Origin of the sequence: Pseudomonas sp. TH04 (assembly GCF_016651355.1) — a bacterium.
Classification (GTDB): domain Bacteria; phylum Pseudomonadota; class Gammaproteobacteria; order Pseudomonadales; family Pseudomonadaceae; genus Aquipseudomonas; species Aquipseudomonas fluorescens.
Genome location: NZ_JAEKEA010000001.1, coordinates 5,087,373 through 5,318,058 on the forward strand (window position 1 = coordinate 5,087,373; position 230,686 = coordinate 5,318,058).

A 230,686-nucleotide genomic window follows, 5' to 3' on the forward strand; every position below is an offset into this window, starting at 1 on the left:
CTGGTGATCGCTCACTCGTATGATCCTGCCATTAGGACGCACATGCTCATGGCTTAACGCTCCCACGACAATGTTTTGCCTTTTGGCGTAGTCGAAATCCCATGAACCGTCATGGCGAACATACTTGCGGCTAGCAATTGCTTCTTGGCTCATTAGGCTAATGCCTAATTTTGGTGCGAGCATGAGTCCGGCGGTAAATGCACTTCGATCGAAATGGCTGGTCAACGCCGATTTCAACAATTCGATGTCACGAGGCAACAAGCTGGCGAACGACCGTTCCATCTCCAGCGGAGCGCGCACCGGAAGCCTGGGTAGCTGGTGCAGGTACAATATCGCCGCGATTTCATAGCGCGATAGAAGCGCGATATCCGGACTGTTGCCCCGAGAAAACGCAACGCTCAGGTCTTCACTGATCGGTAGATACCAGCTAGGTTTTGTCATCGAATTCGATCATCAAGGGCAGAGAATTCTCTCTATGATGCCATGATATGGCTATCACAATGTGGTCTCGTCACTTCTACCTTCTTGCCTGAATAACTCGTCTGGATTCCCAGATAAAGAAATTCCCAACCAGTGATTAGTCAGGGAGTATAGGGGGTATTTTTCGGCCTCTTCATGAGGCAAGCATTGGCAGCTCCAGGAGCCCATGGATGAATATCAAGATTGAGGCGCTGATCGCACGCAAAATCGGCTTCGCTTCCCACCAGAATGCCATCCCGCTTGTACGCGAATTGAGCATTTCGAACCAGGAAGAAACAAGTCTTGAAGATTTGGTACTGACTTTAAGCACCGACCCAGATTTCGTCGAAAGCCGCACTTGGCATATTGACCGGATTCATGCGGGTGATCGCCTCAGCATCTCTGAACGTGACATCAAGCTCAACGCTGGATATCTGTCCGGGCTGAGTGAAAGCCTGAGTGCCGATGTGGTAATGCGGTTGTCCCAAGGTGACAACCTACTCGTCGAGCAGCGCTTTCCTACTGAACTGCTCGCTCGCACTGAATGGGGCGGTTTGAGCGCCATGTCGGAGCTACTGGCAGCTTTCTGTATGCCCAATGATCCAGCGGTAGACCGAGTTCTCAAAGCCGCTTCTCAAGTCTTGCGGCGCGCAGGGAAAAAAGACGGTATCGATGGCTATGAAAGCAAGTCACGCACGCGGACGTGGGAGCTTGTTTCCGCCATTTGGTCTGGGGTTTGCAGCTTTCAGTTGAGCTATGCATTACCTCCTGCCAGTTTTGAGCAACAGGGCCAGAAGATCAGATCGCCAGGCATCATTCTGGAAAACGGCGTGGCGACCTGCTTGGATACGGCGTTGCTTTTTGCTGCGGCTTTGGAGCAGGCTGGGTTGAACGCCTTGCTTATCATGACGAAGGGGCACGCGTTTGCGGGCGTCTGGTTGCAACCGCAAGAGTTTTCTCAGCTGCTGACCGATGAGGCGTCGGCAGTACGCAAGCGCTTGGACTTGAAGGAGATGGTGGTTTTCGAGACCACCTTGGCCACCCAAGCTCCGGCACCAAGTTTTAGCCAAGCAGTCGCAGCTGCGGAGCGGCAACTCGATGATGAGCAATTCATCATGGCGATCGATTTGCACCGTGCTCGGATGCAGAAGATCCGCCCAATGGCGCTTGTGTCAGCAGCGAACGCATCCGATGCGACGGCTGATGCTCCGCCGACGGCTGAAGGGTTGGAGGAAGCCCCATCACTCCCAAGTTTTGATGTCGAAATCAACGAGGGTAGCGAAGGTCCTGCGGGAAAATTAACGCTGTGGCAACGCAAACTCCTCGATTTAACTACACGCAACCGTCTGCTGCATCTGCCAGACAGCGCTAAAGGTGTGCGTCTTCTCTGTCCGGATCCAGCAGCTCTGGAAGATCTTCTTTCCAGTGGCCAGCGCATTCGAGTGGTGCCGGTACCTGACCTAAAAAGTAGTGGCCGTGATGTGGCCGTGTACGAGCAACAGAATAATGAAAGCCTGGTCGACGAAGTCGCCCGTCAAGCACTCGCACGGGGTGAAGTGCTCGCCAACCTGGAGAAAATCAAGCTTGAAGCGACCCTGATCGAGCTATTCCGAAAGGCGCGCAGCGATCTGGAGGAGGGCGGTGCAAACACGCTGTTTTTGGCAATTGGCTTTCTTAAGTGGAAGAAAAGTGCAGATGACCCGAAATCCTACTCCGCACCACTGATTTTGCTGCCGGTAAAACTTGAGCGCAAAAGTGCCTTGTCTGGTGTGACATTGACGTTGCTCGACGAGGAGCCACGTTTCAACCTGACTCTACTTGAATTGCTACGTCATGATTTTGAGTTGGTCATTCCCGGGCTTGACGGCGAACTGCCAAGTGATGACAGCGGCATCGATGTGAATGGCATCTGGAACATGGTGCGGCGAGCAGTACGCGACGTGCCGGGATTTGAGGTAACCACCGAACTAGTATTGGGCACCTTCTCATTTGCCAAATATTTGATGTGGAAGGACCTGAACGCCAACTCGGTGCAGCTGCTGCAAAGCCCATTGGTGAAACATTTGTTGGAGCCTAAAGAAGCAGGTGAGGGCTTTTCTGGCTCAGACGAGTTTCCTAGGCCCGAGCTTCTGGACTCATCAGTAACACCCGCTCAGCTTTTTGCCCCACTACCAGCTGACTCTTCGCAGTTATCTGCCGTGGTGGCATCTGCCAGCACTCATAGCTTTGTAATGGATGGGCCTCCGGGAACCGGCAAGTCGCAGACTATTGCCAACATGATTGCGCATAACCTCGCGTTGGGGCGTCGCGTGCTGTTCGTTGCAGAGAAACGGGCCGCCCTTGACGTGGTTTATCGTCGCTTGGCAGAGAAGGGGCTGGGCGAGTTTTGCCTGGAGCTGCACTCAAGCAAAGCGTCCAAAGTTGAAGTGCTCAAGCAGTTGGATCGCGCATGGGATGTGAGTGACGCATTGAGCGCCGAGGATTGGGAGCGTGAGGCTGCTCGATTGCAAACGCTACGATCGCGACTTAACCAGTTGGTCGAGGTCCTACATCGACGTTGGAGCAACGGTCTTTCCCTGCATCAAGCGATTGGTCGCGTCGTGCGTGATCATGGTCCTCAGACGCCGAGACTGGCTTGGCCACCAAGCACGCAGCACGATGCTGCCGAGTACGGCCAGTTACTTGACCTCTCGCGTCGGCTTGGACTTAACGGTGTTGCCGCGCGCGACCTGTCAGGTAAGTTTGGCGCTCTAGCGCACACCCAATGGTCAAATGCCTGGCAGGCAGAGATTGCTAGCACTTCGCGTGAGTTGCCCCTGGCTCTTGACGCCTTAAATGATTCGAGTGAAAGGCTGCTTAAGCTTACGCATCTATCGTTGCCAGCGGCTGAAGTAATACAGGTCCAGCAGTTAAATGAGTTGGCAACTCTGATCTTGGAATCCCATGGCCTAAACCTTTCATTCGCATTCGCTCCCGACGCCGTTACGCGTATCGATTCTGCCCGGCGTGCTTGCCAGTTGATCGAAAGCTATCGCGAGCTAGAACAAAGTCTGTCGCTAAATTATGCCGACGAAGCGTGCCGTCGCATTCCATTCGAAGCAATTAAAAATGAATGGCGAGAGGCTGAGGGTAAGTTCTGGTTCTTGGCTACTTTCGCCAAAAAAAAGGTAGCTAAGAAATTTGCCGCTTTAGGTGGCGCGGCGGGCTTACCGGACACGCTTGGTGACCTCGCAATTTTCGAGCGCCTACAATCGCAGCTAGTGGAACTGGACGCTTTGGCAAGTGACATGCAGTCGATCCCTGGCTGGCAAGGTCTGACTAGCGACGCTTCCCGTACACTACGGGCCATCACACTGGGTGAGAGTCTGCGCGGGCTGCTGAGTGGTTTGGCCGAATCACCCGACCACTTGGTTTCATTGCGCGGCGCAGTCGCGCGTCTGGTCATCGATGCAAATGAAATGTTGGTGCCGGGTGGGCAAATCAGTGCAGCGCTATTAGCGTTGCAACAGGCCTTGTCCCGCTACGATGAGGCTGCTCGGTTGTTTGCTGGATTGGCTGCAACGGGCACAGAGACGCATCCGGCCGTTGCTACTCTGCGGGCCACTTCTCTCTCCATTCAGCAGCAAGAAGAGCAGCTCAAGGCTTGGTGCGATTGGTGCCGTGTGCGCGAGCAGTCTACCGAGGTCGGTTTGGCCAGTCTGGCTCAAGCATTGGAAACAGGAAGCCTTTTACCATCGGCAACCGAGCATACCTTTGTTACTGCCTATGCTCATTGGTTTGCGACACAGGGCATCGACAGCGAACCGGTTTTGAGAAACTTCGTCGCTGCCGAGCACATGAGTGACATCGGAACTTTCGTTCGTTTGGACGACGAGCTTGCGAAACTGACGGTGCGTTATATCCGGGCGAAACTATGTGGCTTAATCCCTTCCAAGAATGACATCCCTAAGAGCAGCGGCTTCGCCATTCTCAAGCATGAATTGCAGAAGTCCCGTAGGCACAAACCTGTCCGGCAGCTGGCTATTGAGATGGGGGACGCGCTGAATCGCCTCGCACCCTGCATGCTCATGAGCCCACTGTCGATTGCGCAGTTCTTGCCTGCCGATCAACCCCCATTCGATCTGGTCATCTTCGATGAGGCTTCGCAGATTGCTCCATGGGACGCAATCGGTTCGATAGCTCGGGGCAAGCAAGTGGTTATCGCCGGTGACCCACGTCAGATGCCGCCTACGAACTTCTTCAGCCGTGGCCCGAATTCTGGCGACGACGACACAGCAGAAGACATGGAGAGCATCCTGGACGAATGCTTGGGAGCAGGGGTGCCGAGCCACAGTTTGAGCTGGCACTACCGTAGTCGCCATGAAAGCCTGATTGCGTTCTCCAACCATCGTTATTACGACAGTAACTTGATTACCTTCCCAGCAGCCGAAACCCGCGCAAGTGCTGTTGAGTGGCGCAGGGTTGAGGGCGTGTATGCAAAAGGAAAAGGGCGTTACAACCAGGCTGAAGCAGAAGCCATTGTCAGCGAGACAGTTAAGCGTTTAACCGATCCTGCGTTCGTCGCTGCTGGTCATTCAATCGGGATCATCACACTCAACTCTGATCAGCAAAAGCTGATTAACGATCTGTTGGACACTGCCCGTAAGCAATACCCTCAGATCGAGCCGTTTTTCCAGGATTCCCAGACCGAACCCGTCGTCGTCAAAAACCTTGAAACGGTCCAGGGCGATGAGCGAGATCTGATCATGCTCGGGATAGGGTATGGCCCAACCGAGCCGGGTGCGCAGGTCATGTCGATGAACTTCGGCCCCCTAAATAAAGACGGTGGATGGCGCAGACTGAACGTCGCCATCACAAGGTCACGACGAGAGATGTTGGTGTTCTCATCCTTCGATCCGTCAATGATCGACCTCAACCGGACCAATGCTCGCGCGGTTCGGGATTTGAAGCACTTCATAGAATTTGCTCAGCGTGGCCCTAGAGCCCTAGCAGAGGCGGTACATGGCTCGATTGGAGGATACGATTCGCCGTTCGAAGAAGCTGTTGCTCAAGGGCTACGGCGTCTCGGCTGGCAGGTAGTCCCACAAATTGGAGTGTCGCGTTTCCGCATTGACCTGGGCATTGTTCACCCCGACCGTCCAGGCGACTACTTGGCTGGCGTCGAATGTGATGGTGCTACTTACCACAGTGCCGCCACTGCTCGGGACCGGGATAAAGTCAGAGGAGCGATTCTCAGCGGCTTGGGATGGACCCTGGTGCGACTTTGGTCCACGGAATGGTGGGTAAATAAGGAAGGTGCCTTGCAGAAGCTGCACATAGCTCTGAACGACCTTCTGGCTCAATCCCGAATAGAGGCAGTCGGTAGTCAAGTAACCGAGGAACCACAGGCCGCTCCAATTGTTATCGATTTCTCAGCCGACTCCGGCATTAGTGATGAGTTGCCAGAAGCGTCCATTAGCTCCGTGAGTAATTTGCCGACGGAGCTTGCTGACGTTCGCATAGCTCGCGCTCACAGTGATCAACCTATTACTCTAGGGCAGAGGGGTGAATATCGCATCGCTGATCTTTCTTCTCTTGCGCACATGATCCAACCCGAGCAGTTTCACTTACCTGCTTACAGCCAAGTGCTCCGTCAGATCATTGAGGAGGTGCTGCGCCAGGAAGCCCCAATTCTCGACGCACTCTTGGTCCAGCGTATCGCTCGCGCGCACGGCTTCCAAAGATCAGGACGGCTTATTCGAGACAGAGTGCTGGAACTGGCCGAACAGCACCATCACGTTCAGCAGGCGGGATTTGAGGAGGTATTCGTCTGGCACGCCGAGGGCGATGTGATGGAGTGGTCGACATATCGTGTTCCGGCATCGGCCAATGACGCGCGTTCAATCGAGGAGATTGCGGCGGAGGAGTTGCGCATCGCAGCGAGCATTATCGATGCAGGGGACCCAGCCATAGAAGTAGCTAGGCTACTAGGCGTGAAGCGTCTTACAGGGGCAGCGCGTGAACGCATTGAGCGAATACTGAACACGTAGGGTGTCTATGAGACCAGGGACGATTCAGAGGGTCGTCAAATAGTAGCCGTCACCGGCTAGATGTATCCAGTCGCTGTTGGAGGTATTGGGTCCCTCTGCGTTGTTCGGACGGGAGGTGGGGTATGCGCAAAAGGGAGAGGCCTTGCAGGGCAAAGTGAATACCCCTGGGCCCATTTCCCCGGCAGGGGAGTCGGGGCGGCCACCCTGGCGAAAAGCTGTCCGTGCTGTCCGGGCGAGGTGGCCGATCCCATTGGCTGCCCGGCTGGAGCATGTCTCGGTTTCAAAGTGCTACTATCGCGGCGTACAGGAGTCACAGTTTAGGAAAGAGTGAGCGTTGTAGATGGCAAAGATGATCCCGGAGCATGGCCCACACCACACTGAAAGCTATGGTGAACGTCAACTCTACTCAGTCCTCAAATCCCAGCTACCTGACGAATACACCGTAATCCACAGCCTCCCTTGGTTGTGCTCCGCGGTAACCAAGCTCGACAACAGAGCAAGGCCAACGGGAGAGATCGACTTCCTGATAATCCACCCTGTGGATGGGGTTTTAGCTCTTGAGGTTAAGAGCGGTGTTTACCGGGTTGAAAACTCTCTGTTTGTTCATGTCCGCAACGGCTACAAGATAGACCCGCTCAGTCAAACTAAAAAAAATATTCATGGATTCGCGTCGTGGCTTGGTGCTGACCCGTCGCTACGCCTGAGAATCGGATACGGGTTTATTTTTCCTGATTCGGATTTTGATCGCTCTAATATCCCAGGAATGTACGATACTCAATCCAATCCGCCTCAGCCGCTCTATATAGATTTTGAAGCTTACCCTGACGTAGCTCAGAAAATCATAGACCTTATGAAGTATTGGAAGGGGGCGCTTCAAAATTCTGATTTGGGGACTTTTCGAACCCGAGAGCTAATCGATTACCTTGCGCCAAAGATTGATGGCCACCCTCGGTGGGCGAGCCGCATTCGCTATGACAACAAAGTATGGCTCCAGTTGACTAGCGAGCAAAGTGCGGTAGTGCGCTTTGTGCTGAAAAATACAAACTCTCTTATCACGGGCTGGCCGGGTACAGGGAAAACCTTGATGGCCATCGAGGCTGCTAGGAAACTCTCGGTGGAAGGCAAGCGGGTATTGGTTCTCTCATTCAATGCTAGGCTAACTGAGCATATTCGTGCACAGCTTGAAGTATATCGAACCTGCACAGTGATGACTTGGCACGGGCTCTGCCGTCAAGCAGCGAATGCGCTGAACCATTTGTCGGTGGGGGAGGAGTGGTATAAGGTCAATTGTGTAGAGGATCTCAATACTGCTATTAATAAGGGTTTGGTTGGAGAATTCGACGCTCTTGTCGTAGACGAATCGCAAGCGTTGTCAGAATCTTGGTGCAAGAGGCTTGTAAGCTGGTTTGATGGGAAGCCAAAAGCATTTTTTTGCGACGAAACTCAAGTATTTAAATTCGAGCGTAACGGCGTAACTTTAGACGGCTTGAAGGAGGTTTTAGGAGTGGATGCGTTTCAGCTTTCGATCATCTTACGTATGCCGAAAGCAGTTACCGAAATTCTTTCAGAGGTTGTTCCTCCCAAGATCCAACTGTCCTCGCCGCGAGTAGCTGAACCGGATACTGCGCTTGAAATCATCACACTGACCCCCTGTGAAGAGCTTTTACGTATTAAGTCTGAACTCATTACGGGTGGCATTGATTCAGAGGATATCGTCGTTCTGACGGGGTCGATAATTGATAGGCAGTATTTTGATTTTTTGAAGGCTGAAAAACTAGCTACGGAAAATATAGCGAAATTCCGTGGATTAGAAGCTCCCGTTGTAATTGTTTTTGGTGCTGAAGCATTAGATACAGCCGAGCTTTTTAGCGCCTATTCCCGCGCAACGACGAAGTTTGTAGCTATTTACAACGCTCATAATCGTCAATGGAAGGGCCGTCTGGATTTCCAATCCCGGTTGCAGGGGAAACCTGACAGTGCGGCGATTCTGAAAAAGGCCCAGGTCCCTCTTCGCATTAGAAACATGGTGGCGCGTTGTACCTCTATCAAATCCTTGGATATGAAGAGTTTGGATGTAATGTGGGCTGAGAATTGGGGGGCAATGCTCGTCGAGTTCAAAGCGCACGAAACTCAACTGATTCTTTGGGTTAATTATCTGTCCCGAACTATCTCTAGTCCTATATTCATATGGTATGGAGACACCCTCACTAAATTCTACATGGTTGTGCCTGAGTTATATAATGATGTTGAATCGTGTGGTCATTACTCTCTGACTCTGGAAGAGTGCAAGGCATGCGGTTCCCTTACTCCACATAGTGATACTGCGAAAATCAAGTGTGCACTTTGCTATACGGTGGAGAGTAGGTTGTTGCCGCTCGATCAGGATGTCATCGACCAAATTTCTTTGTATGATGCTGTTATTACTTCGCGACTGCCGACAGATCAAACTCTACAATTACGGCCTCATCTCCCTTTAGAGGTGGCAGCAGTAGCAGCATTGATGCGTGCGAATAAAAATAAAGTTCGAAGCAACATCCTTTTGGTCCAATTACCTTCCGGACGAAACCTGTACACGACCGCGTTCGTGTTTGCACAATCCAGAATTGCAGTCTGCCCACCTAAGACAACTATGTCGGTAGACATACTCGCGGATGAAATTTACCACCGCTACAGGGAACTGGAGCAGATTTCGTCAGCAGAGTGGCGTTCAATTGTTGCGAGCGCCTTCGCCACGTTCAAGCAGAAAGGTTATGTGGTCAGAGTTGGTAAAAAGCTATATCAGCCCGTGGAAGATGTAGACGCACCAGTGCCTAAGCGGTATACCAATGATTAAAGAAGATGTATGTAGGGGGCACTTCCTGAGGCCACAGTGAGGCTGATAGACGAGTTTGATGCTGTCCTCGGGTTCTGGTGCGGCGCAGTATGGTCGTTCGCAGTCAAGGTCAGTTGTCCTAGACCGCAAGCGAATGTTCCCAGGCTCCGGTGCTACTACCTCTCAATTATGCCGGCTGAGCTTTCGAGCAGCCCCCCTGATCACCGCCTTGAAATGCCATTTCACCGGAAATTCCTAATCGCAATTTTCTACGGCGGCCGCTAGGCAGCTTCGGTTGGATGAGCCATGCTGAGGTGTCGAAACGGCATAGGGAATTGCGAGCATGCGCGTCATCAATCTCAAGATTGAAAATTTCCGGGGTGTGAAGTCAGCTGATCTTTCCTTTGACGGGCATACGCTGTTGGTAGGAGGCAACAACGTCGGCAAGAGCACCATCTGCGAGGCGTTGGACCTTGTCTTGAGCCCTGACAGGCTATCGCGATTCCCTCCCGTACAGGAGTTTGATTTCTACAATGCCGAGTACCTTGAAGCTGACGGCACGTCCCCTGTAAAGATCAGGGTTGAAGTCATGCTGGTGGATCTCAGTGGCGAGGTCGAGCGTACCTGTGGGGCTCATACGGAGCTGTGGCACGTCAAAGAACAACGGCTGCTAGGGCCTGGTGAGGCCGACATAGCCACCCCGCCCGATGTGATCCGATGCCTGCGGATTGAAACGCAAGCCATCTACAACTCCGAGGAAGATGAGTTCGAGGCCGATACGTTCTTCTCCTACAGCCCCAGCCTTGACGATGGCGAGCTTCAGAGAGTAAGAAAGACAGTGAAGCGGCTGTTCGGATTTCTTTACCTCCGGACCCTCCGCACAGGCTCGCGTGCTCTAAGTCTAGAGCGAGGTTCTCTGCTCGATCTCATTCTCCGTTTGCAAGGTGTACGAACCGGTCTTTGGGAGAAATCGATTAAGCGGCTTCGCGAGCTGGACCCGCCAATTGACTCTGATGCTGCCGATCTCCGGCCAGTACTGGATTCGATTGAAGAAAGGCTCGCGCAGTACATCTCTGTAGGTGGAGCTGGAAAAGCGACGCAACTATTCGTATCGCAGCTCACCAGAGAGCATCTGCGCAAGACGATGTCGTTCTTCCTTTCGGTCACAGCTGATCAAAAGCCAGTTCCATTCCAGCATGTAGGAACCGGTACGCTGAACACCCTAGTGTTGGCGTTGCTGTCCTTCATCGCGGAGGTGAAAAAGGACAACGTGATTTTCGCGATGGAGGAGCCTGAGATAGCCCTTCCACCGCACACGCAACGTCGAATCGCCAAATATCTTCTGGAAGAGACAACACAGTGTTTCGTGACGTCGCATTCCCCGTATGTGATTGAGAGATTCGACCCATCACAGATCATCATTTTGCGGCGAAATGGTGAGGCGACAGTTGAGTCGACGACCGTGTCGTCTGGCACAACCCTGAAAGGCAAGATGTATAAGCGTCATGCTAGGCGAGGCTTGGCCGAAGCTATGCTTGGCCCTGGGGTGATCGTCGCGGAGGGGATTACCGAGCACAGCGCTCTGAGCGCGGTCGCTGAGAAGATGGAGCAAGCCAACCCAAACCTGTTTGCCCTGGACCTGGCAGGTATCACCATTTTCCCGGTCGAGGGCGATGGTTCACTTCCTAACTTTGGTTCTTTCTTTAAGGCCCTTGGCCTACGTACGTATGCATTTTATGACTTCAAGCCACGGAAGCCGGAAGAGAATCAGAAGTTTGTAGACGCGTTCGATCTGCCTAATGAAATTCCTTTTGCGAACATCGAGCTGCTCCTTGTGAATCAAACGCCAGTGAAGCATCAATGGACGTTCCTATGTGCGCTCCGCGAGTCTGGTGACCAGGGCAACATAGGGATCCCTGCTGAACGACCCGACGACGTGGGCGTCAGGGCAAACATGCTCAAGGCTCTGAAAAGCAACAAGGGAAATGGGTATGCTGGCGGGCTGCTCGACCTGTGCGAGCTGCATGAACTACCTATAGGCATCACAGATTTTCTGACGCGCGTATACAGTGATTTTCCAAAGCCTGCCCCTGCCGTTCTACCTGGCGATAAGCCGGTCGAGGAGGAGGATGAAGAGGATTTGGTAGGCGCCTTATGATCATCTGTGAGCAGCGTCAGAAGATTTTGGACGAAGATGGCCACATCCTCATTGTGGGTGGGCCTGGCAGCGGCAAGACCACCATCGCTCTCCAGAAGGCCACAAAGATCATTGTCGGCGGGTTGCAGCCGGGGCAATCGGTACTGTTCCTAAGCTTCTCCAGGGCGGCTGTGGCAAGGGTGGCTGAGGCTTCGAATTTGCTGGTTGATAAAGCGGTGCAGTCGCAGCTTAGCCTACAGACCTTCCACTCGTTCTGCTGGTCCTTGCTCAAAAGCCATGGCTACCTGCTCGGTTCTCCGAAAGGAAAGCTCAAGATTCTGTTGCCCCAAGATGAGAAGGCTTTATCCGGTGGCCTGAAAGCACCGAAGAAGGGAGAGCCCGCTACACCGCAGTGGTTAGCGTGGCAAGAAGAGCGGGAGCGCTTGTTCGCTGAGGAAGGACGAATCTGTTTCGACTGGTTCGCCCCCAAGGCTAGTGAACTGCTGGGAAGATGCCTGCTGCTTCGGGAGCTAGTTGCAGGCACTCATCCGGTGATCATTGTTGATGAGGCTCAAGACACCGGCAATTCAGCCTGGAGTTGTATCGAGAAGCTGGCAGACCTCTGCCAGATCATCTGCCTCGCTGATCTTGATCAGCAAATTTTCGATCACCTAGAGGGCGTCGGTCCGGAGCGAATCGACCACATCAAAGCTGCCTTAGCTCCCGTTTTTGTAGACCTTGGCTCCGACAATAATCGCAGTCCAGGCACTGAAATCGCGGTGTTTGGCAACGATATCTTGGCGAAGACACCAAGGAGGGTCCCATACTTAGGGGTTGGCCGACAGATGTATGACCCCAGACAGGATCCTGTCCAATGGATGCGTGTGGCGCTCGGTAGATTTTACAAAGGCGCTAAAGCTGACGGTTTGGTTGTGGACAGCATGGCGATACTCGCGACCACCGGCAGCGGCGTTGCAAAAATTTCAGCCGCCTTGAACGGGGGGGCGAATCCCATACCTCACAAAGTCTTGTTCGACGAGGCCGCAGTTCTGCTGTCCTCTCGTTTGGCAGCATTTCTCCTAGAGCCCAAGCGCCCAGAGCGACGCGCAGCTGATATAGCCACGTGTCTTGAATTGCTTGCTTCGATCAGAAGGTCAGATGGAAGCACGACGGCAATCAAAGAAGCTGCAACCTACTTGAAATGGAGTAACAGCATTGCTGAGGGCAAGCCAGCGAAGACCAAACTCGCGAAGAACGCTGAAGCAATCATCGATGGCGCAGCGGATTTGGTCTTTACGGGTGACCCAGGCAGAGATTGGATTATGGTCAAAACGTTGCTCTATCGGTCTGGTGTAAATGAGTTTAAGCACATAGCGGGTGCTCTCGACTACTTGATCGCTTTCAACCGCGGCAAGCGGATCAGTGCCAGCTTGTCGGAGATGTGGATGAGCACTGGCGCATACACCACGGCTCGGCAGGGGCTCGACAACGCGCTAGTTCAGGACCAACTGCTCGCTGGTGGGGACGACACGAAGGGTATCCACGTCATGACAATTCACAAGTCCAAGGGCAAGCAGTTCGATGCGGTGATAGTGGTTCGGGAAAGCGTCAGGCAGGGAGCGCAGGAATATCGCTCCTCCTTGGTATGGCGTGGTGATGAAGTGCCCTATGACCGAAGCAGGAAAATTCTCCGCGTTGGTATCACCCGTGCCCGGCGCTACGTTTTGATGCTTGAGCCCATTTTCCCGAGATGCCCGATCATGTCTGATTACAGATTGTGATGATTCGGTCAGGGTCATAGACAACTTTCTCCGTACACGAATGCTCATCACCATGTGAATAAGGACAAGCATGAATATCTGCAAATGTTTTCAATGCAACACATGTGGAACGAAAATCGATTGCAGGATTGGTATGTCTAACAGAGATATTCAGCCATTCCAATTCGCTTGTCCAAAATGTGAAGAACGCATTTCATTTGTTTTTGGTCAGTTAGATGGTGAATTGCAGGGTGCCACAGAATTAGAAGATTTTGAGGGGCCTTTTAATGGCGATAACCCTTTTGTTGATTTGCACTTAGATTTTCCAGCTTACTTCGGCGTTTACGTAATGGGTATGACGACTTTTCTCAGGGTTACGCGTGAAATCGGTCATGAAGCGTACCAACACTTGAATCTTCGCTTGGAAATGCTGAATACGCTCTACCCAATGCAAAGCGACTTGAGAAGCGTAATTACCCAGTACAAACGTGGGGATATAGATAGTTTTGAAAGGACTTGCTCGAAAATACCCGGTGCCGCTCTAAAGTCGCGTAAAAAAGAGGATGTTTTAGCCGCGCTATATTCCACTACATCAGTAATGTCTTCGCCATTTACAATTCACGAGCACAACGCTGAAATAAGCGAGAAGGCATCTGAACTATTCATGTGGCTGCACCAATGCCACCATGAAAAGACAATTGCATTTGTTGACGAAATCTTAGGTAATGGATTTCTCAAGAATCTGCACAGTGATTGCTTATCTTTGTATCCAAAGTTGATCGCAATGGACTTGCCGTTTCGCTCAGCATTTTTTTACGATTATGCGAATACTGAGGATCTTGGTCAAATTCCCGCTCGAATATCTACAGCCGACTTCGATGTTTGCAGTAACTACTATAAGGATTTGGCAGAAGTTTTCGCGCGACAACTTGCTTTCTTGGCGGGTTTGAACAACCTCATAAAACGTGGGTGTAGTGACCTTTTCGAGCCATCTCTAAAGCTTACGAAAGCTCAGAGTACCAGGCCTGAACTGGAGAGTCTGAATTCATTTGCTAACGTAGATCTAGGGAGTAAGTTAGCGTTTATAGATGATTGCTTTTATCGTATTGATATGGATGCTGTTGATAACAAATTGAGGAATGGTATAGCTCATTATAAATATGAGTATAAAGAATCAACGCAAATTGTAACGTACTACCCAGGTAAAGAAGGTATGAGTAGAGATAAATACTATGAGATCTCTTTTATGGATTTTATCAGGAAGTCACTGCTATTGTTCAGGGAGGTTCATGGTATTAATCACATAATTAAGGCGGCACTTTTTTATTGTGTACTGATTCTGAAAAAAGAAATCTAACGTTGTTCCTCGGAGTACAGAATGTGCGTTTACTGTTGCTCATTGTAGCCTGTGACGATAAGCAGAAATAGGTCAACGCTCTACCGGTAAGAACGACGAAACCTGTTTTTGAATTTTGATGCGAGCGGTGGCTACTAACCATTACACAACGTGTAATGGATGGAACGTTGTGGTAATCGCGCTAGGCGACGCCCAAGTTGTTTGTGCGGTCATGCATTGAAAAACTCCTTCGGGCTTTTGCCAGCCAAAGGATATCCTTGGGCTGGCTGCCGATCAAGCTGGAGGCCGGGCCGTGGTCCTTTACCCAGCCAGGCTCAGAAGCTCTTCCAGGCTCATAGTCTTCATTTCACGACGTAGTGAGTACTCATCTTTTAGAGATCCACCCAAGCGTGTAATCAGGTGCTCGAACAGATTGTAGAAGTGACCCTGCTGATCTTCATCTTGCCATTCTTCGTACGCACGACGAGGACGTGGATTTTTGCCCGAAATCGTCTGGGGAATAAAAAACGGGCAGAATATCTTGCTCCTCATATCCAATCCCTCGTATGCCACTCTGGTCGCGGTATCTGTCTTCATGAAACGAGGGCGATGCAGCAACTGAATTTGACTTTGCATCACACCGGTTTGAACAAAGCGTGCGCTCGCCATGATCTCTTGGGGGCTATCGAAGTCAGCTGGGACGACATACACATCGGGCTGGAATTGATTCAGGAATGGCTCAGATTCCGACGTGATATCTCTGCGCTGGGAAGCCAGGCTGGTACACACGTCGACAATCACAACTTCGCCAGCTTCTGGCCGGTAAGCCAATACTTCATCAGGCGCCAGGTCTGGACAGTTGATGCGTAAATCCTGCATTTCGCGAAGCTCGCCGGCGACGACCTCCTTGTTCTCTAGGGTAGTAGCCTGGATCAGCGTTGGTTTCATGTTCAGTGAAAATTTGGAAATGACCGCAAGATTTTTGGCAACCGCAGTTTTGCCTACTCCACCCTTTGGGTTTGCGACCGCAATCACCAATCCCTTATTTGTCGGCAAACGGATAAGGCGCTGCTTTTGGCTCCGCATCTTGTTGCGCACCAATTCTGTTACCCAGAGCATGAGTGAGGGGTCGACAGGGTTCACCCCGCTGAGCCATCGGCTCACCGTTTCAGGTGCTGTACGTTTGCCGTCTTCACGGGACTCACTCAGCTGATTGGCTAAGGCCACGCCACTCAGCTCAAGATATTTCAGTGCTTTTTTCAGCAGAAGAGAATTTGTCATTGATTGATCTGGCGTCAATTAGTTTTAGTTTTGTTCTTAGTTAAATGACGCTAGGTCAATTTTCACGATAGTCAAGCGTCTGGATGACTTTCTTTAGGTGTGTTTACGTTTCACGTCATGAGGTGGTGGGGCGCATCAAAATTTTTTTCTGATCCAAGAATGCTTCAACTACATGCTCGTTCGCTATGCGGCGGCCCATCCTGCCGATTCGGTTTTGACCTTTCTACCGAACTGCGACAGCACGTGCGTTCCTAGGGTTGGATCCATTCTGAAGTTCGTGTATAAACAACATGTGGTTGCTTGTTGTGATTAAATACACAACATGTAGTGTATGGCGATTTAGTGGCTCGGTAGGCTCAAGAGAGGCGAAATGACGGACGAAACACACGATTTGCCAACGTTTCACGTGCTCGCTTTATCGGGCGGCGGGTATCGGGCGTTGTACACGGCCACAATCCTCAAGGAGTTTGAGCAGGTGCTTGGACGGCCCATCGCGTCCCATTTCGACCTGATCTGCGGGACCTCTGCGGGAGGTCTGCTCGCCCTTGGGCTCGCCAGCGAAATTCCTGCCAGCGAGCTGAAATCGTTATTCGAAGACCAAGGCCCAACAATTTTCAACACGCGTAATTTTGCGCGTAGACGTTTGGGTTTCCTCAGTCGTGCAAAGCACTCAAACGCAGGCCTGCGTTCGGTACTTGAGGAACGCTTTGGCACAACCACAATGGGCGATCTGAAGCACCGCGTGCTCATACCGGCGGTCAATTACACCACGGGGCGTGGACAGTTTTTCAAGACTCCCCACCATCCTACGTTTGAGATGGATTACCGGATGAGCTTGGTGGAGGTCGCTCTGGCCACATCTGCTGCGCCCGTGTATTTCCCTTCTGTGCGAAACGAGCGTGGAGTGTTCGTTGACGGAGGCCTAGTCGGAAACGCACCAGGATTGTTCGGGCTGCATGAAGTGCGGACATTTTTGGCGCCGAAGCAAGATGTGCGGATACGCGTGCTTGCGATTGGCACAATGACGGTGGGCGCAACCGTAAGCGGTGGTAGGGATTTGGACCAAGGAATTATTGGCTGGGGTAGCAGCCTTTTTGACCTGGTTATTTCCGCCCAAGAGTCTTCGGTCGATTACATGCTGGCGCAGTCACTCGGCGACTGCTACCTCAAAATCGACGACCAAGTCACACCTCAGCAAAGCGGTGATGTGAAGGCGTTGGATGACGTGTCTGAGGCATCAACAAACACTTTGCGAGATCGAGGCACCGCGGCTGCTCAGCGCGCATTGGGTGACAGCCGTTTCAAGCCATTCCGCTCACACCACGCTGCTCGTCCAACGTTTTATCACGGACCAAATAAAAACTCGGAGGATCTCTAAATGTTGAACCTGTCACCCCTCTTCAACACCTCCGAAGATGAGCCGAGTTTGCTCCAGGCTTTGGAATTGACGGCGGCACAACGGCTGCTGATTACAGCGGCGAAAAATGAAGTTCGTCAGTGCCTTCGTTCCGGGATTCCGAGAGTACTTCGTGAGAACGGCTACGAGGGGGTGATCCCTCAGCCACGCTTTTTTACCCAAGGGTCTTGGGCATACAAAACACTCAACAGCCCCGCACATCTTCCGCCACAGCAATCTGACGTGGATGACGGCGCGTACCTGCCAATCAGTTTTTTGAAAGGCAGCAAAAGACCTAGTGTGGCCAGCTCGATTTTTTTCAAGGCTGCCGAGGTGGCGCTGGAGCGGCTTGTTGAATCCAAGTGGGCTGAAAAATGGAAGCTCGTGACCGACAAACCGACTTGTATCCGTATCGAGATTTCTACCACGGCTCATATCGACATCCCGCTCTACTCCATACCAGATGACGAGTACGTGACGCTTGAGAAAGCCGCTGCGCGACATGGCTTTGATAGCCTTCTGGATGCCGTGAGCGAACGTAAAGCGGACAGCTGGACGACGCTTCCAACAGATGAAGTTCTGCTTGCCCACCGCGTTGATGATTGGATTAGTTCCGATCCGAGGCCAGTCAAAGAATGGTTCGTGGATGCAGTCGCCGAAAAGGGCGAGCAGCTGCAACGAGTCGTCCGCTATCTGAAGGCATTCCGCGATTGGCAGTGGAAGGCAGGAGGCCCATCTTCAATTCTGTTGATGGCGGCAGCGGTGCCATTGTTCTCAAAGATGGATCGTCGGGATGATTTAGCACTTCTTGAGGTACTGAAGGGGCTTCCTGCGGCACTCAGAAATGGCGTGAACAACCCAAACGATGAAAAGGAAACGTTGAGTGGTCGCATGTCAGAGGAAGCGCTTGAAGAAGCTGCACAGAAATTCGAGATGTTCGAAAACCATCTCAACGCGGCTATATCCTCCTCGGACGAGACAACGGCGTGTAACTGGATGATCAGCATGTTCGGGCCTCGGTTCCCTAACCGCCCGAGCAGGATCAAACAGGTAACCGTTGCCGCAACCATTGCCGCGGTACCTGCCCAAGCCGGTGCCAGCGAGCTGGTCGGTCGTACCAAGGCTGGCTAGTAAAAATGGTTGAGGTATTACCTAATCTCATTCTGGAATTGCAGTCCCGAGGTTTTACGCACCTCGGCAGAACGCACAGCCGATGGCTTCGATTTGAAGGACCACTCAATACTTCTGAGGGAGTATTCGACTGTGATTTCTCCGTCGATCCGAGCTTTTTTTCTTTGCCAGTCGTGAAGCTTAAAAAGCTGCCCGCCATCTTAGGACCTGTGACGCCACATCTCGGGGTGAACGGTTGGCTTTGTTACTTGGCCGCAAACACAGTCGTGCTCGACATTTTCGATCCCATCGGTCAGACGCTCAGGTGTCTAGCTGAAGCAGAGCGCGTTTTGGGATGTGTACTCAGAGGGGAAATGGTCGATGACTTGGAAGAAGAGTTTTTCGTGCATTGGTACAGCCAGTTATGTCTCTTTGACATGCAGAAACTGGAGCGAGGAGAGGTTCCTGCTTTTTGTGTAATTTCCAAAACGGGTGCACGTACTCCCGTACTTACTGATGATTTAGAGCGAACCGTTGCCAAAATCGACGCTCTTCAATTGCATCAGAAAAGACAGAGAATGCTCGCATATGTTGTCGGATCGAGCGCGCAACCTCGTCCGAGCCAAAAAGCATGGCCTCCAGAAACTGTCGCTGACATTCTGAGCTGGCAGCGCGAGTTGGATAAAGGTTGTGCCCGCAAGATTCAGCAACGGATCTCGGAAGCGCATCGGCTGAAGCTGAAGGACGCTTTGATATTCATAACGACGCCGAAGCTCAACTATGGCTTTCAGGTGCATTTTGAGCAGTCCATTCTCGACGATGAAAAATTCAAGCTCGCGCGAGGCACCGAAAGGCTTTACAGCTTACGGGTGACAAGACTCACCGCGATTCGAATCGACGAAAAATACATCGCCCAACGAAATATCCCCTCTCTCAAAACGCTAGCCGGCTTAAAGATCGCCTTGATAGGGTGCGGGACTATCGGTGGTTACTTGGCTGACATGCTGGTAAAAGCCGGCGCTGGGACAGGTGGGGGCAAACTGACGCTTGTGGACTTTGAGCTGTTGATGCCACAAAACGTCGGTAGACATCGTCTAGGATTGCCATTCTCATTCAAAAACAAAGCAGATGGCATCGCCACGGTACTTCAAAATGACGCCCCTGGTGTCTCTGTGCGTGCTCTTGAGGTGGATGTACGAGACGCGCATTTAGGTGATATTGATCTTCTGATTGATGCCACTGGAGAGGAGGCTTTAGGCCATTGGCTGACCTCGAACTACGTCCCGTCGACACCAATGTTATCGGTGTGGATTGAAGGTCCAGGAGCCGCTGTCCGTGGCTTGATGAAGACAGCTGGAGATGGCGCCTGTTACAGATGTCTATCTACCTACTCACGTGCTGGTCAGTTTTCGACCGTTCAGGGCGGGGTGCCTCATGTGATGGCAGGTCATGGATGCGAAGGTCTTTACGTCCCGTTCCCTGCAACCATATCAATTCAAGCAGCCGCACTTGGTGCTGAAATGGCGCTGGCTTGGGCCAATGGGAAAGTCAGTTCTTCACTGCGAACTAAGATCACGGACTGCGTATACACACTGGCGACCGCGGATTGCGATCCACCTAGAATTGAGGCCTGTCCAGCATGCAGTTCGTAGAAGAGTGGTCGGCCAATCAAGGGCGCAACTTGATTTATATCCATCCAGCTGTGCTGGAGGTATTTCGGCAATACATCCAGGCGGGGCCATCTGATTTGGAGGCTGGGGGACTTCTGCTGGGATATGTCCGCGGATCTCACCTTGAGATTGTCGAGGCGACAGTTCCTACCAGGTTCGACCGACGGTTCCGGACGTTTTTCGAGCGGATGTGCGATTTGCATGAGCGCATTGCAAAAAAACGTTGGGTCGATAGCAGTGGTCTAGTGCGGTACATCGGCGAGTGGCATACGCATCCGCAAGATTACCCATCACCGTCCGGAACGGATCTGATCGAATGGCGAAAGCTAGCTTTAAAGCGAAAAGACGAACGCCCTGTCCTTGGACTTATCGTGGGTCGCAAAACCCTATATTTGGAGTGCATGCCCTGTGTTGGGGAGGGGATGAAATTTCATTCAATAGTTGATTAACGACAGAAGGTACATCTTGCTGGTAGCCAGCAATGCGAATTACCGATTCTGGCTATCTTCGCCTAGCGTAGAAGGTCTTCAATCGACAAGAGCAGGCGTTCAATGAGCAGTCAACTCTATGCTGTTAACCAGTTCTGAAGTGTCGGAACTCCTGTGTGGTGGTGTGCACCAGGCTTCATCGCGATTGTTTGAATTGAACTCCGCAAGAAGCCTCACGCCGAGCATTCCTCGCTGGGTAGTGCCATCCTCTGCTGAAAGAGCTTCGCCGGCTGACTGCTGGGTTAGCCGTCAATACCGATACTTCCCTTGAACATGTCGATGGTTCTTGGATCATTCTTTGGCAGAAGATCAATTATTTCCGACGCGAAGGACTTCGGAAGATTGGCACCAGCAGTGATTCTACTGTCGATATACCAGTCCGCGCGGTGATGGCCGAGGGCTTTCTCGATGAGAAAGCAGTTGGCCATGGCCCAACTTGATGTCTTCAATACTACTGCACGTGGTTGGTCGGCAATTTGCCCGTTAAAAACCGCCTGCGTCATTATGTCTTGTGGGAACGCTAACCCTTTTACCGAGATTGCGTACATTGACGTTCCACATTGTTGCTCAAGGAATGACTTGAAGGCGTTCAGTTCAGCAAAAAATCCTTGTTTGGACCAGTTTGGTTCGGTCATGTAGGAGAGTAAGAGAACTGAGTCGTTCCATATGTACCCATGACTATGGAGGGGAAGGTCGTGGTTGATCTTTGCCGCAGCGCGGTTATGCATATCAATCATCGCCGATGAACCCTTTCCTGAGGCAGCAAGGCCCCTGGTTCCGACGAGATCAAATGCAGTAACTATGCAGGAAGGCCAATTGTCAGTGAACATATTGTGGGATCTACAGTTTAGTTAAGGGACGGGCCTGGACTCGCACTAGTGAGCGAAGCGAACGATTTAAATCAGTTGTTAAATGATTCTCTCAACTTTACCTATCTTGCTTGTGTTTATCGCCACCTCGTACTCAGGGGCATGATTTGCGAAGTATACAAAGCACCTGGCATATTCAGTTTTTAGAATGATGCGATTTTCTTTCACGAACCAATTCTGGTTCGCGTAATGCCTATAAGCAAATTCGCGAGCCACATCTTTTTTGGTGGTCCATGATTGACCGAAATTTAACAACTTGAGTTCCGATATATCTGCGCCTCTATAAAGCACTACAATCTCCGGTAGTGAGTCGATATTGTTTGGGTGGAGTTCGCTGTCGAGAATTACCTTTGGATACCAAACTTCATTCTCCTGGTTGGTGAATAATTGATGAATTCCACCGCGTGCAAATGAACAAAATGCATGCCTTATTGAGTCTAATATGGCGTCTGCCTCCAAATTGTCGATGGAATCGGATAGTTCAATATAATGCCGGTTTATTGCCTTCTCAGCTGGGCTATCCTCGAATGAGTATTGGTCAAATTTGTAGCCAAGCTCATTCTGCATACGGACGGACTTTACGAAGAAAGAAATGGATGCCTCAAATTTAGTTCGGTACGGTGATAAAAAATCTTCGCTCAATTTTAAGTCGATAGATTCAAGCGAGACTTTCATCTCGTTGGTTATAAAGTCTCGGTCTTCTCTTGGTAGCACGATTCACAGACTCAGCGTCACATAACTATAAATAGGTGACACATATGCATGACTTTTACGGCATTTGTGCCGCATAACGTTCTTGGTCTATGCGTACACCTTTGAGCCAATTGAGTCGAACGTTAAAAACGCAGTTTGGCAGAGTAGGAAAAGCGACAAGACCTTCACGGAGGTTACGAACTCGTTGGCAATATGTCCATGGTCAGTTATCCGCATCGAAGAAAGCTCAGTGATTTGAACGGGTTTACCCTCCATTCATTTGGCTTGGATCAGACCGTGCGCGTTACCACCATTTTCACTGACATTTTTAGGATCGACTCCAGGGCTAACTGCTGTGGTTGCGATAAAAAATGAACGGGCGGCTCCGGCCAAATTGAGCTGCAATTTTCTTCGCCATTTTATGAAATTTCGCGTCTACGATTGCTTTTTCCTCCGGCGTCAGCGACTCATACTCTGCTAGCCATGCCCCCCGTTGGTAGGCGAGCCGCTCATGACTAAGCGCCTTGATTTGCATCAAATGCTCAAATTCATGCTGATCATCAGCTTTTTCGAGTGCACGATTTTCGGGCGTTGTTTTTTTCATAGGAACATCCAAGACATTAGCTGTCTGCTTCATCGGTAAGGCCATTAATTCACAGCGTAGTGCACCCTTGCCTGGAAAGGAGCTTAAAGCCGTGCTAGTGCCCTTCTTTCGAAGGAAAGGGCCCATGGGTTTAGGACCGAGCAGTAGAGTTGGAGATTCGATTCTCAGGCCCGGCCGTGGAGGGAGAAAGGGCTGTCCACTTCTCCGGTGGGATAAGGAAAAAAGTCAGTAGCGCTCGGGATCTACAAAAAAACCGATTTCTTCGAGGATATCGTTTAGCGATCCAATAATCCTCGGCTCTGCGTATAGCTCAAGGTTTGTGTAAGAGAGAGCAACCGCAAGCCGTGATTGAGGTTCGGTGAGGGCGCGGGGGTCGAATGGCCAAATTTGAACCTTGGCAACACTGCTGTCGCAGTAATGGTAATCCTCGACAATTTCAACATCAGTTTTGAGCAGCGACCAGCTCAGTAAAGAAACTCCATAAGTACGTTGCGGTGAGTCGGCAAGCATCGTTCGTTGATCCAAAAAGGAATCCCCTACAAAAAACTGGTCCTGTACAGGGAACTGCCTCACGTAAATGTCCATTAGCCTGGGCGAAGAAACATAGCTACGGACGATTTCTAAATCTACCAATTTTAATTCACTTGAAAGATGGCTGTGTAAATCGTCTATCAAGCCCGCTTGGTTCGCCATGGCCAGTCTCAATTATCAATCTCCATAATGCAGATCGCATCTGGGGCGATGATAGTGCATGCGACGATTGCCTACACGAGAGCCACATATTGCACACACGTTTACGGATATAGCTTCAGCAAAGTTGAAGACGCCATGCACAAAATCATCACCGCCTCGGTAATAAATTCTTAGCCCACCGAATTTTTCTTTCACTTCAGTGACCGTAACCTGATCGCAATCGCTGATGTCGCACCTGGCTGAAACAAGCGATAGCGCAATATTCAGGATGTCGAACCAGCCGTCCTCGCATTCAAAGCCCCAAAAATATCGACCGTTTACGAATGTCGCATTGGGAAAAAGGGAAAGATTGGGTTTGCAAAGCAACTCTTCTCGTTCCGGGCTCATCTGATTTCTCGCTTAATGCAGATTCGTTGTATTCCATGTCTCAATAATTTCGGTAAAAGATTCTGCTATCTAAAATTTCAGCATCCGAACTGAAAGATTGATCGACCAAGATGATGGGTATGGAGCGCTCCATCCACTTTATGGTTTTTTTGTAGAGGTACGGATGTAAATCATGAGTGTCCATTCAAAAATTCTGTAGTTGCTGTTGTTCGAAAAGAATCTGTACAGATTTCAATTTTTCCCAATCGAGTCCGACTGGATAGCGAGCGTCTCCTGCGACCTCATAAGCAAACTCGGTCTTGGTCAAGTCGGCCCTATGCGGTTCTTCATAAGATATTAACTTCACAAGTGGCTGCATCTTCGTGCGCTTTGATTGATTTAGCCATGCAGGGGACACCAACTGGATATCCTGCACGAAGTACTCAGGATCACTATCTTCAAGGTGTTTTATCAGCAGCGAAATGTAGGGAATTAACCTCAACTCGACCCTCGCTTCGCTAGGTTGAGCAGAGGACCGAAAGCCCCACGACACATAGAACCAAGGCAGATTTAGGGAAAGCGTCACGAACTCCCATTCGACGGTGTTGCCTTCAAAAAAGGGAGGTGGGGGGATACGCGACTCCTGATAGGTTTCAAACATATAATATTCCTGAAAATATGCCCTATAGGGCATGGCTCGTTTCGCGGCATTGTGGCCCTATGGCTGATATTTGCCAAGGGAAAAAATGAAGCAAAAGCATATTTTTGGACGTGCGTTGCAGGCCGTTCGTGTTGCCCGTGATATGCCGCAGGATGCGCTTGGTCTCGCACAGTCGAACATCAGCAGACTTGAAAGTGGTGTAAAAGCACCTTCTTGGGCGCGTGTAGAAGAACTCGCCGATTTGCTCCATGTCCATCCCTTGACGCTTTTCACACTAGCCTATAGCAGCCAAACAGACGCTGAGGCTCTTCTGCGCTTGGTCCGAAAGGAGCTTGATGAGCTAAAAGCTCGATAAGGGAGAATATGTGTTGCTCAGGAGATGCTGCTTTCGAAGCGAATTGTCCTCTAGGTGCATGGCCCACCTCTGGTTCCTTTCCGATGAAATCAGTCGCCGTTCGCGACGTATCCGGCCGGCCAGTTCGAAATGTCAACCGGCATTGTGCACCGAGCACATTGATATGAGGTCTAGTTAAAGAGACACACCGTTTTCTATTTTCCAGATCAGCTTAGTGACGGTGTCTATCCCCACAAATGTGCTGAGCAATCTACCTGGTGGAAACCCGTTCAATGCACGGTTCGCCTGCGTAAGCCACAAAACTGTTCCTTTCTTATCACCTTCGAACAATGCGAGCGCATCCCGTATTACGAGTGCCTGCCGGTACGCATAGTCACCCTCGCCGACAGTGAGCTGGCCGGCCTTTGACCACCTGCGTTGGACCACTGCTGGGACGCTTAGTAAGACAAAGAGGCCTTTGGGGCTAAGCCCCAAGAACGAGGCAAGATCGTAATAAAAACTGATGTCCAACCTGTGGTGGATTAGGTCAGTGACAGCGGCCAAATCTGGCCATAGGGCAAGCGCGTCATAAAAGCCACCCGAAGGCTGTCGAAGGTTTGCATCGCTTACAAGGTGTTTTTTCATGGTCATGCTTCCACCAATCACATTCTTCTTCCAGTATCCGAGTTCCGATCGCAGGACTCCACTTTGATATCGGAAAACCTTGCGATCAGTGTAGAAAGGACGGAACGCCATGTGTGGAAGGTGGGTTGAAGCTAGAGGAGGGGGCTGTACAGATATCTAACTGGTGACGGCCCCCAAGGTAAAGCGATTGCTTTTTGGGCTGGGTATCGCTGCCTCAAGGGGCTTCATAGAGCTAGATATCAAACAACAGCGCGTCATTTGGTTTCTTTACGTATCGCCACAGGCAAGGGTTTATCAAGGTCTTGTGGGGTCAGGCCTCGGCGTGTGGCGTTGTGCGCCCAGCGGACGAATTGCTCCAGCAGCTCATTGTTTTCTCGCTTAAGTCTTTCGACTCGCTGCTCAAGCTCTCTGATTCGTTTAGCAGATTGCGCCATGGCGACATTTCCATGCCCGCGAACAGGGGCTTCATCCTGCGCGCGGTCCTTGGCATGATCCCACGTGGCCCGTATGCGAGGTTGCCTGAGCATGGCCGCTTTGGTGTACTTGTGGCCGATCTCAACCGCCAGCACTGCTAGGTAAAGATCCCAAGTCAATTTCCCGACCCATCCGTCGAGAACTTGAACGGCCTTATCAATGGCCTTGTCGCTCAGCTTTGGCGCACCCATCAGAAAAACTCCAGGTCGAGAAGCGCTTGTTCGTCGGATTCGTCTTCGATACCTACTTCGGCGACTGGTCCAAAGTTCACCAGTTTCACCGCCTCAGACAATCCCGTTTTTGATTGAGAATGGTCTGGCGGGGGAAGCGATATCAGGGTGCCGTCAGGTATCGATGAATCAGCCATCAGCTCTAGGGCTTTTCGCCATCGCTCCAGTTTTGGAGCGTTTTGTTTAATCCAGCGAGAGGCTCCACTTTCCCCGTTGCTCTGAGCCGTGTAAGCGTTTTCTAGCGCCTTTTCGAGGATGTAGTACTGATAAAATGCTTCCTTGTGATGCCGCTCATCACCTTTCACAAAGGCGTGCTCTCCACAGTTTGGGCAGTCTTTATCCTTAGGGCAGGGCGTGAGCGAATAGTCGTGTCGGCACAGCCCGAATCGCGTGATATGGATCGCGCCCAGTTCGAGCTTCATTGCAGCGTCGTAGGAGATGCTGTTAGCAGCGGCTACTGCCGTTGCCTTCTCAACCAAAGGGCCATGCACTGGCAGTTGCACTGATGCCTCGCCAAGTGAGGTGTAGGCTTCGATGAACGCTTCCTGGGGTAGGTGATCGTACCATTCGTTTTGCCCCAGCTTTTTTCGACCAGACCAGAATGCGATCAGGGCTTCACTGAGGTGCTTCGACTGAGCCAGGGTGTTGAGAAGATGCCTGAACTGATGGGTGGTGATACGAACAGGAAGGCCGGCCGAATCGAACTTCTGATTACGAGAGAAGATCGTTAGCCCAGCAGGGTTGGCCCCTAGCTGGTTGTTGATCTGATTTATAGATAAAGTCGTTGGAATATGGCGGTGAAGCTCTGAATTCGGTCTCAGGGCGTTCTCAGGTAGCAAGAAAAGCGCTTCATGCCACATAAGACCTGTATGGCTATCCTGAATGGGGAACATATCAGGCAGCTTGCCGAGAACGTGGGCTTGAAGAGCTTCAAAGCTGTACAGCCGAGCCCACCTGACGCCTTCATCGATTCGGGCGCGATCAGTCGTGATATCTGGCAGGCTCTTGAGCGCTAAGCCTGCATCGGTTTTAGTTAAAAAAGGCTTTTTTCGCCCTAGGATTAGAGCCGCTTCCCACATGGTGATGGGCTGATCGCGAAGGTGCTCCAGCTCCTCAGGGAGATACAATTTTTTAGGGTTTTTAGCATACCATTCAGCGGCTTTTCGAGCTGAAGCCCCCACTTCTTTCAGGAACCCAATGACCTCCAGTGCCATCTCCTCTGAGGCATCTGATGTGGCAAATTTGGTGATTGGGCTGCCGCCTTTGGCTGGCTTCCATCTGATCCCCATGATTGGTCCATCATCACCTTCTGCCTCTGTAACGCAATGCACTGGGAGAGAGAGAATCTCTGATGCTCGACTAGGGGCAAACATCGCTAGGGAAACGAAGCTCGTCACAATCCTATCCGGGAGATGCTCAGATGTATGATGGATGTAAGCCAAATCAAGGATGGATTGGAGCTGCGGCATTTTTTCCGTCTTGCGCTCGGTATTGATTCGATCATTGCGCGCTGGTTGCTTGTACGGAATCGGTGATTTCCATTCGATAGCGTGGGAAACCAGCTTGCATGGGATGATGATCTGTGTGAGCAGTCGTTCAAGCATTCGGCCTGTATGCCAGCCGTCAGCGAATCGCTTGTTCACCAGAACCGCCGCTTGATCTAGCGTATCTGCCGTAATCGCTGTCACACACGGCTTTTGATTTAGATCAATCAGTGCCTGTTCCATTGCCTGCAATGCGTAAAGTATTCGGCCGTGCTCAGAAAGCCTAAAACGACGCATCATTTCGCTGAATGCTGATTTTGCGAATGTCTTGAACGGGTCGAGCAAGGGGATCTCGACGGTCGATTTATTACCGGAAGGGTCACGCATTGATCGGAAATGGGCGAATTTCTTCGTTTTGCCTTGATTCCGGCTGGGGGCAAAACTCGTGATATTCCAGGAGTCATTTTCCCAGTCTATGTTCGTGAAGGGCATGGTTTCATGGGCATGAGCGATGAACGCCTTCAGGTTCTGCTGAGCGTCAAGATCAGCTCGGCCAATGAAATGTACTAATTCACCCATTGATCTGGTCTGCCATCCGTTGCGCTTTCATCGTGTCTCGACGTTCCATAATTTCAGAAATTGCGGACATGGCGTTGTGATTGATCAAGCGGATACGATCCTCCAATTCAGTGTCCTGATCCGCCTTTAGCGATGCCAGAAGCATTTCCCAAGGTGCGTCAGCGAGGGGTTCAAAGAAGGGGCAGTAGAGGCACGCAATGGGCGCGTTTTGGTGGCATTCGGCTTTGGTGCCACATGCCCCGACCTTCTGGCCGACCAATCTCAGAAAATCGGAGATCACCGCGCTTTCATCGCCGGATCGAGTTGCCTCACTCAAGTCTTGTATCAAGCGGCCCTGAAAAGCTTTCGCAAAGTACTCCAGCTCCTTCCCTATGGCTTGGCGGATAGGATTCTGAAGCTGAGGCATGGATGCCCGGTAAAATTGGATACAGCTCGTACTGCGATGTGTCAGCAGGCGCGCTACTTCATAGTCTGAGGCCCCATGAGCGAGTGCTCTGGTGGCGAGCGTGTAGCGGAAGCGGTAGGGCGTTACTGGAATGCGCTCCTCTAGCCGTTCGGAGTAGGTTTCTAGTCCAGCAAAACAATGAGACAAGCGCATCGACAAGGCTCGTGATCCACCCGGAAACACTGCATCGTCTACGCCAATAGAGGTTATCGCTGGGGAGTTCAGGTACTCAACCAAGCATTCCGCAAGTACTGAAGGGGCTCTTCGCAGCCAGTATTCCTGCTTGTCCTTTTGCTCCCCTTTAGCAAGAGGAATTCGCAGGGTGACCTCGTCACCTTCCGGCCCTTCCACGATCTGAATGTCTCGCTTCTTCATGCGTGCGAGTTGGATGGGCCGAACCCCCGTTCCGATAAAGAACCAGCACATAGTGAAGTCGGCCTGTTTTACCGTTCCGTTTGCGTAGCCGAGATTCAACGCTGCGTGAAGGTTGTGAAGCTCCTGATCCGTCAGCGCTCCTCGTGAGGGGTCGTTGGTCACCAATGTGTAATAAGCGCCATTCCCCTTTTCTTCCCATTTTTGACCGTGCTTCAAGAAGTCTTTCAGCTCATCCGTCAGGCCGGGCAAATTCTGAGCACTGATCCGTCTAAGCGCGGGAAAAATGAAAGGATGATAATTCGCTGAGAGACTGAGCAGCGCCTCAAGCTGAGTGATGCCAAGCTCTTGGCAATCCGCGAGAGCTGGTTCCAACATCCATAGTTTGAACGCCTGACTTACTGCGGTGTTGTAGACCAGGCTATGGGTGCCAAGCGTGCCGTAGAACACTCGGAATAGACTGGCATGATATGGAATGGTGATATCCAGGTGCTCATAGTAGATCTTACGCTTTGCACCGTCTGCATCGTATAGGTGTAGGTCTTGCCCAGCCCGCACGACTATTTTCCGGCCGTCCAGAAGCATCACATTCTGCTCGATGGCAAGTGTCGCTATCGGATGGGTACTTTGAAAGGCCTCAATCATCGGTAGGTTTTCCTTGGGTCAACTCGTTGGCCAGCTCTTCGCCGATTTCATCAGATCGTTTGCGAATGAAACGCTTCGCATAGCGCTCTCCCATCGTGGAGCCTTTTTTCCACCCCATGAGGCGATTCCTAACCTGTACTTCCTGCTCGGGAGGCATGCGCTTATCGACAGGCTGAGCGTCAATTTTCTCGCTCAATCTATCGTTCCAGGTTCGACGAAACGCATGCGGAGCAAAATCTGCGGGAAGCCCCGGCACCTTTCTGCGCATCTCTCGAAATATGAGATTGATACTATCCAGGGCTAAATGATTGCCCTCGGCGGTGACAAACAGGTAACCGTGGGAGCGGGCTCGGGGAGGAATCTTGCTCCAGTGATTCATGATGAAATCGTGGTAGGCAACAGAGAGCACAGTCGATATCGCGTTTGTACGTGCAATGGTTTTCGATACCCGAAGGCGCACGCGGTGGGTCGAGTAGTCCACATCCTCAACTTTGATGTATCGGAGTTCGCTACGCCGCGAGCCGGTTTCTACCAGAAACTTGAAGATCAAGTAATTTCGAGCCCTCAGAAAAGGTGTCGAAAAAGGATTGCCGTCAGAGTCAGGATGAAATGCATGCTCGGCTGCTGCCATCGTAGCTTTGGTCAGCCCTTCTAAGGTCTCATCCTCAGATGCCGTCCCGGCCAACGGGATTAAGGCTCGTAGCCTTGCTATTGCCGATTCGGAGATTGATTTCACCAGCTCGATTTCTGTCGCAGAGGCTCTCATTGCTGCTAAGCGGCGCTCTAGGTGAAATTCAAAGTAGTTGGCTGCGACCCGGATTCTCGCTCCCCCTTCCACTGCTGAGATCTGGCTATGGTTGGGCTGGTTGCCTTCGAACCCCCCTCTGACTTGTTCTAAGCGAACAATCTTTGAAGTTTTCTTGGCGACAGGCGGGGCAGATTCCTGATCCTGAGATTTTCGATCCATCCTCAAGAAGAGAGCCAGATCTTCCATCTGCTCCATGGATAGAAAATCACCGCTGATGAGCGAATGATCCAAATCAAGGCTTCTTGCAGATGACCATAGGTAGACCATGCCGAGCGAGCGGAGGATCTTTTCTATGGTGAAAGGAGAGGCGCCAATGTCCCGATAGTTGAGAGTGGCGTAGACGTTTGGATGAAAGAGAGGCTGGCCTTGTTCATCGACGATGACAACCATCGCAATGCCGTCTGAAGCGGTGAAAGACCTTATGGAAAATCTGTCCAAAGTATACGTTCCTACCCCATCAGCTAGATTGCGGCTGAGTATAGGAACCTAGTATACCCCTGTAAACCCATTTTTAATTAAGGTTTACAGGGTTTCTAACTAGTAATGTATACGTTTATTACTCTATCGGGGCTATTGGCAAGCTTCGCAATCCGGCTCGTCAATCGCGCAAGCCTTTGGTACTGGCGCAGGACCGGCTGGAGCAGCCAGAACCGAATCATCACCGTGGTTGCCGCTGGAAACAGCGTTCAGCTTGCCGGTGTTGATGGTCGACTTCTCGGTGCTGGTCGCGGCCAGGGCACGGAGGTAGTAAGTGGTTTTCAGGCCACGGTACCACGCCATGCGGTAGGTCACGTCGAGCTTCTTGCCCGATGCGCCGGCGATGTACAGGTTCAGCGACTGAGCCTGGTCGATCCACTTCTGACGGCGGCTGGCGGCGTCAACGATCCACTTGGTGTCCACTTCGAAAGCGGTCGCGTAGAGCTCTTTGAGTTCTTGCGGGATGCGTTCGATCTGCTGCACGGAACCGTCGTAGTACTTCAGGTCGTTGATCATGACCGAGTCCCACAGGCCGCGGGCTTTAAGGTCGCGAACCAGGTACGGGTTGATCACGGTGAATTCGCCCGACAGGTTCGATTTCACATACAGGTTCTGGTAGGTCGGTTCGATCGACTGCGACACGCCGGTGATGTTGGCGATGGTGGCGGTCGGCGCGATGGCCATGATGTTGGAGTTACGAATACCTTTCTGCACACGGGCACGTACCGGTGCCCAGTCCAGGGATTCGTTCAGGTCAACGTCGATGTACTTCTGGCCACGTTGCTCGATCAGGATCTGTTGCGAATCCAGCGGCAGGATGCCTTTGGACCACAGCGAGCCCTGGAACGTCTCGTAGGCACCACGCTCATCGGCCAGGTCGCAGGAAGCCTGGATCGCGTAGTAGCTGACCGCTTCCATCGACTTGTCGGCAAACTCGACGGCTGCAATGGAACCGTAAGGAATGTGCTGCAGGTACAGCGCGTCCTGGAAGCCCATGATGCCCAGGCCGACCGGACGGTGCTTGAAGTTGGAGTTCTTCGCTTGTGGCACCGAGTAGTAGTTGATGTCGATAACGTTATCGAGCATGCGAACGGCGGTGTTCACGGTGCGTTCCAGCTTGGCGGTGTCCAGCTTGCCGTTGGTGATGTGGTTCGGCAGGTTGATCGAGCCCAGGTTGCAAACGGCGATCTCGTCCTTGTTGGTGTTCAAGGTGATCTCGGTGCACAGGTTCGAGCTATGAACCACGCCCACGTGCTGCTGCGGGCTGCGCAGGTTGCACGGGTCTTTGAAGGTCAGCCATGGGTGGCCGGTTTCAAACAGCATGGAGAGCATTTTGCGCCACAGGTCTTTGGCCTGGATGGTCTTGAACAGCTTGATCTTGCCCGGGTACTGGGACAGGGCTTCGTAGTACTCGTAACGCTCTTCGAAGGCCTTGCCGGTCAGGTCGTGCAGGTCCGGTACTTCGGATGGCGAGAACAGGGTCCACGGGCCGTCATCGAAGACGCGCTTCATGAACAGGTCCGGGATCCAGTTGGCGGTGTTCATGTCGTGGGTACGACGACGATCATCACCGGTGTTCTTGCGCAGCTCGATGAACTCTTCAATGTCCATGTGCCAGGTTTCCAGGTAGGCACAGACAGCGCCTTTGCGCTTGCCGCCCTGGTTGACCGCTACGGCGGTATCGTTCACCACTTTCAGGAACGGTACTACGCCCTGGGACTTGCCGTTGGTGCCCTTGATGTACGAACCCAAGGCACGCACCGGGGTCCAGTCGTTGCCCAGGCCGCCAGCGAATTTGGACAACATGGCGTTGTCGTGGATCGCGTGGTAGATGCCCGACAGGTCATCCGGCACGGTGGTCAGGTAGCAGCTGGACAGCTGTGGACGCAGGGTGCCGGCGTTGAACAGGGTCGGCGTCGACGACATGTAGTCGAAGGACGACAACAGGTTGTAGAACTCGATGGCACGGTCTTCTTTGTGCTTCTCTTCAATCGCCAGGCCCATGGCCACGCGCATGAAGAACACTTGCGGCAGTTCGAAGCGGATACCGTCCTTGTGGATGAAGTAACGGTCGTACAGGGTTTGCAGGCCCAGGTACGTGAACTGCTGGTCGCGCTCGTGGTTGATCGCCTTGCCGAGTTTTTCCAGGTCGAAGGTGGCCAGGATCGGGTTCAGCAATTCGAATTCGATACCCTTGGCGATGTAGGCAGGCAGGGCCTTGGCGTACAGGTCGGCCATTTCGTGGTGGGTGGCGCTGTCGGCGACGCCGAGGAAGCCCAGGCCTTCGGCACGCAGGGTGTCCATCAGCAGGCGCGCGGTCACGAACGAGTAGTTCGGCTCACGTTCAACCAGGGTACGGGCAGTCATCACCAGCGCTGTGTTGACGTCGGTCAGGGCTACGCCGTCGTACAGGTTTTTCAGGGTTTCGCGCTGGATCAGGTCACCGTCGACTTCTTCCAGGCCTTCGCAGGCCTCGGTGATGATGGTGTTCAGGCGGCCCAGGTCCAGCGGCGCAAACGTGCCGTCAGCCAGGGTGATACGGATCGAGGGGTGAGCTTGCACGGCCGCTTCTTCAGCCGGGGTGCGTACGGCGCGTTCCTTGGAACGGGCGTCACGGTAGATCACGTAGTCGCGCGCCACTTTCTGCTCGCCGGCACGCATCAGGGCCAGTTCAACCTGGTCCTGGATTTCTTCGATGTGGATGGTGCCGCCCGAGGGCATGCGACGCTTGAAGGTTGCGGTGACTTGTTCGGTCAGGCGGGCAACGGTGTCGTGGATGCGCGACGAGGCAGCAGCGGTGCCGCCTTCAACTGCAAGAAACGCTTTGGTGATGGCGACGGTGATTTTGTCATCGGTGTAAGGAACGACAGTGCCGTTACGCTTGATCACGCGCAATTGGCCAGGTGCGGTGGCGGACAGATCCAGGTTCGAATCAGCGGCCTGCGGCACGGAGCCCTGCGGGTTCTCGCGAGTTGTGTCGGTTTGCATGGGGGGTTGTCTCCACATTCTATATTTATTTGGGCACCATCACGGTGCCCACCGTTCCGTCCTGAAGCACTTACAACAGGCCTTGGCCTGGCATAACAACTTCGGGACAGGAGGAAGGGAGCTCATCGCGCCGCTTCCATGCCGAAGTCTTCGGCTCGGGCCATTAAAGAACCCTGCGCCGTATTCCTGTTGGGTGACAGTTGCTCGCTCCAAGCACTGCAACACCCGTACCGTTTTTCGCCCTTGTGGCGGGAAAACGGCTGCCATCCGCGTGCGCGGTTTGGGCTTTCAAAAAATGCGTTGGTTCAACCAAACGGGAGCAAGAAAGCACTTGAGTTTCTTGTCTGATCTGTGTTTGGTTTTTCGCTTGAAACCCTACATGTAGGGTTTTTTTAGCGCCGAGGTACAAGATAATGCGTTTTGGGGGTCTTAGCAACGCACTACCTGTGGATAACGCTGTGGGTAAAATGTGTATGAAACATGGAACGCCCGTGTAGGCCGCAGTGCGGCTGGATTGCGCCGTTTGTCACTGAATATTCCAAGGTAAAAACAGCCGATTGGAATTTTGGGGGCGCGAACCCTATCACAAAAAAACGCGATCACCGAATGGATTTCCCGGCTTGTGCTGGAGGGCTGGCCCGTGGCTACAATCGGCCTACTGACAGTCAGTGTTATGCCCGCACAACATTACAAACAGGCTATGACCGGTGAACATCAAACTGGGCGAACAGGCAAGCCAGCCCACCATTTGATCGCCGTGTCATGACCACTCTCTAGAGCGCGACGAGGATCACCCGTGGAGCAAGAAGCCTGGCAAATATTGATTGTCGAGGACGACGAGCGATTGGCCGAGTTGACCCGTGAATACCTGGAGAGCAACGGCTTGCAGGTGTCGGTGGAGAGCGATGGCGCCCAGGCCGCGGCGCGCATCATCGCCGAACAGCCTGATCTGGTGATCCTCGACCTGATGCTGCCGGGGGAAGATGGCCTGAGCATCTGCCGCAACGTCCGCGAGCGCTATGACGGTGTGATTCTGATGCTCACTGCGCGCACCGACGACATGGACCAGGTGCTTGGCCTGGACATGGGCGCCGACGACTATGTGTGTAAGCCCGTGCGCCCGCGCTTGTTGCTGGCACGTATCCAGGCCTTGCTGCGGCGCAGCGAGCCCGCGGAACCTGCTGCCGTGGAAAACCAGCGCCGCCTGCAATTCGGCCCATTGGTGGTGGACAACGCCCTGCGCGAAGCCTGGCTGCATGAGGGCGGCATCGAGTTGACCAGCGCCGAATTCGACCTGTTGTGGCTGCTGGTCGCCAATGCCGGGCGCATTCTGTCGCGCGAAGAAATCTTTATCGCCTTGCGCGGTATTGGCTACGACGGCCAGGACCGCTCCATTGACGTGCGTATCTCACGCATTCGTCCGAAGATCGGCGACGACCCGATCCACCCACGGCTGATCAAGACCATCCGCAGCAAAGGCTACCTGTTCGTCCCCGAAGCCGCTGCCGATATGCCGCTGTGAACTCGATCTTTCTGCGCATCTACGGCGGCATGTGCGCGGCCCTGGTGTTAGTGGCGTTACTGGGCGTGCTGGCCTTGCACCTGCTCAACGAAGTGCGCAGCGGCCAGTACCGTGAGCGCCTGGCCCACGGCACTTTCGCGTTGATGGGCGACAACCTGCAGCCCATGAGCCCGATCGAGCGCCAGCGTGCCCTGGCGGTGTGGGAACGCTTGTTGGGCATTCCCCTGGAATTGCGCCCGCTGGCCGACGCGCAGTTGGACCTGGGCCAGCGCACTCGCCTGCAACGCGGCCAGGTGCTGGTGGAGCAGACCGGGCCGCACGCGGCGCGCGTGCTGCGCCTGGTCAGTGAGCAGTCGCAACTGGTACTCAGCGGCGAAGTCCAGCAGATCAGCGAACAACTGGCCCGCGCGACGATTTACCTGCTGGCGGACGAACTGGTGCGCTTCCCGGTCGCCGAGCAGCCGCAGAAACTGGCCGATATCAAGGAAGCCAAGGGTTTTGGTTTTGACATGCACCTCATGACCCTGGACGCGACCGACATGGACGACGACCAGCGCCGTCGGGTCGCGGAAGGCGATACGGTGATGGCGTTGGGCAAGGGCGGCGATTCAATCCGCGTGTTTGCCGGCATGGTCGGTACGCCGTGGGTACTGGAAATCGGCCCGCTGTATCAAATGAGCCCTTACCCGCCGCAATGGCTGATCCTGATCGCGCTGATCAGCCTGACCCTGATCGGCCTGATCGTCTATTTATTGGTGCGTCAGCTTGAGCGACGCCTTAAAGGCCTGGAAGCGGCGGCCACCCGCATCGCCAAAGGCAACCTTGAGGTGCGTGTCCCGGCTCGGGGTGCCGACTCGGTGGGGCGCTTGGCCGCGGCCTTTAATGGCATGGCCGAGCACTTGCAGCAATTGCTGGCGATCCAGCGCGAGCTGGTGCGTGCGGTGTCCCACGAGCTGCGCACCCCGGTGGCACGCCTGCGCTTTGGTCTGGAGATGATCGGCGATGCCGCCACTCCCGAGGCGCGGCGCAAATATCTGGAAGGCATGGACAGCGATATCCAGGACTTGGATGGCCTGGTCGACGAAATGCTCACCTATGCCCGCCTGGAGCAAGGCGCACCGGCGCTGAATTTCCAGCGGGTCGACCTCAATGCGTTACTGGATCAGGTGATCGGCGAATTATCGCCACTGCGCCCGCAGGTCAACGTCGCCCGGGGCATCTGCCTGTCTTCGGCACATTGGGATGACGCCTGGGTCGACGCCGAGCCGCGCTACTTGCACCGGGCCCTGCAAAACCTGGTGAGCAATGCCATGCGCCATGCCCAGGGCCAGGTGTTGATCAGCTATCAGGTGGGCCAGGTGCGTTGTCGCATCGATGTGGAAGACGACGGCCCCGGTGTGCCGGAAAGCGCCTGGGAGCGGATCTTTACGCCTTTCCTGCGTCTGGACGACAGCCGCACCCGTGCATCGGGCGGGCATGGCCTGGGTTTGTCGATTGTGCGACGGATTATCTATTGGCACGGCGGACGGGCGTTGATCAGCAAGAGCAACAATTTGGGCGGGGCGTGCTTTAGCCTGAGTTGGCCGCGGGATCAGGATAAACCCTGACACTGCTGTCGCGGGCAAGCCCACGCCCACCGTTGGAATGCATTCTCCTGCGGGCGCTGGCTTGCCTGCGATAACGCTGGATCAGGCGCTGATAGCCACCAGGCTCAACAACTGCTCCCCATCCACCACAAACTGCGCCTCCAACTCCGTGCCATGGCACCACTGTGCAGACAAATCCGTCAGCAACCGCAGCCGCACATACCCGGCCGCCGACCACTCCAGCACCTCGGCATGCTCGAAGTAAAAGCGCTTCTGCACGATCGGGTAGAGCGCCTTGAACAGGCTTTCCTTGACCGAAAAGGTCAGCGTTACCAGTAAGGCGATCTGCTCACGCGGCAGCGCGGCCATGCGCTGCAATTCATCGGTGGTGAGAATTTCCCCGGCCAGGCGCTCCGCGCGTTCCAGTGTCAGCAGATTCTCCAGGTCCATGCCCAGCCCGCGCCATTGTGCCTTGTGCCCGACTATCGCTGCCGCATGCCCAGTGCTGTGGGTGATCGAGCCGCTGATATGCCCGGGCCACACCGGCGCGCGGTCTTCGCCGATGGCCGGTACGCAATCGAGCTGATCAAGCTGTTGCAATGCCGCGCGGGCGCACAGGCGGCCGGCGAGGAATTCTGCCTGGCGCTTGGCCACCGAGCGCTGGATGCTGGGCGGCGGCGGCACGGCACTGCGCTGAAAATCGTCGGCGATCAATAAGGCCGGGTCGAATCGCGTGCTGAGGAACACCGTGCCTGGTAATGGAACGGGCAGCGGCCAGTGGGCATCGAGTGGGGTGCAGCAAGCGGGTAAGGGCGTCATGTGCGGTATTTTGCCGAGTTGGCACGCCAGTGGATAGCCCGCAACGGTTCAGGCCAGGTTCAGAGCCTGTTCAGGGGGAGTTCAGGGGCGCCTGCGTAGTCTGGCTTCAACAGCCAAACGCGTAGAGGTAAGCACCATGACTGCGATCAAAAAGCTGATGTTGGCGTTAACCATGCTCAGTGCTACAGCCGGGGTCCAGGCTTCGGACGGCGCATTTGCAGCATTTGGTGGCGAAAAAACCAAAAAATCCAGCAACCTGATCCATCGTGTCAGCTTCGACGATGCGGGCAGTCAGGCCGCGCCGTGGGGGCAGTTTCTGGGGCAAGTCACGCCGCAGCCCGCTTATCGCACCGGCTACACATACCTGACGGGCCAATACAATGGCATTAAACTGCGCCCGCAAGACTTGCAGGGCCGCTATGATATTCCCCTGTCGGACAGTTGAATCGCCTTGGAGAGCCTTATGAAATTGCTGGTCGTGGAAGATGAGGCGCTGCTGCGTCATCACCTGTTCACTCGCCTGACTGACAGCGGTCACGTGGTCGAAGCCGTGGCCAATGCCGAGGAAGCCCTGTACCAGACCGGGCAATTCAACCACGACCTGGCGATTATCGACCTGGGCCTGCCCGGTATGGGCGGCCTGGACCTGATCCGCCAACTGCGCAGCCAGGCGAAGACCTTCCCGATCCTGATCCTCACCGCGCGCGGCAACTGGCAGGACAAGGTCGAAGGCCTGGCCGCCGGCGCCGACGATTACGTGGTCAAGCCGTTCCAGTTCGAAGAACTGGAAGCGCGGATGAACGCCTTGCTGCGCCGCTCCAGCGGGTTTACCCAGTCGACCATCGTCGCCGGGCCGCTGCTGCTGGACCTGAATCGCAAGCAAGCCTCCCTGGATGAGCAACCGCTGGCGTTGACTGCCTACGAGTATCGGATTCTCGAATACTTGATGCGTCACCATCAGCAGGTGGTGGCCAAGGACCGCTTGATGGAACAGCTCTACCCCGATGACGACGAGCGTGATCCGAACGTGATCGAAGTGCTGGTCGGGCGCCTGCGCCGCAAGCTGGAAGGCCCGGCCGGGTTCAAGCCGATCGACACCGTGCGTGGCCTGGGCTACCTGTTCAATGAGCGCTGCCGTTGATTCGCTCGCTACGTGTGCGCTTGATGCTCGCGGCCACCACCCTGGCCGTGCTGTTTATGCTGGGCTTGTTGCCGGCCATGCAAGGCGCGTTCAGCCTGGCGCTGCAGGATTCCATCGAGCAGCGCCTGGCGTCGGACGTCACCACCCTGATTTCCGCCGCGCGGGTCGAAAACAACCGCCTGCTGATGCCGGCGCAGTTGCCGGACGAGCGCTTCAACCTCACTGACAGCCGTCTGCTCGGTTATATCTACGACCGAGAAGGCCATCTGGTGTGGCGCTCACGGGCGACCCAGGAAGAGAACATCAACTACAAGCCGCGCTATGACGGGCGTGGCAACGAGTTTGCGCGTATCCGCGAAGCCAGTGGCCAGGAGTTCTTCGTGTATGACGTGGAGGTCAAGCTGTTGGGCGGCAAGAGTGCGGCGTTCAGTATCGTGGCGTTGCAACCGGTGCGCGAATACCAATTGACCCTTGAAGGCCTGCAGGAAAACCTCTACCTCGGGTTTGGCGCGGCCTTGCTCGTATTGCTGACCCTGCTGTGGCTGGGCCTGACCTGGGGCTTGCAAGCCCTGCGGCGCCTGAGCCAGGAACTTGACCAGATCGAAGGCGGCACCCGCGAAAGCCTGACCGAAGAACACCCCCGCGAACTGCTGCGCCTGACCGGCTCCCTCAACCGTTTGCTGCACAGCGAGCGTGAGCAACGTGCGCGTTACCGCGATTCCCTCGACGATCTGGCCCACAGCCTGAAAACCCCGCTGGCCGTGCTGCAGGGGGTGAGTGAAGACATGGCCCAGCGGCCGGAGGAGCGTGGTCAAGCCTGGGTCTTGCAATCGCAGATCGAACGCATGAGCCAGCAGATCGGCTATCAATTGCAGCGCGCCAGCTTGCGCAAAAGTGGCCTGGTGCGTCACCAGGTACGTCTTGAGCCAGTGTTGCAAAGCCTGTGTGACACCCTCGATAAGGTTTACCGCGACAAACGCGTCACCGTGTCTTTTGACTTACCGCCGGAATGCGATGTGCCGATCGAGAAAGGCGCCTTGCTCGAAATGCTCGGCAACCTGCTGGAAAACGCTTATCGCCTGTGCCTGAGCGAAGTGCGCATCAGCCTGGTGGAAAACCTCGAAGGCACCGAGTTGTGCATTGAAGATGACGGCCCAGGCGTGCCGCCCGATCAGCGTGCGCGGATTCTGCAACGGGGCGAGCGGCTGGATCGCCAGCACCCGGGGCAGGGCATCGGCCTGGCAGTGGTCAAGGACATCATCGAAAGCTATGGCGCGCGCCTGACGCTTGGCGATTCACCGCTGGGTGGCGCGGCGTTCCGGATTCACTTCCCGGGTATTTGATGTGCAGCGGCTGTACCAGCCTCATCGCTGGCAAGCCAGCGCCCACATTTTGAAGGTATTCACCCATTAAAGGTGGGAGCCGGGCTTGTCCGCGATGAGCCCCGCCCCGCCCAGCTAACACCCCGCTAGCTCTCCTGTGCCCGATACGCCCCTGGCGTCAGCCCCGTCCACTTCTTGAACGCCCGATGAAACGCTGACGGTTCGGAAAAACCCAGCTGCTCGGCGATCGCCTGCAAAGACAAATTTGCGCGGCCCAAATGGTAGATGGCGATGTCTCGGCGCAACTCATCCTTGAGCGCCTGAAAGCTGGTGCCTTCTTCACGCAAATGCCGGCGCAGGGTTTGCGCGCTGATGTGCAGGTGCTGCGCGACAGCTTCAAGGTCAGGCCAAGGGCTGCGGTCGCGGCTGAGCAAACGGCGTAACTGGCTGCTCAAGCTGTCGCCTTCATCCGGCCGGGACAGCAGGTCGGCGGGGGAGCGCTCCAGAAAGTGCTTGAGGGTCCGCTCGTCCTGCAGCAACGGCAGGCTCAGGTAGCGACTGGGAAACACCAGGCTGCTGCGCGGCGCACCGAAGACCTGAGGGCAGGGGAAGAGCAGGTCGTATTCGCCGGCATGGGTCGGCATTGAGTAGCTGAACGTTGCCTGATGGAGCCGGATGCGCTGGCCGATCAACCAACTGCCCAGGCGATGCCAGATCACCAGGAGGCATTCGCTGAGGAAGTGGTCCGGGTCCCACAGTTGCGAATCGTCCAGGCTCAAGCGAGCCATCTCGCCTTCTTTTGTCAGCTGCCAGCGCGGACCCTGTGGGAATAGGCTATAAAATAATAAGCCGCGTTCCAGAGCCTTCTCCAGGGTGCGGCAATGAATCAGCGCGTGGCACATCATGGCGAAGGTGCCGCGCTTACTCGGGCCTTCGGCAAACCCCAGGTATTCGTCGTCCAGCGCCAGCCAGAGCATTTGCAGGAGCCGGGTGAATTGTTCCGGGGCGATGCGGGCGCGGGGTTCGGTGAGCAGCTCCGGCGTGATGCCCACCTGCAGCAACAAACCCGAATAGTCGTAACCCGCCCGGCGCGCACCGCCGAGGGCGGCTCGGGCGTAGTGGCTGGCGATGGTACGTTCACGCATGTGAGGGCCTCGTCCATGGAGTGACGGATGTTAGTCATCACCGAGCGGGGCGACAAGGCGGATATCCGCCAAATTGTAGGACGGGATTGGGTGAGTGGGCGGATTTCCGCCACGTTATGCGCGGCCCTGGCGAGGCCATGAAAACCCCCAGCCCTGATGTCTAAAGGCCTTCAGGGATTTTAAGCAAAGTGGCACGGCGTTTGCGATAAGGATTACAGCGCAGGCTTGTTCCTACAGACCCGGCCTCGCAAACAACAAATCCCTCCAGTGCAGGAGGGTTCGCAATTCAAGTGTCGTTGGCAATGGCGGATCTTTGCCACACGGTGCGATTGAGGAACTTTGCAATGACGACTCGTCAGCCAATCTACAAATCCCTGTATTTCCAGGTGATCGTTGCAATCGTTATCGGTATTTTGCTCGGTCACTTCTACCCGCAGACCGGCGTGGCCCTCAAGCCACTGGGTGACGGCTTTATCAAGCTGATCAAAATGGTCATTGCCCCGATCATCTTCTGCACCGTTGTCAGCGGTATCGCCGGCATGCAGAGCATGAAATCGGTGGGCAAAACCGGCGGCTACGCGCTGCTCTACTTCGAAGTAGTTTCCACCATCGCCCTGCTGATCGGCCTGGTCGTCGTCAACGTTGTGCAACCGGGCGCCGGCATGCACATCGACGTAGCGACCCTGGACGCCTCTAAAGTCGCGGCCTACGTGACCGCTGGTGCAGACCAGAGCGTGGTTGGCTTTATCCTCAATGTGATCCCGAACACCATCGTCGGTGCCTTCGCCAACGGCGACATCCTGCAAGTGCTGATGTTCTCGGTGATCTTCGGTTTCGCCCTGCATCGCCTGGGTGCCTACGGCAAGCCGGTGCTGGACTTCATCGATCGCTTCGCCCACGTGATGTTCAACATCATCAACATGATCATGAAGCTCGCCCCCATCGGTGCCCTGGGCGCCATGGCGTTCACCATCGGTGCCTACGGTGTAGGTTCCCTGGTGCAGCTGGGCCAGCTGATGATCTGCTTCTACATCACCTGCATCCTGTTTGTGGTGGTGGTGCTGGGCGCCATCTGCCGCGCGCACGGTTTCAGCGTGTTGAAGCTGGTTCGCTACATCCGTGAAGAGCTGTTGATCGTACTGGGTACTTCCTCCTCCGAATCCGCACTGCCACGCATGCTGATCAAGATGGAGCGTCTGGGCGCGAAGAAATCCGTAGTAGGCCTGGTGATTCCGACGGGCTACTCCTTCAACCTCGACGGTACTTCGATCTACCTGACCATGGCTGCCGTGTTCATCGCCCAGGCGACCGACACCCACATGGACATCACCCACCAGATCACCCTGTTGCTGGTGCTGCTGCTGTCCTCCAAAGGCGCTGCAGGCGTGACCGGCTCGGGCTTCATCGTGCTGGCCGCGACGCTGTCGGCCGTTGGTCACCTGCCGGTTGCCGGCCTGGCGCTGATCCTGGGTATCGACCGCTTCATGTCCGAAGCCCGCGCACTGACCAACCTGGTGGGTAACGCCGTTGCCACCATCGTTGTGGCCAAGTGGGTCAACGAACTGGACACCGACAAGCTGCAGAGCGAGTTGGCATCCGGCGGTACCGGCATCTCCGACACCCGTCCGGAAGATGACCTGGGTGTGGCCGAAGGTCCTGCGCCTGCTGCAGTGAAGTAACAGGTAGATGGCGTGAACTGACGCCGAAGCCACTCACAAACGCCCCGACTTGTTCGGGGCGTTTGCGTTTGTACCCGATCACTTTTGGAATCTTTTGCTTTACAGTCAATCAATAGCTCTTCAATAACGCGGCGGAGGTTGGATGGATAGCGTGGATCTGAATGTCCTGCGCAGCGTGCTCCAATGGCGCCGCGCCGGGCAGCGAGTGCTGTTGTACAGCGTGGTTCAGACCTGGGGCAGTGCACCGCGTCCACCGGGGGCGATGTTGGCCTTGCGCGGTGATGGTGTGGTGATCGGATCGGTGTCCGGCGGTTGCATTGAGGATGACTTGATCGCGCGGTTGCAGGACGGCCGCTGGGTGGATGACGGCCCGCCGGTGCAGTTGGTGACCTACGGCGTTACCCGCGATGAAGCGGCGCGTTTTGGCCTGCCGTGTGGCGGCACGTTGCGCTTGACGGAAGAGCGGGTGGACGACTGGCGTTGGGTCGCTGAGCTGCTGCAGCGTTGCGAAGCGCATGAAATCGTCGCCCGCGAGCTGGACCTGGCCACCGGCCACGTGAGCCTGGGTGCGGCGAGCAAGACCGACACGGTGACGTTTGATGGCGAACGCTTACGCGCTATCTACGGCCCACGCTGGCGCCTGTTGTTGATCGGTGCCGGGCAACTGTCGCGTTACGTGGCCGAGATGGCGCGCTTGCTGGATTTCGAAGTGCTGATCTGTGACCCGCGCGAAGAGTTCGTCTACGGCTGGGAAGAACAACATGGCCGCTTTGTGCCCGGCATGCCGGATGAGGCGGTATTGAATATCCAGACGGATGAGCGCACGGCCATCGTCTGCCTGACTCACGACCCTCGATTGGACGATATGGCGCTGCTGACGGCGCTGAACTCATCGGCGTTCTACATTGGCGCCCTCGGTTCGCGGGTTAATACGCAGAAACGTCGGGAAACCCTGGCAGCGCTGGGTTTGTCGGCGGAGGCGATTGCACGTCTGCATGGGCCGATCGGTCTGCATATCGGTAGCCACACACCGGCCGAAATTGCCTTGTCACTGATGGCGGAAATTGTCGCGATCAAAAATGGCGTGGCGCCGGTGCAGAAGAAACCGCTGCCGGTGGTGGCTGAGTAATGGTTACGGCGATTGTGCTGGCAGCGGGGCAGGGCAGCCGCTTTCGTGCTGAAGCCGGCGTTGATCAGGATAAGTTACTGGCCCGTTGCGTGGGGCGCGATGGCGTGACGCGGCCGGTCATCGAGCAAGTGCTGATGACCTTGCCTGAGCGTGTCGTAGCGCGGTGGGTGGTGACCACGCCAGAGCGGCTTGAAGTGATTCGCCTGGCGCAGCTCTACGGGTGTGAGGTGTTGTTGCTGCATTCATCCGGCATGGGCGACAGTATTGCGGCAGCTGTCGCGGCCAGCGCTACGGCTGAGGGGTGGCTGATAGTGCTGGGAGACATGCCGTTTATCTTGCCTTCCAGTATTGAGCAAGTGATCGCCGCGCTGGAGGAGACTGACATCAGCGTGCCTGTGCATTGCGGTCAGTATGGGCATCCCGTCGCGTTTGGACGTTCGTTCGGCCCTGCTTTGATGGCGCTGACCGGAGACCGTGGGGCCAAGCCGCTGTTTGCCAGTGCGGGCCTGCGAGAAGTTGCCGTCGATGACCCAGGGATCCTGTGGGATGTAGATGTGCCCACGTTGTTGCACTACGGGATGTGATCGACAGTGGCGTTTGTTTTTTCCTCTTCTAGACTTCCAGGTGACTAATGAAGCGGGCCGCTGGCAAGCTCTGTTATTAGTCATACTTCCTGCCGTCAGTTCAGAGGCGGAAAGCTTTTATTGTCTGACTGTCCAGGGTCTGAAGTGGCAGTATTTCCCCGTTTAGGCTGAGGCGTAATTAATTTACGGTGAGTGCCTTTATGACAAAAATTAAAGTAGCTATCGCAACCCTCATGCTCTCTACGGCGGCATTGGCTTATATACCGCCCCCAGAACCGAACGACCCTATTTCTGAGCCCGTCTCTGCTCTTGTGTGGAAGGAGGTTCCGGGTAGCCAGGGGATTTATTATGCCAATGTGAAAGGCGATCTCTTGGGCAATGGGCCTTATGAGGCCTTCGTAAGGTTTCCCGGTGGCAGAGATAATCCTTACCATCGTCACACGCAAGCGCTGCCGACAGTGGTGCTTCAGGGGACGTTCTACGCAATTATCGACGGCAAAACAGTTGACTATCCCCCAGGCTCTTATTACTGGCTGCCTGCGGGGCTAAAGCACTTCAGTGGGTGTAGAGCGGGGCCGGATTGTTTGCTTTTTCAATACCAGGTCAATCGTTTCGACTTGGTGCCTGTGAATAAGTAGTGCCTGTCGCTCAGTCGCGTGATCAACCCTTGCGTGCATTAGAGCAGTAGCCAAAAAAAAGCCCCGCCAGGGTTACCTGACGGGGCTTTTTAGTAGCGCTGGCGATCAGACGAGAGGTTTAGGCTCGTGCTCTGCTTCCAGTGCCAGTGGGGCATGTTCAACCACTGTTTCTGCGGCAGGGGCTGGCGCCTCGACCACTTCGGCAGCCGGTGCGGCAGCGGCTGCAGCAGCGGCAGCTTCAGCTGCCTTGCGACGACGACGCACTTCACGTGGGTCGTTCGGCGCACGGCCATTTTCGGTCAGGGCGCTAACGGGAGCTGCTTCAATCACCGGCGCTGCGACTTCGGCAACCACTGGCGTTTCAACCACGGGTGCAGGCTCAACCACTTGGGCTGGTTCGGCAACCACTTCGGCAACCGGTGCAGGCGCTTCTTCTACCACGGGGGCAGGTGCTGGCGCTTCAACCGGTGCAGCGGGTTCGGCCGTCCACTGGAAGGCGGTCTGTTCTTCGCGAACTTCACGCACTGCCGGGGCAGCTTCTTCGACAGCCGGGGCTTCAACAGCGGCTTCAACCACTGGCTGAGCTTCAACCACTGGTGCAGGCTCAACAGCAGCCACTTCCACTTCGGGTTGGGCTTCGCGAACCGGCGCAACTTCCACTTCCGGAACCGCTGGGGCTTCGATCGGGGTGGTTGCTTCGACGACAGGGGCTTCAACCGCCGGGGCTTCAGCAACTGGCGCTTCAACAACCGGCGCTTCTACAGCCGCAGTCTCTTCGACAGCAGCGGTAGCGCGTTCAGCTTGCTCATGCGCCTGGGCTTCAGCCGGTGCGCTGATTACGCTGCTGGCAACTGCGGCGGTCACAGCCAGGCCAGCAGCCAGTTCGGCGCCCGTCGGCTCTGTGGTTGCAGCTTCGCCGTTTTCGCCGGTCTCTTCCGAGCCTTCGATCACATTGCCGTTGGCATCACGCTGACGCTCACGACGGTTGCTGCGACGACGCTGGCCACGGGAGCGGCGGCGTGGACGATCGCCTTCGGCGTTGTCCTGGCCATCTTCCTGCGACTGCTCTTCGCCAGTCAGCACTTCTTCTTCGCTGGCGGCAGCGGCTTGCTCGGCACGTGGTTGACGCTCTTCACGCGGTGGGCGCGGTTGGCGCTCTTCACGTGGGGCGCGTTCTTCACGCGGCTGGCGAGCCGGACGCTCTTCGCTGGCAGCTTCGGCAGCAACGGCCGGTGCGGCGTCCAGCGGCTCGCGCAGTTCACGCACACGTTCTTCGCGCTCGCCACGTGGCTTGCGATCTTCACGCGGGGCGCGCGGAGTACGTGGTGCGCGCTCTTCACGCGGTGCACGTTCTTCGCGGGCTACGGTCGGGGTTTCTTCACGGGCTTCGCGAGGTGCACGCTCTTCACGTGGCGCGCGTTCTTCACGCGGTGCACGTTCTTCGCGAGGCTTGCGCTCTTCGTCACGGCGACCGTTGCGGTTACGGCTCTGCTGGCGACCGTTGCGACGCTCTTCGTTACGGGCCGGACGCTCGGCGGCGGGTTTTTCAACCACAACCGGAGCGACAGGCTCTTCTTTGGTGGCGAACAGGCTCACCAGCGACTTCACCAAACCTTTGAACAGGCTTGGCTCAGGCATGGCGGCAGGGGCGGCAACCGGTGCAGCCACTTCGGCCGGAACCGGTGCGTTGGCACGCGCCGGTGCAGTCTTCACGGCAGCTTCCTGGCGAACCAGTGTGCGGGTTGCGGCGGCCGGCTGGACTTCTTCGACTTCCGCAGCGGCAGCAGCGATTTCATAGCTGGACTGGCCGCTGTGGGCTTCCGGGCTGTCATCGCGCAGGCGCTGCACTTCGAAGTGCGGCGTTTCGAGGTGATCGTTCGGCAGGATGACGATACGGGCGCGGGTGCGCAGTTCGATCTTGGTGATCGAGTTGCGTTTTTCGTTGAGCAGGAAGGCTGCAACCGGGATCGGCACTTGCGCGCGGACTTCGGCGGTGCGGTCTTTCAGGGCTTCTTCTTCGATCAGGCGCAGGATCGCCAGGGACAGCGATTCAACGTCACGGATGATGCCGGTGCCGTTGCAGCGCGGGCAGACGATGCCGCTGCTTTCACCCAGGGATGGGCGCAGGCGCTGACGGGACATTTCCAGCAGGCCGAAGCGCGAGATACGGCCAACCTGCACACGGGCGCGGTCAGCTTCCAGGCATTCGCGGACTTTCTCTTCCACGGCGCGCTGGTTCTTGGCGGGGGTCATGTCGATGAAGTCGATCACGATCAGGCCGCCGATATCGCGCAGGCGCAGCTGGCGGGCGATTTCTTCAGCCGCTTCCAGGTTGGTCTGCAGGGCGGTTTCTTCGATGTCGCTACCTTTGGTCGCGCGCGCCGAGTTGATGTCGATGGACACCAGGGCTTCGGTCGGGTCGATAACAATGGAGCCGCCTGAAGGCAGTTCGACCACACGCTGGAAGGCGGTCTCGATCTGGCTTTCGATCTGGAAACGGTTGAACAGCGGAACGCTGTCTTCGTACAGCTTGATCTTGCTGGCGTACTGCGGCATCACCTGGCGGATGAAGGTCAGGGCTTCGTCCTGGGCTTCAACGCTGTCGATCAGTACTTCGCCGATGTCCTGGCGCAGGTAGTCGCGGATGGCGCGGATGATTACGTTGCTTTCCTGGTAGATCAGGAACGGCGCGGAACGATCCAGGGACGCTTCTTTGATAGCGGTCCACAGTTGCAGCAGGTAGTCGAGGTCCCACTGCATTTCTTCGCTGCTGCGGCCAAGGCCGGCAGTGCGAACGATCAGGCCCATGTCGGCCGGTGCTACCAGGCCGTTCAGCGCTTCACGCAGTTCGTTGCGCTCTTCGCCTTCGATACGACGGGAAATGCCGCCGGCACGTGGGTTGTTCGGCATCAGGACCAGGTAACGGCCAGCCAGGCTGATGAACGTGGTCAGGGCTGCGCCCTTGTTGCCACGTTCTTCTTTTTCGACCTGAACGATGACTTCCTGGCCTTCGCTCAGGACGTCCTTGATGTTCACGCGGCCTTCAGGGGCTTTCTTGAAGTACTCGCGGGAGATTTCTTTGAGGGGCAGGAAGCCATGGCGCTCGGAGCCGAAATCGACAAAGGCAGCCTCAAGGCTTGGTTCGATGCGAGTAATACGGCCTTTATAGATGTTGGCCTTCTTTTGCTCGCGTGCACCGGACTCGATGTCCAGGTCGTAGAGGCGTTGGCCATCTACCAGTGCAACACGCAACTCTTCGGGTTGAGTTGCGTTAATCAGCATTCTTTTCATGTTGTACCGTCGGTTTCCGGGCTGCCGGAAACGGCGTTCGGCACACACGACTTCTCACGGTCGGTGTCAGGTGCGTCAAGAGTGGTTGGCCACTCCAGTGTCCAGCAAAACCCGCCAATGTGGGCCGGTATCGCGACGGACGCGTCCTGCTTGTTAGCGGTGGTGACAAAGGCACCACTTCAACAAAAGCTAAGGTCAGGAGGAGGAATCAACCGGCGACTGTGGACGAGATGAAGCGTCTAAATATAAGCCTAGTGCTACACGGTCCGACGGTTGTGCATCTCCACCCTACACGTATCCCTGATAATTCGGGTGCTGCCGCGCGCAGAATCCGCAGCGGGTTGGCATTTACCGTGTTCTCCAATGGGGAGTCCACGCTCATGGCTAAACAAGACTAGGTGTGGGCGATTGCGCTCTCACTCAGCTCTTAACAGGCGTTGTTTCCGAAGCATTCGCCATGGTCTGGCTCAAGACTGACTGCACTTTGTGAACTGGCCGTAAATATCGGCGCAGAACGCGAGTATTCACTCTGCTTTCTGCACTCGCTTCAGGCCTCATGTCACCTGCGCTTGTTACAATCTCGAGCCTTCCAAGGTGGCGAAAGCCCCGTAGGACGGCCTCGCGTCCTGATGAATTGCGATGGTCAGGGCCGGCAATTTGCCGCAAGTCCTCTGTCCAGGCCGCTTTTGGCGGCGTTCGCGACTATAGCAGCAATGATTAAGTGCTTCAATTCCATAAAAAATTGTTATCATCGCGGCCATGACGACTACCGCCCCCCAGACCCCCAGCGTCCAGCTGCTTGAGGTCTCGCCGGAATATGCCGGCCAACGCATCGACAACTTTCTCCTGGCCAGGCTCAAAGGCGTGCCCAAGACCTTGATTTACCGCATCTTGCGTAAAGGCGAAGTGCGCGTGAACAAGGGCCGGATCAAGCCCGAGTACAAGCTGCAGGCGGGCGATATCGTCCGTGTGCCGCCGGTGCGCGTGCCTGAGCGCGACGAGCCTGTGCCACTGGCCCAAGGCCTGTTGCAGCGCCTTGAAGCCTCGATTGTGTTCGAAGATAACAAACTGATCGTGATCAACAAGCCCTGCGGCATTGCGGTTCACGGTGGCAGCGGCCTGACATTCGGCGTGATCGAAGCCTTTCGCCAGTTGCGTCCGGATGCCAAGGAGCTGGAGCTGGTTCATCGCCTGGACCGTGACACCTCCGGCCTGTTGATGATTGCCAAAAAACGCAGCATGTTGCGCCACCTGCACACCGCTTTGCGTGGCGATGGCGTGGACAAGCGCTACATGGCGTTGGTCCGTGGCAACTGGGCCAGTTCCATTAAGAGCGTGCGTGCGCCATTGCAGAAGAGCAACCTGCGCTCCGGCGAGCGCATGGTCGAAGTGGACGAGGAGGGCAAAGAAGCCCTGACCCTGTTCAAGGTGCTGCGCCGCTTCGGTGACTTCGCCACCCTGGTCGAGGCCAAGCCGGTAACCGGTCGTACCCACCAGATTCGCGTGCATACGCTGCACGCAGGTCACTGCATCGCCGGCGACACCAAGTACGGTGATGAGGACTTCTCCAAGGAAATCCGCGACCTGGGCGGCAAGCGCCTGTTTCTGCACGCCTACATGCTGACGGTGCCGTTGCCCGATGGTGGCGAACTGAAGCTGCAGGCACCGGTCGACGAGATGTGGGCCAAGACCGTGGAGCGTTTGAGTGTCGCACCTTGATTACAAGCTGCTGATCTTTGATTGGGACGGCACCCTGTGCAATTCCATTGGTCGGATCGTCGAGTCAATGCATGCCGCCTCGACCCGCTCGGGCTTCGAGTTGTGCACTGACCTGGCGGTAAAAGGCATTATCGGCCTGGGCTTGCCTGAGGCGATCCTTACCTTGTATCCCCAGATCAGCGACGCTGAGCTGGTGACCTTTCGCGACCATTACGCTGATCATTACATTGCGCTGGAGGCCACGCCTTCGCCTTTGTTTGACGGTGTCCTGCAGTCGCTGGAGGCCTTTCGTGTCGAGGGTTATCACTTGGCAGTCGCTACCGGCAAGGCCCGTCGCGGGTTGGATCGGGTGCTCAAGGCACATGGCTTCGAAGATTATTTCGACATCACTCGCGCGGCGGATGAAACCGCCAGCAAGCCTCATCCTCTGATGCTGGAGCAAATCCTGGAGCATTGCGGCGTCGCGCCGCGCCAGGCATTGATGGTGGGTGACGCTTCGTTTGACCTGATGATGGCGCGCAATGCTGGCATGGACAGCGTGGCGGTCAGCTACGGCGCCCAGGCTGCCGATGCCTTGCAGCAATATGAGCCCAGGCTGACGATTGATCATTTTTCTGAACTGCAGGCCTGGCTCAGCCGGGCCCAATAAGTCTTTGCTGGGGTTGATGGCATGAGTGACGAGTGGAAAGCGCCCGAAAAGGCCGAGAGCGGTGATGACAAAAGCTGGAAGCTGGTGGAGAAGACGCTTCTGGCCAGTGTCCAGGAGCAGCGTCGTTCCAGGCGCTGGGGGATTTTCTTCAAGCTGCTGACCTTTGTTTACCTGCTTGCCATGCTGGCGTTGTTCAGTCCGCTGATGGACATCGAGAAAGGCGCCACCCGTGGCAGCCACTACACCGCTTTGATCGAAGTTCGCGGGGTGATTGCCGACAAGGAGTCAGCCAGCGCCGACAATATCGTCAGCAGCCTGCGTGCCGCGTTTGAAGACCCCAAGGTCAAAGGCGTGATCCTGCGCATCAACAGCCCGGGCGGCAGCCCTGTGCAGTCGGGTTATGTGTATGACGAGATTCGGCGTCTGCGCGCACTGCATCCGGACATCAAGCTGTACGCAGTGATTTCCGATCTGGGCGCCTCGGGTGCCTATTACATTGCCAGTGCCGCTGACCAGATCTATGCCGACAAGGCCAGTCTGGTGGGCTCCATTGGTGTGACGGCGGCCGGTTACGGGTTCGTCGGCACCATGGAGAAGTTGGGTGTGGAGCGTCGCACCTACACCTCGGGTGAGCACAAGTCATTCCTGGACCCGTTCCAGCCGCAGAAAGCCGACGAGACCCAGTTCTGGCAAGGCGTGCTCGATACGACCCACCGTCAGTTCATTGCGAGCGTGAAGCAAGGGCGTGGGGATCGTCTGAAGGATAAAGACCATCCGGAGCTGTTCTCCGGGTTGGTGTGGTCGGGCGAGCAGGCGTTGCCGCTGGGGCTGATCGATGGTTTGGGCAGTGCCAGTTCGGTGGCGCGCGATGTGATTGGCGAGAAAGAGTTGGTGGATTTTACGGTTGAGGAATCGCCGTTTGATCGCTTCTCCAAGAAGCTCGGCGCCAGTGTGGCGGAGAAACTGGCCTTGTACATGGGCTTCCAGGGGCCGACGCTGCGCTGAGATCTCAAGGTCTGTGTCGATAAATGTGGGAGGGGGCTTGCTCCCGATAGCAGTGGATCAGCCAGCTTATTCGTAACTGGCCCGCCGCCATCGGGAGCAAGCCCCCTCCCACGTTTGGTTTTGCGCGGGTTTTAAGGGGTTTGCACGCCCTCGGCCAGCAGCATATCCACCAGGCGAATCAGCGGTAAGCCGACAAGGCTGGTCGCATCCGGGCCTTCGGTGCTTTGAAACAGGCTCACGCCCAGCCCTTCAGCCTTGAAGCTGCCGGCACAGTCGTAGGGCTGCTCAATGCGCAAGTAGCGCTCGATGCGCTCGGCGTCCAGCACACGCATGTGCACGGTGAACGGCACGCAGTCCACCTGGCAATGCCCGGTCTCGCTATTAAGCAGTGCCAGGCCTGTCAGGAAGCTGACGCGCTTGCCGCTGGCGGCAAGCAGTTGCTCGCGAGCGTTTTCGAACGTGTGGGGCTTGCCGATGATCCTGCCTTCGAGTGCGGCAACCTGATCGGAGCCGATAATCAAATGCCCGGGATGGCTGCTGGCGAGGGCGCGGGCTTTCTCTTCGGCCAGGCGCTTGACCAGCTCAATCGCGGACTCATTTGCGCGATGGCTTTCGTCGATATCCGGCGAGCTGCAGATGAACGGCAGGTGCAGGCGGCTCAGCAATTCCCGGCGATAAACCGAGCTGGATGCGAGTAATAAAGGCAGCATTAGCGTCTCCTCAAGGCAGCCAGGGATTCTAGCGGGGCGACCGGCTGACGCACAGGGCTGAATTTCCTTTGACATGGCCGGGTGCATCCCTATAATGCTGCGCCTATGTTGAATGACCCGATTCCACCTCACGTTGACCCGCGCAAATTGGCAGATCGTGGCACTTCCCTTCAAGGTGAATTGCTGCTGGCCGATTTGGAGAGACTCTGCGACCCGCTTTCCGACACTGTCGGTACGGTGCAGGCCAAATTTGTTTTTGAACGAGATGAACGTAAATCTGTGGTGATCCACAGTTTTATCGACACCGAAGTCAAAATGGTTTGCCAGCGTTGTCTTGAGCTGGTCACCCTGCCGATCCATAGCGAATGCAGTTATGCCGTGGTGAAGGAGGGTGCGAATACCCAGTCGTTGCCGAAAGGTTATGACGTGCTGGAACTGGGCGAAGATCCTTTGGATCTGCATGCACTGATCGAGGAGGAGCTTTTGCTCGCCTTGCCCATTGTGCCTGCTCATCATCCGGAAGAATGCCAGCAGCCGGAGGGTCTCGATGACGAGGCCGAACCGAGCGAGGACGAGGTAACGCGGTCCAACCCGTTCAGTGTATTGGCGCAGTTAAAGCGTGACCCAAACGTTTAGGAGTTAATCAATTATGGCTGTTCAGCAGAACAAAAAATCCCGTTCCGCCCGTGACATGCGTCGTTCGCACGATGCCCTGACGGCGAGCACTTTGTCTGTAGAAAAAACCACCGGTGAAATTCACCTGCGTCACCACGTATCGCCAGAAGGCGTATACCGTGGTCGTAAAGTGATCGACAAGGGCGCTGACGAGTAATCACTTGTCTGCTCAAGTCATCGCGATTGACGCAATGGGCGGGGACTTCGGTCCCCGCAGCATTGTTCAGGCCTGCATTGCCAGCCTGTCTGCAACGCCCTCGCTGCACCTGACCCTTGTCGGTCAACCCTCCCTTCTTGAAGAATTGATTGCCAGCCATCCGGCGGTAGATCGCGCGCGCCTGACTGTTACAGCGGCCAGCGAAACCATCGGCATGGATGAAAAGCCGGCGGTCGCCCTTCGCGGCAAGCCTGATTCTTCAATGCGGGTGGCGCTTGAGTTGTTGCGTGATGGCAAGGTGCAAGCCTGTGTCAGTGCCGGCAACACCGGGGCGTTGATGGCGTTGTCGCGGCATGTGCTCAAGACGCTGCCCGGTATCGATCGGCCGGCGATGGTCGCGGCGATTCCCACGCAGCGAGGTTATTGCCAGTTGCTCGACCTCGGGGCAAACGTCGATTGCAGTGCCGAGCACCTGTTTCAGTTCGCCGTGATGGGCTCGGTGGCCGCTGAGGCGCTGGGTGTGGCACGTCCGCGTGTAGCCCTGCTGAATATCGGCACCGAAGACATCAAGGGCAACCAGCAGGTCAAGCTCGCTGCCAGCCTGTTGCAAGTTGCTCGGGGCTTGAATTACATCGGTTTCGTCGAAGGGGATGGTTTGTACCGGGGCGAGGCGGATGTGGTGGTGTGTGACGGGTTTGTCGGCAATATCCTGCTCAAGTCCAGCGAGGGCCTGGCGACGATGATTGCCACGCGTATCGAGGCCTTGTTCAAGCAGAGCCTGGCGTCCCGTTTGGTCGGCGCTCTGGCGCTGCCGTTGATGCGCCGCTTGCAGGCCGACCTCGCGCCGGCGCGGCACAACGGTGCGAGCTTTCTGGGGCTGCAGGGCATTGTGGTGAAAAGCCACGGCTCGGCCGGTGTGCAGGGCTTTCAGAGTGCGATTGCGCGGGCGCTGATCGAGATTCAGGAAAACCTGCCGCAACGCCTGCGCGGCCGTCTTGAGGATCTGTTGCCTTAGGCGAATTGGCCCGGGAGTGCTTAAATGTGACCGGCCAGTTCAATAGACCATCCAACTTGTCAGTTTCGTGCGCTCCCACCGTAGGGGCACGCATTTTTGACGACCAGATCATTAGGGGCTTGTTACATGTCTACATCCCTCGCATTCGTCTTTCCAGGGCAGGGTTCGCAGTCCCTCGGCATGTTGGCCGAGCTGGGCGCGCAACATCCGCTGATCCTGGAAACCTTCAAGGAAGCTTCCGATGCCTTGGGTTACGACCTGTGGGCACTGACCCAGCAGGGGCCGGAAGAGCAACTCAATCAAACCGATAAAACCCAGCCGGCCATCCTGACCGCTTCGATCGCCCTGTGGCGCTTGTGGCTGGCGGAAGGCGGCGCGCGCCCGGCTTACGTGGCCGGTCACAGCCTGGGCGAATACAGCGCCCTGGTGGCTGCGGGCAGCCTGACCCTCGCTGAAGCGGTCAAGCTGGTTGAGCGTCGTGGTCAGTTGATGCAAGAAGCCGTTCCGGCCGGGCAGGGCGGCATGGCCGCTATCCTGGGTCTGGACGATGCCGTCGTGATTGAGGCCTGCAAAGAAGCGGCCCAGGGCGAAGTGGTCAGCGCAGTGAACTTCAACTCCCCTGGCCAGGTGGTGATCGCCGGTGCCAAGGCGGCGGTTGAGCGTGCCATCGAAGGCTGCAAGGCCCGTGGCGCCAAGCGTGCCTTGCCATTGCCGGTGAGCGTGCCGTCCCATTGTGAGCTGATGCGCCCGGCTGCCGAGCGTTTTGCCGAGTCCATCGCCGCCATCAATTGGCAGGCGCCGCAGATCCCGCTGGTGCAGAACGTCAGCGCGGCCGTGGCCGCCGACCTCGACACCCTCAAGCGCGACCTGCTGGAGCAACTCTACAAGCCGGTGCGCTGGGTCGAGTCGGTCCAGACCCTGGCTGCCAATGGCGCCACCGAGCTGGTTGAGTGTGGCCCGGGTAAGGTCCTGGCCGGCCTGAACAAGCGCTGCGCCGACGGCGTATCCACCGCTAACCTCAATACACCTGACGCCTTCGCTGCCGCTCGTGCGGCGCTGGCCTGAACCCTGAAATTAGGAGAAGCCTGCATGAGTCTGCAAGGTAAAGTTGCACTGGTTACCGGCGCCAGCCGTGGTATTGGCCAGGCGATTGCCCTCGAACTGGGCCGTCAGGGCGCTGTTGTGATCGGCACCGCCACTTCCGCCTCCGGCGCTGAGCGTATCGCCGCGACCTTGAAGGAAAACGGCGTGCAGGGCACCGGCCTTGAGCTGAACGTGACCAGTGATGAATCGGTTGCAGCGGTATTGGCCCAGATCACTGCACAATTTGGCGCGCCGGCTATTCTGGTAAACAACGCCGGTATCACCCGCGACAACCTGATGATGCGCATGAAAGACGACGAGTGGTACGACGTGGTCGATACCAACTTGAACAGTCTGTTTCGCCTGTCCAAGGGGGTTTTGCGCGGCATGACCAAAGCGCGTTGGGGTCGAATTATCAATATTGGCTCCGTAGTGGGTGCCATGGGCAACGCAGGCCAAGTAAACTACGCAGCCGCCAAAGCCGGTCTGGAAGGTTTCAGCCGTGCATTGGCACGTGAAGTCGGTTCGCGGTCGATTACGGTCAACTCGGTGGCCCCAGGGTTCATCGACACCGATATGACCCGTGAACTGCCGGAAGCACAGCGTGAAGCGTTGCTGACACAGATTCCGCTGGGCCGTCTGGGCCAGGCTCAAGAGATCGCGAATGTGGTCACTTTCCTGGCATCCGACGGTGCGGCATACGTGACTGGGGCTACAATCCCGGTGAACGGCGGGATGTACATGAGTTAAATTGTGACGGATCGCTTCAAAAAAATGTCATACGAGCTGTCTAAAATCCGTTATAAAGCTGCAACTTAATTTATAGGCAGGTGGCCTGCCGGGTACAAGGGTGAAGCTTTCAGTTGAAAAGCTGAAAAGGCTTTCTATACACTTACCCACTGGCCAGCTGCCTGAATTTGTCCATTAGGAGTTAAACAAGGTATGAGCACCATCGAAGAGCGCGTCAAGAAAATCGTCGCCGAGCAACTGGGCGTTAAAGAAGAAGAAGTGACCAACACTGCTTCCTTCGTAGAAGACCTGGGTGCCGATTCCCTTGACACCGTTGAGCTGGTGATGGCTCTGGAAGAGGAATTCGAGACCGAAATCCCGGACGAAGAAGCTGAAAAAATCACTACCGTTCAAGCTGCTATCGACTACGTTACTAGCCACCAGGCGTAATAGTTTGTAGTCGTCGCTTGCTGTTAGGGAAAAACCGCACTGCTGTAACGGCGTGCGGTTTTTTCTTTAGCTCTGAAGCAAAGTGAGCTCTGAAGCAAAGTGTCGTCATCAAGAAAAAGGAGAGTGCTGTGTCGCGTAGACGCGTCGTAGTCACCGGTATGGGTATGTTGTCGCCACTGGGTACGGATGTGCCGAGCAGTTGGCAGGGCATTCTTGCTGGCCACAGTGGTATTGGTCTGATCGAACACACGGACCTTTCTGCCTATTCCACCCGTTTTGGCGGCTCGGTAAAGGGCTTCAATGTCGAGGAATATCTCTCGATCAAAGAATCCCGCAAACTCGACCTGTTCATTCAATACGGCCTGGCAGCCGGTTTTCAGGCGGTGCGTAATGCCGGCCTGGAAGTGACCGACGCCAACCGTGAGCGCATCGGCGTGGCCATGGGTTCGGGTATTGGCGGTTTGACCAATATCGAAGAAACCAGCCGCACCTTGCACGATTCCGGCCCCCGTCGAATTTCACCGTTCTTCGTGCCGGGCTCGATCATCAATATGATTTCCGGTTTCCTGTCGATCCACTTGGGCGCACAGGGACCTAACTACGCCATTGCCACGGCGTGCACCACAGGCACGCACTGCATCGGCATGGCCGCACGTAACATTGCCTATGACGAAGCCGACGTGATGATCGCCGGTGGCGCCGAAATGGCCGCCTGCGGGCTGGGCATGGGCGGCTTCGGCGCGTCCCGTGCACTGTCGACTCGCAACGATGAGCCGACTCGCGCCAGTCGTCCGTGGGACAAGGGCCGTGACGGCTTTGTACTGTCCGACGGTGCCGGTGCGCTGGTACTGGAAGAGCTGGAGCACGCCAAGGCGCGTGGTGCCACGATCTACGCCGAGCTGATTGGCTTTGGTATGAGCGGCGACGCCTACCACATGACCTCGCCACCGGCCGACGGTGCCGGTGCTGCACGTTGCATCACCAACGCTTTGCGTGATGCGAAGGTCAACCCTGACCAAGTGCAGTACATCAACGCCCACGGCACCTCGACCCCGACCGGCGATTTGGCGGAAGCCGAAGCCATCAAGTCGGTGTTCGGCGAGCACGCGTACAAGCTGGCAGTCAGCTCCACCAAGTCCATGACCGGCCACTTGTTGGGTGCGGCGGGCGCGGTCGAAGCGATCTTCAGCGTGATGGCGATCAAGGATCAGGTCGCTCCACCGACCATCAACCTTGATGAGCCGGACGAAGGCTGCGACCTGAACTTCGTGCCTCACGAAGCGCAGCCGATGCCGATCGACGTGGCGATTTCCAACTCGTTCGGTTTCGGTGGCACCAACGGTTCGCTGGTGTTCCGCCGGTTCGCTGAGTGATGCACAGCTGGGTCGACGGTCAGCCAGCGGACAACGTGCCCCTGAAAGATCGCGGCCTGGCGTATGGCGACGGGTTGTTCGAGACCATCGCCGTAAAGGCCGGGCAGCCTGTGCTGCTCGACCGTCACCTGCAACGCCTCGCTGAGGGTTGCAGGCGGCTCGCCCTGGTTGCGGATCAAGCGCTGATCCGCAGCGAGGTGTTGGCGTATGCCGCCGCCCTGGGCGACGGCGTACTCAAGTTGATCCTCACCCGTGGCGACAGCCTGCGCGGTTATGGCATCAACCCCGGCGCTCCGGTGCGCCGTATCTTGCAGGGCGGTCCGCCCGCAACCTATCCCCATGCTCACGGAGCCGACGGCATCCGCCTGTTTCCGTGCGCGACTCGCTTGGCCGAGCAGCCGTTGCTGGCGGGTCTCAAGCACCTTAATCGTCTCGAACAAGTGATCGCCCGCGCTGAGTGGCAAGATACCGAGCATGCCGAAGGCTTGATGCTGGATATCTCCGGACGCGTCATTGAGGGCGTTTTCAGCAACCTGTTCCTGGTGCGCAACGGCCTGTTACTAACCGCTGATCTGAATCGTTGTGGCGTTGCCGGGGTGATGCGCGCGGAAGTTCTGGCACAGGCGCAGGCGCTGGGCATCCCGTGGGCCGTGGCCGACATCAGCCTTGAGCAGTTGCAGCAGGCTGACGAAGTCTTTGTCTGCAACAGCGTTTATGGCATTTGGCCGGTGCGTGGCTGCGCTGCGATGAGCTGGTCGGTTGGGCCACTCACCCGTAAACTGCAGGGCATTGTTCGCGCGCTATTGGATATTTGAGTTGATACGAAAACTGGTTTTACTGCTGCAAATCGGCCTGGTCTCGGCAGGCTTGCTGCTGGGCTTCTCTGCCTGGAAGCTCGACTCTGCCCTGAAGCAGCCCCTGAATCTGACCCAGGAACAATTGCTCGATGTGCCTGCCGGGTCGACCCCGACGGGCACCTTTAATCGCCTTGAAGCTGACGGCGTACTTGATGGTGCGTTCTGGTTACGTCTTTACTGGCGCTTCAACCTCGATGGTCAGCCGTTGCACAGCGGCGAATACCGCATGACTCCTGGCCTGACCGCGGAGGGCTTGATCGGCTTGTGGCAGCGCGGCGAAGTGGTGCAATACAGCCTGACGCTGGTCGAAGGCTGGAACTTTCGGCAGGTACGGTCGGCTCTGGCCAAGCACGAAAAGATCGTGCAGACCTTGTCGGGCCTGAGCGATAGCCAAGTCATGGACAAGCTCGGTCACCCTGGCGTGTTTCCTGAAGGGCGCTTCTTCCCTGATACCTATCGCTTCGTGCGCGGCATGACCGATGTCGAATTCCTGAAAAAGGCCTACAACCGCCTCGACGACGTCCTCGCCCAGGAGTGGAGCAAGCGCGCCGCCGATGCGCCGTACACCGACCCTTACCAGGCGCTGATCATGGCTTCGCTGGTGGAGAAAGAGACCGGCGTGCCGGAAGAGCGCGGGCAGATCGCCGGCGTCTTCGTGCGCCGCATGAAGATCGGCATGCTGTTGCAGACTGACCCGACGGTGATCTATGGCCTGGGTGAACGCTACAACGGCAAGTTGACCCGCGCCCATCTCAAGGAAGCCAACCCCTACAACACCTACATGATTGCCGGCCTGCCGCCGACGCCGATCGCGATGGTCGGCCGCGAGGCGATTCACGCCGCGTTGAACCCGGTGTCGGGCAGTAGCCTGTATTTCGTCGCCCGGGGCGATGGCAGCCATATTTTCTCCGATGACCTGGATGCGCATAATGCCGCCGTGCGTGAGTTTCAGCTCAAACGCCGGGCCGACTATCGCTCCAGCCCGGCGCCGGTGGTGAAACCATCGGAAGACCCGGCGGCGCCTGCCGATGCTCCGGCTCAAGCGCCGCTGGTGAAACCATCGGAAGACTCGGCGCCACCTGCCGATGCGCCGACTCCAGCGCCGCTTGAACAACCGACCGAGCCTGCGCCGGCCACCGCTGCGCCGCAAAGCCCGCAATGACTCTGACTAAGGACTGCCTGTGACTGGCTTGTTTATTACCCTGGAAGGCCCGGAAGGCGCCGGCAAAAGCACCAACCGCGATTACCTGGCCGAGCGCTTGCGCGCCGAGGGCGTTGAAGTGGTGCTGACCCGTGAGCCCGGCGGCACGCCGTTGGCCGAACGCATTCGTGAAGTGCTGTTGGCCCCAGGTGAAGAACAGATGAACCCGGACACCGAGCTGCTGCTGGTGTTTGCTGCCCGTGCCCAGCACCTGGCTGAAGTGATCCGCCCGGCACTCGCGCGCGGTGCGGTGGTGATTTGCGATCGGTTTACCGATTCCACCTACGCCTACCAGGGCGGTGGCCGTGGCTTGTCGCTGGCGCGCATCGCTGCACTGGAAACTTTCGTTCAGGGCGATGTGCGCCCTGACTTGACCCTGCTGTTCGATCTGCCGGTGGAAGTCGGTATGGCCCGTGCCAGTGCCCGCGGTCGCCTGGACCGCTTCGAGCTGGAAGGGCGTGCGTTCTTTGATGCCGTGCGCGCTGCATTCCTCACGCTCGCCAAGGCTGAGCCGGCACGTTATTCCGTGCTGGACGCGGCCCAACCGCTGGCCCAGGTACAACAAGCCATTGATGCGCTGCTACCTCAACTCCTGGAGCGCGCCCGTGGCTGAAGCCTATCCATGGCAAGACAGTCTCTGGCAACAATTGGCCGGCCGCGCCCAGCATGCCCACGCCTATTTGCTGCACGGGCCGATTGGTATCGGCAAGCGCGCACTCGCCGAGCGCCTCATGGCCAGCCTGTTGTGCCAGCGCCCGGTTCATCTGGAAGCCTGCGGCGAGTGCAAATCCTGCCTGTTGCTCAAGGCCGGAAGCCACCCCGATAACTACTTGCTGGAACCCGAGGAGGCCGACAAGGCGATCAAGGTCGACCAGGTGCGTGACCTGGTCAGCTTTGTGGTGCAGACCGCACAGATGGGCGGGCGCAAGGTCGTCCTGATCGAGCCGGTGGAAGCGATGAACATCAACGCCGCCAACGCCTTGCTCAAGAGCCTGGAAGAACCCTCGGGTGATACGGTGCTGTTGTTGGTGAGCCATCAGTCCAGCCGCTTGTTGCCGACCATTCGCAGCCGCTGTGTCCAGCAGGCCTGCCCTTTGCCGAGCGAAGCCCTGAGTTTGCAGTGGCTGGCCCAGGCGCTGCCTGAGTGCTCGCAGGAAGAGCGCGTCGAGCTGCTGACCCTGGCCGCCGGTTCACCGCTGGCTGCCGTGAAGCTGCAAGCCCAGGGCGTGCGCGAGCAGCGTGCGCTGGTGGTGGAGGGCGTCAAAAAGCTGCTCAAGCAAGAGCAGTCCGCGACGCAACTGGCCGAAGGCGCCTGGAAAGACATTCCCTTGTTGTTGCTGTTCGACTGGTTCTGCGACTGGTCGAGCCTGATCCTGCGCTACCAGTTGACCCAGGATGAAAGCGGCTTGGGCCTGCCGGATATGCGCAAGGTGGTGCAGTACCTCGCGCAGAAAAGCGCGCAAGACAAGGTGTTGAATATCCAGGACTGGATTCTTGCCCAGCGCCAGAAGGTTCTCGGCAAAGCCAACCTCAACCGCGTGCTGCTGCTTGAAGCGCTGTTGGTGCAGTGGGTCGGCTTGCTCGGCCGGCGTTAATTTCAGTGGCCGACGGGTGTATCGTTGGCCGCCAACTTTCCGTGACTCAACTTTCCGGACTCAAGTCGTAACTTCCTATGCTCGTAGATTCCCATTGCCACCTTGATCGCCTCGACCTTGCCCAGCACGACGGCTCCCTCGATGCCGCCCTTGAGGCAGCGCGCCAGCGCGGAGTAGGGCACTTCCTGTGCATCGGCGTGAGCGCCGAAAACGCTGCCGACGTCAAAGCACTGGCCGACCGGTATGCCGATGTCGATTGCTCGGTAGGCATCCACCCGTTGGACCTCAAGCCCGGTGAAGCGCCGGCCCTCGATTGGCTATTGGGCGAACTCAACCACCCGCGAGTGGTGGCCATTGGCGAAACCGGCCTGGACTATCACTACGAGCCGGAGGCCGCCGAGTTGCAGCAGGCCTCGTTTCGCCTGCACCTGCACGCCGCGCAGCAAACCGGCAAGCCGGTGATCGTCCACACCCGTGGCGCCCGCGCTGACACGCTGACCCTGCTGCGTGAAGCGGCGTTGCCCCAGGCCGGCGTGCTGCATTGCTTCACCGAAGACTGGGACATGGCCAAGGCCGCCCTGGACCTGGGCTTCTACATTTCCCTGTCCGGTATTGTCACCTTCCGCAACGCCGACGCCCTGCGCGACGTTGCGCGTCAGGTGCCGGCCGACCGCCTGCTGGTGGAAACCGACTCGCCGTACCTGGCGCCGATTCCCCATCGCGGCAAGCCGAACCTGCCGGAATATGTGCGCGACGTGGCGGATTACCTGGCAATGCTGCGGGGCGAGTCGTACGAGCGCTTTGCCGAGCAGACCACCGCGAACTTCAAGCGGTTGTTCCCGCTGGCCCACGTCGCTGGGTAAGGCAGGCAAATCGCAGGCAAAAAAAACCCGGGTTCTGGGGGGTGAATCCGGGCTAAGACCATTAGGAGTAAAACAAGGGCACGCAGTCCGTCGGTACCCAGGTCGACGCGTCACTTGGGGGAGATGCCACGCCGACAGTTCAAGTATTGATCAGTATCCGATTCAGTCCAGTCGCATCTGATCGTTTTTTAAACAGATTTGGAATACGCGCGCTTCGCTTGAGTTCTCATTGCGCAGGTGCACAGGGGCAGTTGTTGCGTGTTATTTCTGACTGGCAGCGAGCAAATCGTTGGCGTGTTGAAAGTAAAGTGCGTTGCGGGTTCACATAGACGTTGCCCAACGACCGTTCAGTCGGGATAATCCCTCGCATCGGGTAAATCGTATCGCCGCGTATCCGTGGCCCTGCGCAACCCTCCCTATTTCGACCTTTGCAGACCTCTTCCTCATGCACAAAGAACCCCGTAAGGTCCGTGAGTTTCGCCGCCGTGAGCAGGAAATTCTCGACACCGCACTCAAGTTATTCCTTGAACAAGGTGAAGACAGTGTCACCGTCGAGATGATTGCGGATGCCGTGGGTATCGGCAAAGGCACGATCTACAAGCACTTCAAATCCAAGGCGGAAATTTACCTGCGCCTGATGCTCGATTACGAGCGCGACTTGAACGAACTGCTGCATTCGGCTGATGTGGACAAGGACAAGGAAGCCCTGTCGCGCGCCTACTTCGAGTTCCGCATGCGTGATCCGCAGCGCTATCGCCTGTTCGACCGCCTGGAAGAGAAGGTGGTCAAAGGCCATCAGGTGCCGGAAATGGTCGAGGAGCTGCACAAGATCCGCGCCTCGAACTTCGAACGCCTGACCTTGCTGATCAAGGGCCGCATCAGCGAAGGCAAGCTTGAAGATGTGCCGCCTTATTTCCACTATTGCGCCGCCTGGGCGTTGGTGCACGGCGCGGTTGCGCTGTACCACTCGCCGTTCTGGAGCAATGTGCTGGAAGATCAGGAAGGTTTCTTCCAGTTCCTGATGGATATCGGCGTGCGCATGGGCAACAAGCGCAAGCACAGCGCTGAACTGCCAGGCGCTGAACCGAAGAGCGGCGACGCCCCTGCCAGTTAAGCTATTCCTGACAGTGATGGCGCAATCAATTACTGCCAGTTGCAGTACCCCAGGAATATACTCAGGCAAGGACCTTGCTAAAAGTTGATTTATAAGTCAGCTTTTAGATCGCCCGTACAATCCTCTGCCGGAGTGATCCATGATCGTTGATCGTCAAGGCAGGCGGTTTCGCAATTTGCGGATCAGCCTGACCTCAGCCTGCAATTACGCGTGTACCTACTGTGTGCCCAACGGCAAACGGTTGGTGGCTGCCCAGGACGAACTCTCGGCCGAGGCCATGGCCCGTGGTGTGGCTTATCTGATCGAAGCGGCGGGCATCGAGCGCCTGCGCATCACCGGCGGCGAGCCGCTGGTCAGCCCCAAGCTGGAAGCCTTCATGGGCGCGGTGGGCGGGATGGGTCTCAGTGATATCAGCCTGACCACCAACGGCCAACTCCTCGCCCGCAAACTGCCACTGCTGGTGGACGCCGGCATTCGCCGCATCAACGTGTCCCTCGACACGTTGGACGCCGACGCTTTCCGCAGCATCGCCCGTGGCGGTGACTTGGCCACCGTGCTGGACGGCATGGACCAGGCCCGCGCTGCCGGGATCAAAATCAAAGTCAATATGGTGCCATTGCGCGGGCAGAACCTCGACCAGGTGATGCCGTTGCTCGACTACTGCCTGGAGCGCGGCTACGAGTTGCGTTTTATCGAGCTGATGCGCATGGGGCATCTGGCCAAGGACTCCAATGCGTTCCTGCAGCAATTTGTCAGCCTGCAGCAATTGCTCAGCCTGATCGGCGAACACCACGAATACCTGCAAGCCAATGCCCCGGTGGACGCCACTGCGGTGCGTTACGAAGTGCCGGGCAAAGGCTTTTTCGGCGTGATTGCCAACGAAAGCGTGCCGTTTTGCCGGACCTGTTCGCGCCTGCGGCTGTCATCCACCGGCTGGTTGCATGGCTGCCTGTCGTCGAGCAATCGTCACTACGTCGGCGACCTGCTGGACAAACCGCGTCACCAGGCTTTACCGGCCTTGCAAGGCTTGTTGGTGAAGGCGTTGGGCGATAAGCAGGAAGTGGCCTTCTCCGGTGGTGCGACGATCATGAAGATCATCGGCGGCTAGCCCAAACGTGCGCCGAACCCTGTGGCAACATGCCTGCTCGCACATTTGTTGTGTGTAGTTCTTGGATGGCGCGGATTCTGCATCTTGTGCCCATTCGCCGGTTTTCCGTCACCGGCTTTTGGAGGATTGGGATGCGTAGTCTGGTTTTGTTGCTGGCGTCGTTGACGCTGAGTGGTTGCATGACCGTCAGCGATATGGCCGAAGGCACCCGCTATCAGATGAGCGACGCTGGGTTGCTGGACCACAGTGATACCCGCCGTACTGCGTCCGTTCGCATACAGCCGGACTCCTTTGTCTTTATCGCCCAAGGCGCTTTCGTACCGCCGGGCAGTGCCTACCCGCGACCTAACGTGGTGGCCGAAGAGGCCTTTAACGGCTTCGTCGAATATTTCCCCATGGTGCGCCGCGCCCGCCAGCCTGAAGGCCTGGAACAAGCCATGGCCGAAGCGCGTGCAGCGGGTGCGCATTACCTGCTGTATTGCCGTTTTGCGGCGGCCGATGACCGAATCGGCAATGCCGATGAGTGGACCGATCAGCAGGCATTGGACCGCGTGGGGATCGACAGTGGCGTCATCCAGATCATGTTGATCGAGACCAGCACCCAGTATTTGATTGATACTGCACGTATTCGCAGTCGTGGCGGTTTACTGACGTTCCATGACAACAAGCCAGAAGACCTGATTGCCCGCCCGCTGGCGAAGTACGCCCGAGGCCTGCTGGGCATGAGTGATCAGTAACCTCACAGGTAAATAAGGGAGAGCCCATGACCGATTCCGCCAAGGCCAATGATCTATTGGCTCAACTGCCCAAGGGCAAGGGGCCGGCACCGGTGCATCTGTGGAACCCGGCGTTTTGCGGCGATATCGATATGCGCATCGCCCGCGATGGCACCTGGTTTTATCAGGGCACGCCGATTGGGCGTAAGCCGATGGTCAAGTTGTTCTCCAACATCATCCGCCGCGACGGCGATGCGTATTTTCTGGTGACGCCGGTGGAAAAGGTCGGCATCACCGTCGATGATGCGCCGTTTGTCGCGTTAACCCTTGAAGTCGAAGGGCAGGGCGAAAGCCAGGTACTGCGCTTTACCACCAATGTCGACGAACAGGTCGAAGCCGGGCTGGAACACCCGTTGCGCGTGGTGATCGACCCGGTCACCCAAGAACCCGCGCCTTATCTGCGGGTGCGCACCAACCTCGAAGCCCTCGTGCATCGCAACGCCTTTTACCAATTGGTCGAGTTGGCGGTCAGTCGTCCGATCAACGGTCAGAACTGGCTTGGCGTATGGAGCGGCGGGGAGTTTTTCCGCATTGGCCTTGAGCCTTAAGGCGGGTTTTTTCATCGCGCTGAAATAATTTACTTGCTGGCACTGGACGCTTTCGGTTATCAATTTGTACATGATTAGACATGTCCGATTTGATAAGAAAAAACGCGTCGTCGACGAGCTCATCCGCCGTATCGAGGGCGGAGTGATGGCCGACGGTTTCCTGCTGCCGGGCGAGCATCAGTTGGCCGAAGAGTTCGCGGTCAGCCGTGGCACGCTGCGCGAAGCCTTGGCTGAACTCAAACGGCGCAACTACATCGCCACCCAGAGCGGCGTCGGCTCCATCGTCACCTTCGACGGCATGGTGCTCGACCAACGCAACGGCTGGGCCCAGGCCCTGGCGGATACCGGCGCGCGGGTCATCACTGACATCCTGCGTCTGGAGGCGGTGACCCGTCCCGACCTGCTCAGCCGATTCGGCAGTGACCAATTCATCGCCCTCGACCGCCGTCGGCGCACCACGGACGGCACTGCCGTGTCCCTGGAGCGCTCGCTGATGCCCGCTGCCGGTGGCCTGGAAGGCTTGCCGCGCGTGGGCCTGATCGACGATTCCCTGACCATTACCCTGGCCGCTTACGGTTATATCGGCGCCGAAGGTGACCAATGGATCGGCGCCGAGCCCCTCAGCGATGCAGACGCTGAGTTGCTCGGTCGCGCGCCCGGCACCGTGTTTCTCAAGGCCTCGCGCACCACCTACGACCGCCGCGAGCGCTTCATGGAGTACGTCGAAAGTCTGCTCGACCCGCTGCACTTTCGCCTGCATCTGCAGTTTGGAGCGTCAAAATGACCTCGGCAAATCGCGCCCTTGGCGCCTTCTACGGTCTGGCCCTGGGCGACGCTCTGGGCATGCCGACCCAGTCCCTGAGCCGCGAGCAGGTGCAAAAGCGTTTCGGTGCCATCACCGCCCTGGAAGACGCCGACGCCGACCAACCCATCGCGCCAAACATGCCGGCCGGCTCCATCACCGATGACACTGAACAGGCGATCCTGGTCGGCGAGTTGCTGGTGGAAGGCGCAGGCAAGATCGAGCCGACGGTGCTCGCCCAGCGCCTGATCGATTGGGAAGCCGTAATGCGCGCCAAGGGTTCGCAGGATTTGCTCGGCCCGTCGACCAAGCGCGCAATCGACATGATCCTCGCCGGCCACACCCCGGAAGAGTCCGGGCGCTACGGCACCACCAATGGTGCTGCGATGCGCATCACGCCTGTGGGGATTGCCGCGGATGTCAGCGATCCGGCGCAGTTTATCCAGGCGGTGATCCAGGCGTGCCAGGTCACTCACAACACCAGCCTGGGTATTTCCAGCGCGGCGGCCGTTGCGGCGGTGGTCTCGGCGGGTATCAACGGGGTGGATCTGGGGGAAGCGCTGAACATCGGCACCCAAATCGCCCAGCAGGCCGAAGGCCATGGTCACTGGGTTGCCGGTGGACGCATTTCCACCCGCATCAGTTGGGCGCGGACTTTAAGCGTCGGCAGCGGCGACAAAGCCCTGTTTGCCGACTTGCTGTACGAACTGATCGGCACCTCCGTCGCGTCCCAGGAGTCGGTGGTGGTGTCGTTTGCCCTCGCGCAGCAAGTGGCGGTGGGCGCGATGAATGCCTTTGAGGCCCTGTGCCTGGCCGCCAGCCTGGGCGGCGACACTGACACCATCGCCGCGATTCTCGGCGCCATGTTGGGCGCGTGCCTGGGGATGCAGTGCTGGCCTGAAGCAATGATCGAGCAGGTCAAGGCCGTCAACGGCCTGGATTTGCAGCCGTTGGTGCAGGGGCTGCTTGATCTGCGCTAAGCACCGCAGATCAAGGTGGGAGCGGGCTTGCCCGCGATAGCGACCTGTCAGTCACTGATGCATCAACTGGAAGGCCGCTATCGCGGGCAAGCCAGCTCCCACATTAAATCGTAGGTGAGTCAGGACGACCGGTTAAAGCTTTGAGTATCTGCCACAACCACAACAATACAGGCACCAGGAGCACCCCTCATGAGCACCCCTTCTTCCGGCCAAAGCGCCGGGCAACTGGAAACACGTGGTATCGAACCGGTCCCGGAAAGCGAGTGCAACGGCCACCCGCTGCAACTGTTCTGGGTGTGGTTTGCCGCTAACATCAGCATCCTCGGCTTGCCGCTTGGCGCGACGTTGGTGGCGTTTCGTGGCTTGGCAATCTGGCAGGCAATCATCGTCGCCATTCTCGGCGCTGCCGGCTCCTTCGCGGTGGTAGGCATCATCTCCATCGCCGGCCGGCGTGGGCGTGCACCGAGCTTGACCCTGTCGCGCGCGATTTTCGGCGTGCGTGGCAATATCGGCCCGACCCTGGTGTCGCTGATGTCGCGCCTGGGCTGGGAAACCGTCAACACCACCACTGCAGCCTTCGTGCTGCTGTCGCTGTGTTCGATCCTGTTCCATTCGCCGGTCGAGGCGAAAAGCGCACCAGTGCTGACACTGATATTCATCGCCATTTTCGTGCTGCTGACCTTGTCTGTTTCCGGCCTGGGCCACGCCACGCTGCTGGTGATTCAGAAGTGGGCTACCTATGTATTCGGTGGGTTGAACATTCTGGTCGGCGGCTTCCTCTGCGCAACCATCGACTGGAGCGCGGTGTTCAATGCCACCCCGGCGCCGCTGAGCGCGATGATCATCGGCGTCGGCACCATGGCCGCCGGCACCGGTATCGGTTGGGCCAATGCCGGTGCCGACATGTCGCGCTACCAGCACCGCAGCGTCAAGGCCGCGCGCCTGGTGGCCTCTGCCGCGTTTGGTGCGGGGATTCCGTTGGTGCTGCTGATCACCCTTGGCGGCCTGCTGTCGGTCGGCAACAACGACCTGGCCTCGGCCACTGACCCGATCATCGCGATCCGCGACATGCTCCCTACCTGGATGGCCGTGCCGTACCTGATCACCGCGTTTGGTGGGCTGCTGCTCTCCAACAACCTTTCGGTGTATTCGGCGGGCCTGACGACCTTGACCCTCGGCTTGAAGGTCAAGCGCGTGCACGCGGTCATCGTCGATATTGTGGCGATCTTCGCCGGTTCGATTTACTTCATGCTGATCGCCGACAGCTTCTATGGCCCGTTCATCACCTTCATCTCGCTGCTGGCAGTACCGATCACCGCGTGGGTCGGGATCTTCGTGGTCGACCTGATTCACCGCCACTACTACAGCGCCAAGGACCTGTTGGACGTAAGCCCAAGCAGTGCCTATTGGTACCGTGGCGGCGTGGAGTGGCGTGCATTCGGCGCCTGGGCGGTGGCGATCGTGTTGGGTTTCAGCTTCACCACTATCGGCACCACCGCCGAAAACATCTGGTTCGCCGGGCCATTGTCCGACTCCTGGCTGGGCCACAACGGCCTGGGCTGGATTGTCACCTTCCTGGTGGCCGGCGGTAGTTATGCCGTAATGGGCGGCGCGGCCGACCGTCGTTCAGCGTTAGTAGAGAGCCCCAATGTCTAGATTGCTGCACACCGGCCAGGTCATCGTCGACCTGGTCATGGCCCTCGATACCTTGCCCGCGACGGGCGGCGATGTGCTGGCGCAATCGGCCAGTTTCGAAGCCGGCGGTGGCTTCAACGTGATGGCAGCCGCGCGGCGCAATGGTTTGCCGGTGGTCTACCTCGGGCGCCATGGAACAGGGCGCTTCGGCGACCTGGCCCGCGCGGCCATGCAGGCCGAAGGTGTGGAGATGTTTCAGGAAGCCAGCGACGATAAAGACACGGGTTTGTGTGTGTCGCTGACTGAGGCCACCACTGAGCGCACCTTCATTTCCCACATCGGCGCTGAAGGTGACTTGAGGGCTGAGGATTTGGCCGGCGTGTTACCGCGCGCGGACGATTATGTGTACGTCAGCGGCTACAGTTTGTTGCTCGAAGGCAAGGCCCAGGCCTTGCTCGATTGGCTGCTGGCGCTGCCGCGTGAAATCACCGTGGTGTTCGACCCGGGGCCGTTGGTCAAGGCGCCGGATTCGGCCTTGATGACTGTTTTGCTGCCGCGTATCGATATCTGGACCAGCAACGGCCCGGAAGCCCTTGCGTTTACCGGCGCCGGGACGCTGGCCGAGGCGCTGCTGGCGCTCAATCGCCACCTGCCCGCCGAAGCCTTGCTGGTGGTGCGCGATGGGCCCAATGGCTGCTGGGTGAGCCGTCAAGGAAAGGCGGAGCATGTGCCGGGTTTCAAGGTGCACGCGGTGGACAGCAACGGCGCTGGCGATGCCCATGCCGGTGTGTTTCTGGCCGGGTTGGCCAAGGGCTTGGCGCCTGCTGCGGCGGCACGCCGGGCCAATGCCGCGGCAGCGCTGGCGGTCACGCGCTGGGGCCCGGCGACGTCGCCCGGGGCTGACGAAGTGGATGCATTGTTGGCAAAATAGGCGGTCCTCAGCACGGAGCAACGCAATGACGCAGAATATCTACGACACGCCCGCCTTCTTCGAGGGCTACAGTAAGATGGGCCGCTCGGTCGAAGGCCTGGCCGGTGCGCCGGAGTGGCCTGCGTTGCAGGCACAGCTGCCAGCGATGGCTGGCTTGAGCGTGGTGGACCTGGGCTGTGGCTATGGCTGGTTCAGTCGCTGGGCTCAGGAGCAGGGCGCTGCGCACGTGCTCGGTCTGGACGTGTCGCACAAGATGCTGGCGCGGGCCAAAGAGATGACCTCGGCAGCGGGTATCACCTACACGGTTGCCGACCTGGAGCAACTTGACCTGCCGGCGGCCTCATTCGATCTGGCCTACAGCTCCCTGGCCTTCCATTACATCGTCGACCTTAAGGGCCTGTTCGAGCGTATCCATCAGGCGCTGGTGCCCGGCGGGCGACTGGTGTTTTCCATCGAGCATCCTATTTTCATGTCACCGCGCAATCCTGGGTGGCTGGTCGATGATCAAGGCCGAAAAAGTTGGCCGGTGGATGGCTATCAAATCGAAGGGCCACGCGTCACCAACTGGCTGGCCGATGGCGTGATCAAGCAGCACCGTACGCTGGGCACGTTGCTCAATCTGTTGATTCAGGCGGGGTTTGCGTTGAGTCATATCGAGGAGTGGGGCCCAAGCGAAGCGGACCTGATGGCGCGGCCAGAACTGGCGGAAGAACAAGAGCGCCCGATGATGCTGCTGGTGTCGGCACACCGCTGATCTCACTGGCAAATCAGTTCAACCTGTGGGAGCGGGCTTGCTCGCGAAGGCGCGGTGTCAGTCGACAACTTGGTTGACTGTCACTGCGCCTTCGCAAGCAAACCCGCTAGCACAAGGGGGTTGAATGGCTGATCTTTCTCACGCTTCGATACGCGCAGCCTTGCGCGCCTGTATGGCGGTATCGGTGGCTTTGCTTGCAAGCGGCATTGCACTACGGCCACTGGCCCTGTCGCCAGGGCCAGGCCAGGCAACATGCATCAGTGACGGCTTTCACCTTCCAACTTGCGCGCCTCGTCCACACCGGACGCGGTCAGCTTGATCGGCAGGTTCAACGAATATTCACCGGCGTCGTCGGTGGTCACATGCCCATCCTTGATAAGCCCACGGTCCTGCAGGAAGGCTAAGACACTGGCAACCTCCTTCTCGCCGCGGTAGTTATCCAAAACCTCCTTGCCCAAACCGTGCGGGTGGGCGTGCAGCAGGCGGGTGAGGACTTCTTTTTCAAGGTTTCTATCGACGTTCATGTGTACCTCTTCACTGGGAAATGATCGGGTGTCAGTGCTGCTATCGATGCATTAAGGCGCGGGTTGTTTCGGTGCGCCGGGGATGTTGTTGTCATCGCCTTTATTGACCTTCGGCTCATTGCTGATACCTGGGCCCATTTTGCCGTTGCCCACCGCTGCCGGTGCCTGGCGTTGGGTATCGTTGCCTTTGGTGCGTGGGTCAGCGCCGTTGTCGATGATCGCGCCACCATTGGTGTCGAGGCCGGTCCCCATCGAATTCTGGGATTCCTGGGTGGCAGGGCTTGGCGGGCTGCCGACGGGGTCAGTCTTGCCGGTCGACGAGGTCGCGGCGAAGGCGTTCAGCGAGGCGGCGGACAGCAGACCGGTGAGGGCGAGGGCGGCAAACTTGGAATGCTTCATGGGGTGTCTCCATATGATTAATGTCCTTACCCTTTATTGGTCCGCGCCCGTTTCCGGTTCGTGCCTTGATGGCGACGAACGGTATCAAGTTACCTGTAAGATTTTATGTGCCGAGCGCTGGCGCCAGATCAACCGCGCCACCGTGATCAGCCAGTTGAGCAGGGCCACGCCGAGCACACTCGCCAGCAGCGTCGGCAGGCCGTAGTCGACGATGAGCTTGCCGGCCAGCCAGGGAAACCCGAACACGCCGATAAAGTACGCCAGGCTGAACAGCAGCAATGCCTGGGACGTAGTGCCGGGCGGCGCCTCGCTGGCCACCAGTCCATTAATCACGGAATACGTGAGGCCATAGCCCACCCCCAGCATGGCAGCCGCCAGCAGGTAGCTGAAGTTACCGCTGACACCAAATGCAAACAGTGCGATAGCGCCGAGCATGATCCCGGATAACACACAGGCGGCCCGGTAGGCATCACGCTTGACCACGTGGCCGGCGATCAACAGGCGGCTGGTGATGGCGGCACTCAGGAACCCGGCGAAAAACAACGAATAGTCCAACCCATGGGCCGCTGCATAGCTGGTCTGAAACGATGACAGCCCGCCAAATACACAGCCACCCAGGCCGACCATCAGGATCGCGAATGCAGCTTTGGATGACAGCACTCGACGGCTGGAGGCCCAGGAAATCCTCGCTGTGGGCACATTTGCGTGATGGTTGAGGTGTGCGCCCAGGCGCCAGAACATCACGACGCCCGCGAGGCTGGCGAACCCCGCAATATAGAAGGCCGTTGTAAGCGGCAGGTCCAATGCACTGGCGGCGCGCCCGAGCAAAGGGCCGGCACCGATCCCGCTCAACATGCTGCCCGACAGCAGCGCAAAGTATTTGGCCCGCTGAGGGGGCGCCACCAGCAGTGTCACGATGATCGGGCCCAGGGTGTAGAACACGCCCCAGCCCAACCCCAGGGACAGCCCGAACAGCATCAGGCCTTGACCAACACCCGGCGTCAGCGCAAACCCAAGGCTGGCCACCACCAGCAACACGCCCATCCCCGCGATAGCCCGTGCCGCGCCCACGGCATCGGCCAGATGCCCGCTACACACCACCGCCACAAACGTGCTGAGCATCGCCATGGAAATCACGCTGCCGGCATCATGCTCGTTCCCGCCGCGCGAATGAATCAGCAGCGACAGCAGAAACGTCGAGCCGTAGGACAGTGACAACAGGAAGCTGGCTAGGCAGAACAGCGCGAATGTCTTCGCGCCCACCGCGGGCGTGGCGTGCATGAGCAAGTCTCGAATCGTTGGATTGATGCGCTCTGTTTAGCATGCACGGCCCGGCGGATTGTTCTGTGGTTGGTGGTGCTCGGGTTACCGCGCGACGGAGTAAAGCGCCCCGGTCACCGCGAAATTGCACTGCAATCCGTCATCAAACCGCCTTAATATGTGGGCTTTGAATTTGCCCAAGAGCCGCCCATGACCATCGAGATTCGCCCCGCCGTGCCCAGCGATGCTGCGCAGATCCTGACGTTCATCACCGAGCTTGCCGAGTACGAAAAGGCCCGACATGAAGTGATCGCCAGTGTGGTGGATATCGAGCGCAGCCTGTTCAGCGAGGGTGCCACCGCCCATGGCCTGATTTGTTCGCGGGACGGCTTGCCGATTGGCTTTGCGGTGTTCTTTTTCAGCTATTCGACGTGGTTGGGCAGCAACTGCCTGTACCTCGAAGACCTCTATATCAACCCCGAGCAACGCGGCGGCGGGGCGGGCAAAAAGCTCTTGCGCCACCTCGCCAAGATCGCCTGTGATAACGGCTGCGGGCGGTTTGAATGGAGCGTGCTGGATTGGAACGAGCCGGCGATTGCCTTCTACAAATCGATCGGCGCCCAGCCGCAGGAAGAGTGGGTGCGCTACCGCATGGAAGGTGACGCGCTGCGCGATTTCGCCATCGGCTGAAACCCTCCGTCGTAAACACTGAAGATCAACCTGTGGGAGCGGGCTTGCTCGCGAATGCGGTCGTTCAGCCAATGATTGATTGACTGACCCGGCGCATTCGCGAGCAAGCCTGCTCGCACATTTTTTGAGTTTATTCCAATATATGGGATGCAAATTTATATATTGAGATATTTCAAATGATGGGTTTATAGTCGGCTGCATCAGCACTCACTACCAAAAATAAAACAGGTGAAGCGATGCAGCCCCAACCGTTGTCATTACCCGCCGTACCCGCGCCTACCTATGGCGAGCGGTTGAAGCACAAAGTGGTGATCATCACCGGTGCCGCCCAAGGCATTGGCGAGGCGATCGTCGCCTGTTTCCAGGCTCAGCAGGCGCGCCTGGTGATCGCGGATATCCAGGCAGAAAAAGTCGAAAAAGTCGCCGCGCATTGGCGCGAACGCGGTGCGCAAATCGTCGCGCAAGCGGTCGACATCACCTCCAAAGAGCAGTGGCAGTCGCTGGTCAACCTGGCCATTGAGCGCTTTGGTCGCGTGGATGTGCTGGTCAATTGCGCAGGCGTTAACGTGTTCCGTGACCCCTTGCAGATGACCGACGAAGACTGGCGCCGCTGTTTCGCCATTGACCTCGATGGCGCCTGGTTCGGCTGCCGCACGGTGTTGCCCTTGATGATCGAGCAGGGCATCGGCAACATCATCAACATCGCCTCCACCCATTCCAGCCACATCATCCCCGGCTGTTTTCCCTATCCCGTCGCCAAGCACGGCCTGCTCGGGCTCACGCGCGCCCTGGGCATCGAATACGCGTCCAAGGGCATCCGCGTAAATGCCATCGCCCCTGGGTATATCGAAACTCAGCTCAATGTCGATTACTGGAACGGTTTTCCTGACCCGCACGCCGAGCGTCAGCGCGCCTTCGATTTGCACCCGCCCAAGCGTATCGGCCAGCCGGTAGAGGTGGCGATGACGGCGCTGTTCCTGGCGACTGACGAAGCGCCGTTTATCAATGCAACCTGCCTGATGATCGATGGCGGGCGTTCTGTGATGTACCACGACTAAATCCAACAAGAGGTGGTTCATGTTTAAGAAAACACTCGGCACCCTGGCACTTGCGATCGCGGTCAGCGGCTTTGCATCCGCCGAAGAAGTGAAGATCGGCTTTCTGGTCAAGCAAGCCGAAGAACCCTGGTTCCAGACCGAATGGGCGTTCGCCGAAAAAGCCGGCAAGGACCAGGGCTTTACCGTGATCAAGATCGCCGTGCCCGACGGTGAGAAAACCCTCTCCGCTATCGACACGCTTGCTGCCAACGGCGCCAAGGGCTTTGTGATCTGCCCGCCGGACGTGTCCCTGGGCCCTGCGATCATGGCCAAGGCCAAGCTCAACGGTTTGAAAGTGCTGGCGGTGGACGACCGGTTCGTTGACGCCAAAGGCAAGCCCATGGAAGACGTGCCCTACGTCGGCCTGGACGCCTACAAAATCGGCCAGAAACAAGGCGAGGCCATGGCCACCGAAGCCAAGCATCGCAACTGGGACTGGAAGGACACCTACGCCGTCATCAACACCTTTGACGAGCTGGAAACCGGCAAGAAACGCACCGACGGTTCGGTAGAAGGCCTCAAGGCCGCCGGCTTGCCGGCCGACCACATCCTGTTCAGCGCACAGAAAACTCTCGACGTGCCGGGCAGCATGGACGCCACCAACTCGGCCCTGGTGAAACTGCCCAGCGGCGCGAAAAACCTGCTCATTGGCGGCATGAACGACAGCACCGTACTCGGCGGCGTGCGCGCCACAGAAAGCGCCGGGTTCAAGGCGGCCAACGTCATCGGGGTCGGCATCAACGGCACGGACGCGATTGAAGAGCTGAAAAAATCCGACACCGGGTTCTACGGTTCAATGCTGCTCAGCCCTGACGCGTCAGGCTACAAAACCGCCAGCGCGATGTTCGCGTGGGTCACCAAAGGCACCGAGCCTGCCAAATTCACCGCCCTGGATAACGTCACCCTGATCACGCGCGCCAACTTCAAGGAAGAGTTGAGCAAAATCGGTCTGTGGAAATGACCGGCGCGGCCCTGCGCTTTAACGGCATCGGCAAGGAATTTCCCGGGGTCAAAGCTCTGGCGCAGATCAGCTTTGAAGCGCGGCCGCACTCGGTGCACGCGCTGATGGGCGAGAACGGCGCGGGCAAGTCCACGCTGCTCAAGATCCTTGGCGGCGCCTACATTCCGAGCAGCGGTACGGTACAGATCGGCGAGCAGACGATGGACTTCAAATCCGCCGCCGACAGCATTGCCAGTGGTGTTGCGGTGATCCATCAGGAGCTGCACCTGGTGCCGGAAATGACCGTGGCGGAGAACCTGTTTCTCGGGCATCTGCCGTCGCGTTTCGGGGTGGTCAACGGCGGCCTGCTGCGCAAGCAGGCGTTGGCATGTCTCAAAGGCCTGGCCGATGAAATCGACCCGCAGGAAAAGCTCGGGCGGCTGTCCCTGGGCCAGCGCCAACTGGTGGAGATCGCCAAGGCGTTGTCCCGTGGCGCCCATGTGATTGCCTTTGACGAGCCCACCAGCAGTTTGTCGGCGCGGGAAATCGACCGGCTGATGGCAATCATCACGCGCCTGCGCGATGAGGGCAAAGTGGTGCTGTATGTGTCGCATCGCATGGAAGAAGTGTTCCGTATTTGCGATGCGGTGACGGTGTTCAAGGACGGCCGTTTCGTGCGCACCTTTGACGACATGGCCACGCTGACCCACGACCAACTGGTGACCTGCATGGTCGGTCGCGACATCCAGGACATCTACGATTACCGCCCGCGCGAACGCGGTGAAGTGGCGCTCAAGGTCGAGGGTTTGCTTGGCCCGGGGCTGCGTGAAGCGGTCAGCCTGCAGGTGCACAAGGGCGAGATTCTTGGGCTGTTCGGGCTGGTCGGGGCAGGGCGCACCGAACTGCTGCGCCTGCTCAGCGGGCTGGTGCGCAGCACGGCCGGGCAACTCGAACTGTGTGGGCAGCCGCTGCACTTGCGCTCGCCGCGCGACGCCATCGCCGGGGGCGTGCTGCTGTGCCCGGAAGACCGCAAGAAGGAGGGCATCATTCCGCTGTCCAGTGTGGCTGAGAACATCAATATCAGCGCACGCGGTGCCCATTCCAGGTTTGGCTGGCTGCTGCGTGAGGGCTGGGAGAAAGGCAACGCCGACCAGCAGATCAAGGCGATGAAAGTCAAAACGCCGAACGCGCAACAGAAAATCATGTACCTGTCCGGCGGTAATCAGCAGAAGGCCATTCTCGGCCGCTGGTTGTCGATGCCGATGAAGGTGTTGCTGCTCGACGAACCGACCCGAGGCATCGACATCGGCGCCAAGTCGGAGATTTACCAGATCATCCACAACCTGGCGGCCAGCGGCATTGCGGTGATCGTGGTGTCCAGCGACCTGATGGAAGTGATGGGCATCTCCGACCGCATCCTGGTGATGAGTGAAGGCGTGCTGACCGGCGAGTTGAACCGCGAACACGCGGACGAAGCACAGCTATTGCAACTGGCACTTCCGCGTACGCGGGCTTGAAGAATTCGAGGTGAATGATGTCCCAGGTAAAAACTGCAAAAGGCTTCTGGCCGGGTTTCAACCAGCGCAAGTTTCTTGATGACTGGGTAATGCTGCTCGCGGCGTTGAGCATCTTCGTACTCAGTGCGCTGTTCATCGACAACTTCCTTTCGCCGCTCAACATGCGTGGCCTGGGCCTGGCGATTTCCACGGTCGGCATTGCCGCCTGCACCATGTTGTTCTGCCTGGCGTCCGGGCACTTCGACTTATCGGTGGGCTCGGTGATTGCCTGCGCCGGGGTGGTGGCGGGGATTGTGATTCGTGACACCGACAGCGTGGTGCTCGGCGTGTCGGCCGCCTTGGCCATGGGCTTGGTGGTGGGGCTGATCAACGGGATTGTGATCGCCAAGTTGCGCATCAATGCGTTGATTGCCACATTGGCGACCATGCAGATCGTGCGCGGCCTGGCCTACATTTTCTCGAACGGCAAGGCCGTCGGCGTGATGGACGAGCGGTTCTTCGTGTTCGGCAACGGCCAACTGATGGGCGTGCCGGTGCCGATCATCATCACCGTGCTGTGTTTTGTGTTCTTCGGCTGGCTGCTCAACTACACCACCTACGGGCGCAACACCATGGCCATTGGCGGTAACCAGGAAGCGGCGTTGCTGGCCGGGGTGAACGTTGATCGCACCAAGATCATCATCTTTGCCGTGCACGGCTTGATCGGCGCCTTGGCCGGGGTGATCCTCGCGTCGCGCATGACCTCGGGCCAGCCGATGATCGGCCAGGGGTTTGAGCTGACGGTGATTTCCGCCTGTGTGCTCGGCGGGGTGTCGCTGAGCGGCGGTATCGGCATGATCCGCCATGTGATTGCCGGGGTGCTGATTCTGGCGATCATTGAGAACGCGATGAACCTGAAGAACATCGACACCTTCTACCAGTATGTGATCCGTGGTTCGATCCTGTTGCTGGCGGTGATTATCGACCGTATGAAGCAACGTTAGAAACCCGGTCTCAACAGCACTGAAAATCCAATGTGGGAGCGGGCTTGCTCGCGAATGCGGTGTATCAGACGCAGATGTGCAAACTGACATACCGCATTCGCGAGCAAGCCTGCTCCCACAGTTGGATCTCCACTGTATTGAGGTTCAGCATTTGCCATAATGGCGCCGTTTTCGTACTTCCCAATAGGCCCGATATGCAGGAAAACGCCCACACCCCCGTCAAAGACGCCGCGCCCACCGGCACCCAGACCTTGTTGCGTGGCCTGGGCGTGGTGCAAGCGGTGGCGGCCGGTGCACGGGATCTGAAAGAGATCGCCAGGCGCATCGGCACCACCCGCAGCACCACCCACCGCCTGGCCAGTTGCCTGGTGGAGGAGCGTTACCTGCGTGTGGTGCCGCAAGTCGGTTACCTGCTGGGGCCGAAGTTGATCGAGTTGGGTTTCCAGGCCCGTGAAGAACTGCCTCTGGTGAGCCTGGCCGTGCCTTATCTGGATGAGCTGTCGGCGCTGACCGGCGACACCATCCACCTGGCCATTCGCGAATACGACGACGTGCTCTACCTGCACAAGAATCCCGGCCGCAACGGCCCGGAAATGCGCTCGCGGGTCGGCCATCGCATGCCGTTGGCGCGCACCGGTATCGGCAAGGCGTTGCTGCTGGATGACGCGGTCGAGGAGTGGCAGCGTCTGTACGAAGTCAGCCTGCCTGCCGGCGGGAAAAGCCTGCAATGGCCGCAGCACCCGGAACAATCCTGGGCGCAATTCGAGCAGCGCATGCGCGAATACGTGGTGGGGGGGTATGCGTTCGATCTGGAAGACAACGAACCGTCGATCCGGTGTGTGGCGGCACCGGTGCGCGATGCCAGCCGGCGAATCGTCGCCGGCATCAGCATCGCCAGTACCGTGCCCTATATGCCGCTGGAAAAAATGGCCGAGCTGATTCCTGTGATCAAACAGGTCGCAGCCCGGCTGTCCGCGGAGTTGGGCGCGAAGGCCTGATCAGGCCTTCAGGGTCGCCATGTCGATGACAAAGCGGTACTTCACATCACCGGCGATCATGCGGGTGTAGGCCTCGTTGATCTGGCGGATATCGAGCATTTCGATGTCACAGGTGATGTTGTGCTCGGCGCAGAAATCCAGGACTTCCTGGGTTTCGGCAATGCCGCCGATCAAGGAACCGGCCAGCACTTTACGCCCCAACACCAGCTTGGCCGCATTCACCGGCGGGTCCACCGGCTCGATCAAACCGACCAGGATATGCACGCCGTCAAAGCGCAGCACGTCGAGGTAGGGGTTCACGTCGTGCTGCACCGGAATGGTGTCCAGCAGGAAGTCGAAGTGCCCGGCGGCGGCTTTCATCTGCTCGGCGTCGGTGGACACGATCACATGGTCGGCGCCCTGGCGACGGCCTTCCTCGGCCTTGCTGGCGGAGCGGGTGAACAGCGTCACTTCTGCGCCCATCGCCTTGGCGAACTTGATGCCCATGTGGCCGAGGCCACCCATGCCCAGCACGCCAACTTTGTCGCCAGCCTTTACGCCGTAATGCTTGAGCGGCGAGTAAGTGGTGATGCCGGCGCAGAGAATCGGCGCGGCGCTGGCCAGGTCGAGCTTGGCCGGGATTTTCACCACGAAGTGTTCGCTGACCACGATGCTGTCGGAGTAGCCGCCCATGGTGTTGCTGCCATCGACGCGGTCCGGGGTCGCGTAAGTCATGGTCGGGCCTTCGAGGCAATATTGCTCCAGGTCCGCCTGGCAGGCGTCGCAGTGGCGGCACGAATCGACCATGCAGCCGACGCCAACCAGGTCGCCGACTTTATGCGCGGTAACGCTGGCGCCGACGGCGGTGACTTTGCCGACGATCTCGTGGCCCGGCATCAGCGGGTACACGGCAATACCCCATTCATTGCGGGCCTGGTGGATGTCGGAGTGGCACACGCCGCAGTAGAGGATTTCGATGGCCACGTCATCGGCGCGCGGGCTGCGACGTTCGAAGGACATGGGGGCGAGGGGCGTGGTCGCCGACTGGGCGGCATAACCGATGGCGGTATACATGAAGAAACCTCGCAAAAGGACTGACTAGGGAGGTGGCGCATTCTCCGCGCCGGGCCTGGCTGCGGCCATGGCGATTGCTCCGAACCTCATGCCTATTCGTCCGGGAGTGCCCTGTGTTTGGATTTATGTGCCCTCAGACCTGCGATGATGTTCTCATCCCTTTTTCGCGAAGTTTTTTGCCATGTTGTTGACCCGCCATCTCGACGCCAACGCCACGCTGGTTGCCTTGATCAAGGGGCTGACGCCCCGCGACGGTTTTTCCCCGACCAACCTGCCGGGCGTGCAGGTCTTGCGCGCCAGTTGTGACGTGGCGCGCGGGCCACAGATTTATGAACCGAGCCTGATGATCGTCGCCCAGGGCAGCAAAGTTGCCTATCTGGGCCCGCGTACGCTGGAGTATGGCGCGGGGCACTACCTGATCCAGGCGATGCCGGTGCCCTTCGAGTGCGAGACCTTTGCCCTGCCGAATGCGCCGCTGTATGGCGTTACGGTCGGCATAGACCGCGTGGTGCTGGGCGAGTTGGTGATGGCCATGGGCATTCAGGCGGGGCCGCCGCCGACGGCGCAGACCCTGGAGTCGATGAGCTCGGTGGTGCTCGATGACGCAATGCGCGGTTGCGTCGAGCGGTTGTTGCAATGCCTGCACGATCCGCTGGAGAGCCGGATCATGGGCCCGGCGCGGGTGCGCGAGTTGTTGTTCACGGCGCTGCGCGGGCCGCAGGCGGATGTGTTGCGCGCCTTGGTGGAGCAGCAGGGGCAGTTTTCGCGAATCGCCACGTCGTTGAATCACCTGCATGCCCATTACGCCGAGCCGTTGAATATCGAGACGCTGGCGGGGTATGCGCACATGAGTGCGTCGACGTTTCATGAGCATTTCAAGCGCTGCACGTTGTTGTCGCCGGTGCAGTACCTGAAGCGTCTGCGCTTGCTCAAGGCTCAACAGTTACTGCTGGTGGACGGCCTGAGCGTGGCGCAGGCGGCGCACAGCGTGGGGTATCAGAGTACGTCGCAGTTCAGTCGCGAATATAAGCGCTATTTCCTGCGTAACCCGGGTGAAGAGCGCGCGGCTTAGGTTCTGTCGATACAACTCGGTCAATGTGGGAGCTGGCTTGGCTGCGATGGCATCCGCTGAGTTTTACTGACAGACCGAGTCGCCTGCATCGCGGGCAAGCCCGGCTCCCACAGAAAGCGGGTCCCACATTCGATTTATGCCGGCCACAAAAAAGGCCCCCGTCTGGGAGCCTTTCAGGTCAAGCAATCGACTTACATATTCGGATAAGTCGGACCACCGGCGCCTTCCGGCGTTACCCAGGTAATGTTCTGCGAAGGGTCCTTGATGTCACAGGTCTTGCAGTGCACGCAGTTCTGGGCGTTGATCTGGAAGCGCTTCTCGCCGTCTTCCTGGGTGATTACTTCATACACGCCGGCCGGGCAGTAGCGCTGCGCCGGTTCATCGTAGAGCGGCAGGTTGGTGCCGATCGGGATGCTCGGGTCTTTCAACTTCAGGTGGCACGGCTGTTCTTCTTCATGGTTGGTACCGGAGATGAACACCGAACTCAGCTTGTCGAAGCTCAACTTGCCGTCGGGTTTCGGGTAATTGATCTGCTTGCTGTCTTTGGCCAGCTTCAGGCACGCGTAGTCCGGCTTGGTGTCGTGCAGGGTGAACGGCATTTTGCCGCCGAGGATGTTCTGGTCGAACCAGTTGAAGCCGGCACCGATGATCGGGCCGAATTTGTGCATCGCCGGGCCGAAGTTACGGCTGGCGAACAGTTCTTCATAGAGCCAGCTGGCTTTGAAGCTGTCGACGTAGTTGGTCAACTCGTCGCCGCCTTCGGATTCGGCAAACAGGCGCTCGGCCACGGCATCTGCCGCGAGCATGCCGGACTTCATCGCCGTGTGGCTGCCCTTGATCTTGGCCACGTTCATGGTGCCCAGGTCACAGCCAATCAATGCACCGCCCTTGAAGACCATCTTCGGCAACGAGTTGATGCCGCCTTTGGCCAGGGCGCGGGCGCCGTAGCTGATGCGCTTGCCGCCTTCCAGGTACTGAGCCAGAACCGGGTGGTGCTTGAGGCGCTGGAATTCATCGAACGGCGACAGGAAAGTGTTGCTGTAGGACAGGTCGACGATCAGGCCGACCACCACCTGGTTGTTTTCCAGGTGATAAAGGAACGAGCCACCGGTGTTCTCGTTGCTCATGATGTCCAGCGGCCAACCGGCGGTGTGGACGACCAAGCCTGGTTGGTGCTTGGCCGGGTCGATTTCCCAGATTTCCTTGAGGCCGATGCCGTAGTGCTGGGCGTCAGCGTCGCTGTCCAGTTTGAAGCGTTGGATCAACTGCTTGCCGATGTGGCCGCGGCAGCCTTCGGCGAACAGCGTGTACTTGCCGCGCAGTTCCATGCCGGGGGTGTAGACGCCTTCTTTCGGATTGCCTTCGCGGTCGACGCCGAGGTCACCGGTGATGATCCCGCGGACCACGCCGTTTTCGTCGAAGAGCGCTTCCTGGGCGGCGAAGCCTGGGTAGACTTCCACACCCAGGTTTTCGGCCTGTTGGGCCAGCCAGCGGCACAGGTTGCCGAGGGAGATGATGTAGTTGCCTTCGTTGTGCATGGTCTTGGGCACAAAGAAGTCCGGCACCTTGGTGGAGGTGTCGGCACTGCGCAATACATAGATGTCATCGCGCACTACAGGGGTGTTGAGCGGGGCGCCGAGTTCCTTCCAGTCCGGGAACAGTTCGTTCAGGGCACGTGGTTCGAACACGGCACCGGAAAGGATATGTGCGCCGACTTCGGAGCCTTTCTCGACCACGCAGACGCTGATTTCTTTACCGGCTTCGGCGGCCTTCTGCTTCAGTCGGCAGGCGGCAGACAGGCCTGCCGGGCCAGCGCCGACGATGACCACGTCGAATTCCATGTATTCGCGTTCCACAGGCTATCTCCTACTCAAGGCTCAACAGGCTTTTTTTTCTAATGGGTGGAGGTTCGGTATCGTCTTGCAGCAACGGCAAGACCCACCTTTCTCTCTAGGTGGCGCATTATATCTACACCACTGGCAGCGTCCAATACAAACGTTTGTTTGAATTGCTTGGAAGCTAGGTAAATCAAAGCAACGCGGCTTATGACTGGCTATTTTGGCGTATTGACCAGAATAGGCGTTCCGGTCAATATACGGTCGGTTTTGCGCTAACCGTAGGCACACCGCAGGTTTCAAGAGCACGTCCAAAAGCAGGGCAACGGCAAAATACGTGGCGCGCGCTTAATGAATGGCGCGCAGTTTACACGTCGCGATAAGGAATGACCTCTCAGTCACCACTGACGAACGGTCATTATTCGCCCATCGCTGTGTCACATGCCGAGGTTTTTGGAGGTGCCCTTGTGTGCCGATGAGCATCAACCGCCAGGTTCGCCTAGGCGACTTTCTTTTCACCGGAGAGTAACGAGGAATCCATGAAGGTTCTTGTAGCTGTCAAACGCGTTGTCGATTACAACGTGAAAGTTCGCGTCAAGGCGGACAATTCCGGCGTCGACCTCGCTAACGTCAAGATGTCGATGAACCCTTTCTGCGAAATCGCCGTGGAAGAAGCCGTACGCCTGAAAGAGAAAGGCGTGGCGACTGAAATCGTCGTGGTTTCCATCGGCCCGACCACTGCTCAAGAGCAGCTGCGTACCGCCCTGGCGCTGGGCGCCGACCGCGCCATCCTGGTCGAGTCCGCTGAAGACCTGACTTCCCTGGCCGTTGCCAAGTTGCTCAAAGCCGTTGTCGACAAGGAACAGCCTCAGCTGGTGATCCTCGGCAAGCAGGCCATCGACAGTGACAACAACCAGACCGGCCAGATGCTGGCTGCGCTGACCGGTTACGGCCAGGGCACCTTCGCCTCCAAAGTCGAAGTGAGCGGCGACAGCGTCGCTGTGACCCGTGAAATCGACGGCGGCGCACAGACCGTGTCGTTGAAACTGCCGGCCATCGTCACCACCGACCTGCGTTTGAACGAGCCGCGCTACGCGTCCCTGCCAAACATCATGAAAGCCAAGAAGAAGCCGCTTGAGTCGGTCACTCCAGAAGCTTTGGGCGTTTCCACCGCCTCCACCAACAAGACCGTCAAGGTTGAAGCACCGGCTGCACGCAGCGCGGGCATCAAGGTCAAGTCGGTGGCTGAACTGGTTGAGAAACTGAAAAACGAAGCGAAGGTAATCTAATCATGACTATCTTGGTAATCGCAGAACACGACAACAAGGTGCTGGCTCCAGCGACCCTGAACACCGTGGCCGCCGCCGCTAAAATCGGTGGCGACATTCACGTGCTGGTAGCCGGCCAAGGCGCTGGCGCCGTGGCTGAAGCCGCGGCAAAAATCGCTGGCGTGAGCAAAGTGCTGCTGGCCGACAACGCCGCCTACGCTCACCAGCTGCCGGAAAACGTGGCTCCGCTGGTTGCAGAGCTGGGCGCTGGCTACAGCCACATCCTGGCTGCCGCTACCTCCAACGGTAAAAACATCCTGCCGCGCGTTGCCGCTCAGCTGGACGTTGACCAGATCTCCGAGATCATCTCGGTCGAAAGCGCCGACACCTTCAAGCGCCCGATCTACGCCGGTAACGCCATTGCCACCGTACAGTCCAACGCTTCGGTAAAAGTCATTACCGTACGTGCCACCGGTTTCGACCCGGTTGCCGCTGAAGGCGGTTCGGCTGCCGTGGAAGCCGTCTCCGCTGCTCACGACGCTGGCACTTCCAGCTTTGTCGGCGAAGAGTTGGCCAAGTCGGATCGTCCTGAACTGACCGCTGCCAAAATCGTCGTTTCCGGCGGGCGTGGCATGCAGAACGGTGACAACTTCAAGCACCTGTACGCCCTGGCCGACAAGCTGGGCGCTGCGGTCGGCGCTTCCCGCGCGGCCGTCGACGCAGGTTTCGTACCCAACGACATGCAGGTCGGCCAGACCGGCAAAATCGTTGCGCCACAGCTGTACATCGCGGTCGGTATCTCCGGCGCGATCCAGCACCTGGCCGGTATGAAAGACTCCAAAGTGATCGTAGCGATCAACAAGGACGAAGAAGCACCGATCTTCCAGGTGGCTGATTACGGCCTGGTCGCGGACTTGTTCGAAGCCGTACCTGAGTTGGAGAAGCTGGTCTAATCCAGCCGCTTCACTTATAAAGAGCCCGGTCGAGTGACCGGGCTTTTTTTTGCGCGGCCCTTTTTCAACTGGAGATATCGCCATGGATTTGCGTCCCGTACTGCTGGCTCTGTCGCTGCTGCCAAGCCTGGCGCTGGCCGCCGGTAAATGTGATCGCCTGGTGATGACCGGAAGCCCGGATGCACCGCCGCTGTTATGGCGCGACCCCCAAGACCCGACGCACCTGATCGGCGCCACCGCCGATGTGCTGCAACAAGTCGGCAAGGATCTCGGCTTGAAAATCGACCTGCTCTACGGCGGCAAACGCTCCGTGGCATTGGATGAAGTGCGCAGCGGGCGCATGGACATCCTCGCCGATGCGCCGCTGAACCTCGGCGAACTGGAAACCCTCGACTACATCCACCCGGCGCTGGTACAGATCGATTACCTGGTCTGGACTCGCAAGGATTCGCCGCTGCCCTACACCACGGCCGCCGACCTTCACGGCCACAAGGGCGCGGTATCCGAGCGTGCGCGCTTGAGTGCCGGCTTCGAGACCTTCGCCGCCCAGCAACTCAGCCTGCAACGCCTGCCCAGCTTGACGCCGGCCTTTCAGAAACTGCTGCTGGGGGATGTCGACTATGTGCTTGCCGGACGTTATTCCGGCATGGCCATGGCCCAGACATTGGGCATGAGCAACGACTTGATTGCGCGCGATGTGCCGGTCGATCAGCCTGGCCTGTACCTGGCGATTTCCCACAACTCCGCCTGCAACGATCCGTGGCTACGCGGACAGCTGGCCAAAAAGATGACAGAATTGCCCGCGTCCGGTGCCGCGCAAGCCGCATTGCAGCGCAACCTCGAACGCTGGAAAGCGCAATTGCAGCAACCCGTCGGCACCCCAGCAAAGTAAGGATTTACAGTGACTCTTCGACCTCTTTTCGCGGCCCTCGCCGTTGTCGCTTTGGCGGGATGTGCAGCTGATCCTGCGCCGAATGAACAAATACGCCTCACCCAGCAAGCCTTGGAGCAAGCCGGCGCCGTAGGTGCCAGCACCGATGAGTCGCCGGAACTTAAGCTGGCCGAAGACAAGTTCGCCAGGGCCAAGGCCGATATGGCTGACCAATCCTACAAGCATGCGCGTATGCGGGCCGAACAGGCCGAGCTGGACGCGCGCCTCGCCGAAGCGAAAATTCTGACCCGCAAGAGCCAGGAGCAATTGAACGTGCTCAATACCCGCATCACCCGTCTGCGTAAGCAATTGCAGTTGGGAGAAGCCCAATGAGCCCGATGATCCGTGGTTTGAGCTGTGTGCTGCTGGTGGGCAGCGCTGCCCTGGGCGGTTGCGCCAGCCAACCCAATAGCGAGCAGGCATTGCAGCAGGCCGGCAGTGATTTTCAGAAGGTCAAGGAAGACGCCAACGTACTGCGTTTTGCGCCTAAGGATGTGATTCGCGCCGGTGAATCCCTGGCCCGCGCTGATCGCCTGTCCAGCTACTGGGGCAGCGGTGCTGATGTGGTGCATTACGCCTACCTGAGCCAGCGCTACAGTGCCATCGCCCGCGAACACACCGAGCAAGGCCTAAACGCCGAGCGCGGTACCAAGCTCGAACTGGAGCGCCAACGCCTGCAACTGGCGCTGCGTGAAAACAAGCTGGCCAGTGTGCAGCAGCAGGGCAAGTGGCTCGAAGAGCAAATCGCCAGCTTGACCACCACCCAGACCGATCGCGGCCTGGTGATGACCTTGGGTGATGTGCTGTTCGACACCGGTGACTCGGAGCTGCAAAACTCGGCCAACCGCACTGTGTTGAAGATCGTGCAGTTCCTGCAGCTGAACCCCAAGCGCGTGGTGCGCATCGAGGGCTACACCGACAACACCGGCGGCGAACAGGAAAACCTCAAGCTGTCCCGTGATCGTGCACAGGCAGTCGCCGACGTGCTGATCGACCTGGGCATCGACGAAAAACGCATCCAGGTTGAAGGCTACGGCGACCAGTACCCCGTGGAAGCCAACGCCTCCGAACGAGGCCGCGCCCAGAACCGTCGTGTGGAAATTGTGTTCTCTGATGAGAAGGGCCAATTAGGCGCTGCGCGCTGAAGCCTGTCGCCGATCAAAAGGTGGGGGCGGGCTTGCACGCGATTGTGGAGTGACAGTCAACATTTCATTGGCTGACGCACTGCCTTCGCGAGCAAGCCCGCTTCCACCTTTTTGTTCTGTATTCACCCAACAGTTTTTTCTATCACTGCCGCTCGCGCTCGACTATTCTCGCAACTGTCCCCGTACACTTCTAAACTGTGCTGGTATGTTTCACACAAAAATAAAATACCCGTGAAATCGAGTGCTGCGTCATGACCAATCTGTTGCTTTACCAACGTATTGCCCAGCAACTGGCTGAGGACATCCGGCGCGGTGTTTATCAACCCGGTGAGCGCGTGCCTTCGGTGCGCAAGATGAGTTCACAGCTCAACGTCAGCCACGCCACGGTGTTGCAGGCCTACGCCAACCTGGAAGACCAGGGGCTGATCCGGGCGCGGCCGCAATCGGGTTATTACGTGCACCAGACGCCCGCACTCACGGCGCCCACGCCGGACATTGCGCGGGTCGAGCGGCCGGGGTTGGTCACCCGCAGCAGCATCATCCAGCAGGTATTGGTCGAGTCGCGCCGTGAGGGCGTGTTCCCGTTGGGCGCGGCGGTGCCGAGTGTCGACTACTTGCCGGTACGGGCGCTGCACCAACAGTTGGCCAAGGTCACACGCTTCCAGAGCCCGCGGGCATTCAGCTACATGTTCAGCCCCGGCTTTGAACCGCTGCGGCGCCAGGTGGCGATTCGCATGCGCGATGCCGGCGTGGTCGTCGACCCCTCCGAAGTGGTGATTACCCACGGTTGTGTCGATGCCTTGCAGATGTCCTTGCGGGTGCTGACCCGTCCTGGCGACTTGATTGCCGCCGAGTCCCCGACGTATTACGGCTTGCTGCAATTGGCCGACCTGCTGGGCCTCAAGGTCATCGAGATCCCCAGTGACCCCTCCACCGGCATGAGCCTTGAAGCCCTGCAACTGGCGGCGAACCAATGGTCGATCAAGGCGTTGGTGCTGACCACGCGCCTGAGTAATCCGCTGGGCGCGACCATGCCCGAAGAGCGCCAGAAACAGTTGCTGCGCCTGGCCTCGGATTTCGATATTCAGATCGTCGAGGACGATATCTACGGCGAGCTGATGTTCGAACTGGGTCGCACCAAGGCGCTGAAAGCCTATGACCGCCTGGACCGGGTGATCTATTGCTCGAGCTTTTCCAAGACCTTGTCCCCTGGCGTGCGCATCGGCTGGATGATCGCCGGCAAGTACCAGCAGGAAATCCAGCGGTTGCAGATGTTCAGTACCCACTCGGCGTGCAGCGTGACCCAGATGGGCGTCGCGGCGTACCTGGAGAACGGTGGCTATGACCGGCACCTGCGCTACATCCGTCAGGAATACCGCAAGAACCTCAGTGCTTTCCAGCTGGCGGTGCAGCAGTATTTTCCGGAAGGCACCCAGATGACGCGCCCGACCGGCGGCTTCATTCTGTGGGTCAGTTTGCCAGGACGGGTCAATACCCAGGAACTGCACGTGCGTGCACTGCAGCAGGGCATCAGCATTGCGCCGGGGGTGATCTTCAGTAACACGGAACAGTTCAACCACTGTATTCGCCTTAACTGCGGAACGCCGTGGAACCGCGAGGCAGAGCGGGCGCTGATGACGCTGGGAATGTTGGCCAACCAGTTGTGTCAGGAGACGGCGGCGGGTTTTTGAAAGGGTCGCAAGACGCGCTGGCCAATCATCAGACTTGTCATGCCGCGCACAAAAAGCGAGCATATGGCCTTCTGCCGTTAATGCTGTTGGCGATATGACCTCTATTTTTCGTGCTGTTGTGGTGATTGGCCTGCTCAGCCTGTGCAATGCCGGCTCGGTGCTGGCGGCGCCTGTGGCTGACAAGCCCGCCGCCGGTACCGAACAGAAGGCCCCTGCGAAGAAGTCGGCGCCGGCTAAAAAGGCTCCGGCAGCCAAGAAGAAACCTGCGGTAATAAAAAAACGCGCACCGATAGCGAGCAAATCCAAGTCTGCCCATGAAATAGCCCAGACCAAACTGCCACCGGTACAGTTGGACTTGTCCCTGCCGACGGAAATGGTCAGACATTTGCAGCCGATTGGCACCATGCCTAAACCGAAGAGCGTGCCGTTGTTACCGCCCATGTTTGCTGAAAAGCCCACCGACGACAGTGCGTTCCAGATCAATGGCCGCCTGCTCAGCAACCAGATGCAGTTGCAACTGCGCAATGAAGAACGGCGCGATATCGAAGGCGCCGCCCTCGATTTCGAATTCAAGCAATAAATTCCCCGCAAAGGTGACGCCGACCGCCGACCATTTGTCGCAGACTGGTCAGTCACTTTTGTTTTGTGCGAAAAACCCCTGTTAGACCATTTTAAAACGGCTGTTTAAGGGCGTACTCTAGCCCGGCCATCCACATTGAGTCGTCGAGGACCTGCTGGTCATGAAATGCCGTGAAGGCTGTGGCGCCTGCTGCATCGCCCCCTCTATCAGTTCGCCCTTACCTGGAATGCCCCACGGCAAACCGGCAGGCGAACGCTGCCTGCACCTGTCGGTCGAACAGCTATGCCTGTTGTTCGGGCAGCCGGAGCGACCAGCGGTGTGCAGTGACTTCAAGGCAGACCTTGAGGTGTGTGGCCACGATCAAGCCGATGCGATCCGCTTGATCGGCTGGTGGGAGCAGATGACGGCGGCTTGATGGGCTTTACTATCGGAACTTCAACAATAAGGAATACAACAATGGGTTCGCTGAAACGAATGGCTGTGTTGTGCGGTTTTACGGTGTTATTTGCGGCCACTGCCCAGGCGGAAGATTGGCAAGTCGCCAAGGACGAAGACGGTATCAAGGTGTCCCTGAGCGAAGTCGCCGGTTCCAAATACAAGGCGTATCGCGGTGTAACCCTGATCAAGGCGCCCGTCGCCAAGATCCAGGCCCTGCAGGAAGACGTGGCCGGTGCCTGCTCCTGGATTCACGAATGCAAATCGCAAAAACTGCTCAAGACCGAAGGTGACAAGAGCTGGACCTACACCCAGTTCAAGGCACCGTTCCCGGTCACCGACCGCGATTCGATCCTTGAGATCACCACGTCCAAGGCCGCCGATGGCACTGTGACTCGCAAACTGCTGGAAGTGCCGACCTATCAGCCGGAAGTCAAAGGCTACGTGCGCGTTGCCCAGGTCGACGGCTATTGGAAGCTGGTGCCCAAAGGCGACAACCAGACCGAAGTCACCTACCAGGTGCACACCGAGCCAGGCGGCAGTGTGCCGTCGTGGCTGGCCAACAAGTTTGTGGTGGACGCGCCGTTCAACACCTTGAAAGCCTTGAAAGCACACGCTGAAAAATAAGCGCAATTAATCAGGTGCCTCCGACCTTGAGTGGAACGTTTGCCGGTCCCTCAAGGTCCAGATATGAGTAAGCCCAGACACGGGTTTTATCGAGGAGGCACCGATGCAAAAGTGGCAGATTACCTTCGTTGATGATCACGGCGTACAGTCCGTGGAGCAGTTCGCCTGCGCGCAAAAACCCAGCCTCGAAGATGCGGCACACATGATTCGCAACAAGCTGGTGCCCGTGGCCGCCGAACTCGACCTTAATGACCTTGAGGGCCGCAAGCCCGAGCCTACGGTCAAGATCCTCAAAGACCAGAACAGCATTCAAATTCTCGACATCTCCCCCGCCGCCTGAACATTCCCTGTATGCCCTTCAAACCCTCTGGTGGAGGTGAAAGCTTCGCGCTACTCTGCAACTGAGATCAGCGAATGAATCGCTAAGGTCTGGTCTTGTCAGCTACATGCTTGTTTTCCCGCGGTCATGTCATTGCCGTGGTACCCGCGCCAGTAGGGCGCGGGCTTCGGGAAGCACGGAAAGTCTATCCATCAGTTTGAGGAGGACGTTTCATGAGCACAGCCTATCAAGAAGACATCAGCACCAACGTACTGCGCCGCATGAAAGAGGGCGGCTTTGACTTCTCGCGTTTTCACCCCATTGAGTTCTACGCCATATTCCCGGATGAGGAACGGGCGCGCAGGGCTGCGGGTCGATTTCGCGGGGAATCCCTGAATGCCCAGGTCAGCGCGCGCGATGATGGCGCCTGGTACCTGGAGCTGAGCAAAATCATGTTCGCAACCTACGACGGTATAGGAGACTTCGAGCAGGACTTTGAAGCGGTGGTCGAGCCGCTGGGCGGAATCATCGAAGGGTGGGGCGTCAAGCAGGAGGTGCGTGGGTTACCCATGTAGCTGGATTTTATGAGCAACGCAGCGTATCGGCTGACCTTTGGGTCGGCCGATTTTGTTTGTGCTGTCTGAAATTTTCCGAAAGTACCGAGCACTTTTCGTGCACAAAAAAAAGCCACCCGAACAGGGTGGCTCAAAGGGAAGAGAGGTTCGCTGAAATCTCAGGAAACAAACCTGTTCAGCCGATGGGGGTGATTATCCGCAGGCGGGGCCGGGCAGTGAAATCAACTCTGACTATGCTGTTGATAGTCAAAGCCTGCATTGCGATGAAGCGCGCGTCATGCGCGCTGGCATTCTGCGCACCAGGACGGTGCGGTCAGATTTTGTAGGTTATTTAACTGGCTGATTCTTAAGTGTTTATGCCGATGGCACGGGCCTTGCGACAGTGCTTGCGCCCGGGTGACAAGGAGTACGGCATGACCCGCACTTATTACGATGAAATGTACGACGGGGCAGGGCAGGTCCGCCCCCATTACCGCGAGTTCGCCCGCTGGTTGGCCGACACGCCGCCCGAACTGCTGGCGCAGCGCCGGCGTGAAGCCGACTTGCTGTTCCACCGCGCGGGCATCACCTTCACCCTTTATGGGGATGAACAGGGCACTGAGCGTCTGATCCCTTTTGACACGATCCCGCGCAGTATTCCGGCGAGTGAATGGCGGATTGTCGAGCGTGGTTGTATTCAACGGGTCAAGGCGCTGAACATGTTTCTCGCCGACCTCTATCACGACCAGCGCATTATCAAGGCCGGCATTGTCCCCGCCGAGCAGGTGCTGGCCAACGAGCAATATCAACTGGCAATGCAGGGCCTGGACCTGCACCGCGATCTGTATTCCCACATCTCCGGAGTCGACCTCGTACGCGATGGCGATGGCACTTACTACGTGCTGGAAGACAACCTGCGCACCCCAAGCGGTGTCAGCTACATGCTTGAAGATCGCAAGATGATGATGCGGCTGTTCCCGGAATTATTTGCGGCGCAGCGCATTGCGCCGATTGATCATTACCCCAACCTGCTGCTCGACACCCTCAAAAGCTCCAGCCCGCTGGATAATCCAAGTGTGGTGGTGCTGACCCCGGGGCGCTTCAACAGCGCGTTTTTTGAACATGCCTTCCTGGCCCGGGAGATGGGCGTGGAACTGGTAGAAGGTGCCGACCTGTTCGTGCGCGACGACCGCGTATTCATGCGCACCACCGACGGCCCCAAGGCCGTGGACGTGATCTACCGGCGGCTCGACGACGCCTTCCTCGACCCGCTGGCCTTCAACCCGGATTCGATGCTTGGCGTGCCCGGCCTGCTCGCGGCCTACCGCTCGGGCAATGTGGTACTGGCCAACGCGATCGGCACCGGGGTGGCGGATGACAAGTCGGTGTACCCCTTCGTCACCGAGATGATCCGCTTTTACCTGGATGAAGAGCCGATTCTGAAGAACGTTCCGACGTTTCAGTGCCGAAAGCCCGATGAACTCTCCCATGTGCTGGCCAACCTGCCGGACTTGGTGGTCAAGGAAACCCAAGGCTCCGGCGGCTACGGCATGCTGGTCGGCCCGGCCTCCACGACGGCGGAAATCGAAGCCTTCCGCGCCCGTATCAAGGCCAAGCCCCACGCCTATATCGCACAACCGACCCTGTGTTTATCCACCTGCCCGACCTTCGTCGAAAACGGCATCGCGCCGCGCCATATCGACTTGCGGCCGTTTGTATTGTCCGGCAAGGAAACCCGCGTCGTTCCCGGCGGCTTGACCCGTGTGGCGCTGCGTGAAGGCTCGCTGGTGGTCAATTCGTCCCAGGGCGGCGGCACCAAAGACACTTGGGTGGTCGAGGACTGATGCCATGTTGAGTAGAACTGCCTCGGATTTGTACTGGATGTCGCGCTACCTGGAGCGCGCGGAAAACCTCGCGCGCATGCTCGATGTCAGCTATTCGTTGTCGCTGATGCCCCAGGATGGGCGCGGCGATGGTCTGCATGAATTGGCCATGCCGTTGTTGATTACCGGCACGCTGGACGATTACCACGAACGCCACGGTGAACTGCACGCCGAACGCCTGTTGCACTTCTTTGCGCTGGACGCGGCCAACCCGGCCAGCATCTACAGTTGTCTCGGCGCCGCACGGGCCAGCGCCCACGCGGTGCGTGGGCGAATCACCGCCGACATGTGGGAAAACATCAACGCCACCTGGCTGGATATTCGCGATATCGCCCAGCAAGGGCTGAGCCTCTACGGCATGAGCCGGTTTTGTGAATGGGTGAAGGAGCGTTCGCACCTGTTCCGGGGCGCTACCTACGGCACCATCATGCGTAACGATGCGTTTCGTTTTATTCGCCTGGGCACCTTTATCGAGCGCGCCGACAACACCCTGCGCCTGCTCGATGCGCGCTATGAAATGGCCGGTGACCAAGCCGCCACCGTCACCGACGGCACGGCCCACGCCTACTATCAATGGAGCGCCTTGTTGCGCGCCTTGTCGTCGTTCGAGGCCTACACCGAGATTTACCGCGACGCACCCGGCGCCCGGCAAGTGGCCGAGTTGCTGTTGTTACGCGCAGACGTCCCGCGTTCCCTGCGGGCCTGCAGCGAAGAGATCGACCAGATCCTCGCCAGCCTGCCCGGCCTCAACGGCCGCCCGGCCCAGCGCCTGGCCGCCGAGATGGACGCGCGCCTGCGCTTTACCGCCATCGATGAAATTCTCGAGGAAGGCCTGCACGCCTGGCTGACCGATTTTATTCCCTTGGTCCGCCAGTTGGGCGACGCCATCTACAGTTCTTACCTGGAGGCGGCATGAGACTCTCCATCAGCCACGAAACCACCTACCGTTACGAAGATCAGGTGCGGGCCAGCATCCAGTACCTGCGCCTCACGCCCCACGACAGCGAGCGCCAGCATGTGCTCAGTTGGCAGCTCGACCTGCCGCGCCCGGTGCGGGCGCAGGTGGACCCGTTCGGCAACATCCTGCACGTGCTGACCCTGGATGAACCCCACGACGCCATCATCATTGGAGCCCGTGGCCAGGTGGATATCGACGAATTACGCGAGGCCGAACACGAGAGCCAGTCAGCGTTCCCGTTCCTGCGCAGCACGCGCCTGACCGAGCCCGACGAGGCACTGCGCGGCTTTGCCGAGCAACACTGCCATCAACGTCGCGACCGCAGCGCGTTGATCGACCTGATGCACGCCCTCAACCAATCCATGGTCTACACGCCCGGCGCCACCGAAGTCGACACCTGTGCGGCGCAGGCCTTTGCCGGTCGGGCGGGTGTTTGTCAGGACCACACCCATGCGTTCCTGGCCTGTGCACGCAGCCTGGGGATTCCTGCGCGATATGTGTCGGGGTATCTGTACACCGAAGACAGCACGCACCTGGCCAGCCACGCCTGGGCCGAAGCCTGGCTGGAGGACGCCTGGTACAGCTTTGACGTGACCAACCAACTGGCCCGGCCGGAGCGGCATTTGAAACTGGCCGTGGGCCTGGACTACCTGGATGCCTGCCCGGTACGCGGCATGCGCCGTGGTGGCGGGCATGAGCAGATGCATGCCAAGGTGTTCGTTGCGCCGACGCCGGTGATTTCAGTGCAGCAGCAATAATTGCCAGAACGCAGCTGATCAAATGTGCGAGCGGGCGAGCGCGCTCGCACAGGGCATGTTCGTAACGCTCAGGGCTGCTGTTTACGCCCCGCCATATGCTTCAAATACCCCACCAGCAACTCCAGCTCGCCATCCGGCAACACACTGGCGGTAAACGCCGGCATCTTCGCTTGTGGCCAATGCCGCAGGCTCTGCGGGTCGCGAATATAGCGCTTGAGGAAATCCCCGCTGAAATACTCGGTGGGGCTGTAGGGCACGTTCAGGTCCGGGCCCATCTGTGCATCGCCGGCGCCGTTGAGACGATGGCAGGCCAGGCAGTTTTTCTGGAACACCGCAAAGCCCTGGTTGATCGGGTCATTTGCGGCCAACTTCGGGTCGGGCACCAGAGCCGGAAAACGCTCGGCCACCGTCTTCAGTTGCTTGATGGCGGAGAGTTGAAACGGCCACTGCTCAGGGCTGATAGACGCAGCGTGTGGGTCGGTCCACACCAGATAGAACGGCCCGGCGCTGGGTTTGTCTGGCGCCAGCGCGGGCCATGGGTGCGCCGGGTCTTCCACCGCCAGCCAGGCACGTGCGCCGTGCGTTTCCAGCAGTGGCGCGGCCGTCAGCTCGGCGGCAAACCCATCCAGGGCGACGGCCTGCAGGTGGTTATCGGGTTTAAGACCTGGCAGGAGTTTCGCCAACGGCACTGCGCGATACGTCATGTTGCGCTTGTAGGAAACGTCATCAACGATCTGCACCGTCTGCGCGTCGGGGTGCTTGAGCAGGTCCTCGGTCTGCCAGGTTTTGCTGGCGTGGTCCAACTCAATGGTCAATTGCGCCGCCGCAGCGGGCAGGGCCAACAGTAAGGCGAGGAAGGCAAGGATCGGTTTCAAGGGGCAGCCCGGTTTGAAGTGGCGGTTGCGCCCACGATACCGGAAATCTGCACGCAAAAAGACAGCCCCTGCAACGGGACCGCTAGACGCAATGTCCCGGCAGGTGCTGCCAAAACCTGCAGTCCTGTGGCGGTGTGTGCACGGAATGTGGGGATTGAGCCGTCACCCAATGATCTTGGTTAAATTGGGTAAGATCAGAATCAGTGTGGTGGCGAAAAGAATAAGTCCCGCCTGACGTACTTTCGTGTGTTTAAACATGGCTGACTGCCTTTTGTTGTTATTCCTGAGCGTCAAATGCGTGCCGGTTAATTTCAGTATCGCAACGTGACGTGTCGCTTTTCTTACAGTTGCTCCAGCAAAACCCGGCAGCAACTTCTTACTGATTCAACCTTAGAGCCCTCGTTCTTTGCGGCTTAGATCCATTTCATATCAGCTAATCAGCAAATCCGCTAAAAACGGCATGAGGCCTAAGGCCATCTTGGCGCCAGCCCTGAGGCTAGACAGCTAAAACGTTTAACCGGGCGTTTCCAGTAGCTGGCTACCGTTCGTCCGAGCGAGGCGGTCAAAAGCAATGAGCGCATCCGTCATTGAAACCGTGTCAATCGGGCCTAAGGTAAGGGTCACACATGCACAGCGGTTCGAGGACGTCATGACCCAAGCTTTGATCTTTGATGCAATACGCACGCCGCGCGGCAAAGGTAAGGCCGACGGCGCCTTGCACAGCGTCAAACCGGTAAACCTGGTGGCGGGCTTGCTCACCGCGCTCGCCCAGCGCAGCGATCTCGACACGCGCCAGGTGGATGACATCGTCCTTGGCTGCGTCACCCCAGTGGGTGACCAGGGGGCCGATATCGCCAAGACCGCCGCACTGGTGGCCGACTGGGACGTCAGTGTTGCCGGTGTACAGATCAACCGCTTCTGCGCTTCGGGCCTTGAAGCGGTCAACCTCGGCGCGATGAAAGTGCGCTCCGGCTTCGAAGACCTGGTGGTGGTCGGTGGCGTCGAATCCATGTCCCGCGTGCCGATGGGCAGTGATGGCGGCGCCTGGGTGCTCGACCCGCAAACCAACATGCACAGCCACTTCACGCCCCAGGGCATTGGTGCGGATTTGATCGCGACCCTGGAAGGCTTCACTCGCGAGGACGTCGACGCCTTCGCCCTACATTCCCAGCAGAAAGCGGCCAGGGCGAGCGCAGACGGTTCTTTCAACAAATCGCTGATTGCGGTGCAGGACCAGAACGGCATCGTACTGCTGGACCATGACGAGTTTATCCGTGGCGACTCCACCCTCGAAGGCCTCGGCAAGCTCAAGCCGAGCTTCGAGATGATGGGGCAGATGGGTTTCGACGCCACCGCGCTACGGGTCTACAGCCATGTGGAGCGCATCAACCACGTACACACACCCGGCAACAGCTCCGGCATTGTCGATGGCGCGGCGCTGATGCTGATTGGCTCGGCGGCCAAAGGCCGTGAACTGGGCCTGCAACCGCGGGCGCGGATTGTCGCCACGGCGGTTACCAGCACCGACCCGACCATCATGCTCACCGGCCCGGCGCCGGCTACACGCAAAGCCTTGGCCAAGGCCGGTTTGCGCGTGGAAGACATCGACCTGTTCGAAGTCAACGAAGCGTTTGCCTCGGTGGTGCTCAAGTTCATCAAGGACATGGGCATCGATGCTGCGCGGGTCAACGTCAATGGCGGCTCCATCGCCATGGGCCACCCGTTGGGCGCCACAGGCTGCGCGATCCTTGGCACCTTGCTCGACGAGCTGCACGTGCGCCAGCAACGCTACGGCCTGGCGACCCTGTGTGTCGGCGGTGGCATGGGCATCGCCACTATTATTGAACGCCTCTGAGCCCAAGGAATTCGTCATGACCGAAGCCATTCGTTACGAAAAAGGCCAGGACCAGATCGTGGTGCTGACCCTCGACATGCCTGGCCAGAGCGCCAACACCATGAACGGTGTGTACCGCGAGGCGATGGCGGCCACTGTCGCGCGCCTGGAAGCGGAGAAGGACATGCTGGCCGGTGTGGTCATTACCTCGGCGAAGAAGACCTTTTTTGCCGGGGGTGATCTCAATGAATTGATCAAAGTCGACAAAGCGCACGCCAAGGATTTCTACGCCGGTGTGTGGGTGTTAAAGGCGCAATTGCGCCGCTTGGAAACACTCGGCAAACCGGTGGTTGCCGCGATCAATGGCGCTGCGCTGGGTGGCGGCTGGGAGATTTGCCTGGCCTGCCATTACCGCGTCGCGCTGGACGACCAGTCGGCGCAGCTCGGCTTGCCGGAAGTCACCCTGGGCCTGTTGCCGGGCGGCGGCGGGGTGGTCCGCATGGTGCGCATGCTGGGGCTGGAAAAAGCCTTGCCGTATTTGCTCGAAGGTAAAAAAGTCCGTGCGCGGCAGGCGTTGCAAGCGGGCTTGATCAATGAGTTGGCGGCGGACCGCGACGAACTGCTGGCCAAGTCCCGCGCCTGGATTCTCGCCCACCCTGAGGCCAGGCAGCCGTGGGACACCCACGGCTATCAGCTCCCCGGCGGCACGCCGTCGAACCCCAAAGTGGCGCAGATGCTGGCGATTGCGCCGTCGATTTTGCGCAGTAAAACCCATGGCTGCTTCCCGGCGCCGGAGAAGATCCTGTGTGCCGCCGTGGAAGGCGCCCAGGTGGATTTCGACACGGCGCACCTGATTGAAACGCGCTACTTCACCGAGCTGGTCACCGGGCAGGTGGCGAAAAACATGATCGGCACCTTCTGGTTCCAGCTCAATGAAATTAACGCCGGCAGCTCACGCCCACACGGCTTCGCGCCTTACCTCACACGTAAAGTTGGCGTGCTTGGCGCGGGGATGATGGGAGCGGGCATCGCGTATGTCAGTGCCTGTGCGGGCATCGAGGTGGTGCTCAAGGACGTCAACCTGGCAGCCGCCGAGAAGGGCAAGGCCCATTCGGCCGCGCTGCTGGACAAGAAGGTCAGCCGTGGGCAACTGACGGCCGAACAGCGCGAAAGCACCCTGGCACGGATTCATCCTACGCAGGATGACGCCGACCTGGCTGGCTGCGACCTGATCATCGAAGCGGTCTTCGAAGACCGTGAACTCAAAGCCAAGGTGTCGGCGGCTGCGCAAAACGCGGTCGGTGCCGACGCGGTGATTGCCTCCAATACTTCGACGCTGCCCATCAGCGGCCTGGCCAACGCGGTGCCCGATCAAGGCAAGTTTATCGGCCTGCATTTCTTCAGCCCTGTCGACAAGATGCCGCTGGTGGAAATCATCAAGGGTGCCCTGACCAGCGACGAAACCCTGGCACGAGGTTTCGACTTCGTACTGCAAATCAAGAAAACCCCGATTGTGGTCAACGACAGTCGCGGCTTCTTCACCTCACGGGTGTTCGGCACCTTTACCAACGAAGGCATTGCGATGTTAGGCGAAGGCGTGGCCGCGCCGATGATCGAGACCGAAGCGCGCAAGGCCGGGATGCCGGTGGGGCCGTTGGCGGTGTCGGATGAAGTGTCGCTTAGCCTGATGAGTCATATCCGACAGCAGACTGCGAAGGATCTGCTGGCGGAAGGTCAGGAGGTGCCGACGCATCCGGCGACGCGGGTGATCGATCTATTGGTGAATGAATACAAGCGTGCGGGCAAGGCGGCCGGGGGCGGTTTCTACGATTACCCCGCAGGCGGGCAGAAACACCTGTGGCCCGAGTTGAAAGGGCGGTTCGAACAGCCCGGCAAACAGATTTCGCCACAGGATGTGCGCGACCGTTTGCTGTTTATCCAGGCGATTGAAACCGTGCGGTGTGTGGAGGAGGGCGTGTTGATGTCGACGGCTGACGCCAACGTGGGCTCGATCTTCGGCATTGGCTTTGCCGCGTGGAGTGGCGGCGCGCTGCAGTTTATCAACCAGTACGGGCTCAACGACTTTATCGCCCGCGCGCGCTACCTGGCTGAGCAGTATGGCGAGCGGTTCTCGCCGCCGGCTCTGCTACTGGAAAAAGCTGCCCAGGGCGCACTATTCGCCTGATCGAAACGCAATATGTTGGGCAATAGAGAACCCTCATGGGAGCGGGCTTGCCCGCGATAGCGGTATGTCTGCCACTGCAAATGTTGGCTGATATGACGCCATCGCGGGCACGTTGAATCGGCGCACCGTCGCTCCTGCGGGTAGGCCCATGGTGGGACTTGCTTTGCAGGGGTATTTCAGGGCAGGCTGGGGTGTGCATTATTCCCGTCACCGTGTCAGGTATTTTTTATGTCGCTACGCGTCTGTATCCTGGAAACCGATATCCTGCGTCCAGGCTTGATCGATCAGTACCAAGGGTACGGGCAGATGTTCAAACGCCTGTTCTCCAAGCAACCGATAGCCGCCGAATTTGTCATCTACAACGTCGTCCAGGGCGAATACCCGTCAGATGATGAGGTGTTCGACGCCTACCTGATCACCGGCAGCAAGGCCGATTCCTTCGGCACCGACCCATGGATCCAGACCCTTAAAACCTACTTGCTCGACCGCTATGCGCGCGGCGACAAGTTGCTGGGCGTGTGTTTCGGTCACCAGTTATTGGCGCTGCTGTTGGGCGGCAAGACTGAACGCGCCAGCAAAGGCTGGGGCATGGGCATCCACGACTACACGCTGAATGCCAAGGCGCCATGGATGAGCCCGGTGGTGGAAGAACTGACCTTGCTGATCAGTCATCAGGATCAAGTGACCCGCCTGCCGGAAAACGCCACGGTGATAGCGTCCAGCGATTTTTGCCCGTATGCGGCGTATCACATCGAAGACCAGGTGCTGTGCTTCCAGGGCCACCCGGAATTCATCCACGATTATTCCCGCGAGTTACTGGAGATTCTTCAGACAACTCTGGGGGAAAAGGTCTATACCCACGGCGTGGCAAGCCTGGAGCGCGACCACCACGGTGCCACCGTGGCGGAATGGATGATGCGCTTTGTCGCGCACAAGCCAGAGGCGGCGGTTTAAAGCCAGCCCGAACGTTTGAAGCTCGCCCACAAACCGGTGCAGCCTGCCGCAATAAACCCGAGCACCGCAAAATAGCCGTAGTGCCATTGCAGCTCGGGCATGTTCTGGAAGTTCATCCCATAAATCCCCGCCACTGCGGTGGGGAATGCCAGAATCGCCGCCCACGCGGCGAATTTGCGTTGCACCACGCTTTGACGTGAGGCCTCCAGCAACACACCGATCTCAATGGTCTGGCTGGCGATATCGCGAAGGGTGGTCAGGTCTTCCATCTGCCGCGTCACGTGGATCTGCACGTCACGGAAGTAGGGGCGCATGTTTTTGTCGATAAACGGGAAGCTCAGTTTTTGCAATTCCTGGCTGATTTCGACCATCGGCGCCACATAACGCTTGAGCCGCAGCACGTCACGACGCAGGCCGTGGAGGTTGTGGATATCGGTTTCACTCAGGGAATTGCACAACACGTTGCGTTCCAGCTCATCGATCTCGGCATGGATCGCCTCGCTCACCGGCTGGTAGTTTTCGGTGACGAAGTCCAGCAGCGCATAGAGTACGAAATCTTCCCCATGCTCCAGTAACAGCGGCCGCGCCTCACAGCGCTGGCGCACATAGCCGTACGACGCTGAGTGGCCGTTGCGTGCGGTAATGATGTAGCCGTTACCGGCGAAAATATGAGTTTCGATAAACACCAGCTTGCCGTTCTCGCGCACCGGTGAGTAGGTCACGATAAACAGCGCATCGCCGAAGGTTTCCAGCTTCGGTCGGCTGTGTTTTTCCAAGGCGTCTTCAATGGCCAGTTCATGCAGGTTGAACTGGCGTTGCAGGTTGGCCAGTTCATGGGCGTTGGGCTCTTCCAGGCCGATCCAGACAAAATGGTCGGGTTTGGCGGCCCAGGCCGCGCCCTCATCGAGGGTAATATCGGTGACTTTCTTTCCGCCGCTGTAAACGGCGGCCGCAACAACTCTACCCATGGTGCAGATCGCTTCTTGTTAGGAGGACAGGTGTTGGGCAGCTTAGCTGGAAGCGAGTTCGATTGTTGCGGCACTTTGCAGCTCACGGTCCATCGCGGCAATGCATTCATCCATCTGCGTCTGACAGGCCTGCATCAATTGAGGGATGTCATCCGAAGTCAGGCCTGCGGTAGGAATCGGTGGCAACGAGCGTATGAGCACATCACCGCTGTTCCACTGATTAAGTTGCATATGGGTGACGTAATTGCTGACACACACCTGGACGATCGGCACACCTGCCGCGATTGCCATATGGAACGCGCCCTTCTTGAACGGCAACAGGCCTTTGCCCAGGTTGCGCGTGCCTTCCGGGAACACCCAGATCGACGTGTCCTGATGCTGCAAGGTGTGCGTGGTCGTGAGCATCGCGCGGCGCGCCTTGTGCGCGTTGCCACGGTCGATCAGCACATTGCCTGCCAGCCAGAACAACTGGCCGAACAGCGGCACCCATTTCAGGCTTTTCTTGGCGATGCACACCGTGCGGTAAGGCACCACATTACCCAACACAAACAGGTCATAGTTGGACTGGTGGTTGGCGATGATCACGCACGTACCGGGCTTGTTGCGCAGAGAGTCGACATCCGTCTTCACGTTTAAACGCAATATCCACATGGCGGGCAGCGCATAGAGGCGCGCGCACAAGCGACTGTTGTCGGGATTGAACGGCCGACAAATGCCCAGCAGCACGCCCAGCACACCGGCAACCATAAAGTGCAGGCCCATCAACAACATACGTAACAGAAAGAGCATCGACACGGCCCATCGGGACAAAAGGTGGCGCAGTGTACGGATGTGCACTGTATTCGGCAATTGCCCCTACAGACGTAGGAGTTAGGCGATGTTTAAGCACATGTTTCAACGTAAGCCGACAAGGCCTGACTAGAGCGGCTAACGAGGTTTCGGATTTATCGGTAAGAAAAAGCCCGACTCAAGGTCGGGCTCAGGCGTTGCCGCTGCGGGGTGTTAGCTCAGGGTATGGCCCTGATCCTGGATGATTGCATCATCCAATGCTTCCAGCAGTGCTTTACGCACCTTCAGCTTGGTGTGCTTGTGGGCGTTCATATTGATCTTCTTCAATTGGCGGGCCGCTTCCAGGGCCGCCGCGTGCAATTCTTCCGGTGCGACCACCTTATCCAGGAAGCCCGCTTGCAGTGCGCCCTGCGGGTCAAACATCTCGGCATTGATCACCGAACGATGAAACGCCGACTTGCGCAGCCGGTCCCGCGCCAGCTCGATACCGGCATGGTGCATGGTCATGCCGATCGCCACTTCGTTCAGGCCAATGCTGAACGGGCCGTCCACACCAATCCGATAATCTGCCGACAACAGCAGGAACGCACCTTTGGCCACCGCATGCCCTGGGCAGGCGACGATGACGGGGAACGGGTGCGACAACAGGCGACGCGCCAACGTCGAGCCCGATGTCACCAGGCCAATAGCCTCTTTCGGCCCGGCCGTCATCACCTTCAAATCATAACCGCCCGACAGAATCCCCGGCGTCCCGGTGATGATCACCACCGCCCGATCTTTCTCGGCCTGATCCAGTGCCGCATTAAACTCACTGACCACCGCCGGAGAAATGGCATTCACCTTGCCGTTGCTCAAGGTCAGGGTCGCGATACCGTCTTCGAGGTGGTAGGCAATCAACTCACTCATGACGCGGTTCCTTGTAGGACTTGTTATAGATAGGCTGTTTATAGAAGAGCATGCGCAGACGTTACCCACCACGCCCGCCCCGGTAAAGCGCCGTGACTGACTACTCAGTCAGACTTTTCCCGCATCCCCTAGGTTAGACGGCCTAGGGCAGGGCGCAGCAGCCGTCCCAAGCGCATGCCGGCGGTGCCCGAGAATGGCAGAATCACCGCCCTCGCCGGGTAGGTCACGGCATAACCGCCTAACCGCATGAAAATTCTGAAAAAAACCTTTGCCATCAGAAAGGCTTTCGACTACATTAGCGCGCCTCGACAGACTGAACTGGTTTGACGAGATACGGTGAAGTGTCCGAGTGGCTTAAGGAGCACGCCTGGAAAGTGTGTATACAAGAAATTGTATCGAGAGTTCGAATCTCTCCTTCACCGCCACATTCTACAAACACAAACCCCTGATTTTCCTAGTGAAATTCGGGGTTTTGTGGTTTCTGGCGTCTGAAAAAAGGCCATATAGGTCCAATCTGGGACTGACGGTGTTTTATAGCGTCGACTCTCAGACACATCGGCTCAGTGCGTTCAGAATTGGCTGGCGGGCCTCCAAGCCGGCGGCAGCGGCTGCTTTCGGCCAGGATGCGATACCAAGGGTGAAATCGTTTGTCTTTCTCCCGCACACCCGGATAGTTCAACAATGACCACTCGACCGAAGCCTAAGCTCAACCTTCGCACGCTGATTCTTATCTTTGTGCTGCTCTCTGCCTTTGCAACATTGGTCAACAGTTTCTGGGTGACGTTCAAGATTCAGAAGCAGGAGTTGATTGAGAATGCCCTGGAGGTGAACAAGGCCTACGCCGCTCGGATTGCGCTGAGTGTGGAGCAGGTGCTTGACTCGGACCTGGACAAGTTAAAGTTTGGCTCCGTGCTCATTGGTAAGGCGTTCGACGATAAGCGCTATTTGGCCGAGGAGGCCGATCGACTGTTTGGCCAGGACGCCAGTTTCAACTCCGTGCTGATCGCCGACGCGGGCGGATCAATCATTGCCTCAGCCCCGCAAAGCCTTCATCTCGATGGGCGCACGCTGCAACACAAGGAGCCGCTCAGCCTTCGTGTGCCAAGAATCAGCAATGCGTTCAGGTCCCTCTCCGGCAATCTGGTGGTGTTCATTACCCAGCCCGTATTTGACGCGAAAGGCGAATACCTGGGCCTGATAGGCGGCAGTGTCCGGCTTGAGCAGAGAAATACACTGCAGGCGCTGATGGATACCAATGTGCGCAAGGATGGGGCGCATGTCTATCTCATCGACAGCGCCCGTCGGGTGCTCTATCACACCGATCCCGCGCAGATAGGCAGCGTCACGGGAACGGGGTTGATCGCCGATGCAGCGCTCAGTCAGGACGCCGGTACTTTACAGGCGACGGATGCCAATGGCGTGGAAATGCTCGCGGGCTTCGCCAAGGTGCCCAGCAGTGGTTGGGGAGTGATTTCGCAACAGCCACTGGAAAACATCCAGGCCGTCCTGCAGCACACCATGGCCAAAGTCATGCAGGGTATAGCGCCGCTGGCGCTGTTCGGCATCATCTTGATCTGGTGGCTGGGCGCAAGGATCTCGGCGCCACTGTCCAGGCTTGCCGAGTGCGCTAAACGGCTGGACACACCCGACAGCTACGAACGCATCAGCGCAGTCCCGGCGCGTTATTTCGAAAGCTGGCAGATTCGCAGAGCACTGTTGCTCGGCGCCACCCTGCTGCAAGAGAAAATCGGCAAGCTCAATCAGCAAGCGCAAACCGATGCGCTGACAGGCCTGGCCAACCGCCGAGCGATGCAGGATGTCCTGGCGCGTTGGGAGGACGCTGAAAAAGCGTTCGCCGTTGTTTCCATGGACATCGACCACTTCAAACGTGTGAACGACACTTTCGGCCACGCGGCAGGTGATGAAACCCTGAGGGCGATTGCGCAGCTCATGCAACAGAACTCACGGTCTAACGACTTGCCCTGCAGGGTTGGTGGCGAGGAATTCGTGTTGTTATTGCCCAATAGTTCGCTTCAGGCGGCCATCGATGTTGCCGAGCGACTGCGTGCTTCAATCGACGCAGCGGACATCGAAACGGTCGGGCACCTGACGGTTTCGCTGGGCGTCGCGCTATGGCACCCCGGCACCGATTCGATTGCGGTGGTGCTTGAACGGGCTGACCAGCTGTTGTACCAGGCCAAGCAAAACGGGCGCAATTGCGTGGTGGCTGAGCAGCCTTGATGGGCTAGCTCTTTAGCATGAGCACCCGCCGTTAATGCCGGTGCCCGTGTTCCGCCGCGTTGTGCGCATGCCACTCCGTCAGGTGCAGCCACACACTCACGGCCAACAGCGCCGACGCAATCCAGAAAGCCACAGACAGTCACCGACTAGCCCATCACCAGCAAGGCAACTGCGGCACCGAGAAACGGCGCGGTCGAGAAGTAGGCTTCGGTGCGCGCACTGCCCAGACCGAGAACTGCGCAGAAAAGGGGGCGGACATATTTGCTTTCTCTCACCGCCAACTACGAGAAAAATAAAACCTCTGATTTCGTAAGAAACCAGAGGTTTTGTTATTTCTTGAATTTGAAAGCGTGCCGTTCTTGTATCACGAGCACGGCGTATCCATCCGCCGCCCTATGACGTCCAGCAAGTCGCAACCGTCGCGCAGCGGAATTGAGCAGAGCAGCGCGAAATCGCTGAGCACAACTGCATCGCTACTTATCTCGCTACGTAGTGCGAGGTTCTCAATAACTTGGGTAACGGCACGAAGACGATAGGTCGCAGCGTCGAGGAGTATTTCCAGCGGCACGGTGGTATCGACAAAAAGGGCAGGGGTGGCGCTGTCGTTGCTGGTGAGGGCTATGTATTGGTTCATATGTGGAACTCCGGTTGTCGAAGGATAGCAACCACACATTTGTCGCCAAACAAAAGGGTGGCAGCTGTACGCAGGTTGGCGAACCGGGACAATCGGAAAAACCGGCAGACCCGAAGGTCTCCCGCGCACAGCTACCGTTGAGCAGCTTATTGCGCGCAGAAGCATCCCGCAAATACGCCGAGACGTTTCTGTCGATTTATCGTCGAGTCGCCAAACCCGATCGCCATGTGGGCGACCGCATGACTATAGGCCTGGCGGTATCGAAGCGGCAGGCCGATGCTTCTGAGTGGCCTGTAGGACATTACCGAAGTAATCAATCTCGCTCAGATCCACGCAATCCCCTTGACTGATGGGGGCAGGTGATCAGCCGGAACCTGCAATCGTAGGCATATGCTTCGACTTAAGTAGTCTTTTTCTGAAACGTTAAAACCACCCCTATATGCGTCTTACCTCGGTTGTAGCACCTTCTTATAGTCCTGCGCCTCAGTCATTTGGAAGTGCACGCATGCAGGGACCCTACGCATTTATCAACGAACGACCGCAGCCTTACCCGCTGCTTAAACTGAGCCTGGCGCTTGATCCCCATACCCAGACCAAATTCGACACCCTCAACCAACACATCCGCAACACGCTGGTGTTGCCTGGGCAATTGGTGATCATCGGGGATAGCCGCACCGCCTCTTGCACTGCCGAAGAGGCACAGCTGATGCGCTCGGCGTTGAATATTAAGCTCGCCTTGTTGGCGTACTCGGCAACCGACCAATTCTTGATCAACAACTATGATCAGTTGCAGGCCATCTTGACCTATTCCTCCGTTGGCATCGGCAGTGCCAGCAGCGCTTGGAGCAAGCATTTGGCGCAAGTCGAGAAGACCCTTATGGAAATCGAGGCGTTGCATAAGCAGTATTTGAGAAAGGGAACCACGGGGGCGAGGGAGGAGTTTCTGGCTAAACGAAGAGCACTGTTTGCAAGGTTGGACAGCCAAATCTCGGGGATGGCGCGCTTTGGTACGGGGTTGAGAAACGAAGGTTCGATTAAAAAGATGCTGGGGATATCCAGTAAAAGCTATTGGCAGCATGGAGAAATTCGCGGGTATGAGGCGCGGGTCAAGCGTTTAGCCAAGGCTTCGCAGATGCTGAAGAAGGGGACTTACATTGGTATAGCGCTGGATGTTGGGGCGACAGCGCTGGAGATAACGGAGGCGTGTTCCACCGGGCGTGAGCAGGAGTGTACGCAGGCGAAGTATGTTGAAGGGGGCAAGTTGGTGCTGGGGGTTGGTGGTGCATCTGCGGGCGGGGTGTTTGGGGCGCCTATCGGTGTCGCCGCCTGCATGATTGTTTTTGGCGTACCCACAGCAGGTGCCGGAGCGTTGGCATGTGCCATTGTCGGCGGTGCCGCAGGCGGACTTGCTGGAGGTAAGATCGGAAGCGCCTTGGGAGAGGGCACAGGGAAATTTCTCTATAGGACTGTGAGGGATTAAATGGTCTTTGAATATATCGGGATGTGCGCTGGGTTCGTCATGATATTAAGCTTCCCACTCTTTTTTTGGGCCATGTTCAAAAAACTCGACGCAGCAGAGCGCTATGTCGAGAACAGCGCTTACATCGTCGTGCACAGGGATATTTTCCGTCATGCCCCCTTTGATGGAAGGCCTCAGCGTCTAGTTGCCATGGCGATCATTATTCTTGTGCCCAAAGTACTCCAATGGAGGCGTTTAGTGCGGGTTGAGGACGTTGAAAAAATCCCACGACAGCTTAAGTACTGGATGGTCATACCGACACTGATCGGTTTCACATCCCTTACCGTGATGTGTATCAGTTGGTTTTTCATAGAAAACTAATCCGCCCTGTAATACGGGCATTGCTCTGTCGCCCTTAATGCCGATGCCGATGATGCACATCCGGAAAATGCGCATGGCTATGCCGCATCACACTGTGTACATGCACATGACTATGCGGCTCCGCCGGGTCCCACTCAAACCCATGCTCATGTTGATGATGCTCATCATGCACGTGCCGGTGCCCGTGTTCCGTCGCCTCGTGCAGATGCTCATGCGCATGCCGCTCCGTCAGGTGCAGCCACACACCCACGGCCATCAGCGCCGACGCAACCCAGAACGCCACGCTCACCGACTCGCCCATCACCAGCAAGGCCACCGCGGCACCGAGGAATGGCGCGGTCGAAAAGTAGGCGCCGGTGCGTGCACTGCCCAGGCCGCGCAATGCCAGCACGAACATGACCAGGCTGATGCCATACCCCAGAAACCCGACCAGCAAGATCGGCGCCAGCTGCGCCACGCCCGGAACCTGCGCGCCGAGATACAGCGCCAAACTGCAATTCACCACCCCGGCAATTAAACCCTTGGCGCCCGCAATAAACACCGCGTCAGACGCAGACACCTTGCGCGTCAGGTTGTTATCAATCCCCCAGCACAAACAGGCAACCGCTACGGCCAACGGCCCGGTCCAATCGTGGCTTGTGCCGCCACCGCCGGCGCCTGACAGCACCACGCCGCCGAGCACAATGGCGAGCATTCCCAGGACGATGCGCCGGTCGGCATTTTCTCGGAATACCAGCCAGGCGATAACGGCGGTCAGCACCGATTCAAGGTTGAGCATCAGGGAGGCGGTCGCGCCGGCCGTGCGCGTCAGGCCGAACATCAATGCGACCGGCCCGAGGATGCCGCCGAACGCGATGGCGCCGATCAGCCACGGCCATTCGGAACGGGTCAGCCCGCTGGGTTTCCAGCCGCGATCACGGATCAGGCGCACGCCGGCCAGGCCGACGCCGCTGCCGAGGTAGAGCAGGCCGGCGAGCAGCACGGGCGAGAGGCCCAGGCCGAGGCTTTTGGCGAGCGGCGTGCTGGCGCCGAAGAGGGCGGCAGCGGCCAGTGCGTACAGGATACTGAGGTTCATGGGCCATCCTCGAAGGTCAGGCCCATGATACGTCTCGCGCAGGCGCTAATGCCCTGGCGATTTTGACACTTTTACATTTATTGCGCGGTTTTCAGCTTGATCACATCACCCGAGATCTTGGTGGTGTAACCGCTCAATACCCATGCCCAGAACCACTTTTCCTGCACTTGGGTGTTGATCAGCGCGTCGCCGCCTTTGGCTTTGATGGCTGCATCCTGAGCGCGCACAAAACGGCTGTTCTGGCCGATCGGGATAACCCCGAACAACATGATGCCGGTGGCGCTGGCTTCGCTGTGGCCCAGCACGGTGTACTGGCTGCTGTCGTACTGCGGGGATTTGATGGCGGTGCCGGTGCAGCCTGCCAGTGCGAAACCGAGAACTGCTGCTGCAACCACTTTACTGACGTACTTCACTGTGTAACTCCATGGACTAACCCTCGCGATTCAATTCACGAGGGGGCGACACTTTAAACGTGGCCAGGGCGGATTGACATCAATCAGTCGACATTTTGATCGTCACGCCTGTACGTACACCCAAGCCGTCAGCCCGGAAGCCAGCGCGACCGAGACCCGTTTATAGTCGGACACTTCATACGCATCCGCCGCGGCCAGTTCCTGCTCGTTGATCTGAAAGACCATGCCTTCAACGCTGGCAGCCTTCTCTGTCGTCGGTGCGAGAATCGGGTGGTGGGTCTTGCCGCTGGTGGCCAGCACTTCGGGGTCGGTGATTTCTACCCAACTTTGTGAATAGCCCAGCATCGCGTCCTGCTGGCCGACTAATTCCCGGCCAAAGTTGGCCAGTTGCACGGCCTTGTCTTGCAAGGTGCCGTAGGAAAACAACAGCACGGGAAATTGGGTGGAGTGTTCCATTTTGATTCCTTGGTGGGTCAGGCGAGTAAATCTTCGTAGAAGGCGCCGTACGGCTTGTTCGGGTGGGCGATCTGGATTTCCAGGATCCACAGCCCGGCATTCGGGCAGTGTTCGAAATCGCCCAGGTCGCCGCCACGGTGGATCGCGTGGGGGAAGTCGCTGACGCGGTGCCCCTTGATGTCGAGGTTCAGTTGCCAACCCATGGCCTGGGCCTGCTCCTCGGCGTAGCGGTAAAGCTCAAGGCCTGCGACCTGGTCGCTTTTCCAGCGTGACTGTACGCGGTCGAACAGCGCTTTGGCGGCGCTGGCGCAGGCGATCATCTGTGGGTCGTTGCCGGTGGCGAAGGTCGCACCGGCGTCACCTTCGTGGCCTTGCCAGACTGCGCCCATGTCGATGAAGAAGATATCGTTTTCAGCCAATACCGGGTCGCCGTCCGAGCGTTGCTTGAACGTCTTGAGGGTGTTGGCACCGAATCGCACCAGCAGCGGGTGCCAGATGCGTTGCATGTCGAGTTCGGTGAGCACCTGCTTGCCCAATTCGCGCGCTTCGGATTCGAGCATGCCGGGGCGTATACGTTGGGCAAGGTGGTCGATGGCTTGCCACGTCATGGCCTGGGCATAGCGCATGCAGTCGATACTGTAGGCGGCGCCCACAGCTTCTTTGGGTTGTGCAGTCACCGGTTTTCCCTCGCGTTCAAGCTGTACTGGTCGCTATGCGTTTTACTATATAGCGATACGATGCAGAGCCCAACTCTGATAACCCCGAAGAGCACCTGTGGGCGCTGGCTTGCCTGCGATAGCGCGGTTTCAGCAAACATTGATGCGGCCTGACCCACCGCATCGCAGGCCAGCCAGCGCCCACTTTTTGACCGCGTTCGGTCAGTCAGAGATGCAGCCACGCCAGGCTGCCCAATATCACGGCCACGCCGCCGGCGGTGTATGACATCCGCTTCAACCATTCCTTGCGCGTCAGCAACGTAATCGCCGCCAGCGAAATCGCGATCTGAATCGCCGTCATCGCCTGGGCCCATCGGTGATGCTGGTGCAGCGCCTCTTCGGACTTCTGATCCCAGTCCCGTGACGTCGCCTCAAGCTTCTCGGCCTGCTTGCGCACTTCTTCCTTCTGGCCCCTGTAGCGTTCGATTTCGTCCTTGTAATGCGCAGCATCCACACCGGGGATATGGGTGGCCAGTTCCGCCAGGTTTTGTCGGCTGGATTTGGCCTGATAGTAGTTCCACTGGTTGGCGGCTTCGGTCTTGATGATGGCGGCGTTGTTTTTGTCCATCGCCGCTTCGCTTTCGGTCGAGCCGGCCTGGTAACTGAGCATGGCACCGAGGGTGGCCATCAGGGCGGTCATCACGGCGATGCGGCTGGCGAAATTGTCTCCGCGGCCATGGGCATGTTCGGTGGTGTGTTCGATGTGCTTTTCGTGGGGGCTGGGGACTTCGAAGGCTTCGGACATGGGGGCGTCTACGAACGGAATGAGGGAGTCTGATTCTTTACCAATTCAGCTGTCTCAATCCTGTACGTAACGCTGTAAACCCTGCACCAGCGCATCAAAGGTCACCCGGCAGCGCGGGCTGTTGCGCAGGTCTTCGTGCATGGTGACCCAGGTGTCCATCTTGAACGCAAACGCGTCGGGCAGTACCCGCTGCAGGCTCGGGGTTTGCTTGGCCAGTTGCACCTGGCAACCGCCGATTCCGGCACCGGCACGGATCAGCGCCAGTTGTGCCAGGTCGCTGTCGCTGCTGATGGCGAAGACACTGCGATCAAAGCCTTTGATGGGCAAGCTGCGGATAAACGCGCTTTCCTGATCAAAGCCAATCACCGAGTGGCCGACGAGGTCGTGCATCAGCAGCGGGATGCCGTGCTGTTGCAGATAATCATCGCGGGCATACAGGCCGACTTCGATCAGGCCGACGCGCCTTGCCAGCAATTGCGCCTGGCTCGGTCGGACCATGCGCACGGCGATGTCGGCCTCCAGTTGCAGCAGGTCGATCAGGCGGTTGCTCAGGATCAGTTCAACCCGCAGGTGCGGGTGCTGGCGACGTAACTGCGTGATGATCGGCGGCAGCACTTCCACACCGACCACTTCACTGGCCGAGATCCGCACCACGCCACGCACTTCATCGCCTTGAGCCGACGCGGCGCGTTCGAGGGCGGCGGCCGTGCGCTCCATGGTTTCGGCGTGGGGGCGCAACGTGTGGGCCACTGCCGTCGGCAACAGCCCGCTGGGCGAGCGAGTAAACAGCACCACGCCCAGCGCCGATTCCAGCGCAGCGATGTGCCGGCCGACCGTCGGCTGTGTGATGCCAAGCAACCGCGCGGCCCCCGACAACGATCCTTCCTTCAGTACACCGAGGAACGACCGGTAAAGCTCCCAACCAATATTCGCAGGCATGCATAAATGTATAGCGGCTCGATACTCTTCGGCAATTTATTGATAGCCGAGCCCGCCACACAATGGCCTCACCAACCAACGTGGGAGAGGGTCATGAGCAAAGTTCTGGTACTGGGAGCAACGGGCGGGATCGGCGGCGAAGTGGCGCGGCAGATGAGTGCGGCAGGCTGGGAGGTGTGTGCGTTGACTCGGAATGTGGACAAGGCGCGTCGTGAGCATGCTGCCTTCTCCTGGCTGCAGGGCGACGCGCTCAATCGCCAGGCGGTGCTCGCCGCAGCGCGTGGTTGTGCGGTGATCGTCCATGCGGTCAACCCGCCGGGCTATCGCAACTGGGCCGAGCAGGTGGTGCCGATGATCGATAACAGCATCGCGGCGGCGATTGCCGAGGGCGCAACCATCGTGTTGCCTGGCACGGTCTACAACTTCGGGCCGGATGCGTTTCCCGTGTTGCACGAAGACTCGCCTCAGCACCCGCAGACACGCAAAGGCGCGATTCGTGTGCAACTGGAGCAGCGTCTACAGGACGCTTCCCGTCAGGGCGCTCGGGTGTTGATCGTGCGTGCCGGGGATTTTTTCGGCGCGCGGGTCGCCAACAACTGGTTTGCTCAAGGCCTGGTCAAACCCGGCAAACCGGTGCGCGCGGTCAGCTACCCAGGCTCTCCCGGGGTGGCGCATCAATGGGCGTACCTGCCGGATGTGGCGCGCACCATGCTCGAGTTGATTGAGCGCCGGGCGAGCCTCGATGCGTTCGCGCGCTTTCATATGGCCGGGCATATGGACGCCGACGGCACGCAGATGGCCGAGGCAATCCAGCGCGTGGTGCTGCGCCGGACGGGTCATCAGCCGCGCGTAGGTCGTTTCCCTTGGTGGTTGATGAAATTGGTAGCGCCCTTTGTCGTCACAATCCGTGAAATGCAGGAAATGCGCTACCTGTGGCAAACCCCGTTGTGCCTGGATAACCAGCGCTTGCTGGGCGCCTTGGGCCGCGAGCCGCACACGCCGCTGGAGCAGGCGGTGGAGGCTACATTGGCCGAACTGGGTTGTTTGCCTGTTTCTGCCTGATCAAGCGCACATACACCGCAATGTTGATCAGCAACACCACGGCTGCGAGCACCCATTGAATGTTCGGGGTCAGCCCGGCCGGGTAGATCAGCGTGAGGATGTAATGCTCGACAAACCCGCCGCCATAACCGTCCTGCCCGGCGAGATGGCGCAACAGGTTTTCCCAACGGGTCAGCGGGCAGGGCAGGTGGAACACTTCCACCGCCACCCCCCAGGCAGCGGCTGGCAGGTGCAGCCACATGACGGGCCGCCACTTGAGGGCGAGCAACCCGCCGAACAGCACGAACAAGATGAAACACAGGTGGAACAGCACCAGGCTGTCGGCGGCTACGCGGTAGAGCATGATCGGGTTCGCTTATTAAAGTGGGCCGGTGTCAGGCGCCGAAGTGTTCTGGCAGGTCGTCGATAAACACAGGCCGTTTTTCGCCATATTACGGCAACCAAGTCATTCGCCTGCCACGCGCTGCGGATCAGCCCGTCGAGCAGTGTTTTTACCGACTCACCGCTTAGCAAGTCGGGCACGGGCTTTGCCGAGTCAGGCGTGACGGTGGGCGCAGGTTTGTGGCGGTGATGGTTGCTTGCAAGCAACGTGGGCCGTTATTGTGCTGAATCCTTTTAGTCCTTCCCCCAAGGTTCTGTTGTGATGAATGCACCGCGTACCGCAGTCGGCCCGATCAAGGCCGTGATTTTCGATATGGACGGGTTGTTGCTGGATACCGAGGGCATCTACACCGAAGTCACGCAGATCATCGCCGAACGCTACGGCCGAACCTACGACTGGGGCATCAAGCAGCACATCATCGGCCGGGGCGCTCAGGACCTGGCTGACTATGTGGTAAAGGCACTGGACTTGCCAATCACGGCAGCCGAGTTTCTCAAAATCCGTGAACCGCTGATGAGCGAGCGTTTCCCCAATGCCTTGGGCATGCCGGGGGCCGAGGCGCTGGTGCGGCACTTGAAGGCCCATGACATTCCGATCGCAGTGGGCACCAGCTCATCGCGCAATTCGTTTGGCCATAAGACCACTTTGCACCGCGAATGGTTTGGCCTGTTCGGCACCATCGTCACCGCCGATGACCCGGAAGTCGGCGCCGCGAAACCTGCGCCGGATATCTTCCTGACCGCCGCGCGTCGCCTGGGCATCGCGCCGCAGGATTGCCTGGTGTTCGAGGACTCGCCGTTCGGTGTGACGGCCGCCAAAGCCGCCAACATGACGGCCATCGCTGTGCCGGATGAAGCCATGGCTGACAGCAAGTACCCGCATGCCGACCAGATCATCCGCAAACTTGCGGACTTCGACCTCGCCGCCTATGGCTTGCCACCTTTTCCCTGACTGAACACGGGCAACACCGTGGCAGCGGGCGTGCCGGCGATAGCGTCCTCAAGACCGCTGTCGCCGGCACGCCCGCTGCCAGTGGGTCAGGCGCTGAAACCGCCATCGATGGTCAGGCTTGCCCCCGTGATATAGCCCGCCTCAGGCCCGGCCAGATACGCCACAAAACTGGCAATCTCCTCGGCATGGCCATAACGCCCCACCGCCATCAGCCCGATCAGCGTCTCGGCAAACTCACTGTTCGCCGGGTTCATATCGGTGTCAACCGGCCCCGGCTGCACATTGTTAATGGTGATGCCGCGTGGCCCCAGGTCCCGCGCCAAACCTTTGGTCAGGCCTACCAGTGCGGCCTTGCTCATCGCATAGGGGCCACCGCCGCCAAACGGCATGCGTTCGGCATTGGTGCTGCCGATGTTGATCACGCGGCCGCCTTCACCCATGTGTTTGGTCGCTTCCTGGGTGGCAATAAACACGCTGCGCACATTGATCGCCAGGGTCTGGTCGAAGTCTTCCAGCTTGAAATCTTCCAGCGCGGCGATAGCCAATACACCGGCGTTATTCACCAGGATATCCAGGCGTCCGAACGCTTCGACGGTCGCGTTGACCGCATTGCGAATCGCCGTGGCGTCGGCACTGTCGGCCTGAATCGCCAGGGCTTTGCCGCCTGCGCTGATCACCGCGTTCTGTAGTTCCTCGGCTTTGGCGGCCGAGCTGATGTAGGTAAAGGCAACGGCTGCACCTTGTGCGGCGAGGCGCTTGACGATGGCAGCGCCGATGCCGCGGGAACCGCCCTGGATCAAGGCGACTTTGCCGGTGAGGTTGTGTGTGGTCATGTCGATCTCCAAGTAGTTGATGGGCCGAGTATCGACCTCACCCAGCCAGCCCGGTAGACCGTGATTGCTATAGTCTGTGTAAACCAAAAGTTTAGAATGGTGCGATATGGAAAGCTTTGGCAGTATCGAATGCTTTGTGCGCAGTGCTGAAGGCGGCAGCTTTGCCGAGGCGGCCCGGCACCTGAGCCTGACGCCGGCGGCGGTTGGCAAGAGCGTCGCCAAGCTGGAAACACGCCTCGGTGTTCGCCTGTTTCAACGCAGCACCCGACGCCTGACCCTGACCGAAGCCGGCAAGCTGTTCCTTGAAGAAGTCAGCGACAGCCTCATCACCATCCAGAACGCAGTGGCCAACCTGGCGAGCGCGCAAGGCCGCCCGGTGGGCACGCTCAAGGTCAGCATGGGCACGGTGTTCGGTAATCGTTATGTGGTGCCGTTACTGGCGGAGTTTATGCGGCGCTTTCCGGCGATCAGCCCGGATTGGCATTTTGAGAATCGCCAGGTGGACCTGATCGGCCAAGGCTTTGATGCCGCTATCGGCGGCGGCTTTGAGCTGCCCCAAGGCGTGGTGGCGCGCAAGCTGACACCTGCGCATCGAATCCTGGTGGCCTCGCCGTCTTACCTGGAGCAACGCCTGCCCGTAAGGGGGCCCGAAGATTTATCGCATTGCCTGGGCATCTTGATCCGGTCGCCGCAAACCGGCCGCGTGCGAACCTGGCAGCTCACCGGCCCGGAGCGTGAGCAACGCCCGCTGGTGCTCAAGCCGCGCATGACCATGAGCGATTCCGAAGCCGCCTGCTGCGCCAGCGCTCAAGGCCTGGGGATTGCGCTGGTCAGTATGCCGATGGCCGTGCCGTTCCTCGACAGCGGTGCGGTGGTGCGGGTGTTGCCTGATTGGTACGTCGACGATGGCAACATCTCCATCTACTACGCCGAACACAAGCTGCTGCCCGGCAAGACCCGGGCGTTTGTGGATTTCATCATCGAGCAGTTTGCCGAGAAGGGCTTGGGGCAGCGGTTCAGCGCGATTTGACGACGGCTGCTCAGGGAGTCGCGGCCATCGCAGGCGACTCGGTCTACCGGCCCAACCTGCCCGGCCAACCAATGACCTTCTTCGGCCGCGGCGTGGCATAGGTCCTGATCTTCGATGTCGACAACCCCAACCGAACCAGGGATTCGGCAATGGTCACTGCCGCCGTCACCCCATCCACCACCGGCACGCCGGTGCGCTGGCGAATCTGTTCATCCAGCCCGGCCATACCGCCGCAGCCCAGGCAGATCACTTCGGCCTTGTCCTCGCGGATCGCCAGTTCCGCCTGGCGCACGATGGCTTCCATGGCGGCCAGCGGGTCTTCTTCGAGTTCGAGCACTGCCATGCCACTGGCGCGCACCGACGCGCAACGTTGATACAGCCCGGCAAGTTTCAAGCGGTCTTCGATCAGCGGCACCGTGCGGTCCAGGGTGGTCACCACTGAGTAGGCGTGGCCCAGGAACATCGCCGTGCTGGCCGCCGCCTCGGTGATGTCCACCACCGGTACATTCAACAGTTCCTGCAAACCTTCACGGCCATGTTCGCCATAGCCGGCCTGGATCACCGCATCAAACGGCTGATCGTAGGCCATCACCCGGTCCATCACGGCGATAGCGGCCAGGTAGCTTTCGAAATTGCCTTCCACCGACTCGGCGCCGAAATACGGTGTGAGACCGACGATTTCGGTGCCGGGCGAGGCCACAGCGCGGGCCTGCTCGGCGATGGTTTCAGTGATGGATGCGGTGGTGTTGACGTTGACCACGAGGATGCGCATGGAATGTCCTTGGTTAATGACTGACGTTATCGACTGCAATGCTTTCGCCGCTGACATCGGCGTAGAACGGTTGGCGTTTGGCGATCAGCCGGTACAACAGCCCTGCAATACCAGCGCCAAACAGCCAGGAAAAGGGAGCGACGCTGGTAAAGCCCGGCAACAGCGCCAGCAGGATCGCGATCACCGCCGCGGGAATAAACGCCGCGACTGCGCGTAAGTTGACGCCTCGGCTGTAGTAATAAACCCCATTCGGGTCTTCGCTATACAACTGCAGAACGTCCACCTGGCTTTTACGGATCAACCAGTAATCGACCATGATCACCCCATACAGCGGCCCGAGCAGCGCGCCCAGGCCGGACAGGAAATACACGATCACCAGCGGGCTGTTGTAGAGGTTCCACGGCAGGATCAGCACTGCCACGGTGGCGCTGATCAGCCCGGCACGTCGGAAGTTCAGGTACTTGGGCGCCAGGTTGCTCAACACAAAGGCCGGCGCGACGAAGTTGGCCATGATGTTCACCGCCACGGTGACGATCAGGAATGCCAGGCAGCCCAGCACCAGAAAGAAGGTATTGGGGATTGCCGCGATGATTTCGGTCGGGCTTTCGATTACCCGGCCATTGAGCTGGAACTGCCCGCCGCAGAGCAGCACGGTAATGGCGGCAAACACCAGGATATTCACCGGCAAGCCCCAGAAATTACCGACCAGGATGGTCTTGCGGCACGGCGAGGAACGGGCAAAGTCGCAGAAGTTGAGAATCAGCGTGCCGTAGATCGTCAGCCACAACGCGCCCCCGGCAAAGATATTGCGCCACATCTCGGCACCGCTCAGCGGCTCGCGGATCGACCAGGCGATATTGCCGCCGACCTGGAAATACATCCAACCGGCCAAGGAGGCCACCGTCACCAGAATGACCGGCCCGGCGAACGCTTCATAGCGGCGCACCATTTCCATGCCGTACGCCAGGATCGCCAGCTGCACAAACCAGATCGTCACGAAACACGCCCAACCCAGCGTCGAGAGGCCGAGGATCGAGTTGTGGTCGTAGTCGGCAAAGCCTGGATGAATTGCCGATAACAGCACGCGGAAAACCACTGACGCCAGGTAGGTCTGGATACCAAACCAGGCAATCGCAATCACCGCCCGGATCAGCGCCGGAATTTGTGCCCCGTGGATACCGAAACTGATACGGCTGATGACCGGAAACGGCACGCCGGTCTTTTGCCCCATGTACCCCGACAAGTTCATGAAGAAGTACACCAGCGCCGCGCCAATCCCCAGTGATAACAGAATCTGCCAACCGCCAAGGCCCAGTGCATATAAGCCGATGGCGAACGAATAGTTGGCGATGTTGTGCACGTCATTGGTCCACAACGCGAAAATGCTATAGCGACCCCAGCGACGCCCCTCAACCTTGGTGGGCGCCAGGTCCCGATTGTGCAGGCGAGGGCTGAGCACCAGCGGGCCGGGGCTTGCAGCCTCCGGGGTCAGGGCGGAGGAGGGCAGATCCATTGCGATGTTATTTGAGAGGCTGGTACGCATTCCGGCAGGCTCCAGCGCATCGGCGAGCGAGCCGCGGATGGCAAAGTGTATGTAGGTTTTGTATTTATTGTATACAAAGTGCATTTCACCTTAAGCCACATGCGTGCCAGTTTTGGATCTATGAAACGGGTAATTAATTTCGTTTTTGTAGGCTTCTCAAATAACTGACTGAATTAAAAGCGATATAAATTGACCATTTGAACAGGTATTTATTTTTCAGGCAGCAGAGGCAGTGCGGGACAGAACGAAAAGAGCCGGGAACAGGTGTTACGTTATGGTGCGCTTTTAAATGGATTGCACACATAAATGGCACCGATGGTTACATTGGTGTGTACAAGATTTATGTTCGCCACAACGCAAATGTGGGAGAAGGCTTGCTTGCGAATGTGCAGTGCCAGTCACTGAATAGGTCGACTGATCCACGGCATTCGCGAGCAAGCCCGCTCCCACAGGGTTGACTGCGCTGGTCTTCAGGCTTTGCTGATGAGATTCCCGGCGTGCAGGCCACATTCCTTTTGCGTGGCTTCTTCCCACCACCAGCGACCTTCGCGTTCGTGCTGGTTCGGCAATACCGGCCGGGTGCACGGCTCGCAGCCGATGCTGATAAAGCCGCGCTCATGCAGGCTGTTGTAAGGCAGCTCCAGCATACGGATGTAACCCCAGACTTCCTCGCTGGTCATCTGCGCCAGCGGGTTGAACTTGTACAGCGTGCGTTCCGGAGTGGAGAACGCGCTGTCGACCTCCAGTGCCGCCACCTGGCTGCGGGTGCCCGGGCTCTGGTCGCGGCGTTGGCCGGTGGCCCAGGCGCTTACGCCGGACAGTTTGCGGCGCAGCGGCTCGATCTTGCGCACGCCGCAGCATTCGCCATGGCCGTCCTTGTAGAAGCTGAACAGGCCCTTTTCCTTGACGAACGGTTCCAGCGCGCGCTGGTCCGGCGAGATCAGCTCGATGTCGATCTTGTAGAACTCGCGCACCTGCTCGATAAACCGGTAGGTCTCCGGGTGCAGGCGACCGGTGTCGAGGCTGAACACCTTGACGTTCTTGTTCAGCTTCCAGGCCATGTCTACCAGCACCACGTCCTCGGCGCCGCTGAAGGAAATCCACAGGTCATCGCCGAACTGACTGAAGGCCAGCTTGAGAATGTCCTGGGCGGATTTGTTTGCGTAAGTCGCAGCGAGTTCAGCGACGTCAAAGGCTTGGTTCATCAGGACGGTTCCTACAGGTCAGTGGCGCTGAGCGCTCTATAGGGGAGCGATGGTATCAAAATCCGCCCTGCGTTGCGGGGCCGAGCTTGAGTCGCTAGAGTTCGGCAGTCCTTTTGCTCGCTCAACTAGAACACTATAAATAGGGGTGTGTTGTGGAAATTGCCTGTCTCGACCTGGAAGGGGTGCTGGTTCCGGAAATCTGGATCGCCTTCGCCGAAAAAACCGGTATTGAATCCCTGCGGGCCACCACCCGGGATATTCCCGACTACGACGTGCTGATGAAGCAACGTCTGCGCATCCTCGACGAACACGGGCTCAAGCTCGCCGATATCCAGGAAGTGATTGCCACCCTCAAGCCGCTGGACGGCGCCATCGAGTTCGTCAACTGGCTGCGCGAACGCTTCCAGGTGGTGATTTTGTCAGACACCTTCTACGAATTCTCCCAGCCGCTGATGCGTCAACTGGGTTTCCCGACCTTGCTGTGCCACCGGTTGATTACCGATGAGAACGACCGGGTGGTGAGCTACCAACTGCGCCAGAAGGACCCCAAACGCCAGTCGGTGCTGGCGTTCAAGACCCTCTACTACCGCGTGATCGCCGCCGGCGATTCCTACAACGACACCACCATGCTCGGCGAAGCTGACCGTGGGATTCTGTTCCATGCGCCGGAGAATGTGATTCGCGAGTTCCCGCAGTTCCCAGCGGTGCATACGTTTGAGGACTTGAAAAAAGAGTTCATCAAGGCGTCGAATCGGCCGTTGAGCCTGTAGTTTATGGGTTGATGCTGTTGGCCTCATCACGGGCTCGCCTGTGATGAAGCCGGCTCAGTCAGCGCCTAAACCTCGGCCAGCAAGCGTTCATAAGGAATACTCAAGCCTTCATGCAGGCGTTTGATCATCGCCAGGCTCAGCTTTCGCTTGTGATTCAGCACTTCGGACACGCGCCCGCTTGTACCGATAAAAGGCTCAAGGTCACGCGCAGTCATGCCCAACTGCTCCATACGAAATTTAATCGCTTCCACTGGGTCTGAAGCCGGCATTGGAAAATGTTCCGCCTCGTACTTCTCAATGAGTACGGCGAGGATTTCCAGTTCGTCACCCTCTGGCGAGTTGACGTGCGCTCCCCATAGCTGCTCGACGCGTGCGAGCGCCGCCGTGAGGTCTTCCTGGGAGTGAATAGGTTTGATGTTCATCACACGGTCTCCGCGTTGATCTGGTCGTATTGCGCATGGGTTCCCACGAAACGGACGAAACCCAGCTGTCGTTGATAGTCGATCGCCATGATCACTCGATATTTGTTGCCGCCCACGTTAAACACGACCCTGCCGGCCTTGAGAATGCTCGCCGTCCTGAGCGCTTCTTTGAGTGCCTGCGGCGTGGTGTAAGTAGTTTTCTCCAAGTGGCGATACAGCTCGACCAGCGGCGTTTTGGCCTCGCTGTACGCGGGATGGCTTTCCCAGAATATTCGTAAGGTAGAAAGAGCGATTATCCGCATCGCTGCAGCCTCCCAATATGGGAGATAATAGGCGTGGTTGAGTGGGTACGCAATCGCGGAAATAATTTCTGACGAGTAGGCATTCGCTTCATGTGATCCTTCACAAACGGCGGGTGGGCGGTAGGGGCTGGACGCTAACCTCCCGCTCACGACGCCGTCGACGACCATTCTGATTCAGGTTTTTTCGGCGACTGGGCTCTGCGTCTGAACGCCAGGCAGATGGGCGCCGCTAGAGGTTTTCCAACGTGTGTAACAACACTCGCACCTTGGTCAGCGACTCCTGATACTCCGCCTCCCACTGCGAGTCCGCGACGATTCCGCCGCCGCCCCAGCAGCACACCTGCCCATCCTTGACCAGCAGACTGCGAATCGCGATGGAGCTGTCCATCTCGCCGCGTACATCCAGGTACACCAGCGAGCCGCAATACAAACCGCGGCGCGTCGGCTCCAGCTCGTCGATGATCTGCATCGCGCGGATCTTCGGCGCGCCAGTGATGGAGCCGCCGGGGAAGCTGCCGGCGATCAGGTCGAGGGCGTCCTTGTCGTCGGCCAGGATGCCGGTGACGCTGCTCACCAGGTGGTGCACGTTGGGGTAGCTTTCCAGGCTGAACAACTCCGGCACGTTCACCGAGCCCGTGCGGCAGGTGCGACCGAGGTCGTTGCGCAGCAGGTCGACGATCATCAGGTTTTCGGCGCGATCCTTGGGGCTGGCCAGCAGTTCTGCGGCGTGAGCTGCATCCTCTTCGGCGGTCAAACCCCGTGGGCGGGTGCCTTTGATCGGGCGCGTTTCGACTTGGCGTTCGCTGATCCTGACAAAGCGCTCCGGCGACAGGCTCACTACCGCGCCGTGATCCGGCAGGCTCTGGAAACCTGAAAAGGGCGTAGGGCAGGCTTCACGCAGCGCGCAGTAAGCCACCCATGGGTCGCCGCTGCACGGCGCCCGGAAGCGCTGCGCGAAGTTGACCTGATAGCAGTCGCCCGCCTGGATATAGTCCTGAATGCGCACGATGGCCTGGCGATAAGCCTCGGCGGTGAGATCGGGCGCCATCGGGCCATGCAGCCTGAAGGTGGCCGATGTGTGCGGGGCAGGCTGGCTGAACAGGTCGATCAACCGTTGTCGCTCGCTGTCGGCCTGCGCCGGGTGGAAGATCAACTGGCTGGTCTGTGCCTGGTGATCGCTGATCAGCGCCCAGGCATACAGCCCGAAGCGTGCATCCGGCAGGTGCAGGTCATCCACCGCCAGGTGTGGCATCTGTTCCAGGTGCCGACCGAAGTCGTAGCTCAGGTAGCCGATCAAGCCGCCGGCAAATGGCAGTTGCAAATCCGCCGGTATTGCCGCTTCACCCAGCTGCGTCAGGTTATCGCGCAAGCGCTGCAGGAAATCACGGCCGCTTTCGTCAGGCCTTACGGTCAGGGTTGCTTGTGGCCAGGCGCTAAGCACGTCATAACGCCCGCGTTCTGCGGCCGGGCGCCCGCTGTCGAGCAGCACCGCACCGGGGGCATGGCGAATCGCCGCGAAATAGTCGGCGGGGTTGGCGCGGTAGGGCAGCGAGTGTACGGAGCAGGTCGACATTGCGGGGCGGATCAGCGATTGGCGTGGGGGAGGCGATTGTAGTCCCCCGTAGGATTTGGTCCTAGAGGGGATGTCGGCGATAGACAGGTTGAAGCCCGGATCAGCCTTCGACGTGGGGTATGTGCCCAAACATTTCCTGCACAAACGTCACGCGCTCTTGCGGGGTTTCCGTCACGCCGGCGGCTTTCAGTGCTTCCAGGCGCGCTTCCACGGCGTGGGTGCGCAGGGTCAGGCCGCAGTCGTTGGCGATCTGGATATTCAGCCCCGGCCGCGCATTCAGTTCGAGGATCAGCGGGCCTTTTTCCTGGTCCAGCACCATGTCTACCCCGATATAGCCCAGCCCGCACAGTTCGTAGCAGCCGGCCGCCAGCTGCATGAAACCATCCCAGTTGGGCAGTTGCACACCGTCCACTGCGTTGGTGGTGTCGGGGTGTTTGGTGATGATGTTGTTCAGCCAGGTGCCGCGCAGGGTCAGGCCGGTGGCCAGGTCCACACCCACGCCAATGGCACCCTGATGCAGGTTGGCCTTGCCGCCGGATTGCCGGGTCGGCAGGCGCAGCATCGCCATCACCGGGTAGCCCATCAGCACGATGATGCGGATATCCGGCACGCCTTCATAGCTGATGCTCTTGAAGATCTGGTCCGGCACCACGCGGTATTCGATCAGCGCACGGTCCCGGTGACCGCCCAGGGAATACAAGCCGGTGAGGATGCTGGAAATCTGGTGCTCGATTTCTTCATGACTGATGATCTTGCCGGACACGGTGCGATAGCGCCCTTCAAAACGGTCGGCCACCACCAGGATGCCATCACCGCCAGCGCCCTGGGCCGGTTTGATCACGAAGTCGTTGCGCCCGCCGATGATCGCGTCGAGCTTGTCGATTTCCTTCTCGGTGGAAATGACCCCGTACATTTCCGGCACATGGATGCCGGCGGCAATCGCCCGTTCCTTGGTGATGATCTTGTCATCCACAATCGGGTACAGGCTGCGCTTGTTGTATTTGAGCACGTAATCGGCATTACGCCGGTTGATGCCCATGATCCCCCGCGCTTCCAGGGCCTTCCAGGTCTTCCAGAAGCCGAACATTACGAGTCAGCCTTGAGGAAGGCCTTGAAGCGCACCAGCTCGGTCAGGCGGTAGCCGCGGTAACGACCCATGGCCAGCATGAAGCCCACCAGGATCAACAGGATCGCCGGGAAGGTAAACACAAAGTAGATCAGCTCCGGCACGCTCATAATGATGTGCGCCAGGGAGGCGGCGAACAGCGTACCGATCGCCACTTTCAGCGCATGGTTGGCGCCGCGCTCCTCCCAGGTGATCGACAGGCGTTCGATGGTCATGGTCAGGATCACCATCGGGAACAACGCCACCGACAGCCCGCGTTCCAGGCCGAGTTTGTGGCTGAACAGGCTGATGGCCGCAATCAGTACCACCACGAAGGTCAGCACCACCGATAGCCTCGGCAGCATCTGCAACTTCAAGTGTTCCAGGTACGAGCGCAGGGACAGGCCCAGCGCCGTGATAATCGTAAACAGGACTATGCCGAAGCCCAGCTGCGTCTCGCGAAACGCCAGGGCGATCAGCACCGGGGTAAAGGTGCCCAGGGTCTGCAGGCCGATCAGGTTGCGCAGGATCAGAATCACCAGCACGCCAATCGGGATCATCACCATGATCATGAAGGTCTGCTGGGTTTGCAGCGGCAGGCCGTACAGCGAATATTCGAGGAAGTTGGCGTCGGTATTTTCGTCAGTCAGCTTGGCCAGGCGAATGGCGTTCATTTCGCTGTTGTTCAGGCTGAAGGTCACCATGGCTTTCTTGCCGCCATCGACCGTGATCAGGTTTTCATCGCCGGTCCACCACAACAGGCGGTCGGACGGCAGGCCTTGCTCGCCGGTTTCCGGGTTGAAGTACAGCCAGTCATTGCCGTTGAAACTGCGCAGCCACAGCTCCGGGGTTTGCGGTTGGTCGGCCACCAGGCGGATGGTGTGGACCTTTTCGATCGGCACGTGGGCGATCGACAGCAGCAGCTCGACGATCTTGGCCTTGTGTGGTGTCGACGGATCGCCGGCCAGCAGCAGCTTCACATTGTCGTCGTTGAGGTTGTTGGTACGCTTGATAGCCTCGCCGATAAAGGTCTCGACGTCCGCCGAGTGCTGGCGGATCGGCGCCAGCAAGGCTTCGGCGGCGATTTTCTCCGGGCCTTCGACTGCGATGCTGTCGCGGAAGGTCGGGCCCTTGACCTTGACCTTTTCACCGCTGTAACGCTTGGTCAGCACCAGTCGGTAATACAGGGTCTGCTTGCCTTTGGCTCGGCGTGCCGACCACGTCACCTTGCGGTTGCCGTCGGTGCGGTTGACGCTGACGCCGTAATTATTGGAGATGAAACTCTCATTGAGGCTGACGAAGTCGCGGCTCAGGGGCGGCACGAACATCGAGATCTTCACCGGGTCTTTGGGGTTGGCGACGAACTCGACCTTGGCGTCGATGTTCCACAGGTCGTCGGTGGCGTCCTCGGTGACGGGGATGCCCAGCACGAAAATCTGGTAGGCGGTGACCGAAATACCCAACACCACCAGGATGGTGATAAGGATTTTCAGGTGCAGGGTCAGAGAGCGCATTCAGTTTACTCGGCGGTATGAGCGTCGGCGGCGCAGGCAGGTTTGCCCGCTGCGTATTTAAGACTGGGGTCGACCAGCGCATCAAAGCGTTTCAACGCTTCGGAGCCGATCAGCAGCGGGTATTGGAAGGCGCTGCGGTCAGTCAAGTTCACTTCGATGCTGCGTAAAGCGTTGCCCATGCAGATATCCAGGGCAATCACTGGGCGGGCGGTGTAGTTCTTGTCCTCATCGGGGTCGTAGTCACCGGCGCGGCGCTTGATCTTGCTGACGCGGGCCAACGGGCGTTCGATGGGGTGGGAATGGGCGGTGTCGATAGCCAGGTAGAAGCGCACCCAGGATTCGCCGTTACGCTTGAAGCGCTTGATATCGCGTGCGCTCAGCGAGGCGGTCTTGGCGCCGGTGTCGAGTTTGGCCGCGACTTCCAGGTCAATGCCGGCCAATTTGGCGTATTCATTCAGGCCATACACGGTTTTCTCGGCGGCAGCGCATAGCCCCGGCATAAGCCCTGGCAGGAACAGTAGGCAAATCAGAAGGAAGGGCTTGAGTCTCATAGATCCTGACGCGGTGCAGTGCGATGTTCAATTCATCAAGGCGACTGGCATTGCTGCGCAATCTCTAGTGCGCCGTTTCATCAAGTGATGTCAGGCAAAAGCGGCGGGCATTCTAACATGATGCTTTTTTGGCGCCAGCGCTGGCAGGCGGCCATGCCCGGGAGCGGGCAGAAGGGGTTATTAGACGATTGTCGACAATGTTGATTTATTCTTTGACTATCAAGGTCTGATTGGCTAGTTTTTGCGGCATTGCTTTTAAAGGTGTCAACAATATGCTGGATCAACTGGAAACCCCAGTGGTAGCGCAAGACGATTCCCAGACCATGTCCGAGAACGTCTTCCGGCGTATCCAGGCCGCCATCGTCAAAGGCGAAATCGCCCCCGGCAGCAAGATCTCCGAGCCAGAGCTGGCGCGCACCTACGGCATCAGCCGTGGCCCATTGCGTGAAGCGATCCACCGCCTGGAAGGTCAGCGTCTGCTGGTGCGCGTGCCCCACGTAGGCGCGCGAGTGGTGTCCTTGAGCCATGCCGAGCTGATCGAGCTCTATGAAATCCGCGAATCCCTGGAAGGCATGGCCTGCCGTTTGGCTGCCGAGCGTATGACCGATGCGGAAATCGAAGAGCTGCGCCAAGTGCTGCACACCCATGAGCGCGACGAAGCGTTCCAGGCGGGTGTCGGGTACTACCAGCAGGAAGGCGACTTCGATTTTCATTACCGGATAATTCAAGGTGCCGGTAATCGCACGCTGACCCAGATGCTCTGCGGCGAGCTGTACCAGTTGGTGCGCATGTACCGCATCCAGTTCTCTGCCACCCCCAATCGTCCACGCCAGGCCTTTGCCGAGCATCACCGCATTCTTGATGCGATTGCCGATCGCGACGGTGAACTGGCCGAATTGTTGATGCGCCGGCATATCGGCGCCTCCAAACGCAATATCGCCCGTCACTTCCCGGACGGCGCTCCCCAGACAGCCACTCAGCGAGGTGAGTCATGAGTTCCAACAATAAAACTACTCCAGGCCAGCGTTTCCGTGATGCCGTCGCCAGCGAACAGCCATTGCAAGTGGTGGGCGCAATCAACGCCAACCACGCGCTGCTGGCCAAGCGCGCCGGTTTCAAGGCCATTTACCTCTCGGGCGGCGGCGTCGCTGCCGGCTCGCTCGGTGTGCCGGACCTGGGCATCACCGGCCTGGATGATGTGCTGACCGACGTGCGCCGTATCACTGACGTGTGCGACTTGCCGCTGCTGGTGGACGTGGACACCGGGTTCGGTTCGTCAGCCTTCAACGTGGCGCGTACGGTCAAATCGATGATCAAGTTCGGCGCCGCTGCCATCCACATCGAAGACCAGGTTGGCGCCAAGCGCTGCGGTCATCGCCCGAATAAAGAAATCGTGTCCCAGCAGGAAATGGTCGACCGCATCAAGGCCGCCGTGGATGCGCGCACCGATGACAGCTTCGTGATCATGGCGCGCACCGACGCCCTTGCCGTCGAAGGGCTGGAATCCGCCCTGGAGCGCGCCGCCGCCTGCATCGAAGCCGGCGCCGACATGGTGTTCCCGGAAGCCATCACTGAACTGGAGATGTACAAACTGTTCGCCGCCCGCGTGAAGGCGCCGATCCTGGCCAACATCACCGAATTTGGCGCAACCCCGCTGTACACCACCGAACAGTTGAAATCTGCCGATGTTTCCATCGTGCTGTACCCGCTCTCGGCGTTCCGTGCCATGAACAAGGCCGCCGAGAACGTCTACACCGCGATCCGTCGCGACGGCACCCAACAGAACGTGATCGACACCATGCAAACCCGCATGGAGCTTTACGATCGCATCGACTACCACACCTTCGAGCAGAAGCTCGACGCGCTGTTCGCCGCGAAGAAGTAAAGCCTGTGGGAGCGGGCCAGCCTGCTCCCATACGCGCCTCCCTGAATAACGACAAAATTGGAGAGAACCATGGCTGAAGCAAAAGTACTGAGTGGTGCTGGCCTGCGTGGCCAGGTGGCCGGGCAAACGGCACTGTCCACCGTAGGCCAGGCCGGTGCCGGCCTCACCTATCGCGGTTATGACGTGCGTGAACTCGCCGCCGACGCGCAATTTGAAGAAGTCGCCTACCTGCTGCTCTACGGCGAGTTGCCGACCAACGCCGAGCTGGCGGCCTACAGCAAAAAGCTGAGCACCCTGCGCGATCTGCCCCAGGCCCTGAAAGAAGTGCTCGAACGCATTCCTGCCGACGCCCACCCGATGGACGTGATGCGCACGGGTTGCTCGTTCCTGGGCAATATCGAGCCCGAGAAAGACTTCAGCGTGCAACGCGATGTCACCGACCGCCTGCTTGCCGCCTTCCCGGCGATCATGTGTTACTGGTATCGCTTCAGCCACGACGGCAAGCGCATCGACTGCGTGACCGACGAGCCCAGCATCGGCGGCCACTTCCTGCACCTGTTGCATGGCAAAAAGCCGAGCGCACTGCATGAGAAAGTCATGAACGTGTCGCTGATCCTCTACGCCGAGCACGAATTCAACGCGTCGACCTTCACCGCCCGCGTGTGTGCCTCGACCTTGTCCGACCTGTATTCGTGCGTCACTGCTGCCATCGGCTCCCTGCGCGGCCCGCTGCATGGCGGCGCCAACGAAGCGGCGATGGAAATGATCGAGCGTTTCGGCTCGGCCGAAGAGGCCGTTGAAGGCACCCTTGGCATGCTGGCGCGCAAAGACAAGATCATGGGCTTCGGCCACGCGATCTACAAAGACAGCGACCCGCGCAATGAAGTGATCAAGGGCTGGTCGAAAAAACTCGCCGACGAAGTGGGGGATACCGTGCTGTTCCCGGTTTCCGAAGCCATCGACAAGACCATGTGGGAGCAGAAGAAGTTGTTCCCCAATGCCGACTTCTACCATGCCTCGGCGTACCACTTCATGGGCATCCCGACCAAGCTGTTCACGCCGATCTTTGTGTGCTCGCGCCTCACCGGCTGGGCCGCGCACGTGTTCGAGCAGCGCGCCAACAACCGCATCATCCGTCCAAGCGCCGAATATATCGGCGTTGAGCAGCGCAAGTTCGTGCCAATCGAACGTCGCTGAGTGAAGTGACCGGCGATCCTGACGTGGTAACCGAATCAAAAATGTGGGAGCGGGCTTGCTCGCGAATACGGTGTGTCATTCAACACATCCGGCGACTGTTCCACCGCTTTCGCGAGCAAGCCCGCTCCCACATTTTGATCGCATTCCACCTCGGAGTCAGTCGGCACCTTGTGAACCAACCGTGACCGAGTCCTGACGATGAACACTGAATTTCGTAAACCGCTGCCTGGCAGCCGCTTGGATTTTTACGACGCCCGCGCGGCAGTCGATGCAATCCGCCCCGGTGCCTATGCCACCTTGCCGTACACCTCCCGCGTCCTCGCGGAGAACCTGGTGCGCCGTTGCGACCCGGCCACGCTCAATGCATCCCTGAGCCAACTGATCGAGCGCAAGCGTGACCTCGACTTCCCGTGGTTCCCGGCGCGCGTGGTGTGCCACGATATCCTCGGCCAGACCGCCCTGGTCGACCTCGCCGGCCTGCGCGATGCCATCGCCCTGCAAGGCGGCGACCCGGCCCAGGTCAACCCGGTGGTGCCGACCCAACTGATCGTCGACCACTCCCTGGCCGTTGAAGCCGGTGGTGCTGACCCCGATGCGTTCGAGAAAAACCGCGCCATCGAGGACCGTCGCAACGAAGACCGTTTCCACTTTATCGAGTGGACCAAAAAGGCCTTCAAGAACGTCGACGTGATCCCGCCGGGCAACGGCATCATGCACCAGATCAACCTGGAGAAAATGTCCCCGGTGATTCAGGTACGTGACGGTGTGGCGTTCCCGGATACCTGCGTCGGCACCGACAGTCACACCCCGCACGTGGATGCCCTGGGCGTGATCGCCATCGGCGTCGGCGGCCTTGAAGCCGAGAGTGTGATGCTCGGCCGCGCCTCGTGGATGCGCTTGCCGGAAAGTGTCGGCGTGGAGCTGACGGGCAAGCTGCAACCGGGCATTACCGCGACCGACATGGTGCTGGCGCTGACCGAATTCCTGCGCAAGCAGAAAGTGGTGGGGGCATGGCTGGAATTCTTCGGCGAAGGTGCCTCGGCCCTGACTCTGGGCGACCGTGCGACCATCTCCAACATGGCCCCGGAATATGGCGCCACCGCGGCCATGTTCTACATCGACTCGCAGACCATCGCCTACCTGAAACTCACCGGCCGCGAAGACGAACAAGTCACGTTGGTTGAGCAGTACGCGCGCCACACCGGCCTGTGGGCGGATGACCTCAAAGGCGCGCAGTACGAGCGCGGCCTGACCTTCGACCTGTCCAGTGTCGTACGCAATATGGCCGGCCCGAGCAACCCGCACGCCCGCGTCGCCACCAGTGATCTGGCCTCCAAGGGCATCTCCGGGCAGTGGGACGAAGTGCCGGGGCAAATGCCGGATGGCGCGGTGATCATCGCCGCCATTACCAGTTGCACCAACACCAGCAACCCGCGCAACGTGATCGCCGCCGGCCTGTTGGCACGCAATGCCAACAGGCTCGGGCTGGCCCGCAAACCGTGGGTCAAATCTTCGCTGGCGCCCGGCTCGAAAACCGTGGCGATGTACCTCGACGAAGCCGGCTTGACCCACGAGTTGGAGCAGTTGGGTTTTGGTGTGGTGGCGTTCGCTTGCACCACCTGCAACGGCATGTCCGGTGCGCTCGACCCGGTGATCCAGCAAGAAATCATCGACCGTGACCTCTACGCCACCGCGGTGCTTTCCGGTAACCGCAACTTTGACGGGCGCATTCACCCGTACGCCAAGCAAGCATTCCTCGCTTCGCCGCCGCTGGTCGTGGCTTATGCGATTGCCGGCACCATCCGTTTTGACATCGAAAAGGACGTGCTGGGCCTGGATGCCGACGGTAAGGAAATCCGCCTCAAAGACATCTGGCCGAGCGATGAAGAAATCGACGCGGTGGTCAAGGCGTCGGTCAAACCGGAGCAGTTCCGTGCGGTGTACATCCCGATGTTCGCGATTCACGAAGACACCGGCCCGAAAGTCGCGCCGCTGTACGATTGGCGCCCGCAAAGCACTTACATACGCCGCCCGCCGTACTGGGAAGGCGCGCTGGCCGGTGCTCGCCCGCTCAAGGGCATGCGCCCGTTGGCGGTGCTGCCGGACAACATCACCACCGATCACCTGTCGCCGTCCAACGCGATCATGCTCGACAGCGCCGCCGGTGAATACCTGGCGAAAATGGGCCTGCCGGAAGTTGACTTCAACTCCTACGCCACCCACCGCGGCGACCACTTGACCGCGCAGCGCGCAACCTTCGCCAACCCGAAACTGTTCAATGAAATGGTGGTTGAAAACGGCAAGGTCAAGCAGGGTTCCCTGGCGCGTATCGAGCCCGAAGGCCAGGTCACGCGGATGTGGGAAGCCATCGAAACCTACATGGAGCGCAAGCAGCCGCTGATCATTATTGCGGGTGCCGACTACGGCCAGGGCTCGTCCCGCGACTGGGCGGCCAAGGGCGTGCGCCTGGCCGGTGTGGAAGCGATTGTCGCCGAAGGCTTTGAACGCATTCACCGCACCAACCTGGTGGGCATGGGCGTGTTGCCGCTGGAATTCCTGCCGGGCACCGACCGTCACACCTTGAACATTGACGGCAGCGAGACCTATGACGTGATCGGCCAGCGCACCCCGCGTGCGCAGTTGACCCTGGTGATCAACCGCAAGCATGGCGAACGTGTCGAAGTGCCGGTGACGTGCCGTCTGGACACGGCTGAAGAAGTGTCGATCTACGAGGCGGGCGGCGTGTTGCAGCGGTTTGCCCAAGACTTCCTGGAATCGGCGGCGACCGCCTGAAGAGGATAACCATGGCACACGCAGCGCAAATCAAGATCCCCGCCACCTATATGCGTGGCGGCACCAGCAAGGGCGTGTTTTTCAGCCTCAACGACCTGCCCGAAGCGGCGCAGGTGCCGGGTGCTGCTCGCGATGCCCTGCTGTTGCGGGTGATTGGCAGCCCCGATCCCTACGACAAGCAGATTGACGGCATGGGCGGTGCTACCTCCAGCACCAGCAAAACCGTGATCCTGGCCAAAAGCACCCGCGCCGAGCACGACGTGGACTACCTGTTTGGCCAGGTCTCCATCGACAAGCCCTTTGTCGACTGGAGCGGCAACTGCGGCAACCTCTCGGCGGCGGTGGGCTCTTTCGCCATCAGCGCCGGGTTGGTCGACCCCGCCCGCGTGCCGCACAACGGTGTAGCGGTGGTGCGGGTGTGGCAGGCCAATATTGGCAAGACCATCATCGCCCATGTGCCGATCACCGACGGCGCGGTGCAGGAAACCGGCGACTTCGAACTTGACGGCGTGACCTTTCCGGCCGCCGAAGTGCAGCTCGAATTCATGGACCCGGCGGCCGAAGAAGAGGGCGGCGGCGGCTCGATGTTCCCCACCGGCAACCTGGTCGATGACTTGGAAGTACCGGGGGTCGGCACCTTCAAAGCGACGCTGATCAACGCGGGCATCCCGACGATTTTCATCAACGCCGAAGACCTCGGCTACACCGGCACCGAGCTGCAGGGCGCGATCAACAGCGACCCCAAAGCCCTGGCGATGTTCGAAACCGTGCGCGCCTATGGCGCCTTGCGCATGGGCCTGATCAAACACCTCGACGAAGCCGCCCAGCGCCAGCACACGCCGAAGGTTGCGTTTGTGGCCAAGCCTGCGGATTACGTGGCGTCCAGTGGCAAGGTGATCAACGCCGGTGATGTCGACTTGCTGGTGCGTGCGCTGTCGATGGGTAAGTTGCACCACGCGATGATGGGAACGGCAGCGGTGGCGATCGGCACGGCGGCGGCAATTTCCGGCACGCTGGTCAACCTGGCCGCCGGCGGTGTTGAGCGTAACGCCGTGCGCTTCGGGCACCCGTCCGGCACCTTGCGCGTCGGCGCTGAAGCCAGCCAGGTGAACGGTGAATGGGTGGTGAAAAAAGCCATCATGAGCCGCAGTGCGCGAGTCCTGATGGAAGGTTTCGTGCGCGTGCCCGGCGACGCCTTTTAAAACCCTGCACCGTCCCCTTGTGGGGCGGGCTTAATTGGGGGGCAACGCAATCCGCATTCCATTAGCAGGCAATCAGACCTGCCACACATGATCAACCCTGACCCTGAGGATGGAGCAACCCTAACCCACTTTGGAGAACGGCCATGAGCGCCAACGTCGACCAGAACCACCGTCCCGACTACGACCAGGTCCTGCAGGACATCGCCGATTATGTCCTCAATTACCGGATTGATTCCCGGGACGCCTTGGACACTGCCCGCAACTGCCTGATGGACACCCTCGGTTGCGGCCTTTTGGCCCTGCGCTTCCCCGAGTGCACCAAGCACCTGGGGCCGATCGTGGAGGGCACGGTGGTGCCGTTCGGCGCGCGCGTGCCGGGCACGTCGTTTCGGCTGGACCCGGTCAAAGCCGCCTGGGACATTGGCTGCATCGTGCGTTGGCTCGACTACAACGACACCTGGCTCGCCGCCGAATGGGGCCACCCTTCGGATAACCTCGGGGGCATTCTTGCCGTGGCCGACCACCTTTCACAACAGCGCGTGGCCAATGGCGACGCGCCGCTGACCGTGCGCGCGGTGCTGGAAGCGATGATCATGGCCCACGAGATCCAGGGCGTGATTGCCCTGGAAAACTCCTTCAACCGTGTCGGTCTCGATCATGTGCTGCTGGTGAAAGTCGCCTCTACTGCCGTCACCGCCAAGTTGATGGGCGCTGACCGTGAGCAACTGCTCGCCGCCTTGTCCCACGCCTTTGTCGATGGGCAGGCGCTGCGCACCTACCGCCACGCGCCCAATGCCGGTTCGCGCAAATCCTGGGCAGCGGGGGATGCCTCAAGCCGTGGCGTGCGCCTGGCGGATATCGCGCTGCGTGGCGAGATGGGCATCCCCGGGGTGTTGAGCGCGCCGCAGTGGGGCTTTTACGACGTGCTGTTCAGCCACACCAACAACGACCTGGCGCTCAAGCCGGAGGACAAACGGGCATTCAGCCTGTCACAGCCTTACGGCACCTATGTGATGGAAAACGTGCTGTTCAAGATCAGCTTCCCCGCTGAGTTTCACGCGCAAACGGCCTGCGAGGCGGCGGTGACGTTGCACCCGTTGGTCAAGCATCGCCTGCATGAAATCGAACGCATCGAGATCACCACCCACGAGTCGGCGATTCGCATCATCTCCAAGGTCGGCCCATTGGCCAACGCCGCCGATCGCGACCACTGCCTGCAATACATGACCGCGGTGCCCCTGGCCTTCGGCAATCTGGTGGCCGAGCAGTACGAGGATGAGTTTCATGCGGCTCATCCGATCATTGATGAGCTGCGCCAGAAGATGGTCATTGTCGAAGACCCGCGCTACAGCCGCGAATACCTGGAGGCGGACAAGCGCTCCATCGCCAACGCGGTGCAGGTGTTTTTCAACGACGGCTCCAGCACCGCGCAGGTGGCGGTGGAATACCCGATTGGCCATCGTCGGCGTCGGGTGGATGGCATTCCGTTGCTGGAAGACAAGTTCAAAGCCAATTTGGCCACGCGGTTTACCGCGCAGCGCAGTGCGCAGATTTTTGCGTTGTGCAAGGATCAGGCACGGCTGGAGGCCACGCCTGTGAACCGTTTCGTTGATTTTTTTGTAATCTAAACAACACCACGAAACTAATGTGGGAGCGGGCTTGCTCGCGAAAGCGCAGTGTCAGGCAATTCATCTGTCGCTGACTCACCGCATTCGCGAGCAAGCCCGCTCCCACATTCACATTAGCGTTTGCTCAGGCGCTACATACTGCCTTCCACATCATCCAGGCTGAACGTCTCGGTGTGGTCGTCATAGGAGAAAATCTCCGCATAGCGCCCCCACGCCACCACGCTTTCCAGGGTTTTCTCGACAAACGCTTCGGTCATCGAGTCTTCCAATTCCTGCTCGAAGCGCACCCGTGGCGCCCGGTGCCCGCTGCGCTCAAGCAACACCTGATGAATGCGTGCGGCCAATGGCACGTGCCGGATCAAATGCTCGGCGAACAGGGTTTTGCGTTCCTGGGTGCCATAGTCGGCGAACAATTTGCCGGCATCGGTCAGGGTAATGTCGGCGCCTTTGAGCTCGGCAAAGCCCAAATGCTCAAGCATCTCCGCTACCGGGAACAGATCGTCGACTTCCAGCAAGCGCCGCTCGGCTACGGTCGGTAAGCCGGCATGCCCGTTGTAAGGCTCGGCGGCGAGGGTTTCGATCAGGCCGGCCATCAGGTTGGTCGACACTTCCGGCAACAGGCTGCCCATTTTCAGTTCCGGCAGGCCTCGGCTGGCGTCGGCGCTGCGCCGGTCAGTCATCAGCGCATAGATGTCGTCGACCATTTGCCGAAAGGTCGGGTCCAGCCGGTTGCGCGGGTGCGGGAACGGTACGTTGATGGCTGCGACCACGCGACCGGGGTTGGACGACAGCACCAGGATGCGGTCGCACATCAACACGGCTTCTTCGATGTTGTGGGTCACGATCAGGATCGACTTGATCGGCAGTTGTTTGCCGCTCCACAGGTCGAGCAAGTCAGTGCGCAGGGTTTCGGCGGTCAGCACGTCCAGGGCGGAGAACGGTTCGTCCATCAGCAGCAGGGTCGGGTTGACCACCAGGCCACGGGCAAACCCCACTCGCTGGCGCATGCCGCCGGACAACTCACGCGGGTAGGCGTTTTCAAAACCGTCCAGGCCGATCAAGTCGATGGCCGCCAGTGCGCGCTTGCGGGTTTCCTTGCGCTCGACCTGCAGGGCTTGCAGGCCGGCTTCCACGTTTTCCAGTACGGTCAGCCAGGGGAACAGCGCAAACGTCTGGAATACCATGGCCACGCCTTCGGCCGGGCCGTTCAGCGGCGCGCCGTTGTAGCGGACTTCGCCCGATGACGGTTGAATCAACCCGGCGATAATCCGCAGCAGTGTGGACTTGCCCGAGCCCGAGCGGCCGAGCATGCCGACGATTTCACCCTCGTGCAGGCTCAGGTCCACGCCGCTGAGCACCTGCAGTTCGTCTTTACCTTTGCCGAACACCCGATTCACGTTTTTCAGCGAGAAGATTTCGGGGGTATCAGCAGTGTGTTCAGTGTTGGTATTCATCACAGCGAATCCCGTCAATTCAAGCGAAGTTTGTTTTCAGCCATGGCGTACATCGGTCGCCAGACCGCGCGGTTGAAGGCCACCACAAAGATCGACATCACCACGACGCCCAGGGCGATCTTCGGGAAGTCGCCGGCGGCGGTGGTCTGCGCAATGTAGGACCCCAGCCCGTGAGCCACCACGTTGTCCTGGCCCCAGGACACATACTCGGACACGATGCTGGCGTTCCATGCACCGCCGGACGCGGTAATCGCGCCGGTGACGTAGTACGGAAAGATCCCCGGCAACATCACCTTGCGCCACCACAGCCAGCCGCGAATGCGGAAGTTGGCGGCGACTTCCTTGAAATCGTTGGGGAACGCGGTGGCACCGGCGATCACGTTGAACAGGATGTACCACTGGGTGCCCAGCACGATCAGCGGGCTCAGCCAGATGTCCGGGTTGAGCTTGTAGTGCAGGATCACAATGACGAACACCGGGAACAGCAGGTTCGCCGGGAACGCCGCGAGGAACTGCGCGAGGGGCTGGATTTTTTCCGCAAGGCTGGGACGCAAGCCGATCATCACGCCCAACGGCACCCAGATCAGCGAGGCGATCAGAATCAGCCCGGCCACTCGCAGCAGGGTGATAAGGCCCAGTACAAACACATGGCCGACTTCGGCGAGCGTCACCTCGGTGCCGACGTACTGCACGATGTGGTACAGCGCATACGCCGCCATCAGCGCTATCAGTGAGCCCCACACCCAATCGATCACCTTTGACGCCGCCGGTGTCTCTGCCGGCAAGGCCTTGAGCGCACCGCCCGCGAGGCTGAAGCGCTTGTTGCCGATGCGACTGACTGTGCGGGTGATAGGGCGCAGGATGCGCTGGACAATGCGGGTGCGCTGGATGAGGTTCAGCAGCCAGGATTGGGGGGCGGCGCCCTGGGAGGCGGTGGTTTCCATGCGGAATTTGTCGGCCCAGGCCACCAGTGGGCGGAACAGGAACTGGTCGTAGATCAGGATCACCACAATCATCGCCAGGATCACATACCCCACTGCATGCAGGTCTTTCTGGGCAATGGCCAAGGCCAGGTATGAGCCCACGCCCGGCAGCGTGATGGTTTTGTCGCCGACGGTGATGGCTTCAGAAGCAACCACGAAAAACCAACCGCCGGACATGCTCATCATCATGTTCCACACCAGCCCGGGCATGGCGAAGGGCACGTCGAGTTTCCAGAACTTCTGCCAGCCGGAGAGCCGCAGGTTGGTGGACACTTCCACCAGGTCATGGGGCAGCATGCGCAGCGACTGGTAAAAGCTGAACGTCATGTTCCAGGCCTGGCTGGTAAAGATCGCAAAGATCGCCGCGAACTCGGCCCCCAGCACGCGCCCTGGAAACATCAGCAGGAAGAACGTCACGGTAAACGAGATGTAACCGAGTACCGGCACCGATTGCAGAATGTCGAGCACTGGCACCAGCAGTTTTTCGGCGCGTCGGCTTTTGGCGGCCAGGGTGCCGTACAACAGCGTGAAAATCAGCGATGCCACCATCGCCGCGAGCATGCGCAAGGTGGTGCGCATCGCGTATTCCGGCAGGTTGGCCGGGTCGAGGGAGATGACCTCACTCTGTAACGTGGCGATGGGGGCCCAGGTTTCCCGGGCGCCGATGGACAGAAACAGCAAAAAGCCGACTACCAGAGGCAGTGCGACCAAATCCCAACGGTTGGGCAGCAGACGCAGCGTTGAGGCTGGTAGGTAGTGACGGAATACTTTTTTCATAGGCCGTAGTTCATAGGCAGTCAGTCCGGCAGCGTTCAGGTGCAAAGAGGTGCGGTGGGAATGAGCTTAGCGTCTATACAAATCACCCACCGAGAAGGGGCGGGCGCTCTTTCTCCGTGAGTCTGGTGCGCTTCGAATCTGGGGGAGATTCGTCGCTGGCGGGATTGTACGTTTCAAAATGTTACAAACGTATAAAATTACTGTCAGTTTTCGGTAAAAAATGCACTCAGGCTGCCGTCAGCTCTGGCACGGCTCAACAATCGTTCAAATTGCAGGGTGTTGCTGCTCTTTCACGCGGACACAATCAGCTACCCACCTGTCCTTCAAGCTCGGAACCGCTTTCAGAAAAGTGCCAATCAGGTAGCGAGACGACTGGCTACTGCCGCTTCGCTGGCACGCGTCAGTTACGTATTAAAGACCTGAATCTGAGACGGCACTCCATGACTAGCGTAAATACTCAGCAACAAGCGCCTTACCCGGTTGGCTATGAAATGTTCCCAGCGCCAGCGTCCACCGGCCCTGAAGGCAGCACCGAAGCGACTGGGGTATCTGACACCCAGCCTGATCCGACACCTGCCCGTCAGCCTGTGACGCCCGAGCAGCGCGGCCCGTTTTCGAGCCACCGTGCAATCGTCAACCCGAAGCCGCCAGAAGCCGCTGAAACGCGCCAGCTGGCAGAATTGACTCAAAAAAATAATCAGCTTCTCGCCAAGCTCAAAGCGCTGATTGAAAAGTTTGAGCCGCAAATCCAGCGGCTTCTCCAGCAGGCACTCAACCTGACGCAACAGCTCAATGCTTCAGATAAAGCCGCCCCCGATGCTTCCGTTACACCCGCCAGTCAGCCGGACACCCGCCTCGACGATGAACGGCAGGTGGCGCCGCCTGAAACGTCTTCCCCGCTGGATACGCAGGTGAGCGAGCCCGACCCGTCGCGCAGTGTTGATGTGTTGACCCGTGAAAACGACGAGTTTCGTCATATGGTCAAGCAGGCATTCGAGCAGTTCCAGTTGATGCTTGCACGGTTGTTACAGCTGATTGGGAGCCTGGCCCACCGAATCGACACGATGAATCTCCCACCGATACCGGCAGAGAAGACTGACCCTGCCAAATCTGCTCCGGCAGGTGGCGTGCAGCCTGAAACACCCGCTTCCACGCCAAGCGAAGTGTCGGTCCCTGACAATGAGCCAACCGCGTCGGCTTCCCGGACCATTGAAGCACTCAAGAAAGAAAACCAAGAGCTTGAAGGCGGACTTGACGAGGCCACCGATCACTACGAAAAGTTGATTTCACAGCTTCAACAGCAGATTGATGATCTGGTTAAGAAAGCCGACGGGCAAAATAAATAGAGCGCAAAACCGCGTCGGACGGTGTGGGGGGGGAGCCCCCATACTTGACCGCGTCAGCCACGCTGTATCACTCAAAGCGCAGGATCACCCGGCGATTGTGCTTGCTCTTTTTCTCGATTTTTTCGCAGAACACCCGGCCGATTTCTTCAGTGTTGATCACGTGCGTGCCACCGCACGGCTGGATGTCGATACCGGCGATCTCGATCACGCGGACCGAACCCTGGATGACCGGTGGTGCCACCGCCTGGGTGCGGGTGATTTGGAGCAGGGTCGAATATTCGGAGGCGGGCATCGACAGGGTTTTCACCTCATGGGCCTGTTCGATCAAGGCATTGAGGTCGTGGGTGATGCTGTCTTTGTCGAGGGTCATTTCCGGCAGGTCGAAATCCAGGCGACCTTTGTCTGCGCTGATGCTGCAACCAGTGACCGGTGCATCGATGATCGAGCACAGCAAGTGCAGGCAGGTGTGCATTTTCATGTGCTGGTAACGCCGCTGCCAGTCCAGGCCTGCGTCCACTTGCACCCCGGCTGTCAATTGCTCGGGGCAGTGTTCGACCTGGTGCCAGATGATCGAGCGCAGCACCGGGTCGCGCACGGTGCCGATCACCTCGACCCGCGTGCCATCGGCCAGGGTCAGGTGCCCGGTATCGCCCGGTTGCCCGCCACCGGTGGGGTAGAACAGCGTGTGCTCCAGCGCGATACCGTGTTCGCTGACGGCAATTACCCGCGCGCTGAAGGCGTTCTGATAGGGGGCACTGTCAAACAGCGCCAGGGTTTCCATGGTGTGCACGGACATGTTCAACCTCCGACGATCAATGGGCTGGCTTGCAGCAGGTGGCGCACCATTGCGCTCAAGCCAGGAGGGGAGAGCAGGGTGATTTCAAATTCGGGCCCGCAGACTTTCAGGTTCAGTGGCAGTCGCGGCAGGTGATCGCCGACATCGAGGCGACGCAGGCGAAATTGCAGGTGATGACGCTCTTTCACCGTGGCCTCCAGCATCAACCCTTGAAGGGGGTGAAAGTCGGCATCCAGTACCGTGACCTTGTGGCTGGCACTGACCTCACCGACCACGTGTAAACGCTCATCCAGGGCGAACGCACCGAGGTAGTTGCTGTGGTCCGATTCAGCGTTTTTCTGCAGCTGAATCTGATTGACCACCTTGACCTTGGTGCCCGCCGGCACATCCTGGGTAATCACGCATGAAGGGCTGATAAACACGTTGTCGCCGATCAGCACATAGCCGAGCACGCGTGCGCCAGCGCCCACCTCGACATTGTTGCCCAGGCGCGGGTGACGCTTGCCGTCCGGGTTATTGGCGATACCCCGTGCGCCCAATGTCACGCCGCAGAGGATGTAGCAGTCGTTGCCGATCTCGCAGGTTTCGCCGATCACCGTGCCGTAGCCATGGTCAAGTACGAAGCGCCGGCCGATGCGTGCGGCGGGGTGAATCTCGGCGCCGGAGAGCACTTTGCCCTGGTTGCTGAGCTTGAGGGCGATGCGCGAAAACAGACCGTTAGTCTGGTCGGGAAAATTCCACACCAGGTGCGCAAGCCGGTAGAACAGCACGGCCTTGAACGAGGCGTAGGACTCCAGGATCAACTCGCCGCGCCCTCGGGAAGCCGGGTCGCGATAGGCATAGGCGATCAAGTCTTCGGCCACGGCCTGCGCGGCGTTCTGGATCAGCGGCGCCAGGTGCGGTTCCAACTGCTTCATCTGCGTAGGCGTCAGGGTCTTGATGAGGTGGGTAAGCAACTCATCGTGCAGCTGTTGCATGTCGATAAAGCCCCCCATGGAGGCACCCCCACAGTCTGGATGGTTGGCAAACGGGTTACTCGAAATTGGGCAGGTAGCTGTCAGCATTGTCGTAGACCATGGTCAACACAACCGTTTCGGGCGGAAGTTCGGGGGCAAGCTGAGCGATGGCAACCATGTTGGCAGCTGAGGACAACCCAAGGCTGATGGCGTCGGTGCGCATGATGCGTTTCATCATGTCGATGCACGCCTGGTGCGATACCTTGAGCATGCCGTCCAGCACCTCGACATTGAGGATGCTTGGGATCAGGCCAATCGACAGGCCCTGAATATGGTGTGGCGCGTGCCGGTTTTTCAGCAGGTCGCATTCCTCCGGCTCAACGCCCATCACCCGGATCGCCGGCCATGCGGCTTTGAGGGTTTCGCCGATGCCAGTGATGTGGCCACCGGTGCCGATACCGCTGACGAAATAGTCAACGCGCTGCTCACCGAAGGCGCGGATGATTTCCGGCGCGGTGGTATCCCGATGGGTTTGTGGGTTGGCACCGTTGCGTTGCTGGTTGAGCATCACGAAGCTGGGGTTTTCCAGCTGCAGCTCCATGCACTTTTCGCCATGGGAGTTATTGCCCAAACGGCTGTCCGACAGCACGACCTTGGCGCCGTAGAGACGCAGCAGTTTCTGTTTTTCCGGGCTGTAGTTGTCGGGGATCACCAGTACCACTTTGTAGCCCAGTACATTGCCTGCCATCACCAGGCCGATGCCGGTGTTGCCGCCGCTGGGTTCGATAATGGTTTGCCCGGAATCGCGGATCAGCACGCCGCGCCGTTCGGCGTCGAGGATCATGCCCAAGGCGATGCGCGCCTTGTGACTGCCGCCGGGGTTGAGTGATTCCAGCTTGGCGTAGACCTCGATGCCGAGGTCCTCGGAAAACTGCTCCAGGCGCACGATGGGCGTTTGGCCGATCACGTCGAGTATTGAGTTATGCAACATCAGGCTGTCCCCGAATCAGTACAAAGGCATATCGGGTTCGACGTCGCGAACCCAGTGCTTCATGCCGCCCTGCAGGACTTTGGTATTGGCGAAACCGGCCGCCAGCAAGGTGCTGGCCGCTTGCTCGGCGCGGGTCCCTGCGTAGCAGATCAGGTAATGGGTGTTGTCCCGGCTGAGGCTGTCGAGTTGCCCATCCAGTTCAGCGAGGGGGATGTGTACAACGCCCGGCAATTTGCACACTTCCAGTTCGCTGGCGTCGCGCACATCCAGCAGCACATCCGCGCTGCGCGGGTGTTCGAGCAGTTGCTTGAGTACGCGCGGCTTGATGTAGCGCTCTTCGGCCAGGGACGGTTGGCTGGGCAGGGCGTCCGCGCAAACCGCCGGTGCCACCGCTTCGCTGTGACGCAGTTCCGAGCAGCATGGGCAATCGGCGCGACGCTTGAAGCGGATTTCGCTGAATTTCATTGCCAGTGCATCAAAGCGCATCAAGCGGCCGGACAGCGGTTCGCCGATGCCGATTAGCAACTTGATGGCTTCGGTGGCCTGAATCATCCCGACCACGCCCGGCAGTACACCGATGACGCCGCCGGCGCTGCAGTTGGGGGCCAGTTCTGCGGGCGGGGCTGTGGGGAACAGGCAGCGGTAGCACGGCCCGCCTTTGTAGTTGAGCACGCTGATCTGCCCATCGAAACGATAGATAGCGCCATACACCAAGGGTTTGCCCAACTGCACGCAAGCGTCGTTGACCAGGTAGCGCGTGTCGAAATTGTCGGTGCCGTCGATCACCAGATCGTAGGCGCCCACCAGATCCAGCGCGTTGTCGGCATTCAGGGCCGTGTTGTGGGCGTTGATCTGAATATGCCGGTTGAGGTCCTGCAGGCGTTGCTTGGCGGACTCGACCTTGGGCATACCCAGTGTGCTGTTGCCGTGGACGATCTGGCGTTGCAGGTTGCTGCTTTCCACCACATCGAAATCCACCAGGCCCAGTGTGCCGATGCCGGCTGCCGCCAGGTAAAGGCTGATGGGTGAGCCCAGGCCACCGGTGCCGATGATCAACACCTTGGCTTTTTTGAGGTTCAACTGACCTTCGCGACCGACGCCTGGCAGCGTGATGTGGCGCACGTAACGCTGCACTTCTTCATTGCTCAGCGCGTCGACATCCATGCCGCCGGAGGTCGCGAGCAGCACTTCGATCCTGGCTTTTTCCGGCAAGGGGTCGTCTGCGCCGATCAGTTCTTCTTCAGCGGTGAACAGAAAGTGTTCCTTGAGCTGGTTGTTTTTTTCATGAAACAGGTGCGGGCGCAGCTGTGGGTGGCTGCTGCAGAGGTTTTCAATGACTTCGCGCAATGTCGATCCAGTGCCCTCAAGGGTCGCTTCCGGCAGCTTGGCCACGCGAACCAGAATATCGGGGAAAGAGACAGCGTTCATGGACAACTCCGTGTGCAGGTCGTTGAAAGGTTGAAGTGCGAAATGCTTGCCATCCCAGGCAAACAGCTTTGAGCCCAGGGCCTGGCCCTGGCAAACGTCCACCACCAGGTAGCTGACGGGGTAGATCGGCTCACCCAGGAACAGCGCCTTGTCCTGGTCTTCGTCACTGAAATAGGCACCGACGTCCGGGTGGGAGTGGTAGATCACCACCACCGGGTTATCGCTGCGAAACGCCTTGTTCAGCAGCAGCGTGTCGGCCACGGAAAAGGTGTAGCCATTGGCCGCGCTGCGCGGGTACATCTCGGGGTTCTTGTGGTGCAGCTCATTCTGGATATTGCTGCCCAGGTACACACTGCCGTCGGCGAAGACAAAACCACAGCACTCTTCGGGGTAGCTGCGGCTGGCGTGGGCGTAGATCTGTTCCAGGGCGGTCGGGCGGAGGACATCCATGTTTCTCTCGCGTTGCTGGTGTTGATGGGTCAGGACAGTCAATTTTTCTTGGCCAGCAGTTTTTCAACCGGCAACTTGGTAATCGCAAAGCCGGCCAGCAGGATCGCTGAGTACAGCATCAGGTCGCGGGAAATCTCCACGCCTTCGTACCAGGCGCCGATGATTACTGCGAATACCGGGAAGATGATGAATACGAACGACAAAATGATCGGGCTCAAGCGTTTGAGCAGCATGAAGTACACGATAAAACCGCCCACAGACGCCACCAGTCCCAGGTAGAACAGTGCGCTCCAGGAACGCAGGGTAATGTTTTCGAACGTGGGTGTTTCAAACCACAGGCCGGCCACGAACAGCATCAGCCCGGCAATGCCGATGGGCAGGGTGTTGTAGGTAATTACGCTGATGGCGCTGCCTTTTTGCTTGGTAATGACATAGCACAAGGCATGCATGATCGCGGCGGTCAGGATCGCCAGTACCCCGAAGAACTCGGCGTGGTCCAGGTGCAGGCCCTGGCTCTTGATGATCATGTAGAGGCTGCCGAAACCAATGCCAATGCCGACCACTTGGGAAAAATAGATGCGCTCGCGCAGGAACAGCGCGGAGAAAATCAGAATGAAGACGGGCATGCAGCTGAACAGCAGGGCGGTGAGACCGGACGAGACGTGCATCTCGCCATAGTTGAGCAAGTAATAGGGAACGCTGAAATAGGACAGGGTCACGAATACGAAGAACCAGCGGCTTTCTCGCGGGAACAGGATGGGTTCGCGGCGCACCAGGGCAAAGCACAGAAACAACGGAAACGCGATCAGGAAGCGCAAGCCCGCGGACGTCAGCGGTGGCACGCTTTCGACGGCAATCTTGATCCCCAGCCAAGTGGTGCCCCAACTCAGGCACACGATAAGAAACATCACACTGGTGACCAGGCCAGCCAACCACTGTTTCTGAGTTTTTGTTTTTGGAGTGTTTTCAAGAACGGCGGACATTGGCATCGTTTATTGCTTCCCTGAGCCGGCATTGAACTCTATATTGACTGTGTATTAAGTTGTTTCAATCAGTGATTGAACCCGCAAAAGCACACTATTAGGGCGAATGATGGCTGTCAAAACAAATATTGACATGGTGTCAATTATGCGTGAGGGGTTGTCCAGCGGTCAGGGCGTGAAGTACAAGCGCCTGTCTGATGTGATGGAACGGGGCATCCTTGAAGGCTTGATTGAGCCGGGGCGAAAACTGCCGCCCCATCGGGTTCTTTCCGACAATCTGGGCGTGACCATCGGCACCATCAGCCGCGCCTATGGCGAACTGGAACGCCTTGGGTTAGTCGTCGCACGGGTGGGGGACGGCACGTTCGTGCGCAAGCGTGGGATGGAGCGCCAGCGTGATGAAGGCTTTCGCAACGTCAGCGAGGAGCCGCGTCAGTATTTCGATATGAGCCGTAACATGCACATTCCTGGGCAGGAGACGGTGTTTCTCGCGCAGAGCTTCCAAACCCTGTCGACCAACGCCAAGTTCCTTCAGGACATCAGTGCCTACACACCGGACGCCGGTTTGCCGCGCTACCGTGAGGCCGGTGCGCAATGGCTGGTGCAGCGCGAGTTTCACCCGATCCCCGAGCAGGTCATCTGTGTCAATGGCGGCCAGCATGGTTTGCTTTGCGCCATGATGGCGCTGCTGCGGGCGGGCGATACGGTGGTCACTGAACAACTGACCTATCCAGGGCTGATCACCGCTGCGCGGATGCTTGGCGTACGTCTGATCGGTCTGGAAATGGATGAGGAAGGCGTGCTGCCCGCTGCGCTGGATGAGGTCTGCCGTAATCATCGGGTTTCGGCGCTGTACTGCACGCCGACCATCCAGAATCCGACCACGGCGGTACTGTCTGTCGCACGCCGGGAGGCTCTGGTTAAGGTGTGCCGTGAGCACAATCTGCTGATTCTTGAAGACGAAGCCCACGGCGTCCTGGTGGAGGATCGCCCACCACCGCTGAGCTTTTTCGCACCTGAGCGTACGATTTTGATCAGTAGCCTGAGCAAGGCGGTGTCTGCCGGGCTACGTGTCGGCTATGTGCATGCGCCACCGGCATTGGTCAGCCGTATTTCGGCAGCGTTGCGCTCGACCTGCTGGATGGCCACACCGGTGACCCTGGAACTGGCGACCCAGTGGATCGAAAACGGCACGGCTGAATACCTGTTACGCCAACAAATCAATGAGATCACCCGACGCAAAGCCCTGGTGCGCGACCTGCTGGCCGGCCTGGAATATCGCACCCACCTCAACAGTCCGCATTTCTGGATTGAAGTGCCGGAGCCATGGCGAGCGTCGGAAATCGAGGCCGAGCTAAAGCAGAATAATTACCTGATCGCCACTGCCGAGGCGTTTGCGGTGGGGCAAACCGCAGTGCCGCAGTTCATTCGGGCGAGCATTTGTAATACGTCGGGCGATGATCAGTTGTTGCGGGCGGGGTTCGATGTGCTGGCGACGGCGTTGGGGCAGGGCGGGGACAGGTTTCATTTGTAGGCTTGGGTGTACGCCGACCTGAATGTGGGCGCGGGATTGCTCGCGAAAACACGGTGTCATTCTACAGATTGACTGACTGATCCAGCGCATTCGCGAACAAGCCCGCTCCCACAGTTTTGAATTGCGGGGTTGTCGGGCATTCAGGGTTATTTGAATCTGCGCTCTACGCCTTTCTCCACGAGAATCTTCGCCGATATCTCTTCCACCGAGAAATGCGTGGAATTGATGTGTGCAATATTCTCGCGACGGAACAGATTTTCCACTTCGCGCACTTCGAACTCACACTGGGCATAGCTGGAGTAGCGGCTGTTGGGCTTGCGCTCGTTGCGGATGGCCGTGAGGCGGTCCGGGTCAATGGTCAGGCCGAACAGCTTGTGCTGGTGCGCGCGCAGGGCGGTCGGCAGCGTCAGGTGTTCCATATCGTCTTCGGTCAGCGGATAGTTGGCCGCGCGGATGCCGAACTGCATGGCCATGTACAGGCACGTCGGGGTCTTGCCGCAGCGGGAGACGCCCACCAGGATCAGGTCGGCCTTGTCATAGTAGTGAGTGCGGGCGCCGTCATCGTTGTCGAGGGCGAAGTTTACCGCCTCGATACGCTCCATATAATTGGAGTTGTGCCCAATGGAATGGGACTTTCCTACGGAATAGGAGGAGTGTTCACTCAGCTCTTGCTCCAGCGGCGCCAGGAACGTGGAGAAGATGTCGATCATGAAACCATTGGAAGTCGCGAGGATCTCACGAATATCCTGATTGACGATGGTGTCGAAAATGATCGGGCGACAACCGTCTTTTTCGGCCGCCAGATTGATTTGTTGTACCATGGCCCGCGCTTTATCCACGCTGTCGATATAGGGCCGCGTGAATTTGGCGAAGGTAATGTTTTCAAACTGCGCGAGCAGGCTCTGACCCAATGTTTCGGCTGTAATGCCGGTGCCGTCGGAGATAAAGAAAGCAGATCGTTTCATTTGAGCCCTGGGCCTTAAGCTGATGGCGAATCTTGGATATGATAGGCGCGATTTTGCCGTCCCGCAGTGGGCCGCATTCTCACTTATTTTCCAGGTCCAGGCCACAAGCGTCAGCGTTTGCTCCTACTGAGCAGCCGGCGTCCTGAGCTTTTCCAACACAGAAAGTGGAGAGATCACCTTGGTAGAGTACGTAGTTTCCCTCGATAAGCTCGGCGTCCATGATGTAGAGCATGTGGGGGGCAAGAACGCATCCCTCGGCGAGATGATCAGTAATCTTGCAGGCGCTGGTGTTTCGGTGCCCGGTGGTTTCGCCACCACGGCCCAGGCTTACCGCGATTTCCTCGAACTGAGCGGGTTGAATGCTCAGATCCACGCCGCGCTGGACGCCCTGGATGTCGATGACGTCAACGCTTTGGCCAAGACCGGCGCCCAGATCCGTAAATGGATCATGGAAGCCGAGTTCCCCGAGAAGCTCAACGAAGAAATCCGCACTGCTTTCGCTACGTTGTCGGCCGGTAACCCGGACATGGCCGTTGCCGTGCGCTCTTCCGCCACCGCTGAAGACTTGCCGGATGCCTCCTTTGCCGGCCAGCAAGAAACCTTCCTTAATATCCGCGGCGTGGAAAACGTTATCCGCGCAGCCAAGGAAGTGTTCGCCTCGCTGTTCAACGACCGCGCTATTTCCTACCGTGTGCACCAGGGTTTCGACCACAAGCTGGTGGCCTTGTCTGCCGGCGTGCAGCGCATGGTACGTTCGGAAACCGGCACCGCTGGCGTGATGTTCACACTGGACACCGAATCCGGTTTCCGTGACGTGGTGTTTATCACTGGCGCCTACGGCCTGGGCGAAACCGTCGTACAAGGCGCGGTCAACCCGGACGAATTCTACGTCCACAAACACACCCTTGAGGCAGGCCGTCCGGCCATCCTGCGCCGTAACCTGGGCAGTAAAGCCATCAAGATGATCTACGGCGACGAGGCCAAGGCCGGTCGCTCGGTGAAAACCGTTGATGTCGACAAGGCTGAACGTGCGCGTTTCTGCCTGACCGACGCCGAAGTCAGCGAATTGGCCAAGCAAGCAATGATCATCGAAAAGCACTACAAGTGCCCGATGGACATCGAGTGGGCCAAAGACGGTGACGACGGTAAGCTGTACATCGTGCAGGCTCGCCCCGAAACCGTGAAGAGCCGTACCTCGGCCAACGTCATGGAGCGTTACCTGCTCAAAGAAACCGGCACCGTGCTGGTAGAAGGTCGCGCCATCGGCCAGCGCATTGGCGCCGGCAAAGTGCGGATCATCAAAGACGTGTCCGAGATGGACAAAGTCCAGCCAGGCGACGTACTGGTCTCCGACATGACCGACCCGGACTGGGAACCGGTGATGAAGCGCGCGAGCGCCATCGTCACCAACCGCGGCGGGCGTACCTGCCACGCGGCGATCATCGCGCGTGAGCTGGGCATCCCTGCCGTGGTGGGTTGCGGCAATGCCACGCAACTGTTGAAAGACGGCCAAGGTGTGACGGTGTCCTGCGCCGAAGGCGATACCGGCTTCATTTTTGAAGGCGAGTTGGGCTTCGACATCAAGCAAAACTCCATCGACGCCATGCCAGAGCTGCCGTTCAAGATCATGATGAACGTCGGTAACCCGGACCGTGCCTTCGATTTCGCACAGTTGCCGAACGCCGGTGTGGGCCTGGCCCGCCTGGAGTTCATCATCAACCGCATGATCGGCGTGCACCCCAAGGCGTTGCTGAACTACGACGGTCTGCCGTTGGATATCAAGGAAAGCGTCGACAAGCGCATTGCCGGCTACAACGACCCGGTAGGTTTCTACGTCGAGAAGCTGGTGGAAGGCATCAGCACCCTGGCGGCGGCCTTCTACCCGAAAAAGGTCATCGTGCGCCTGTCGGACTTCAAGTCCAACGAATACGCCAACCTGATCGGCGGCAAGCTCTATGAGCCGGAAGAAGAAAACCCGATGCTGGGCTTCCGCGGCGCCTCGCGTTACATCAGCGAAGCGTTCCGCGATTGCTTCGAGCTTGAGTGCCGTGCGCTCAAGCGCGTGCGCAACGAGATGGGCCTGACCAACGTCGAGATCATGGTGCCGTTCGTGCGTACCCTCGGTGAGGCGAGCCAAGTCGTTGATCTGTTGGCGGAAAACGGCCTGAGCCGCGGTGAAAACGGCTTGCGCGTGATCATGATGTGCGAACTGCCGTCCAACGCCATCCTGGCCGAAGAGTTCCTGGAATTCTTCGACGGCTTCTCCATCGGCTCCAACGACCTGACCCAGTTGACCCTGGGCCTGGACCGCGATTCGGGGATCATCGCTCACTTGTTCGACGAGCGTAACCCGGCGGTCAAGAAGCTGCTGGCCAACGCCATCCAGGCCTGTAACAAGGCCGGCAAGTACATCGGCATCTGCGGCCAAGGCCCTTCCGACCACCCGGACCTGGCCAAATGGCTGATGGAGCAGGGCATCGAAAGCGTCTCGCTGAACCCCGATTCCGTGCTGGAAACCTGGTTCTTCCTGGCGGAAGGCCAAGCGCCCGCATAAGGTCGTTACGTCAAAAGTGCCGGTCACTCATCAAGGGTGACCGGCATTCTTATCTGTGCAGGGCGGAACTCCTTCCGGACGCCGCCCTTTTTTGTGCAAGAGCATTATGCAAAGCAGTAGCAACCTGTTTCCCGTCGCCCTGATCAGTGCTGAACGTCGTGGCGACCTGAGTGAAGATGTGTACCGCCTCAAACCCGGCAACAGCCCGGACGGCACCGTGGAGTTGGCCGTGACCCGTTTGGGCCTGGCGGATGTCCCGGAAAACCGGGGCACGCCGGTCATTTTAGTGCACGGCAGTTTTTCCAATCGGCGCTTCTGGTACTCGCCTAAAGGCATCGGCCTGGGCGCGTACCTGGCACGCCAGGGATTTGATGTATGGATCCCGGAAATGCGCGGGCATGGCCTCTCCAAGCGCAATCAGCACTACGCGAGCAACCGCGTCGCCGATTATGCGCGTTACGATTTGCCGGCCATCGGGGCGTTTGTGCGTGAGCAAAGTGCGCAAATCCCGCACTGGATCGGGCATTCCCTGGGCGGCACCGCGCTGGCGGCAGCCCTGGGTGGTCAGCACCTTGGCGCCCCGGCAGTGGCCTCAGTCGCGCTGTTTGGCTGCCAGGTCAGTCGCACCCACTGGCCGTTGAAAATTCCACCGCTGGAGTGGACGGGACGTTTGCTCTTGAAGCGCTTTGGTCAGGTCTCCGGCTCCCGGCTCAAGCGCGGTCCAGAGGATGAGCCGGCGGGCGTGATGATCGAAGCCATGCGCTGGAATGGCCTGTTCGGGCGCTTTGGCGAGGGTAAGCAAGACTGGTGGAAAGGCTTGGCCGACGTCGACGTGCCGCTGTTGGCGGTAAGCGCTGCGGGCGATCGACAAGACCCGGATTGGGCGTGTCGCAAGCTGTTCGAACAAGTGGGCTCTGAGCATCGCCAATACCTGTGCCTGGGGCGCGGGCAAGGTTTTAGCGGGGATTTCGGGCATGTTGAAATGCTGGTCAGCAAAGCCGCCCAGGCCGAAGTGTGGCCGTTGGTGGCGCAGTGGTTGAAAGATCCGCTGACACCTTTGTTCGGGGCTCAAGCGCAGGTCGCCGTAACGGTGTGACGCAAGCGCTCTACCAAGGGCGTTTCACTTGTGTGTGGTTGCGGCTAAGATATGACGCGCCAGGCGCTTCTGGTCATATTCAGTCGCGCAGTGGCTATTGCGTTGCGACAAGATCGGTTTGATCATGGCCGCCGTCGACGGGGAGCATGTAAAGATTGCCTGTTGCGACGCGTTTTTCTGATGTACACCGTGGGATGTTCGACCTCTTTCTTTCACGACAGGAGTTTCTCGATGAACCATTACGTGACGCCCGACTTGTGCGACGCCTACCCGGACTTGGTGCAGGTGGTTGAGCCGATGTTCAGCAATTTCGGTGGCCGAGACTCCTTTGGTGGCGAAATCGTCACCATCAAATGCTTCGAAGACAACTCATTGGTCAAGGAACAGGCCGACCAGCCGGGGACCGGCAAAGTGCTGGTGGTTGACGGTGGTGGTTCCCTGCGTCGCGCCTTGCTGGGCGACCTGATCGCCGAGAAAGCCGCAAGAAATGGCTGGGAAGGGTTGGTCATCTACGGTTGCATCCGCGATGTCGATGTCATCGCCCAAACTGACCTGGGCGTGCAGGCACTGGCCTCCCACCCGATGAAAACCGACAAGCGCGGCATTGGCGACCTGAACGTGGTGGTGACCTTCGCGGGCGTGACGTTCCGCCCCGGCGAGTACATCTATGCGGACAACAATGGCGTGATCGTCTCGCCTAGCCCGCTGAAAATGCCTGAATAAACTGCTGTAGCCATAGGGGTGAGGATGTTCGAGGAAGAAAACGCGCAGTGGGGGTTGGTGCATGCCCTGGTACTGGACGGTAAAGGCGGTGCGCGTTCGATTGCCCGGACTGAGCTCGACGATTTGCAACTGCAGCCCCAGGAAAGCCTGTGGTTGCATTGGGATCGTAGCCATCCCCAGACCCAGACCTGGCTGCGTAAATCCAGCGGCTTGAGCGAGTTCGCGTGCGATTTGTTGCTGGAAGAAAACACCCGTCCGCGCCTGCTGCCGTTGCCGGACGACGAACTGCTGCTGTTTCTGCGAGGGGTCAACCTCAACCCGGGGGCTGAACCGGAAGACATGGTCTCGGTGCGTATCTTTGCTGCGGCCAGTCGCGTGATTTCCTTGCGCCTGCGCCCGCTGCGCGCCACCGATGAGCTGCTGGTGCAATTGGCGGAAGGTAAAGGCCCCAAAACCTCGTCGGAACTCATCCTTTATATGGCGCAGTACCTGACCCATAAAGTGCAGGATTTGGTGACTGACCTTTCCGAAATCGTCGATTTCGAGGAAGAAAAACTTGATGCCGACGAACGGTATACTCCGGAACATGGCAATGTTTTGCAGATCCGTCGCCGGGCGGCTGGGCTGAAACGCTTCCTGGCGCCGCAGCGGGATATTTTTGCCCAGCTGACGCGGATCAAATTGCCGTGGTTCTGTAATGATGATGCTGACTATTGGAACGAATTGAACAACAGCCTGACCCGTTACCTGGAAGAGCTCGAATTGACTCGGGAGCGCGTGGGGCTTGTGCTTGAGACCGAAGACCGGCGCTTGAGCGTGCGTATGAATCGCACCATGTACCGCTTCGGGATCATCACCGGAATCTTTCTGCCGATGAGTTTTCTGACCGGTCTGCTGGGTATAAATGTGGGTGGAATACCCTTCGCCGGTGACCCCTATGGATTCGCGATTGCCTGCCTGATGATGGTGTCTGTCGCGCTCGGGCAATGGTGGCTATTTCGACGATTACGCTGGGTTTGACCTGAATATGACCTGAACACAGCAAGGGTCGCATGTGACCCCAAGAATTTAACCCTCGTCTTTTAAAATACTAGCGAGAGGTCTTTATGCACGATCCGTTCGAACAGTCTTTGCGTGACATGCTCAATGCGTCGCCGTCCAACCGTGACGACGACGCGTGCCTGGGCCGCGTGTTGAAAACCGCCAACCGTCAGGTAGGGGCGGGTGACCTGTTCGGTTTGCTCGGTCGTTGGCTGCCGGCGTTGATGATGGCCCTGAACAATGGTTCGGCCCATGTATCGCCGGTTTCCCGTCGTAAACCTCTTGCTCGCACTGCTGATAAGGCTGATTGAATATGGAACTTGATCTCTGGACCCAGAGCCTGGTCACCGCGATGACCGCATTGTGGACCAAGGTGGCGAATTTCATTCCCAACCTGTTTGGTGCTCTGGTCCTGGTATTGCTGGGGTTTGTCGTGGCCAAGTTGCTCGACACCTTGCTGTCCAAATTACTGGCCAAGCTTGGGCTGGATCGCTTGATGGCGGGCACCGGTTTGACCAAACTATTGGGCCGTGCCGGGCTGCAGGTACCGATCTCTACCCTGATCGGGAAGATCGTCTACTGGTTCGTTTTACTTATTTTTCTGGTTTCTGCGGCTCAATCCCTTGGACTTGAGCGAGTTTCAGCTACGCTCGACATGCTGGCACTGTATTTGCCGAAAGTTTTCGGCGGCGCGCTGGTGTTGCTGGTAGGCGTTTTGCTGGCGCAATTGGCCAATGGGCTGGTGCGTGGGGCAGCTGAAGGCGTGGGCTTGGACTACGCTGCGGGCCTGGGGCGAATCGCCCAGGGGCTGGTGATCATCATCAGTATTTCCGTCGCGATCAGCCAGCTGGAGGTCAAAACTGACCTTCTTAACCACGTGATTGTGATTGTTTTGATTACCGTTGGTCTGGCCGTTGCGCTGGCCATGGGGTTGGGTAGCCGGGAAATTGCCGGTCAGATTCTTGCGGGAATCTATGTGCGCGAGCTGTATCAGGTAGGGCAGCAGGTCCGTGTGGGCGAAGTCGAAGGGCAAATCGAAGAGATCGGTACAGTCAAGACTACGGTGCTGACCGATGACGGTGACCTGGTGTCACTGTCCAATCGAATTCTTCTGGAGCAGCAGGTCAGTAGCCGCTAACCCGGAAAACCCTGCTAATGTACGCCGCCGCAAACCCGGGTGACCGGGCTGTAGCGGACATTGACCTGACTGTCGGCACGACTTGTTTTGAATAAAGCCCAAACGCTGTCTACGCGCTATGACCCCCGTGAGCTCTCTGATGAGGAGTTGGTCGCGCGCTCGCACACGGAGCTGTTTCACGTAACACGCGCGTATGAAGAATTGATGCGCAGGTATCAACGCACTCTGTTCAACGTTTGTTCAAGGTATTTAGGGAACGATAGAGACGCGGACGATGTCTGTCAGGAAGTGATGCTCAAGGTGCTGTACGGGCTGAAGAACTTCGAGGGAAAATCGAAGTTCAAGACGTGGCTTTACAGCATCACGTACAACGAGTGCATCACGCAGTATCGTAAGGAACGGCGAAAGCGTCGCTTGATGGACGCTTTGAGTCTGGACCCCCTTGAGGAAGCGTCTGAAGAAAAGGCGCCGACACCCGAGGAAAAGGGCGGACTTGATCGCTGGTTGGTGTATGTGAATCCAATTGACCGTGAAATTCTGGTGCTACGATTTGTCGCAGAGCTCGAGTTTCAGGAAATTGCTGACATCATGCACATGGGTTTGAGTGCTACAAAAATGCGTTACAAGCGTGCTCTTGATAAATTACGTGAGAAATTTGCGGGCGAGACTGAAACTTAGTGCGTGGCAAATATCTCTTACGTGTAGGCAAGTTCTGTTAGACTTGTCGCCGAGTTGTCCCCCGGTTTGTGGGACTGCTTTACAATCACCAGATGGGGATTTAACGGATGAAACTGAAAAACACCTTGGGCTTGGCCATTGGTACTCTTATTGCCGCTACTTCTTTCGGCGCACTGGCACAAGGCCAAGGCGCAGTTGAAGGCCAGCTGTTCTACAAAAAGCAGTTCAACGATAGCGTCAAGCACATCGAAGACGGCTACAACCCTGGCGCCAGCATCGGTTACTTCATTACCGACGACGTGTCGGTTAACCTGAACTACGACACCACCAACCACACCCGTTCGAACGACGGTACTGGTAACCAGAAGATCAAAGGTGACACTGGCAGCGTGACTGCTCAGTACCACTTCGGTCAGGCCGGTGTTGACTCCCTGCGTCCATACGTTGAAGGTGGTTTCGGTCACCAGAGCCGTACCAACGTTGCTGCTGACGGCCACACTGGTCGTGACCAGTCGACTCTGGCTATCGCTGGCGCTGGCGTGAAGTACTACTTCACCAACAACCTGTTCGCACGTGCTGGCGTTGAAGCTGACTACGCACTGGACAACGGCAAGTGGGACTACTCCGCACTGGTCGGCCTGGGTGTGAACTTCGGCGGTAACGCTGGCGCAGTAGCTCCAGCTCCTACCCCAGCACCAGCTCCAGAGCCAACTCCAGAGCCAGAAGCTCCAGTTGCTCAGGTTGTTCGTGTTGAGCTGGACGTGAAGTTCGACTTCGACAAGTCGGTTGTTAAGCCTAACAGCTACGGCGACGTGAAAAACCTCGCTGACTTCATGAAACAGTACCCACAGACCACCACCGTTGTTGAAGGTCACACTGACTCCGTCGGTCCTGACGCTTACAACCAGAAGCTGTCCCAGCGTCGTGCTGACGCGGTCAAGCAAGTTCTGGTCAAAGACGGTATCGCTCCTAACCGTGTAAGCTCGGTTGGTTATGGCAAATCCCGCCCAGTTGCTGACAACGCAACTGAAGCTGGCCGCGCTATCAACCGTCGCGTAGAAGCCTCGGTAGAAGCTCAAGCTGCTCAGTAATTACTGAGTGGTAGAAAAAAGCCCGGCTTAGGCCGGGCTTTTTTTCGCCTGCGATTTGCCTCAACCGGCAGCTGACACTGCAACCTGGACCGCCTGCGCAGCGGCGGCAACGCTCCCGATCACCAGGATCGCCGGGCTCTTCAGGGCAAATGCCTGCGCATCCGCATGCATAGACGCCAGATGACTGCGACATTCCCGCTGCTGGGGCAGCGATGCGTTTTCGATCATCGCCACCGGCATATCCGCGGCCATTCCGCCCTCCAGCAGTTGCTGACGAATCTCTTCAAGTTTCGCCACGCCCATATACACCACCAACGTCGTGCCACCCTCGACCAATGCGCGCCAGTTCAGGCTGCTGTCGTCCTGGGTATGCGCCGTGACCAGCGTTACGCCTCGGCTGACACCACGCAACGTCAGCGGGATATCGCAATTCGTTGCCCCCGCCAGCCCCGCTGTAATCCCATTGACCAATTCCACCTCCACCCCGCGTTCACGCAACCACGTCGCCTCTTCGCCGCCTCGACCAAAAATGCACGGGTCACCGCCTTTAAGCCGTACCACGCATTTGCCCTGGCGCGCATAGCGCCGCATCAGGCGATGAATAAAATCCTGCGGGGTTGAACGGCAACCCCCACGCTTGCCTACGGTGATTACCCGCGCGTTGACGCAGTGGTCCAGCACTGCCGGGTTGACCAAATCATCGATCAGCACCACATCGGCTGCGTGCAGGGCCCGCACCGCCTTTAGGGTCAACAACTCCGGATCACCAGGCCCTGCGCCCACCAGCCAGACTTTTGCGCTCATATTTTTCCCTCACCCACTTATTGCGATTGGCTGCGGGTTGCTGGCCAAAAGACGTTTGATTTCCGGCACACAGGAGCCGCATTGAGTGCCGCAGCCGAGCTCCAGTTTGAGCCCGTCCAGGTCCAATCCACGGCCGATACCGGCGCACACCGCGCTTTCGCTGACGTTCTTGCAGTTGCACAAAGTCTTGGTGCTGGCTGTCGTGCCACCCGGTGGCGCACTGAGCGGCGCCAACAGCCAACGTCGCAGTTGTTCGTCAGCCCGGCCTTCCTGCCAGAGGCTTTGCAGCCAGTGCCTGGCCAGGGTTTCGCCTGCCAGGCGCAGCGCAGTGATGCGGCCTTTTTCAATTTTGACGCGCTTGCCGATTGAGCGACGCGGGTCGTCGTAGGCCATGACAGGGCCATCGTTGAGGCCCAGCAGTTCGTCGATTCGGGTCAACAGTTGCAGGTCGGGCGCTTCGGTGTGGGCTGCGCGCACCAGCAACGCTGGCCGTTCACGGCCTGCCAGGCTGAGGCTGACGTAGGCAAAGCCCTCGCACAGCGGGCGCAGGGCTTCAAAGTGCTGCTGTATATTCCCTTCGATCAGCGCGAACAGCTGCCATGGCAGTTGCACGGGTTCCAGGCGCACGCCGCTGTGCTTGAGTTCGGGCTGTTTTGACAGGGCATCGAACGCCGGTGGGGTCAACACGTTGACGCCGCCTTTGAGAAAGCGATCGCCCCAATGCATGGGCAAGAACGCCTGGCCTGGACGCACGCTGTCGTCACTGCCGACGGCGACGATCACGCTGCCGCGACGGCTTTTCAGGCTGACCAAGTCACCTTCCTTGAAGCGATGACGGCGCAACTCATCCGGGTGCAGGCTCAGCAACGCCTCACTGACGTGCCCGAACAACTGCGCCGCCGTGCCGGTGCGGCTCATGCCGTGCCATTGATCGCGCAGGCGGCCGGTGATCAGCGTCAGCGGGAAGCGCGCGTCCCGCTGTTCCTTGGCGGCGCGGTAAGGGTCGGCGATAAAGTGTGCACGGCCCGTTTCGGTTGGGAAGGTACCCTGGGTGTACAGGCGCGGCGTTCCCGTTTGCGCGCCCACGGGAAATGGCCATTGCTGCGGCCCGATCTGATCGAGCAGCGCATGGCTGAGGCCTGACAGGTCGAGATCGCGGTCGCGGGTCAGCCCTTTGTATTCATCAAAAATCTGCGCAGGTTGTTCAAACGCGAACAGGCTGGCCGATCCGGGCCGTAAGCGATGCTGCAGCCGCCGTGCGAAATCCACCGTAATCGCCCAATCGGGACGCGCTTCCCCGGGTGGGGTGATGGCGCGGCGCACGTGGGAAACGCGCCGTTCGGAGTTGGTCACTGTGCCTTCCTTCTCCCCCCAACTGGCGGCAGGCAGCAGCAAGTCGGCATAGGCAGCCGTTTCGGTCGTGCGAAAGGCCTCTTGCAAGACCACGAACGGGCAGGCAGCCAAGGCCGCGCGCACGCTGTTCTGATCCGGCAGGGATTGCGCAGGGTTGGTACAGGCAATCCACAATGCCTTGATCTTGCCGGCCTGGATTTGCTCGAACAGTTCGATTGCGGTCAGCCCGGTGGTCGCGGGCAACGATTCAACCCCCCAGTAGGCGGCGACTTGCGCTCGGTGTTCGGGGTTGGCCGCCTCGCGGTGCCCGGGGAGTAAATTCGACAAGCTGCCGGTTTCGCGCCCCCCCATCGCATTGGGCTGGCCGGTCAGGGAAAATGGCCCACAGCCCGGTCGGCCAATCGTGCCGGTTGCCAGGTGCAGGTTGATCAGCGCGCTGTTTTTGGCACTGCCGGCGGTGGATTGGTTCAGCCCCATGCACCACAGCGACAGAAAACTGCGGGATGTGCCGACCCATTGCGCGCACAGGCGCAGTTGCTCGACGCTGATCCCGCACAACTGCGTGACCATTTGCGGCGTGTAGTCATGCACCAGTCGCTTCAACTCGGCCAACCCGTCGGTATGCGCCTGGATAAAGTCGCGGTCGATCCAGTCTTCCCACAGCAACAGATGCAAGATTCCGTGAAACAGCGCGACATCCGTACCCGGCAGAATCGCCAGGTGCAGGTCAGCTAACTCGCAGGTGTCGGTACGCCGTGGGTCAATCACCACGACCTTCATTTGCGGGCGTCGGGATTTAGCCTCCTCCAGGCGTCGGAATAATACTGGGTGGGCGTAGGCCATGTTGCTGCCGACGATCATCACGCAGTCGCTGGACTCCAGGTCTTCATAACTGCATGGCGGCGCATCGGCGCCCAGGCTGCGCTTGTAACCAACCACCGCCGAAGACATGCACAGCCGCGAGTTGCTGTCGATATTGTGGGTGCCGACCACCGCGCGCGCCAGTTTGTTGAAGCAGTAGTAGTCCTCGGTCAGCAATTGCCCGGAGATGTAGAACGCCACGCTGTCCGGCCCGTGCTCGGCGATGGTGTCGGCGAACACGTTGGCCGCGTGTTCCAGGGCGGTGTCCCAGTCGCTGCGGGCACGGGCCAGGCCTTTGCCCAGGCGAAGCTCCGGGTACAAGGCGCGGGCAGCCAGGTCGCCGGTCAGGTGCAGACTGGCGCCTTTACTGCACAACTTGCCGAAGTTGGCCGGGTGGTCCGGGTCGCCTTGCACACCCAGAATGTGCGTGCCGTCATGTTCGATCAGCACGCCGCACCCCACCCCGCAATAACAACAGGTGGAGGCAGTGGTCTGGCGGTTCATCAACCTGCGTCCCGCAGGGCCAACATCACACGGCCGTTTTCCACGCGGGCGGGGTGATGATGGGCGCAGCCAATATCCGGTGCCTGGGCTTCGCCGGATGCCAGGTCGATCTGCCAGTTATGCAGCGGGCAGGCCACGCGCTTGCCATAGATCAGGCCTTGGGACAGTGGCCCGCCCTTGTGTGGGCAGCGGTCATCGAGGGCGAAAACTTCATCGTCACTGGTACGAAAAATCGCGATATCACCTTTGGGTCCATTGATGATGCGCGAGCCCAGCGCGTTGATCTCGTCGAGGGCGCAGATATCCAGCCAGTTCATGCCGGCACCTCCAGTTGCTTGACGGGAATAACCTCGAATTCCTTTTTCAGCAGCGGCTGCTCCAGGCGTTCCTTCCAAGGGTCCTGTTCGAATGACAGTGAGAACTGCAGACGCTCATTGAGCGCCTGGCGCCTGGCCGGGTCTTCCAGTACGGCCTTCTTGATATGTTCCATGCCGACCCGTTGCAGGTAATGCACGGTGCGTTCGAGGTAGAAAGCTTCTTCGCGGTACAACTGCAGGAAAGCACCGTTGTATTCGCGGACTTCTTCGGCGGTTTTCAGCTTGACGAAGAACGCTGCGACTTCGGTTTTGATCCCGCCATTGCCGCCGATATACATCTCCCAGCCGGAGTCGACGCCGATAATCCCGACGTCCTTGATCCCCGCTTCCGAGCAATTGCGTGGGCAACCGGACACCGCGAGCTTGACCTTGTGCGGTGACCACATATTGAACAGGTCATGCTCCAGTTCGATGCCCAACTGCGTCGAGTTCTGCGTGCCGAAGCGGCAGAACTCGCTGCCGACGCAGGTCTTCACGGTGCGGATGGATTTGCCGTACGCATGGCCGGACGGCATGTCGAGGTCTTTCCAGACGCCGGGCAGGTCCTGTTTCTTGATGCCCAGCAGGTCGATACGCTGGCCGCCGGTGACCTTGACCATCGGCACGTTGTACTTGTCAGCCACATCGGCGATACGCCGTAGCTCCGCGGGATTGGTCACCCCGCCCCACATCCGGGGGACTACAGAGTAGGTGCCGTCTTTCTGGATATTGGCGTGGGCGCGTTCGTTGATCAGGCGCGATTGCGGGTCGTCCTTGGCTTCACCCGGCCAAGTGGAGATCAGGTAGTAGTTGAGTGCCGGGCGGCAGGTGGCGCAGCCGTTGGGTGTGCGCCAGTTCAGGTAGCTCATGGTGCCGGCAATGGTCAGCAGATGCTGTTCGCGGATCGCCTGGCGGATTTGCCCGTGGTTGAGGTCGCTGCAACCGCAAATAGCCTTTTCGCTTTTCGGTTTGACGTCCGCAGCGCCACCCACAGTGTTGATCAAAATCTGTTCCACCAGCCCGGCACACGAACCGCAGGAGCTGGCGGCCTTGGTGTGCTTTTTCACCTCGTCGACGCTGAACAGCCCGTGTTCCTGAATCGCCTTGACGATGGTGCCCTTGCACACGCCATTGCATCCGCAGACTTCAGCGTTGTCGGCCATGCTCATGGCTTTGTCCTGGCCTTGATGGCCGACATCGCCGAGCGTGTTCTCGCCAAACATCAAGTGATCACGGATCTCGCCAATCGCATGGTTCTCACGGATCTGGCGGAAATACCAACCGCCGTCTGCGGTATCGCCGTACAGGCAGGCGCCGACCAGGATGTCGTCCTTGATCACCAGCTTCTTGTAGACGCCGCCAATCGGGTCGGAGAGGGTGATGGTCTCGGTGCCTTCGCCGCCCATGAAGTCGCCGGCGGAGAACAGGTCGATGCCGGTCACCTTTAATTTGGTCGAAGTGACCGAACCCTTATAGGTCGCAAAGCCCAGTTGGGCCAGGTGATTGGCGCAGACCTTGGCTTGCTCGAACAGCGGCGCCACCAGCCCGTAGGCAATCCCGCGATGGTTGGCACATTCACCGATGGCATAGATGCGCGGGTCGTAAGTTTGCAGGGTGTCGTTGACCAGAATCCCACGGTTGCAGGGGATGCCGGATTTTTCCGCGAGTTCAGTGTTGGGGCGGATACCGGCAGCCATCACCACCAGGTCGGCGGGGATAATCTCGCCATTCTTGAATTGCACCGAGCCTACGCGGCCATTGCCGGCGTCGTGCAGGGCCTGGGTCTGTTCGCACAACCGAAACACCAGGCCACGGCTTTCCAGTTCGGTTTGCAGTAACTGGCCACTGGTTTTGTCCAGCTGGCGCTCCAGCAACCATTCGCCGATATGCACCACCGTCACGTGCATGCCGCGCAGCATCAGGCCGTTGGCGGCTTCCAGACCGAGCAGGCCACCGCCGATGACCACGGCGTGCTTGTGGGTTCTGGCGGTGTCGATCATGGCCTGGGTGTCGGCGATGTCGCGGTAGCCGATGACACCTTTTAAAGCGTTGCCGGGAATCGGCAGGATAAACGGCGTTGAGCCGGTGGCGATCAGCAGGCGGTCGTATTCGGCTTCGCTGCCGTCTTCGGCGATCACGATGCGTTTGACGCGGTCGATCTGCACCACTTTGCGGTTGAGCAACAGCTTGATGTTGTTATCCAGGTACCAACTGAGATCGTTGAGCACGATCTCTTCAAACGTCTGCTCGCCCGCCAGCACCGGCGACAACAGAATTCGGTTGTAGTTGGTGTGAGGCTCGGCACCGAACACGGTGATGTCGTACAGGTCGCTGCTCAGTTTGAGCAATTCTTCGAGGGTGCGTACACCGGCCATGCCGTTGCCGATCATCACCAATTTGAGTTTTTTCATGTCGTTCTCCGCAATGGCTCGACAAATCACGCGCAAACAAAAAAGGCGTCCCCGCTAGTTAGCTAGCGAGGACGCCTTTGTCCTGGTCCCGTTCTCTCGGGAAGCTCGGCCCTTCGACGTTGAAGGAGCGGCTGTATGTGTGTTGTTGAAAAAGTTAATGCAGTGGTTGTGCCAAGTTACCTAGCGCTCGGTTTTATTGGGGCCAGCGTCGATATCCCTGGGTTAATTCGCCCTCTAGTGGTGCAACAGCCAGTACGCCAGCACCAGATTGACCAGCAACGATGCCAGCGCCACGGCTTGCCAGACCTTGAGCGGTTCGCGCTCCAGCAGCGGTCTGGGGCGCACGCTCAACTCACGGCGGTCGGCCTGCTCCAGGACAAGCAGCCATTCTTCGGCTGTTTCATAACGTTGGTCGGGGTGAGGCGCCACCGCGCGTTCCAGGCTGAGGGGCAACCAGTCCGGCAGGTCGGGGCGATAGCGGCTGGCGCTGACGGGCTGGGCAAAACGGGGCCGCTGGAAGGCTTCGATTTCGCCGTAGGGGTAATGCCCGGTCAGCAGGTAATAGAGCGTGACGCCGACGCTGTATAAATCCTGTTGCGCCGTAGGATGTTCGCCACTGAACGCCTCCGGGGCGATAAAACTCGGCGTGCCGGGCAGTTCGTGGGCGCGGTCTTCAGAGAGCCCCGGGCAATAGGCCAGGCCGAAATCCAAGACGCGCAGTTCGCCGTCGTCACCCAATAACAGGTTTTCCGGCTTGATGTCCCGGTGCAGGATCTGCCGTCGATGCAGCATGCCCACCGCCCGCAACAATCGTTCGGCGATGGACTGCCACTGCGCCAGGGGCAGTGGGCCCTGATGCTGGAACAGTGCTGCCAGGGTGTGCCCCGGATATTCACGCATTACGTAGTACAAATGCTGACGCCCACTGGCCGCATGCACTTCAGGAAACGCGCGCCCGGCAACGCGGCGCAGAAACCATTCTTCCGAGAGCAGCGCTTGACCCGCACCGTTGTCATCCTCACGGTTAAGCGGCAAGGTTTTCAGCAACCAAGGCTGCTGCTGCGCATCGCGTACGCGGTACAGCAAGGATTGGCGGCTGTGCGCCAGCACGCTTTCAACCTGCCAGCCCTCAAAGTGTTGCCCGGCTTTCAGGACTTGTGGCAACGGCCATTGCTGCAACTGCACCAGCGCATCGCCAAGGGTGGCGGCCCCCAGTTTGTCGATACGCACCAGCAGCGCGCTGGCATTGTCCTGGCTGGCGGCCAGGTGTGCAGCGTTGACCAGGGTGTTGACCGCCAGATCCAGGTCGGTTTGCTCACGCAGAATCGCCCGGATGCTGTGATCGCCCAAGGTGGCCCACACGCCATCGCTGAGCAGCAGGAAACATTCACCCTCACGCAATTCACCGTCGAGAAAATCCAGCACCAGGTGTTGATCCAGGCCGAGGGCGCGCTTGAGCACATGGTGCATGCCCGGTTGCTCCCACACGTGATCTTCGCTGATGCGCTGCAACTCGCCGTCCAGCCAGCGATAGACCCGGCAATCGCCGACATGCGCGAGCGTGAAGCGTTGGCCACGAAACACCAGGGCGCTGAGGGTGGTCAGCAGCGGCTGACCGCCACCGTTGGCCTGAAGCCAGCGATTCTGCGCCAGCAACAAACGTTCGAGCGCTTGAGCCACGCCCCAGGTTTGCGGCGTGGCGTAATAGTCCAGGGCCAGCGCCTGTAAGGTCGAGCGCGCGGCCAGGCCACCGTCGGCACATTGGCTGACGCCGTCGGCCATGGCGCACAGGTAACCCTTGCTTGCGGCCAGTTCCGCCACAGGCGTGACCACGCGCAGGGCATCCTGGTTCTCGGTTCGAGGGCCGATTGCGCTGGCGTGGGCGATGCTCAGTTGCAGGCTCATCAGACGCGTGCGGCGGTCACGGCGGCCGAGCCCCAGGTGGTTCTCCAGCGACGTTTGACGCCGTGCAGGCCAAACCAGGCCAGCACGCCGAGGCTGGCGAACAACCACAGGGCCATCTGGTAACTGCCAGTGCTTTGTTTGATTGCACCCATACCCGCAGCGAGGGCGAAACCGCCGATACCGCCCGCCATGCCGATCAGGCCGGTCATCACGCCGATCTCACGGCGAAAGCGTTGGGGGACCAGCTGGAACACCGCGCCATTACCTGCACCGAGGCCGAGCATGGTGCAGACGAAAAGCGCCAATGCAGCGTAGGAACTTGGCAGGTTGAACCCGACCGCTGCGATGCAGATGGCCGCCACGCTGTACATGCCGAGCAGGGTACGGATCCCGCCGAAACGGTCAGCCAGGGCGCCGCCCAACGGACGCATCAGGCTGCCACCAAATACGCAGGCGGCAGTGTAGTAGCCTGCGGTCACCGGGCTCAGGCCGTATTGGTCGTTGAAGTAGCCGGGCAGGGCGCTGGCCAGGCCGATAAAGCCGCCGAACGTCACGCTGTAGAAGAACATGAACCACCAGCTGTCGCGGTCGCCCAGGGCTTTGAAATAGTCAGCCATGGATTTGGCTTTCGGACGTTCAGGCGCATTGCGCGCGAGCCAGGCGAAGACCACCAGGGTAAGTACCAGCGGAATCAGCGCGAAGCCGAACACATTGCTCCAGCCGTACGCAGCGGCCAGCACCGGTGCCAGCAGTGCGGCAAACACGGTGCCGGAGTTACCCGCGCCAGCGATGCCCATGGCCTTGCCTTGGTGTTCAGCGGGGTACCACTGGGACGCCAGGGGCAGCGCAACCGCAAAGGACGCTCCGGCCATGCCCAGAAACGCACCGAGCAGCAGGGCTTGCTCGTAGCTGTGGATGCCGAGTTTCCAGGCCCCGAACAATGCCGCGATGACAATCACCTGACCGATCAGGCCGGCGGTCTTGGGCGACAGTTTGTCGGCCAGCATGCCCATTAAAAAGCGCAGCACCGCGCCGGCCAGGATGGGCGTCGCCACCACCAGGCCACGTTGCTGGGTGGTCAGGTGCAGGTCGGCGGCGATTTGCACCGCCAGCGGGCCCAACAGGTACCAGACCATGAAGCTCAGGTCGAAATACAGGAACGCGGCAAACAGGGTCGGGGTGTGCCCGGATTTCCAGAAGCTTGATTTCATCACGCACCTCAACGGTTGGGAGTCTTGTAAGAAGGCCGGGTGATGGAACAGCCGTTTAGGGCCGCCCCATCGGCCCCATACGCTGGGACCAAAACGAAAAAACGCCGCCACCGGGTTTGCGCGAGCAAACCGAGTGGGCGACGTCTTTGTCGTAGAGGGGGCAACCGCCGTTGGTTACCGGTGAGGATTCTTTAGCAAGAGCTGCGCCAGTTCAGCCGAGCAACTCGCTCATCGCAATAATCTGCTCCGCCACCTGGATCAGTTTCTGTTGGCGGCTCATGGCCTGGCGGCGCATCAGGGTGTAGGCCTCTTCCTCATTGCAGTGCTTCATTTTCATCAGCATGCCTTTGGCCAGCTCGATGCGTTTACGCTCGGCCAACTGCTGATCGCGGGCCTGGAGCTGCGCGCGCAGGGCCTGGTCGCTTTCAAAACGAGCCATGGCCACGTCCAGGATGGGCTGCAGGCGTTGGGCCTGGATGCCTTCAACGATGTAAGCGCTGACCCCGGATTTGATCGCCTGGCGCATCACGTTCGGATCGTGCTCGTCGGTAAACATCACGATCGGCCGAGGTTGGTCGCGGCTGACCAGCACCACTTGCTCCATCACGTCGCGGCCGGGTGACTCGGTATCGATCAGGATCACGTCGGGGCGCACCGTTTCGACGCGCGCAGGCAGGTCAATGGTCAGGCCGGACTCATCGATCACCTCGAAGCCTGCTTCGGTCAGCGCAGCCTTCAGGCGTCCGACTTTGCGCGGGGTATCGTTGATCAACAGGATGCGCAACATCGTGGTTCCTCCTGTCAGCGCTGGGCGTGGCGGTTGGAAGGCTCGGCCATGGCGTGCAGGCGGAAGCTGCGGGCGTACGCGGCGGGGTTGGAACCGTCCCAGATTTTGCCGTCGATCAGTTGACTGCTCCGCATGTCCTGAGCGTTTGCCGCGACGCCGACGGCAGCGGCGGCTTGGCGATACAGGTCCAGTTGCTGCACTTGGCGAGCAACGCCCAGGTAGTCCGGATCTTCGCGCAGCAGGCCCCAGCGTCGGAACTGGGTCATGAACCACATGCCGTCGCACAGGTATGGCAGGTTCACCTCGCCATCGGCAAAAAACCTCAGGGCATGTGGGTCTTGCCACTGGTTGCCGAGGCCATCGTCATAAGCGCCCAGCAGGCGCGGTTCGATGCAGTCGAGTGGCGTATCGAGGTAGTCGCGGGCGCTGAGTAATTGCGCTGTAGAGCGGCGGTTTTCCTGGCTTTCTTCGATAAAACGGCTGGCTTCGAGGATCGCCATTACCAGCAGGCGGGCAGTGTTCGGGTATTGATCGACGAACGCCTGGGTGCAGCCGAGTACTTTTTCCGGATGGTTCGGCCAGATCGCTTGCGTGGTCGCCAGCGTGAACCCCTGGTTTTGCTTGACGGCGCTGGCGCACCAAGGCTCGCCGACGCAAAAGCCGTCGATCCGCCCGGCTTGCAGGTGCGCGAGCATCTGCGGCGGTGGCACCACCACGCTGTTCACATCTTGCAATGGATGAATGCCCTGGCTGGCCAGCCAGTAATACAACCACATGGCGTGGGTGCCTGTGGGAAAGGTCTGTGCGAAGGTCAGCTTTGTTCGGCTTTGGTGCACGTGACGATCCAGTGCATCAGGAGTGACCACGCCCTGCTGTTGCAAATCGTGGGAGAGGTTGATGCTCTGACCGTTTTGGTTGAGCCCCATCAACACAGCCATATCGGTAGAGGCTACGCCGCCAATGCCCAGGTGCACGGCATAGACCAGTCCGTACAGGCTGTGGGCGGCATCCAGCTCACCGCTGACCAGTTTGTCGCGCAGGTTGGCCCAGGACGATTGGCGTTTGAGGTTCAGCGTCAGCCCGTAGGGCTGGGCGAAGCCCTGGGTGGCGGCGACCACCAGCGAGGCGCAATCGGTCAGCGCCATGAAGCCCAGGTCAAGGCTGCTCTTTTCCGGGGCGTCGCTACCGTTTACCCAGGCCAGCGCCTTGTTCACCGGGCTGTTGCCGACCGAATCGTTCATCAACACCTACCTTTTCTCTCAAAAAAAAGCGTCGTTTCCTTGGATGGCAGCGCGGTGAGGCCAGCGCAGGCCATTGCGGGGTAACGACGCCTTTGTCTGTAGGCACGCTCCGACGTTGGCGCGCGCTCTGATGCAGAGTCCATAGCAAGGCACATGCCACGGGCAGACAGAAGTGGCCCGCCGTCAGCTTTCCATCAAGATTGAAAGTCGATGGCCTTTCAGTATGGCCGCTTCTTTGCGCCAGACTGCCAGGAACCCCTGCGTGTATATCCAACCCTCGGCGATGATGAGTTTCCACCGGCTGTGCCCCTGGCTGTTGTGCCTTACGTTGTTGCTGGCAAACGCGCCCGCCTGGGGGGAAAGCTACCAGGCGCGGGATGAAAGCCTGCACACCTTCTTTACCGCCTTATCGGTGCCTCTGGGCTTGCCCGTTGTCGTCAGCCGCGATGTGGCGCGCAAGCGTATTTCCGGGGTATTCGATTTGGCAGTGGCTCAGCAGACCCTGGAGGCGGTCGCCGCGCAACAGGGTCTGATCTGGTACAGCGACGGGCAGGTGCTCTATCTGTATGACGCGGGTGAAGCAAAAAGCTCGGCGGTGGCGCTGCGGCATATCTCTGTCGACAAGTTGCGAGGGTTCATGCGCCGCTCGGGGCTTGATGAATCACGGTATCCCCTCAGGGAGACCGATGGGCGTACGTTCTACGTGGCTGGGCCACCCAATTATGTGGATCAGGTGCTGAACCTGGCCCAGCAGATGGACAGGCAGCGCACCGAGGTGCGCCTGGGTAAGCAGATCTTCGGCGTGGTGCAGGTATTCAATACCCATGTGGCGGATCGGCAGTACGCCATGGGCAACGACAAGGTCAATGTGCCGGGCATGGCCTCGATCATCGAAAACCTGCTGGCTATCGAGCAGCAGGCTGCCACGCAGCGCCCCCCGAGCGCGCTGGCCGACAAGAGCGTGTTAGTGATTGCCTATCCGGACTCCAACAGTTTGTTGATCAAGGGCAAGCCTGCCCAGGTGAAGGTAATTGAGGACCTGGTGGCGGAGCTGGACAAGCCCAAACGTGCGATTGAAGTATCTCTGTGGCAGGTCGACGTGGACCGTGACGAACTCGAGAAGCTCGGCGCGGCCTGGGCCCGGGAAACCGACGGCGTGGCTTCCGTGACGCGTGTCATGGAGCCCTTGGACGATAACCGCTTGATGGTGCAGCTCGGTGCGCTGGAGCGTCGCCGCAAAGCCAGGATCACGGCATATCCGGTGATACTCACCCAGGAAAATGTGCCGGCGGTGTTCCAGGATCAGCACACGTTCTACCTGCCCAACCCCGGGGACAATAAAGGCGAATGGCAGCCCGTACGCTATGGCACTGAAGCCAGTGTGCTGCCGCGCTTTGCCCAAGCGAATCAGATCGAGATGCTGCTGAACCTTGAAGATGGCCGCCAGATGGCAGGTAAGCCTGCGCCTGGCGCCGCAGGGGCCGCAGGGCGAGTGGGCGTCAGCACTGTGGTGCGTGTGACCCAGGGTAAACGCCTGTGGGTCGGCGGTTTTCGACGCGATGAGGAGGGGGCGGGGCGCGGGCGCCGCGCCGAGGTACGGTTATTCGTAATCCAGGCGCGTGCGGTTGGCAGTGAGCCCAGGATGTTGGCCGGCGCTGTGGGGCCGCCGCCGCTCACGCAGGCCCAATATCAGCGCGTGCAACGTGCGTTTGTACGCCAAAACCATGAAGTCTCTGAATGAAAAAGCCGTTTAAGCGCGCTTGTTGAGCGTGCCGGCGAAAAGTCCTACGCGTTACCCGCCGAAAGCCTCGAATGCATGGGTCTTTTCCTAACGCTGTCCCAGGTTCAGGTTTTTATAGTCGCGGGGTTGGCGTTTCGCCGTTTCTGGAAACAAGGAATTCAATGTCAGTAGGTGGATGCAGAGGTGTGTATGACCCTCACGAATGAAGGGCCGACGGCCTCGTCGGTGTTTGCCGGGTGGACCTTGCATGGCGATGGACGGTTGACCGGCGAAGGTGTGGACATTCAGCTGCCACCCAAGGAGTGGCATGTGCTGCGGCTGCTGCTGGCGTCCGAGGGGGCGCTGATCACTAAGGATCGTTTGCTTGAGTGGGTCTGGCCGCGTGGAGAGGTTGCAGAAGAGTCGCTCACCCGCTGCATCTATGCGTTGCGCAAACACTTGAAGATGGACAAAAGGTTTATCAAGACGATTTATGGCAGGGGCTACCGCTTTACCTGTGCCGTGAACGTCCAGCAACACGAACCTCGACAGGCAGGGCTGGGACGTACGCAGCGCATCTGTTCGGCCTGTGGCCAGGTGAACCATGATTAAGCGCCTGTGCAAAAGCTTACTGTTGAGCCTGTTGATAGGCAGTCTTCCCGCCTGGGCAAGTTGCTGGGATGACGTAGCCCGTCGCTACGACATCGAACCGGAGCTGTTGCAGGCTATTGCTGCTGTAGAGTCGGGGTACCAGGCGCAAGCCTTGAACACCGGCAACAGCGATGGCTCGCGAGATATCGGTTTGATGCAAATCAACAGCATGCACTTGCCTCGCCTGCTCAAGCAGGGGATTACCCAGGAGCGGCTGCTGAGTGAGCCTTGTTTGTCGATTGAAGTGGGCGCCTCGATCCTCGCCGAGTTTATCCAGCGCTTCGGATACAACTGGACAGCGATTGGCTCATACAACGCGGGCGCTGCACCTGAGCGTGAGGCACTGCGCTTACGTTATGCACGAAAGATCTGGGCTCGTTATGAAGTGCTGGTCGCGCAACGCCATTGACGATTGGACGGCACGCCTCGCACCTGGCGTGCCACCCCGGCTATAATCGGCGCCACCTTTCGCCGCCATCCGAGTCTAGCCCGCCCATGTATACCCTGGCCCGCCAGTTGTTGTTCAAACTCTCCCCGGAAACCTCTCACGATCTGTCCCTGGACTTGATCGGTGCCGGTGGTCGCCTGGGGCTCAATGGCCTGGTATGCAAGGCACCGGCAAAAATGCCGGTGACGGTGATGGGGCTCGATTTCCCCAACCCGGTCGGGCTGGCTGCCGGCCTGGACAAGAATGGCGCGGCCATCGACGGCTTCGCGCAACTGGGTTTCGGCTTTGTCGAAATCGGCACCGTGACGCCACGGCCGCAACCGGGCAACCCTAAGCCGCGCATCTTTCGTTTGCCGGAAGCCGAGGCGATCATCAACCGCATGGGCTTCAACAACCTGGGCGTTGATCACCTGCTGTCGCGGGTTCAGGCAGCGAAGTACAAGGGCATTCTCGGTATCAATATCGGCAAGAACTTCGATACCCCGGTAGAGCGCGCCGTCGATGATTACCTGATCTGCCTGGACAAGGTTTACGCCCACGCCAGCTATGTCACGGTCAACGTCAGTTCACCCAACACCCCCGGCCTGCGCAGCCTGCAGTTTGGTGATTCCCTCAAGCAATTGCTTGAAGCCTTGCGTCAGCGTCAGGAAGACCTGACGGTGCGCCATGGCAAGCGCGTGCCGTTGGCCATCAAGATTGCCCCAGACATGAGTGATGAAGAAACTGCTCTGGTTGCCCAGGCCTTGGTCGATTCGGGTATGGACGCGGTGATTGCTACCAACACCACCCTCAGCCGTGTCGGCGTTGAAGGGTTGGCGCATGGTGATGAAGCGGGCGGCCTGTCGGGTGCGCCGGTGCGTGACAAGAGCACCCATATCGTTAAGGTGCTGGCCGCTGAACTGGCGGGGCGTTTGCCGATCATCGCCGTGGGCGGCATCACCGAAGGCAAGCACGCCGCCGAGAAGATTGCGGCGGGCGCGAGCCTGGTGCAGTTGTACTCCGGCTTTATCTATAAGGGCCCGGCGTTGATTCGCGAGTCGGTGGATGCGATTGCCGCGTTGCCGAAGGCCTGAACCTATCGACCATTAAAAAGGGCTCCATTAGGAGCCCCCTGGGCCGAAGCCCGCCGCCCGGATAGGACGTGCGTGGTTAAGTCGTTACATAATCTACTAAGTGGTTTGTCGGATTAAGTGCCCTGTGTTAGCCGACGGCGTGAAGTTCGTTGAGTCTGTGGATCCCCGCAGTGCCGGTCATACCGTCCCAATTGTCGCCGCGTCCTTCTCGCCAGCCGTTAATCCAGGCTTGGCGTACCGACGGTAGAGTAAATGGGCAAAGCTCACGGGATTTGCCATGAACGCCATACTGATATCCGCGTAAAAATGCTCTTTCCAACGGATCACGCTTAAGTCTTCTCATAGGGTGTTTCCCTCACTTGTTGACTGTGTAGATATCCTTCGGCCTCGTGTGAGGCCGGGCAGAGTTTTTCTGCCGTTGGTGGGCTCGCTGCCGGCGTGGCGAGCCAATGTGTCGGCGTCGTTACGGCGCCAACCTGTGTTGAGTTCTAACCAATAGGTCACATGGATTCAATGATCGTTTTGTCATAAGCACGTAACGATAACGATGCTATAGCCATAAGCTGGGATGGCTTTTCGCCCCATTTATTGGGCAAAGCCAGCTATGATGTGCCTTGCAAAGAGGATGGGTTTAATCCTTTAGTGAGAATGTCCGCCCGTTGCAGTCGGTTATTATTCGACGAAGGGTCGGAATATTTCCTCTTGTTGCAAACAATTGTTTATCTGCCCCGGAAATTTCGGTCGAAAGGCCCGGCAGCCGGGGTGGAACGGCACATTCGTGTCACGCGAGCACTCTTCAAGAAAAGTGCTTGATTGAAAACCGAGCCGGCGATGCGTCGCCCGTTCATTTATTGCTGAAAAGCCTGGAATGCCCATGTCGGACCGTTTTGAACTCTTCCTCACTTGCCCCAAGGGCCTCGAAGGCCTGCTGATCGAGGAAGCCGTCGGGCTTGGCCTTGAGGAAGCCCGCGAGCACACCTCGGCCGTGCGCGGCATGGCCGACATGGAAACGGCTTACCGCCTGTGCCTCTGGTCGCGCTTGGCCAACCGCGTGCTGCTGGTGCTCAAGCGCTTCCCGATGAAGGACGCCGAAGACCTGTACCACGGCGTGCTGGATATCGAATGGGCTGACCACATGGTCCCGGACGGCACCTTGGCCGTGGAATTCAGCGGTCATGGCTCGGGCATCGACAACACCCACTTCGGCGCGCTGAAGGTCAAGGATGCGATTGTCGACAAACTGCGCACCCCGACCGGCGAACGCCCGTCTATCGACAAGATCAACCCGGACCTGCGTATCCACCTGCGCCTGGACCGTGGCGAAGCGATTCTCTCCCTCGACCTCTCCGGCCACAGCCTGCACCAGCGCGGTTACCGCCTGCAGCAGGGCGCGGCGCCGTTGAAGGAAAACCTGGCCGCTGCGATTTTGATTCGCGCCGGCTGGCCGCGCATCGCTGCCGAAGGCGGCGCGCTGACGGACCCGATGTGCGGCGTGGGTACCTTCCTGGTGGAAGGCGCAATGATCGCCGCCGACATGGCGCCCAACCTCAACCGCGAACTGTGGGGTTTCACCACCTGGCTGGGTCACGTCCCGGCGTTGTGGAAGAAGCTGCACGCCGAAGCCAGTGAGCGTGCCGCCATCGGCATGAACAAGCCGCCGCTGTGGGTGCGTGGTTACGAAGCTGACCCGCGCCTGATCCAGCCCGCCCGCAACAACATCGAACGCGCAGGCTTGAGCCACTGGATCAAGGTGTATCAGGGCGAAGTCGGCACTTTCGAGCCGCGCCCCGACCAGAACCAGAAAGGCCTGGTGATCTGCAACCCACCCTACGGCGAGCGCCTGGGTGACGAGGCCAGCCTGTTATACCTCTACCAGAACCTCGGCGAGCGTCTGCGCCAGGCGTGCATGGGCTGGGAAGCGGCGGTGTTTACCGGCGCGCCGGACCTGGGCAAGCGCATGGGCATTCGCAGCCACAAACAGTATTCGTTCTGGAACGGCGCGTTGCCGTGCAAATTGCTGTTGATCAAGGTCAACCCGGACCAGTTCGTCACTGGCGAGCGTCGTACCCCGGAGCAGCGTCAGGCTGAACGCGAGCAAGCCGCTTACGATCAAGCCCCGACCGAGCCGCAAGAGCGCCAGTACAACAAGAACGGTAACCCGATCAAGCCAGCACCGGCTCCAGTGGTCGAGCAAGCGCGTCTGAGCGAAGGCGGGCAGATGTTCGCCAACCGCTTGCAGAAGAACCTCAAACTGCTGGGCAAGTGGGCCAAGCGTGAAGGGGTGGATTGCTACCGTGTGTACGATGCCGACATGCCCGAATACTCGATGGCCATCGACCTGTACCACGACTGGGTTCACGTCCAGGAGTACGCGGCACCGAAGTCCATCGACCCGGAGAAAGCCTCGGCACGCATGTTCGATGCACTGGCGGCGATTCCCCAGGCGTTAAACGTCGACAAGAGCCGCGTCGTGGTCAAACGGCGTGAGCGTCAAAGCGGCACCAAGCAGTACGAGCGCCAGAGCGCCCAGGGCAAGTTCACCGAGGTCAGCGAGGGTGGCGTGAAGCTGCTGGTCAACCTCACCGATTACCTGGACACCGGTCTGTTCCTCGACCACCGCCCGATGCGCATGCGCATCCAGAAAGAAGCGGCCGGCAAGCGTTTCCTCAACCTGTATTGCTACACCGCGACCGCGAGTGTGCACGCAGCCAAGGGCGGCGCGCGCAGCACTACCAGTGTGGACTTGTCCAAAACCTACCTGGACTGGGCGCGTCGCAACTTCTCGCTCAACGGTTTTTCCGACAAGAACCGTCTGGAGCAGGGTGATGTGATGGCGTGGCTGGAAGCCAGCCGCGATGAGTTCGACCTGATCTTCATCGACCCGCCGACCTTCTCCAACTCCAAGCGCATGGAAGGCATCTTCGACGTGCAGCGCGACCACGTGCAGTTGCTCGACCTGGCGATGGCGCGCCTGGCACCGGGTGGCGTGTTGTACTTCTCGAACAACTTCCGCAAGTTTGTGCTTGAGGACAACCTCAGTGAACGCTATGCCGTAGAGGAAATCAGCGACAAAACCCTCGACCCGGATTTCGCGCGTAACGCGAAGATCCACCGTGCATGGAAAATCACCGCGCGCTGATCGCAGCAGCACCGCGCATCACGCTGCACCAAAAAGCCGCAAGCCCGGATTATTCCGGGCTTGCGGCTTTTTTACGCTGGTCAAATACCGGCCTCATGGCTATAACTTAACGCCTAGCCAAAGTGACACCCCCGCACGCTGGCGTTGTGAGTGTTGCCTATGACGTTGCAAGCTGTTCGCCCGAAAATCCTAGGCTTTATCAGTGAACAGGCGTCGGCTTGGCTGGTGGCATTGGTGGTATTACTGGCAGGTTGCACGCTGACGATCATCGTGGCCTGGGCCGCCGCCGACGTTTATCAGCAACAGGTTCACCAGCGTTTCCAGTTGCTGGTCAACGAGCGCTACGCCCGCCTTCAAGAACGTTTTGAAGACCAGGAGCAACGCCTGGCAAGCCTGCAACGTTTTTTCACCAATTCCAGTGATGTCTCCCGCGCCGAATTTGATGGTTTCGCCCAACCCTTGTTGTTGCGCGCCCGCGCCTATGCCTGGGCGCCACGCATATGGCGCGATCAACGCAGCTCATTTGAGCAGGAAATTTCCCGCCAGCGAGGCGTACCCTTCGCGATCCGTGAATTGAATGCGTCGGGTGAGTTGGCGCCTGCCGCGGAGCGCGATGAATACGTGCCGGTGCTGTACAGCCAGACTCAAAGCCTGCTGGGTTCACCCTTGGGGTTTGACCTGTTGGCCCAGCCGTTGCGTCGCTCGGTGCTTGAGCGCGCGCTGAAAAGCGGCAAGCTGGCGGTGTCTCAACCCATGCAACTGGTGGGCGTGGAGCCGGCGTATGCTGCCGGTGTGTTGCTGGTGGCGCCCGTCAGCAAGCCGGTTGGCGAAGAGCCTATCGGTTTCGTGATGGCGGTGATCAGCATGCGCCAGCTGGTCGCCGATGGGTTGCCCAAGCCGAAGCGGGACAACTTGGTGATGCAGATCGTCGACACCTCCGACGCTCAGCAGCGCGTGCTGTACGCGTCCAGCAATTCGGTCGGCAGCAGTGACCTCATTGCCGCGCGCCGTCTGACCCTTGGCGACCATGTGTATGCCCTGAGTATGCGTGCCAGCCAGATCTTCGACCAGGCCAACCATTCTTCGATGAGCACGATCCTGACCATGGGCATGCTCCTCAGTCTGCTGCTCAGCGCTTTGTTGTATGTGTTGGTCAGCCAGCGCCAGCGCGCGCTTGCGCTGGTGGAGCAACGCACAGAGCTGTTGCGTCTGCGTGAGCTGGAGCTGCGTGGGGCCCATGGGCAATTGCGCAGCGTGCTGAATGCGGCCACCCAGGTTGCAATCATTGCCACTGACCTCAGGGGCGTGATTAACACGTTCAATGCCGGTGCCGAGCAGATGCTTGGGTTCAAGTCCGAGGCGGTAGTGGGGCGGCTGACGCTGGAGAGCCTGCACCTGGCCCTGGAACTCGAATCACGCGCTGCCAGTTTGAGTGTGGCGTTGGGCAAGCGTATTGCGCCGAGTCAGGCGATGCTGGTGGAAAGTCCGGACAACCTGCACGAGGCGCAGGAATGGACACTGTTGCGTGAGGATGGCAGCCATTTGACGGTGAATATGCTGACCACGGTGTTACTGGATGACTATGGCCTGTGGATCGGGCACTTGGCGATCTACCTGGATGTCACCGAGCAGAAACGCGCCTACGAAGCGCTGGCTGCGCGTGACCGCTTGCTGAAAAAACTCAGTGCCCACGTGCCCGGGGGAATCTTCCAGTTCACCCTGGACCCTCAGGGAACCGGGCGTTTCATCTACGCCAGCGATGGCATGCGCGATATTTATGAAATCGAAACCGGGGTCTTGCAGCACGACGCGAACAAGGTTTTTGAGCGTATCCACCCTCTGGACGTCGAGCGGGTACGGCTGTCGATACGGCTGTCGGCGCTGCAGTTGAGCCATTGGCGCGAAGAGTATCGCGTGGTATTGCCGCAACGCGGGCTGCGCTGGATTCGCGGCGAAGCGACGCCGGAGGAGTTACCCGGCGGCGGCACGTTGTGGCACGGCTACGTTTCGGATATTTCCGATCTCAAGCGGGTCGAGGAGGAGCTGCGCGCGTTATCCATCACCGACTCGCTGACGGGTATTCATAACCGACGCTATTTTCAGGATCGCCTGAAGGCCGAGATGCACCGGCTCAACCGCACGGCTGGGGCGCTGTCGTTGATCATGTTCGACATTGATCACTTCAAGCGCATCAACGACCAGTACGGGCATGCGGTGGGGGATGGTGCCCTGCAGGAAGTGTGCAAGCGCATCAGCCAGCGTCTGCGTCGCACGGACGTGTTCTGTCGCCTGGGTGGCGAAGAGTTCGTGGTGCTGTGCCCGCACACCAATGGTGATCAGGCTTACAGCCTGGCGATGGAGTTGTGGCAGTCGCTGCGCAATACGTCGATGGAACCCGTGGGGGTTGTGACCGCCAGTTTCGGGGTGGCCAGTTGGCGGGTCGATGAAGGCGTAGATGAGCTGTTGCTGCGCGCGGATTCGGCGGTGTATGTGGCCAAGCAGGCGGGCAGGGACAGGGTGGAGGCGGAACGATTACGGGCTTGAGTGGGCGCGCCGGATTGCTCGCGAAGCGGTGTGCCAGTCAACAACGATATCGACTGATCCACCGCTTTCGCGGGCAAGCCCGCCCCCACAGGGTTTTGTGTTGCCGTTTAGAGTACCGGTGCCGATGCCGTCAGCTTAGGCTGGCGATACAGATCCAGTAGCACCTGATCCAGCACCGACGAAGCGCCCCACGGCTTCGAGTCGTTGAGGATCGCCACCACCACCCAGCTATTGCCGTTGTTGTCGCGGCTGAAGCCAGCGATGGCGCGCACCGTGTTCAGGGTGCCGGTCTTGACGTGGGCTTCGCCGCGCAGGGCGGTGGTTTTCAGGCGTTTACGCATGGTGCCGTCGGTGCCGGCAATCGGCAGCGAGCTGATGTATTCCGCTGAATACGGGCCTTTCCAGGCGGCTTGCAGCATGGCTGCCATCTCGCGGGCGCTGACCCGTTCGGCGCGGGACAGACCCGAACCGTTCTCCATCACCAGGTGCGGCGCGGTGATGCCTTTCTTCGCCAGCCACTGACGCACGACACGTTGTGCGGCCTTGGCGTCGTCGCCATCGGCATCGTTTCGGAACTGCGCACCGAGGCTCAGGAATAACTGCTGGGCCATGGTGTTGTTGCTGTATTTATTGATGTCGCGAATGATTTCCGCCAGGTCCGGCGAAAATGCGCGGGCCAGCACCTTGGCGTCCTTGGGCACCGGCGCCTGGATATCACGGCCCTGGATGGTGCCGCCCAACTCCTGCCAGATCGCGCGCACGGCGCCGGCGGTGTAAGTGGCATGGTCGAGCAGCGACAGGTAAGTCTGCGAGCTGCAACCGTCGCCCAATTGACCACTGACGGTCACGGTTACGCTGCCATCGGCGGCGGTTACGGGGCTGTAGCGCACGTCGCCGGTGCATTGCTTGGCGTTGGACACCTTGACCTGATTGTCGATACGAATGCTGGCAATCGGTGGTTCGACCGACACGATCACCCGGCCCGAATCATTGCGGGTCACGAAGCGCAGGGCCTTGAGGTTGACCAACAAGGCATCGGGCTTGACCAGGAACGGCTTGTTCTCGTCGTTACCGTCGTCATTGAATTCGGGCAATTGCGGTTGGTTGAAAAAGCTGCGGTCCAGCACCAGGTCGCCGGTCACTTGTTGCACGCCGTTGGCGCGCAGGTCGCGCATCAGCAGCCAGAGTTTTTCCATGTTCAGCTTGGGGTCGCCACCGCCCTTGAGGTAGAGGTTGCCGCGCAACACGCCACCGCTGAGGGTGCCGTCAGTGTAGAACTCGGTCTTCCACTGGTGGTTGGGGCCGAGCATTTCCAGGGCCGCGTAAGTGGTGACCAGCTTCATGGTGGACGCCGGGTTTACCGAAACATCGGCGTTGAACACGGTCGGCGTGCCGGGGCCGGTCAGCGGCAGCATGACCAGGGACAGCGAAGTATTCGGTATTTTGGCTTTTTGCAGCGCCTGTTGAACATTTGGCGGCAGGGTGTTGTTGATCGGTGCGGCGGTAACGGAAAAGGCCAGTGGCAGCAAAAAACCGGCAAACAGCATTGAGCGTAAAGAATGGCAACGAAAAGATTTGATCATAAGGAATACAACCCTACGGCAGAGAAGGGTGAAAAAGGCGAGGGGTATGGAAGAAAATCCCTCATTGGTCACGAAATTGTCGGCATTATGCCCCAACCTGGAGCCGCTTGTAGCGCAACCATAGCGGGTAATCGGCGTTTTTTTAACCGTTGTATAGCCGCCTGTCCCAGAGAGTCGGGCAATTGCCGCCTTAAACTGCTAAAGTGCCGCCCGTTATTACTTATGAGGATTGTTCCAATGGCGACTAACCGTTCCCAGCGTCTGCGCAAAAAACTGTGCGTTGATGAATTTCAAGAGCTGGGTTTCGAACTGAACCTGGACTTCAAAGAAGACCTGAGTGAAGAAGCTACCGACGCTTTCCTCGAAGCATTCATCAAAGAAGCCATGGAAGCCAACGGTCTGGGCTATGTCGGCGGCGATGACTTCGGTCTGGTTTGCCTGCAAAAGCGTGGCTCGGTCAACGAAGAACAGCGTGTAGCTGTCGAAAGCTGGCTCAAAGGCCGTAGCGAACTGAAAAGCGCTGAAGTCAGCCCACTGCTGGACGTGTGGTATCCGGAAAAGCCGATCAACGCGGCTAAGTGATACTAAAAAAAACGGCGACCCTCGGGTCGCCGTTTTTTTATGCCTTGCGCCAATTCAGAATCAGCAGCGTCAACACCCCCGCCACAATCCCCCAGAATGCCGAACCGATGGAAAACAACGTCAAGCCTGACGCGGTGACCATAAAGGTAATCAGCGCCGCTTCCCGTTCTTTCGGCTCATTCATGGCGATGCTCAAGCCATTGATGATTGAGCCAAACAACGCCAAGGCCGCAATCGACAGCACCAGTTCCTTGGGCAACGCTGCGAATAACGCCGCCAACGTGGCGCCAAATACCCCGGCAATCCCGTAGAACACTCCGCACCACACGGCTGCGGTATAGCGCTTGTTGCGGTCTTCATGGGCATGCGGCCCGGTGCAGATGGCCGCACTGATCGCTGCCAGGTTGATCCCGTGGGAACCGAACGGCGCCAGCACCAGCGAGGCCAGGCCTGTTGCGGTGATCAACGGCGAGGCGGGCACGTTGTAGCCGTCTGCGCGCAAGACGGCGACGCCGGGCATGTTCTGCGAGGTCATCGCCACGACAAACAGCGGGATGCCGATGCTGATGGTCGCCGCCAGCGAGAAGTGCGGGGTGGTCCACACCGGCGTTGCCACTTCCAGATGAAAGCCGCTGAAATCCAGCAGCCCCATCAGGCCTGACAGCAGGGTGCCTAACACCAGCGCGGCCAGCACGGCATAACGTGGCGACACACGCTTGATGACCAGGTAGGTGAAAAACATCCCCAGCACCAGGCCGGTTCGATGTTGCGCGGCGACAAAAATCTCGCTGCCGATCTTGAACAGGATCCCTGCCAGCAGTGCCGCCGCTAATGAGGCGGGAATGCGCTTGACCAGTTTTTCAAAGCTGCCGGTCAACCCGCAGAGCGTCACCAGCACCGCGCAGGTGATGTAGGCACCAATCGCTTCGCCGTAACTCACGCCGCCCAGGCTGGTGATCAGCAGCGCCGCGCCGGGGGTCGACCAGGCAATGGTGATGGGCGTGCGATACCGCAAAGACAAGCCAATGCTGCACACCGCCATGCCGATCGAGAGGGCCCAGATCCACGAGGAAATCTGCGCGGTGGTCAAACCGGCGGCTTGTCCGGCCTGGAACATCAGCACCAGGGAGCTGGTATAGCCGGTCATCATGGCGATGAAGCCGGCGACGACGGCCGACGTAGAAGTGTCGGCCAGCGGGCGCAAGGGCGCTTGGATGGCGTCAGTCATGGAAGGGTGTTCCTTTTACCTGGGTGTTTGCCGGTGAAGGCCCGGATTCAAGCCTAAACTCAAACGTAACGACTCATTGCAATACAGCCGAGGCCGCAAACAGCCGTACAGTGTGTTGGCGCACTCGGTTGTGTACAATGTGCCCTGTTTTTAGGTGATACTTGCCAGCGACACGCTGTTGCCGTATTACCGTTAATTCGCCGCCGTTCTCCCTACCCGAGTGCCCATGAACGAACAGTTGCAACCTCTCAAGAAACAACCGCGAGCCGGCAAGGCCGGTCGCAGCGGAACCCAGGACGATATCGTCTACGCGCATATCTTCGAGGCGATCCTCGAACAACGCCTGGCGCCCGGAACCAAATTGAGTGAAGAGGCACTGGGCGAAATCTTCGGCGTCAGCCGCACCATCATTCGCCGTGCGCTGTCGCGCCTGGCCCATGAAGGCGTGGTGCTGCTGCGGCCCAATCGTGGCGCGGTAGTGGCGAGCCCAAGTGTAGAAGAAGCGCGCCAGGTGTTCCTGGCCCGGCGTCTGGTCGAGCGGGCGATCACTGAATTGGCGGTGCAACACGCCACGGCTGAGCAACTGGCCGAGTTGCGCCAGATGGTCAACGACGAGCGCGACAGCTTTTCACGCGGTGATCGTGGTGCGGGTATCCGCCTTTCCGGCGAGTTCCACCTCAAGCTGGCCGAAGCGGCGAAGAATGCGCCGCTGATCAGCTTCCAGCGCAGCCTGGTTTCCCAGACGTCGTTGATCATCGCCCAGTACGAAAGCGGCAACCGCTCGCACTGTTCCTACGATGAGCACACTCAGCTGATCGATGCGATCGAAGCACGCGACGCGACGCTGGCGGTGAATTTGATGATGCATCACATGGATCACATCGACAGCAAGCTCAACCTCGATGAGGAAAGCGCGTCGGATGATTTGCACGCAGTGTTCTCGCATCTGCTGCAGACCAAGAAACCGGGGCGTTCTTCAGTCAAATTGTAATTTTCCAGGTTCGCCTGGGACTAAAAATGTGGGAGCGGGCTTGTGTGGGAGCTGGCTTGCCTGCGATAGCATCACCGCGGTGTAACTGATACACCTCGGTGACTGCATCGCGGGCAAGCCCGGCTCCCACACAAGCCCGCTCCCACATTGGTGTATGGCGGCGCTGAAATTAGCGCTGGTGCACCAGCTGACCCGCTGCATATGTCTGCAACACCGTCCGGTCATCCCCCAGCGTCATCAACACAAACAACGTCTCGGCAATGGTATTGGCCTGCTTCAAGCGGTAGCTGAGCAGTGGCGTGGCGTTGTAATCCAGTACCAAAAAGTCCGCGTCCGTACCCGGCTGCAAGGTGCCGATCTTGTCTTCCAGGCGCAGTGCCCGCGCACCGCCCAATGTGGCCAGGTACAGCGACTTGAACGGGCTCAAGCGCGCGCCCTGCAACTGCATGACCTTGTAGGCTTCGTTAAGCGTTTGCAACAGCGAGAAGCTGGTACCGCCGCCCACGTCCGTACCCAGGCCGACATTCAGCTTGTGCTTCTCGGCCATCGGCAGGTTGAACAAACCACTGCCGAGGAAGAAGTTCGAGGTCGGGCAGAACGCCACGGCCGAACCCGTTTCCGCGAGCCGCGCGCACTCGTCGTCACACAGGTGTACGCCGTGGGCAAACACCGAGCGCTCGCCCAGCAGTTTGTAGTGGTCGTACACATCCAGATAGCCATTGCGCTCCGGGAACAGCGCTTTTACCCACTCGACTTCCTGCTTGTTCTCACTGATGTGAGTCTGCATGTACAGGCCCGGGTATTCGCCCAGCAGTTGCCCGGCCAGCGCGAGTTGCTCCGGGGTGCTGGTCGGCGCAAAACGTGGCGTGACCGCGTAGTGCAAACGGCCCTTGCCGTGCCAGCGCTCGATCAGCGCCTTGCTTTCCTGGTAGCCGGATTCGGCGGTGTCGGTCAGGTAGTCCGGTGCGTTGCGGTCCATCATCACCTTGCCTGCGATCATGCGCAGGTCGAGCTTCTCGGCCGCCTCAAAAAACGCATTGACCGACTGCGGGTGCACGCTGCCAAACACCAGCGCGGTGGTGGTGCCGTTGCGCAGCAGTTCCTTGATGAAAATGTCCGCGACTTCTTCGGCATGGGACTTGTCGGCGAACTGGCTTTCACACGGGAAGGTGTAGGTATTCAGCCAGTCGAGCAACTGCTCGCCATAGGCGCCGACCATGCCGGTTTGTGGCAAGTGGATATGGGTGTCGATCAGGCCTGGCGTAATCAGCGCATCCTGGTAATGGGTGACGTCGATGTCGGCGGGCAGGGTGGGCAGCAAATCGCTGGCGTGGCCCAAGGCGCTGATCTGGCCGTTATCGATGACCAGCAGGCCGTCCTCGAAATACTCGTAGGAGGCGTCGATCCCTGCTTCAGCAGGGTCGGCGATGCTGTGCAGGATGGCGGCACGGTAGGCTTTGCGAGTCAAAGGCATGGTCATCTCAACTGATAGCTTGGCTGCGGCGTGATACCGGCAGCAGTTTGGCAATGGGTTCGGCGCTCGCAGTGTGCTGGCCGAAATTCGCGTTATAGGTGGCGATGATTTCGCCGGCGATGGAGATGGCGATCTCTACTGGTAATTTTCCCTTCACCTCGGTGAGGCCCATGGGGCAGCGCATGCGTTGCAACTGGGCGGTGTCGAAGCCGCGATCACGCAGGCGGTGTTCGAACTTGACCCGCTTGGTCTTCGAGCCAATCAAGCCGAAGTACGCAAAGTCATTGCGCTTGAGCAGTGCCGCAGTCAGTTCCAGGTCCAGCGCATGATTGTGGGTCATGACGATGCAGTAACTGCCCGCCGGCAGGTCGGCAATTTCGTCGACCGGCTCTTCGCTGACGATTTTACGCACGCCCTGAGGGATGTGTTCTGGAAACTCCTGGTCACGGGAGTCGATCCAGCGCACCCGGCACGGCAGGCTCGCCAACAGCGGCACTAGGGCGCGGCCGACATGGCCGGCTCCAAACACCGCTATCTGTGCCTGCACCTGGCCCATGGGCTCGAACAGCAGCACGGTCACGCCGCCGCAGCACTGGCCCAGGCTGGCGCCGAGGCTGAAGCGCTCCAGATGGGTGTTTTGCTGGCCACGTACGAGCATGTCGCGGGCGATCTGCATCGCCTTGTATTCCAGGTGCCCGCCACCGATGGTGTCGAAGGTCTGCGCGGCGCTGATCACCATTTTGGAGCCGGCATTGCGCGGCGTGGAGCCGAGCTCTTCGATGATGGTCACCAGCACGCAGGGTTCACCCTGGTTCTGCAGGTCGGCGAGGGCGCTGATCCAGTTGTTCATAGTCACCTCTTGTGGTGTCTGTGAGGCCGCTATCGCGGGCAAGCCCGCTCCCACTTTTTTGAGTGTGAACACCGTCAAATGTGGGAGCTGGCTTGCCTGCGATGGCAGCACCTCGGTCCTAAAGCGAAGCCATCTCGGCGTCAGTCTCAACAGCCTTCGCCGCCTGCAACTGCCGCATCTGCTCACAGCCCCACAACACCCGCTCCGGCGTGGCCGGTGCATCAATCTTGGGCTGATACCGATAGTCACCCAGGCTCGCCACGGCATCCTTGATCGCACACCACGACGCAATCCCGAGCATGAACGGCGGCTCGCCCACGGCCTTGGAATGGAACACGGTGTCTTCCGGGTTTTTGCGGTTTTCCACCAGCTTCACGCGCAGGTCCAGTGGCATATCCGCGACGGCCGGGATCTTGTAGCTGGCCGGGCCATTGGTCATCAACTTGCCCTTGTTGTTCCACACCAGCTCTTCCATGGTCAGCCAGCCCATGCCCTGGATAAAACCGCCTTCCACCTGGCCGATGTCGATGGCCGGGTTCAGCGAAGCGCCGACATCGTGGAGGATGTCGGTGCGCAGCATTTTGTATTCGCCGGTCAGGGTGTCGACGATTACTTCGCAGCAGGCCGCGCCGAACGCGAAGTAATAGAACGGCCGGCCCCGTGCCTGGCTGCGGTCATAAAAGATTTTCGGCGTTTTGTAGAAGCCGGTGCTCGACAGCGAGACCTGGGCGAAATACGCCTGTTGAATCAGGCTTTCAAAGGTCAGGATCTGATCGCGCACGCGCACATGGCCGTTATGGAATTCCACGTCCGCTTCGCTCACGTCGTACTTGCGCGCGGCAAATTCCACCAGCCGTTGCTTGATGGCCTCGGCGGCGTTCTGCGCGGCTTTGCCGTTCAGGTCGGCGCCACTGGAGGCCGCGGTCGGCGAGGTGTTCGGCACCTTGTCGGTGTTGGTGGCGGTGATTTGTACGCGGTCAATGTCGACCTGGAACACTTCGGCCACCACCTGCGCGACCTTGGTGTTCAAGCCCTGGCCCATCTCGGTGCCGCCGTGGTTCAGGTGGATGCTGCCGTCGGTGTAGATATGGATCAAGGCGCCAGCCTGGTTGAGGAAGCTGGCGGTAAAGGAAATACCGAATTTCACCGGCGTCAGCGCCAGGCCTTTTTTCAGGATCGGGCTGTGGGCGTTGTACAGGCGAATTGCTTCGCGGCGCTCGGCGTATTGGCTGCTGGCCTCAAGCTCGGCAGTCATTTCCTCGAGCATGTTGTGCTCGACGGTCTGGTAGTAGTGGGTGACATTGCGCTCGGTCTTGCCGTAGTAATTGGCCTTGCGCACGGCCAGCGGATCAAGCGCCAGGTGGCGGGCGATGGCGTCCATCACTTCCTCGATGGCGACCATGCCTTGCGGGCCACCGAAGCCTCGATAGGCGGTGTTGGAGGCAGTGTTGGTCTTGCAGCGATGGCCGTTGACCGTGGCGTCGCCCAGGTAATACGAGTTGTCGGCATGGAACATCGCGCGGTCGACAATCGAGTTCGACAGGTCCGGCGAACAGCCACAGTTACCTGCCAGTTCCAGATTAATCCCGTGCAGGCGACCGCTGTCGTCGAAGCCTACGTCGTATTCGATGTAGAACGGGTGGCGCTTGCCGGTCATCAGCATGTCTTCGACGCGCGGCAGGCGCATCTTGGTCGGCTGGCCGGTGAGGCGCGCGACCACCGCGCACAGGCACGCCGGGCTGGCTGCCTGGGTTTCCTTGCCACCAAACCCACCGCCCATGCGGCGCATATCCACGACGATTTTGTTCATCGAAACGTCGAGCACTTCGGCCACCAGCTTTTGCACTTCGGTGGGGTTTTGCGTGGAGCAGTAGACGACCATGCCGCCGTCTTCGGTGGGCATCACCGACGAGATCTGGGTTTCCAGATAGAAGTGTTCCTGGCCGCCGATATGCAGCGTGCCCTGGATGCGATTTTTCGCCGTGGCCAATGCGCCGGCCGCGTCACCGCGCTGGTGGGTGTGGCTGTCCAGCACGAAGTGCTTGTTGCGAAAGGCCTCGACCACGTCCAGCACCGGTTCCAGGTCTTCGTATTCGATCACGGCTGCCATCGCGGCTTTGCGCGCGGTGTCCAGGTCACGGGCGGCGACGGCCAGCACCACTTGGCCAACGAACTGCACCGTGTCGATGGCCAGCAACGGATCGCCGGGCATCAGCGGGCCGATGTCTTTCAGGCCGGGCACGTCTTCGTGGGTGATGGCGATGCGCACGCCCTCAAAGGCGTAGCAAGGCGCAGTGTCGATGCGGATGATGCGGGCATGGGCGCGGTCGGACATACGCGCGTACAGGTGCAACTGGTTGGGGAATTCCAGGCGATCATCGATGTACTGCGCTTCACCGCTGACGTGCTTGGCGGCGCTGTCGTGCTTGACGCTGCGGCCGACGCCGGAGGTCAGGTCCTGGGCAAACAGCGCGGCGAGTTCGGCCTGGGTTTTAACGACGGCGTGATGGTTAGACATAAGCGGTCACCCGAGTCTCGATGTGCGGTGTTTGCAGTTCGATGAAGTATTTACGCAACAGGTTCTGTGCGCTGAGCAGGCGGTATTCCTTGCTGGCGCGGAAGTCCGACAGCGGGGTGAAATCCTCGGCGAGTGCGGCGCAGGCTTTCTCCACGGTGGCGGCGTTCCAGGTGGCGCCGACCAATACGGCTTCGCAGCTTTTCGCGCGTTTGGGCGTGGCGGCCATGCCACCGAAGGCAACGCGAGCTTCGCTGATCACGCCGTTTGCGAGCTTCAGGTTGAAGGCGGCGCACACGGCGGAAATATCATCGTCCAGGCGCTTGGAAACCTTGTAGGCACGGAACAGGGAATGGCCCTTGGGCACAATGATTTTCTCGATGAACTCGCTGTCCTGGCGCGCGGTGACGCGGTAGTCGATGAAGTAATCTTCCAGCGCCAGGGTGCGGCGAGTGTTGCCTTTGCACAGCACGATCTGCGCACCGAGGGCGATCAGCAGCGGCGGCGAATCACCAATCGGCGAGGCGTTGCCGATATTGCCGCCGAGGGTGCCCTGGTTGCGGATTTGCAGAGAGGCGAAGCGGTGCAGCAGATCGCCAAAGTCCGGGTACGCGTGATGCAGCGCGCTGTAGCAATCGGACAGCGCAGTGGCCGCGCCGATTTCCAGGCGGTCGTCGAACGACTCGATGCGCTTCATCTCTTCGATATTGCCGACGTAGATCATCACCGGCAGCGTGCGATGGAACTGGGTGACTTCCAGCGCCAGGTCGGTGCCGCCGGCCAACAGCCGGGCTTGTGGGTAGGCGTCGTAGAGGTCGGCCAGGTCGGCGACAGTGAGCGGCACCAGGCAGCGTTTGTCGCCGCTGTTGAGCTCGCCGGTCTGGGTCGGTGCGATGGCTTTAAGGCGGGCGATGGTTTCGGTTTGGCGGCTGTCGAACTGGTCCTGCGGTTTATTACAGCAGGCCTGTTCGGCGGCGGCCAGAATCGGGCGGTAGCCGGTGCAACGGCAGAGGTTGCCGGCCAGCGCTTCATGGGCTTTTTGGCTGTCGGCGGCATCGCTGTTCTTTTGCAGGGCAAACAACGACATCACGAAACCCGGCGTGCAAAAGCCGCATTGCGAGCCGTGGCACTCAACCATGGCTTGCTGCACGCTGTGCAACTGGCCTTGATGCTTGAGGTCTTCGACGCTGATCAGTTGTTTGCCGTGCAACGCCGATACGAAGGTCAGGCACGAATTGAGGCTGCGATAACGAATCTGCTCTGCGCCGTGCTCATTGGTATGCAGCTCGCCGACCACTACGGTGCACGCACCGCAATCGCCGCTGGCGCAGCCTTCCTTGGTACCGGATTTGCCCACATGCTCGCGCAAATAGTTGAGCACGGTCAGGTTGGGGTCCAGGGCGTGCTCGCTACGGAGTTCCTGGTTAAGTAAAAACTGGATCACGGAAGGCCTCACAGACTCATTATTGTTGTTAACCGCTTTGCGCCGAATCTAGTCATATCTGACTTTTCGGTCAATGGTTTTCTGACCTTCGGGTCAAGAAAATGCGATCACAACACTTTCAATTATGGTCCAGTCTTCTGGAACCGGTGTTTTTGGCGGCTTCTGGCTATTCATCGCTGCTTATTTCATGCCAAATTCGCCACCGTGGGCGTAGCGCCATCAGCTAGCCAATGCGCTACACTGCCGCGCTTGTACCGATAGACGATTTTGAAGGAAAAACATGACGTTCAAGGCGCCGGACAGTCTCGCCGAGCAAATCGCTCACCACCTCGCCGAACGTATCATTCGCGGCGATCTCAAGCCTGGGGAGCGGATCCAGGAACAGAAAGTCACGCTGGCACTCAATGTCAGCCGTGGTTCCGTGCGTGAAGCCTTATTGATCCTTGAACGCCGCCACCTGATCGCGATCCTGCCGCGCCGTGGCGCCCACGTCACCGAGCTCACCGCGCACAAGGTGCAGAGCCTGTGTACGTTGATGAGCGAGTTGTACATCCTGCTCGGCAATGCCGTGGCGGATGGCTGGCAGACTCAGGCCGACATGGCGCCGTTCCTGCAGATCCAGCAGCGGCTGGTAACCAGCTTCGAGCGCGAGGACATCCGTGCCTTTGTCGAAGAAAGCTTCAACGTGATGCGCGCGGCGTACCCCTTCGCCAACAATCCGTATTTGCAGGAAACCGTCGAGAACCTGCAGCCGGCGATGAACCGCGCGTATTACCTGGCGCTGGATCAACGCAAGGCGTCCATGAGCGAGTACCTGGCGTTGTTCGAGCAACTGCTCGCCGCCGTGCTGGCCCGTGACCTGGCACAGATCCGCCAAGTGCTGTCGGCCTATGGCCAGCGCAGTTCCTCGCTGGTGATCGCTGCGTTGGCGGACGCCTAAGCGTGCGGCTCAAGTGCATCAAACTGGCGGGGTTCAAATCCTTCGTCGACCCGACCACGGTGAACTTCCCCAGTAACATGGCGGCGGTGGTCGGGCCCAATGGCTGCGGCAAGTCGAACATCATCGACGCCGTGCGCTGGGTGATGGGCGAGAGTTCGGCAAAAAACCTGCGTGGCGAGTCGATGACCGACGTCATCTTCAACGGCTCCACCAGCCGCAAGCCCGTCAGCCAGGCCAGCATCGAACTGGTATTCGACAACTCCGACGGCACCCTGGTCGGTGAATACGCGGCCTACGCGGAGATCTCCATCCGCCGTAAAGTAACGCGCGACAGCCAGAACAGTTATTTCCTCAACGGCACCAAGTGCCGGCGCCGTGACATCACCGATATCTTCCTCGGCACAGGCCTGGGCCCGCGCAGCTACTCGATCATCGAGCAGGGCATGATCTCCAAGCTGATCGAAGCCAAGCCCGAAGACCTGCGCAACTTTATCGAAGAAGCGGCTGGTATCTCCAAGTACAAGGAGCGCCGCCGCGAGACTGAAAACCGTATTCGCCGCACCCATGAAAACCTTGCCCGCCTGACCGACCTGCGCGAAGAGTTGGAGCGCCAGTTGGAGCGCCTGCACCGCCAGGCCCAGGCCGCCGAGAAGTATCAGGAATACAAAGGCGAGGAGCGTCAGCTCAAGGCGCAACTGTCGGCCCTGCGTTGGCAGGCGCTGAATGATCAGGTCGGCCAGCGCGAAGCGATCATCGGCACCCAGGAAATCAGCTTTGAAGCACTGGTGGCCGAGCAGCGTAATGCCGACGCCAGCATTGAGCGTTTGCGTGATGGGCACCATGACCTGTCCGAGCGCTTCAATCTGGTGCAGGGCCGTTTCTACTCGGTGGGCGGTGATATTGCCCGGGTCGAGCAGAGCATCCAGCACGGCCAGCAGCGTCTGCGCCAGTTGCAGGATGATTTGAAAGAAGCCGAACGCGCGCGCCTGGAAACCGAATCGCACCTGGGCCATGACCGCACTTTGTTGCTGACCCTCGGCGAAGAGCTCGACATGCTCACCCCCGAGCAGGAAATCACCAGCGCCGCCGCCGAAGAAGCGGCCGCTGCGCTGGAAGACTCCGAAACCACCATGCACGGCTGGCAGGAACAGTGGGACGCTTTCAACCTGCGATCCGCCGAGCCGCGCCGTCAGGCTGAGGTGCAGCAGTCGCGTATCCAGCAGCTGGAAACCAGCATGGAGCGCCTGGCCGAGCGCCAGCGTCGTCTGCAGGAAGAGCGTGTGTTGCTTGCCGCCGACCCGGAAGATGCGGCGATCATGGAACTCAGCGAGCAACTGGCCGAGAGCGAAATGACGCTCGAAGAGCTGGAAGCCAGCGAAGAACAACAAGTGGAGCGCCTGGAGCAATTGCGTCAGCAGTTGCAACAGGCGACCCAGGCGCAGCAGCAGGCCCAGGGCGATTTGCAGCGGCTCAACGGTCGGCTGGCGTCACTTGAAGCCTTGCAGCAAGCCGCACTGGACCCGGGCACCGGCACCGCCGAATGGCTGCGCGACCAGCATCTGGCCGAGCGCCCGCGCCTGGCCGAAGGCTTGAAGGTCGAGGCTGGTTGGGAGCTGGCAGTGGAAACCGTGCTCGGCGCCGACCTGCAAGCCGTACTGGTGGATGATTTTGGCGGCTTCGACCTGGCCGGTTTTGCCCAGGGTGATCTGCGTTTACTCAGCCCGGCGGCCGATGGCACCCGCGTGCCGGGTAGTTTGCTGGACAAGGTCGAGGCGGCGATTGATCTGTCGCCCTGGCTGGGCCAGGTCAAACCGGTGGAGTCCCTGGAGCAGGCCCTGGCCCAACGCGGTCAACTGGGCGCCGGTGAAAGCCTGATCAGCCGTGACGGCTACTGGGTTGGCCGGCACTTCCTGCGGGTGCGCCGTGCCAGCGAAGCGGAAAGCGGCGTATTGGCCCGTGGCCAGGAAATCGTCAACCTGACCGCCGAGCGCGAGGAGCGCGAAGCCACCCTCGAGCGCCTCGAAACCGAACTGCAAACCCTGCGCGCCACCCAGCGCCAGCAAGAGACCGGTCGCGAACACCTGCGCCGCCTGTTGCAGGATGAAGCGCGCCAGCAAGGTGAATTGAAAGCCCAGTTGTCGGCGAGCAAGGCCAAGGCCGAGCAACTGACGCTGCGCCGCACGCGTCTCGACGACGAAGTGGCCGAGATGGGCGAGCAGCGCGCCCTGGAACACGAACAAATCGGTGAGGCGCGCCTGCAATTGCAAGAAGCCCTCGACAGCATGGCCCTCGATACCGAGCAGCGCGAACTGCTGATGGCCCAGCGTGACAGCCTGCGCGAGCGCCTCGACCGCGTGCGCCAGGAAGCCCGTCAGCACAAAGACCACGCCCACCAATTGGCGGTGCGCCTCGGCTCTTTGCGCGCCCAGCACGATTCCACGCGCCAGGCCCTTGAGCGCCTGGAGATGCAATCCGAACGTCTCACCGAAAAGCGCGAGCAACTGAGCCTCAACCTGGAGGAGGGCGAAGCGCCGCTGGAAGAGTTGCGGCTCAAGCTCGAAGAATTGCTCGACAAGCGCATGACTGTCGACGAAGAACTCAAGACTGCGCAGATCGCCCTGGAGGACGCCGACCGCGAACTGCGTGACGCCGAAAAACGGCGGACCCAGGCCGAGCAGCAATCCCAGCTGATCCGTGGTCAGCTCGAACAGCAACGCATGGAATGGCAAGCCCTGACCGTGCGCCGCAAAACCCTGCAAGACCAGTTGGTGGAAGACGGCTACGACTTGCACGGCGTGCTCGATACCTTGACCGCCCAGGCCAACGAAAAAGACGCCGAAGAAGAACTTGAGCGGATTGCTGCGCGTATTCAAAGGCTCGGTGCGATCAACCTTGCGGCCATCGACGAGTACCAGCAGCAGTCCGAGCGTAAGCGTTATCTGGATGCCCAGGACGCCGATCTGGTGGAGGCCCTCGACACCCTGGAAAACGTGATTCGCAAGATCGACAAGGAAACCCGTAACCGCTTCAAAGATACCTTTGATCAGATTAATAGCGGTTTACAGGCGTTATTCCCGAAAGTTTTCGGTGGCGGCAGCGCCTACTTGGAACTGACGGGCGAAGATCTACTCGATACAGGGGTAACGATCATGGCGCGGCCTCCGGGCAAGAAGAACAGCACCATCCATTTGTTGTCCGGTGGCGAAAAGGCCCTGACCGCATTGGCCCTGGTATTTGCCATCTTCAAGTTGAACCCGGCGCCGTTTTGCATGCTCGACGAAGTTGACGCCCCGCTGGATGACGCTAACGTTGGACGCTACGCTCGATTGGTGAAAGAGATGTCCCAGACCGTGCAGTTCATCTATATCACCCACAACAAGATCGCCATGGAAATGGCGGATCAATTGATGGGGGTAACGATGCACGAACCGGGTTGCTCGCGATTGGTGGCGGTGGATGTCGAGGAAGCGATGGCGATGGTGGAGTCCTGAGCCACGCTGACAGAGCCGATTTTTTGGCCCGTAACCGGTGATGAACCGCGCTGGTAGAAGTGGCAAATGGACATATTTGTTCAAGGCATTTTGACAGACGGTGTAAAGTTATCTTGGGTCGTGCTAGTTTAATGTCAATTTTTCGTATACGTGGGCAAAACGTCAGTCAGAACATAGAGTTGGCGCCACGTTTTAAAGCGGTTTGCACGGTGCTAAACCCCTTATTTTTCAGCATTTTTTATTAGAGGCACGGGATTACATGGAAATCGGTCTGCGCGAGTGGCTGATCGTCATCGGCATTATTGTCATTGCCGGTATTCTTTTTGATGGCTGGCGCCGTATGCGCGGTGGCAAGGGCAAGCTCAAATTCCGTCTGGACCGTAACCTGTCCAACTTGCTCGACGACGACGGCAGCGCCGAGCTGCTGGGGCCGCCCCGTGTGCTGGACACCCATAAAGAGCCGCAGCTGGACGAACACGACTTGCCATCGATGAGCGCGCCAATGCGTGAAGCCCGTGAGCCGTCCTCCAAGCGTGGCAAGCGCGGCACTGCGCCGGTGGCCGAGCCGCATCAGGGCGACCTGAACCTCGACGTCGATGAAGGCCCGAGCTTCAGCAGCCGCGATGACGATTTCCCTGACGAGACCCCAACCAAAAGCGCGCCACGCCAATCGGTAAACGATCAGCCGGCCGCCGAAGAAGTCCTGGTGATCAGCGTGATCTGCCGCGACGCCGCCGGCTTCAAAGGCCCGGCGCTGTTGCAGAACATCCTCGAAAGCGGCCTGCGCTTTGGCGAGATGGATATTTTCCACCGTCATGAAAGCATGGCCGGTAACGGCGAAGTGTTGTTCTCGATGGCTAACGCGGTCAAGCCGGGCACCTTTGACCTGGACGATATCGACCTGTTCAGCACCCCGGCGGTGAGTTTCTTCCTCGGTTTGCCAGGCCCGCGTCACCCGAAACAAGCGTTCGACGTGATGGTGGCCGCCGCCCGCAAACTGTCCCAGGAACTCAACGGCGAGCTCAAGGACGACCAACGCAGCGTCCTCACCGCCCAAACCATCGAACACTACCGTCAGCGTATCGTCGAGTTCGAGCGTCGCGCCCTGACACAGAAACGCTGAGGTTCGATCTTAAGCGTTGTCTGTAGAATCCGTGCACTAACATATTGAGCAGCTTCGGCTGCTCTTTTGCTTTATGAGAGAACACCCATGACCGCCGCCCACACCCGCATTCTCGAACTGCGCGCTGAACTGGATCAGCACAATTACCGTTACCACGTCCTCGACGAGCCGAGCATTCCGGACGCCGAGTACGACCGGTTGTTCCATGAGCTCAAGGCCCTTGAGGCCGAGCACCCGGACCTGGTAACGCGCGACTCACCGACGCAGCGGGTCGGCAGTGCGGCGTTGTCGGCGTTCACCCAGGTACGCCACGAGATTCCGATGCTCAGCCTGGGCAACGCCTTTGATGAAACCACCATGCTCGAGTTTGATCGCCGGGTCACCGAAGGCCTCGACCTGCCGGTGGGCGATTTGTTTGGCGGTGGCGCGGCGGTGGAGTACAGCTGCGAACCCAAGCTGGATGGCCTGGCGGTCAGCCTGTTGTATCAAGAGGGTGAACTGGTGCGCGGTGCTACCCGGGGTGATGGCACCACGGGCGAAGACATCAGCATCAACGTGCGCACCGTGCGCAATATCCCGCTGAAGCTACAGGGCAGGGGCTGGCCCGCCACCCTGGAAGTGCGCGGTGAAGTGTTCATGTCCAAAGCCGGTTTCGAGCGGCTGAACGCCTCGCAGCTGGAAGTCGGTGGCAAGACTTTCGCCAACCCGCGTAATGCCGCAGCCGGGAGCCTGCGCCAGTTGGATTCGAAGATTACCGCCAGTCGCCCGCTGGAGTTTTGCTGCTATGGCATTGGCCAAGTGACCGCAGATATCAGCGACACCCATATCGGCAACTTGAAGCAGTTGCAGAAGTGGGGCATGCCGATCAGCCACGAGTTGAAGTTGGCCAAAGGCATCCAGGAATGCCTGGACTACTACCGCGATATCGGCGAGCGGCGTAACAGCCTGGGTTATGAAATCGACGGCGTGGTGTTCAAGGTCAACAGTATCGCCTCGCAGCGTGAACTGGGCTTCCGTGCCCGCGAGCCGCGTTGGGCGATCGCGCACAAATTCCCGGCCATGGAAGAGCTTACCGAGTTGCTCGACGTGGAGTTCCAGGTCGGCCGCACCGGCGCCGTGACACCTGTGGCGCGGTTGAAGCCGGTCAAGGTTGCCGGTGTGACCGTGTCCAACGCCACCTTGCACAACATGGACGAAGTCGCGCGCCTGGGCCTGATGATCGGCGATACCGTGATCATCCGCCGTGCCGGTGATGTGATCCCGCAAGTCGTTTCCGTGGTGCCCGAGCGGCGCCCGGAACACGCCCGCGCGGTGCAGATTCCCGAGAGCTGCCCGGTGTGCGGTTCCCACGTGGAGCGCACGCAATTGGTCAAGCGCAGCAAGGGCAAGGAAACCGTCAGCGAAGGCGCGGTGTACCGCTGCGTCGGGCGCCTGGCCTGTGGTGCGCAGCTCAAGCAGGCGATTATCCATTTCGTTTCGCGCCGCGCCATGGACATCGACGGCCTGGGCGACAAGACCATCGAGCAACTGGTGGATGAAAAGCTCATCGGTTCGCCGGCTGATCTCTACACGCTCAAGTACGAGCAGATCATCGACCTGGAAGGCTTTGCCGATATTTCCAGCAAGAAGCTGATCACTGCCATCGAAAACAGCAAGACCCCGACCCTGGCGCGCTTTATCTATGCGCTGGGTATTCCGGACGTCGGCGAGGAGACCGCCAAGGTGCTGGCGCGCTCGCTGGCGTCTCTGGAGCGGGTGCAGAAGGCATTGCCGGAAGTGCTGACGTACTTGCCGGACGTAGGCCTGGAAGTGGCGCACGAGATTCACAGCTTCTTCGAAGACCGCCATAACCAGGACGTGATCGGCGCCCTGTTGTCACCGGACGAATGCGCGCTGCAATTGCAAGATCAGGGCGACCTGAGCGCCGAGTTCGCCGCCAGCACCACCCTGGGCGGCTTGCTCGACAAGTTGCACGTACCCAGCGTTGGCCCCGGTGCCGCCCAGAAACTCGCGGACAAGTTCGGCTCCCTGGAAGGTGTGATCAAGGCCGACTGGCTGGATATGCGCCAGGCGCTGCCGGAGAAACAGGCCAAGGCTGTGCGCGAGTTTTTCGATAACCCCGCCAATGCTGAGCACGCCCTGGCCATCGAGCAGCAGCTCAAGGACTTTGGCATGCATTGGCAGAGCGAGAAGAAGGTGGTCGAAGGGTTGCCGGAGGCGGGGCATACCTGGGTGCTCACCGGCTCCCTGGAGCTGATGAGCCGCGATGTGGCCAAGGACAAGCTCGAAAGCCTCGGCGCCAAGGTGGCCGGTTCAGTGTCGGCGAAAACGCACTGCGTGGTGGCTGGGCCGGGCGCCGGTTCGAAACTGGCCAAGGCCAGCGAACTGGGCCTGAAAGTGCTGGATGAGGAGGCGTTTGTCGCGTTCCTGGCCAAGCACAACATAACGGTCTGATTCGGACTGAACGATCTCTGCCTGGCGATGCTCTAGTATTGGCAAGCACCCAGGGAGAGATCGCCATGTTCCGCTACTTCGAGCAACTCAGTTCGCGCATCGCCGCACCGTTCATGGCCGGATCCTCGCGCAACAGCAAGGTGTGGCAATGCCGCTGCGGCCAGGCGTTGTTCTTTCGCAACAGCCAGTGCCTGGCCTGTCAAGCGTTGCTGGGCTACCAACCGCAACAGAGTCGGTTGTCGTCTCTACAGCCCGGGCCCGTCGCCGACACCTGGCTGCAGGACGATAACCTCGACGCCGGTGCCTTCCGTCGCTGCGCCAACCTCGACACTGCGGCCGCCTGCAACTGGCTGATTGCGGCCCATAGCACTGCACCGCTGTGTGTGGCGTGCAGTCTGAACCGCACCATTCCTGACCTGTCCGTACCGGAAAACCCCGAACGCTGGCGCAAGGTGGAAACCGCCAAGCGCCGACTGGTGGCGCAACTGATCAGCCTGGGCCTGCAAGTGGTGCCAAAAAGCGTTGACGAAGACACCGGCCTGGCCTTCGACTTCGTCGGCATTGACCTGGAAGGCAACGCGCCCACCACCGGCCATGCCAACGGTCTGATCACCCTCGACATCAAGGAGGCCGACGACGCCCACCGCGAAAAAATCCGCGTGCAGATGCGTGAACCGTACCGCACCTTGCTCGGCCATTTTCGCCATGAAGTCGGTCATTACTACTGGGATCGACTGATCGCCAACAGCCACTGGCTTGCAGCGTTTCGCAGCCTGTTCGGCGACGAGCGCGCCAGTTATGCCGAGGCACTCGACCAGCATTACCAGAACGGCCCGCGTCCCGACTGGCAGCAGACCTGCGTGAGTGCCTACGCCACCATGCACCCTTGGGAAGACTGGGCCGAGACCTGGGCCCATTACCTGCACATGATGGACGCCGTCGACACCGCGCTGGGCTTTGGCATGAGCGCCCGCGAGATGGACCTCGATTATCAACCGTTCCCGCTCACCACGCTCTACGACCCCGACCACCCTGGCGGCCCGGCCTTCCTGTCGTTCGTCAACGCCTGGATCGAACTGGCCGGCATGCTCAACGAACTGTCGCGCAGCATGGGCCAGCCGGACTTTTATCCGTTTGTATTGCCGCCGGCTGTGATCGCCAAGCTGCACTTCATTCACCTGGTGATCCAGGAAGAGGGCGGTAGGGCCGATGAGGTGCTGAAGGCGCAATGATCAAAATGTGCGAGGGGCTGACTGCTGACGGCGTGGATCAGGCACTGGCCTGACTGGCCGGCAGACTGCTTCCGGGAGCCAGCCTCCTCCCGCAGGGGATGGGGTGACGCTGAAGGTTATGGCAAGTGCTTGAGCCCCTTCATATTTTAATCCGGCATCAACGGTTGTAACTTCCGATGAGATCGGTACAATGGCGCGGCTTGCCGAGAGGCCAGCGTCGTTATGGTGACCCCATCGGTCCCCCCGCAACGATTACCCGTGAACCTGGTCAGAGCCGGAAGGCAGCAGCCACAGCGGGAACATTGTGTGCCGGGGTGTGGCTGGTGGGGTTGCCTCCATAACGCTCTTCCTGACGCTCAAAAAAATTCCAATTTTATAGATGTTTTGCCGGCAATCACTGCCTGCGAATCGATTTCTGCTGCGCGCTCGACAGCATTACGGCCGGTAAAGCGGGAACCTGGCCATTGCCGGCAGCACTTCCTGCTGCAACTTCCGCAGGTTTTTTTCCAGGTCGCGCTCTGCTTCAGGCGTCGCTACCGGTATGTTGCGGGCGAAGTGAAAGGTGATGTTCTGCCCCGTGGCGCTGTCCTTGTAGAACTTGAAGATGCTGAATTCGGAGAACCGCCCGTCCTTGCGCAGGGAGGAAGGGTAAAACAGCATCAGGGTCGTGACCCCGGTTTTTTCATCCGTATTCAGTTGCACCGTCATCTGTGGGTAATCTTGTTGATGAAGCAGGGCGGCGCGGTTGGCGAGGTCTACCGGCTCCAGATCGTTCAGGAGTGGCGGCGCGACGCGAAAATCCGCCATGTCACTCCAGGCATCAACGCTTTCCTCCGGCAGGAAGTATTCCTTGAGTGGAATCTGGCCGTCAGTCTGGTATTTCAGGACAAACGTTTTGCCCGCGAATATGAGCGAGTTGGTTTCAGCAACCGAAGGGCGCGACAGGGCCGGGTTGGCAGGTCTCGACGTGAAGGCGCAGCCGGATAGCAGAACCAGCACCGACAGGATGAGCAGGGAGGCTTTCATTTCAATCCTTGAATATTTGAAAGGGGGCAGCTTGCGCAAGAAACAGTAGTTCAATAGGTGGCTGAATGCGCTTATTTAATGAAGCGTGTGCGAGGTAACACCTCTCGAAAAATACCTGGTTACTGTGAGGCGAAAGGGTGGCAAAGCTGTTGGGTTGTGAACAACCTTGAGTTTTTCACCACTGTTTATCTCGCGGCTGGACAACGCCAGGCCGCCTGCTAGCTTCAATCATGCAAGCGACCCCGTGCTGGAGTAGTGAAGAAGTGATGGCACTCCTTTGATCGATAAGGATGATTGCCATGACCAACCTTCAAGGTTTACCCAGCTCTATCAGTGCTTCCGTCGGCACCCCAGGCAAGGCACGTAATGTGCCGGCTGACGTTGAATGCATTCAGCGTCTGTTCAATCTGATTACACCCACATCCGGTTCGCACTTGGTGGTCGACGGTAAGTGCGGTGCCCTGTTGGTTCAGCGCATCAGCGAATACCAGTCAAACTGTCTCAACGTCTCCAAGCCCGACGCAGTGATTGACCCGCAAGGCCGGACGTTCAACCGCCTGGTCGCGGATGCGCGCAAGGCCAGCCCTGAGACTCAGGCCGCCGAGCCAGACCGGCAGCCATGGCTGACCGAGCCTGCTTGCGACGGGGCAGTGACCCTTACCGATAGCGATTTTCAGCGTGCCGCCACTGCGCTGGGCAACGCTGTTTCGGTGAATATCATCAAGGCGTTCGCCACGGTGGAGTCGGGCGGGCGCTCCGGGTTTGGCCCGGCCAAAATGCCGGTGATTGCTTACGAAGGGCACCTCTTTCGCAAATACACCGAGCGGAAGTACGACATGAGTCACCCCTTGTTGTCATACCCTTACGTGGAAAAGGCTGGCCCGCAATGGCGTGCCAATAACAAGAACCAGACGACGGCTTGGGCGACGCTGGTCGCTGCGTATAGGCTGGACCCTGCAGCGGCGTTGATGTCGACGTCCTGGGGCATGTTTCAAATCATGGGCTTCAACTTTGCCGCCTGCGGTTACACGACCGTGTTCGACTTCGTGACGGCGATGAAAACCAACGCTGGCCGTCAATTAAAGGCCTTCGTCGGTTTTTGCAGTAAAAACCCGGCCTTGGTCAAGGCGATCAAGAATAAGGACTATGTGGGCATGGCCGCCCGTTACAACGGTGCGGACTACGGCGACTACGACAAGCGAATCCAAACAGCGTTTGAGGCGCTTGAAAGGAAAAAATAGCCGCACACGATGGCTGCCTCACAATGTTCAGAGCGCCCACTGGACAACCCAAAACCAACTTGTTAGTTTCCGCCAGCCGCTCGTTTCAAGGTTTGAAAAGTGTGCTGGCTTGATGCTGAAGTGCCATCACTTCATTAACTAACAAGGATGTCTGTGATGAAAAGCCTGCAAGGGTTGCCCCGTCTCATCAGTGCTTCGGTCGGTGCGCCCGGTAAAGCGCGTAACTTGCCCGCCGATGTTCAGTGCATCCAGTATTTATTCAATTTGATCATTCCCAAGATGGGTTTTGCACTGGCTGAAAATGGCAAGTGCGACGGCCAGTTGGTGCAGTGCATCAGTCAGTATCAGTTCCGTCATCTCAAGTACGCGCACCCCGATGGCGTGATCGACCCTACCGGTCGGACCTTCAACAGTTTGATCGAAGAAGCGGTGAAGGTGCCGGTGAAGGCGTATCCGACGATGCGAATCCCGAGCTTTCTCAATGTTTTCGGCAATAACAGCGGCGATGCGGTGCAAGCCACGGTCAATGTGTACCTGGACCGCATGCGCGCGATGGTCGAGGCCGAGCGGCGTAACCGGCAATTGATGCTGCAGTCCACCTGCGATGGCGGCATGACGCTCACCGATACCGACTTTCAGAACGCCGCCACCCAGCTGGGCAACGGCATTTCGGTGAACATCATCAAGGCGTTCGCCACGGTGGAGTCCGGCGGACGCTCTGGCTTCGGGCCGGCCAAATTGCCGGTGATCGCGTTTGAAGGGCATCATTTTCGCAAGTACACCAAGAAGATCTACGACCAGGCGCACCCGTTGCTGTCGTACCCCTATGTGAAAAAGGCCGGGCCACAATGGCAGGTCAATAACAAGGATCAGGTCAAGGCGTGGGAAACCATGGCGACTGCATTTGCCCTGGACCAGGAGGCGGCGCTGAAGTCGGCGTCCTGGGGCATGTTTCAGGTGATGGGGTTCAACTTCGGGTCGTGCGGTTACAAGACGGTATTTGAGTTCGTCGCGGCCTTAAAGATTAATGCCGGTAACCAGTTGAAAGCCTTCGTGTCGTTTTGCAGCCAAAGCCCTTCACTGATGAAGGCCATGAAAAACAAGGATTATGTTGGTATGGCGCGTGGCTATAACGGCGACGATTATGGCAACTATGACGTGCTGATTAAAAAAGCCTACGACGCACTGGAAGGGAAAAAATAAGATGAGCCGTTTTTCAGCAATCGCCGTGTTGTCGTGGTGCGCTGTCTTGCCTGGATGGGCAGGTGCGACTGAATTGCACTCGGGCCAATACGAAGGGCTGATGCTGGCGGTCACGCCCGAGCATCAGGTCGAAGGCTATTACTCGGAAGCATTGGGCGAGGGCGTGACCCGCAGTTGCACGTTCTATCTGCAAGGCAAGCCTGAAGCGCTGACCACCTGGCTCGATGCTGCTTACCCTGGCAGTGTGGTGGCCGCGTCCGACGGCGTCACCCTGACGGTGGAGCAGGGCCGTCAGCATCCCGGTTGTATCAGCGTGCTGATGCCGGAGATCGCGACGGGCCTGGAGTTGACCCAAACAGCCAACAAAAAATGGATCGGCCTTGTGACGGTGTCTGCTGACAAGGCTTACCTGCTGAAAGCCCCGGGCGCCGACGCTGCCAAGCGCCCGTACATCGTCAAGAATGATGTGGTCGGCGTGCTGGCCTACAAGGAGGGGTCGGCCAAGGTTGAGTTTACCAATGCCAAAGGCCGCTCGTTCACTGGCTGGATCAGCCAGGACCAATACCGACGTGTGTCTGCGCCGAAAAGCTGAGCGATGCCACCGCTAGCCTGAGTTAACCCGCTACGCCGCAGCCTGCCAGGCAGACTGCGGCGTTTGTATGTGCGGGGTTCAGGCTTTGTTGCGGTTGAACAGCTTGCGGAGCAGGGCGAGCAACGCCACCACGCCGATTACCAGAAACTTCTTCGCCGCCAGCAGGAATATGCCGATTTTGGCGAACAGCCCGGCCTTGGCGGCGATCCCGCCGGCAACCAACGCCGCGAGGCCGTACGTGGCAAGCTTGTCGGTCTTCGGGTTGAAGTCGGTGTACAGGTTGCCGTCGGTGAAGTTGGTAAAGGCCAGGACTTTGGGCATTTCCTGCTTGATGGTCGGCAGGTCGACCATGGCGGCGACGGCATTGAGTTCCAGAACGCCTTCACGACCCAATACGCGGATGCTGTAGTTGAGGGTGGTCTGCTGGGCGTCGTCGGCTTTCAGCTCGCGGGCCCAATACATTTTGTGGGTAGTGTCGTCGTAGTGCGGCGGCTCGGCCCAGCCCAACAGGTGCAGGCCGGCGTAGCCTTGTTTCTGGCGCTCCTTGTTGTCGGCGTCGTCGTCTTCCTGCATTTGCTTGAGCAGTTCGGCGTAGTCGATTTTCGCGGCGTCTTCGTCGGACACGTGGCCGTCTGCCTTATAACTGACGATCACGCCCCAGCCGCGCTCCGACAGTGGGCTTACAGCTTTCGGCACGATCATGCCCAGGGTCTTGAAGCCTGGCGGGTTGCCCCAGCCATCGGTCAGCAGGCGCTCGGTGTCGGCCGGGTCGAGGTAGTAGAACTCATCGTTAAGCTTGAGGGTTGCAATGCCACTGGGCAGCGTGACCGTGCCGGTCTTTTGCTTGAGTGAAGCGAGAAAGTGCTCGGCGGTTTCGGCCGGTGCGCTGGCTTCAACGGGCGCAGGCGTGGGGGCGGCAGAGGCGAGTGCGGCAGGCAGGCTCAGGGCGGCCGCCGCGAGCAATAGGCGGATGTAATTCATGGTAGTCCCTTACATTTTGAATTAATTTCGCCGGAGAATAGCGTAAACGAGCTCGCCTGGGTTAGCCGAAAGCCTCGCGCAGCAGCTCGGCAAACGCATCCCGTGCCAGGTGCCGCTGGGTGTCAGTGTGCCAAAACAGCAGGTTGTCCACGGCCTGCAACTCCTCAAACCGGTAGGACGTCAGCTGGTTGGCCTGCTCATAGCGGGCCAGGATGCCTTCCGGTGCCAGCGCCACGCCAATGCCTGCGCTGACACAACCGATGATCGTGCCCCAGCTGGCATAGCTGGCGATGCTTGGCTTGACGTCATGGGGTTTGATCCAGTTCTCCAATGCGGCGCGATACGGGCAACCCGTTGGCCACACCAGCAGCGTGCGGCCCGCGAGGTCTTCGGCACTGTTGATCGGCGCGCTGGACGCGCTGGCAATCAGCACCAGGCGCTCGCTGTAGACCACGCAGCGTTCGAGCTTGGCGCGTTTGCCGCCGGAGGCGACCAACGCCACGTCGAGACGATGGTGTTGCAGGTCGTCCAGCAGTTGCGCCCAGGCGCCGGTGACCAGCTCAAGGGTGACGTTCGGGTAACGGCGATGGTATTCCGCCAGCAACGGCGGCAGGCGCCCGCTGGCGCTGGACTCTACCGCGCCGATGCGCAAGGTGCCGCGCGGAATGGCGTTGGCATCCACCGCGCGTTTGGACTCGTCCACCAACGCCAGGATGCGCTCGCAGTAGTCCAGGAAGATTTCACCGGCGGCACTGATCGCCAGCCCACGGCCCGCACGAATAAACAGCGGCGTGCCCAACTCGCCTTCCAACTGCTTGATACGCGTGGTGATGTTGGAGGGCACGCAGTGCAATTGCAGAGCGGCCTGGGCCACGCTGCCGGTTTGTGCCACGGCTCGCACCATTTTCAGTTGGGCCAGTTCCATTGCTCAGTTCCAGTGATTTCAGAAGTCAGAAACGGTCAATTGTCCTACGTCTTGCTCAGGCCAAGACTGACGGTATTCCTTCTCAGTTTCTGGACGCCGTCGATGAATACCCCGTCATCCTTAAAGCTTACGCTAGTCATCGCCGGCGTCATCCTCTGTTGGGCCTATTCACCGATTGGCGTGCACATGGGGCTGCACAGTTACAGCCCCGGTCAGTTGGCGTTGCTGCGGTTCTTGATCGCATCGGTATTCATGGCGGGTGTGGCCGTGCTGGTGGGCATCGCGCGCCCGCGTTTGCAGGATCTGCCGTGGCTGCTGGTGCTGGGGTTTTTCGGGGTGTTCCTGCACCACACCAGCCTCAACTATGGGCAGCAATGGGTGACGGCGGCGGCGTCCAGTGTGCTCGCGCAGTCGGCGCCGCTGTTCAGTGTGCTGATCGCGTTTTTTGCCTTGAAGGAGCGGGTCAGTGTCTGGCGTTGGGGCTGCGTGCTGTTGGGGTTGGTCGGCGTGCTGGTGGTGATCTGGGGCGATCATGGCTTAGGCGAAATCGACCCGCGCGGTTTGCTGATTTTATTGGCGGCCGTGTCGTGGAGCGTGTACTTCGCCATCCAGAAACACTACGCGCATCGCTACAGTCCGCTGACCATGGCGTGCTACATGGTGTGGGCGGGCACGCTGATGCTGTGTGTGAACCTGCCGGGCCTGGCCAATGCTGTCGGGCAGGCGCCGTTGCCGGAAAACCTCGCGGTGCTGGTGCTGGGGATCTTTCCGAGTGCCCTGGCGTATCTGGCGTGGGGGTATGTGTTGAAACACATCGACGTCAGCCGCGCCTCGCTGGCGATGTACCTGATTCCGCCGGTCGCCATGGTGATGGCCGCGACGCTGCTGGGCGAACACATTGCCCTGCAGGTGGTGCTGGGCGGTGTGATTGTACTGGCCAGCGTCGCGGCCATCAGCCTGGAGGGCCGCTGGCGATCAGTCGCTCAGGCTGAACGCGCGAAGCCGGTGGCCATCAAGGTCCTGGGCGACAAAGGTGTAACCGAAGTCCAGGGTGGTCGGTGACTGGATGATCGTCGCGCCGCTCGCTACCCACTGAGCGTGCAGGGCGTCGACCGCGGCATTGTCGGGCAGGGAAAAGCCTACCTCGCCGCCGCCGCCAGTGATCCGGGCGGCCGGCTCTACGGTGTGCCGTGACCACAGCCCCAGCTTCACACCGGTGTCGAGGATGAACAGGGCAAACGTCGGGTTCAACTCCACCGGGGGCTTGTCCAGCAGGCGGCTATAGAAGTTGGCGCTGGTGGCCGGGCTGTCTACGTACAGCAGAAAGTAGTGGGCGACGGTGTTCATACAGGCTCCTTGAGAACGGGCGGTTGAGTCAGCCCAGTTTAGGAGAGGGCCCTGTCAGTTCTTGTCAGGAGTCGGCAGCGGTTGCGCATTTTCACCGGTGTACAGCTTGATGATGTCATCGATCTCGCCCGACATTTTCATCCGCAACAGTGTGCGCAAGATCCGTTGCACCGGGACTTTCGGGTCATTGCGCACGATGCAGCCCAGGCTTTGCTCGTCGATCACGGCGGCCTTGGGCAACTGCTGGTCGGCAGGCAGGTTGAGGTTGAAGCGGTCCAGCACCCATTCATTGATGACGGCGTATTTATAGCGCCCGGCCACCAGCTTTTGCAGCACCAGCGCCTCGCTGCGCGAATCGTCACGGGTCAGCCGGCCGCTGGCGAACAGCGGGTCGAGCGTGGCGTAGTGGTAGGTAAGCACGGTGCCGATCGACTGGGGTGCCAGCTCACTGACCTGCACCGGTTGTGGCGCTGCCGGGCTGCTCGCCAGCACATTCCGTTGCACCATCAGGGGCACGCTCCAGATGTAGTCGCCGGACAGGTCGTCGACCCAGTCCCGGGCGACATAGCAGCGCACGTCAATGTCGCCGTGCGCCATGGCACCGGCGATGCGGGGCCGTGCCAGTACGTGGAACTCGGCCGGGCGCCCGACCTGGGTGGCCAGGCTCAACATCAAGTCATACAAAATGCCCTGAGTGGGCCGGCGGTGTTCGACTTCGGCCATGGGCATCGCCCAACTGTCGGAAATCGAGAAGCGCAACGGCGCGGGTGCCGCGAGGCTGGTGAGGGAAATCATCCATAAAGCGCCCAGGATTACGCGCATACACTCTCCGGGTTGAGGCCTTCGTGGGGCCCATCAGGCAAGCTTAGTCAGATTAGGCGAGCGTGCCGGATGCAATTTCCCCCTTGCTCCGCTAGCATTACCGGCTTCCGCTTCCCAGTTGCGACGGTTTTCGATGAGTTATCAGGTTCTTGCACGTAAATGGCGTCCGCGCTCGTTCCGCGAAATGGTCGGCCAGACCCATGTGCTCAAGGCTCTGATCAATGCCTTGGACAGCCAACGGCTGCACCATGCCTACCTGTTCACCGGTACGCGCGGGGTGGGCAAGACCACCATTGCGCGCATTATTGCCAAATGCCTGAACTGCGAAACCGGCATCACGTCGACGCCTTGCGGCACGTGTTCGGTGTGCCGCGAAATCGACGAAGGGCGTTTCGTCGACCTGATCGAGATCGACGCCGCGAGCCGCACCAAGGTCGAAGACACCCGCGAATTGCTCGACAACGTGCAGTACGCGCCGAGCCGTGGCCGCTTCAAGGTCTACCTGATCGACGAAGTGCACATGCTGTCCAGTCATTCCTTCAACGCATTGTTGAAAACCCTGGAAGAGCCGCCGCCCTACGTCAAATTCATTCTGGCCACCACCGACCCGCAGAAGCTTCCTGCAACGATTCTGTCGCGGTGCCTGCAGTTCTCCCTGAAAAACATGACCCCCGAGCGTGTGGTCGAGCATTTGACCCACGTGCTGGGTGTCGAGAACGTACCGTTCGAAGACGACGCACTGTGGCTGCTCGGCCGTGCTGCCGATGGTTCGATGCGTGATGCCATGAGCCTCACCGACCAGGCCATCGCCTTCGGTGAAGGCAAGGTCATGGCCGCCGATGTGCGCGCCATGCTCGGCACCCTCGACCACGGCCAGGTATTCGACGTGCTGCACGCGCTGATCGAAGGTGATGCCAAGGCATTGCTTGAAGCCGTGCGCCACTTGTCGGAGCAAGGGCCGGACTGGAACGGTGTGCTCTCGGAAATCCTCAACGTGCTGCACCGTGTCGCCATCGCCCAGGCGTTGCCGGAAGGTGTCGACAACGGCCATGGCGACCGCGACCGCGTGTTGGCGCTGGCCCAGGCGTTGCCGGCCGAAGACGTACAGTTTTACTACCAGATGGGCCTGATCGGCCGCAGGGATTTGCCCCTGGCGCCGGACCCGCGTGGTGGCTTTGAAATGGTCCTGCTGCGGATGCTGGCCTTCCGGCCCGCTGACTCGGCAGACGCACCGAGACAGCCGCTAAAGCCAGTGGGAATCAGCCAGGCCACAGTTGATTCCGCCAAACCAGTGGCTGGCGCAGCGGTGGCCGCGCCAGTGGTTGCTGCACCTGCGCCGGTTGCTCCGGCACCGGAGCCTGTGGTTGCCGCGCCCGTGGCCGAGCCAGCGCCGCAGCCGGCGCCGGTGATCGAGCCCGAGCCCGAGCCCGAACCGGCCCCGGTGGTCGACCTGCCCTGGAACGATCCGGTAGACGCCGAGCCTGACGTCGAGCTGCAGCCTGCCGTGGAGCCCGTACTGGAAACCATCGGCGAGCAGCCCGAGCTGACGCCGATGCCCGCACCGACACCGGACAGTGTTGTGCCGGCCGCGCCCGAGTGGGTGTCTGCGCCGGTGCCCGAGCCGACGGTCGCCCAAGTCGACGCTGCGACGCCGGGCATCGACCTCGACGACGAGCCGCCACTGGACGAAGACTACATCGAGCCGGACATGGATTCGGCCTACAGCTACCTGGATGACCTGGCCAGCGAGCACACCGCCGAACCGGCGCCCGAGCCCGAAGCGGAACCGGCGGCGGCCCCGGCCACCGGCCTGGCCTTGCAGTGGCTGGAGCTGTTCCCGAAATTGCCGATCTCCGGCATGACCGGCAGCATCGCGGCCAACTGCACCTTGATCGCCATCGATGGCGACCATTGGCTGTTGCACCTGGACCCGGCCCACAGCGCGCTGTTCAACGCGACCCAGCAACGCCGGCTCAACGATGCGCTGAACCAGTACCATGAGCGCACGCTGACCATCACCATCGAGCTGATCAAGCCCGAGCAGGAAACCCCGGCCCAGGCCGCGACACGCCGACGCATCAACCGTCAGCAAGAAGCGGAAAGCTCGATCCACGGTGATCCGCTCATCCAGCAAATGATGCAACAGTTTGGTGCGGTCGTGCGCCAAGATACTATTGAACCTGTCGACGCCCCGGTGCCCCAAGCGTGATAAAACCGGGCTACTTATTGATCCACGTACTTTTGAGGTGATTCCCATGATGAAAGGTGGCATGGCCGGCCTGATGAAGCAGGCGCAGCAGATGCAGGAAAAGATGGCCAAGATGCAGGAAGAACTGGCCAACGCCGAAGTCACCGGTAAAGCCGGTGGCGATATGGTCAGCGTGGTGATGACCGGTCGTCACGACATCAAGCGCGTGAGCATTGACCCAAGCGTGTTGCCCGGTGCCAGTGAAGATGACCTGGAAATGCTTGAAGCGCTGTTCGCGGCGGCCGTCAACGACGCCGTGCGCAAGATCGAAGCCAACAGCCAGGACAAAATGTCTGGCGTGACCGCCGGCATGCAACTGCCGCCGGGCATGAAGCTGCCGTTCTGATCGGTGAGCTTTTGCTTTAATAAAAATGCCAGGCATCGCGCCTGGCATTTTTGTTTGTGCGGTAATCGTCCGCTGGGCAGTCACGTCATGCCACGAGGACGCACTGCGTTCAATCTGAACCCTGAAGCGCCTTACAGGGTCTGCACCCTATACCGATGAATTCGATAAAGGAGTTCCCTGATGTCTGAAGAACCGATTCTGAACCAGCGCGTCGTGCTGGTCTCGCGCCCTCAAGGCGCACCGACCCCGGAAAATTTCCGCTTGGAACGCGTGACCTTGCCCGAGTTGGCGGACGGCCAGGTGCTATTGAAAACCCTGTACCTGTCCCTCGATCCCTATATGCGCGGCCGCATGAGTGACGCACCTTCCTACGCGGCTCCGGTTGAAATCGACGAGGTTATGACCGGTGGCGCTGTCAGCCGTATCGAGCAATCGCGTAACCCGAAATTCGAAGTGGGTGACCTGGTCGTCGGCTCCACCGGCTGGCAGAGCCACAGCGTTTCCGACGGACGTAACCTGATCCCGGTGCCCAAGGGCCTGGCGAGCCCGTCGATGGCGCTGGGTGTGCTGGGCATGCCGGGGATGACTGCGTACATGGGGCTGATGGATATCGGGCAGCCCAAGGCGGGGGAAACCCTGGTGGTGGCGGCTGCCTCCGGCGCCGTCGGTTCGGTGGTGGGCCAGGTGGCCAAGCTCAAGGGCTTGCGAGTGGTGGGCATCGCCGGTGGCGCGGACAAATGCCGCTACGTGGTGGACGAGCTGGGTTTTGACGCGTGCATCGATCACAAGAGCGCCGATTTTGCCAACGAGCTGGCCCTGGCCTGCGCCAACGGCGTGGACATTTACTTTGAAAACGTCGGCGGCAAGGTGTTCGATGCGGTGCTGCCGTTGCTCAACCCCAAAGCGCGGATTCCCCTGTGCGGCTTGATCGCCGGCTACAACGCCCATGAAGCGCCGAGCGGTCCCGACCGTCTGCCGGCGCTGCAACGCACCTTGCTGACCAAGCGCGTGCGCATCCAGGGCTTTATCGTGTTCGACGACTACGGTGATCGCCAGCCTGAATTCCTCAGCGCCATGGCGCCGTGGGTGCGCGATGGCAAGATCAAGTTCCGCGAAGACGTGGTCGAGGGCCTGGAGCAGGCGCCTGAAGCCTTTATCGGTTTGCTTGAGGGGCGCAACTTCGGCAAGTTGGTGGTGCGCGTCGCACAGGATTGACCATTTGACGCTAATCCGGGGCGCGGGTATAAACCGCGTCTCGTTGTTTTGTCGGACCATTGCACCATGAGCTTCAGCCCTCTGATTCGCCAACTGATCGACGCCCTGCGTACCTTGCCGGGTGTGGGTCAGAAAACCGCCCAGCGTATGGCGCTGCAACTGCTGGAGCGGGATCGCAGCGGCGGCACGCGCTTGGCCCAGGCCTTGAGCCAGGCCATGACCGGCGTGGGCCACTGCCGCCAGTGCCGCACCCTCACCGAAGAAGAACTCTGCCCGCAATGTGCCGACCCGCGCCGCGACGACACGTTGCTGTGCGTGGTAGAGGGGCCGATGGATGTGTATGCGGTAGAGCAGACCGGCTATCGCGGGCGCTACTTTGTGCTTAAAGGGCACCTCTCGCCGTTGGACGGCCTGGGGCCGGAAGCCATCGGCATTCCGCAACTGGTGGCACGCATTCAAGAGCAGGGCACCTTTACCGAGGTGATCCTGGCGACCAACCCAACGGTGGAAGGTGAGGCGACCGCGCATTACATCGCCCAGCTGTTGAGCAACAAAGGGCTGGTGACGTCGCGTATCGCCCACGGCGTGCCGCTGGGGGGTGAGCTGGAATTGGTCGATGGCGGCACGTTGGCGCATTCGTTTGCAGGTCGCAAACCGATCGCCCTTTAACGCTCGTCACCGTTCAAAATGTGCGAGCGGGCGTGCTCGCGAATGTGGGGTTTCAGTCAGCAGATGTATTGACTGAACCCGCGCATTCGCGAGCAAGCCCGCTCCCACACTGTTTTGTGTGAGCTTGATCGCTTGATAACCAAGCAAGCGCTTGGTAAGTTCGTTCCACCTCAGCGTGGAGCTTACCGATGTCTGCCTATCAGGACTACTTCGACCCCAGCCACCAATTGGTCCGCGACAGCGTGCGCCGTTTTGTCGAGCGCGAGATGTTGCCGGGCATCGAGCAATGGGAGGAGGCGGAAAGCTTTCCTCGCGAGCTGTACCGCAAGGCCGGCGTTGCGGGGATTCTGGGTATCGGTTACGCGGAGAGTCTGGGCGGCAGTCACGAAGGTGATCTGTTTGCCAAGGTCGCTGCCAGCGAAGAGTTGATGCGCTGTGGTTCCGGTGGGGTCGTTGCAGGGCTGGGTTCGCTGGATATCGGCCTGCCGCCCGTCGTCAAATGGGCGCGGCCCGAAGTGCGTGACCGCGTCGCGCCCCAGGTGTTGGCCGGCGAAAAGATCATCGCCCTGGCCGTTACCGAGCCTGGCGGTGGCTCCGATGTGGCCAACCTGCAAACCCGCGCGATCCGTGATGGCGAGCATTACCGGGTGAGCGGCAGCAAAACCTTTATCACCAGCGGCAACCGTGCCGACTTCTACACCGTGGCCGTCCGCACAGGCGGGCCGGGCTTTGGCGGTATCAGCTTAGTGCTCATCGAAAAAGGTACGCCGGGCTTCACGGTCGGTCAGCCGTTGAAGAAAATGGGTTGGTGGGCGTCGGACACGGCGGAGTTGTTCTTTGACGATTGCCACGTGCCTGTGGGCAACCTGATCGGCGTCGAGAACATGGGCTTTGCCTGCATCATGGGCAACTTCCAAAGTGAGCGCCTGGCCCTGGCGTTGATGGCCAATATGACCGCGCAACTGGCGCTGGAGGAAAGCCTCAAATGGGCCGCCCAGCGCGAAGCCTTTGGCAAACCCATCGGCAAATTCCAGGTGCTCAAGCATCGGCTGGCCGAGATGGCGACGGCGGTGGAAGTGTCGCGGGAATTCACGTATCGCCAGGCAGCAAAAATGGCCGCAGGCATGAGTGTGATCAAGGAAATTTCCATGGCCAAGAACCTGGCCACCGACACTGCCGATCGCGTCACTTACGACGCCGTGCAGATCCTTGGCGGCCAAGGCTACATGCGCGGCAGCCTGGTGGAGCGGCTGTATCGCGACAACCGCATCCTGTCCATCGGCGGCGGCACCCGCGAAGTGATGAATGAAATCATCAGCAAGCAGATGGGGTTGTGACGGGGTTCACGGGCTCCATCGCGGGCAGGCCCGGCCCCCACAGGTGAGCGCATTCGGATGGGGGAGCGGGCTTGCCAGCGATGAGGCTGGTTCCGGCAATGCTTAACGTTCGGTCAATGCAAACTGGGTCAGGCAAAACGTCGGAATGCCCATGTCTTGCAAACGCTGCGAGCCACCCAGCTCGGGCAAATCAATGATCGCCGCCGCTTCAAAAATCTTCGCGCCCATGCGCCGCACCAGGTTGGCGGCAGCGATCAAGGTACCGCCGGTGGCGATCAGGTCATCGAACATCAGCACCGAGTCGCCTTCACACAGGCTGTCGGCGTGCACTTCGAGGAAGGCTTCGCCGTATTCGGTCTGGTAACCCTCGGCCAGCACGTCGGCCGGCAGCTTGCCCTGCTTGCGGAACAGGATCAGCGGTTTGTTCAGTTGGTAGGCGATGATCGAACCGATCAGAAAGCCGCGCGCATCCATCGCGCCGATGTGGGTAAAGTCGGCCTCGACATAACGCTGGGCAAAGCTGTCCGCCACCAGGCGCAGGGCCCTGGGCGATTGGAACAGGGGCGTGATGTCACGAAATATCACCCCAGGCTTGGGGAAATCGATGACAGGGCGAATCAGGGATTTGATGTCGAACGAATCGAAGGTCATCGTCGAAGAGTCCTGAGGGCTGAAAACGGACTCGAAGTATACCTGCGGCCTCGCCGATTGGCGCGGCCGCAAGCCTTTGCATCAACCGTCCAGCGAACCACCGGCCAGCGCGCACAACTGGATGGGGTCGAGAATGTGCACTTCCTTGCCTTCGGCGGCAATCAATTCGTTCTGCTGAAAACGCGTGAACACTCGGGACACGGTTTCTACCGCGAGGCCCAGGTAATTGCCGATTTCATTGCGCGACATGCTCAGGCGGAACTGATTGGCCGAGAACCCACGGGCGCGGAAACGTGCCGACAAGTTGACCAGGAAGGTGGCGATACGCTCGTCGGCGGTTTTTTTCGACAGCAGTAACATCATCTGTTGATCGTCACGAATCTCTCGGCTCATCACACGCATCAACTGGCGACGCAACTGCGGCAGTTGCAGGGCCAATTCATCCAGGCGTTCGAAGGGGATTTCGCACACCGACGTCGTCTCCAGTGCCTGGGCTGACACGGGGTGAATCTCGGTGTCCATGCCGGACAGCCCGACCAGTTCGCTGGGCAGGTGGAAACCGGTGATCTGCTCTTCGCCGCCGTCGCTCAGGCTGAACGTCTTCAACGCTCCGGAACGTACTGCATAAACGGAATCGAATTTGTCGCCTTGGCGAAACAGGAACTCGCCTTTTTTCAGCGGGCGACCACGTTTAACGATTTCGTCCAGCGCTTCCATGTCTTCCAAATTCAATGAAAGTGGCAGGCAGAGGGGCGCCAGGCTGCAATCCTTGCAGTGAGCCTGACTGTGAGCGCGCAGCTTGACTGGCTCGGACATTTCTTAAATCCTTGTGAGAAAACACACATAAGACGTAAGGGTAACGCACTGAGGGGAGTGAGGCCAGTCTGTACAAAAAAGCAGCAACGGTATAAAGGATTATGTATCAGTGCCGATACATGAAGGTATCTCCATGAGCCGGAGCTCAGATCATGTCAGTCAGTTCGATCCAGAACCCGAATATCAACGTGGCAGCGGTATCGGTATGGAAGGCCGCCGATGCGGCAAAAGATAAAGACGCCACCACCAAGGCGCCAACCGAAGCCAAGAATGTTCAACCCACGCCCACCGAAGGTGTGAAGGTGGTCATTTCCGGTGCGGGGATGGGCGCATCGAAGGCCGAGCAATCGCCCAACAGCGATATCGACAACAGCAGCTTGAGCGATAGCGTCAAGCAGTTGTTGAAAATGATCCGCGAACTGAAAAAGCAGCTCGCCGAAAAAATGGCTGAACTCTCGGCTGCCATGTCTGACACCGCCCTGAGCCCCGAGGCACAGCAGGCCAAGGTGGCCAGATTGCAGGGCGATGTGGCGACCCTACAAGCCGCCTTGGTAACGACCCAGACGCAGTTGGGCAAAACCCTGAAGAACGAGCCGCCAGCCGCTCAGTTGGAAGCCATGAGCCTGGCGATGAAGTAGCGGCGCTTAGATCACCCGCGAAAACCGTTGCCTGTTCTGGTGCTCCAGGTAGGCATCGAACACCATGCACACCGAGCGTACTAACAAACGCCCGGCGGGCAGTACGCGAATGCCCTGGGCATCGAGTTCAATCAGGCCGTCTGCGGCCATCGTCTCCAACTGCGGCCAGAGCTCGTCGAAATAACCGCGAAAGTCGATGTTGAACGCTTGTTCGATCCGCTCGAAGCCCAGGCTGAAATTGCAGATCAACTGCTGAATCACCTCCCGCCGCAAGCGATCATCCGTGGTGCAGACCAGGCCACGGCTGGTCGCCAGCTGCCCGCCGGCCAGCGCGCTCTGGTAGTGGTTGAGGTCGCTGCTGTTCTGGCAGTACAGGTCACCGATCTGGCTGATTGCCGAGACACCCAACCCGATCAAGTCGCAATGCCCGTGGGTGGTATAGCCCTGGAAATTGCGTTGCAGCCTGCCTTCTTCCTGGGCGATGGCCAGTTCGTCATCGGGCAGGGCAAAGTGGTCCATGCCGATGTAGCGATAGCCCGCCTGGGTCAACTGCTCGATGGTGGTTTGCAGCATCAGCAGTTTTTCTGCCGGGGAGGGCAAGTCGTCGGCGTTGATCCGCCGCTGTGGCATAAAACGCTCCGGCAGGTGCGCATAGTTGAATACCGACAGGCGATCCGGTTGCAGGTTGATCACTTCTTCGACGGTACGCGCAAAATTCAGCGGCGACTGCTTGGGCAGGCCGTAGATCAGGTCGACGTTGATCGAGCGAAACTGCAGGGTGCGTGCCGCATCAATCACTGCGCGGGTTTCTTCCAGACTTTGCAAGCGGTTGACCGCCCGTTGTACCTCGGGGTCGAGGTCTTGCAGGCCGATGCTCACGCGGTTGAAGCCCAGTTCACGCAGCAACCCCATGGTCGCCCAGTCGGCTTCACGCGGGTCAATCTCGATGCCGTAATCACCGGAGTCATCATCGAGCAAATTGAAATGCTGGCGCAGGCTTGTCATGACCTGGCGCAGTTCGTCGTGGCTGAGAAACGTCGGCGTGCCGCCACCAAAGTGCAACTGCTCCACCGGCTGTTTCGGGTCGAGGTGGCAGGCCACCAACTGGATTTCCTGCTCCAGTCGTTGCAGATAGGCCTGGGCGCGGCCGCGGTCCTTGGTGATGACCTTGTTGCATGCGCAGTAGTAGCAAATGTTCGCGCAGAACGGCACATGCACATACAGCGACAAGGGGCGCACGGCCTTGCGGCTGTCGCGCAGGGCGTGGAGCAGGTCGAAGGTGCCGACCTGGCTGTCGAATTGTACGGCGGTGGGGTAGGACGTGTAGCGCGGCCCCGCCAAGTCGTAACGGTGAATCAGATCTGTGTCCCAACGAATGGCGTCGAGCATGCGGGCGGTCCCCCGAATAGGCTAGTGGACCGAGTCTAGGGGCATGGCCGCAATGGCATGTTGACTTGTATCAACGGGGAGCGGCGCTATGCCACATGGGCGTTTAGTGGCCCATCAACCAGTGCTGATGCGGACCGGGCAGCGTCCAGATACCGAAGACCATCACCAGTAAACCACCGGCCACACGCACGCTGCGTTTGCGCAGCAACGCCGTGACACGTTCGGCCGCCAGCCCGGTGGCCAGCAACACCGGCCAAGTGCCCAGCCCGAAAGCCAGCATCAGCGATGCACTGTCCAGCGCATTACCCTGGCTCGCGGCCCACAGCAGAGTGCTGTAGACCAACCCGCACGGCAACCAGCCCCATAGCGCGCCCAGCAGCAAAGCGCGCGGCAGGCTGGACACCGGGAGCAAACGGTTGGCGACGGGTTGCAGGTGGCGCCACAGACCACGCCCGAGGCTTTCGATACGGGTGAGGCCGCTCCACCAGCCGGCCAGGTACAAGCCCATGCTGATCAGCAGCAACCCGGCCAGCACACGCAAGAACATCGCCGCCGGACTGTTGGCCACCGCCCAGCCGGCCAGGCCAATCAATAACCCGGCGGTGGCGTAGCTGAGCACTCTGCCGAGGTTGTACGCCAGCAGCAGGCGAAAGCGGCGGCTGCGTTGCTCCTTTGGAATGGCCAGGGTCAACGCGCCCATCAGCCCGCCGCACATGCCCAGGCAGTGGCCGCCGCCGAGCAGGCCGAGGATCAGCGCGGAGACCAGCAACGGTGCCAGTTCAAGCATGGGGGGGGTCTTTTGGCGCGGGCGGTTGCTCGGGCCCGTTGGCTTCGTCCACGGCGGCCAGGTGGTTCGGGTCCTGGTCGTCGAACAGCACGCTGTGGGCAGGGCCGTCGAGGTCGTCGTACTGGCCGCTGTCCACCGCCCAGAAGAAGATGTAAATGGCCACGCCGACTAACAGCAGCGCCGCTGGAATCATCACGTATAGAGCTGGCATCTGCACTCCATGCCTGTGCGGCTCAAGCCGGCAGCGGGCGGGTTACTAAGGCGGCGCTTGCAGCCGGCGCGCTCGGCAGGCGAGTCAGGCGCAAGGCGTTGAGCACCACAGTCAACGAACTGAGGGACATGCCGATCGCCGCCCAGATTGGAGTGATCCAGCCGAGGGCGGCAAACGGCAGCATAAGGCCATTGTACAGCCCGGCCCACCACAGGTTTTCGATGATTACCCGGCGCGTGCGCCGCGCGAGACTAAACGCTTGCACCAGCGCGTCGAGGCGGTTGGACAGCAACACAGCATCGGCGCTGGTTTTCGCCAGGTCTGTGGCCGAGCCCATCGCCACACTGATATCGGCGGCGGCCAACACGGGCACATCATTGACGCCATCGCCGAGCATCAGCACCTTGCGGCCTTGCTGGTGCAGCTGTTGCAGCACCTGCAGTTTGTCGTCAGGGCGCAGGCCGCCATGGGCTTCGTCGATGCCCAGCTCCAGGGCGACACTGGCGACCATCGGCGAGCTGTCGCCCGACAGCAGCAGCGTGCGCCAGCCCCGTGCCTTGCACGCGGCCAGCAGGGCTGGCGCGTCGCTGCGCAGGCGGTCATCCAGCACGAACCAGGCAAGTGCGCCACGACGGTCGCCCAGCAGCAGCCATTGCCCGGCCTCATCCGGCGACTCGGGAATTTGGCAGCCACTCAGTTCGCAGACAAAACCGGGCTGGCCGATGCGCAACTGGCGTTCGCCTACGCGACCTTCCAGGCCGAGCCCCGGGGAGCTGAGGACTTCATCGGCGGCCAGCGGCGCTCGGCCGAACGCCCGGGCAATCGGGTGTTCGGAGCGGTTTTCCAGGGCGGCGGCGAGGCTCAGGCATTCATCACTGTTCAGTGCGCTCAAGGGGCGGATCGCGCGTAACGCCAAGCGGCCTTCGGTCAGCGTACCGGTCTTGTCGAAAATCACCGTGTCGATTTGATTCAAGCCTTCCAGCACATGGCCACGGGTCAACAGCAAGCCGAGTGTGTGCAGCGTGCCGGTGGCGGCGGTGAGGGCGGTCGGTGTGGCCAGTGACAGCGCGCACGGGCAGGTCGCCACCAGCATCGCCAGCACGATCCAAAATGCCCGCGAAGCATCCAGCTCCCACCACACCAGGCCGATCAATACGGCGGCAATCAGCGAACACAACAGGAACCACTGTGCGGCCCGGTCGGCGATTTGTGCCAGGCGCGGTTTCTCGGCCTGGGCGCGTTCCAGCAGGCGCACGATGGCGGACAGGCGCGTGTCATGGCCCAGGGCACGGACTTCGACGGTGAGTGCGCCTTCGACGTTGAGCGTACCGGCGGTGACTGCATCACCGCTGTGCCGAGGCTGTGGCAGGTACTCACCGGTGAGCAGGGATTCATCAATACTGGATTGGCCGTCAAGAATCACCCCGTCCGCTGGCAGTACCGCGCCGGGATGCACCAGCACCCGGTCGCCCAACGCCAGCTCACTGAGCAGGATGCGCTCGCTTTGGCCGTCAGCGTTGAGGCGCAGGCAAGAGGCGGGCAACAGGTTGACCAATTGCGCGGTGGCGGCGGCCGTGCGTTCCCGCGCCCGGCGCTCAAGGTAGCGGCCGGCCAACAGGAACAGCGCGAACATGCCCACCGCGTCGAAATACAACTCGCCGACGCCGGTGATGGCCGTCCAAATACCCGCGAAATACGCGCCGCCAATGGCCAGGGATACCGACACATCCATGGTCAGGTGGCGCGTGCGCAGGTCGCGCAGCGCACCTTTGAAAAATGGCGCGCAGCTGTAGAACACGATGGGGGTGGTCAGAAACATCGCCACCCAACGCAGGATCACGTGCAGCTCCGGGCTCAGGTCGATATTGAATTCCGGCCAGGTGGCCATGGTCGCCATCATCGCTTGGAACCACAGCAACCCCGCCACGCCCAGTTGGCGCAAGGCCAGGCGGTTTTCGCCGGCCAGTTGCTCGGCGGCACGGTCAGCCTGGTAAGGATGGGCGGCATAGCCGATATGACGCAGCTCAGCGAGCAGTTGGCTCAACGGCAATTGCCCGTCGGCCCAGCGCACTTGCAGGCGATGGTTGGACAGGTTCAGGCGTGCCTCGGCCACTGCGGGCAGGCTGCGCAGGTGTTTCTCGATCAGCCAGCCGCAGGCGGCGCAACTGATGCCTTCCATCAGCAGAGTGGTTTCGGCGAGCTCGCCATCGTGGCGCACAAAGGGTTTTTGCACATCGGCACGGTCGTACAGCGCCAGCTCGTCCACCAGTTGCACCGGCAGCGCCTCAGGGTTGGCCGAGGCTTCGCTGCGGTGCTGGTAATAACTTTCCAGGCCGCCGGCCACAATGGCTTCGGCCACCGCCTGGCAGCCTGGGCAGCACAGTTCGCGACGTTCGCCGAGGATCACGGCGGTAAACCGGCTACCGGCAGGGACGGGCAGGGCACAGTGGTAGCAGGGAATTGGGCTGGTCATGAGTTGGATCTTTGGTGGCGGGGTGGGCCTCATCACGGGCCAGCCCGGCTCCTGCACAGGATCATGGTGTCCTTGTGGGAGCAGGCTGGCCCGCGATGCGCGACGCGCAGGTTGCTTACTTGTCCAAGTCTTCTGCACCTTGCAACGGCTCGTCACCCAACAGCAAGTCCTTATCGTGGCTGACCTGTTCTTCTTCAAACAGGCGCCAGGTCTTGTCGCCTTCCACACCGAGCAGTTCCACGAAGCGTCGGCCTTCGACCTTGTCGGTCACCTGGCCGACGTAGCGGCCGGGCTCGCTGTCGCTGCGGGTCAGGTTGATCTTGCGGTCCTTCTCCGGCTGGGTCGGGGAAATCAGGTTCAGCTCCAGGGTATTCGGGTTGCTGTTGCCGCTGAGGTGCAACTCGACTTCGCCGGTCAACTCGTCCAGGTGCACGTTGGCGCGCAGTTGCAGGGTTTGGGCCAGCAGTTCGCGGTCAAGGGAACGGTTGATCCCCTTGCCGGCTTCGTAGTAGTTGTCGTTAACCAGGTTGTCCGGGTTTTTCACCGCAATGGTCACCATGGACAAGGTCAGGGTCACCGAGCAGGTCAGGATACCAATGATGATCCAGGGCCAAAGGTGCTTGTACCAGGGGCTTGCGGCAGTAGCGACGGGCATTGTTGTGCTCTCTAGTTAGCGAACTGGGTGGTTAACGCACTTGTGGGCCGATGAATCGGCTCTTGGCTTCGATGTGGACGCTGTCGTCATCGGCATCCCTGAGGATGAATTTCACCTCGTTGGTACTCGACGGCAGTTGCTCCGGCGCGCTGGACAACTCCACCGGCATGCTGAAGATTTCCCCGGCCGCAACCTTGATTTCGCGTCGGCCTTGCAGCTTGAGGTCCGGCAGGCCCGAGGCGTCGAGCACGTAGGTGTGGTCGCGCTGGTCCTTGTTCATGATTTTCAGGCTGTAGACGTTTTCGATGCGCCCTTCAGCGTTTTCCCGGTACAGCACGCGGTCCTTGCTGACGTCGAACCCCACCAGCGAGCGCATGAAAAATGCGCCGGCCAACAGGCTGATCATTGCCAGCAACACCAGGGCATACCCGATCAGGCGCGGGCGCAATTTATGGGTTTTCTGACCGGACAGGTTGTGCTCGGTGGTGTAGCTGATCAGGCCGCGCGGGTAGTCCATCTTGTCCATGATGTTGTCGCAGGCGTCGATACAGGCAGCGCAGCCGATGCACTCGATTTGCAGGCCGTCGCGAATGTCGATACCGGTGGGGCACACCTGCACGCACATGGTGCAGTCGATGCAATCGCCCAGGCCCTCGGCCTGGTAGTCGCTGCCCTTTTTGCGCGGGCCACGCACTTCGCCACGGCGCGGGTCGTAGGACACGATCAGGGTGTCTTTGTCGAACATCACGCTCTGGAAGCGCGCGTACGGGCACATGTAGATACACACCTGTTCGCGCAGCCAGCCGGCATTGCCATAGGTGGCGAGGGTGAAGAAACCGACCCAGAAATACGACCAGCCATCGGCCTGGCCGGTGAAGAAATCAAACACCAGTTCGCGGATCGGCGAGAAGTAGCCGACGAAGGTCATGCCGGTGACAAAACCGATCAACAACCAGAGCGTGTGCTTGCTGAGTTTGCGCAGGAATTTGTTGGCGCCCATCGGCGCTTTGTCCAGTTTGATGCGCTGGTTACGGTCGCCTTCGGTGACCTTTTCGCACCACATGAAGATCCACGTCCACACGCTTTGCGGGCAGGTATACCCACACCAGATGCGCCCGGCGTACACGGTGATAAAGAACAGGCCAAAGGCCGCAACGATGAGAATGCCCGAGAGCAGGATGAAATCCTGAGGCCAGAAGGTCGCGCCAAAAATGAAGAATTTACGCTCCGGCAGGTTCCACCAAACGGCCTGGTGCCCCCCCCAATTCAGCCACACGGTGCCGAAGTAGAGCAGGAACAAACCGGCACCGCCGAGCATGCGCAAATTGCGGAACAGGCCGGTGAAGGCGCGGGTGTAGATTTTCTCTCGCGACGCATAGAGGTCGACCGTGTTGCTGGCGTTTTTGGCAGGCGGGGTAACGTCGTGTACCGGTATTTGGTTGCTCATCATTGCATCCCACGGCGGTGGAGATTTGCCTCGGCCAGTACGTGCCAGCCGGGGTCAAAAATAGGGTCTTGCAGTGGCGTAATGATACGCCCCTGATGCTGCTCAACGGGTGCGACCTTTGGTCGCGTTGGGGGAAATCAATGGATGGTATATGTGATCTGGATCAATTGACTTGGCAAGTATGGACGTTTTTTGCCGGTAGGCAGGTCATTCATCCCATGGATTAATCAGTGAGGCGCCGCAGGACTGAACATCTGTCTCATCCAGTACAGGGCGGCCCGGCCAGATGTGTCGCGGCGCGATGTAATGCGTAAGTCCGTATGTGATAGCGGAACTGAGGCGATGAAGTAGAGCACTCATGCGTCACCCACTACCTGTGTTGGGAGTGGGATTGTTTACTAATGAGATGAAAACTTGAATATTTCTTCGACGCTTGCAACTTATAACGCCTCAGCACCTTCGCCTGTAGACTCCAATTTTGCACGTGCAACGCTGCGAGAGATGTCTGATCTGTACGCCAGCATGGACAGGTATGAGTTGGGCAAGCTTTTGGGTAACGAATTTGACCGATTGGAGGACCCTGAAAACAGGGGGTTTTTGACGGTAGAATTTTTGGGATACATCGCCATGGGTATGGCTGGAAACAAATTTACCTCGTCGGACCAAGTGCTCGCTTTGGAAGTGCTCAAGCGTGGCGGTTTCACGGCGTCCCTGGATCTGGATGACAAAGGCGAGCGCAACGGTAAGTTTGACCGGCAGGACATCCGTGCCTACATGGACGCAATGTTGAGGGAACATGAGGTAACAACGGCTGGCGCGGACGCTCGATAAATCGTCTATGGCCGCTGAGTGAGGGTGCCAGACCCTCACCATACAAAAAGCCCTGCGGATTCAACATCGGCAGGGCTTTTGTGATTTTAACGTGTCACTTTGGATCGGCTGGCTTATCCCCATGAGACAAGCTGTAAACATACGCCGCCAGCAAGTGCACCTTGTCATTCCCCTGCAACAACTCCTGCGCAGGCATCTGGCCCTGACGGCCATAACGAATGGTTTGCTGCAGTTGCGCAAAACTCGAACCGTAGATGAATGCACCCGGGTGGGTCAGGTCCGGCGCGCCCATCGCTGGGGTGCCTTTACCGGCAGGGCCGTGGCAGGCCACGCAGTTGGCGGCGAAGAGTTTCGCGCCGTTGGCTACGTCGGCCTTGGCACCTTCCGGCAGTTTGCGGCCGTCGAGGTTGGTCACCACAAAACCCGCCACGTCGGCCACGCCTTGCTCGCCGATGACTTCGGCCCAGGCCGGCATCACCGCATGGCGGCCCTTCATGATGGTTTCCTTGATGGTGGCCGGCTCGCCGCCCCAGCGCCAGTCGGCATCGGTCAGGTTAGGGAAGCCGTAGGCGCCCTTGGCGTCGGAACCGTGGCATACCGAACAGTTGGAGGCGAACAGGCGGCCACCCATCTTCAAGGCTTGCGGGTCTTTGGCCACGTCTTCAATCGGCATTGAGGCAAACTTGGCGAAGATCGGCCCGAACTTGGCGTCCGATTTGGCCATTTCCTTTTCCCATTCATGCACGCCGGTCCAGCCGGTCTGGCCATTGGCGAACGGGGTTTGCTTGTCGTTGTCGAGGTAGTTGTAGCCCGGCAGCAGGCCCTTCCAGTTGCCCAGGCCGGGGTACAGCGCCAGGTAGCCAAGGGCGAAGATGATGGTGCCGACGAATAGCATGAACCACCATTTCGGCAACGGGTTGTCGTACTCCTCAATGCCGTCGAACGAGTGACCGACGGTCTCGTCCGTTTGTTCGGCGCGCTGCCCCCTGCGGGTCGACAGCAGCAGCCAGGTCAGGGCGAAAATGGTACCCAGACTGAGGACTGTGACGTACAGACTCCAGAACGTAGTCATTCTTTGTTACTCCTAGAAGCTTGCTCGACGTGCTTGATGGCTTCGGGATCATCTGCAAAGGGCAGCATGGTCGCGTCGTCAAACTCCGACTTGCGCCGCGGGCTGAACACCCACAATGCCAGGCCGATGAAGGCCACCATCACGACAACGGTGCCCAGGCCTCGAATCATCCCGATATCCATGAAGATCACCGTTTGCTTTTGATGATGGTGCCAAGGCCTTGCAGGTAGGCCACCAATGCGTCCATTTCGGTCTTGCCCTTCACGGCGGCGGCTGCACCGGCGATGTCTTCATCGGTGTAGGGCACGCCCAGGGTGCGCAAGACTTCGAGTTTCTTCGCGGTGTCCTTGCCGTCGAGCTTGTTTTCCACGAGGAACGGGTACGCCGGCATTTTCGATTCAGGCACCACGTTGCGCGGGTTGTACAAGTGCGCACGCTGCCAGTCATCGGAGTAACGACCGCCGACACGGGCCAGGTCCGGGCCGGTCCGTTTGGAACCCCACAGGAACGGGTGGTCCCAGACGCTTTCCCCGGCCACCGAGTAGTGGCCGTAGCGTTCGGTTTCGGCACGGAACGGACGGATCATTTGCGAATGGCAACCCACACAGCCGTTGGCGATGAACACGTCACGGCCTTCAACTTCCAGCGCTGGGCGCGGCTTCATGCCTTCTACGGGTTTGTTGGTCACGTCCTGGAAAAACAGCGGAACGATCTGGGTCAGGCCGCCGATGCTCACGGCGATGACCATGAAGAAGGCCAGCAGGCCGATGTTCTTCTCGACTACTTCATGCTTCATCAGTGAGCTCCCACAACGGCGATCTTGGTGGCGGCTTCGGCTTCTACCGGGTCGGAAGCACGCACGGTGCGCCAGACGTTGTAGGCCATGAACAGCATGCCGCTGGCAAAGAACGCACCACCGATGGCGCGGACGATGTAGCCCGGGTGGCTGGCTTGCAGCGCTTCGACGAAGGAGTAAGTGAGGGTGCCGTCATCGTTGATCGCACGCCACATCAGGCCCTGGGTGATGCCGTTGACCCACATCGAGGCGATGTAGAGCACGGTGCCGATGGTGGCCAGCCAGAAGTGGGTGTTGATCAGCCCGACACTGTGCATCTGCGCACGGCCGAACAGTTTGGGGATCATGTGATACAGCGCGCCGATGGAGATCATCGCCACCCAACCGAGGGCGCCGGCATGTACGTGGCCGATGGTCCAGTCGGTGTAGTGGGACAGGGAGTTGACGGTCTTGATCGCCATCATCGGCCCTTCGAAGGTCGACATGCCGTAGAACGCCAGCGACACCACCAGAAAACGCAGGATCGGGTCGGTGCGCAGCTTATGCCAGGCGCCCGACAGGGTCATCATGCCGTTGATCATGCCGCCCCAGCTTGGGGCCAGCAGGATGATCGACATCGCCATGCCCAGCGATTGCGCCCAGTCCGGCAGCGCGGTGTAGTGCAGGTGGTGAGGACCGGCCCAGATGTACAGGGTGATCAATGCCCAGAAGTGCACGATAGAGAGGCGATACGAGTAAATGGGGCGTTCGGCCTGTTTGGGCACGAAGTAGTACATCATCCCCAGGAAGCCGGTGGTGAGGAAGAAGCCTACGGCGTTGTGGCCGTACCACCACTGGATCATCGCGTCGGTCGCACCGGCATACGCCGAATAGGACTTGAACAGGCTGACCGGCAGCGACGCGTGGTTGACGATGTGCAGCATCGCCGTCACCAGGATGAAGGCACCGTAGAACCAGTTACCGACATAGATGTGCTTGGTCTTGCGCTTGACGATGGTGCCGAAGAACACCAGGGCGTAGGTCACCCAGACGATGGCCAGCAAAATGGCGATTGGCCATTCCAGCTCGGCGTATTCCTTGGTGGTGGTGTAGCCCAGCGGCAGGGTCACGATCGCACCGACGATAACGGCTTGCCAGCCCCAGAAGGTGAAAGCCGCGAGGCCGTCGGAGATCAGTCGCGTCTGGCAGGTTCGCTGCACGACATAGTAGGAAGTGGCAAATAACGCACACCCACCGAAGGCAAAAATCACCAGGTTGGTGTGCAGCGGGCGCAGGCGGCCAAAGGTCGTCCATGGCAAACCGAAATTCAATTCCGGCCAAACCAGTTGCGAGGCGATAAACACCCCGAGCCCCATGCCAAGGATCCCCCAGACCACCGTCATGATGGCGAACTGGCGGACTACCTTATAGTTATAAGCAGTCGGACTGATTGCTGTGCTCATTCTAAGGTTCCACGGTTTAGGTTTTTTTATAGGTAAAATCGGCCGCAAGTATGTAGAAAGCGAGGGGCCATTGCAACGCAATGACTGACCTGTATCAATGCGTTCCACGCCAGATTCTGCGCCCTTTCCATGTTTTACGTAAGGACAAAATCGGAAATAGAAAGCTGATCGAGTGGACAGGAAAATTTATTGCTGGCGGGGACTTGTAACTTGGTGTGTGTAAACACGCTATCGAGGTGACGAGTGGTCAGTGGCACGATAGCCGGTCACTGCCAGCCTTTGCGCCTGTCACCCTGCAAAAATGTTCAACCCATCGAGTGCAAATCGGCCGTCGACCGGTCAATACCGATCCACTGTGGGAACAAGCGTAGACCCGAATGGCAGGAGGGGAAAGTTGCGGTGGGGAAGGGTGCGACACTTGGTCGCGTAAAACGCAAAAGTTGCCGCCCCGAACAGGGGCGGCAGTCAGAGGTTACTCAGCGTGGCTTTCTGGCGTTGCGCCATCAGCGTTGTGGGACAGGCTGTAAACATAGGCGGCGAGCAGGTGCACTTTGTCGTTGCCTTGCAGCACGTCCTGCGCCGGCATCTGACCTTGGCGGCCATGGCGGATGGTCTGCTGCAATTGCGCCAGGCTGGTGCCGTAGATAAAACCGGCAGGCTCGGTCAGGTTCGGCGCACCCATGGCTTCGGTGCCGTGGCCTTGTGGCCCGTGGCACGCCACGCAGGTGGTGTTGAATGCGGCTTGACCGGCCGCCAGATCCGCGGTGCTGTCAGCGGGCAAGGGCAGCTTGGCCAGGTCGTGGCGCACAAAGGCGGCGACGTTTTTCACACCATCCTCACCCAGTATCTCGCCCCAGGCCGGCATCGCCGCGTGGCGACCATTCAGAATGGTCGTCTTGATCGCGTCAGCCGAACCGCCCCAGCGCCAGAGGTTGTCCGCCAGGTTCGGGAAGCCATACGCGCCCTTGGCATCCGAGCCGTGGCACACCGCGCAGTTGGAGGCGAACAGGCGACCGCCCATCTTCAGCGCTTGCGGGTCCTTGGCAACTTCTTCCACCGGCATGGCGGCGAACTTGGCGAAGATCGGCCCGAACTTGGTATCGGCCTTGGCCATTTCCTTGTCCCATTCCTTGGCCGAGGTCCATCCGTTCTCATAGCCCGGCAACACGCCTTTCCAGTTGCCCAGGCCCGGGTAGAGGATCAGGTAGCCGACCGCAAACACCAGGGTGCCGGCGAACAGCATGAACCACCACTGGGGCAGCGGGTTATCGTATTCCTCAATGCCGTCGAAGGCATGGCCCATGGTCTGGTCGACGCTGCCCTTGGTCTCGCCCTTGCGGGTGCCGATCAGCAGCCAGGTCAGGCCGATCAGGCTGCCGAGGGTCAATACGCAGATCCATGTACTCCAGAAGGTCGTCATGGGCGAGTGCTCCTTGTTGCAGGCTCTTCTTGAGCGTCGGATGGCGAAGGTTCATCGGCGAAAGGCAGCAGGCGTGCCTGCTCGAACGCCTCGTTGCGCCGGTTGTTGAACACCCACAGCGACAGGCCGATAAAGGCGATGGCGACGACCAGTGTGCCCAGGCCGCGGATGGTGCCCGCATCGAATTCAAATCCCATGGCTCACCTCTTGCTCTTGATGGCAGTGCCGAGCACTTGCAGGTAAGAAACCAGCGCGTCCATCTCGGTTTTGCCTTTGAGGCTGGCGACGGCGCCGCTGATGTCCTCGTCGGTGTACGGCACGCCGAGCGTGCGCATGACGTGCAACTTGGTCTCGGTGTGGCTGCTGTCGACGGGGGCGGTGACCAACCATGGATACGCCGGCATTTTCGATTCCGGCACGACGTTGCGCGGGTTGTATAAATGCGCGCGGTGCCAGTCATCCGAGTAGCGCGTGCCGACGCGCGCCAGGTCCGGCCCAGTGCGCTTGGAGCCCCACAGGAACGGGTGGTCCCAGACGCTTTCGCCGGCGACCGAGTAGTGGCCGTAGCGTTCGGTTTCGGCGCGGAACGGGCGGATCATCTGCGAGTGGCACTGCACACAGCCTTCGCGGATATAGATGTCGCGGCCTTCCAGTTGCAGCGCGGTGTAGGGCTTCATGCCTTCCACCGGTTTGTTGGTGACGTCCTGGAAGAACAGCGGGACGATCTGGGTCAGGCCGCCGATGCTCACGGCGAGCACCATCAGCAGCATCAGCAGGCCGACGTTCTTTTCAATCGTTTCGTGTTTCATCACTGACTCCTCAGGCCATCTGCGCAGAAGCGACGACTTCGGCCGGTTGCGCCGAACGTACGGTGCGCCACGTGTTGTAAGCCATCAGCAACATGCCGCTGAGGAAGATTGCCCCGCCCACCAGTCGCACGATGAAGCCAGGGTGGCTGGCCACCAGGGTTTCGACGAAGGAGTAGGTCAACGTGCCATCTTCGTTAATCGCACGCCACATCAGGCCCTGGGCGATGCCGTTGACCCACATCGAGGCGATGTAGAGCACGGTGCCGATCGTGGCCAGCCAGAAGTGCGCGTTGATCAGGCCGAGGCTGTACATCTGCTCGCGGCCGAAGACTTTCGGGATCATGTGGTAGAGCGCGCCGATGGAGATCATCGCCACCCAACCGAGGGCGCCGGCGTGTACGTGGCCGATGGTCCAGTCGGTGTAGTGGGAGAGGGCGTTGACCGTCTTGATGGCCATCATCGGCCCTTCGAACGTCGACATGCCGTAGAAGGCCAGGGACACCACCAGGAAGCGCAGAATCGGGTCGCTGCGCAACTTATGCCAGGCGCCCGACAGGGTCATCATGCCGTTGATCATGCCGCCCCAGCTCGGTGCCAGCAGTACCAGCGACATCACCATGCCCAGCGACTGTGCCCAGTCCGGCAGTGCGGTGTAGTGCAGGTGGTGCGGGCCGGCCCAGATGTACAGGGTGATCAGGGCCCAGAAGTGCACGATGGACAGGCGATAGGAGTACACCGGCCGCTCGGCCTGTTTGGGCACGAAGTAGTACATCATCCCGAGGAAACCGGCAGTGAGGAAAAAGCCTACCGCGTTATGTCCATACCACCACTGCACCATGGCATCTGTGGCACCGCCATAGGCCGAGTAGGACTTGGTCCAGCTCACTGGCAGAGAGGCGTGGTTGACGATATGCAGGATGGCCACGGTGATGATGAACGCACCGAAGAACCAGTTACCGACGTAGATGTGCTTGGTCTTGCGCTTCATCACTGTGCCGAAGAACACGACGCCATAGGCGACCCAAACGACGGCGATAAGGATAGCGATCGGCCATTCCAGCTCGGCGTATTCCTTGGAAGTGGTGTAGCCCAGCGGCAAGCTGATGGCTGCCAGCACGATCACCAATTGCCAACCCCAGAAGCAGAACGCGGCAATTTTCGGCGCGAACAGCTGCGTCTGGCAGGTGCGCTGCACCGAGTAGAAGGAGCTGGCGAACAGCGCGCAGCCACCAAAGGCAAAGATCACCGCGTTGGTGTGCAGCGGGCGCAAGCGGCCGAAGCTGGTCCAGGGCAAGTCAAAGTTGAGTGCAGGCCAAACCAATTGGGCGGCGAGAAAAACCCCGAGCCCCATGCCGACGATGCCCCACACCACCGTCATAATGGCGAATTGGCGGACCACCTTGTAGTTATAGGCGGTACTTAAAGTAGTGTTCATGGTTCCCCATCCACGGTTCAACCCAAGCAAATGCGGCACTTGGGCTGGAGTTATAGGCAGACTAAAAAGCGAGGCAAGCATGAGCAAAGAGCACAAGGCCAGTATTGACGGGGATCAATGGGCGCAGTGTGTACGGGAACATGGCTGGTTGTGGGATGCCGCGACGGGGTCGATCGCGCGTGCGCCGGTGACGCTGATCCTGGCTCATGGTGCTGGCGCGCCGATGGACTCAGCCTTTATGAGCGACATGGCTGCACGCCTTGCCGGGCATGGCGTGAACGTGTTGCGCTTCGAGTTTCCCTACATGGTTCAACGCCGTGCGGATGGGGGTAAACGACCACCCAACCCGGCGCCGAAGCTGCTGGAATGTTGGCGTGAGGTGTATGCCGTGGTGCGACGTCATGTCGCTGGGAAACTGGCCATCGGCGGCAAGTCGATGGGCGGGCGCATGGCCAGTATTGTGGCCGATGAGTTGGGCGCCGATGGGTTGGTGTGCCTGGGCTATCCGTTCTATGCGGTGGGCAAGCCGGAAAAGCCACGGGTCGAGCATCTGGCCGGGCTGAAGACGCCGACGTTGATAGTGCAGGGCGAGCGCGATGCGCTGGGTAATCGGGCGGCGGTGCAAGGGTATGAGCTGTCGCCGAGCATCGAGGTGATGTGGCGGGTGGCGGGCGATCATGATTTGAAGCCGCTGAAGGCGTCGGGGTTTAGTCATGAGCAGCATTTGCAGGCTGCGGCGGTGAAAGTCGCTGAGTTTCTGGGTGCCTGTTAGGGGCCCCTTCGCGAGCAAGCCCGCTCGCACATTTGGAATGCATTTCCAATGTGTGAGCGGGCTTGCTCGCGAGAGCGGTTTACCGGTTGAAGCGCTCGACCAGTGAATACTGGGTATTCGCCGTGTGGGTCAGCTCTTCGCTCAACTGCGCCGAGTTCATCGCCTGTTCCGAGGTCTGATCCGCCAACAGCGCAATCGTGCTGATGTTGCGGCTGATCTCTTCGGCCACCGCGCTTTGCTCCTCGGTGGCTGCGGCGATCTGGGTGGTCATGTCGGTGATGTTGGCCACGGCCTCACTGATGCCTACCAAGGCCTGATCTGCCTCCATCACCCGTGCCACGCCTTCTTCGGCCTGGCGATGCCCGGCGTCCATGGTTTGCACCGCAGCGGCGGCGGTCTGCTGCAGCTTGGCGATCAGGGCATGGATCTGCCCGGTGGATTCAGCGGTGCGCTGCGCCAGTTGACGGACTTCGTCGGCCACTACCGCAAAACCACGGCCCATCTCACCGGCGCGCGCCGCTTCGATGGCGGCGTTCAGCGCCAGCAGGTTGGTCTGGTCGGCGATGCCTTTGATCACGTCGACCACGCCGCCGATTTCATCGCTGTCCTTGGCCAATTGCGTGACGGTCACACCGGTTTCGCCCACGGCGACCGACAGGCGCTGTATCGCCTCGCGGGTTTCCCCGGCGATGTCGCGGCCGCGACCGGTCAGGCGATTGGCTTCCTGGGTGGCGTCGGCGGTGCGCTGCACATGGCTGGCGACTTCCTGGGTGGTCGCCGCCATCTGGTTGACGGCGGTGGCCACCTGTTCGGTTTCCACGCGCTGACGTTCCAGGCCACTGGAGCTGTTGTGCGCCAGGGTGTTGGACTGCGCTGCCTGGTCGTTGAGGTGCTCGGCAGTGTCCTGCAAGCGGGTAAGACACGTCTTCAGGCGCGCTTCCTGGCTGAGGATCGACATCTCCAGTCGCGCTTGTGCGCCACGGCTGTCGGTATACATCTGT

205 protein-coding genes, 1 tRNA gene, 1 other RNA gene and 1 pseudogene (2 of these 208 only partly in view) are annotated in these 230,686 nt (G+C 59.1%); 117 read left to right on the forward strand and 91 right to left on the reverse strand.

Translation table 11 applies throughout. The features are described 5' to 3' along the window. Positions 1-441: the 5' end (the start) of an AAA family ATPase gene (locus JFT85_RS22950; RefSeq protein ID WP_201230463.1), read on the reverse strand. Its footprint begins 1,482 nt before the window's first position; the window shows 441 of its 1,923 coding nt (coding positions 1-441); it begins with the start codon at positions 439-441; its stop codon lies off the left edge, out of view. Between the two features lie 209 nt (positions 442-650). Here JFT85_RS22950 and JFT85_RS22955 point away from each other — a divergent pair, with 209 nt between their 5' ends. From JFT85_RS22955 to JFT85_RS22975, 5 genes are all read left to right on the forward strand, one after another. After that, complete coding sequence (locus JFT85_RS22955; protein ID WP_201230465.1) at positions 651-6,488, forward strand: DUF3320 domain-containing protein; 5,838 nt, start codon at positions 651-653, stop codon at positions 6,486-6,488. A 340-nt stretch (positions 6,489-6,828) separates the two neighbouring features. Beyond that, entirely contained in the window at positions 6,829-9,321 is a 2,493-nt protein-coding gene (locus tag JFT85_RS22960; RefSeq protein ID WP_201230467.1) for a nuclease-related domain-containing DEAD/DEAH box helicase, read from the forward strand. A 322-nt stretch (positions 9,322-9,643) separates the two neighbouring features. Then, positions 9,644-11,458 (forward strand): ATP-dependent nuclease, encoded by a 1,815-nt coding sequence (locus tag JFT85_RS22965; RefSeq protein ID WP_201230468.1) that lies wholly within the window; start codon positions 9,644-9,646, stop codon positions 11,456-11,458. After that, positions 11,455-13,218 carry a UvrD-helicase domain-containing protein gene (locus JFT85_RS22970; RefSeq protein ID WP_201230469.1) on the forward strand — a complete coding sequence of 588 codons (1,764 nt, stop codon included), beginning with the start codon at positions 11,455-11,457 and terminating at the stop codon, positions 13,216-13,218. Before JFT85_RS22965 ends, JFT85_RS22970 begins: the two co-directional genes overlap by 4 nt. Before the next feature lie 133 nt (positions 13,219-13,351). Further along, complete coding sequence (locus JFT85_RS22975) at positions 13,352-14,554, forward strand: hypothetical protein (RefSeq protein WP_242486552.1); 1,203 nt, start codon at positions 13,352-13,354, stop codon at positions 14,552-14,554. Between the two features lie 300 nt (positions 14,555-14,854). On the opposite strand, the gene JFT85_RS22980 is transcribed toward JFT85_RS22975, so the two are convergent. Beyond that, positions 14,855-15,814: a ParA family protein gene (locus JFT85_RS22980; protein ID WP_201230470.1), complete on the reverse strand. Its 960-nt coding sequence runs from the start codon at positions 15,812-15,814 to the stop codon at positions 14,855-14,857. 370 nt (positions 15,815-16,184) lie between these two features. Between JFT85_RS22980 and JFT85_RS22985 the strand changes: the two genes are divergently transcribed. The 4 genes from JFT85_RS22985 to JFT85_RS23000 are packed head-to-tail and all read left to right on the forward strand — an operon-like array spanning position 16,185 to position 20,439. Next, positions 16,185-17,192: a CBASS cGAMP-activated phospholipase gene (locus JFT85_RS22985; protein WP_201230471.1), complete on the forward strand. Its 1,008-nt coding sequence runs from the start codon at positions 16,185-16,187 to the stop codon at positions 17,190-17,192. After that, positions 17,193-18,341 carry a CBASS cGAMP synthase gene (locus JFT85_RS22990; RefSeq protein ID WP_201230472.1) on the forward strand — a complete coding sequence of 383 codons (1,149 nt, stop codon included), beginning with the start codon at positions 17,193-17,195 and terminating at the stop codon, positions 18,339-18,341. A 5-nt stretch (positions 18,342-18,346) separates the two neighbouring features. Continuing rightward, a complete protein-coding gene (locus tag JFT85_RS22995; protein WP_242486553.1) occupies positions 18,347-19,972 on the forward strand; it encodes a ThiF family adenylyltransferase in 1,626 nt (541 codons plus the stop codon). Further along, the gene (locus JFT85_RS23000) at positions 19,960-20,439 is read left to right on the forward strand and encodes a Mov34/MPN/PAD-1 family protein (RefSeq protein WP_201230476.1); all 480 of its coding nucleotides are present in this window, start codon (positions 19,960-19,962) and stop codon (positions 20,437-20,439) included. The genes JFT85_RS22995 and JFT85_RS23000 overlap by 13 nt, the downstream gene beginning before the upstream one ends. Positions 20,440-20,720: 281 nt before the next feature. Here JFT85_RS23000 and JFT85_RS23005 read toward each other — a convergent pair whose 3' ends face one another. The 6 genes from JFT85_RS23005 to JFT85_RS23030 all read right to left on the reverse strand — a co-directional run bounded on the left by JFT85_RS23005 (position 20,721) and on the right by JFT85_RS23030 (position 24,364). After that, the gene (locus tag JFT85_RS23005) at positions 20,721-21,308 is read right to left on the reverse strand and encodes a hypothetical protein (RefSeq protein WP_201230477.1); all 588 of its coding nucleotides are present in this window, start codon (positions 21,306-21,308) and stop codon (positions 20,721-20,723) included. Between the two features lie 78 nt (positions 21,309-21,386). Next, positions 21,387-22,022 (reverse strand): hypothetical protein, encoded by a 636-nt coding sequence (locus JFT85_RS23010; protein WP_201230478.1) that lies wholly within the window; start codon positions 22,020-22,022, stop codon positions 21,387-21,389. A gap of 364 nt (positions 22,023-22,386) precedes the next feature. Further along, positions 22,387-22,677, reverse strand: a complete 291-nt coding sequence (locus JFT85_RS23015; RefSeq protein WP_201230479.1) for a hypothetical protein — start codon at positions 22,675-22,677, stop codon at positions 22,387-22,389. Positions 22,678-22,869: 192 nt separating this feature from the next. After that, positions 22,870-23,337 carry a hypothetical protein gene (locus tag JFT85_RS23020; RefSeq protein ID WP_201230481.1) on the reverse strand — a complete coding sequence of 156 codons (468 nt, stop codon included), beginning with the start codon at positions 23,335-23,337 and terminating at the stop codon, positions 22,870-22,872. A 15-nt stretch (positions 23,338-23,352) separates the two neighbouring features. Beyond that, on the reverse strand, positions 23,353-23,724 hold the full coding sequence (locus JFT85_RS23025) for a hypothetical protein (protein WP_201230483.1): 372 nt from the start codon (positions 23,722-23,724) through the stop codon (positions 23,353-23,355). 184 nt (positions 23,725-23,908) lie between these two features. Next, on the reverse strand, positions 23,909-24,364 hold the full coding sequence (locus JFT85_RS23030) for a hypothetical protein (RefSeq protein WP_201230485.1): 456 nt from the start codon (positions 24,362-24,364) through the stop codon (positions 23,909-23,911). Positions 24,365-24,449: 85 nt separating this feature from the next. Between JFT85_RS23030 and JFT85_RS23035 the strand changes: the two genes are divergently transcribed. After that, a complete protein-coding gene (locus JFT85_RS23035; RefSeq protein WP_201230487.1) occupies positions 24,450-24,719 on the forward strand; it encodes a helix-turn-helix domain-containing protein in 270 nt (89 codons plus the stop codon). A 174-nt stretch (positions 24,720-24,893) separates the two neighbouring features. Here the strand turns inward: JFT85_RS23035 and JFT85_RS23040 are convergent, their stop codons facing one another. From JFT85_RS23040 to JFT85_RS23065, 6 genes are all read right to left on the reverse strand, one after another. Next, positions 24,894-25,343: an antitoxin Xre/MbcA/ParS toxin-binding domain-containing protein gene (locus JFT85_RS23040; RefSeq protein WP_201230489.1), complete on the reverse strand. Its 450-nt coding sequence runs from the start codon at positions 25,341-25,343 to the stop codon at positions 24,894-24,896. A 254-nt stretch (positions 25,344-25,597) separates the two neighbouring features. Then, positions 25,598-26,008, reverse strand: a complete 411-nt coding sequence (locus tag JFT85_RS23045; RefSeq protein ID WP_201230491.1) for a hypothetical protein — start codon at positions 26,006-26,008, stop codon at positions 25,598-25,600. Beyond that, a complete protein-coding gene (locus tag JFT85_RS23050) occupies positions 26,008-28,110 on the reverse strand; it encodes a hypothetical protein (protein WP_201230493.1) in 2,103 nt (700 codons plus the stop codon). The genes JFT85_RS23045 and JFT85_RS23050 overlap by 1 nt, the downstream gene beginning before the upstream one ends. Next, positions 28,103-29,572 (reverse strand): site-specific integrase, encoded by a 1,470-nt coding sequence (locus JFT85_RS23055; protein ID WP_201230495.1) that lies wholly within the window; start codon positions 29,570-29,572, stop codon positions 28,103-28,105. Before JFT85_RS23055 ends, JFT85_RS23050 begins: the two co-directional genes overlap by 8 nt. Next, the gene (locus JFT85_RS23060) at positions 29,565-30,818 is read right to left on the reverse strand and encodes a tyrosine-type recombinase/integrase (RefSeq protein ID WP_242486554.1); all 1,254 of its coding nucleotides are present in this window, start codon (positions 30,816-30,818) and stop codon (positions 29,565-29,567) included. The genes JFT85_RS23055 and JFT85_RS23060 overlap by 8 nt, the downstream gene beginning before the upstream one ends. A 132-nt stretch (positions 30,819-30,950) precedes the next feature. Further along, positions 30,951-33,845: a ribonucleoside-diphosphate reductase subunit alpha gene (locus JFT85_RS23065; RefSeq protein ID WP_053257578.1), complete on the reverse strand. Its 2,895-nt coding sequence runs from the start codon at positions 33,843-33,845 to the stop codon at positions 30,951-30,953. A 796-nt stretch (positions 33,846-34,641) separates the two neighbouring features. On the opposite strand from JFT85_RS23065, the gene JFT85_RS23070 reads away from it, so the two are divergent. Continuing rightward, complete coding sequence (locus JFT85_RS23070) at positions 34,642-35,367, forward strand: response regulator (RefSeq protein WP_053257577.1); 726 nt, start codon at positions 34,642-34,644, stop codon at positions 35,365-35,367. Then, the gene (locus JFT85_RS23075; RefSeq protein WP_053257576.1) at positions 35,364-36,974 is read left to right on the forward strand and encodes an ATP-binding protein; all 1,611 of its coding nucleotides are present in this window, start codon (positions 35,364-35,366) and stop codon (positions 36,972-36,974) included. Before JFT85_RS23070 ends, JFT85_RS23075 begins: the two co-directional genes overlap by 4 nt. Positions 36,975-37,055: 81 nt before the next feature. Here JFT85_RS23075 and JFT85_RS23080 read toward each other — a convergent pair whose 3' ends face one another. Next, positions 37,056-37,772, reverse strand: a complete 717-nt coding sequence (locus tag JFT85_RS23080; protein WP_069552879.1) for a 4'-phosphopantetheinyl transferase family protein — start codon at positions 37,770-37,772, stop codon at positions 37,056-37,058. Between the two features lie 136 nt (positions 37,773-37,908). Between JFT85_RS23080 and JFT85_RS23085 the strand changes: the two genes are divergently transcribed. From JFT85_RS23085 to JFT85_RS23095, 3 genes are read left to right on the forward strand one after another with little or no spacing between them, the layout of a single operon-like run. After that, on the forward strand, positions 37,909-38,217 hold the full coding sequence (locus JFT85_RS23085; protein ID WP_201230497.1) for a hypothetical protein: 309 nt from the start codon (positions 37,909-37,911) through the stop codon (positions 38,215-38,217). Between the two features lie 18 nt (positions 38,218-38,235). Beyond that, positions 38,236-38,913, forward strand: coding sequence for a response regulator (locus JFT85_RS23090; protein ID WP_017138377.1), 678 nt, complete (start codon positions 38,236-38,238; stop codon positions 38,911-38,913). Beyond that, complete coding sequence (locus JFT85_RS23095; protein ID WP_069552878.1) at positions 38,910-40,256, forward strand: ATP-binding protein; 1,347 nt, start codon at positions 38,910-38,912, stop codon at positions 40,254-40,256. Before JFT85_RS23090 ends, JFT85_RS23095 begins: the two co-directional genes overlap by 4 nt. Before the next feature lie 125 nt (positions 40,257-40,381). On the opposite strand, the gene JFT85_RS23100 is transcribed toward JFT85_RS23095, so the two are convergent. Next, the gene (locus JFT85_RS23100) at positions 40,382-41,380 is read right to left on the reverse strand and encodes an AraC family transcriptional regulator (protein WP_053257572.1); all 999 of its coding nucleotides are present in this window, start codon (positions 41,378-41,380) and stop codon (positions 40,382-40,384) included. Between the two features lie 344 nt (positions 41,381-41,724). On the opposite strand from JFT85_RS23100, the gene JFT85_RS23105 reads away from it, so the two are divergent. The 4 genes from JFT85_RS23105 (at position 41,725) to JFT85_RS23120 (ending at position 45,410) form a co-directional block, all read left to right on the forward strand. Further along, the gene (locus JFT85_RS23105) at positions 41,725-43,059 is read left to right on the forward strand and encodes a dicarboxylate/amino acid:cation symporter (protein ID WP_053257571.1); all 1,335 of its coding nucleotides are present in this window, start codon (positions 41,725-41,727) and stop codon (positions 43,057-43,059) included. Positions 43,060-43,201: 142 nt separating this feature from the next. Then, positions 43,202-44,188: an XdhC family protein gene (locus tag JFT85_RS23110; RefSeq protein WP_201230499.1), complete on the forward strand. Its 987-nt coding sequence runs from the start codon at positions 43,202-43,204 to the stop codon at positions 44,186-44,188. Then, positions 44,188-44,772 carry a nucleotidyltransferase family protein gene (locus JFT85_RS23115; RefSeq protein ID WP_201230501.1) on the forward strand — a complete coding sequence of 195 codons (585 nt, stop codon included), beginning with the start codon at positions 44,188-44,190 and terminating at the stop codon, positions 44,770-44,772. Before JFT85_RS23110 ends, JFT85_RS23115 begins: the two co-directional genes overlap by 1 nt. Positions 44,773-44,972: 200 nt before the next feature. Continuing rightward, positions 44,973-45,410 (forward strand): cupin domain-containing protein, encoded by a 438-nt coding sequence (locus JFT85_RS23120; protein WP_201230503.1) that lies wholly within the window; start codon positions 44,973-44,975, stop codon positions 45,408-45,410. 105 nt (positions 45,411-45,515) lie between these two features. On the opposite strand, the gene rne is transcribed toward JFT85_RS23120, so the two are convergent. Then, the gene (gene rne / locus JFT85_RS23125) at positions 45,516-48,701 is read right to left on the reverse strand and encodes a ribonuclease E (RefSeq protein WP_446739707.1); all 3,186 of its coding nucleotides are present in this window, start codon (positions 48,699-48,701) and stop codon (positions 45,516-45,518) included. Positions 48,702-49,460: 759 nt separating this feature from the next. Between rne and rluC the strand changes: the two genes are divergently transcribed. From rluC to JFT85_RS23140, 3 genes are read left to right on the forward strand one after another with little or no spacing between them, the layout of a single operon-like run. Further along, complete coding sequence (gene rluC, locus JFT85_RS23130; RefSeq protein WP_032886795.1) at positions 49,461-50,420, forward strand: 23S rRNA pseudouridine(955/2504/2580) synthase RluC; 960 nt, start codon at positions 49,461-49,463, stop codon at positions 50,418-50,420. Further along, positions 50,407-51,069 carry an HAD-IA family hydrolase gene (locus tag JFT85_RS23135; protein ID WP_069552630.1) on the forward strand — a complete coding sequence of 221 codons (663 nt, stop codon included), beginning with the start codon at positions 50,407-50,409 and terminating at the stop codon, positions 51,067-51,069. The genes rluC and JFT85_RS23135 overlap by 14 nt, the downstream gene beginning before the upstream one ends. Before the next feature lie 21 nt (positions 51,070-51,090). After that, positions 51,091-52,074: a S49 family peptidase gene (locus JFT85_RS23140; RefSeq protein ID WP_201230507.1), complete on the forward strand. Its 984-nt coding sequence runs from the start codon at positions 51,091-51,093 to the stop codon at positions 52,072-52,074. A gap of 131 nt (positions 52,075-52,205) precedes the next feature. On the opposite strand, the gene JFT85_RS23145 is transcribed toward JFT85_RS23140, so the two are convergent. After that, positions 52,206-52,784, reverse strand: coding sequence for a Maf family protein (locus tag JFT85_RS23145; protein WP_187602068.1), 579 nt, complete (start codon positions 52,782-52,784; stop codon positions 52,206-52,208). 105 nt (positions 52,785-52,889) lie between these two features. On the opposite strand from JFT85_RS23145, the gene JFT85_RS23150 reads away from it, so the two are divergent. From JFT85_RS23150 to JFT85_RS23250, 21 genes are all read left to right on the forward strand, one after another. Beyond that, the gene (locus JFT85_RS23150; protein ID WP_032886799.1) at positions 52,890-53,420 is read left to right on the forward strand and encodes a YceD family protein; all 531 of its coding nucleotides are present in this window, start codon (positions 52,890-52,892) and stop codon (positions 53,418-53,420) included. Between the two features lie 13 nt (positions 53,421-53,433). Next, positions 53,434-53,616 carry a 50S ribosomal protein L32 gene (gene rpmF, locus JFT85_RS23155; RefSeq protein ID WP_008152339.1) on the forward strand — a complete coding sequence of 61 codons (183 nt, stop codon included), beginning with the start codon at positions 53,434-53,436 and terminating at the stop codon, positions 53,614-53,616. A 4-nt stretch (positions 53,617-53,620) separates the two neighbouring features. Beyond that, positions 53,621-54,631 (forward strand): phosphate acyltransferase PlsX, encoded by a 1,011-nt coding sequence (gene plsX / locus JFT85_RS23160; protein ID WP_083272225.1) that lies wholly within the window; start codon positions 53,621-53,623, stop codon positions 54,629-54,631. Positions 54,632-54,757: 126 nt separating this feature from the next. Next, on the forward strand, positions 54,758-55,696 hold the full coding sequence (gene fabD / locus JFT85_RS23165; protein ID WP_073638044.1) for an ACP S-malonyltransferase: 939 nt from the start codon (positions 54,758-54,760) through the stop codon (positions 55,694-55,696). Between the two features lie 24 nt (positions 55,697-55,720). Further along, positions 55,721-56,464: a 3-oxoacyl-ACP reductase FabG gene (gene fabG / locus JFT85_RS23170; protein WP_010566560.1), complete on the forward strand. Its 744-nt coding sequence runs from the start codon at positions 55,721-55,723 to the stop codon at positions 56,462-56,464. A 192-nt stretch (positions 56,465-56,656) separates the two neighbouring features. Then, entirely contained in the window at positions 56,657-56,893 is a 237-nt protein-coding gene (gene acpP / locus JFT85_RS23175; RefSeq protein WP_010165887.1) for an acyl carrier protein, read from the forward strand. Positions 56,894-57,021: 128 nt separating this feature from the next. After that, complete coding sequence (gene fabF / locus JFT85_RS23180) at positions 57,022-58,266, forward strand: beta-ketoacyl-ACP synthase II (protein ID WP_053257561.1); 1,245 nt, start codon at positions 57,022-57,024, stop codon at positions 58,264-58,266. Continuing rightward, complete coding sequence (gene pabC, locus JFT85_RS23185) at positions 58,266-59,081, forward strand: aminodeoxychorismate lyase (RefSeq protein ID WP_053257560.1); 816 nt, start codon at positions 58,266-58,268, stop codon at positions 59,079-59,081. Before fabF ends, pabC begins: the two co-directional genes overlap by 1 nt. A 1-nt stretch (position 59,082) precedes the next feature. Beyond that, a complete protein-coding gene (gene mltG, locus JFT85_RS23190) occupies positions 59,083-60,285 on the forward strand; it encodes an endolytic transglycosylase MltG (RefSeq protein ID WP_069552627.1) in 1,203 nt (400 codons plus the stop codon). A 19-nt stretch (positions 60,286-60,304) separates the two neighbouring features. Next, positions 60,305-60,937, forward strand: a complete 633-nt coding sequence (gene tmk / locus JFT85_RS23195; protein ID WP_053257558.1) for a dTMP kinase — start codon at positions 60,305-60,307, stop codon at positions 60,935-60,937. After that, positions 60,930-61,919, forward strand: a complete 990-nt coding sequence (locus tag JFT85_RS23200) for a DNA polymerase III subunit delta' (protein ID WP_053257557.1) — start codon at positions 60,930-60,932, stop codon at positions 61,917-61,919. The genes tmk and JFT85_RS23200 overlap by 8 nt, the downstream gene beginning before the upstream one ends. A 77-nt stretch (positions 61,920-61,996) precedes the next feature. Then, positions 61,997-62,782: a TatD family hydrolase gene (locus JFT85_RS23205; protein ID WP_187601757.1), complete on the forward strand. Its 786-nt coding sequence runs from the start codon at positions 61,997-61,999 to the stop codon at positions 62,780-62,782. Positions 62,783-63,227: 445 nt separating this feature from the next. Then, a complete protein-coding gene (locus JFT85_RS23210) occupies positions 63,228-63,896 on the forward strand; it encodes a TetR/AcrR family transcriptional regulator (RefSeq protein ID WP_053257555.1) in 669 nt (222 codons plus the stop codon). A gap of 139 nt (positions 63,897-64,035) precedes the next feature. Next, on the forward strand, positions 64,036-65,004 hold the full coding sequence (locus JFT85_RS23215; protein ID WP_053257554.1) for a GTP 3',8-cyclase MoaA: 969 nt from the start codon (positions 64,036-64,038) through the stop codon (positions 65,002-65,004). A gap of 131 nt (positions 65,005-65,135) precedes the next feature. Next, positions 65,136-65,741, forward strand: coding sequence for a DUF4823 domain-containing protein (locus JFT85_RS23220; RefSeq protein WP_053257553.1), 606 nt, complete (start codon positions 65,136-65,138; stop codon positions 65,739-65,741). 26 nt (positions 65,742-65,767) lie between these two features. Then, positions 65,768-66,328: a DUF1285 domain-containing protein gene (locus JFT85_RS23225; RefSeq protein ID WP_053257552.1), complete on the forward strand. Its 561-nt coding sequence runs from the start codon at positions 65,768-65,770 to the stop codon at positions 66,326-66,328. 70 nt (positions 66,329-66,398) lie between these two features. Beyond that, positions 66,399-67,112 (forward strand): GntR family transcriptional regulator, encoded by a 714-nt coding sequence (locus JFT85_RS23230; protein WP_053257551.1) that lies wholly within the window; start codon positions 66,399-66,401, stop codon positions 67,110-67,112. After that, a complete protein-coding gene (locus JFT85_RS23235; RefSeq protein WP_069552625.1) occupies positions 67,109-68,110 on the forward strand; it encodes an ADP-ribosylglycohydrolase family protein in 1,002 nt (333 codons plus the stop codon). Before JFT85_RS23230 ends, JFT85_RS23235 begins: the two co-directional genes overlap by 4 nt. A gap of 189 nt (positions 68,111-68,299) precedes the next feature. Beyond that, positions 68,300-69,766, forward strand: a complete 1,467-nt coding sequence (locus JFT85_RS23240; RefSeq protein ID WP_053257549.1) for a purine-cytosine permease family protein — start codon at positions 68,300-68,302, stop codon at positions 69,764-69,766. Then, the gene (locus JFT85_RS23245) at positions 69,759-70,676 is read left to right on the forward strand and encodes a PfkB family carbohydrate kinase (RefSeq protein ID WP_201230509.1); all 918 of its coding nucleotides are present in this window, start codon (positions 69,759-69,761) and stop codon (positions 70,674-70,676) included. The genes JFT85_RS23240 and JFT85_RS23245 overlap by 8 nt, the downstream gene beginning before the upstream one ends. A gap of 25 nt (positions 70,677-70,701) precedes the next feature. Then, positions 70,702-71,430: a class I SAM-dependent methyltransferase gene (locus JFT85_RS23250; protein ID WP_069552623.1), complete on the forward strand. Its 729-nt coding sequence runs from the start codon at positions 70,702-70,704 to the stop codon at positions 71,428-71,430. Positions 71,431-71,687: 257 nt separating this feature from the next. Here the strand turns inward: JFT85_RS23250 and JFT85_RS23255 are convergent, their stop codons facing one another. The 3 genes from JFT85_RS23255 to JFT85_RS23265 form a co-directional block, all read right to left on the reverse strand. Next, complete coding sequence (locus tag JFT85_RS23255) at positions 71,688-71,954, reverse strand: hypothetical protein (protein ID WP_053257546.1); 267 nt, start codon at positions 71,952-71,954, stop codon at positions 71,688-71,690. Between the two features lie 51 nt (positions 71,955-72,005). Then, positions 72,006-72,353 (reverse strand): hypothetical protein, encoded by a 348-nt coding sequence (locus JFT85_RS23260; RefSeq protein ID WP_053257545.1) that lies wholly within the window; start codon positions 72,351-72,353, stop codon positions 72,006-72,008. Between the two features lie 84 nt (positions 72,354-72,437). After that, on the reverse strand, positions 72,438-73,634 hold the full coding sequence (locus JFT85_RS23265; protein ID WP_073638040.1) for an MFS transporter: 1,197 nt from the start codon (positions 73,632-73,634) through the stop codon (positions 72,438-72,440). A 189-nt stretch (positions 73,635-73,823) separates the two neighbouring features. Here JFT85_RS23265 and JFT85_RS23270 point away from each other — a divergent pair, with 189 nt between their 5' ends. The 6 genes from JFT85_RS23270 (at position 73,824) to JFT85_RS23295 (ending at position 79,838) form a co-directional block, all read left to right on the forward strand. Next, positions 73,824-74,303, forward strand: coding sequence for a GNAT family N-acetyltransferase (locus JFT85_RS23270; RefSeq protein WP_053257543.1), 480 nt, complete (start codon positions 73,824-73,826; stop codon positions 74,301-74,303). A gap of 236 nt (positions 74,304-74,539) precedes the next feature. Next, the gene (locus tag JFT85_RS23275; RefSeq protein WP_053257542.1) at positions 74,540-75,361 is read left to right on the forward strand and encodes an SDR family oxidoreductase; all 822 of its coding nucleotides are present in this window, start codon (positions 74,540-74,542) and stop codon (positions 75,359-75,361) included. 19 nt (positions 75,362-75,380) lie between these two features. Continuing rightward, positions 75,381-76,361, forward strand: a complete 981-nt coding sequence (locus tag JFT85_RS23280) for a substrate-binding domain-containing protein (RefSeq protein WP_078827147.1) — start codon at positions 75,381-75,383, stop codon at positions 76,359-76,361. Further along, positions 76,358-77,857, forward strand: coding sequence for an L-arabinose ABC transporter ATP-binding protein AraG (gene araG / locus JFT85_RS23285; RefSeq protein WP_053257540.1), 1,500 nt, complete (start codon positions 76,358-76,360; stop codon positions 77,855-77,857). The genes JFT85_RS23280 and araG overlap by 4 nt, the downstream gene beginning before the upstream one ends. Positions 77,858-77,874: 17 nt before the next feature. Then, positions 77,875-78,840 carry an L-arabinose ABC transporter permease AraH gene (gene araH / locus JFT85_RS23290; RefSeq protein ID WP_017138344.1) on the forward strand — a complete coding sequence of 322 codons (966 nt, stop codon included), beginning with the start codon at positions 77,875-77,877 and terminating at the stop codon, positions 78,838-78,840. A gap of 194 nt (positions 78,841-79,034) precedes the next feature. Next, positions 79,035-79,838 carry an IclR family transcriptional regulator gene (locus JFT85_RS23295; RefSeq protein ID WP_053257539.1) on the forward strand — a complete coding sequence of 268 codons (804 nt, stop codon included), beginning with the start codon at positions 79,035-79,037 and terminating at the stop codon, positions 79,836-79,838. On the opposite strand, the gene JFT85_RS23300 is transcribed toward JFT85_RS23295, so the two are convergent. Continuing rightward, a complete protein-coding gene (locus JFT85_RS23300) occupies positions 79,839-80,891 on the reverse strand; it encodes an NAD(P)-dependent alcohol dehydrogenase (protein ID WP_053257538.1) in 1,053 nt (350 codons plus the stop codon). A 181-nt stretch (positions 80,892-81,072) separates the two neighbouring features. Here JFT85_RS23300 and JFT85_RS23305 point away from each other — a divergent pair, with 181 nt between their 5' ends. Then, entirely contained in the window at positions 81,073-81,963 is an 891-nt protein-coding gene (locus JFT85_RS23305; protein WP_069552617.1) for an AraC family transcriptional regulator, read from the forward strand. A 191-nt stretch (positions 81,964-82,154) separates the two neighbouring features. Here JFT85_RS23305 and JFT85_RS23310 read toward each other — a convergent pair whose 3' ends face one another. Further along, positions 82,155-83,819: an electron transfer flavoprotein-ubiquinone oxidoreductase gene (locus JFT85_RS23310; protein WP_069552616.1), complete on the reverse strand. Its 1,665-nt coding sequence runs from the start codon at positions 83,817-83,819 to the stop codon at positions 82,155-82,157. Between the two features lie 518 nt (positions 83,820-84,337). On the opposite strand from JFT85_RS23310, the gene JFT85_RS23315 reads away from it, so the two are divergent. From JFT85_RS23315 to JFT85_RS23380, 14 genes are all read left to right on the forward strand, one after another. Next, entirely contained in the window at positions 84,338-85,087 is a 750-nt protein-coding gene (locus JFT85_RS23315) for an electron transfer flavoprotein subunit beta/FixA family protein (protein WP_017138339.1), read from the forward strand. A gap of 2 nt (positions 85,088-85,089) precedes the next feature. After that, positions 85,090-86,019 (forward strand): electron transfer flavoprotein subunit alpha/FixB family protein, encoded by a 930-nt coding sequence (locus tag JFT85_RS23320; RefSeq protein WP_053257535.1) that lies wholly within the window; start codon positions 85,090-85,092, stop codon positions 86,017-86,019. An 82-nt stretch (positions 86,020-86,101) separates the two neighbouring features. Further along, positions 86,102-86,911, forward strand: coding sequence for a substrate-binding periplasmic protein (locus JFT85_RS23325; RefSeq protein WP_053257534.1), 810 nt, complete (start codon positions 86,102-86,104; stop codon positions 86,909-86,911). A gap of 9 nt (positions 86,912-86,920) precedes the next feature. Next, positions 86,921-87,283 (forward strand): DUF4398 domain-containing protein, encoded by a 363-nt coding sequence (locus tag JFT85_RS23330; protein WP_053257533.1) that lies wholly within the window; start codon positions 86,921-86,923, stop codon positions 87,281-87,283. Next, entirely contained in the window at positions 87,280-88,095 is an 816-nt protein-coding gene (locus tag JFT85_RS23335; RefSeq protein WP_053257532.1) for an OmpA family protein, read from the forward strand. Before JFT85_RS23330 ends, JFT85_RS23335 begins: the two co-directional genes overlap by 4 nt. A 251-nt stretch (positions 88,096-88,346) precedes the next feature. Further along, the gene (locus tag JFT85_RS23340) at positions 88,347-89,786 is read left to right on the forward strand and encodes an aminotransferase-like domain-containing protein (RefSeq protein ID WP_053257531.1); all 1,440 of its coding nucleotides are present in this window, start codon (positions 88,347-88,349) and stop codon (positions 89,784-89,786) included. A 94-nt stretch (positions 89,787-89,880) separates the two neighbouring features. Then, a complete protein-coding gene (locus JFT85_RS23345) occupies positions 89,881-90,366 on the forward strand; it encodes a hypothetical protein (protein WP_053257530.1) in 486 nt (161 codons plus the stop codon). 160 nt (positions 90,367-90,526) lie between these two features. After that, positions 90,527-90,781: a YkgJ family cysteine cluster protein gene (locus tag JFT85_RS23350; RefSeq protein WP_053257529.1), complete on the forward strand. Its 255-nt coding sequence runs from the start codon at positions 90,527-90,529 to the stop codon at positions 90,779-90,781. Between the two features lie 41 nt (positions 90,782-90,822). Then, the gene (locus tag JFT85_RS23355; RefSeq protein ID WP_069552614.1) at positions 90,823-91,428 is read left to right on the forward strand and encodes an START domain-containing protein; all 606 of its coding nucleotides are present in this window, start codon (positions 90,823-90,825) and stop codon (positions 91,426-91,428) included. Between the two features lie 103 nt (positions 91,429-91,531). Then, complete coding sequence (locus JFT85_RS23360) at positions 91,532-91,768, forward strand: hypothetical protein (protein WP_053257527.1); 237 nt, start codon at positions 91,532-91,534, stop codon at positions 91,766-91,768. A 212-nt stretch (positions 91,769-91,980) separates the two neighbouring features. Continuing rightward, complete coding sequence (locus JFT85_RS23365; protein WP_003193463.1) at positions 91,981-92,322, forward strand: ribonuclease E inhibitor RraB; 342 nt, start codon at positions 91,981-91,983, stop codon at positions 92,320-92,322. Positions 92,323-92,735: 413 nt separating this feature from the next. Continuing rightward, entirely contained in the window at positions 92,736-94,145 is a 1,410-nt protein-coding gene (locus JFT85_RS23370; protein WP_069552613.1) for a circularly permuted type 2 ATP-grasp protein, read from the forward strand. 4 nt (positions 94,146-94,149) lie between these two features. Next, entirely contained in the window at positions 94,150-95,100 is a 951-nt protein-coding gene (locus tag JFT85_RS23375; protein WP_053257525.1) for an alpha-E domain-containing protein, read from the forward strand. After that, a complete protein-coding gene (locus JFT85_RS23380) occupies positions 95,097-95,900 on the forward strand; it encodes a transglutaminase family protein (protein WP_201230511.1) in 804 nt (267 codons plus the stop codon). Before JFT85_RS23375 ends, JFT85_RS23380 begins: the two co-directional genes overlap by 4 nt. A 68-nt stretch (positions 95,901-95,968) precedes the next feature. On the opposite strand, the gene JFT85_RS23385 is transcribed toward JFT85_RS23380, so the two are convergent. Beyond that, positions 95,969-96,775 (reverse strand): c-type cytochrome, encoded by an 807-nt coding sequence (locus JFT85_RS23385; protein WP_053258029.1) that lies wholly within the window; start codon positions 96,773-96,775, stop codon positions 95,969-95,971. 649 nt (positions 96,776-97,424) lie between these two features. Here JFT85_RS23385 and JFT85_RS23390 point away from each other — a divergent pair. The 3 genes from JFT85_RS23390 (at position 97,425) to JFT85_RS23400 (ending at position 101,748) form a co-directional block, all read left to right on the forward strand. Further along, entirely contained in the window at positions 97,425-98,630 is a 1,206-nt protein-coding gene (locus tag JFT85_RS23390; RefSeq protein WP_053257523.1) for an acetyl-CoA C-acetyltransferase, read from the forward strand. 16 nt (positions 98,631-98,646) lie between these two features. Beyond that, positions 98,647-100,794 carry a 3-hydroxyacyl-CoA dehydrogenase NAD-binding domain-containing protein gene (locus tag JFT85_RS23395; RefSeq protein ID WP_201230512.1) on the forward strand — a complete coding sequence of 716 codons (2,148 nt, stop codon included), beginning with the start codon at positions 98,647-98,649 and terminating at the stop codon, positions 100,792-100,794. A 228-nt stretch (positions 100,795-101,022) separates the two neighbouring features. After that, complete coding sequence (locus JFT85_RS23400) at positions 101,023-101,748, forward strand: amidotransferase (protein ID WP_069552610.1); 726 nt, start codon at positions 101,023-101,025, stop codon at positions 101,746-101,748. On the opposite strand, the gene JFT85_RS23405 is transcribed toward JFT85_RS23400, so the two are convergent. The 3 genes from JFT85_RS23405 to JFT85_RS23415 form a co-directional block, all read right to left on the reverse strand. Then, positions 101,745-102,716 (reverse strand): magnesium and cobalt transport protein CorA, encoded by a 972-nt coding sequence (locus JFT85_RS23405; RefSeq protein WP_053257520.1) that lies wholly within the window; start codon positions 102,714-102,716, stop codon positions 101,745-101,747. The genes JFT85_RS23400 and JFT85_RS23405 overlap by 4 nt on opposite strands. A gap of 42 nt (positions 102,717-102,758) precedes the next feature. Then, a complete protein-coding gene (locus JFT85_RS23410) occupies positions 102,759-103,505 on the reverse strand; it encodes a lysophospholipid acyltransferase family protein (RefSeq protein ID WP_069552608.1) in 747 nt (248 codons plus the stop codon). Between the two features lie 213 nt (positions 103,506-103,718). Then, positions 103,719-104,411: a crotonase/enoyl-CoA hydratase family protein gene (locus JFT85_RS23415; RefSeq protein ID WP_201230514.1), complete on the reverse strand. Its 693-nt coding sequence runs from the start codon at positions 104,409-104,411 to the stop codon at positions 103,719-103,721. 335 nt (positions 104,412-104,746) lie between these two features. On the opposite strand from JFT85_RS23415, the gene JFT85_RS23420 reads away from it, so the two are divergent. Then, positions 104,747-104,836, forward strand: a tRNA-Ser gene (locus JFT85_RS23420). Between the two features lie 256 nt (positions 104,837-105,092). Next, entirely contained in the window at positions 105,093-106,652 is a 1,560-nt protein-coding gene (locus JFT85_RS23425; RefSeq protein WP_201230519.1) for a sensor domain-containing diguanylate cyclase, read from the forward strand. Between the two features lie 34 nt (positions 106,653-106,686). On the opposite strand, the pseudogene JFT85_RS28520 reads toward JFT85_RS23425, so the two are convergent. Both JFT85_RS28520 and JFT85_RS23430 read right to left on the reverse strand, forming a co-directional pair. Then, positions 106,687-106,891, reverse strand: a pseudogene (locus JFT85_RS28520) (EamA/RhaT family transporter); the annotation flags it as partial. A gap of 125 nt (positions 106,892-107,016) precedes the next feature. Then, positions 107,017-107,286, reverse strand: a complete 270-nt coding sequence (locus JFT85_RS23430; protein ID WP_064453662.1) for a hypothetical protein — start codon at positions 107,284-107,286, stop codon at positions 107,017-107,019. A 505-nt stretch (positions 107,287-107,791) separates the two neighbouring features. Here JFT85_RS23430 and JFT85_RS23435 point away from each other — a divergent pair. Both JFT85_RS23435 and JFT85_RS23440 read left to right on the forward strand, forming a co-directional pair. Next, positions 107,792-108,766, forward strand: a complete 975-nt coding sequence (locus JFT85_RS23435; RefSeq protein ID WP_201230520.1) for a hypothetical protein — start codon at positions 107,792-107,794, stop codon at positions 108,764-108,766. Further along, the gene (locus tag JFT85_RS23440; RefSeq protein ID WP_078827140.1) at positions 108,767-109,126 is read left to right on the forward strand and encodes a hypothetical protein; all 360 of its coding nucleotides are present in this window, start codon (positions 108,767-108,769) and stop codon (positions 109,124-109,126) included. Between the two features lie 34 nt (positions 109,127-109,160). Here JFT85_RS23440 and JFT85_RS23445 read toward each other — a convergent pair whose 3' ends face one another. The 6 genes from JFT85_RS23445 to JFT85_RS23470 form a co-directional block, all read right to left on the reverse strand. Further along, complete coding sequence (locus tag JFT85_RS23445) at positions 109,161-110,201, reverse strand: DMT family transporter (RefSeq protein WP_053257513.1); 1,041 nt, start codon at positions 110,199-110,201, stop codon at positions 109,161-109,163. A gap of 77 nt (positions 110,202-110,278) precedes the next feature. Further along, a complete protein-coding gene (locus JFT85_RS23450; RefSeq protein ID WP_053257512.1) occupies positions 110,279-110,614 on the reverse strand; it encodes a hypothetical protein in 336 nt (111 codons plus the stop codon). Between the two features lie 102 nt (positions 110,615-110,716). Then, positions 110,717-111,070 (reverse strand): gamma-glutamylcyclotransferase family protein, encoded by a 354-nt coding sequence (locus tag JFT85_RS23455; protein WP_053257511.1) that lies wholly within the window; start codon positions 111,068-111,070, stop codon positions 110,717-110,719. Positions 111,071-111,087: 17 nt separating this feature from the next. Then, a complete protein-coding gene (locus JFT85_RS23460; RefSeq protein ID WP_069551506.1) occupies positions 111,088-111,747 on the reverse strand; it encodes a M24 family metallopeptidase in 660 nt (219 codons plus the stop codon). Between the two features lie 205 nt (positions 111,748-111,952). Continuing rightward, a complete protein-coding gene (locus JFT85_RS23465) occupies positions 111,953-112,531 on the reverse strand; it encodes a DUF4337 domain-containing protein (RefSeq protein ID WP_053257509.1) in 579 nt (192 codons plus the stop codon). A gap of 54 nt (positions 112,532-112,585) precedes the next feature. Continuing rightward, the gene (locus JFT85_RS23470) at positions 112,586-113,470 is read right to left on the reverse strand and encodes a LysR family transcriptional regulator (RefSeq protein ID WP_069551505.1); all 885 of its coding nucleotides are present in this window, start codon (positions 113,468-113,470) and stop codon (positions 112,586-112,588) included. A 93-nt stretch (positions 113,471-113,563) separates the two neighbouring features. On the opposite strand from JFT85_RS23470, the gene JFT85_RS23475 reads away from it, so the two are divergent. Beyond that, positions 113,564-114,532: an NAD-dependent epimerase/dehydratase family protein gene (locus JFT85_RS23475; RefSeq protein WP_073637993.1), complete on the forward strand. Its 969-nt coding sequence runs from the start codon at positions 113,564-113,566 to the stop codon at positions 114,530-114,532. On the opposite strand, the gene JFT85_RS23480 is transcribed toward JFT85_RS23475, so the two are convergent. Then, positions 114,492-114,875: a DUF2784 domain-containing protein gene (locus JFT85_RS23480; RefSeq protein ID WP_053257506.1), complete on the reverse strand. Its 384-nt coding sequence runs from the start codon at positions 114,873-114,875 to the stop codon at positions 114,492-114,494. The genes JFT85_RS23475 and JFT85_RS23480 overlap by 41 nt on opposite strands. Before the next feature lie 300 nt (positions 114,876-115,175). On the opposite strand from JFT85_RS23480, the gene JFT85_RS23485 reads away from it, so the two are divergent. Further along, on the forward strand, positions 115,176-115,865 hold the full coding sequence (locus JFT85_RS23485; protein WP_053257505.1) for an HAD-IA family hydrolase: 690 nt from the start codon (positions 115,176-115,178) through the stop codon (positions 115,863-115,865). Between the two features lie 86 nt (positions 115,866-115,951). Here the strand turns inward: JFT85_RS23485 and JFT85_RS23490 are convergent, their stop codons facing one another. After that, positions 115,952-116,698, reverse strand: coding sequence for a 3-oxoacyl-ACP reductase family protein (locus JFT85_RS23490; RefSeq protein WP_053257504.1), 747 nt, complete (start codon positions 116,696-116,698; stop codon positions 115,952-115,954). Positions 116,699-116,804: 106 nt separating this feature from the next. On the opposite strand from JFT85_RS23490, the gene JFT85_RS23495 reads away from it, so the two are divergent. Then, positions 116,805-117,728: a LysR family transcriptional regulator gene (locus JFT85_RS23495; RefSeq protein WP_201230521.1), complete on the forward strand. Its 924-nt coding sequence runs from the start codon at positions 116,805-116,807 to the stop codon at positions 117,726-117,728. A 43-nt stretch (positions 117,729-117,771) separates the two neighbouring features. Here JFT85_RS23495 and JFT85_RS23500 read toward each other — a convergent pair whose 3' ends face one another. The 3 genes from JFT85_RS23500 to JFT85_RS23510 form a co-directional block, all read right to left on the reverse strand. Further along, on the reverse strand, positions 117,772-118,500 hold the full coding sequence (locus JFT85_RS23500) for an aspartate/glutamate racemase family protein (RefSeq protein WP_201230523.1): 729 nt from the start codon (positions 118,498-118,500) through the stop codon (positions 117,772-117,774). 13 nt (positions 118,501-118,513) lie between these two features. After that, positions 118,514-120,043 carry an NCS1 family nucleobase:cation symporter-1 gene (locus tag JFT85_RS23505; protein ID WP_201230525.1) on the reverse strand — a complete coding sequence of 510 codons (1,530 nt, stop codon included), beginning with the start codon at positions 120,041-120,043 and terminating at the stop codon, positions 118,514-118,516. A 470-nt stretch (positions 120,044-120,513) separates the two neighbouring features. After that, a complete protein-coding gene (locus JFT85_RS23510; protein WP_069551501.1) occupies positions 120,514-121,248 on the reverse strand; it encodes a phosphoadenylyl-sulfate reductase in 735 nt (244 codons plus the stop codon). Between the two features lie 152 nt (positions 121,249-121,400). Here JFT85_RS23510 and thrH point away from each other — a divergent pair, with 152 nt between their 5' ends. Beyond that, on the forward strand, positions 121,401-122,018 hold the full coding sequence (gene thrH / locus JFT85_RS23515; protein WP_027603662.1) for a bifunctional phosphoserine phosphatase/homoserine phosphotransferase ThrH: 618 nt from the start codon (positions 121,401-121,403) through the stop codon (positions 122,016-122,018). 65 nt (positions 122,019-122,083) lie between these two features. On the opposite strand, the gene JFT85_RS23520 is transcribed toward thrH, so the two are convergent. The 6 genes from JFT85_RS23520 to rloA form a co-directional block, all read right to left on the reverse strand. Beyond that, positions 122,084-122,440 carry a helix-turn-helix domain-containing protein gene (locus tag JFT85_RS23520; protein WP_053257499.1) on the reverse strand — a complete coding sequence of 119 codons (357 nt, stop codon included), beginning with the start codon at positions 122,438-122,440 and terminating at the stop codon, positions 122,084-122,086. Further along, positions 122,440-122,742 (reverse strand): type II toxin-antitoxin system HigB family toxin, encoded by a 303-nt coding sequence (locus JFT85_RS23525; RefSeq protein WP_169875053.1) that lies wholly within the window; start codon positions 122,740-122,742, stop codon positions 122,440-122,442. Before JFT85_RS23525 ends, JFT85_RS23520 begins: the two co-directional genes overlap by 1 nt. 229 nt (positions 122,743-122,971) lie before the next feature. Further along, positions 122,972-124,315: an aminodeoxychorismate synthase component I gene (gene pabB, locus JFT85_RS23530; RefSeq protein WP_169875054.1), complete on the reverse strand. Its 1,344-nt coding sequence runs from the start codon at positions 124,313-124,315 to the stop codon at positions 122,972-122,974. Between the two features lie 100 nt (positions 124,316-124,415). Beyond that, on the reverse strand, positions 124,416-125,402 hold the full coding sequence (locus JFT85_RS23535) for an alpha-L-glutamate ligase-like protein (RefSeq protein WP_053257496.1): 987 nt from the start codon (positions 125,400-125,402) through the stop codon (positions 124,416-124,418). Next, on the reverse strand, positions 125,402-126,934 hold the full coding sequence (rloB, locus tag JFT85_RS23540; protein ID WP_053257495.1) for an osmotic stress tolerance membrane protein RloB: 1,533 nt from the start codon (positions 126,932-126,934) through the stop codon (positions 125,402-125,404). Before rloB ends, JFT85_RS23535 begins: the two co-directional genes overlap by 1 nt. Before the next feature lie 5 nt (positions 126,935-126,939). Next, on the reverse strand, positions 126,940-127,485 hold the full coding sequence (gene rloA / locus JFT85_RS23545; RefSeq protein ID WP_053257494.1) for a retropepsin-like aspartic peptidase RloA: 546 nt from the start codon (positions 127,483-127,485) through the stop codon (positions 126,940-126,942). Between the two features lie 272 nt (positions 127,486-127,757). Between rloA and JFT85_RS23550 the strand changes: the two genes are divergently transcribed. From JFT85_RS23550 to prpD, 6 genes are all read left to right on the forward strand, one after another. Beyond that, positions 127,758-128,480: a GntR family transcriptional regulator gene (locus tag JFT85_RS23550; RefSeq protein WP_053257493.1), complete on the forward strand. Its 723-nt coding sequence runs from the start codon at positions 127,758-127,760 to the stop codon at positions 128,478-128,480. After that, the gene (gene prpB / locus JFT85_RS23555) at positions 128,477-129,370 is read left to right on the forward strand and encodes a methylisocitrate lyase (protein WP_053257492.1); all 894 of its coding nucleotides are present in this window, start codon (positions 128,477-128,479) and stop codon (positions 129,368-129,370) included. Before JFT85_RS23550 ends, prpB begins: the two co-directional genes overlap by 4 nt. A gap of 69 nt (positions 129,371-129,439) precedes the next feature. Then, a complete protein-coding gene (gene prpC / locus JFT85_RS23560; protein WP_053257491.1) occupies positions 129,440-130,567 on the forward strand; it encodes a bifunctional 2-methylcitrate synthase/citrate synthase in 1,128 nt (375 codons plus the stop codon). A 198-nt stretch (positions 130,568-130,765) separates the two neighbouring features. Then, positions 130,766-133,360, forward strand: coding sequence for a Fe/S-dependent 2-methylisocitrate dehydratase AcnD (acnD, locus tag JFT85_RS23565; RefSeq protein ID WP_053257490.1), 2,595 nt, complete (start codon positions 130,766-130,768; stop codon positions 133,358-133,360). Positions 133,361-133,371: 11 nt separating this feature from the next. Then, a complete protein-coding gene (gene prpF / locus JFT85_RS23570) occupies positions 133,372-134,562 on the forward strand; it encodes a 2-methylaconitate cis-trans isomerase PrpF (protein ID WP_201230527.1) in 1,191 nt (396 codons plus the stop codon). Positions 134,563-134,705: 143 nt separating this feature from the next. Next, positions 134,706-136,190 carry a 2-methylcitrate dehydratase gene (prpD, locus tag JFT85_RS23575; RefSeq protein ID WP_069551497.1) on the forward strand — a complete coding sequence of 495 codons (1,485 nt, stop codon included), beginning with the start codon at positions 134,706-134,708 and terminating at the stop codon, positions 136,188-136,190. Positions 136,191-136,321: 131 nt separating this feature from the next. Here prpD and JFT85_RS23580 read toward each other — a convergent pair whose 3' ends face one another. Together JFT85_RS23580 and JFT85_RS23585 are read right to left on the reverse strand one after the other, a co-directional pair. After that, positions 136,322-137,644: an ABC transporter ATP-binding protein gene (locus JFT85_RS23580; protein WP_073637989.1), complete on the reverse strand. Its 1,323-nt coding sequence runs from the start codon at positions 137,642-137,644 to the stop codon at positions 136,322-136,324. A 14-nt stretch (positions 137,645-137,658) separates the two neighbouring features. Beyond that, complete coding sequence (locus JFT85_RS23585; protein WP_053257486.1) at positions 137,659-139,404, reverse strand: ABC transporter permease; 1,746 nt, start codon at positions 139,402-139,404, stop codon at positions 137,659-137,661. Positions 139,405-139,520: 116 nt separating this feature from the next. Between JFT85_RS23585 and JFT85_RS23590 the strand changes: the two genes are divergently transcribed. Further along, positions 139,521-140,750 (forward strand): hypothetical protein, encoded by a 1,230-nt coding sequence (locus JFT85_RS23590; protein WP_169875060.1) that lies wholly within the window; start codon positions 139,521-139,523, stop codon positions 140,748-140,750. A gap of 67 nt (positions 140,751-140,817) precedes the next feature. Here the strand turns inward: JFT85_RS23590 and JFT85_RS23595 are convergent, their stop codons facing one another. The 5 genes from JFT85_RS23595 to JFT85_RS23615 are packed head-to-tail and all read right to left on the reverse strand — an operon-like array spanning position 140,818 to position 146,303. Next, complete coding sequence (locus JFT85_RS23595; RefSeq protein ID WP_169875061.1) at positions 140,818-141,546, reverse strand: alanyl-tRNA editing protein; 729 nt, start codon at positions 141,544-141,546, stop codon at positions 140,818-140,820. A 2-nt stretch (positions 141,547-141,548) separates the two neighbouring features. After that, the gene (locus tag JFT85_RS23600) at positions 141,549-142,541 is read right to left on the reverse strand and encodes a serine O-acetyltransferase (protein WP_053257483.1); all 993 of its coding nucleotides are present in this window, start codon (positions 142,539-142,541) and stop codon (positions 141,549-141,551) included. A gap of 37 nt (positions 142,542-142,578) precedes the next feature. Beyond that, positions 142,579-143,493, reverse strand: a complete 915-nt coding sequence (locus JFT85_RS23605) for a PLP-dependent cysteine synthase family protein (RefSeq protein ID WP_053257482.1) — start codon at positions 143,491-143,493, stop codon at positions 142,579-142,581. Positions 143,494-143,508: 15 nt separating this feature from the next. After that, positions 143,509-145,371 (reverse strand): molybdopterin-synthase adenylyltransferase MoeB, encoded by a 1,863-nt coding sequence (gene moeB, locus JFT85_RS23610; RefSeq protein ID WP_201230529.1) that lies wholly within the window; start codon positions 145,369-145,371, stop codon positions 143,509-143,511. Between the two features lie 38 nt (positions 145,372-145,409). Further along, positions 145,410-146,303: a DMT family transporter gene (locus JFT85_RS23615; protein ID WP_017134754.1), complete on the reverse strand. Its 894-nt coding sequence runs from the start codon at positions 146,301-146,303 to the stop codon at positions 145,410-145,412. 160 nt (positions 146,304-146,463) lie between these two features. Here JFT85_RS23615 and JFT85_RS23620 point away from each other — a divergent pair, with 160 nt between their 5' ends. After that, entirely contained in the window at positions 146,464-147,888 is a 1,425-nt protein-coding gene (locus JFT85_RS23620; protein WP_069551539.1) for an aminotransferase-like domain-containing protein, read from the forward strand. A 146-nt stretch (positions 147,889-148,034) separates the two neighbouring features. On the opposite strand, the gene ppsR is transcribed toward JFT85_RS23620, so the two are convergent. Next, on the reverse strand, positions 148,035-148,853 hold the full coding sequence (gene ppsR, locus JFT85_RS23625; RefSeq protein WP_053257479.1) for a posphoenolpyruvate synthetase regulatory kinase/phosphorylase PpsR: 819 nt from the start codon (positions 148,851-148,853) through the stop codon (positions 148,035-148,037). 178 nt (positions 148,854-149,031) lie between these two features. On the opposite strand from ppsR, the gene ppsA reads away from it, so the two are divergent. The 8 genes from ppsA (at position 149,032) to JFT85_RS23665 (ending at position 157,174) form a co-directional block, all read left to right on the forward strand. Then, positions 149,032-151,407: a phosphoenolpyruvate synthase gene (gene ppsA / locus JFT85_RS23630; protein WP_069551493.1), complete on the forward strand. Its 2,376-nt coding sequence runs from the start codon at positions 149,032-149,034 to the stop codon at positions 151,405-151,407. Positions 151,408-151,513: 106 nt separating this feature from the next. Next, positions 151,514-152,503, forward strand: a complete 990-nt coding sequence (locus JFT85_RS23635; protein ID WP_053257477.1) for an alpha/beta fold hydrolase — start codon at positions 151,514-151,516, stop codon at positions 152,501-152,503. A gap of 231 nt (positions 152,504-152,734) precedes the next feature. After that, positions 152,735-153,226: a ribonuclease E activity regulator RraA gene (gene rraA / locus JFT85_RS23640; RefSeq protein ID WP_069551492.1), complete on the forward strand. Its 492-nt coding sequence runs from the start codon at positions 152,735-152,737 to the stop codon at positions 153,224-153,226. Positions 153,227-153,250: 24 nt separating this feature from the next. Then, positions 153,251-154,246 (forward strand): zinc transporter ZntB, encoded by a 996-nt coding sequence (locus JFT85_RS23645; protein WP_053257475.1) that lies wholly within the window; start codon positions 153,251-153,253, stop codon positions 154,244-154,246. An 86-nt stretch (positions 154,247-154,332) separates the two neighbouring features. Further along, positions 154,333-154,578, forward strand: coding sequence for a hypothetical protein (locus tag JFT85_RS23650; protein WP_005790375.1), 246 nt, complete (start codon positions 154,333-154,335; stop codon positions 154,576-154,578). 2 nt (positions 154,579-154,580) lie between these two features. After that, complete coding sequence (locus JFT85_RS23655) at positions 154,581-155,405, forward strand: mechanosensitive ion channel family protein (RefSeq protein ID WP_003175519.1); 825 nt, start codon at positions 154,581-154,583, stop codon at positions 155,403-155,405. An 87-nt stretch (positions 155,406-155,492) separates the two neighbouring features. Next, positions 155,493-156,083 (forward strand): RNA polymerase sigma factor SigX, encoded by a 591-nt coding sequence (gene sigX / locus JFT85_RS23660; RefSeq protein ID WP_053257474.1) that lies wholly within the window; start codon positions 155,493-155,495, stop codon positions 156,081-156,083. A 107-nt stretch (positions 156,084-156,190) separates the two neighbouring features. Then, the gene (locus JFT85_RS23665) at positions 156,191-157,174 is read left to right on the forward strand and encodes an OmpA family protein (RefSeq protein WP_053257473.1); all 984 of its coding nucleotides are present in this window, start codon (positions 156,191-156,193) and stop codon (positions 157,172-157,174) included. 60 nt (positions 157,175-157,234) lie between these two features. Here JFT85_RS23665 and cobA read toward each other — a convergent pair whose 3' ends face one another. The 8 genes from cobA to JFT85_RS23705 form a co-directional block, all read right to left on the reverse strand. Then, positions 157,235-157,978 (reverse strand): uroporphyrinogen-III C-methyltransferase, encoded by a 744-nt coding sequence (cobA, locus tag JFT85_RS23670; protein WP_069551491.1) that lies wholly within the window; start codon positions 157,976-157,978, stop codon positions 157,235-157,237. A gap of 9 nt (positions 157,979-157,987) precedes the next feature. After that, positions 157,988-160,696, reverse strand: coding sequence for a nitrate reductase (locus JFT85_RS23675; RefSeq protein WP_053257471.1), 2,709 nt, complete (start codon positions 160,694-160,696; stop codon positions 157,988-157,990). Next, entirely contained in the window at positions 160,696-161,013 is a 318-nt protein-coding gene (nirD, locus tag JFT85_RS23680) for a nitrite reductase small subunit NirD (protein WP_017134764.1), read from the reverse strand. Before nirD ends, JFT85_RS23675 begins: the two co-directional genes overlap by 1 nt. Beyond that, complete coding sequence (gene nirB, locus JFT85_RS23685) at positions 161,010-163,463, reverse strand: nitrite reductase large subunit NirB (protein WP_069551489.1); 2,454 nt, start codon at positions 163,461-163,463, stop codon at positions 161,010-161,012. The genes nirD and nirB overlap by 4 nt, the downstream gene beginning before the upstream one ends. 234 nt (positions 163,464-163,697) lie before the next feature. Next, positions 163,698-165,368: a bifunctional protein-serine/threonine kinase/phosphatase gene (locus tag JFT85_RS23690; protein WP_069551488.1), complete on the reverse strand. Its 1,671-nt coding sequence runs from the start codon at positions 165,366-165,368 to the stop codon at positions 163,698-163,700. After that, the gene (locus JFT85_RS23695; protein WP_053257468.1) at positions 165,368-166,579 is read right to left on the reverse strand and encodes a nitrate/nitrite transporter; all 1,212 of its coding nucleotides are present in this window, start codon (positions 166,577-166,579) and stop codon (positions 165,368-165,370) included. Before JFT85_RS23695 ends, JFT85_RS23690 begins: the two co-directional genes overlap by 1 nt. Positions 166,580-166,790: 211 nt before the next feature. Next, positions 166,791-167,366, reverse strand: coding sequence for an ANTAR domain-containing response regulator (locus JFT85_RS23700; RefSeq protein WP_053257467.1), 576 nt, complete (start codon positions 167,364-167,366; stop codon positions 166,791-166,793). A 14-nt stretch (positions 167,367-167,380) separates the two neighbouring features. Next, the gene (locus JFT85_RS23705; RefSeq protein WP_053257466.1) at positions 167,381-168,607 is read right to left on the reverse strand and encodes a CmpA/NrtA family ABC transporter substrate-binding protein; all 1,227 of its coding nucleotides are present in this window, start codon (positions 168,605-168,607) and stop codon (positions 167,381-167,383) included. A 286-nt stretch (positions 168,608-168,893) separates the two neighbouring features. Here JFT85_RS23705 and sctC point away from each other — a divergent pair, with 286 nt between their 5' ends. The 4 genes from sctC (at position 168,894) to JFT85_RS23725 (ending at position 172,499) form a co-directional block, all read left to right on the forward strand. After that, a complete protein-coding gene (sctC, locus tag JFT85_RS23710; RefSeq protein ID WP_078827132.1) occupies positions 168,894-170,348 on the forward strand; it encodes a type III secretion system outer membrane ring subunit SctC in 1,455 nt (484 codons plus the stop codon). A 189-nt stretch (positions 170,349-170,537) separates the two neighbouring features. Beyond that, positions 170,538-170,939, forward strand: coding sequence for a winged helix-turn-helix domain-containing protein (locus JFT85_RS23715; protein ID WP_053257464.1), 402 nt, complete (start codon positions 170,538-170,540; stop codon positions 170,937-170,939). Further along, on the forward strand, positions 170,932-171,387 hold the full coding sequence (locus JFT85_RS23720; protein WP_053257463.1) for a transglycosylase SLT domain-containing protein: 456 nt from the start codon (positions 170,932-170,934) through the stop codon (positions 171,385-171,387). Before JFT85_RS23715 ends, JFT85_RS23720 begins: the two co-directional genes overlap by 8 nt. Before the next feature lie 86 nt (positions 171,388-171,473). After that, on the forward strand, positions 171,474-172,499 hold the full coding sequence (locus JFT85_RS23725; protein ID WP_053257462.1) for a quinone-dependent dihydroorotate dehydrogenase: 1,026 nt from the start codon (positions 171,474-171,476) through the stop codon (positions 172,497-172,499). 127 nt (positions 172,500-172,626) lie between these two features. Here JFT85_RS23725 and rmf read toward each other — a convergent pair whose 3' ends face one another. Then, positions 172,627-172,842 carry a ribosome modulation factor gene (gene rmf, locus JFT85_RS23730; RefSeq protein ID WP_002553055.1) on the reverse strand — a complete coding sequence of 72 codons (216 nt, stop codon included), beginning with the start codon at positions 172,840-172,842 and terminating at the stop codon, positions 172,627-172,629. Positions 172,843-173,373: 531 nt separating this feature from the next. Here rmf and rlmKL point away from each other — a divergent pair. Then, on the forward strand, positions 173,374-175,638 hold the full coding sequence (gene rlmKL, locus JFT85_RS23735) for a bifunctional 23S rRNA (guanine(2069)-N(7))-methyltransferase RlmK/23S rRNA (guanine(2445)-N(2))-methyltransferase RlmL (RefSeq protein ID WP_053257461.1): 2,265 nt from the start codon (positions 173,374-173,376) through the stop codon (positions 175,636-175,638). A gap of 159 nt (positions 175,639-175,797) precedes the next feature. Continuing rightward, positions 175,798-178,182, forward strand: coding sequence for a sensor domain-containing diguanylate cyclase (locus tag JFT85_RS23740; RefSeq protein WP_069551484.1), 2,385 nt, complete (start codon positions 175,798-175,800; stop codon positions 178,180-178,182). Positions 178,183-178,289: 107 nt separating this feature from the next. Here the strand turns inward: JFT85_RS23740 and dacB are convergent, their stop codons facing one another. Beyond that, positions 178,290-179,765 (reverse strand): D-alanyl-D-alanine carboxypeptidase/D-alanyl-D-alanine endopeptidase, encoded by a 1,476-nt coding sequence (gene dacB, locus JFT85_RS23745; RefSeq protein WP_069551483.1) that lies wholly within the window; start codon positions 179,763-179,765, stop codon positions 178,290-178,292. A 237-nt stretch (positions 179,766-180,002) separates the two neighbouring features. On the opposite strand from dacB, the gene JFT85_RS23750 reads away from it, so the two are divergent. Further along, complete coding sequence (locus tag JFT85_RS23750; RefSeq protein WP_033900540.1) at positions 180,003-180,347, forward strand: YggL family protein; 345 nt, start codon at positions 180,003-180,005, stop codon at positions 180,345-180,347. 37 nt (positions 180,348-180,384) lie between these two features. On the opposite strand, the gene JFT85_RS23755 is transcribed toward JFT85_RS23750, so the two are convergent. Further along, a complete protein-coding gene (locus JFT85_RS23755) occupies positions 180,385-181,575 on the reverse strand; it encodes a benzoate/H(+) symporter BenE family transporter (protein ID WP_053257458.1) in 1,191 nt (396 codons plus the stop codon). A 226-nt stretch (positions 181,576-181,801) separates the two neighbouring features. Here JFT85_RS23755 and JFT85_RS23760 point away from each other — a divergent pair, with 226 nt between their 5' ends. Next, a complete protein-coding gene (locus JFT85_RS23760) occupies positions 181,802-182,566 on the forward strand; it encodes a GntR family transcriptional regulator (RefSeq protein WP_017134778.1) in 765 nt (254 codons plus the stop codon). A gap of 169 nt (positions 182,567-182,735) precedes the next feature. On the opposite strand, the gene guaD is transcribed toward JFT85_RS23760, so the two are convergent. The 4 genes from guaD to xdhA form a co-directional block, all read right to left on the reverse strand. Next, the gene (gene guaD / locus JFT85_RS23765) at positions 182,736-184,040 is read right to left on the reverse strand and encodes a guanine deaminase (protein WP_069551538.1); all 1,305 of its coding nucleotides are present in this window, start codon (positions 184,038-184,040) and stop codon (positions 182,736-182,738) included. Positions 184,041-184,047: 7 nt separating this feature from the next. Next, the gene (xdhC, locus tag JFT85_RS23770; protein WP_053257456.1) at positions 184,048-184,890 is read right to left on the reverse strand and encodes a xanthine dehydrogenase accessory protein XdhC; all 843 of its coding nucleotides are present in this window, start codon (positions 184,888-184,890) and stop codon (positions 184,048-184,050) included. Between the two features lie 118 nt (positions 184,891-185,008). Continuing rightward, on the reverse strand, positions 185,009-187,408 hold the full coding sequence (gene xdhB / locus JFT85_RS23775; protein WP_201230531.1) for a xanthine dehydrogenase molybdopterin binding subunit: 2,400 nt from the start codon (positions 187,406-187,408) through the stop codon (positions 185,009-185,011). After that, entirely contained in the window at positions 187,401-188,849 is a 1,449-nt protein-coding gene (xdhA, locus tag JFT85_RS23780) for a xanthine dehydrogenase small subunit (protein WP_053257454.1), read from the reverse strand. The genes xdhB and xdhA overlap by 8 nt, the downstream gene beginning before the upstream one ends. Before the next feature lie 280 nt (positions 188,850-189,129). Between xdhA and JFT85_RS23785 the strand changes: the two genes are divergently transcribed. The 6 genes from JFT85_RS23785 to ffs all read left to right on the forward strand — a co-directional run bounded on the left by JFT85_RS23785 (position 189,130) and on the right by ffs (position 198,418). Then, positions 189,130-189,789 carry a GntR family transcriptional regulator gene (locus tag JFT85_RS23785; protein ID WP_053257453.1) on the forward strand — a complete coding sequence of 220 codons (660 nt, stop codon included), beginning with the start codon at positions 189,130-189,132 and terminating at the stop codon, positions 189,787-189,789. Positions 189,790-189,791: 2 nt separating this feature from the next. Next, complete coding sequence (smc, locus tag JFT85_RS23790; RefSeq protein ID WP_053257452.1) at positions 189,792-193,280, forward strand: chromosome segregation protein SMC; 3,489 nt, start codon at positions 189,792-189,794, stop codon at positions 193,278-193,280. Between the two features lie 259 nt (positions 193,281-193,539). Continuing rightward, complete coding sequence (gene zipA, locus JFT85_RS23795; protein ID WP_201230533.1) at positions 193,540-194,403, forward strand: cell division protein ZipA; 864 nt, start codon at positions 193,540-193,542, stop codon at positions 194,401-194,403. An 87-nt stretch (positions 194,404-194,490) separates the two neighbouring features. Then, positions 194,491-196,857, forward strand: coding sequence for an NAD-dependent DNA ligase LigA (gene ligA, locus JFT85_RS23800; RefSeq protein ID WP_201230535.1), 2,367 nt, complete (start codon positions 194,491-194,493; stop codon positions 196,855-196,857). Positions 196,858-196,922: 65 nt separating this feature from the next. Next, positions 196,923-198,089, forward strand: a complete 1,167-nt coding sequence (locus tag JFT85_RS23805; RefSeq protein ID WP_053257449.1) for a zinc-binding metallopeptidase family protein — start codon at positions 196,923-196,925, stop codon at positions 198,087-198,089. Positions 198,090-198,321: 232 nt separating this feature from the next. Then, positions 198,322-198,418: signal recognition particle sRNA small type (ffs, locus tag JFT85_RS23810), an RNA gene on the forward strand. A 106-nt stretch (positions 198,419-198,524) separates the two neighbouring features. Here the strand turns inward: ffs and JFT85_RS23815 are convergent. Further along, positions 198,525-199,115: a hypothetical protein gene (locus JFT85_RS23815; RefSeq protein ID WP_053257448.1), complete on the reverse strand. Its 591-nt coding sequence runs from the start codon at positions 199,113-199,115 to the stop codon at positions 198,525-198,527. A gap of 299 nt (positions 199,116-199,414) precedes the next feature. On the opposite strand from JFT85_RS23815, the gene JFT85_RS23820 reads away from it, so the two are divergent. The 3 genes from JFT85_RS23820 (at position 199,415) to JFT85_RS23830 (ending at position 202,151) form a co-directional block, all read left to right on the forward strand. Next, the gene (locus tag JFT85_RS23820) at positions 199,415-200,356 is read left to right on the forward strand and encodes an N-acetylmuramidase family protein (RefSeq protein ID WP_201230537.1); all 942 of its coding nucleotides are present in this window, start codon (positions 199,415-199,417) and stop codon (positions 200,354-200,356) included. Between the two features lie 156 nt (positions 200,357-200,512). Beyond that, positions 200,513-201,559 (forward strand): N-acetylmuramidase family protein, encoded by a 1,047-nt coding sequence (locus JFT85_RS23825; RefSeq protein ID WP_053257446.1) that lies wholly within the window; start codon positions 200,513-200,515, stop codon positions 201,557-201,559. 1 nt (position 201,560) lies between these two features. Further along, entirely contained in the window at positions 201,561-202,151 is a 591-nt protein-coding gene (locus JFT85_RS23830) for a hypothetical protein (RefSeq protein WP_053257445.1), read from the forward strand. A 78-nt stretch (positions 202,152-202,229) separates the two neighbouring features. Here JFT85_RS23830 and JFT85_RS23835 read toward each other — a convergent pair whose 3' ends face one another. Further along, the gene (locus JFT85_RS23835; protein ID WP_053257444.1) at positions 202,230-203,132 is read right to left on the reverse strand and encodes a DUF2167 domain-containing protein; all 903 of its coding nucleotides are present in this window, start codon (positions 203,130-203,132) and stop codon (positions 202,230-202,232) included. A gap of 61 nt (positions 203,133-203,193) precedes the next feature. Further along, entirely contained in the window at positions 203,194-204,057 is an 864-nt protein-coding gene (locus JFT85_RS23840) for a LysR family transcriptional regulator (RefSeq protein ID WP_053257443.1), read from the reverse strand. A gap of 102 nt (positions 204,058-204,159) precedes the next feature. Between JFT85_RS23840 and JFT85_RS23845 the strand changes: the two genes are divergently transcribed. Further along, positions 204,160-205,119 carry a DMT family transporter gene (locus JFT85_RS23845; protein ID WP_053257442.1) on the forward strand — a complete coding sequence of 320 codons (960 nt, stop codon included), beginning with the start codon at positions 204,160-204,162 and terminating at the stop codon, positions 205,117-205,119. On the opposite strand, the gene JFT85_RS23850 is transcribed toward JFT85_RS23845, so the two are convergent. Beyond that, positions 205,033-205,404, reverse strand: a complete 372-nt coding sequence (locus tag JFT85_RS23850) for a VOC family protein (protein WP_053257441.1) — start codon at positions 205,402-205,404, stop codon at positions 205,033-205,035. The two genes, JFT85_RS23845 and JFT85_RS23850, sit on opposite strands and share 87 nt — an antisense overlap. 54 nt (positions 205,405-205,458) lie before the next feature. After that, positions 205,459-206,226 carry a substrate-binding periplasmic protein gene (locus JFT85_RS23855; protein ID WP_169875068.1) on the reverse strand — a complete coding sequence of 256 codons (768 nt, stop codon included), beginning with the start codon at positions 206,224-206,226 and terminating at the stop codon, positions 205,459-205,461. 133 nt (positions 206,227-206,359) lie between these two features. Between JFT85_RS23855 and dnaX the strand changes: the two genes are divergently transcribed. The 5 genes from dnaX (at position 206,360) to JFT85_RS23880 (ending at position 212,041) form a co-directional block, all read left to right on the forward strand. Continuing rightward, positions 206,360-208,435 carry a DNA polymerase III subunit gamma/tau gene (gene dnaX, locus JFT85_RS23860; protein WP_078827125.1) on the forward strand — a complete coding sequence of 692 codons (2,076 nt, stop codon included), beginning with the start codon at positions 206,360-206,362 and terminating at the stop codon, positions 208,433-208,435. 46 nt (positions 208,436-208,481) lie between these two features. Beyond that, positions 208,482-208,820: a YbaB/EbfC family nucleoid-associated protein gene (locus JFT85_RS23865; RefSeq protein WP_010563853.1), complete on the forward strand. Its 339-nt coding sequence runs from the start codon at positions 208,482-208,484 to the stop codon at positions 208,818-208,820. 180 nt (positions 208,821-209,000) lie between these two features. Next, positions 209,001-210,035 (forward strand): NADP-dependent oxidoreductase, encoded by a 1,035-nt coding sequence (locus JFT85_RS23870; protein ID WP_053257438.1) that lies wholly within the window; start codon positions 209,001-209,003, stop codon positions 210,033-210,035. Between the two features lie 66 nt (positions 210,036-210,101). Next, a complete protein-coding gene (gene recR / locus JFT85_RS23875; RefSeq protein ID WP_053257437.1) occupies positions 210,102-210,704 on the forward strand; it encodes a recombination mediator RecR in 603 nt (200 codons plus the stop codon). Between the two features lie 188 nt (positions 210,705-210,892). Beyond that, a complete protein-coding gene (locus JFT85_RS23880; RefSeq protein ID WP_069551474.1) occupies positions 210,893-212,041 on the forward strand; it encodes an acyl-CoA dehydrogenase family protein in 1,149 nt (382 codons plus the stop codon). Positions 212,042-212,143: 102 nt separating this feature from the next. Here JFT85_RS23880 and JFT85_RS23885 read toward each other — a convergent pair whose 3' ends face one another. Together JFT85_RS23885 and fnr are read right to left on the reverse strand one after the other, a co-directional pair. Further along, complete coding sequence (locus JFT85_RS23885) at positions 212,144-212,692, reverse strand: adenine phosphoribosyltransferase (RefSeq protein ID WP_053257435.1); 549 nt, start codon at positions 212,690-212,692, stop codon at positions 212,144-212,146. A gap of 81 nt (positions 212,693-212,773) precedes the next feature. Next, the gene (gene fnr / locus JFT85_RS23890; RefSeq protein ID WP_003219044.1) at positions 212,774-213,508 is read right to left on the reverse strand and encodes a fumarate/nitrate reduction transcriptional regulator Fnr; all 735 of its coding nucleotides are present in this window, start codon (positions 213,506-213,508) and stop codon (positions 212,774-212,776) included. 152 nt (positions 213,509-213,660) lie between these two features. On the opposite strand from fnr, the gene JFT85_RS23895 reads away from it, so the two are divergent. After that, positions 213,661-214,146 carry a hypothetical protein gene (locus tag JFT85_RS23895; protein ID WP_069551473.1) on the forward strand — a complete coding sequence of 162 codons (486 nt, stop codon included), beginning with the start codon at positions 213,661-213,663 and terminating at the stop codon, positions 214,144-214,146. A gap of 6 nt (positions 214,147-214,152) precedes the next feature. Here JFT85_RS23895 and hemN read toward each other — a convergent pair whose 3' ends face one another. The 6 genes from hemN to ccoG form a co-directional block, all read right to left on the reverse strand. Further along, positions 214,153-215,535: an oxygen-independent coproporphyrinogen III oxidase gene (gene hemN, locus JFT85_RS23900; protein WP_053257433.1), complete on the reverse strand. Its 1,383-nt coding sequence runs from the start codon at positions 215,533-215,535 to the stop codon at positions 214,153-214,155. Between the two features lie 103 nt (positions 215,536-215,638). Beyond that, on the reverse strand, positions 215,639-216,322 hold the full coding sequence (locus JFT85_RS23905) for a sulfite exporter TauE/SafE family protein (protein ID WP_201230539.1): 684 nt from the start codon (positions 216,320-216,322) through the stop codon (positions 215,639-215,641). Continuing rightward, a complete protein-coding gene (gene ccoS / locus JFT85_RS23910; RefSeq protein WP_053257431.1) occupies positions 216,315-216,533 on the reverse strand; it encodes a cbb3-type cytochrome oxidase assembly protein CcoS in 219 nt (72 codons plus the stop codon). Before ccoS ends, JFT85_RS23905 begins: the two co-directional genes overlap by 8 nt. A 22-nt stretch (positions 216,534-216,555) precedes the next feature. Beyond that, a complete protein-coding gene (locus JFT85_RS23915; RefSeq protein ID WP_053257430.1) occupies positions 216,556-219,006 on the reverse strand; it encodes a heavy metal translocating P-type ATPase in 2,451 nt (816 codons plus the stop codon). Positions 219,007-219,121: 115 nt separating this feature from the next. Next, positions 219,122-219,661, reverse strand: a complete 540-nt coding sequence (locus JFT85_RS23920) for a FixH family protein (RefSeq protein WP_053257429.1) — start codon at positions 219,659-219,661, stop codon at positions 219,122-219,124. 31 nt (positions 219,662-219,692) lie between these two features. Next, a complete protein-coding gene (gene ccoG / locus JFT85_RS23925; protein WP_053257428.1) occupies positions 219,693-221,108 on the reverse strand; it encodes a cytochrome c oxidase accessory protein CcoG in 1,416 nt (471 codons plus the stop codon). A gap of 414 nt (positions 221,109-221,522) precedes the next feature. On the opposite strand from ccoG, the gene JFT85_RS23930 reads away from it, so the two are divergent. Continuing rightward, positions 221,523-221,939 carry a hypothetical protein gene (locus JFT85_RS23930; RefSeq protein WP_139372146.1) on the forward strand — a complete coding sequence of 139 codons (417 nt, stop codon included), beginning with the start codon at positions 221,523-221,525 and terminating at the stop codon, positions 221,937-221,939. A 94-nt stretch (positions 221,940-222,033) separates the two neighbouring features. Here the strand turns inward: JFT85_RS23930 and ccoP (JFT85_RS23935) are convergent, their stop codons facing one another. The 8 genes from ccoP (JFT85_RS23935) to ccoN (JFT85_RS23970) all read right to left on the reverse strand — a co-directional run bounded on the left by ccoP (JFT85_RS23935) (position 222,034) and on the right by ccoN (JFT85_RS23970) (position 228,913). Beyond that, positions 222,034-223,011: a cytochrome-c oxidase, cbb3-type subunit III gene (gene ccoP, locus JFT85_RS23935; protein WP_053257426.1), complete on the reverse strand. Its 978-nt coding sequence runs from the start codon at positions 223,009-223,011 to the stop codon at positions 222,034-222,036. Further along, positions 223,008-223,193: a CcoQ/FixQ family Cbb3-type cytochrome c oxidase assembly chaperone gene (locus JFT85_RS23940; protein ID WP_003193169.1), complete on the reverse strand. Its 186-nt coding sequence runs from the start codon at positions 223,191-223,193 to the stop codon at positions 223,008-223,010. The genes ccoP (JFT85_RS23935) and JFT85_RS23940 overlap by 4 nt, the downstream gene beginning before the upstream one ends. A gap of 5 nt (positions 223,194-223,198) precedes the next feature. Then, complete coding sequence (gene ccoO, locus JFT85_RS23945) at positions 223,199-223,807, reverse strand: cytochrome-c oxidase, cbb3-type subunit II (RefSeq protein WP_053257425.1); 609 nt, start codon at positions 223,805-223,807, stop codon at positions 223,199-223,201. Further along, the gene (ccoN, locus tag JFT85_RS23950; RefSeq protein ID WP_053257424.1) at positions 223,807-225,249 is read right to left on the reverse strand and encodes a cytochrome-c oxidase, cbb3-type subunit I; all 1,443 of its coding nucleotides are present in this window, start codon (positions 225,247-225,249) and stop codon (positions 223,807-223,809) included. The genes ccoO (JFT85_RS23945) and ccoN (JFT85_RS23950) overlap by 1 nt, the downstream gene beginning before the upstream one ends. Positions 225,250-225,721: 472 nt before the next feature. Then, on the reverse strand, positions 225,722-226,669 hold the full coding sequence (gene ccoP / locus JFT85_RS23955; protein ID WP_069551467.1) for a cytochrome-c oxidase, cbb3-type subunit III: 948 nt from the start codon (positions 226,667-226,669) through the stop codon (positions 225,722-225,724). Next, entirely contained in the window at positions 226,666-226,866 is a 201-nt protein-coding gene (locus JFT85_RS23960; RefSeq protein ID WP_053257422.1) for a cbb3-type cytochrome oxidase subunit 3, read from the reverse strand. Before JFT85_RS23960 ends, ccoP (JFT85_RS23955) begins: the two co-directional genes overlap by 4 nt. Before the next feature lie 3 nt (positions 226,867-226,869). Continuing rightward, positions 226,870-227,478 carry a cytochrome-c oxidase, cbb3-type subunit II gene (gene ccoO / locus JFT85_RS23965; protein WP_053257421.1) on the reverse strand — a complete coding sequence of 203 codons (609 nt, stop codon included), beginning with the start codon at positions 227,476-227,478 and terminating at the stop codon, positions 226,870-226,872. Between the two features lie 10 nt (positions 227,479-227,488). Continuing rightward, on the reverse strand, positions 227,489-228,913 hold the full coding sequence (gene ccoN / locus JFT85_RS23970) for a cytochrome-c oxidase, cbb3-type subunit I (RefSeq protein ID WP_053257420.1): 1,425 nt from the start codon (positions 228,911-228,913) through the stop codon (positions 227,489-227,491). Positions 228,914-228,992: 79 nt separating this feature from the next. Here ccoN (JFT85_RS23970) and JFT85_RS23975 point away from each other — a divergent pair, with 79 nt between their 5' ends. Then, positions 228,993-229,685, forward strand: coding sequence for an alpha/beta family hydrolase (locus JFT85_RS23975; RefSeq protein ID WP_053257419.1), 693 nt, complete (start codon positions 228,993-228,995; stop codon positions 229,683-229,685). Between the two features lie 79 nt (positions 229,686-229,764). Here JFT85_RS23975 and JFT85_RS23980 read toward each other — a convergent pair whose 3' ends face one another. Further along, positions 229,765-230,686 carry the 3' portion of a methyl-accepting chemotaxis protein gene (locus JFT85_RS23980; protein ID WP_053257418.1) on the reverse strand. 644 nt of this gene lie beyond the right edge of the window, so 922 of the gene's 1,566 nt are visible here — the last part of the coding sequence; its start codon lies beyond the right edge, outside the window; its stop codon occupies positions 229,765-229,767.

Excerpts from the sequence above, each read along its gene's own strand:
- recR (WP_053257437.1), top strand. The coding sequence starts at position 210,102 with ATGAGCTTCAGCCCTCTGATTCGCCAACTGATCGACGCCCTGCGTACC.
- JFT85_RS23580 (WP_073637989.1), bottom strand. The coding sequence starts at position 137,644 with ATGAATACCAACACTGAACACACTGCTGATACCCCCGAAATCTTCTCG.
- rmf (WP_002553055.1), bottom strand. The coding sequence starts at position 172,842 with ATGAGAAGACTTAAGCGTGATCCGTTGGAAAGAGCATTTTTACGCGGA.
- xdhB (WP_201230531.1), bottom strand. The coding sequence starts at position 187,408 with ATGTCTAACCATCACGCCGTCGTTAAAACCCAGGCCGAACTCGCCGCG.
- JFT85_RS23375 (WP_053257525.1), top strand. The coding sequence starts at position 94,150 with ATGTTGAGTAGAACTGCCTCGGATTTGTACTGGATGTCGCGCTACCTG.
- JFT85_RS23110 (WP_201230499.1), top strand. The coding sequence starts at position 43,202 with ATGGATAGCGTGGATCTGAATGTCCTGCGCAGCGTGCTCCAATGGCGC.
- JFT85_RS23370 (WP_069552613.1), top strand. The coding sequence starts at position 92,736 with ATGACCCGCACTTATTACGATGAAATGTACGACGGGGCAGGGCAGGTC.
- prpD (WP_069551497.1), top strand. The coding sequence starts at position 134,706 with ATGAGCGCCAACGTCGACCAGAACCACCGTCCCGACTACGACCAGGTC.
- JFT85_RS23355 (WP_069552614.1), top strand. The coding sequence starts at position 90,823 with ATGGGTTCGCTGAAACGAATGGCTGTGTTGTGCGGTTTTACGGTGTTA.
- JFT85_RS23220 (WP_053257553.1), top strand. The coding sequence starts at position 65,136 with ATGCGTAGTCTGGTTTTGTTGCTGGCGTCGTTGACGCTGAGTGGTTGC.
- JFT85_RS23845 (WP_053257442.1), top strand. The coding sequence starts at position 204,160 with ATGAATACCCCGTCATCCTTAAAGCTTACGCTAGTCATCGCCGGCGTC.
- JFT85_RS23295 (WP_053257539.1), top strand. The coding sequence starts at position 79,035 with ATGCAGGAAAACGCCCACACCCCCGTCAAAGACGCCGCGCCCACCGGC.
- JFT85_RS23645 (WP_053257475.1), top strand. The coding sequence starts at position 153,251 with ATGTTCGAGGAAGAAAACGCGCAGTGGGGGTTGGTGCATGCCCTGGTA.
- JFT85_RS23495 (WP_201230521.1), top strand. The coding sequence starts at position 116,805 with ATGGAAAGCTTTGGCAGTATCGAATGCTTTGTGCGCAGTGCTGAAGGC.
- JFT85_RS23035 (WP_201230487.1), top strand. The coding sequence starts at position 24,450 with ATGAAGCAAAAGCATATTTTTGGACGTGCGTTGCAGGCCGTTCGTGTT.
- hemN (WP_053257433.1), bottom strand. The coding sequence starts at position 215,535 with ATGCTCGACGCCATTCGTTGGGACACAGATCTGATTCACCGTTACGAC.
- JFT85_RS23225 (WP_053257552.1), top strand. The coding sequence starts at position 65,768 with ATGACCGATTCCGCCAAGGCCAATGATCTATTGGCTCAACTGCCCAAG.
- JFT85_RS23430 (WP_064453662.1), bottom strand. The coding sequence starts at position 107,286 with ATGAACCAATACATAGCCCTCACCAGCAACGACAGCGCCACCCCTGCC.
- JFT85_RS22990 (WP_201230472.1), top strand. The coding sequence starts at position 17,193 with ATGTTGAACCTGTCACCCCTCTTCAACACCTCCGAAGATGAGCCGAGT.
- cobA (WP_069551491.1), bottom strand. The coding sequence starts at position 157,978 with ATGAGCGCAAAAGTCTGGCTGGTGGGCGCAGGGCCTGGTGATCCGGAG.
- dacB (WP_069551483.1), bottom strand. The coding sequence starts at position 179,765 with ATGATCAAATCTTTTCGTTGCCATTCTTTACGCTCAATGCTGTTTGCC.
- JFT85_RS23340 (WP_053257531.1), top strand. The coding sequence starts at position 88,347 with ATGACCAATCTGTTGCTTTACCAACGTATTGCCCAGCAACTGGCTGAG.
- ccoG (WP_053257428.1), bottom strand. The coding sequence starts at position 221,108 with ATGAGCAACCAAATACCGGTACACGACGTTACCCCGCCTGCCAAAAAC.
- JFT85_RS23020 (WP_201230481.1), bottom strand. The coding sequence starts at position 23,337 with ATGGCGAACCAAGCGGGCTTGATAGACGATTTACACAGCCATCTTTCA.
- JFT85_RS23395 (WP_201230512.1), top strand. The coding sequence starts at position 98,647 with ATGACCGAAGCCATTCGTTACGAAAAAGGCCAGGACCAGATCGTGGTG.
- JFT85_RS23755 (WP_053257458.1), bottom strand. The coding sequence starts at position 181,575 with ATGACTGACGCCATCCAAGCGCCCTTGCGCCCGCTGGCCGACACTTCT.
- JFT85_RS23090 (WP_017138377.1), top strand. The coding sequence starts at position 38,236 with ATGAAATTGCTGGTCGTGGAAGATGAGGCGCTGCTGCGTCATCACCTG.
- JFT85_RS23305 (WP_069552617.1), top strand. The coding sequence starts at position 81,073 with ATGTTGTTGACCCGCCATCTCGACGCCAACGCCACGCTGGTTGCCTTG.
- JFT85_RS23550 (WP_053257493.1), top strand. The coding sequence starts at position 127,758 with ATGCTGGATCAACTGGAAACCCCAGTGGTAGCGCAAGACGATTCCCAG.
- JFT85_RS23505 (WP_201230525.1), bottom strand. The coding sequence starts at position 120,043 with ATGCGTACCAGCCTCTCAAATAACATCGCAATGGATCTGCCCTCCTCC.
- ligA (WP_201230535.1), top strand. The coding sequence starts at position 194,491 with ATGACCGCCGCCCACACCCGCATTCTCGAACTGCGCGCTGAACTGGAT.
- pabB (WP_169875054.1), bottom strand. The coding sequence starts at position 124,315 with ATGTCGACCTGCTCCGTACACTCGCTGCCCTACCGCGCCAACCCCGCC.
- JFT85_RS23855 (WP_169875068.1), bottom strand. The coding sequence starts at position 206,226 with ATGCGCGTAATCCTGGGCGCTTTATGGATGATTTCCCTCACCAGCCTC.
- JFT85_RS22955 (WP_201230465.1), top strand. The coding sequence starts at position 651 with ATGAATATCAAGATTGAGGCGCTGATCGCACGCAAAATCGGCTTCGCT.
- zipA (WP_201230533.1), top strand. The coding sequence starts at position 193,540 with ATGGAAATCGGTCTGCGCGAGTGGCTGATCGTCATCGGCATTATTGTC.
- JFT85_RS23635 (WP_053257477.1), top strand. The coding sequence starts at position 151,514 with ATGCAAAGCAGTAGCAACCTGTTTCCCGTCGCCCTGATCAGTGCTGAA.
- ccoO (WP_053257425.1), bottom strand. The coding sequence starts at position 223,807 with ATGAAGCATGAAGTAGTCGAGAAGAACATCGGCCTGCTGGCCTTCTTC.
- JFT85_RS23485 (WP_053257505.1), top strand. The coding sequence starts at position 115,176 with ATGAATGCACCGCGTACCGCAGTCGGCCCGATCAAGGCCGTGATTTTC.
- JFT85_RS23865 (WP_010563853.1), top strand. The coding sequence starts at position 208,482 with ATGATGAAAGGTGGCATGGCCGGCCTGATGAAGCAGGCGCAGCAGATG.
- rlmKL (WP_053257461.1), top strand. The coding sequence starts at position 173,374 with ATGTCGGACCGTTTTGAACTCTTCCTCACTTGCCCCAAGGGCCTCGAA.
- JFT85_RS23015 (WP_201230479.1), bottom strand. The coding sequence starts at position 22,677 with ATGAAGCAGACAGCTAATGTCTTGGATGTTCCTATGAAAAAAACAACG.
- JFT85_RS23820 (WP_201230537.1), top strand. The coding sequence starts at position 199,415 with ATGACCAACCTTCAAGGTTTACCCAGCTCTATCAGTGCTTCCGTCGGC.
- JFT85_RS23840 (WP_053257443.1), bottom strand. The coding sequence starts at position 204,057 with ATGGAACTGGCCCAACTGAAAATGGTGCGAGCCGTGGCACAAACCGGC.
- JFT85_RS23870 (WP_053257438.1), top strand. The coding sequence starts at position 209,001 with ATGTCTGAAGAACCGATTCTGAACCAGCGCGTCGTGCTGGTCTCGCGC.
- JFT85_RS23920 (WP_053257429.1), bottom strand. The coding sequence starts at position 219,661 with ATGCCCGTCGCTACTGCCGCAAGCCCCTGGTACAAGCACCTTTGGCCC.
- JFT85_RS23265 (WP_073638040.1), bottom strand. The coding sequence starts at position 73,634 with ATGCACGCCACGCCCGCGGTGGGCGCGAAGACATTCGCGCTGTTCTGC.
- JFT85_RS23690 (WP_069551488.1), bottom strand. The coding sequence starts at position 165,368 with ATGAGCCTGCAACTGAGCATCGCCCACGCCAGCGCAATCGGCCCTCGA.
- JFT85_RS23255 (WP_053257546.1), bottom strand. The coding sequence starts at position 71,954 with ATGAACGTCGATAGAAACCTTGAAAAAGAAGTCCTCACCCGCCTGCTG.
- JFT85_RS22975 (WP_242486552.1), top strand. The coding sequence starts at position 13,352 with ATGTCTAACAGAGATATTCAGCCATTCCAATTCGCTTGTCCAAAATGT.
- JFT85_RS23245 (WP_201230509.1), top strand. The coding sequence starts at position 69,759 with ATGTCTAGATTGCTGCACACCGGCCAGGTCATCGTCGACCTGGTCATG.
- JFT85_RS23410 (WP_069552608.1), bottom strand. The coding sequence starts at position 103,505 with ATGCTCTTTCTGTTACGTATGTTGTTGATGGGCCTGCACTTTATGGTT.
- JFT85_RS23270 (WP_053257543.1), top strand. The coding sequence starts at position 73,824 with ATGACCATCGAGATTCGCCCCGCCGTGCCCAGCGATGCTGCGCAGATC.
- JFT85_RS23885 (WP_053257435.1), bottom strand. The coding sequence starts at position 212,692 with ATGACCTTCGATTCGTTCGACATCAAATCCCTGATTCGCCCTGTCATC.
- xdhC (WP_053257456.1), bottom strand. The coding sequence starts at position 184,890 with ATGAACAACTGGATCAGCGCCCTCGCCGACCTGCAGAACCAGGGTGAA.
- JFT85_RS23045 (WP_201230491.1), bottom strand. The coding sequence starts at position 26,008 with ATGGGTGCGCCAAAGCTGAGCGACAAGGCCATTGATAAGGCCGTTCAA.
- JFT85_RS23400 (WP_069552610.1), top strand. The coding sequence starts at position 101,023 with ATGTCGCTACGCGTCTGTATCCTGGAAACCGATATCCTGCGTCCAGGC.
- JFT85_RS23345 (WP_053257530.1), top strand. The coding sequence starts at position 89,881 with ATGACCTCTATTTTTCGTGCTGTTGTGGTGATTGGCCTGCTCAGCCTG.
- JFT85_RS23380 (WP_201230511.1), top strand. The coding sequence starts at position 95,097 with ATGAGACTCTCCATCAGCCACGAAACCACCTACCGTTACGAAGATCAG.
- JFT85_RS23335 (WP_053257532.1), top strand. The coding sequence starts at position 87,280 with ATGAGCCCGATGATCCGTGGTTTGAGCTGTGTGCTGCTGGTGGGCAGC.
- JFT85_RS23470 (WP_069551505.1), bottom strand. The coding sequence starts at position 113,470 with ATGCCTGCGAATATTGGTTGGGAGCTTTACCGGTCGTTCCTCGGTGTA.
- JFT85_RS23455 (WP_053257511.1), bottom strand. The coding sequence starts at position 111,070 with ATGGAACACTCCACCCAATTTCCCGTGCTGTTGTTTTCCTACGGCACC.
- ccoP (WP_069551467.1), bottom strand. The coding sequence starts at position 226,669 with ATGACGACCTTCTGGAGTACATGGATCTGCGTATTGACCCTCGGCAGC.
- JFT85_RS23595 (WP_169875061.1), bottom strand. The coding sequence starts at position 141,546 with ATGTCCGTGCACACCATGGAAACCCTGGCGCTGTTTGACAGTGCCCCC.
- JFT85_RS23105 (WP_053257571.1), top strand. The coding sequence starts at position 41,725 with ATGACGACTCGTCAGCCAATCTACAAATCCCTGTATTTCCAGGTGATC.
- JFT85_RS22985 (WP_201230471.1), top strand. The coding sequence starts at position 16,185 with ATGACGGACGAAACACACGATTTGCCAACGTTTCACGTGCTCGCTTTA.
- fnr (WP_003219044.1), bottom strand. The coding sequence starts at position 213,508 with ATGTCCGAGCCAGTCAAGCTGCGCGCTCACAGTCAGGCTCACTGCAAG.
- JFT85_RS22960 (WP_201230467.1), top strand. The coding sequence starts at position 6,829 with ATGGCAAAGATGATCCCGGAGCATGGCCCACACCACACTGAAAGCTAT.
- JFT85_RS23510 (WP_069551501.1), bottom strand. The coding sequence starts at position 121,248 with ATGAACCAAGCCTTTGACGTCGCTGAACTCGCTGCGACTTACGCAAAC.
- rluC (WP_032886795.1), top strand. The coding sequence starts at position 49,461 with ATGACGACTACCGCCCCCCAGACCCCCAGCGTCCAGCTGCTTGAGGTC.
- JFT85_RS23760 (WP_017134778.1), top strand. The coding sequence starts at position 181,802 with ATGAACGAACAGTTGCAACCTCTCAAGAAACAACCGCGAGCCGGCAAG.
- JFT85_RS23620 (WP_069551539.1), top strand. The coding sequence starts at position 146,464 with ATGGCTGTCAAAACAAATATTGACATGGTGTCAATTATGCGTGAGGGG.
- JFT85_RS23880 (WP_069551474.1), top strand. The coding sequence starts at position 210,893 with ATGTCTGCCTATCAGGACTACTTCGACCCCAGCCACCAATTGGTCCGC.
- JFT85_RS23260 (WP_053257545.1), bottom strand. The coding sequence starts at position 72,353 with ATGAAGCATTCCAAGTTTGCCGCCCTCGCCCTCACCGGTCTGCTGTCC.
- JFT85_RS23815 (WP_053257448.1), bottom strand. The coding sequence starts at position 199,115 with ATGAAAGCCTCCCTGCTCATCCTGTCGGTGCTGGTTCTGCTATCCGGC.
- rpmF (WP_008152339.1), top strand. The coding sequence starts at position 53,434 with ATGGCTGTTCAGCAGAACAAAAAATCCCGTTCCGCCCGTGACATGCGT.
- JFT85_RS23490 (WP_053257504.1), bottom strand. The coding sequence starts at position 116,698 with ATGACCACACACAACCTCACCGGCAAAGTCGCCTTGATCCAGGGCGGT.
- JFT85_RS23250 (WP_069552623.1), top strand. The coding sequence starts at position 70,702 with ATGACGCAGAATATCTACGACACGCCCGCCTTCTTCGAGGGCTACAGT.
- JFT85_RS23360 (WP_053257527.1), top strand. The coding sequence starts at position 91,532 with ATGCAAAAGTGGCAGATTACCTTCGTTGATGATCACGGCGTACAGTCC.
- ccoO (WP_053257421.1), bottom strand. The coding sequence starts at position 227,478 with ATGAAACACGAAACGATTGAAAAGAACGTCGGCCTGCTGATGCTGCTG.
- rne (WP_446739707.1), bottom strand. The coding sequence starts at position 48,701 with ATGAAAAGAATGCTGATTAACGCAACTCAACCCGAAGAGTTGCGTGTT.
- JFT85_RS23120 (WP_201230503.1), top strand. The coding sequence starts at position 44,973 with ATGACAAAAATTAAAGTAGCTATCGCAACCCTCATGCTCTCTACGGCG.
- JFT85_RS23940 (WP_003193169.1), bottom strand. The coding sequence starts at position 223,193 with ATGGATATCGGGATGATTCGAGGCCTGGGCACCGTTGTCGTGATGGTG.
- JFT85_RS23465 (WP_053257509.1), bottom strand. The coding sequence starts at position 112,531 with ATGTCCGAAGCCTTCGAAGTCCCCAGCCCCCACGAAAAGCACATCGAA.
- JFT85_RS23325 (WP_053257534.1), top strand. The coding sequence starts at position 86,102 with ATGGATTTGCGTCCCGTACTGCTGGCTCTGTCGCTGCTGCCAAGCCTG.
- acpP (WP_010165887.1), top strand. The coding sequence starts at position 56,657 with ATGAGCACCATCGAAGAGCGCGTCAAGAAAATCGTCGCCGAGCAACTG.
- JFT85_RS23805 (WP_053257449.1), top strand. The coding sequence starts at position 196,923 with ATGTTCCGCTACTTCGAGCAACTCAGTTCGCGCATCGCCGCACCGTTC.
- JFT85_RS23480 (WP_053257506.1), bottom strand. The coding sequence starts at position 114,875 with ATGCTCTACCGCGTAGCCGCCGACAGCCTGGTGCTGTTCCACCTGTGT.
- JFT85_RS23445 (WP_053257513.1), bottom strand. The coding sequence starts at position 110,201 with ATGAACCTCAGTATCCTGTACGCACTGGCCGCTGCCGCCCTCTTCGGC.
- JFT85_RS23080 (WP_069552879.1), bottom strand. The coding sequence starts at position 37,772 with ATGACGCCCTTACCCGCTTGCTGCACCCCACTCGATGCCCACTGGCCG.
- ccoN (WP_053257424.1), bottom strand. The coding sequence starts at position 225,249 with ATGAGCACAGCAATCAGTCCGACTGCTTATAACTATAAGGTAGTCCGC.
- JFT85_RS22970 (WP_201230469.1), top strand. The coding sequence starts at position 11,455 with ATGATCATCTGTGAGCAGCGTCAGAAGATTTTGGACGAAGATGGCCAC.
- araG (WP_053257540.1), top strand. The coding sequence starts at position 76,358 with ATGACCGGCGCGGCCCTGCGCTTTAACGGCATCGGCAAGGAATTTCCC.
- fabG (WP_010566560.1), top strand. The coding sequence starts at position 55,721 with ATGAGTCTGCAAGGTAAAGTTGCACTGGTTACCGGCGCCAGCCGTGGT.
- JFT85_RS23025 (WP_201230483.1), bottom strand. The coding sequence starts at position 23,724 with ATGAGCCCGGAACGAGAAGAGTTGCTTTGCAAACCCAATCTTTCCCTT.
- JFT85_RS23415 (WP_201230514.1), bottom strand. The coding sequence starts at position 104,411 with ATGAGTGAGTTGATTGCCTACCACCTCGAAGACGGTATCGCGACCCTG.
- JFT85_RS23100 (WP_053257572.1), bottom strand. The coding sequence starts at position 41,380 with ATGCGTGAACGTACCATCGCCAGCCACTACGCCCGAGCCGCCCTCGGC.
- ccoP (WP_053257426.1), bottom strand. The coding sequence starts at position 223,011 with ATGACTACGTTCTGGAGTCTGTACGTCACAGTCCTCAGTCTGGGTACC.
- JFT85_RS23050 (WP_201230493.1), bottom strand. The coding sequence starts at position 28,110 with ATGGGTGAATTAGTACATTTCATTGGCCGAGCTGATCTTGACGCTCAG.
- JFT85_RS23695 (WP_053257468.1), bottom strand. The coding sequence starts at position 166,579 with ATGAAATCAAGCTTCTGGAAATCCGGGCACACCCCGACCCTGTTTGCC.
- JFT85_RS23785 (WP_053257453.1), top strand. The coding sequence starts at position 189,130 with ATGACGTTCAAGGCGCCGGACAGTCTCGCCGAGCAAATCGCTCACCAC.
- ccoN (WP_053257420.1), bottom strand. The coding sequence starts at position 228,913 with ATGAACACTACTTTAAGTACCGCCTATAACTACAAGGTGGTCCGCCAA.
- JFT85_RS23230 (WP_053257551.1), top strand. The coding sequence starts at position 66,399 with ATGATTAGACATGTCCGATTTGATAAGAAAAAACGCGTCGTCGACGAG.
- JFT85_RS23960 (WP_053257422.1), bottom strand. The coding sequence starts at position 226,866 with ATGGGATTTGAATTCGATGCGGGCACCATCCGCGGCCTGGGCACACTG.
- JFT85_RS23740 (WP_069551484.1), top strand. The coding sequence starts at position 175,798 with ATGACGTTGCAAGCTGTTCGCCCGAAAATCCTAGGCTTTATCAGTGAA.
- JFT85_RS23275 (WP_053257542.1), top strand. The coding sequence starts at position 74,540 with ATGCAGCCCCAACCGTTGTCATTACCCGCCGTACCCGCGCCTACCTAT.
- JFT85_RS23705 (WP_053257466.1), bottom strand. The coding sequence starts at position 168,607 with ATGAACGATTCGGTCGGCAACAGCCCGGTGAACAAGGCGCTGGCCTGG.
- JFT85_RS23440 (WP_078827140.1), top strand. The coding sequence starts at position 108,767 with ATGGTCTTTGAATATATCGGGATGTGCGCTGGGTTCGTCATGATATTA.
- JFT85_RS23605 (WP_053257482.1), bottom strand. The coding sequence starts at position 143,493 with ATGTTGCATAACTCAATACTCGACGTGATCGGCCAAACGCCCATCGTG.
- JFT85_RS23535 (WP_053257496.1), bottom strand. The coding sequence starts at position 125,402 with ATGTTCGGCTTCTGGAAGACCTGGAAGGCCCTGGAAGCGCGGGGGATC.
- JFT85_RS23895 (WP_069551473.1), top strand. The coding sequence starts at position 213,661 with ATGTCAGTCAGTTCGATCCAGAACCCGAATATCAACGTGGCAGCGGTA.
- JFT85_RS23150 (WP_032886799.1), top strand. The coding sequence starts at position 52,890 with ATGTTGAATGACCCGATTCCACCTCACGTTGACCCGCGCAAATTGGCA.
- nirD (WP_017134764.1), bottom strand. The coding sequence starts at position 161,013 with ATGAACTGGCTGGATATCTGCGCCCTCGACGAGATCAACGCGCTGGGC.
- nirB (WP_069551489.1), bottom strand. The coding sequence starts at position 163,463 with ATGAAAAAACTCAAATTGGTGATGATCGGCAACGGCATGGCCGGTGTA.
- prpF (WP_201230527.1), top strand. The coding sequence starts at position 133,372 with ATGGCACACGCAGCGCAAATCAAGATCCCCGCCACCTATATGCGTGGC.
- JFT85_RS23520 (WP_053257499.1), bottom strand. The coding sequence starts at position 122,440 with ATGAACATCAAACCTATTCACTCCCAGGAAGACCTCACGGCGGCGCTC.
- JFT85_RS23835 (WP_053257444.1), bottom strand. The coding sequence starts at position 203,132 with ATGAATTACATCCGCCTATTGCTCGCGGCGGCCGCCCTGAGCCTGCCT.
- ppsR (WP_053257479.1), bottom strand. The coding sequence starts at position 148,853 with ATGAAACGATCTGCTTTCTTTATCTCCGACGGCACCGGCATTACAGCC.
- JFT85_RS23235 (WP_069552625.1), top strand. The coding sequence starts at position 67,109 with ATGACCTCGGCAAATCGCGCCCTTGGCGCCTTCTACGGTCTGGCCCTG.
- JFT85_RS23975 (WP_053257419.1), top strand. The coding sequence starts at position 228,993 with ATGAGCAAAGAGCACAAGGCCAGTATTGACGGGGATCAATGGGCGCAG.
- JFT85_RS23000 (WP_201230476.1), top strand. The coding sequence starts at position 19,960 with ATGCAGTTCGTAGAAGAGTGGTCGGCCAATCAAGGGCGCAACTTGATT.
- JFT85_RS23320 (WP_053257535.1), top strand. The coding sequence starts at position 85,090 with ATGACTATCTTGGTAATCGCAGAACACGACAACAAGGTGCTGGCTCCA.
- rloB (WP_053257495.1), bottom strand. The coding sequence starts at position 126,934 with ATGCGCTCTCTGACCCTGCACCTGAAAATCCTTATCACCATCCTGGTG.
- moeB (WP_201230529.1), bottom strand. The coding sequence starts at position 145,371 with ATGGATGTCCTCCGCCCGACCGCCCTGGAACAGATCTACGCCCACGCC.
- JFT85_RS23750 (WP_033900540.1), top strand. The coding sequence starts at position 180,003 with ATGGCGACTAACCGTTCCCAGCGTCTGCGCAAAAAACTGTGCGTTGAT.
- JFT85_RS23850 (WP_053257441.1), bottom strand. The coding sequence starts at position 205,404 with ATGAACACCGTCGCCCACTACTTTCTGCTGTACGTAGACAGCCCGGCC.
- JFT85_RS23715 (WP_053257464.1), top strand. The coding sequence starts at position 170,538 with ATGACCCTCACGAATGAAGGGCCGACGGCCTCGTCGGTGTTTGCCGGG.
- JFT85_RS22980 (WP_201230470.1), bottom strand. The coding sequence starts at position 15,814 with ATGACAAATTCTCTTCTGCTGAAAAAAGCACTGAAATATCTTGAGCTG.
- rraA (WP_069551492.1), top strand. The coding sequence starts at position 152,735 with ATGAACCATTACGTGACGCCCGACTTGTGCGACGCCTACCCGGACTTG.
- pabC (WP_053257560.1), top strand. The coding sequence starts at position 58,266 with ATGCACAGCTGGGTCGACGGTCAGCCAGCGGACAACGTGCCCCTGAAA.
- JFT85_RS23115 (WP_201230501.1), top strand. The coding sequence starts at position 44,188 with ATGGTTACGGCGATTGTGCTGGCAGCGGGGCAGGGCAGCCGCTTTCGT.
- JFT85_RS23040 (WP_201230489.1), bottom strand. The coding sequence starts at position 25,343 with ATGAAAAAACACCTTGTAAGCGATGCAAACCTTCGACAGCCTTCGGGT.
- JFT85_RS23915 (WP_053257430.1), bottom strand. The coding sequence starts at position 219,006 with ATGACCAGCCCAATTCCCTGCTACCACTGTGCCCTGCCCGTCCCTGCC.
- JFT85_RS23315 (WP_017138339.1), top strand. The coding sequence starts at position 84,338 with ATGAAGGTTCTTGTAGCTGTCAAACGCGTTGTCGATTACAACGTGAAA.
- guaD (WP_069551538.1), bottom strand. The coding sequence starts at position 184,040 with ATGCCTTTGACTCGCAAAGCCTACCGTGCCGCCATCCTGCACAGCATC.
- JFT85_RS23210 (WP_053257555.1), top strand. The coding sequence starts at position 63,228 with ATGCACAAAGAACCCCGTAAGGTCCGTGAGTTTCGCCGCCGTGAGCAG.
- JFT85_RS23825 (WP_053257446.1), top strand. The coding sequence starts at position 200,513 with ATGAAAAGCCTGCAAGGGTTGCCCCGTCTCATCAGTGCTTCGGTCGGT.
- JFT85_RS23500 (WP_201230523.1), bottom strand. The coding sequence starts at position 118,500 with ATGCGCATCCTCGTGGTCAACGTCAACACCACCGCATCCATCACTGAA.
- JFT85_RS23300 (WP_053257538.1), bottom strand. The coding sequence starts at position 80,891 with ATGTATACCGCCATCGGTTATGCCGCCCAGTCGGCGACCACGCCCCTC.
- ccoS (WP_053257431.1), bottom strand. The coding sequence starts at position 216,533 with ATGCCAGCTCTATACGTGATGATTCCAGCGGCGCTGCTGTTAGTCGGC.
- JFT85_RS23655 (WP_003175519.1), top strand. The coding sequence starts at position 154,581 with ATGGAACTTGATCTCTGGACCCAGAGCCTGGTCACCGCGATGACCGCA.
- JFT85_RS23365 (WP_003193463.1), top strand. The coding sequence starts at position 91,981 with ATGAGCACAGCCTATCAAGAAGACATCAGCACCAACGTACTGCGCCGC.
- JFT85_RS23005 (WP_201230477.1), bottom strand. The coding sequence starts at position 21,308 with ATGTTCACTGACAATTGGCCTTCCTGCATAGTTACTGCATTTGATCTC.
- JFT85_RS23720 (WP_053257463.1), top strand. The coding sequence starts at position 170,932 with ATGATTAAGCGCCTGTGCAAAAGCTTACTGTTGAGCCTGTTGATAGGC.
- JFT85_RS22965 (WP_201230468.1), top strand. The coding sequence starts at position 9,644 with ATGCGCGTCATCAATCTCAAGATTGAAAATTTCCGGGGTGTGAAGTCA.
- rloA (WP_053257494.1), bottom strand. The coding sequence starts at position 127,485 with ATGAGACTCAAGCCCTTCCTTCTGATTTGCCTACTGTTCCTGCCAGGG.
- prpC (WP_053257491.1), top strand. The coding sequence starts at position 129,440 with ATGGCTGAAGCAAAAGTACTGAGTGGTGCTGGCCTGCGTGGCCAGGTG.
- JFT85_RS23030 (WP_201230485.1), bottom strand. The coding sequence starts at position 24,364 with ATGTTTGAAACCTATCAGGAGTCGCGTATCCCCCCACCTCCCTTTTTT.
- JFT85_RS23390 (WP_053257523.1), top strand. The coding sequence starts at position 97,425 with ATGACCCAAGCTTTGATCTTTGATGCAATACGCACGCCGCGCGGCAAA.
- JFT85_RS23425 (WP_201230519.1), top strand. The coding sequence starts at position 105,093 with ATGACCACTCGACCGAAGCCTAAGCTCAACCTTCGCACGCTGATTCTT.
- JFT85_RS23065 (WP_053257578.1), bottom strand. The coding sequence starts at position 33,845 with ATGCAAACCGACACAACTCGCGAGAACCCGCAGGGCTCCGTGCCGCAG.
- JFT85_RS23140 (WP_201230507.1), top strand. The coding sequence starts at position 51,091 with ATGAGTGACGAGTGGAAAGCGCCCGAAAAGGCCGAGAGCGGTGATGAC.
- JFT85_RS23350 (WP_053257529.1), top strand. The coding sequence starts at position 90,527 with ATGAAATGCCGTGAAGGCTGTGGCGCCTGCTGCATCGCCCCCTCTATC.
- JFT85_RS23600 (WP_053257483.1), bottom strand. The coding sequence starts at position 142,541 with ATGGGGGGCTTTATCGACATGCAACAGCTGCACGATGAGTTGCTTACC.
- JFT85_RS22995 (WP_242486553.1), top strand. The coding sequence starts at position 18,347 with ATGGTTGAGGTATTACCTAATCTCATTCTGGAATTGCAGTCCCGAGGT.
- JFT85_RS23055 (WP_201230495.1), bottom strand. The coding sequence starts at position 29,572 with ATGATTGAGGCCTTTCAAAGTACCCATCCGATAGCGACACTTGCCATC.
- prpB (WP_053257492.1), top strand. The coding sequence starts at position 128,477 with ATGAGTTCCAACAATAAAACTACTCCAGGCCAGCGTTTCCGTGATGCC.
- sctC (WP_078827132.1), top strand. The coding sequence starts at position 168,894 with ATGAGTTTCCACCGGCTGTGCCCCTGGCTGTTGTGCCTTACGTTGTTG.
- acnD (WP_053257490.1), top strand. The coding sequence starts at position 130,766 with ATGAACACTGAATTTCGTAAACCGCTGCCTGGCAGCCGCTTGGATTTT.
- JFT85_RS23905 (WP_201230539.1), bottom strand. The coding sequence starts at position 216,322 with ATGCTTGAACTGGCACCGTTGCTGGTCTCCGCGCTGATCCTCGGCCTG.
- JFT85_RS23435 (WP_201230520.1), top strand. The coding sequence starts at position 107,792 with ATGCAGGGACCCTACGCATTTATCAACGAACGACCGCAGCCTTACCCG.
- JFT85_RS23280 (WP_078827147.1), top strand. The coding sequence starts at position 75,381 with ATGTTTAAGAAAACACTCGGCACCCTGGCACTTGCGATCGCGGTCAGC.
- araH (WP_017138344.1), top strand. The coding sequence starts at position 77,875 with ATGTCCCAGGTAAAAACTGCAAAAGGCTTCTGGCCGGGTTTCAACCAG.
- JFT85_RS23585 (WP_053257486.1), bottom strand. The coding sequence starts at position 139,404 with ATGAAAAAAGTATTCCGTCACTACCTACCAGCCTCAACGCTGCGTCTG.
- JFT85_RS23010 (WP_201230478.1), bottom strand. The coding sequence starts at position 22,022 with ATGAAAGTCTCGCTTGAATCTATCGACTTAAAATTGAGCGAAGATTTT.
- JFT85_RS23475 (WP_073637993.1), top strand. The coding sequence starts at position 113,564 with ATGAGCAAAGTTCTGGTACTGGGAGCAACGGGCGGGATCGGCGGCGAA.
- JFT85_RS23240 (WP_053257549.1), top strand. The coding sequence starts at position 68,300 with ATGAGCACCCCTTCTTCCGGCCAAAGCGCCGGGCAACTGGAAACACGT.
- JFT85_RS23665 (WP_053257473.1), top strand. The coding sequence starts at position 156,191 with ATGAAACTGAAAAACACCTTGGGCTTGGCCATTGGTACTCTTATTGCC.
- JFT85_RS23205 (WP_187601757.1), top strand. The coding sequence starts at position 61,997 with ATGCTCGTAGATTCCCATTGCCACCTTGATCGCCTCGACCTTGCCCAG.
- fabD (WP_073638044.1), top strand. The coding sequence starts at position 54,758 with ATGTCTACATCCCTCGCATTCGTCTTTCCAGGGCAGGGTTCGCAGTCC.
- JFT85_RS23525 (WP_169875053.1), bottom strand. The coding sequence starts at position 122,742 with ATGCGGATAATCGCTCTTTCTACCTTACGAATATTCTGGGAAAGCCAT.
- JFT85_RS23830 (WP_053257445.1), top strand. The coding sequence starts at position 201,561 with ATGAGCCGTTTTTCAGCAATCGCCGTGTTGTCGTGGTGCGCTGTCTTG.
- JFT85_RS23675 (WP_053257471.1), bottom strand. The coding sequence starts at position 160,696 with ATGAACCGCCAGACCACTGCCTCCACCTGTTGTTATTGCGGGGTGGGG.
- dnaX (WP_078827125.1), top strand. The coding sequence starts at position 206,360 with ATGAGTTATCAGGTTCTTGCACGTAAATGGCGTCCGCGCTCGTTCCGC.
- JFT85_RS23405 (WP_053257520.1), bottom strand. The coding sequence starts at position 102,716 with ATGGGTAGAGTTGTTGCGGCCGCCGTTTACAGCGGCGGAAAGAAAGTC.
- JFT85_RS23650 (WP_005790375.1), top strand. The coding sequence starts at position 154,333 with ATGCACGATCCGTTCGAACAGTCTTTGCGTGACATGCTCAATGCGTCG.
- JFT85_RS23085 (WP_201230497.1), top strand. The coding sequence starts at position 37,909 with ATGACTGCGATCAAAAAGCTGATGTTGGCGTTAACCATGCTCAGTGCT.
- JFT85_RS23145 (WP_187602068.1), bottom strand. The coding sequence starts at position 52,784 with ATGCTGCCTTTATTACTCGCATCCAGCTCGGTTTATCGCCGGGAATTG.
- JFT85_RS23700 (WP_053257467.1), bottom strand. The coding sequence starts at position 167,366 with ATGTTGCGCATCCTGTTGATCAACGATACCCCGCGCAAAGTCGGACGC.
- JFT85_RS23215 (WP_053257554.1), top strand. The coding sequence starts at position 64,036 with ATGATCGTTGATCGTCAAGGCAGGCGGTTTCGCAATTTGCGGATCAGC.
- JFT85_RS23725 (WP_053257462.1), top strand. The coding sequence starts at position 171,474 with ATGTATACCCTGGCCCGCCAGTTGTTGTTCAAACTCTCCCCGGAAACC.